Origin of the sequence: Bradyrhizobium sp. McL0615 (genome assembly GCF_049993905.1) — a bacterium.
Taxonomy (GTDB): domain Bacteria; phylum Pseudomonadota; class Alphaproteobacteria; order Rhizobiales; family Xanthobacteraceae; genus Bradyrhizobium.
On record NZ_CP188254.1, the window covers coordinates 6,184,247 to 6,410,117 of the forward strand.

Consider the following 225,871-nt stretch of genomic DNA (forward strand, 5'->3'; position numbering starts at 1 on the left):
GTTCTCGGCGACCAGCGCCTGGTTGCTTCGCAGGGCGGAATTGATGTGGATATCGGACAGCGCCGCGGGGTCGTCCTGCGCCGCCAGAATGGCTGTGGCCTCGCGGGCATGCGGCCACAGCGCCGCGCACACCGCAACGCTGAGCGCCATTCCTGCCAGAGCTGAACCGAGCCGCAACCGCCTCATCCAAAAAAGTCCAATGTTTTCGTCTTTCTCAAGATGGTATGCCGTTTTTAAGACACAACCGCCCCGACGAAAGAAGGGCTTTTCTCCCACGACAAGATTGTGTCGAATTTGCATGAGCAAATGTGCGGTCGGGACCTCCAAGATTCGGCTCTAGGAATCATCGGCACCCCCCACTATGGTGCGCGGCATTTCGAAGCTGCCGCGTCGTGTTGATTGCGTGCGCTCATCGTTGCTATCCAAGGTGAACCTGATGTCCGATCATGTCGTCCCGCATTTCCATAACGACGCCGGCGTCCCGGTGATCGAGATCGGCTCGCAGGAATTCATGTGCGTGGGCGCCAACCCGCCGTTCGACCATCCGCACGTGTTTCTCGACCTCGGCAACGACAACGAGATCATCTGCCCCTACTGCTCCACGCTGTATCGCTTTGCGGCCGACCTCGCCGCGGGCGAGGCCCGCCCGCCGGAATGCGTCCTGAAGGACAAGGTCGCCTGACCCCTCGGTGGCTGCCGCGCGCACCATCATCGTTGCTGGTGCCGGGATCGGGGGACTGACGGCAGCGCTTTCGCTCGCCGCCAAAGGCTTTCGCGTCGTCATTCTGGAGAAGGCGGAGCGGCTGGAGGAAGCCGGCGCCGGCCTGCAGCTTTCGCCCAACGCCAGCCGGATCCTGGTCGACCTTGGCCTGCGGCAGCGGCTTGCGCCGCGTGCCGTAACTCCCGAGGCCATCAACATCATGAGCGCGCGCGCGGGCGGCGAGATCGCCCGCCTGCCGCTCGGCGAGGCCGCCAGCCTTCGCGCCGGTGCGCCCTATTGGGTGATGCACCGCGCCGATCTGCAAGCCGCACTGGCGGCCCAGGTCAACGACCATCCGGACATCGATCTCAGGCTCGGTTGCCAGTTCGAGGACGTGACTTCGCACGCCAAGGGGCTGACCGTTGTCCAGCGCCGCGGCAATGCGCGACAACAGGAGCTGGCGGTGGCGCTGATCGGCGCCGACGGCATCTGGTCGGCGGTGCGGAACCATTTATTCCCGGAGGTGCAACCGCAGTTTTCCGGCCTGATCGCCTGGCGCGGAACGCTCGATGCGACGACGCTGCCGCGCGAATATACCTCGCCGCGGGTGCAGCTCTGGATGGGGCCGCAGGCGCATCTGGTCGCCTACCCGATCTCGGCGGCACGGCAGATCAACGTGGTGGCGATCGTACCGGGAACCTGGAACAGGCCGGGCTGGAGCGCGCCCGGCGATGCCAACGAACTCAAGAGCGCGTTCGCCTCGCAACGCTGGCCCGCGACCGCGCGGATGCTGCTCGGCGCCGTCGACGGATGGCGGCGATGGGCGCTGTTCACGCTGCCCGATCTCGGCGAATGGACGGAGGGTGCGGTCGCACTGCTCGGCGACGCCGCGCATGCGATGCTGCCGTTTGCCGCGCAGGGCGCGGGCATGGCGATCGAGGACGCCGCCGTGCTCGCAAAGTGCCTGAGCGAAAGCCCGGGCGACAATATCGCGGGCATCCCCGCAACCCTGAAGAGATATGGCCGGCAGCGCCGCGGCCGCGTGCTGCGGGTGCAGCGCGCCGCGCGGCAACAGGGCCGCATCTATCATCTCACCGGACCTCTGGCGCTGGCGCGCGACCTTGCCATCAAGGCGATGGGCCCCGAGCGCATGCTGGCACGGCAAGACTGGATCTACGATTGGCGGGTATGATTGAAATCCCGCAGCCGGGGTGGAGCGCAGCGTAAACCGGGATCAGCCCATCCGCAGGCGATACCCGGATTTCGCTTCGCTCCATCCGGGCTACGATCCTTTAATTTACCGCACCGCTGGCCTTCGAACGCTTGCCCTTGGCAGGAGCCGGCGCGACCGGCGCTGCCGCCTTGGCTTCCGGTTTCGAATCCTGACACCTGTTCTTCTGCCAGGCTTCTTCGGCCAGCTTCGATTGTCCGCGCAACGCAATGTAGTCGTTGCGATAGGCCATCTCCGCCACCACGGGTCCGGCGACGCCGGTTTCGGCCTTTGTCATCAACCCCTGCACTTCCGCGGTGCGGGTAGCGAGGTTCTTGCGCTCCGTCTCGAGCTGCTTGCAATCGTAGAGTTCGTATTTGGCGGGATCGGCGAAGGCCGGCGAAATCGTGTCGCTCATCCCGGCGCAGCCGGAGAGCCCGGCGCCGAGCGCAACCAGCGCCAGCGCCGCAAGGCTGCGCGAGAATAATTGGCGATGGGACAGCGAGTTGGGCATCAGACCTTCGTTAAGTGGATTATGTTGAGATTGCCTAAAGCTCGCCGCAGGTAAACACCCCAAGTGTCCGCATTGAGGCTTTGCTTTGGCCCGCGCCCTCACTTAAAGGTGGGAAGCGGTTTCGGTGGAGACTATCCCAATTCCACTTCTCCGCTAAACCTGCTAAGTTATTGATCTCCTGAGACTAAAGCGGACGTGGCGGAACTGGTAGACGCAAGGGACTTAAAATCCCTCGATGGCAACGTCGTGTGGGTTCGAGTCCCACCGCCCGCACCACGCTTCGCCCTGACGGGCTACGCGTGGCGCAGCCACGCGAGACCGTAAGGTCGAAGCGTGTCCGGCATAGCCTGAGCGAAGCGAAGGCGACGACGGACTGGCGCGGCTAGGACCGGTCAAGCGACAACGGAATAGTAAGACCGGGGACCCCCATTGCCACACACCGATCTTTTCGAAATGCGCCGGCTCGAGATGCTGAGCAACACCATCTTCGGCGTTGCCATGACGCTGCTCGCCTATGATTTGCCGAAAGCCAGCAGTTTCAAGCAGGCGCCCACCTGGATGGGTCTGGCCCACGTCTACGCCCAACCCGTCATCGCGCTGGCAATCAGCTTCGTCGTCGCCGGCCTGTTCTGGTTCAGCCATCACCGGCGGCTTGCGGTGGCGCCGGAGGCCGGGCGTGGCGTGGTGTTCCTTAATCTGTTTTTTCTGCTCACGATCATCATCCTGCCGGTGACCAATGGTCTCTACGGCGTGTATCGGCTCGATGGCGTGATTGCCGTGATCTACGGGCTGCACCTGACCCTGATCGCCGTCGTGAATGCGGTGTTGTGGATTCTCGCGCTGCGTGGCCGCCACGATCCGTATTTGATGGTCACCGCGCTGTTTCCGGTGTTCGTGTTGGCGCTCGCGACGGGAGTGGCCTCCGTCGCACCCCCGGCCGCGCAGTTCATCTGGTGCCTGGCGTTTCTCTCGCCCTTTGCGGGCTGGGTTGCCGCGCGGATCAGCGCGCCACCTTCGCCTCGGTCACCGTAAGCAGCCGGCTCGCTTCTTCCGTGATCATCCGCTCCATCTTTTCCTGAAACTCCTTGCGCGGCAGGCCCGGCGCAATCGGCGGAAGAAAAGAGAGGGTGATGGTGCCTGAATGCATCATCAGGGTCTTCTTGCCCCAGAACAGGCCGGAATTGCACGCCGCCGGCACCACCGGGACGTCGAGGTTGGTGTACAAAGCGGAGATGCCGGCCGACTGGAACGTCATGGGCTCGTCGATCGCCTGCCGCGTGCCTTGCGGAAACAGCAGCGCCTTGCGTCCCTCGCCGACCGCGAGCCGGGCCTCATCGACCATCTGGCGCAGCGCCTGGCGGCCGGCCGAGCGGTCAACCAGGATCATCGGATAGCGCTCCAGAAACCAGCCGACGAGCGGCAGCTTCCTCAACTCCTTCTTGGCGACGATGCTGGCATCGGGGAAGATCACGCAGAGCGCCGCGGTCTCCCACAGCGACTGATGATTGCAGGCAATGATGCAGGCTCCGTCAGGAACGTGCTCGCGCCCCTCGACGCGATAATCCAGCCCCACCACGTACTTCATCAGGAACATGATGCCGTTGGCCCAGACCTGGGACACCGCGCGCACCGTCGTGCTGCTCGCGTTGAACAGCGCCATGAACGGCACCGACAGCGAAACCACCAGCGTCAGGACCACCACGGCGGCATCGAATAGTATCGACCTCAGATAATACAACGTCCGTCCCTTCAGGGCCTCTGTGCGGCTTCCAATACAGCACTTTTCCCGGGTTGCACAATTCCGCCCGCCCCGTGGAAATATGGTCCATCATGGATCGGCCTGAATGCCTGTCCAGGATCACCCCATGCCCATCCAAGAAAAGATCATCATCGCGCCGCATCTGGTCTTCGACGCCATCACCGCGGGCGCGACCGGGGCGCCGCTGGTACTGCTGCTGCACGGCTTTGCGGAATCGATGCATTGCTGGCGCGCCCAGGTCACGGCTCTCGGCGACATGGGCTATCGCGCCATCGCGCCGAGCCAGCGCGGCTATTCGCCGGGCGCCCGGCCGGATCCGCACGAGTTTTCGCACTATCTGATCGACCGCCTGATGGACGACGCCATGGCGATCGCGGCGGCCGCAGGCTGTGAGGAGGCGCGCTTTCATCTGGCTGGCCACGACTGGGGCGGCAGCATCGCCTGGGGCATCGCCGACCGCCATCACGAACGGTTGGCCTCCCTCACCATTCTCTCGCGACCGCATCCGAACGCGTTCAACCGCGCGCTGGCAACCGACGACGAGCAGGCGCAACGCTCAAAGCACCACAAGGCGTTTCTGGAACCGGATGCCGCCGATGTCGTGCTGGCCGACAACGCCAGATGGCTGCGCGAGCGCCTGGCCGCCAATGGCGTCCCATCTGATGCGATCGAGAGGCATCTCGCCGTGCTCGGCAACAGGCAAGCGATGGAAGCAGCGCTGTCCTGGTATCGCGCCCGCGGCGCGATCCGCGGGCCGCTCGGCCCGATCCGCGTGCCGACGCTTTATATCTGGGGCGACGCTGACGACACCGTCGGCCGCGCCGCCGCCGAAGGCACGGTCGATTTCATCGCCGCGCCCTATCGCTTCGAAGTGCTACCTGGCGTCGGGCATTTTGCGGCGGATCAGGCGCCGGAACGTGTCTGCGAATTAATGCTGGAACATCTCGCCGCGCATCCAGCCTGAGGAACGCAACGCAACAAAAAATGTTGTCATGCACAAAAGGAGTATGACGACATGGCTAGCGAACAACCCAAACCCGCCGTAACCGGGCGGAAACTGCCGCGGGATCGGCGGTCCCAGCCGCAACAACCGCAAATCCCCTCGCCGCTGTCGAGCGATGGCCTGGAGCTGATGCGGGATACCCACTGCTGATGATCACGTCATTGCGAGCGAAGCGCAGCGATCCATTCTCCCCCCGCAAAGAAATATGGATTGCTTCGCTTCGCTCGCCATGACGATCGGGACAGATTGCGCGACGCCGCTACGCGGTGGCGGCGAATTCCTGATGCCGGCCGGGCGCGGCGTCGAACAATGCCCTGGTGTATTCGTGCTGGGGCGCGGCAAAGACGTCGGCCGTGACGCCCTGCTCGACAATCACCCCGCGCTGCATGACCGCGATCCGGTCACAGACCTGGGCTGCCACCCGCAAATCATGGGTGATGAACAGCACCGCCAGATCGAACTTGCGGCGCACTTCGTCCAATAGCTTCAGCACCTGATCCTGCACGGAGACGTCGAGCGCCGATACCGGCTCGTCGCCGATCAGCAATTCAGGCTCCATCGCCAGCGCCCGCGCAATGCAGATCCGCTGGCGCTGGCCGCCGGAGAATTGATGCGGGAAACGATCGATCGCGGCCGGCGGCAGATGCACCACCGCCATCAGGTCGCGCGCGCGCTGCAGCGCCTCCTTGCGGCCGAGGCCAAAATTCATCGGGCCCTCGATGATCGCCTCGCCGACGGTGCGGCGCGGATTGAGCGACCGATAGGGGTCCTGGAAAATGAACTGGACACGCCGGCGCATCGGGCGGAATTTCGCTTCCCGCATCGCCGCGATATCGATGCCGTCGATCTTGATGCCGCCGTCGGTAGCGTCGACCAGCCGCGCGACGCAGCGCGCCACCGTCGACTTGCCGGACCCGGACTCGCCGACAATGCCCAGCGTTTCGCCGCGCCGGATCGTCAGCGAGACGTCCTTGACCGCGGCCACCACGCGCGCCTTCGGCTGGAACAGCGAGCGCTTGCCATAGGTCTTGAAAAGCTTCTCGGTCTGAAGAACTACCGGTCCGGTCACCGGCAACCGCTTCGGCGGCGTCATGCTCGGCACCGCGGCCAGCAGCATCCTTGTATAATCCTCGCGCGGATTCCGCAGCACCTCCTCGCAGGGACCCTGCTCCACGATCCGGCCCATCTGCATCACCACGACGCGGTCGGCGATCTCGGAGACGACGCCGAAATCATGGGTGATGAACAGCACGCCGGTTTTCGTGCGGCCCTGCATTTCCCGCACGAGCTTGAGGATCTGCGCCTGGGTGGTGACGTCGAGCGCGGTGGTCGGCTCGTCGGCAATCAGCAGCGCGGGATCGAGCACCAGCGCCGCCGCGATCATGATCCGCTGGCGCTGGCCGCCGGAGAGCTGGTGCGGATAGGCATCGATCATCTGTTCGGGATCGGGCAGATGCACCGCGCGCATGATCTCGAGCACGCGCGCACGCTGTTGCTTCTGGTCGAGGCTGGTGTGGATCTCCAGCACTTCGCGGATCTGGTCGCCGACCCGCTCGACCGGATTGAGCGCGGTCATCGGCTCCTGGAACACCATGGCCATGCGGGTGCCGCGGATCGCGCGCAACTCGGCGTCGGACTTGGTGAGCAGTTGATCGCCCTGCAGCCGGATCGAGCCGCTCTCGACCTGCATCGCGCCCTTCGGCAAAAGCCCCATCACGGCCTGCGCCGTCACCGATTTGCCGGAGCCGGATTCGCCCACCACGCAGACAATCTCGTCGGCGCCGACGGTCAGGTTGATACCCTGCACCGCGTGCGTCCTGTCGCCTCCCTTGATGGCGACGGAAAGGTTCGAGACTTCGAGGACAGTGTTGCTCACATCACACCCGCTTCGCCATTTTGGGATCGAGCGTATCGCGCAAGCCGTCGCCGAGAACGTTGACGGCCAGGATCGTCAGCGCGAGGCAGACGCCGGGATAGATGATGTTGTGCGGGAACAGGCTGAACACCTCTCGTCCGGCGGCCATGATGTTACCCCAGGTCGGCACTTCCGGCGGTACGCCGATGCCAAGGAAGGACAGAATGGCTTCGATGAGGATGGCGGACGCGCAGATGAAGGTGCCCTGCACGATCATTGGCGCGATCGTGTTGGGCAATACATGCCGCCACAGCAGCTTCGGGGTTGAAGTGCCGAGCGTGACCGCGGCCTCGACATAGGGCTCCTCGCGCACCGAGAGCACGATCGAGCGCACCAGCCGGACGACGCCCGGTATCTGCGGAACCGTGATGGCAATGATCACGGTCAGCACGCTGGAGCGGAACAGCGACACCATGGCGATCGCCAGCAGGATCGCCGGGATGGCCATTAACCCGTCCATGATCCGCATGATCACGGCATCCAGGATACGGAAGAAGCCGGCCAATAGCCCAATGAAGAGGCCGGCGGCGACGCTGATCAGTGCGACCGAAACGCCGACCAGCAGCGAGACGCGCGCGCCATAGATCACCCGGCTGTAGACGTCGCGCCCGAGCCCGTCGGTGCCGAAAACGGCCATCATCTTGATGCGCTCGCCGGTGTCCGTGCGCATCGTGAACTCAGCACCGGGGACCTTGTTGCGCGCGATCGGGTTGATCGCCGTCGGGTCGATGGTGCCGAGCCAGGGCGCCAGCAGCCCCATCAACAAGGCAATCGTGATGATCGTGGCGCCGAACATCACGCTCGGGTTACGCAGCAATTTACGGAACGAAGCCGGCTTTCCGGGGCTCGCCGGCAGAACGGGTTCGATGATCGTCGCGTCCACCATCAGTAGCGAATCCTGGGATCGAGCACGGTATAGATCATGTCAACTGCCAGGTTGATCATGACGTAGACGAATGAAAACAGCAGGATCACGGCCTGGATCGTCGGATAGTCGCGCGCCAGCACCGCGTCGACCGTGAGCCTGCCGAGGCCGGGAATCGTGAACACGCTTTCAGTCACGACGACGCCGCCGATCAGCAGCGCCACGCCGAGGCCGATCACGGTGACGATCGGCACCGCCGCATTGCGCAGCGCATGGCGGAACAGCACCTTTCGCTCGGACTGTCCCTTGGCGCGCGCGGTGCGGATGTAATCCTCCGAGAGCACTTCGAGCACGCTGGTGCGGGTCATGCGCGCGATCAGCGCCACATAGATCACCGACAGCGTCACCGAGGGCAGCAGCAGCCGCAGCGCCCAGCCGCCGACGCCTTCGGAAAGACGCTGATAGCCCTGCACCGGCAACCAGTTCAGCCAGATCGAAAACACGTAGATCAGGAGATAGCCGACCACAAACACCGGCACCGAAAATCCGAGCACCGAAAAGCCCATGACAATGCGGTCGAGCCAGCTGCCTTGCCAATGTGCCGCCATCACGCCGAGCGGCACCGCCACACACACCGCGATCAGCATGGTGAAGAAGGCCAGCGACAGCGTAGGCTCAATGCGCTCGCCGATCAGCGCGGCGACCGTCTTCTTGAAGAAGAAGCTTTCGCCGAAATCGCCGGTCAGCACCCTGCCCGACCAGATGACGAACTGCTGCAGCATCGGCTGGTCAAGGCCGAGTTGCTGGCGGATTTGGGCGATCTGCTCGCTGTTGGCGCTGTCGCCGGCAAGGATCGCCGCCGGATCCGACGGCGTCAGTCGAAGCATCAGGAAGATAAAGACCGCCACGACCAGCATCACCGGAATGGTGCCGAGCAGTCGCCGGAAGAGGTAACCGTACATGGACATGGTTGGCCGACCTTCAAACGACGCAGGCGGAGAAATTTCCCCCGCCCGCGCCGCTCAACTCACTTGGTGACTTCGATGTTCCAGAATACCGGCGCCGGCGCAATGACGAACCCCTTGACGTTCTTGCGCATCGCGACCGGCTGCACATATTCGCCGACCGGAATCTCGGGCGTCGTCTCGATGGCACGCAGTTGCACCGCCTCGGCGATCGCCTTCTGCTTGGCCGGGTCGGTTTCGCGTGCGAAGTCATCGCGCAGTTTTTCGAGTTCGGCATCGCACGGCCAGCCGAACAACGCCTTGTCGCACGATGAGTTCAGATAGGCCGTCGACACCGGGTTCATCACGTCGGCGGCAACCCAGGCCGTCAGGAACGCGTTCCAGCCACCGGCATTGGGCGGGTCCTTCTTGGCCCGGCGCGCGACCACCGACTGCCAATCCATCGATTGCATGTCGACCTTGAAGCCCGCCTTCTCCATCAGCGATTTGGCGACCGGCGCAAGGTTGGTCAGCACCTTGAGGTCGGTCGAGTGCATCAGCACGACCGGGGTGCCGTCGTAACCGGCTTCCTTCAGCAGCTCCTGCGCCTTCTTGGCGTTGGAGGTGAGAAGTCCGTCCATTCCCTTGGTCGACGCGAACGGCGTACCGCAGATGAACAGCGCCTTGCACTCCTTGATGTAGTCGGCGTCGCCAATGGTCGCCATCAGGAAGTCTTCCTGGTTGAAGGCATACCACAGGGCCTGACGAATCTTGGGATTGTCGAACGGTTTGTGGATGTGGTTCGGACGGAAGACGTACTGCCCCTTCAGCGGCGGCGATATGATGACCGAGACGTTGGGGTCCTTCTTCAGCGTGCCCAGCAAATCGTGGCTCGGCTGCTCGACGAAATCGATTTCGCCCTTGGACAGCGCGTTGACGGCCTGCTGCGCGTCGGAAATCGCGCGCCACTCGACGCGGTCGACCTTGACGACCTTGCCGCCGGCCATGCCGGACACCGGCTCACTACGCGGCTTGTATTTGTCGAACTTCGCATAGACCGTCTTGTCGCCCGGCTTCCATTCGTCTTTCAGGAAAACAAAGGGCCCGGATCCGGTGAAATCCTCGATCTGCTTGTTCGGGTCGGTTTCCGCGACGCGCTTGGGCATCATGAACGGCACGTTCGACGAAGGTTTTGACAGGCCGAGAAGCACGAGACCTGTCGGTTCCTTGAGCTTGATGGTGAAAGTCTTGGCATCGACCACGGCAATCGAGTCGACGAAAGTCATCATCTTCTGGCCAAGCGAATCCTTGGCGGCCCAGCGTTTGATTGATGCGATGCAATCTTCCGACGTGACCGGCTGCCCGTCATGCCACAGCAGTCCGTCGCGCAAGGTGAAGGTGTAGCCCTTGCCGTCGGCCAAGGCTTCGTACTTCTCCACCATCTGCGGCTTGATCTCGCCCTTTTCATCCTGCGCGAGCAGCACATCGTAGATCATGTAGCCGTGGTTGCGGACGATGTAGGCCGTGGTCCAGATCGGATCCAGAATCTTCAGATCCGAGTGCATGACGGCGCGCAACGTGGTCTGGGCAAGCGCGGGCGCTTCCATGGCCACCAGGCTGCCGACACACGTCGCAGCAAGAATTGCTTTTCTGAACACGTTCATTCCTTCGTCTCCGTTGTCGTCTTAACGCCCGAACGCCTATTGTTCAGGCCCCTGCCCAATTTCTCACCGGACTATAGGGTCGATATTCAGCTTCACAACACCCTTTTGACCCCGACGACACTGGTGGCGCCGGCGCTCAGCAGAAATCAGGACAGCCCTCCGGACAGGTCCTTATCAAGGCCGGCTTGCGCCTGCCGCCAGATGGATTGCAGTCCCGGTTCAGCTCCGCCAACGCGCCTCCTCAAAAGTCTACAATCAAGAATGATGCCAGAATTACCGTTGCCCCTACCGCGCACCGGGAAGGTCCGAACGCGCCATGTTTTCCCTTTACAAATCTGCCGCCGGTCCTTCTCGTAAAGGGTCCACACCGAACCCAAACATTCCGGCCCAACCGGGAGGACCCCTCATGAATCCTGCCAACCTTCCCTTTGATTCCGATTCCATGCTGCAGGGTTTGCGGGCCTGGGTGGAATGCGAAAGCCCCACCTGGGATGCGCGTGCGGTCGATCGCATGCTCGATCTTGCGGCCCGCGAAATGGCCATCATGGGTGCGACCATCGAACGCATCGCCGGACGGCAGGGCTTTGCCGGCTGCGTCCGCGCGCGCTTCCCTCACCCGAAGCAGGGCGAACCTGGAATCCTGATCGCCGGCCATCTGGATACCGTCCATCCCATCGGCACGCTGGAAAAGCTGGCGTGGCGGCGTGAAGGCAACAAATGCTACGGCCCGGGCATCTTCGACATGAAAGGCGGCAACTACCTCACCCTCGAAGCGATCCGGCAACTGGCCCGCGCCGCGTTCACCACGCCGCTGCCGATCACCGTGCTGTTCACGCCGGATGAAGAGGTCGGCACGCCGTCGACCCGGGACATCATCGAGGCCGAAGCCGCCCGCAACAAGTACGTACTGGTGCCGGAGCCGGGCCGCCTCAACAACGGCGTGGTCACCGGGCGATATGCCATCGCCCGCTTCAATCTCGAAGCCATCGGCAAGCCGAGCCATGCCGGCGCCACGCTCTCATCGGGCCGTTCCGCGATCCGCGAGATGGCACGCCAGATTATCGCTATCGACGGCATGACGACCGAAGATTGCACCTTCTCGGTCGGCATCGTGCATGGCGGCCAATGGGTCAATTGCGTCGCCACCACCTGCACCGGCGAGGCGCTCAGCATGGCCAAACGACAGGCCGATCTCGATCGCGGCGTCGAAAGGATGCTCGCGCTTTCCGGGAGCAGCAACGATGTCACGTTCAAGGTCACGCGTGGCGTGACCCGGCCGGTGTGGGAACCGGACGCGGGCACGATGGCGCTTTATGAACACGCGCGCGGCGTGGCGAAGGGCATGGGCCTCGAGCTCCCGCATGCCAGCGCCGGTGGCGGCTCCGACGGCAATTTTACCGGCGCCATGGGCATCCCCACCCTTGATGGCCTGGGTGTTCGTGGCGCCGACGCTCATACGCTCAACGAGCATATCGAGGTCGACAGCCTCGCTGAGCGTGGCCGTTTGATGGCGGGTTTGTTGGCGACGCTGAGTTGAGCGGCGCACAGCAAGGCTGCGGCTGCGATTTCGCCGATTTCGTTCCCAGTTCCGATATTGGCGGAGAGCAACGCTCCCTCCCCGTCATTGCGAGCGAAGCGAAGCAATCCATGCGGCTGCATGCTGAGGCATGGATTGCTTCGTCGCTTCGCTCCCTTGCGCAAACTTGCGTTTGTCGCAGGCAATGACGCGGTTGGTCGCGCAGCAAGCCGACCTTAACGCCCACGCGGCATGCAAAACGGAATTGCTCCTCCGCTTGCGCTTTCCGCGATGTCACGCTTAACGTCCCCCAACGAAAAGCATTGACCGAGAGACTTAATGACCCGCATCGCCGTTGGCGCCTTTCTGCACGAGACCAACACTTTTGCGCCAACCAAGGCGACCTATGACGATTTCGTCCATGGCGGCGGCTGGCCGTCGATGGCGCATGGCGCCGACGTCCTCAAGGTGATGCGCAAGATCAATGTCGGCCTGGCCGGCTTCGTCGAGGCGGCCGAAGCCAATGGCTGGGAGCTGGTCCCGACGATCTCCGCGGCCGCGGTGCCATCGGCGCATGTCACTACGGATGCCTTCGAGCGCGTCATGAAGGAGATGGTCGACGGCATCGCCGCGGCGGGACCGATCGACGCCGTCTATCTCGACCTGCACGGCGCGATGGTGACCGAGCGTCATGACGACGGCGAAGGCGAAACGCTGGCCCGCGTGCGCAAGGTGATCGGTAACGACCTGCCGCTGGTCGTGAGCCTCGACCTCCATGCCAACGTCTCGCCCGAGATGATGGCGCATGCCGATGCGCTCATTGCCTACCGCACCTATCCCCACATCGACATGGCCGATACCGGCCGCGCCTGTGCAAGACACCTCGCGCTGATGCTGAAGACGAAAACACGTTTTGCAAAAGCGTTCCGGCAATTGCCGTTCCTGATCCCGATCAGTTGGCAATGCACCAACGACCAGCCGACCAAGGGCATCTATGAAAAGCTCGCGGCGCTCGAAAGCGACGCGGTGCCGACGCTGTCCTTTGCGCCGGGTTTCCCGGCGGCGGATTTTCGGGACTGCGGGCCGAGCGTGTTTGCCTACGGCCGGACGCAGGCTGATGCGGATGCCGCGGCCGACAAACTGGTGACGCTGGTCGAGAGCCACGAGGACGATTTCGACGGCCGCATCTATTCGCCCGATGACGGCGTGCGTCTCGCGATGGAGCTGGCGAAATCGGCAAGCAGGCCGATCGTCATCGCGGACACCCAGGACAATCCCGGCGCCGGCGGCGATTCCGACACCACGGGCATGCTGCGCGCGCTGGTGCGCAACAAGGCCTCCGGTGCCACCGGCGTGATCTACGATCCGGCGTCGGCCAGATCAGCGCATACGGCCGGTGTCGGCGCCACGGTCACGCTGGATCTCGGCGGCAAGTCCGGCATACCGGGCGATGCGCCATACCGGGAAACTTTCGTCGTCGAAAAACTGTCCGACGGCAAATTCGTGGCGGCCGGCCCCTATTATCGCGGACGCGACATGGATATGGGGCCCTCGGCCTGCCTGCGCATCGGTGATGTCAGAGTGGTCGTCGGCTCCTACAAGGCGCAGCTCGCCGATCAATCGATGTACCGCTATGTCGGCATCGAGCCGACCGAACAGAAAATCCTGGTCAACAAGAGCTCGGTGCATTTCCGCGCCGACTTCGAACCGATCGCCGAAAAGCTGCTGATCTGCGCCGCACCCGGCGCGATGCCGGCCGACACCGCAGCATTACCCTGGACACGGCTGCGTCCGGGCATCCGCATCAAACCGAACGGCCCTGCCTTCACCCCATCCGCTCAATCTCACTCAACCTCTCCAGTCACGGGATAACAGACATGCCCACCATCGACCGCATCGACGGCTACACCGAAGAACTCACCGCCATCAGACGCGATCTGCATGCCCATCCCGAGATCGGCTTCGAGGAAGTGCGCACCTCCGGCATCGTCGCGGAGAAGCTGAAGGGCTGGGGCATCGAGGTGCATCGCGGCCTCGGCGGCACCGGCGTGATCGGCGTGCTCAAGGGCAAGGGCAGTGGCGGCAAGCGCATCGGCCTGCGCGCCGACATGGACGCGCTGCCAATGGAAGAGAATACCAACCTGAAATGGCGCTCGACGATTCCCGGCCGCTTCCACGGCTGCGGCCATGACGGCCACACCACCATGCTGCTCGGCACCGCGCGCTATCTGGCCGAGACCAAAAATTTCGACGGCACCGTGCATTTCATCTTCCAGCCCGCCGAGGAAGGGCTCGGCGGCGCGCGCGCCATGATCAAGGACGGCCTGTTCGAGAAATTCCCCTGCGACGAGGTCTATGGCCTGCACAACGCGCCGGACCTGAACCACGGCGAGATCGCGATCCTGCCGGGACCGGCGATGGCCGGGGCTGATTTCTTCGACATCACCATCCAGGGCTACGGCGCGCATGGCGCGATGCCCGAACGCTCCAAGGATGCGGTCATCATCGCCACCACGCTGACGCAGGCTCTGCAGACCATCGTCAGCCGCAACGTCGATCCCCTGAAGTCCGCGGTGCTGTCGGTCACGCAGATCCATGCCGGCTCCGCGAACAACGTGATCCCCGGCGACGCCAGACTGGGCGGCACGGTGCGCGCGTTTGACGACGGCGTGCGCGCCCTGATCCGCGAGCGCATGCGGACGATCTGCGCCGGCATTGCCGCGACCTATCAGTGCGAGATCACCGCCGACATCCGCGATACGTTCAGCGTGCTCGTCAACGAGGAGGAGCAGTCGCGGGTGGTCGAGGCGGTGGCGAAGACCGTGGTCGATCCGGCCAATGTGCTGACGCGCGCGACGCCGAAGATGGGAAGTGAGGATTTCGCCGACATGATGCAGGTGGTGCCCGGCGCCTATTTCTGGATCGGCCATGACGGCTCGGTACCGGTGCACAATCCCGGTTATTTCCTCGACGACAAGATCCTGCCGATCGGCGCCAGCATGTTCGCCCGCATTATCGAAACCCGTTTGCCGGCAGGTTCGCATGCATAAAACCGTCAAAGAAGAACAAGAAGAAATCACCTCGCTGCATGACCTTTCCGCGACCGACCTGATCGCCGGCTATCGCGCCAAGCAGTTCTCGCCCTCGGAAGTGCTGGAGGAAGTGATCGAGCATGTCGCGGCGTGGGAGCCGCACATCAAGGCGCTCTATCTGTTCGATCCGGACAGCGCGCGCGCGGCCGCGAAGGCCTCGACCGACCGCTGGCAGAGGGGCGAGCCCGCCGGCACGCTCGACGGCATTCCGGTCACCATCAAGGACAACATCGCCACCAAGGGCCAGCCGGTCCCGCTGGGTGCCGCCAGTGTCAAGCAGGTGGCAGCGGAGAAAGATGCGCCGCCCGCCGCGCGGTTGCGCGAATCCGGCGCGATCATCTTCGCCAAGACCACGATGCCGGATTACGGCATGCTGTCGTCGGGCCTCTCCAGCTTCCATCCTCTCACCCGCAATCCCTGGGACCTCAGTAAAAATGCCGGCGGCTCCTCCTCCGGCGCGGGTGCGGCTGCTGCCGCCGGTTACGGCCCGCTGCATCTCGGCACCGACATCGGCGGCTCGGTGCGGCTGCCGGCCTCCTGGTGCGGCCTGGTCGCGCTGAAGCCGAGTTTTGGGCGCGTGCCCGTCGATCCGCCCTATGTCGGCCGCGTCGCCGGGCCGATGACCCGCACCGTCGACGATGCCGCGCTGATGATGTGCGTATTGTCGAAACCGGACCGCCGCGACGGCACCAGCCTGCCGGCGGACAGCAGCATTCACTGGAAGGCACTCGATAAATCGCCGCGCAAGCTGCGCCTCGGCCTGATGCTCGATCCCGGCGCCGGGCAGCCGCTGGAAGGCGACGTGCGAAGCGTTGCCGTCAAGGCGGCCAAGGCGTTCGAATCCGCCGGCGCCGTCGTCACCGAGGTCGATGGCATCCTGACGCGCGAAATGCTCGACGGGCTCGACAATTTCTGGCGCGCCCGGATGTGGGACGATCTCTCGAAACTGTCGCCCGAGGAACGCGGCAAGACGCTGCCTTACATCCACAAATGGGCGGAAGCCGCCGCGAAGCTTTCCGGCGTCGACGTCATCAGGGGCTTTAACGCCACGATGGCGATCCGCGCAGCGGCTGCGAAACTATTCTGCGACCTCGATTACGTGATTTCGCCGGTGTCGCCGGTGGTGAACTTCCCGGCCGAATTCGCCGCCCCGGTCAACGATCCGGACAGGCCGTTCGAGCACATTGCCTATACCGTGCCGTGGAATATGTCTGAAAACCCCGCGATCTCGATCAATGGCGGGTACGACGCCAAGGGTTTCCCGATCGGCGTGCAGATCGTCGGCCGCCGCTTCGACGATCTCGGCGTGCTCGGCATGGCCAAGACGTTCGAAGGCCTGCGCGGCCCGCAGCGGCCGTGGCCCTCGCCGCCGAAGAAGTAGCGACATTGCGCCTTCATGGCCGGGCTTGACCCGGCCAGCTATTGTAGGATGGGTAGAGCGAAGCGAAACCTATCGAACAGATGCGGGCTTTGCGTGATGGGTTTCGCTTCGCTCTACCCATCCTGCGAACTACGAAACGAAAAAATAGAAGGAAACGCACCCCCATGGCGTATGAGACCATCAAGTACCAGGTCGACGATCAGATTCTCACCATCACGCTGAACCGGCCCGACAAGCTCAACGCCTTCAACGGCACGATGCAGCAGGAACTGATCGACGCGTTCGACGCCGCCGACAAGGACGACAATGTCCGCGCCATCATCGTGACCGGCGCGGGCCGCGGCTTCTGCGCCGGCGCCGACCTCTCCTCCGGCGCCAACACGTTTGACCGCGACGCGCGACGCGGGCCGGTGAAGCGGCTGGCCAGCGGTGCGGTCGACTACAGCGATTCCCAGGTGCGCGACGGCGGCGGCCAGGTGACGCTGCGCATCTTCAAGTGCCTGAAGCCTGTCATCGCGGCGGTGAACGGCCCGGCGGTCGGCATCGGCGTCACCATGCAGCTCGCAATGGACATCCGCATCGCGTCGGAAGCCGCACGCTTCGGCTTCGTATTCTCCCAGCGCGGCATCGTGCCCGAGGCCGCCTCCAGCTGGTTCCTGCCGCGTATCGTCGGCATCTCGCAGGCGCTGGAGTGGTGCTATTCGGGCCGCGTCTTCCCGGCGCAGGAAGCGCTCGCCGGCCGCCTCGTCAGCAAGGTGGTGTCGCCGGACGATCTGCTGCCGACGGCGCGCGTATTGGCAAAAGAATTCGCGGCCAAGACAGCGCCGGTATCGGTGGCGCTGATCCGGCAGATGATGTGGCGGATGATGGGCGCCGACGATCCGATGGAAGCCCACAAGGTCGACAGCCGCGGCATCTACGCCCGCGGACGAAGCGACGACGTCAAGGAAGGCGTGGTCTCGTTTCTGGAAAAGCGCCCGGCGCAATTCAAGAACAAGGTCTCCAGCGACATGCCCGACTATTTCCCGTGGTGGCAAGAGCGCGAGTATAAGTGAGCGAACGGCCCGCATCGGCCAACGCGACCCGAGATGGCGTCGTTCTGCTGCATGGCATCAGCAGGACGGCGCTATCGTTTCGAAAGATGCAGTTGGCGCTGGAACGAGCCGGTTTCACCACCCTCAACCTGGATTATCTGAGCCGCAGCAAGGCGCTGGAGGCGCTGGCCGAGGACATTCATCCCGCCATCCAGCGTTTTGCCGATGGCATCGATGGCGCCGTCCATTTTGTCGGCCATTCCATGGGCGGGCTGTTGGCGCGGGTCTACATCGCCAGGCATCGGCCCAAACGCCTGGGCCGCGTGGTGATGTTGGGCACGCCGAACGGCGGCAGCGAAATCGCCGACCGCCTGAAGAATTTTGGCGCCTTCCGCGCCTTTTTCGGGCCGGCCGGACAACAGCTCGGCACACAGCGAAGCGCAGTAGACGACGCAATGCTTCCGCCGATCGACTATTCCGTCGGCGTCATCGCCGGTAACCGCTCGATCGATCCGGTGGCCGGGACGATGCTGCCGAAGCCGCATGACGGGCGGGTGTCGGTTGCGAACACCAGGCTCGACGGCATGGCGGATCACATCATTGTCGAGACCTCGCATCCGTGGCTGGTACGAAATGGGCTCGCGATCGAACAGACGATTACGTTCGTCCGGGATGGGAGCTTCCGCCGGACGTAGCCGGAGGGCGGTCCACCTTCCGGCGGAGAAAATCGCGGATGGCGTCGGCAATTTCATGGAGATGCGTCTCGAGCGCGAAGTGGCCGGTGTCGTAGAGATGCACTTCCGCGCCCGGAACATCGCGCTTGAAGGCCGCTGCGCCCGCCGGGACGAAGGTTTGATCGTTCTTGCCCCAAACAAGAAGAACAGGTGGGTGAGTGCGGCGGAGGTATTCCTGGACTTGAGGATAGAGCGCGACATTGCTGCCATAGTCCATCAACAGATCGAGTTGAATCTCATCATTGCCCGGTCGCGCAAGAAGCGCGCTGTCAAGCGCAAAGGCCTCCGGCGCCACCAAAACCCTGTGCGCCTCGGAAACTCCTGTCAGGTAGCGCCGTTGCCCAGCCTCCGGCGTCAAAGCCGCACGCCACGCCATGCGGGCCTGTTCTGTAGGTTCTCGCGAAGCCTTTAGGCGGCCTGCAAAGCCGGCACTCAACCCCTCCTCGTAGGCGTTGCCGTTCTGCGAGATAATGGCGCTGACGCGCTCCGGATGAACCAAAGCCAGCCGCAATCCGATCGGCGCGCCGTAGTCGAAGATATACATCGCATAGCGCTTCAGACCGACCGCTTGGGTGAAATCATCCATCACCTGGGTTAGATGCTCGAACGTATACTCGAACCGTGCCCGATCCGGCGCATCGGAGAAGCCAAACCCGGGATAATCGGGGGCGATGACGTGATACCGGCTCGCCAGGAGGGGGATCAGATTTCGAAACATGTGCGAAGAAGTCGGAAAACCATGCAGCAATAGCAGCGCCGGCTTATTGGAATCGCCTGCTTCTCGATAGAAGATTTTGACATCATCAACGGTGACCGTCCGATAATGGGTTACCGGCTCCGCGGCCAGCGACCTCGCAAAATTGCCCAGTAAAGCGATTGTCGCAAGGGCTGCAACGAAAAGCGCGCGAGACATTGGAAACTCCTGACACAGGCATTGGCGGCAATCGCCTAACTTCTCCGTGCGTCAGAACAAAAATTAACATTCGATACAATCATTCAAAAACAGGATACATTCTCTCAATAATCGGGAGAATGAGATTGAACCGGATTAGCGACCTTCAAGCCTTTATCGCCATCGTGGAGAAGACCAGTCTAACAATGGCGGCTCATCAACTCGGTCGTTCGCTTCAATCCGTCAGCCGATCTCTGGCTGCCATAGAAGAAGACGTCGGAGTCGAACTCATCCACCGGACAACACGCCGTTCCAGCCCGACGGAAGCCGGTCTTGCCTATTATCACCGTCTCAAGACGGCGCTCGAGGATATTGAGGAGGCGAAGCTTCAAGCCGCGCATCGCAGGCTCGAGCCGTCCGGCCTGTTGCGCATCAGCGGCCCAACCGGATTTGCAGCCCTCCATCTGGTTCCGGCAACGGCCGCGTTCCTCGAACTCCATCCAAAGATCGAAGTCGAAGTCAGTACCTACGACCGATATGTCGATCTTGTCGAAGACAACCTCGACCTTGCCGTGCATGTCGGGCCGTTGCCCGACTCTACAGCCAAAGCCAAACGCCTTGCCGATCTGCGGCGGGTCTTCTTCGCTTCGCCAGGCTATTTCGCGAAATACGGTCGGCCGAAACGTCCGGAAGATCTTTCAAAGCATCAATGCATCGTTCGCACGGCGCGGGTTGGTGCGGATATCTGGCCATTCACGGTCGACGGCAAGGTCAAGACGATCAAGGTAACCGGGCGTTTTCGCGCCAATGGCGCCAGTGTCATCAACGAAGCAGCAATTCATGGCCTTGGAATTGCCATTGCGCCGCTTTGGCATATTCGGCCGTTGATCGATCGAGGCCTGGTCGAACTGGCACTCGCTCGATTTTCTCCACCGCCCATTCCAGTTCATGCCGCCTGGTCAGGGACGCGCGTGCTACCGGCGAAAACGCGCATGTTCGTCGATTTCCTGAGCCAACGCCTCAAGGCGAAGCGCTTGTAGTCGAAGTCGAAATCTACTCGCCCTCACCCCATCGTCAGCGCTATGCGCCCGATGGCCTTGCGGTCGATCAACAGGCGCATCGCTTTCGCATAATCCTCCAGCGGCAACCGATGCGAGATGTTGGGACGAATCTTTCCGGCTTCCGCCCATTCCGTCAGCGCCTTGATCCTGACCTCGCCGAGCGCGGGATTTTTCCGCACCGCCTCGCCGGCGCGGACGCCGAGTACACTGGCGCCCTTGATCATCAGGAGGTTGGTCTTCGCGAGCCCGATGCCGCCGGTAAAGCCGATGATCAGCAGCCGCGCGCCCCAGTTGATGCAGCGCATCGAATTCTCGAACACCTCGCCGCCGACCGGATCGAACACCACGTCCGCACCCCGCCCGTCGGTGATGCGCCTGACGGCGTCGCGGAACGGCTCGCGGTCGTAGCGAATGAGATGATCGGCGCCCCTCGCCTTCGCGATCGCCAGCTTCTCGTCACTCGAAGCGGTCGCGATCACGGCAGCGCCCAGCATCTTGCCGATCTCGACGGCGGCAAGCCCGACGCCGCCGCCCGCGCCGTGCACCAGCAGTACCTCACCCGGTTGAAGCCGGCCGCGATCGATCAGCGCGTGATAGGCGGTGCCGTGGCCGGCCAGAAATGTCGCGCCCTCGGCGTAGTCGAAATTCGAGGGCAATTTTACGAGCTGCGAGGGCGTGGCGACGGCTTCATCGCAATAGGCGCCGTGCCGCATCTTGACGATCACGCGATCACCAACCGCGACGCCCTCGACCGCGTTGACCTCGACGACATCGCCGGCGGCTTCAACGCCCGGCGTGAATGGCAGCGGCGGCTTGAGCTGATATTCGCCCGCCGCCATCAGAATATCGGGAAAATTGATGCCGGCGGCGCGGATGGCAACGCGCACCTGCCCCGGCGCCAGCGGCGCCGCGACAAACGTTTCCAGGCGCAGATTCTCGGGCGGGCCGAGCTCGCGGCAGACGACAGCCTTCGGCATCAGGCGGCCCGCGCTTTCAGGCGCTCCAGCGCTTCGCGGATCAGCGGCATCCGGTCGTTGCCGAAATACATGTCGGTCTTGCCGACATAGATCGTCGGCGAACCGAAACCGCCGCGCGCCATCACCTCGTCCGTGTTGGCCTTGAGCTGGTCCTTGATCGCCTGCTGGCCGATGCCCTCGAAGAATTTGACGTGGTCGACGCCGGCCTTCTTGCAGACCTCCGTCAGGACCGAGTCCTGCGAGATGTCCTTGTCGCCACCCCAATAGGTCTCGAACACCGCGGTGGCAAACGGCACCATGTCCTGACCAAGCCAGATGCAGCCGCGCATCGCCTTGACGCTGTTCACGGGAAACACCGTTGGCGGCATCTTGATCGCAAGGCCAGCGGAGCGCGCCCAGTCGGCAAGATCCTTCTTCATGTAGCGCGCCTTCAACGGCACCGGCGTCTCACGCTGCGCGTAGACGCTCGGGTTGACGGTATTGAAGATGCCGCCGACCAGGATCGGCCGCCAGGAGATCTCGACGCCAAGCTCCCGGGCGAGCGGCTGGATATTGTGGAAGGCGAGATAGGTCCAGGGACTGGAACAGTCGAAGAAGAATTCGATCATGGGTGTTTCCTTTGTTATTGATGTTTGCGGTTTCTTACCGTCATTGCGAGCGAAGCGAAGCAATCCATCGCGCCACCCAAAGAAAGAATGGATTGCTTCGTCGCTGCGCTCCTCGCAATGACGATGCGGCTGAAGCTTACTTCCTCCCCGCCATCTCCTTGGCACGCTGCCCGAACATATTCTTCCGCGCCTCCTCGTCGAACGGCTCCTTGACGAACTTGCCGATCGCCAATCCCGCCTGCACCTGAGGCCGCGCGCGGACGTCAGCGTACCAGCGCTTGACGTTCGGGTAATCGTCGAGCGTAAAGCCCTGCGCCTTGTGGGTCATGGTCCAGGGAAAGCAGGCGATATCGGCGATCGAATAGTTGCCGGCGACATAGGCGCCGGTCTTGCCCAACTGGGTATCGAGCACGCGGTAGAGTCGCGCCGCCTCGTCGCGGTAGCGTTCGATCGCGTAAGGAAGCTTCTCCGCCGCATAGAGCGCGAAATGGCCGTGCTGGCCGAGCATGGGCCCCAGCCCACTCATCTGCCACATCAGCCATTCCGTGACGCGGGAGCGGGCTCGCGTTTCCTTCGGCAGAAAGCGCCCGGTCTTGTCGGCGAGATAGATCAGGATCGCCCCGGTCTCGAACACCGGGAACGGCCCCTGCCCGTCGGCGGGTTCATGGTCCACGATGGCCGGAATGCGGTTATTCGGGCTGATCGCCAAAAACTCCGGCTTGAACTGGTCGCCGGCACGGATGTCGACGGGGATGACCTGATAGGGAAGCCCGAGTTCCTCCAGCATGATCGAGATTTTCCAGCCATTGGGGGTCGGCGCGTAATGCAGGTCAATCATGGCTCCCCTTGCCTCGCCCCTTCCTTGCGCCCCAGGCGGGATTTTGCTTGAAGACGCGCTTCGCGCTTTTGGGCGACTTTTGTTGTTCTGTACCTCGATCATAAGACATGGCAGACAGGCGCTCAATCAATACCGACCGGGAGGCTCCCATGCTGTTTCCAACTACGATCGCAGGCTCTCTGCCCAAGCCGGAATGGCTGGCCGAGCCCAACACGCTCTGGGCCCCCTGGAAGTCGAAAGGCGACGAACTCGCCCGCGCCAAGCGCGACGCCACCATGCTGGCGGTAAAGCTGCAGGAGGATGCCGGCGTCGATATCGTCACCGAGGGCGAGCAGGCCCGCCAGCATTTCGTCCACGGCTTCCTGGAGAAGGTCGACGGCATCGATTTCGCCCACAAGGTCGAAATGGGCATTCGCAAGGACCGCTACAAGGCAATGGTGCCGCAGGTCATAGCGCCGTTGACGCTGAAGGGCCGGGTCCATGCCGATGAAGCCCGCGTCGCCCGCACCCACACCACCCGCAAGCTGAAATTCACCCTGCCCGGCCCGATGACCATCGCCGACACCGTCGCTGACAAATATTACGGCGACAAGGTCAAGATGGCGTTCGCCTTCGCCGAACTGCTCAACAACGAGGCCAAGGCGCTGCAAGCCGACGGCGTCGACGTGATCCAGTTCGACGAGCCCGCCTTCAACGTCTTCATGGACGAGGTCTCCGACTGGGGCATCAAGGCGCTCGAGCGCGCCGCGGAAGGCCTGACCTGCACGACCGCCGTCCACATCTGCTACGGCTACGGCATCAAGGCGAATACCGACTGGAAGCAGACGCTGGGAGCTGAGTGGCGGCAGTACGAGGATATTTTCCCGGCGATCGAAAAGAGCCCGATCCAGCAGGTCGCAATCGAGTGCCGGAACTCGAAGGTGCCGCTGGATCTGCTGGCGGCTCTCCCCGGCAAGGTCATCCAGGCCGGCGTGATCGACGTCGCCAGCGATACGGTCGAAACCGCTGAGGACGTCGTCAAGGTGATCGAGGCGGTGTCGAAATTCGTGCCGTTGAGCAACATCGTCGCGACCACGAATTGCGGCATGGCGCCGATGCGGCGGGATATCGCGGAAGCGAAGCTCGCGGCGCTCGGAGCGGGTGCCAAGCTGGCGCGGCAGAAGCTGGGCTGATAACACCGTCATTGCGAGCGAAGCGAGCAATCTATCGTCCCGCAGCGGAGCTTTGAATTGCTTCGCTGCGCTCGCAATGACGGGGTGAAAACCTTAGCTTAACGCGCTCGGATGCAGCACTGGGCGATAGCCTGCGCCCAATGCTCGTACCGCCGACGGCGGTGTCAGCAGCAGCACGTTTTCGATTGCGGCCTTTGCCTTCTGATAGCCAGCCATCGACCACTGCAGCGCCCTGCCCTGCACGATCAGGAAACTCTCGTCGCCGGCCTGCACCATCGCACCGTCGGGCAATTGCGCCACCGGCATCGGCAACGGGTGCAACCGCTTCTTCCCGCGCTCCAGCCGCTCGCGATGCAGCACGGTGTCCAGTTCCCGCGCCCGAATATCTGCAATGCCATTGCCTTTCTCCCACGCCGCGCGAAACCGGTTGGCATCGTCGCGGCGGCAGAAGAAGCATGGCCGGTGGCCGGCGGAAAACGCCGTCGCCTCGTCAAGAAAGAACAGTTCGGTCCAGCTCCGCCCGCCCATCACCTTGCGCCGCCAGCCCCTGAACTCGCAGACGCAGGTGATCCAGGCCGGGCTCGACCAGCGTTTTCTGAGCAAGGTCTTTGTCGCGGGATCGTGGATGATGCCGCGGTTGCCGGTGAACAGGCCGCGATGCGGGGTGGCGATGATGTCGCCTGTGGGCGTGACGCGGTTTTGAAGGGGCATGGGCCTAACCTGTTGCCACCACCGTCATTGCGAGCGAAGCGAAGCAATCCATGCATCACGCCCGCGGGAGCATGGATTGCTTCGTCGCTAGCGCTCCCTTGCGCAAACGCTTCGCGTTTGTCGCAGGCAATGACGGAAAACTCACGCCGCGCCGTCGCGGATCGGCGGCTGGAACGAGAGCGCAGTATCCCAGGGAAAGAAAATCCAGGTGTCCTGCGACACTTCGGTGATGAAGGTATCGACCAGCGGCTTGCCCTTCGGCTTGGCGTAGACGGTGGCGAAATGCGCGTCCGGCATCATGTCACGGACCAACCTTCCGGTCTTGCCGGTATCGACGAGATCATCGACGATCAACAGGCCCTTGCCGGTGCCGCCGCCGAGCTTTGCGGTTTCGGCGGAAATGCCCTTCAGCACCTTCAGATCGCCCTGCTTGTCGTGGTCGTAGCTTGCGATGCAGACGGTATCGATCACGCGCACGCCGAGTTCGCGCGCGACGATCGCGGCTGGCACCAGCCCGCCGCGGGTAATCGCGATGACAGCATGAAACGGCCCGACCTCGTTGAGCCGCCAGGTCAGCGCCCGGCAATCGCGGTGAAACTGGTCCCACGAAACTGGAAATGCCTTGCCCGCCCGCTCCTGCGCGCTCAGTTCCGGAGCATCCGCCGCCATTACACTCTCCTGCATCGCCGCAATCACCGCGGGATTACAAACCCATTTTTCGAACCACAGAAAACACCAAGCCAAGCGCCAAGAGAAAGCCTACATAGGACAGAAGAGCCTGACGCGAACGGCGTATACCACGCCGGACGGCCTGGATATGTTCTTGCAGATCGGCAGGCTGCGCAGAGATCTTGGCCTCAAGTATGTTGGGTCCCGGGAAATTGACGCCGGGGTAGTCAAACTGCCAGTGATACGTGACCAATCCGATCGAGTAGTCACCGATCCGTCTGTATATTTGCCGGCTTTGCCACTGCACATAGAGAACAACCGCGCCAAGGCACAGCGCGGGAGCTGCGAGAACAACAACTACGACCGAGGGCAGCGTTTGTGTCGCCATCGAGGCCGTCTCTTAGCCCTTCGCGTTCAATCCCGCCAGCATCCCCTTCACCGCCGCCATCGCGGCGTTGAGCTTTTCGGGATCGCGCGAGCGGACGACGAGGTTGGTGTTCGGCTTCTTGTCATCGTCCATGAACGGATAGCTGCCGATGATGGTGTCGGGGTGCGCATTGGCGATCTCGCGCAGCGGCCCGCCGATGTCGCCTTCCCGGGCGTTGGCGCGGACCGAGTCCGAGAGCATCCGTACGCCCGACTTCAGCTTGGGCGCGACGATGTCCATCATCGCCTGCATGATCGAGGGGATGCCGGCCATGACGATGACGTTGCCGAGCTTGAAGCCGGGCGCCAGGATGGTCGCGCTCTGGATCAGTTCGGCGCCGTCGGGGACGCGTGCCATGCGCAGCCGCGCCTCGTTCAGATCCTGCTCGGTCCAGCGCTCGCGGAAGCGTGCCACGACCTCGGGGTGATGGTCGATCCCGACGCCAAATGCCTTGGCGACACTGTCGGCCGTGATGTCGTCATGGGTCGGGCCGATGCCGCCGGTGGTAAACACGTAGGTATATCGATTCCGCAGTGCATTAAGGGCATCGACAATGTCCTGCTCCTCGTCGGCGACGACGCGGACCTCCTTGAGGTCAATCCCGATATTGGTCAGGTATTCGGCGATGAAGCCGATGTTCTTGTCCTTGGTCCGGCCGGACAGGATCTCGTCGCCAATGACCAGAATACCCGCCGTGACGATCTCGCTCATGACTTCTCCCCACCTGTCCCGGTACTTTGCGCAAGCAGCGCATTGAAGTCACGGGGGTTTGCTGCCGAAATAAGCACCCGGCGGCCGTTTTTTAGGGCAGCGCGGCCAGCTACCCATAAGAAATGCCGCAAGCCAATGCATATCGCGCTGGCCCGAGCCTTGCTACCATCCCGTGAAGTCATGCACTGTGCCGCATGGCTTCGAGAGACAGTCAGGATTTATGGCAGCTGCCTTCGACGAAATGAACGTGCCCGGCGGCGACCTCCGCCCGGCCTACCGGGAGCTCTCCCGCTGGCTGAAGGAGACGCCTCCGGACGCCCTGGAATATCGCCGGCAGGAGGCGGAACTGCTGTTCCGCCGGATCGGCATCACCTTCGCCGTCTATGGCGACGCCGAAGCCCAGGAACGGCTGATCCCCTTCGACGTGATCCCGCGAATCATGTCGGCCAAGGAATGGGCCACGCTGGAAAAGGGCCTCAAACAGCGGGTCCGCGCGCTCAACATGTTCCTGCGCGACATCTATCACGGCCGCGACATCCTCCGCGCCAACATCATTCCCGACGACCTGATCTTCCAGAACCCGGTGTTCCGGCCCGAGATGAACGGCCAGAGCGTCCCGCATGACGTCTACGTGCACATCGCCGGGATCGACATCGTCCGGACCGACGCCGACAATTTCATCGTGCTGGAGGACAATGCGCGGACGCCCTCGGGCGTCTCCTACATGCTGGAAAACCGCGAAATCATGATGCGGCTGTTTCCGGACCTGTTCGCCCGCCACCGCGTCGCACCGGTGGAACGCTATCCGGACGAACTGCTGTCGGCGCTGCGCTCGGTGGCGCCACTGTCGGCGTCGGCGGAGCCGACGGTCGCCCTGATGACGCCCGGCGTCTACAATTCCGCCTATTACGAGCACTCCTTCCTCGCCGACAAACTGGGCATCGAGCTGGTCGAGGGCCGCGACCTCATCGTCAAGAACGACGAGGTGTTCATGCGCACCACCGAGGGCTTAAAGCGCGTTGATGTGATCTACCGCCGCGTCGACGACGATTTCCTGGACCCCCTGACCTTCCGTCCGGACTCGGCGCTCGGCGTGCCCGGACTGATGTCGGCCTATGCGGCCGGCAACGTCACGCTGGCGAACGCTGTCGGCACCGGGATTGCCGACGACAAGGCGATCTATTCGTACATGCCCGAGGTCGTAAAATTCTATCTCGGCGAAGAACCGATCCTAAAGAACGTGCCGACGTGGCGCTGCCGCGAGCCGAAGGATCTGTCCTATGTGCTCGACAATCTTGGCGACCTGGTCGTGAAGGAAGTCCATGGCTCCGGCGGCTACGGCATGCTGATCGGACCCGCCGCCACCAAGGCGACGATCGAGGCATTCCGCGACAAGCTCAAGCGCGAGCCCGAAGGCTTTATCGCCCAGCCGACGCTGGCGCTGTCGACCTGCCCGACCTGCACGGCGTCGGGCCTCGCGCCGCGCCATGTCGATCTCAGGCCGTTCGTGCTGACGGGAAGCCAGCACGTCACCATCGTGCCGGGCGGGTTGACGCGGGTGGCGCTGAAGGAAGGTTCGCTGGTGGTCAATTCGAGCCAGGGCGGCGGCACCAAGGACACCTGGATACTGGACGAATAGAGAGCAAAATTTTCGTATGCTGTCGCGCACCGCTGAAAACCTGTACTGGCTGGCCCGCTATGTCGAGCGCGCCGAATATATCGCGCGCACCATCGACGCGACCTTGCGCGTCACAGCACTTCCCGCCGCCTATATCGGCAAGACCAATGAATGGGAATCGGCGCTTTTGACCGCCGGCGTCAGCGCGAGCTTCTACGAGGCCTATCAGGAGGCCAACGAGCAGAACGTCGTCGAGTATCTGGCGTTCTCGCCGTCCAATCCCTCCTCGATCAAGAACTGCATCGAGGCCGCCCGGCTCAATTCGCGTTCGGTGCGCACCGCGCTGACATCGGAGATGTGGGACACCATCAACTCGGCCTGGATCGAATTGCAGGAGGTCTGGGGCAAAGGCACGTCGAGCCGCGAGGAACTCGCGCGGTTCCTGCGCTTCGTGCAGGAGACGTCCTTGCGGTTCGACGGCTCGGCCTACCGGACCATGCTGCGCAACGATGCCTACTGGTTCTCCCGGCTTGGGCTGCATCTGGAGCGCGCCGACAACACCGCGCGCATTCTGGACGTGAAGTATCACGTGCTGCTGCCCGAGGAGGAACATGTCGGCGGCCCCCTGGATTACTACCAGTGGACCTCGATCCTGCGCTCGGTGTCGGCGCTGACGGCCTATCACTGGGTCTATCGCGAGACGCTGAAACCCTGGCTTATCGCCGACTTGCTCATCCTCAACGACACACTGCCGCGGTCGCTGGCGAGCTGCTACAGCAATCTGGTCCGCAACCTCGACCAGATCGGCGTCGCCTATGGCCGCCAGGGCGCCTCCCAGCGCCACGCCCGCGGCGTCCGCAACCGGCTTGAACACAGCCATATGGACGACATCTTCCAGCACGGCGTCCATGAATTCATCCAGGAATTCATTTCGGATAACGCGCGGCTGGGTGAGATCATCACCAAGCAGTATTTGATTTAAGGCCTTCTCGGTCATGGCCGGGCTTGTCCCGGCCATCTACGTCTTGCTATGCCAACCGAGTAAGAAAGACGTGGATGCCCGGCACGAGGCCGGGCATGACGATCCGACCCTGGTTCCACCATGCGCCTGCGAATTGCCCATACCACGAGCTATCGCTACGAGCCTCCCGCCTCGGGCGTGATCCAGATCCTGCGCATGACGCCCGGCAGCCATGACGGGCAATATGTCGCCGAATGGCAGATCGACGTCTCGACCGATTCCCGCCTCGACATGCATCAGGACGCGTTCGGCAACGTCACGCATGTCTTGACGCACGGGCCGATCGCCGACCTCACCATCCGTGTCGAAGGGCTGGTCGAAACCCACGACACCGGCGGCGTGCTGCGCGGCACCGACGAGCGCTTTCCGGCGGGCCTGTTCCTGCGGCAGACCACGCTCACCGAAGTCAATCCGGCGATGGCGACGTTTGCCCGCGAGCTGCGCTCGGAGTCCGATGGCGATGTGCTCGGCTTCCTGCATGCGCTGATGGTGCAGATCAACGAACACATGACCTTCGACGAAGACCCCACCAATTCCGGGACCTCGGCGGCGGAAGCTTTTGCGCTCAAGCGCGGTGTCTGCCAGGACTACGCCCACATCTTCATCGCCTGCGCCCGCTCCGGCGGCGTGCCGGCGCGCTTCGTCTCCGGGCACTTCCTGCGCTCCGACGGCACCACCCACCAGCAGGCCGGCCACGCCTGGGCGGAAGCCTATGTGCCTGACCTCGGCTGGGTCGGCTTCGATGCCGCCAATGGCCTCTGCACCACCGACGCCCACGCCCGTGTCGCCATCGGTCTCGACTACCTCGGCGCCGCGCCCGTGCGCGGCACCCGCTATGGCGGCGGCGCGGAGACGCTGACGGTCGCGGTCAAGGTGGAACAGGCGGGGCGGCCGGGCCAGTGGCAGAACCAGTCGCAGAGCTAAGGCACCTTGCCACGCACAACCCAGGCTGTCGCCGCATAAGAGCGCGGGCCATCATCCTCGCCATCGAGATAAGCAAGCCGCACCGCGTCGCGCAGCCGCGCCTTCGCTTCGCCTTCCAGCGCGGTCACGTATTCGGAGATCGGCCCCTCCCGGCCCTCGGCAGGCGACCAGAAGTCGTCGAAGCACTCAAAATTCATGCGGATCGTCACCATGTCTTGCTCGACCTCGATGAGGCCGGCGGCCACCCAGACGTCTCGCAACTCGCCCGGCCTGCTCATCGGCCGCGTCAGACTGCGCGCCCGCCAAGCGTTGCCGCGTTGGTCAAGCATCGCCGCCGCGTCGCAGATCATTCGATAGGCGACAAATCCACCGCGCGTGTCCCATGTCGCAGCCGCCACCGTGCCACCCGGCCGCGTGACGCGGCGCATTTCGCGGACCGCGATGTCTGGCTTCGGGATGAACTGCAGCACCAGCATGGATATCGTACAATCGAAGTTGGCATCCGGAAACGGCAATTCGCAGGCATCTCCAACCTGAAAACGTATCCGGGAATCAGAATTGTTGCGTCCTGCATGGTCGATGTACTCAGCGGAACGATCCAGACCACAAATCCCGCCGATCTCTGGATTCCGCGCCAAGGCAAAACTCAGATTACCCGTACCGCACCCTACATCCAGCACCCGTTCGGCGCGGTTGATGCCGGCAAAATCGATCAGGAGCGGCGCAAGCTGCCGGCTCCATCGTCCCATCTGCAGTTCGTAGCCTTCGCCATCGGCGGATACAAAGTTCGACGTTTCAGAGCCGTTCATGTGAGCTACTGCGCCTTGAGGCCGGCCGCCCGCGCCAGTTCCGCATCGGCCTTGATCTGCTTCTGAACAAAAGCGTCGAATTCACCAGGCTTCATCTCAAGCCTATCCACGCCAAGCGCCGAAAGCTTTTCGCGTACCCTCGGCTCACGCAACGCTCTCATCGTCTCGATGTAAAGTCTATCGACGATACGTCCCGGCGTCTTTGCAGGCAAGAACATACCGATCCAGAACGGATACTCGGCATTTGAGAAACCTGCCTCCGAGACGGTCGGCACGTCAGCAAGCGCCTTGCTGCGTTCCGTCGAATTGATGACGAGTGCCGCCAACTTGCCCTCCTGCACCAACTGCAAAGCATTGGCGATCGGCGCAAAGAAAAAGTCGATGCGCCCCGCGATGATTTCATTCATGGCTTCGCGCCCGCCCTTGAATGGCACATGGATCGCGTCGATCCCGGCACTTGACAGAAATCGGATCGCACTCAAATGCGTTGCGGTGCCTACACCGGCAGACGCAAAGTTCAGCGAACCCGGCTGCGCCTTCGCAGCCTTCACAAGATCGCCAATAGCCTTGAATCGACTGTTTGCCGAGACGACCAGCACGCTTGGCGTGTTGGCAAGGGCGGTAATCGCTATGAAATCGCGTGAGGGATCGTAGCTCAATTCCGGATAAAGCGCCGGCGCAATCGTTTGCGCTGACGAATTCACGAGCAAGGTGTAACCGTCAGGCGTGGCCTTGGCGACGGCAGCCGCCCCCGTCGTTGAGCCTGCGCCGGGGCGGTTCTCGATCACGATAGCCTGCCCAATTTGCGTCGAGACCTGCTCCAGCACGATCCGCGGGACGATGTCGGTAAACGTGCCTGCGGCAAAGGGCACAATGACGTGGAGCGCTTTGCCGGGCCAGGTTTGGGCCTGGGACTCGGTAGTGAGCACGAACAGGCAGAATGTCAGCGACAGCAAGCGATGCGTCATCATGGAAACCTCACTGGGCTCGTGGTCACGGCTTGAATCGCGCAATCGGCCTCACTCGTCCAATGCATAAATTTTCTAGATATCCATGCCGCCAAGGCATAGAGTTCGACCATGGACCTGCGGCACGCGAGAACATTTGTCGCCGTGGCCGAATTCGGAACCGTCTCCGAAGCGGCCTTGCGACTACGCATCGCACAGCCTGCCCTGTCACGTCAGATCGCGACGCTCGAAGGCGAGCTTGGGTTGAAACTGTTCGATCGAACGCGAGGTCGCTTGGTGCTGACCGCCGAAGGCGAAGAACTGCTCGGTGATTGCAAGACCCTGTTGAAGCAGGCTTCCTCGCTCGGGGAACGGGCTCAACTGCTGAAGCGCGGCGAGATCGGGACGTTAAGAGTTGCGGCCTCCCCGCAATTCATCGAAGGTGTCATCGCGAAGTTTTGGCACCAGTACGCCGCGCGCTATCCCAAGGTCGAACTGAAGATCGTCGAGGCGCTGGGCTGGCCGGACGTCCGCACGATGCTTGAGCGTGGCGAAATCCACCTTGGGCAAAATCTGCAGCGCGCCGTGCGAGCTGACGACCAGCATTTTCGACATCAGTTGCTGGAGCCTGTCTATCAGGTTGCTGTCTGCCATCCGACGTTGGGGCTCGGCAAACAAGACGCCATAGAAGTTGCCTCGCTGGCAGCGTGGCCCTTACTTCTGCTGGACACCGAGTTCGTCTTCCGTCGAACCTTCGACGCCGCATGCCGGCTCGCCGGCGTCGCAATGAACGTCCGGTTCGAAAGTCGGACGCCACATACGCTCCTGGCGATGGCGGAGGAGAAGCACGGCGTCGCAATCATTCCCTCGGTCCTGGCGACAGACCGTCTCAAGCTGCGAGCTTTCAATGTGTGTTTTCGGGGCAAGCCGCTCCGCGAGCCGCTGGCAATTTTCTGGGACAAGCGACGCACGCTGCCGCCCTATGCGATGGCCTTTTGCGAAATGCTGGCGGCGCACATGCGAAATACCCACCCCACGGAACCGAAGAAGATCCGGGGCAAACGACGAGTGGCTTTGGCCCGCTGATCGTCACTTATCCAGCCATACGTCCTCGAAGCGCAGATTGTTGTACTGGCTGTTGTCGTGCGGCTTGAAGTTCTTCACGTGCGGCTGCCAGCAATTGCCGGCCGAACCATGCAGGATCACGGGACGCGCGGCGTCCTCCACCAGGATCCGCTCGATGTCCCAGACCATTTTGCGCCGCTTTTCCTTGTCGAGTTCGCGTGACTGCGCCGCCAGCAGCTTGTCGATATCCGCATTGCAATACTGGGTATAGTTGCGTTCGGAGTTGCATGAATAATTCTCGACGATGTTGCCGTCGGGGTCGTCAACGCTCACGCCGGTGACGTTGAGGCCGATCGTGTAGTCCTTGCGCTGCAGCTTGGCGTACCAGCGCGGCGTATCCAGAATGTCGAGCTCGCTGACGATGTAGATCTTCTTGAGCTGGTCGGACAGGATCACGGCAGGATCGCGGTAGGTCGGCAGGTTGCGCGTCTGGATCTTGATCTGCAGCGGTTTTGTATCGCTATAGCCAAGCTTCTGCATGATGGCCTGGGCTTCCGCGAGGTTCTTCTCCGCTTCGGATCCGTAGCCGGTTAGAGAGGCCTGCATCTCCGCCGGCATGCCCCACTCGCCCTCCGGCTTCGGCAGCATCGCCCCGCCCAGCCGCGCGGTTCCTTCCATCAGGATGCTGTTGAACGGCTTGCGGTCCAGCGCCAGCGACATCGCCTTTCGTATGTCCGGATTGTCGAACGGCGGATTGACGCGGTTGACCATCAGATTGATCAGCGTGCCCGTCGTGATGACCTCGCAGATGGCATTCGGCGCCCGCGCCTTGACGTCCTTCATCAAGGGGATGCTGACGTCGGAAGGAAAAGTGATGTCGTAATCGCCGGTCGAGAACGCCAGCATGCGGGTGGCGCGGCTATCGATGGTGCGCACCGTGATCTCGTCGAGATAGGGCCGGTCCTTCTTGAAGTAGTCGGGATTGCGCACGAGGCGGATCGAATCGCCGCGCTTGAACTCGACGAATTTGAAGGGGCCGGTGCCCACCGGCTTGGTGCGCATCACCTGCTGCGGCACATGACAGGGATAGACCGCCGAGAAGGCGCTGGCGAGCAGCACCGGCAGGCTCGGTTGCGGTTCACTCAGCTCGAAGGTCGCCTCGAAATCGCCGTTGACGCTGACGTCCTGCAGCTTGGTGTACCAGACCTTGCGCGGATTGCGCTTGAAATCCTGCGTCTCGGCCTTGCCGATCAGCATCCGCCAGGTGCATTGCACGTCTTTCGACGTGAATGGCTGGCCGTCATGCCATTTGACGCCCTGTCGCAGCTTGAACGTCAGTCTGGTGTTGGTTTGGTCCCATGCCCAGCTTTCGGCGAGATCGGGAATGACGGTCTCAATGCTTTCGTGGACCTTGGCTGGATCGAACGTCACGAGATTGTTGAAGACGGCCGCAAAAGGCATGACCGAGGCGATGGTCGATTCTTCCAGCAGCGAAGTCGAGGGCGGATTGTCGTTGTGGTAGAGCCGGAGCGTGCCGCCCTTCTTCTGCGCGACAGCGGGGCCGGCGGCAGCCAGTGCGATGCAAAACAGCATCATGAGCGCGACGGATAACTTGCCCGACAAACTGCAGGTGCGCATTCAGCCTCCCAATGTCTTTTCTTTTTCTGTAGAATTGTAGAACTGCGATGAGATCAACGGTAGCGCAGAGGACAGGCTATGTCAGCAGGCGACAAGGTTTTTGCCGGCTCGATCCCGGAAAGCTACGACCGCTATATGGTTCCCCTGATCTTCGAGAGCTTCGCCCGGGATATAGCGCAAAGGGCTGCCGCACTTTCGCCCAAAGCCGTGCTGGAAACGGCGTCCGGCAGCGGCGTGGTGACGCGCGCACTGGCGCCACTGCTTTCACCGGATGCGCGCTATGTCGTGACCGACCTCAACCAGCCGATGCTCGATTATGCCGCCACGCGGCAAGAACAAGATAACCGCCTCACCTGGCGCCAGGCCGATGCGCAGGCGCTGCCGTTCGAGGATGCCGCGTTCGATCTGGTTTGCTGCCAGTTCGGCGCGATGTTCTTTCCCGATCGGCCGTCCGCCTATCGCGAGGCCCGGCGCGTGCTCAAGCCGGGCGGAACTTTCCTGTTCAATGCATGGGACCGCATCGATGAAAACGTGTTCGCGGACGACGTGACGAACGCGCTCGCGGAATTTTTCCCGGACGATCCGCCGCGCTTTATGGCCCGCACACCGCACGGCTATCACGACACCGGGCTGATCCGCAGCGATCTGGCCAAGGCAGGGTTCTCGAACGTCACGATCGAAACCAGAGCGGAAGAGAGCCGCGCGCCCTCGCCCCGTCAAGTCGCGATCGCCTATTGCCAAGGCACCCCGCTGCGCAACGAGATCGAGGCCCGCGGTGCCGAGAAGCTCGAGGCGGCAACCGACCATGCCACAGCCGCCATCGCGCGCAAGCATGGCAGCGGTGAGGTTGTCGCCAAGATCCAGGCGCATGTCATCATGGCGCGGACATAGGTCCGTCGGAAGCACTGGCTCATTGACGTGGGATCACTATTCGCAGCCAGATGCAGGTACAAGCCGTGCGGCACGCCATCACCTTGCGGTAATCACGACAGCCTTTGCTACAGGTGTAGTCGAGCATCGCCTCGCTGAAACCGTCCCGTAGTGCCGCGTGCGCAACCTCCCTTGCGACGATTTTTCCAAGAGAGGTCCCAAACAGATGCGCCTTCAAAGCCCGCTTCGTCACCCCCGTTCACTCACAGCGCGCAACACCAACGAGAATTTGCTTGCCGGTATCCGGGAACTAGCACCAGAGATCACCGCGCGTGCAGCCGAGATCGAAGCGGCACGCCGCGTTCCGTCCGACCTCGTGGATCGACTGCGATCGATCGGCATGTTTCGTATTTTCGTGCCACGGAGTCACGGCGGACTGGAGTTGCCTTTGCCGGAGGGGCTCGAGGTCATCACCGCTCTTGCCCGGCTTGACGGCTCGCTCGGCTGGACCTCCATGGTGGCGTGCGGTAGCAGTCTCTTCGCGGCCTTGGCACAACGCGAAACCTACGATCGCATCTATCAGGATGGACCCGACGTGGCCATCTGCGGCTCCTCTCAGCCGGCCGGAACGGCCGAGCCTGTGGCCAACGGCTTTCGGGTCAACGGCCGATGGCCGTTCGCCAGCGGCTGCAGGCATGCCGATTGGATAGGCGCAGTCTGCAAGATCATCAAAGACGGCAAACCGGTCACCGATGCGCACGGAATCCCGATGATGCGCGGCTTTTTCATGCCGGCGTCCGACTGGGAAATCGAGGACACCTGGCATGCGGCCGGGCTGAAGGGGACCGGCAGCGATCACATTACGCTGCGGGATGCACTGGTCCCGGAAGCCAACTTCTTCGATCTCGAGAACGGCGCAGCCTGTGTACCGGGCCCGCTGTTTCAGGCAGTCCGACACCTTCAGCCGCTGTTCCACGGCGCGTTCTCGGTGGGCATGGCCGCGGGCACCCTCGATGAACTGGTCGCCCTCGCCAATACCGGAAGACAGCAGTTGTACGCGTCCACGCCGATGCGGGAATCCGAGACGTTCCAGTCCGAACTCGGCCGGATTTCTGCCGACGTCAGGGCGGCGCAGGCCCTTCACAAAGCGGAAACCGCCGGTCATTGGGACCACGCGTTGGCCGGAATGCTGAAGGACGAAGCTCTCCTCATCGAGGGAACGCAAGCCACGGTCTGGATCGCGACCACCTGCGTTGGCGTAGCGGATGCGTGCTTTGCGCTTGGTGGAAGCAGCGCCCTCTATGAGGCTTCTCCGCTGCAACGACGCTTGCGCGACCTTCACGTCGCGGCCCAGCACGCGATTGCGCAGCAAAGGCAGTATGCCGGTGTGGGCAAGCTGGTGCTGCAACGTTCGGCTAATGGCGCCTGACGAAGCTGCTCGACGTCCGGAACAACCTCGCAAATCGGAGCAACCCGGCACCATCCCGTGCTATGACAGCGACGCATCGCAACAAATCCGCGAGACAGGCCATGGCGACGGTAAAGCTGCTTTCCGATCACGAACTTTCAAGCGAGGCGCGCGCCGTCTTCGACGACATTCGCAAGACGCGGCAGTCGGACTTCGTCAACAACTTCTGGCGTGCGCTGGCCCATGATCCCAAAACGCTCCGCCGGACATGGGAGAGCGTTAAGGAAGTGATGGCGCCGGGCGCGCTGGACCCCAAGGTCAAGGAAATGCTTTACGTGGCCGTTTCGATTGCCCATGGCTGCAACTACTGCATTCATTCGCACACCGCCGCCGCACGAGCCAAGGGCATGACCGAGGAGGAATATCGCGAGATGATTGCCATCGTCGGCATGGCTGCAGAGACCAACCGGCTCGTCACTGCGCTTGGTGTATCGGTCGACGACGCATTTCTCGTGGAGGCGCCGGCGGGACGAACACCGGAATCGTCACCATCAGGCCCCCGCTTTGGACCACAATGACGCCTTCCGTAAGCATGCGATCGCACCAGGTGCACCCGGCAGACCGGTGCCGCGGCCGATCCGCGAGTCAACTGTGGTGCCGGCCCTCGCCCGCCCGGCGGTCGGCCCTTTTTTGACCATCAGGAGCATGACGCGCCACGGGGAATGGGGCTTGGATGACACCCTGAAATTCGCTACTAGTTGCCCGCCGGAATGGGACGGCTCGGGGACTTGGAATGACCTATTGTTGCGGAATTCTGGTGCGGGACGGTCTCGTCATGATCGCGGACACCCGCACCAATGCCGGCCTCGACAATGTCTCGACCTTCCGCAAGCTCCATATCTTCAGTAAGCCCGGCGATCGCATCATGGCGATTGCCAGCGCCGGCAATCTGGCGATCAGCCAGTCGGTGCTGTCGACCCTGACCGAGGGCATCGAAGACCCCACCACCGGCGAGGTCGAGACGCTGATGAACGCGCCAACCATGTTCCAGGCGGCGCAGCGCATCGGGCGGGCGATCCGCCTGGTCCACGCCACCGAAGGCCCGGCGCTACGATCCGAAGACGTCTCCTTCGATGTCTCCTTCCTGTTCGGCGGACAGATCAAGGGCTCGCGGATGCGGCTGTTCATGGTCTACACCGCCGGTAATTTTATCGAATGCACCACCGATACGCCCTATCTGCAAATCGGCGAGCACAAATACGGCAAGCCGGTGCTCGACCGCGCGATGCATTACGACGTCGAACTGTATGAGGCGCTGAAGACCGGCCTGATCTCGATGGACTCGACCATGCGCTCCAACCTCGGCGTGGGCTTGCCCATCGACGTGCTGGTGGTGCGCACGGATGCCTGCGAGGCCGACCTCAACCACCGCATCGAGGCGGGCGAGCCCTATTTCCACGATTTGCGCTCGCGCTGGTCGGCGGCGCTGCGGGCGGCACACCAGAATATTCCAAGACCACCCTACAAATCCGAAACAGAAGCAAAAAAGTAAAGGCGAGGACACAATGGCCGACGCAACCAACAAGATCGCAATCGTGACCGGTGCCGGCACCGGCGTCGGACGCGCCGCATCGCTGGCGCTGATGAATGCCGGCTTCACCGTGGTGCTCGCCGGACGCCGCCTGGAGATGCTGGAAGAAACCAAGAAGCTCGGCGACAATGTCGGCAAGAGCCTGTGCGTGTCCGCCGACATGACCGACCCCGGCTCGATCGCCGCCCTGTTCGCCAAGACGATGGAGACCTACGGCCGGCTCGACGTTTTGTTCAACAATGCCGGCATGGGCGCGCCGCCGGTGAATTTCGAAGACCTCGGCCTCGAACAGTGGCAGGCGGTGGTGAACACCAACCTCACCGGCCCGTTCCTGTGCACCCAGCACGCCTTCCGCATCATGAAGGACCAGACCCCCCGCGGCGGCCGCATCATCAACAACGGCTCGATCTCGGCGCACGCGCCGCGCCCCTACTCCGCGGCTTACACCTCGACCAAGCACGCGATTACGGGCCTGACCAAGGCCTCCAACCTCGACGGCCGCAAGTACGACATCGCAGTCGGCCAGGTCGACATCGGCAATGCCGCGACGCCGATGACGGACCGCATGGTCGCCGGCCCCGGCGTGATGCAGCCCGATGGCACGATGAAGCACGAACCGCGCATGGACGCGAAGGCCGTCGGCGATGCGGTCGCCTATATGGCCGGCCTGCCGCTTGACGCCAACGTGCTGTTCATGACGGTCATGGCGACCAAGATGCCGTTTGTCGGACGGGGATGATCGGCCACCCTGCTCGCGTCGTCCCCGCGAACGCGGGGACCCATACGCCGCGGCGGTGATTGGGTTGCGAGCTGTCCGCTACTCGCATTCACACGAGAGATCACGCGGTATGGGTCCCTGCGTTCGCAGGGACGACGTGCCGAGACCCCATAGCCCAGCCCTACTCCAGCCGCTCCACCTTGCGCAGCGACGGGAACAGCTTCATCCACAATAGCGCAATGGCAATGGTGCCGACGCCGCCGAGCACGGCGGCCGGCACCGCGCCGAACAGCGCCGCGGTGACGCCGCTTTCGAACTGGCCGAGCTGGTTGGAAGCGTTGATGAACAGGAAATTCACCGCGCCGACCCGGCCGCGCATTTCGTCGGGCGTCGACAGCTGCACCAGCGAAAAACGGATCACCACGCTGATCGTGTCGGCCGCGCCCAGCACCGCCAGCGCCAGCACCGACAGCCACATCCACTGCGACAGCGCGAACACCACCGTGGCCGCGCCGAACACGATCACGGCCTGAAACATCCGTAGTCCGACATGGCGATTGATGCTGTGGCGGGCCAGCACGATGGTCATCAACAACGCGCCGACCGCGGGCGCCGCGCGCAGGATGCCGAGGCCAAGCGGACCGGCTTGAAGAATGTCACGCGCATAGATCGGCAGCAGCGCCACGACGCCGCCGAACAGCACGGCGAACAGGTCGAGCGAGATGGTGCCAAGGATCGCCGGGTTGTTGCGGATGAAGCGGACGCCGGCAAACACATCGTCCGCGAGCGAATCCGCCTTCGCAGGGTCCTGCCTCTCAGCGTGGATGAAGCCGGTGAGAATTGCGCCGACGAGCCAGAAGGCGACGATGACGAAGTAAGGCAGGCTCGGCGCGAACACATAGGCCAGCCCGCCGAGCGCAGGTCCGGTGATGGTCGCGACCTGTGCGGCGCCGGAGGAGATCGCGGTCGCGCGCTGCACCGAGCCTTTGGGCGCGATCAGCGGCAGCAGCGCGGCCGTGGCGGGGCTCTCGAAGGCGCCGGCGATGCCGATCACGAAGGTGGCGCTGAAGATCTGCGCCACGGTGAGCGAGCCGGCAAAGGTGCTGACGGCCAGAAACAGCGCGGTAGCCGCTTCCGCGAGCTGGCAAAGCTGCACCACGCGCTTGCGCTCGAACCGGTCGGCGGCATGGCCGGCCACGAAGACGAGCAGCGCCGTGGGCAGGAATTGCACCAGCCCGACCATGCCGAGCTGAAAGGCGCTGCCGGTGATGTCGTAGATCTGCCAGCCGATCGCAACCGCCGCGATCTGGCTGGCGAAGCGCGACAGGCTGCGCGACAGCAGGAAGAACAGGAACGGCCCGTGCCTGAGCAGATCGCGGGCGCCCACGGGCATCGTCGAGGACATGGCAGACGAGGTGGCCGAGCGCGGTGCAGATGTCAACGGGCAGGCCCGCAACACGGCATTGCGCGGCCGCGCGGCGCTGGCATACTCGCTCCCGGGGTTGGCGGGGGATTCATGCTGCAACTGCAATCGGCGTTTGGCGTGCTGGCGTTGCTGGCGATCGCATGGGCGCTTGGCGAGAACCGCCGCGCGGTGTCGCTGCGGCAAATGGCGGTAAGCCTGGCCGCCACCGTTGTCACCGCGCTGGTGCTGCTCAAGCTGCCGCCGGTCGCAAAGGCGTTCGGCGCCATCAACGACGCCGTCAACACGATCGCGGCGGCGACGCGCGCCGGCACCTCCTTCGTGTTCGGCTATCTCGGCGGCGGGGCGCTACCCTTCGATCTCAAGGCGCCGGGCGCGGATTTCATTTTGGCGTTTCAGGCGCTGCCGATCATCCTGGTGATGAGCGTCCTGACGACGCTGTTGTTCTACTGGCGCGTGCTGCCGCCGATCGTGCGCGGCATGGCATGGCTGTTGGAGCGCACGCTCGGCGTCGGCGGCGCGGTGGGGCTGTCGACCGCAGCAAATATCTTTCTCGGCATGGTCGAGGCGCCGCTGTTCATCCGCCCCTATCTGGCGCAGCTCACGCGCAGCGAATTGTTCCTGGTGATGACCGGCGGCATGGCCGGCATCGCCGGCACCGTGCTGGTGCTTTACGCCACCTTCCTCGCGCCGCTGATCCCAGACGCGGCGGCGCATTTTGTCATCGCCTCCGTGCTGGGCGCGCCGGCGGCCATCCTGGTCAGCCTGATCATGGTGCCGGAGACATCAGGCAAGCGCACCGGCGGATCATTGGATGATCCCGACATGCAGACGTCGAGCACCATGGATGCGATCGTCAAGGGCACCACGACCGGGCTTGAACTGCTGCTCAACATCGTCGCCATGCTCTTGGTACTGGTGGCGCTGGTTTATCTCGCCAATGCCATCCTCGGCCTGTTGCCCGAGATCGGCGGCGCCAAAATTTCGCTGCAGCGCCTGCTGGGCTACCTGATGGCGCCGGTATGCTGGCTGATGGGCCTGCCCTGGCCGCAAGCGGTCACGGCGGGAAGCCTGATGGGCATCAAGACCATCCTCAACGAGCTGATCGCCTATGTCGAACTGTCAAAGCTCGGCCTGGACGCACTCGATCCGCGCTCGCGGCTGATCATGCTCTATGCGATGTGCGGCTTCGCCAACTTCGCCAGCCTCGGTATCATGATCGGCGGCCTCGGCACCATGGCGCCCGAGCGGCGCGAGGAGATCAATGCGCTCGGGCTGAAGTCGATTGTATCAGGCACGCTGACGACATGCCTGATGGGATCGATCGTGGGGGTGTTGACGTAACGCTCTCTCCGTCGTTCCGGAGCGACGCGTCAGCGTCGAACTCTGGTGCGCAATTGCGCACCAAAGAACCTCGAGATTCCGGGTTCGTCCTTCGGACGCCCCGGAATGACGGCGGGGGTTAGAACGACGGCGAGATCAACTCGCCAATTCCACCGTCTTGAACTCCGCCGGCAAGATCACTTCCAGCAGTTCGACGTCGTCGGAATAATCCATGATCAGATGCTTGATGCGCGGCGGCTGGGTCCAGGCGCTGCCTTCCTTCATCAGCGTCTCGCCTTGCCCTTCCATGTAGGTCTTCACCCAGCCCTTGAGCACGTAGACCATCTGGAATTCGACGTCGTGGTAGTGCAGTTTTGAAACTTCCGCCGGATTGCACGGACCAATCAAGCGGATCACATGCGCCTGCGCCAACCCGTGGGAGGCTTCCGCGATGCCGAGGTCGCGGTATTGCGCGTAGGCACGCAAGCCATCGGCTTTGAAATCCTCCTCGCGGTGATGGCTGATCGCGATGCGCTGCTTCGGTCGAACCTTCTTGACTGGCTTGGGCTTGACCGCTGCAACGCCCCTCGCCTTCGACGTGACGGTCTTGCGGGCTGAGGATTTGGCTGCCGTCTTGTGGCCGGACCATTTCTTCTTCACGGCGGGCTGCGCCGCGGCGCGCGACGCGACTTTCTTCTTGGCCATGGGTGCCTCCCTTTCTTGTTTGTGGCTGGAGGCTAACACAGAATTTTTTTCGTAGGGTGGGCAAAGCGAAGCGTGCCCACCTTGTGTCAGACCTCATCCTGAGAAGCCGCGCAGCGGCGTCTCGAAGGATGAATGGCACCAGCGGGGCCTCATGGTTCGAGACGGCGCTTCGCGCCTCCTCACCATGAGGAGCCGCACTTTCAATGCAGCCTGAACACGCCATCCACCGCGCGCAGCTCGGCGGGCTTGATCAGCCTGGAATGCGCGACCGTGACGGAAAACAGCGGGCCATCAAGCTTTTCCTGCCAGAAAGCGAGGAAATCCTTCAGCGCCGGGAATTTCGGAAACAGATCGTAATTCTGCCAGACATAGGTCTGCAGCAACGAGGGATGATCCGGCATCCGATACAGGATTTGCGCCGTCGTCAGCCCATAACCCAGCACCTGCTTCCGGAAGTCGTCGGAAGCAACTCCAACCCGCGACACCATGCCAAACCTCCATTGCTGGAAGCGCATTTCACGTGGTGGCCACACACCGAGCCACCCCGGCGGAGATGCGCTCACATGAGAGAAATGTGACGCACGATACCAACCCATCACAAGCCTAAATGTTTAACGGTCTGTTGAAAAAGGGCGCGTTAGCAGCAGCTTACCGCACGTGCTAATACGGGGTCCGCGACCCCGTCCGCCGAATTAATCATGATTAACGAAATTGGCAGGCGTCATATTTGAGTGCCAATTTTTCTGCTAGAAGCCCTTGTCCCCCGAACAAGACTGGCCTAAATCAGCCGCAGCCGTGCTGGCACTCGCCCGCCCGGACTGCCAAAATTTCCAATTCTGATAACATCTTCAGAAACTTAGGAGGACTGCATGAAATTCCGTCCGCTTCACGACCGCGTCGTGGTCAAGCGCATCGACGCCGAAGAGAAGACCGCTGGCGGCATCATCATTCCGGACAGTGCCAAGGAAAAGCCCTCGCAGGGCGAAATCACCGCCGTCGGCCCGGGTGGCCGCGACGAAGCCGGCAAGCTGATCCCGATCGACCTCAAGGTCGGCGACCGCGTGCTGTTCGGCAAGTGGTCGGGCACCGAGGTCAAGATCGACGGTGAAGATCTCCTGATCATGAAGGAGAGCGACATCATGGGCGTGCTCGACGTCCCCGCCGGCAGCAAGAAGAAAGCTGCCTAAGCACTTCGCCTGCCACGCTCACCCTGAGGAGCGCCGCAAGGCGCCTCCCCGACAGGGTGAGAACCAAGCATCAACTCAGGGAAATCCAATATGTCAGCTAAAGAAGTCAAATTCGGCGTAGATGCCCGCGACCGCATGCTGCGCGGCGTGGACATTCTCGCCAACGCCGTCAAGGTCACGCTCGGTCCGAAGGGCCGCAACGTCGTGCTCGACAAGTCGTTCGGCGCTCCCCGCATCACCAAGGACGGCGTCACCGTCGCCAAGGAGATCGAGCTCGAGGACAAGTTCGAGAACATGGGCGCGCAGATGGTGCGCGAAGTCGCCTCCAAGTCCGCGGACGCTGCCGGCGACGGCACCACCACCGCGACCGTTCTGGCGGCTGCGATCGTCCGTGAAGGCGCCAAGTCGGTTGCCGCCGGCATGAACCCGATGGACCTGAAGCGCGGTATCGACCTGGCGGTGGAAGCCGTTGTCGCCGACCTCGTCAAGAACTCCAAGAAGGTCACCTCGAACGAGGAAATCGCCCAGGTCGGCACCATCTCCGCCAACGGCGACGCCGAAATCGGCAAGTTCCTGGCCGACGCCATGAAGAAGGTCGGCAACGAGGGCGTCATCACGGTTGAGGAAGCCAAGTCGCTCGAGACCGAACTCGACGTCGTCGAGGGCATGCAGTTCGACCGCGGCTACATCTCGCCCTACTTCGTCACCAACGCCGACAAGATGCGCGTTGAAATGGACGACGCCTACATCCTGATCAACGAGAAGAAGCTCTCCTCGCTGAACGAACTGCTGCCGCTGCTCGAAGCCGTGGTGCAGACCGGCAAGCCGCTGGTCATCGTCGCGGAAGACGTTGAAGGCGAAGCGCTCGCCACCCTCGTCGTCAACCGTCTGCGTGGCGGCCTCAAGGTTGCTGCCGTGAAGGCTCCGGGCTTCGGCGATCGCCGCAAGGCCATGCTGCAGGACATCGCGGTTCTGACCGGTGGTCAGGCGATCTCGGAAGATCTCGGCATCAAGCTCGAGAACGTCACCCTGCAGATGCTCGGCCGCGCCAAGAAGGTGATGATCGACAAGGAAAACACCACCATCGTCAACGGTGCCGGCAAAAAGGCCGACATCGAGGCGCGCGTTCAGCAGATCAAGGCGCAGATCGAGGAAACCACCTCGGACTACGACCGTGAGAAGCTGCAGGAGCGTCTGGCCAAGCTCGCGGGCGGCGTCGCCGTGATCCGCGTCGGCGGTGCGACCGAAGTCGAGGTGAAGGAGCGCAAGGATCGCGTGGATGACGCGATGCATGCGACCCGTGCGGCGGTTGAAGAAGGCATCGTGCCGGGCGGCGGCGTCGCCCTGCTGCGCGCCTCCGAGCAGCTCAAGCGCATCAAGACCCAGAACGACGACCAGAAGACCGGCGTCGAGATCGTGCGCAAGGCGCTGTCCGCGCCGGCCCGCCAGATCGCGATCAACGCAGGTGAAGACGGCTCCGTCATCGTCGGCAAGATCCTCGAGAAGGAGCAGTACAATTACGGCTTCGACTCGCAGACCGGCGAATACGGCAACCTGGTCTCCAAGGGCATCATCGACCCGACCAAGGTGGTTCGTGCGGCGATCCAGAATGCGGCCTCGGTCGCGGCTCTCCTGATCACCACCGAAGCCATGATCGCCGAACTGCCGAAGAAGGCCGGCGCAGGCGGTGGCGGTATGCCCCCGGGCGGCGGCATGGGCGGCATGGATTTCTGATCCAGCCACTCAGGCGATACCAAAGGAATGCAAAACCCCGGCAGCGATGCCGGGGTTTTTTGTGTCAGCGGACCATCAAGCCGAACCGCTCGGGACGATTTGCTGTAGCTCCGCTCGGACCCGATGCACGAGAGAAAAAGATCAACCCCACACGGCCGATGAGATTCTCGAACGGCACGTAACCGACCATCGAGAGCATGCGGCTGTCAGCTGAATATTCGCGATTGTCCCCCAGGACGAAAAAACATCCCTCCGGCACCTTGAAGACACTGGTATTGTACACGGGGCTTTTATAGGCACAGCCAAGCACCTCATAGCTCTTCCCGTTCGGCAGGGTTTCACGCCAACGCTCTGCCCGAGCGGTCGGCAGTCCGCAGAGATCGGGGCCGACCAAATCTTCCAACCGCTCGCGCACCACGGGAACGTCGTTGATATAGAGAACCCCCTGCTTCATCTGAATGCGGTCCCCCGGAAATCCCACCACGCGCTTGACGACATCGAATGCGGCATCTCTCTGCAGACGGAAGACAACAACATCGCCACGTTCGGGTTGAGAACCCAGAATGCGTCCCGAAAACAACGGCAGCGAAAACGGCAGCGAATAGCGGCTGTACCCATACGCGTATTTCGAGACGAAGAAATAATCACCGGTGAATAGCGTTGGAGCCATCGAACTGCGCGGCATGTTGAAGGGCTGGAACAGGATCGCCATGACAAGAAATGCGAGCAAACCCGCCAGTAGCGGCGCGCCCAACAAATAGTTCACCATTGTTCGCCGGAACCCGGATCGCCCGGCCCCTGGCAGCACCAGCAACGCGACGATGACCGACCACAGGACGTATATGCAGCCAACGATTGGAAGCATCGGGGTGAACTCCGGTGAGGTGACTCCGGCGCCGCTTGCAAGCAGGCCGGCAACGAAGGCCAGCAATACCGCCAGCAGCGGCGCTGCTCGGCCAATAGCTCACCATCGTCCGCAAGAATCCAAACCGCTGTACCCGTGACAGCATCAGCAAGGTGAGGATGACCGAGTACAGGATGAATATGCCGCTGACGATTGGAAGCCACAGGGTGAGCCATCGCGAGGGGACGTTCGCAGCGCCTACGAGCAGACCCGCAACAATTGCCAGGACAACCAATTGCCCGAAGACGATCGGCAGCATGCTCCATGCAAAAACCGCGCGCACGGCAGCCGTTGAAGCCTGGCCCCCCATCCGCCGCCCGAGCCAGGCCGCGACAACGGCGCTGATGTGGAGATTGGCGATGCCGACGACGCCGCCAACGAGGTTACACGCCAAACATACTCGCCAATCCTGCAAAACGCCGCCAACGCCTGACGCGACCAATGCGCCCGTGGAGGCAGCAACACCACCGAGTACGGCCAATAGCAGAACCAGATGGCAAGGCCGCTCGGCAACAAGACGCTCGATCGTTTTCCCGGGGCTCAGCCATACCGAAAGAAGTGGCGGCGTTCGCCGCACGATCGCTTTCGAAAACGCATCAGGCATCACGAGGGCCTCAAGATTCGGCCCAGCGGCCCATTTTCCTCACGCTTACCAGAGGTTGCATTAGCGCACCAGCCCCAAGATTCACATGGCGCCGGATGAACAAGCGCTACGCAAGGGTCGCCCCTGGGCGACCCTTGCGTAGATCGAGGAAACCACCTCGGACTACGACCGTGAGAAGCTGCAGGAGCGTCTGGCCAAGCTCGCGGGCGGCGTCGCCGTGATCCGCGTCGGCGGTGCGACCGAAGTCGAGGTGAAGGAGCGCAAGGATCGCGTGGACGACGCATTACGTGCGACCCGTGCGGCAGTTGAAGAAGGCATCGTGCCGGGCGGCGGCGTCGCCCTGCTCCGCGCCTCCGAGCAGCTCAAGCGCATCAAGACCCAGAACGACGACCAGAAGACCGGCGTCGAGATCGTGCGCAAGGCGCTGTCCGCGCCGGCCCGCCAGATCGCGATCAACGCAGGCGAAGACGGCTCTGTCATCGTCGGCAAGATCCTCGAGAACGAGCAGTACAATTACGGCTTCGACTCGCAGACCGGCGAATACGGCAATCTGGTCTCCAAGGGCATCATCGACCCGACCAAGGTGGTTCGTGCGGCGATCCAGAACGCGGCTTCCGTCGCGGCTCTGCTGATCACCACCGAAGCCATGATCGCCGAGCTGCCGAAGAAGGCCGGCGCCGGCGCAGGCGGCATGCCTCCGGGCGGCGGCATGGATTTCTGATCCAGCCACTCAGGCGATATCAAGGGAATGCAAAACCCCGGCAGCGATGCCGGGGTTTTTGTTTGGGCAGACGACGACCGTGGCGGCGCAGTGAGCGCCGATACCCGCCGCAACGTCACGCTGAAAAAATCGCAACGTCCCGCTGAAGACAAGACGTCCCGCTCGCTGGGATATCCTTGTTATGCACACCGCTCGGCAAATATACGATGGTGTGTGTTGACAATTTTAAAAAATATTTTTCGCGAGAGTCGCAAACCGAACCGACAGCCCGGCTTTCCGTAGTCCAGAGTAACGTCGAGGCTGGATCAAGGCTCACCCAAAAATCCGATTGAACACGGAACGCGAGTTCCTGTGGCGCTGGCGAGCGTCGCGGGGAATGCTCTCGGCTGAGAAGGAGAATCGTGCCGTGAATGGATGCGGAGTGAAAGTCGCGCGGAACGCGACGTCAACCGGCGAGCCGATCAGGAGACGCTTCACCAGGATTTTTCATCGAGCCGGCCTGGAAAGCCGCGCTCAACATCCAAGCTTCGGTTGAGGAGGGATCCGGCCGGTAGGAATGAGCCTAGCGAGCATGAGCCCCACCGCCCGATGCTCGATGAGACAAGGTGCGCGATGCCCCCCAAGTACACCGCACCGACAAGCGGCGCACTCCAACCGGCCGGTGCTTTTCTACACAAAGAATAATTTCCAGGGAGGCGTTATGGGTATGGTCATGGTCAAGTGTCCGCAGACCGGACACGCGATTCCCACCGGCATCGAGACTGATCGGGAGAGCTTTGGGCGCAGCGCGGTGTTTTTCGCGCGCACCCGCTGCCCGATTTGCCGCGCCGATCACGCCTGGTTCGCGCGGGAAGCCTGGGTCGACGAGCCGAACAACCGAAACCAGCGCCAAAGCGCGGACTCCCTGGCATAGGCGTCGACACAGATCAGACGATGACAGCGATTGGGGGGACACCATGGCGCAAACGCAAATCTCGACGGAAACGTCCACCTGGCTGATGCAGGCCAAGGACTTTCTTTACGAAGCACGACGGCTGAAGCCGGGTCCTGAGCGCAATGACCTGCGCCAGACGGCGAAGGTGTTGCGAGAACTTGCGAAGCTCGAGGCGGCGCCGGGCCGGGATTGGCGGCAGACAACCGGATCGGGCGGAGAATCCGTCGTTTAATGGGCTTTCCGGGGATGCCGCCGCGGCAGGTCGCGAATGCGGAAGGCCGGCGGGGTGCGCGGAAACGCGTTCACAGGGCGCCGCCCGATTTGATTCCTGGACTGCGCCGACCTTCCCGCGGAGCCTCCGCGCGCGATCGGGCCGGATGCATCGCAAACATCTCCTCGACTTCGAGATGCATGACGTTGTGGCATTCGCACGCAGCCGCCGCGAGCCGCGCCGGGTCGATCTCGATCAGGCCCCGTCGATCGGACCTGATCGCTCCGCGCTCGCGCAGCTTGCGCATCAGGAGCGTCACGGTCGTGCGTCGCACACCCAGTATTTGCGAGAGCGCCTGCTGGGTGAGCGGCAGCACATCATGGTCGACGCGGTCGCGAAGCTGGAGCAACCAGCGCGCCATGCGCGCTTCGACCGGATGAAGCGCGTTGCAGGCGGAACCGAGCTGGAATTGGATCAGCAGTGCCCTGATGTGACTTTGGACCAGCCGCCGGATCGCGGGACTCCGGTCAAACAAGGCGTGAAATCGCGATGCGGGGATTCGGGCGGCGGTGCCCGCCGCGCGGACGACAGCCGTAATGGCCGATGGTGAAGGCCCGAGCACCGCGAGCGTGCCGACCGCCCCCTCACGCCCGATCACGGCGGTGCCGACCGTATGTCCATCCGCCATGTCGATCATCAGCGAGATGGCGCCGCTATGAGGGAAGAACACGTACGCGATCGCGTCACCCGCCCGCGACAGGACCGCGTCCTGATCGAGCGCGATAATCTCAAACTCGGACCTCAGCAGGTCAAGGTCGGATGCCGGCAGCGCTGCAAGAAGGCGATTGCCCATTCCCGCAGGAGGCGTCACTGCGGAGACCTCGCGGTGAGGGATCCGCAACCATCGCCATCTGGAGCGTTCCGGAACGGCGGCCTGAACATGAGCTAAATCCGCTTTCTCTACGCACTCACTCGAACAAACCCTCAACTCCGGCGACGAATTCCAAACGCTCGGGCGCGGGGCGGACTGCTCGCGAGATCTTTAGGGAGTTAGATGCAAACGGGCCTCCGGACGCAACCATAAAATACGCATGGGTAACACCGTAAGCTTACGGGACCGTGCGGTTCCATTCCGGCGCGCGGCAAGCCAAATAACGCTTGAAGCGGCGGCTTTGCTGCTCGATGAGCGGCGCCACGACGATATCCGCATCGAATGTTGCCGCACCGGCGTTGTAACGCGGCCACTATCGCGTTTTCGAGCGAAGCATGCCCTCGGACTTGATCCCGGGGTGGATGCCGGTTCGCGTGAAGAAAACGCGTCAAATCAAGAAGCTGGAACATTATCGGTTCTGATTGATCAGAACCGATAATGATCGGGTGTCACGCTATTGCACCACCGTGCCGATCCGGCCGTACCGGAATGACGGTCGGCGCGCGACAACTCCACCGACAGCCGCGTCGTCGGCCGCCGGGTACATTCCGCTGGAGAATGTCTTTGGTCGCGTGAGCATGATTTTCTTTTCGCGCGATGCCGGCGGGGATGGCGGTTGTCGCCGAGCACGAACAGGTGACCGGGGGGCACGGTTGCTCGCTGGCGCTCACTCCAACAGCGCACGCCCGCCCTGCCGATACCGCGCCTTCGTAATCTCGAAGATGAAATACGGCCTCTCGCCGGACAACGCCCGGGTGAACAGGCCCTCGCGCTTGATGCCGCCGATCTTGGTCATCGCGCCCTGCGAACGCCAGTTCTGATCGCCGACCCAGAAGATCACGGTATCGACGAAGGTGAAGGCGTGATCCAGCATCAACCGCTTGACCTCGCGATTGGCGCGCCCGCCCCAGTGGCTGCGCGCCAGGAATGTCCAGCCGATCTCGATCTCGCTCAAATCGGGCTCGTAGCCGTAATAGCGGCTCGAGCCGACGATGCGTCCGCTCGCCCGGTCGACGAACGCAAAGCCCATCTTGGAATCGACTGCGCCATCAAAGAATTTCCGAAACCCCGCTTCAGTGTAGCGATCGGGGACCGGATGCACTTTCCAGATCTCCGGATCAGAGCCGGCCGCAAACGTGTCGGTCCAGTCGTCCCTGGAAATGGGTCTGACGGTGATGCTGGGGCCGATCAGCGTCGGCTGGAAATCGGGCTGGGACATGGATGCGAATGTAGCTTCGCCGCGCGATACCTGAAAACAAAAAATGAAGGGCCGCCCGTGGGCGACCCTTCGTGTCATGCATTCTCCGCCGGCTTCAGGCGGACCAGCTTGGTGAGCAGGGCGTCAAAACCCTGCCCGTCACCCGCATGCAGGTCGATGCGGCCGACCTTCTCCACCAGCCGCTCCAGCGACTCCAGCTCCTTGAGCCGCAGCAGCAGAGGGTTCTCCTCCATCAACCTGGCGGTGTTCAGGAGCGAGCGCGTTGCCGCCGTCTCTTCCTGCCGGCGGATCAGGTTCGCCTTCGCGACCCGCTCCGCCTCCACCACCTTGTTGACGAGCTCGCGGATCTCGCCGGGCAGGATCACGTCCTTCACGCCGAGTTCGGAGACCTCGACACCGCTATCGGCGATGCGCACGCGCACATAGTCGCGCAGCTCCGCATCCAGTGCAGCCTTCGCCGACAGCACCTCGTCGAGCGTACGGCCGGCAACCGCTTCGCGGATGGCGAACTGCACCAGGCGGTACAGCCACGCATCCACGTCGGGCACGGCCGCGACCACGCGCTCGGGGTCAACGATCCGGCGGAATGCCGTCAGGGTCACACGCAGCGCGATGCGATCCCTGGTCAGCATTTCCTGCGCGGTGATCTCGACCGCCTGGGGACGCAGATCGAGGCGCTTGACCTCGATCTTGCGGCCGGCGATCCAGAAGGCGTGCCGTCCGGGCGCGAGCCGCTCCACCAACCGTCCCTCAACATAGAGCAAACCGGCTTCGTGGTTCTCGACCACCGCTTCCGTCACGATGGTAGGACGGTTGCGCTCGATCATCGCCAGGTGACGCGCGGTCACGCGAGGATCGTCCGCCACTTCGATGCGCTCGACATCGACCGAGGTTGCGACCTTCCAGTAGACGCGCGCCTGCCAGGGCGTCATCAGGTGCACGGGACGCCCGTCCAGGCTGACGATGGCGATCTCGTTCGCCTTCGTCTCGATGGCCTCGAACAGCTCGGCGGCCAGATCGGGCCGCGCGGCCTTCAGCACCGCGTAACGCTCCGCGGGGAATTCGGTGCGAACGACGTTGAAGATCTCCACCGTCAACTGACGCCGCAGATCGAACAGCCGATGACGACCGGGTTCGAGCACGCGCTCGAGCCTGCCGTTGCGCGTCAGTAACGCGCGCTCGCCATCCTTTACCGTCAGCGTCTTCATCAGCAAATGCCAGGTCATGGCACGCCTCCATGGTTTGCCCTTCGGCCCTCACGGGGGTCGGAACGCGGGTTTCGTTTGCAAAGGACGTCAGGACGCAGACGACGCTTCCCGAAAGCTCGGCGGGCCGGGTTTGAGCTTGCGAAACGACGGGCGCACGCGCGCGATCACTCGACTTGCGTCGAGCGGTCGAACGTTGCCACCCGGCATCAACGCAAGCGGTATCCACCGCGGCGCAAAGCCGGTCTCACAGTGTCTAGGTTCGGACGAAAAGCCTTTCGGCAATACGGCCGGACTGCGACTGAAGCGCGCGTCCGGTCCCCTTCAATGGGAATCAGCTTTTTGGGCTGAACCGGAGCGTTGGAACGGGATTCGAACCCGCGTCACGATGATTCATAGTCATCTGCTCTACCACTGAGCTATCCTTCGTTGGTGCCATAGACCGGACTCGAACCGGCGACCTTCGGGTCACCCCGACGCTCTACCGCCGAGCTACTATCGCGTCTTCACTTGGCGGAACACGAAACCGCAAAACCGGCCCGCGCCAGTCGGGATCACAACGAGCCCGAACCCATGGCCAAAGCGAAGGAGCGGGTCAATAAACGAAGCATCTTGCAGTTGCAAGAGCGCTGAGAAGATTTTTTCGCGATCGAGGAGACGCTGTGTCGTCATCGTCACAGCGTTAACCAACTTCGCAGCTTCGCAGGGTGGGCGAGGCGCGTCAGCAACGTGCCCACCATCCATCGTCGAGCGCTTCCAAATGGCGGGCAAGCTCCGCTTTGCCTACCTACGATTGCGACGGCCTACTGAAATGCGACTTCGGCAAAGCTTCTGAGCTTGCGCGAATGCAGGCGCTCGGATTCCTGGTGCTTGAGCCGTTCGAGCGCCTTCAAGCCGATCTCGAGATGTTGACCGACGCGTCGCCGGTAGAATTCGCTGGCCATGCCGGCGAGCTTGATTTCGCCGTGCAGCGGCTTGTCGGAGACGCACAGCAAAGTCCCGTAGGGGACGCGGAAGCGATAGCCGTTGGCGGCAATCGCCGCGGACTCCATGTCGAGCGCGACCGCGCGGGATTGCGACAGCCGCCGGATGACCGACGGGCCGCTGATTTCCCAATTGCGATTGTCGACGCTTGCGACGGTTCCGGTGCGCATCACCCGTTTGAGCTCAAAGCCGGTCAGCCCGGTCACCTCGCCGACCGCCTCCTCGAGCGCGACCTGCATCTCGGCAAGCGCCGGGATCGGGACCCAGAGCGGCAGCTCATGGTCGAGCACGTGGTCCTCGCGGACGTAACCATGCGCCAGCACATAGTCGCCGAGCCGCTGCGTATTCCTGAGGCCCGCGCAATGCCCCACCATCAGCCAGGCGTGCGGCCGCAGCACCGCGACGTGGTCGGTGACGTTCCGCGCATTGGACGGACCGATGCCGATGTTGATCAGGGTAATGCCGCCATAGCCGGGCTCGACGAGATGAAAGGCAGGCATCTGTGGCGCGCGGTCGGGCGTAATCCCGGTCGTTCCACCGCCAAGCCGCGCATTGCGCGTGATCGTATTCCCGGGCGCAACGAAGGCATCGGGCCCTATCGCGCCCGATGCGAGGCGCTGCTGGCACAGTTGCACGAAGGCATCGACATAGAGCTGGTAGTTCGTGAAGATCACGAAATTCTGGAAATGCTCGGGATCGGTGCCGGTGTAGTGATAGAGCCGGCGCAGCGAGTAATCGACCCGCGCCGCGCGGAACAGGGACAGGGGTTCGGGAGCTCCGGGGGGCACCTCAAACGTGCCGTCGGCAATCGCATCGTCCATGGCGGCAAGATCGGGCGTATCGAACACGTCGCGCAGCGTTCGCGTAAAGGCCGAGCTGTCGGCAATCGTCAGCGCCGCCTCGATGTTGATGTCCCGCCGATAGGCGAAATGAATCGGAATGGGCTCGTTCGACTCGCCGATTTCAACCGGCACGCCGTGATTGTTGACCAACAGCTCGATCTGCTCGGTGAGATAGGTGCGGAAAATATCCGGGCGCGTCACGCTGGTCTCATGCACGCCCGGCCCCGCGACAAAGCCGTAAGCGAGACGCGAATCGAGCCGTGCATGCGTCGAGGTCGTCATCCGTACAAGCGGATAACAGGCTCGCACGCGCGTCGTGAACGACCCGCCATTGACATAGGCTTCAAAGCGATCGCGAAGGAACCGGGTGTTGCGCTCGTAGATTTCTTCGAGACGGGCAACGGCCGCTCCGGCATCGACGAATGCCTCGGTCGCGAAAGGCGGTGGAGTTTCGACGAGCATTGCGGAACACCTGTCGCTTCGCGCCAGATTGGTTGTCGAGCGGAGACTCACTCCGGATCAGCAAATATAACCACAATCGAGGCTGGTTCCAGACACGTCTGGGGTCCTGCTCAGTCGGTGTACCGGATACTCCAGCCGTAGGATGGGTAGAGCGAAGCGAAACCCATCGCCAGCAAATACCGGTGTTGACGGGTTTCGCTGAGCCCGTCATCGGGCGCGCGTTCGCGCGACCCGTTGGCCCCATCCTGCTGGATACACCTTCGCGGAGAACCGCCCTCCTCCTGCGCCAGCGCCTACTGCACCTTTGCCAGCACCGCGAGGCGGCGGATGCCCTTGTTCTTGTAGGCGTCGAGGAACGCATAGTAGTCCGCGAACGAGACGCAGCCGTTGGACTGGCCACTCGGCCCGAGCATGTAGCTATGCGCGAGCAATCCATCGCGGCCGTGGATTTTTTCCTCGCCGCCGAGCGGCGTCAGCCGCAGCGCCGGCACGCCGTGAAACAGCGTCTCGCGCGGCTTCAGTTCGTAAATGTGCGGCGGCGTCACGCCCTGCATCCGCACATGCGAATAGCGCACGTCATCCATCTTGGAGCCGAGCCCCGAATGCGCCTCCAGCCTGGTGCCGTCGGGCAGATACACCGTCTTGGCGGCAATATCATACACCGCGGTCTGGCGGTCATAGGGCGGCGCGCCGCCCATCATCGGGTTCTGGCTTCGTGTATCGATGATGCTGCCGGTGACGCTGGCGTCGGCGGAGGCATAAGCCAGAAGCCCGCCAGAGGCCGGCTGCTTGCCCCACAGTTTTTCGACCATGCCCTGCTTCTCGCTGGAAGCAATCGACATCACGGCCGCCTTGGCGCGCTGCGCCATGTCACGAATGGGAGATCCGGATCCCTTCGCGGTCTTGTCCTCCACAGCCTTGGCTTCGGCCTCCTTCGGGGCCGCAGCTGGAACGTTCAAGGCAAGCTTGGTGGCGGGTGTGGCAATTTTCGGCTTTGTGGTTTCGGCAGGCTTTGCGCCCTGAACGGCCTTCGGCGCTTCGGCCGATGGCGAAGCTTCCGCCAGCCTCGTCGTTTCGACGGGTTGGGACGCAACGGATCTGGGCAGCTCGCCTTGCGGCGCCGACGCGGCAAACCGTTCGTTGAACATCAGCGAGCTTGCGACGTTTTCCGGCGCGGGCATCACCAGCGGCCGTTGCTCCAGCGATGCGAATATTTCGTTGAAAGCCGGCTGCACCGGACGAGCAGCGACAGCGGTCGGGTTCTTGACGACGGGCGCCTCGAAGGCGGCGCTGTTCACGGTCGGATAGACGCTGGCGCCAAGCACGTTGGTGTAGACGGTCCACGCGCAGCCGAGCACGAGGCCCGTGACCGCGACACCGCCGAGGAAATGTTGAGGAACGCCCCTACGAGAAGGTTTCCTGCGGTTGTGCACCGCAGGGCCGAACGCACGCATACGCTTACTCATTCACACAACGCCCAGAACAACAATTCCAACAACTCCCCCGTTTGATGCTGCGTCCGGATAGGTCCCCAACAGCATCTCGCAGAGGCACAGAGCGCCATTAAGGCGGCTTTTAGTTAAATCCGACTTAAACTCGGGCGGATGTAAGGCGCGGCACAAGTATATGTAATTATTGAATAAATCGATTCCGTATTTGTGCGACGGGTTCCACCAAAATTGGTGACATCCGGTGTGTCTGCCCACCGGATGTCCCATATCGGGCCAAGTTGCGGCATTGGCGCGTTTTCCAGCGAAACATGCCCCCGGACTTGGTCCGAGGGTCGATACCGCTAGTCCTTGAACGGGTCGAACTCGTTCTCGCCGGCCATGGCGACCGCGAACGGACGCAGCGTGTGCTGCACCCTGATCGAACCGCCGTGCTCGGCCAGCACCTCCGGCAGCCGGCGATAGGCCATCGGGCTTTCATCGAGGTCGGCGCCCACCAGCGTCACGCCGCGCGATTGCAGCCAGGCGTCCATCTCGGCCCGCGTGAACCGCCGCTTGGCCTCCTTGCGACCGAACAAGCGGCCCGCGCCGTGCACCGTCGAGTACAGCGAAGCCTTCGCCTCCTCGCTGTCGACGCCTTCAACGATGACCGCGTCATCGCCCATCGAGCCGCCGATGAAGCCACGCTGGCCGGGGAATGCCGGCGTTGCGCCCTTGCGCACCACCCACAAATCCCTGCCGCCATGATTCTCCCGCCACGCGTAATTGTGGTGGTTGTGAACCATGTCGGTGACTTCGCCGCCGATGATGCGGCGCACGCGATCGATTACCCACTCGCGTCCGGCATAGGAGTAGCGCCCGGCGAGTTGCATCGCCGCGATGTAACGCCGTCCGACCTCGCTGTCCTCGTCGATCACGGCGGGCGGCACGTTCATGCCGTCCTTGCCGCCGGCGGCCTTGAGGTAGCGGGTCGCGCTGGTGTGACCGAGGCCGCGGCTGCCGAAGTGCACGCCGATCCAGACAAAGCCCGCCTCGTCGCGCAACAGGTCGACGTAGTGGTTGCCCGATCCGACGGTGCCGAGTTGCGCCACCGCCTTCTGCCGGTACGCGCCCATGTCGGACTCGTGCCACGCATCCGCGTCGTCGAACAGTTCATGCTCGACCCGCTCGTCGTTGGTGCGTCCGACGCCGAACGAGATCACGTTGTGCACGTCCTTGATGATCGTGCCAACGTTGCCTTCGATCTGGCTGAACGGCGTGTCGAGGCGCACGGCCATGTTACCGCAACCGATGTCGAAGCCGACACCGGAGATGCTGATCTGCTTCTCATAGGCAATCACGCCGCCGACCGGCTGGGCATAGCCGAGATGACCGTCAGCGCAAATCACGCCGGCGACCGCGTTGCCGACCGACATGCAATTGCGCATCTGCGCGATCGTCGCGTCATCGTGCTTGCCGAAGACCTTGAGCGGGCTGTTCTGGTATTGCGCGGCCTGCGGCTTGAGCGCGATATCGGCGGCAACGCCCTGCGCATCGCGCACAAGCTTCTCCTTGCGCGCCGCGTCGCGAAACAGGCACCACGTCGGCATCGGCCGCTGGCCGGGCCGGTCGATCTTCGCATCGGGGTCGCGCCCGGCCTCGACAGCCAAAGCCCGGGCGCGCTCCTGGTAGGGATCGGATCGCATCTCACTCTCCTTCACTGCACTACGTCGTTCCGAAGGCCGTTCAGGACTCCGGAGCGTCCCGTGTCAGTCGCGACACAGGTCGGTTTGGTTTGCAGGCAGGGAGGAATTGCGAGGTCGAGCTTGCCACAAATGGCATACCGCGGATCATTCCCTGCCTTGGCGGCAGAGGGAGACCCGCTGCCGCGTTACGCTGGTAGATTGCCTTGGCGGTACGATTCACTCATCGAAGACACGCCAGCGGCGCACGTCAAGGCACGACCATGCCGGACGACCGGCTGGCCTGCATCACGTGATGGATTGGTGTCTAAACGAAGCATCGTCTTTCCATGGATCGGCGGAAGCGCGCGATCACATACATCAATCTCAGGATTTGTAAACAGGCCGGCACCCGGCGCGAGCGCGGCGCTAATAACTCAACCGCGGATACCAATCCTTGCCGCGCCCTTCCGGCGTGGTGTCCAAAATGGTCCACAGCGGATCCATGTCGGGCGCGCCGCGCGGATCCTGCCCGGGATCGGCGGTCGAGGGCCCCATTTCGCCGGCCCAGAAATGGCGGATGCTGCCGTCGCGGCGCGTGAACACGTTGTAGCCAGGCGCGTCGGCATCGGCTGCGCTGACATAGTCGCGCGTAAAATCGCCCGACGCGTCCGAGTAGATCCGGTGCTGTGTCCAGCCCCGCGCCCTCTTCGCCTCGATCAGCCGCGCGATCGGCGAGCGCGCCACGAACACGAACGCGATGCGCTGCTCGACATCGGGCAGCTTTGCTTCCCAGGTGCTCATGAAGGACGTGCACATCGGGCATGGCTGCTCGCGTGCGGGACCGAACATGTAGCTGTAGATCACGAGCGTCTGCTTGTTGCCGAACAGGTCCGGCAAGGCCGCCTTGCCGCCCTCGCCTTCGAACGCATAGTTCTTTGTCACCGCCCCTCCCGGCGGCAGCGTGCGGCGCAACTCGGCGACGCGCTCGATGTGGCGGCGCAGTTCGATCTCCTCCGCCAGCAATTGCTCGCGGGCGCAGCGATATTCGGCGCTCTCATTGGGAAAGCGCACGCTGTTGCCGCGCGCGAGTTCGGCGGCGGGTTTCAGGGCGGAACCGGACATGACAAAACCTCGATTCTGGTTGATCTGCCTACAAGACGTTTTACGGCGCGTCGCTCCGACACTGCCGCGCCAAAGGACGCGTCGAAAATCGCCGTTCCGGTGCCCACGCGACAAGTTGCATACCGGCCTTGCGTTCCCGCAGGGCGCGCGGGGGTGGCCACATCCGGAAGGGGTCCATTCAACCTCTTCTAATTTCTGCCTTTTCAGCGCTGTAAACGGTCGTTTACGACGCCTTTTGGGTCGCACTGCGCGATCGGAGTTTTCGCCGAACCTTATGGCCCGCCGGCAGACACATTATCTGCGCACCTTTTCGCTTTGCACGTGGGGGCGCCAGTATGATACGGTACCGTATCAGTCCAATTTTCTCCCGTGCCCGGAAGGGGAAGTTGCCATGTCGAGGCTGGCGCGCGCCGGATGGATCGCTTGTTCAAGTCTGCTGCTGCTGACCGCGGACGCAGCAGCCCAGCCTGCGAAACTGGGCTGCAATGCCGAGCAGTCGGCGCTGGGAACGCAAACGCTGCGCTGTCCGACAGCGATCACGATCGTCGCCGAAAGCGGCGCGAAGTTCGAGCTCAGGGATCGCAACCGCGATGGCCATGTCGATTCCGTCGAACTCAGCAACAAGGCCCTGCTGCTCGAGGTGCCGAAGCAGCCGGGCCGCACCAAATTCGATGTAGTGACGCCGCAGGCGATTGCGGCGGTGCGCGGCACCAAGTGGGCGGTAGACGCCGAAGGTGCAAAGACATCGGTCTTCGTCGTCAACGGCCGCGTCCGCGTGGCACGGCCCGCCGGCCGCGGCAGTGTTGTACTCGGCGCCGGTGACGGCGTCGATGTCGAGCCGTCGGGCGCACTGATCGTCAAGCGCTGGCCGCCTGCGCGCGTGACAGCCCTGATGGCAAGATTGGCACAATAGAAGACACGCAAATGAACCGTCGACGTCTTCACATTCTGGTTGCGTTGCTCTGCACGGGACTCTGGGCCGGCGCGATCTGGCTCGGCCATAGCAGCGGCCATTTGCGGTTTCTCGACCGGCTCGAGTCGGCATTGTCAGATGTGCGAACGTTGGCGCGCGACGTAAAGGCACCGCCGGACCTCGTCACGATCGTTGCGATCGACGATACCATCGTCAAGCTGGCCGGCACCTATCCGCTGCCGCGCACCGAGATTGCCAAGATCATCGAGGCGATCGCGCGGCTGGAGCCGAAGGTCATCGCGATCGATCTTCTCCTGGTCGACAAGGGACCTGTCGATGGCGATGCGGCGTTCGCGAAAGCGCTCGCGGCGAGTCCGACCGTGCTGGCAGCGGCGGCGGTATTTTCGAACACCGTTCAGCCTTCCGTGGAAGACGACGGGCCACTGGCCCGCCTGCCGAAGGCCGACCGTTTCCTGCTGCCGCTCCCGGCCTTTGCAGACCGTGCGGAAGTCGGCATCGCTAATGTGGCGACGGGACAGAGCGGAACGCCGATGTCGGTCCCTATGCTGTTTCGGACAGGCGACAAGATCGAATTGTCGTTTCCGCTTCGTGTCGCATCCGTCGCGATCGGTCAGAAGCTGACCATCGAGCCCGACCGCCTGCTGTTCGGTGACCGGTCGATCGCGACCGCCTCCGATTATGCGCTGCCGATTTCCTATTACGGCCCGCGCCGCACCATTCGCACCGTCAGCGCCGCAAATCTGGTCGACGGCCAGGTCGACAAGGAAGCCATTCAGGGCCGGATCGTCGTCATCGGCGCGACCGCCACCGGCGCCGGCGACTTCTTCCCGACGCCGTTCGATTCACTGATGCCGGGGGTGGAAATCATTTCCACCGCGATCACGCATCTGGTCGCAGGTGACAGCGTCGTGCGCAACGGGCCGGTTCGCGTCATCGAGGCCATCACGACGATCCTGCTCCCGATGCTGCTGATCGGTTTGCTGGCGTGGCGGCGAAACGCTTTCGGTCTGCTCACGGTCAGCGCGGTGATGCTGGCATGGGCGGCTGCGAACACGGCTGCTTTCGCGCACGGCATATGGCTCGACGCCGCAACGACGATGGCCGCGGCGGTGCCGCCGGTCATCCTGTTCGGTGCGTTGCAACTATGGTCGGGCCGGCGCAACGCACAGTATCTCGCCGTCCAAAACAGGCTGCTTGAACAATTCCAGACGCCGGGCCTGCAGGAATGGCTGACGCGCGATCCTGATTTCCTGCTGGCGCCGGTCAGGCAGAACGCCGCCGTCGTGTTCGTCGACCTGTCCGGATTTACCTCGCTCAGCGAAACGCTCGATCCGGAGGCCACGCGGGCGCTCTTGAAGGAGTTTCACGCCCTGGTCGACAAGGAAGTGACGCGGTGCGGCGGCATGATCACGAGTTTTCTTGGCGATGGCGCCATGATCTTGTTCGGGCTGCCGGAGGCTGCGCCGGATGACGCCGCGCGCGCGGCGCAATGTTCGATCGCGCTCTGCGTCAAGACCGAACGCTGGATCGAGGCGTTGCCGCCGGAAATGGCGGCGCGAATTGGCTTTAAGATCGGCGCACATTTCGGACCGACCGTCGCCTCCCGGCTCGGCGGCCGCAATCACCAGCACATCACCGCAACCGGCGACACCGTGAACGTGGCGAGCCGCCTGATGGAAGTGGCGGCCCGCCACGATGTCCGGCTGGCGCTGAGCGATACGCTGCGCATCGCGGCGGAAGACATCGGCGCCCGGCTGAAAACCGGCAGCCTTGCCGGCCCCGTCGAGACGCAGATTCGCGGCCGGTCAGGCTCGCTCACGGTCTGGCTGTGGCGGGACGAACAAAGCCCGATGGATCAACGAATGCATCCCGACGCCGCGGAGTGACCGGCCGCGTCGCCCTACTGCAATTCCGGCGGCGGCGTGCGGTCGAATACCTCGCCCTTCGGCCCTTCCAGCAGATGCAGCGCATAGGTCTCGATCAGCAGCGGCCCGCGCTTGCGCTCGACCTCGCCGACCTTCTCGACGCGGGCGAACATGTCCTGCAACGGCGCATCGCCCGGAAAGACTTCGCGGACATAGAGTAATGGGCCGGCCAGCTGCGCCGCATCGGGCTCAGGCATGTTGACCCAGCGGATGCGCTGGTTCTGCTGCGCCACACAGGTGCCCTTCGGTAGATGGAAGGCGAGCCAGCCGGTGGTGCCGTAGTCCGAGGCCAGCACGCATGTGGCTCCCGTTCGCGCCCTCGCCGCTTCGATCGCGGCAGCCGTTTCGCGCCAGCCGATGCCGACGCTGCGCACGGTGGCATCGCGGCGATAGCCCGACAGCATGCCGGTGTCGGCCTGCACGACCAGCAGTATGAACATCAACACACCGCCCGGCGCGGCCCAGCGCCTGCAGAAATCGACCACGCGCTGCCAGCGCGGCTCCCATTCGACCAGATGCGCGGCGACGGCCGCGGCGATCACAAACGCCGGGTAGACCGGCGCAAACCAGTTGGCCTCGACGCGGGCATGCAGCGAGTGCCAGACGAAATAGGCGACGATGACCCAGAACATCGTATTGACGAGCACGCGCGCCGGTCGCGCGCCGGCACGTTGGCGGAACAGCGCGTACAGCCCCATCGCGCCGAGCATCCACACCAGCGGCGTGGCGAATATAATCTGCGTCGGAATCAACTCGGCGATGAAGACCGGGCGGAAATCCTCGATCCTTGCCCGCCCCATCTGCTTGATAAAGGACACCCAGTGGTGGTCGCCGTTCCAGAGAATGACCGGCGCAAACAGAGCCAGCGCGACGAGCCCGCCGAGATACAGCCATGGCGAGATCAGCCAGTGCCGCAGTTTGGGAACGGCGACCAGCCAGATCAGGATCGCCGGACCGAAGAACAGCGCGGTGTATTTCGACAGCAACGCGCAACCGGCGGCCGCGCCGACCGCCAGCCACCACACGCCGCGGCCGGTCTGCAGCACCTTGGCGAGCGCAAACAGCAGCAGGCTGGAAGCCACCAAAAGCGGCGCGTCCGGCGTGACGATCATGGTGCCGACCGCGGCCATCAACGTGATGTTCAGCAGGATCGCCGACGAGGCGGCCACGCGCCGGCTGCCAAACAGGATGGCGGCGGCCTGATAGATCGCCCAGCTCATCGGCAGCGCCAGCAGGATCGAGACCAGCCGGACGCCGAATTCGGTATCGCCTGCGATCAGCGTGCCGAGCCGGATCACCACCGCGACGCCAGGCGGATGATCGTAAAAGCCGCCGGCGAGATGCTTCGACCACATCCAGTAATAGGCTTCGTCGAAGGTGATCGGCGTAAACGCCGCGGCGATCAGGCGCAGCGCCACCAGCCCCAGGATCGCCAAACCCGTGTTGAGGGCAACCCGCGCCTCGCCGGACTTCATTTTGGAGCCCGCCCGCCACCGGTCATCCCCGCGAAAGCGCGGATCCTGGACGCCGGGAAGCCTGCGATCAACCCGATAGGTCGCGGCGTACGGGGTCGCCCGGTCAAGCCGGGCGATGACGGCAGAGTGTGAGCGGAGCACGTCATTCCGTCACTCTTCACGCGAACCGGCTATCCGCTTCGAAAATGCTGTCCGTCATCGCTTGCGCCAGACGAACAGTCCGGACATCGCGTAGTTCCAGACCACGCCCATCAGTGCTCCCGCTGCGCCCGCGAGCCACCAGATCGGTTCCTGGTCGAAGACCGCGAACGCGACACCGACATTGGCGAGCAGTCCGACGCCGCAAACGAGATAGAACAGCAACAGACCGCGCAGGATTGCAAATCCCTTCAGCCGCTGGTCGCGATAGGTGAGGAAGTTGTTCAGGATGAAATTGCTGGTCATGGCAATCAGCGCGCCGGCCGCCTGCGCTTCCGCGAACGGCTCCTTCAGAATCTCATGCGCAATGAAGAGCGCCGTAAGATGCACGACGAGGCCGGTGCCGCCGACCATGGCGAACAACAGGAAACGCAGCGACACCACGTCATTCGTCAACTTCGCCAGCACCAGGCCGAGGAAATCCAGTGCCACCATGGAATCGAGCTTGCTTTCGCCGTGCTGGCGCGAACCGAAGGTGTAGGGAATTTCGATCGTACGCAGCTTGCCCTGCGCAGTCGCAATGATGTCGAGCAGTATCTTGAAGCCCTGGGTCGAGAGCTGCGGCGCCAGTTGCTCGAAGCGATCGCGGCGGATCATGAAGAAGCCGCTCATGGGATCGGCGACCTCGACCTTCAGGGCGCGCCGGGCGACCTCGGTTGCAAGCTGGCTGGCCCCTGCCCGCTGCTTGTCGAAACTGTCGGCGCTGCCGCCCTCGATATAGCGGCTACCGACCACGAGTTCCGCCTCGCCGCTTTGCAGCAGCGCGACCATCTTCGGCAGTTGCGTTTCGTCGTGCTGCAGATCGGCGTCGATGACGGCCGCATACGGGCCGCTCGAGGCCAAAATGCCCTCGATGCAGGCACCCGACAGGCCGCGCCTCCCGATCCGGCGGATGCAGCGCACGCGCGAGTCCTTCCGCGCCAGCCCCCGCACCACTTCCCAGGTCCCGTCAGGGGAATTGTCATCGACAAAGACCACTTCCCAGGCAATGCCGGTAAGTGTGGCCGCCAACCGCCGGTACAGCACCGTGACGTTGTCGCGCTCATTGAAGGTCGGCACAACGACCGAAAGCTCAGGCAAACCGGCCTGCGACGGGGTTTCGGGGCCCGGTTTGATGGCGTCATTCATGATCGCCAGCGTATATCCGCAGCCGCCCGACATGCCAAGGCGAGCTTCGAGAACGAGGTGACCGGACAGTGAAAACGGGAGTGAAATCGGCCCGGTGCTCGCCCAATTGGGCGGATCGTTAGTCGCCGCCCGAGCGGGTCCAGGGCCAGCTTCGCTTGAAAATGCTCTGAAAATGCCAACGACCACGAACAGAGGGCGCGCGTACATCCGGCGCAGCCAAACTATTCATGGTCGTCCCAGCGCCGGAGCTTTGAAGCGTCAACGTCGCCGTTAAGTGCTAGATAGGAACGCCCTGAGCATTCCGCAAGGATCCGCCCCTAGTTCGGAACTTCCCGAATCACCGGCCCGCGCGGGGCTGGCACGGCGGGAACCGGCTGAAGCGTCGCGGGTTGCTGGAAACTCGCCGGCCTGGCGGGCTTTCCGAACTGGCCGATCGGCCCGTAGGCGATCGCAACCACCATCACGATCGATGCCACGATGGCTCCCAAAAGACCGGCGACTGACTGCGAATTCATACTCGACTACCCCCACGCCTGACGAGGAACTGATATCACGGAAAAAGCGCGTGGAGGAGTCTCGGCGTCAGCCACCGGCAAAACCGGCCGCCGACGCGACTTTCAAAATCTCACCACGCGAGCGCCGCGCGACGGACAAGCAAGAACCGCGATTCCATCGTAAACAAGACAGAGTCTCGACCTTCGGGTTGACAGGGAAGAGGGGAAAAAGATGTCGACGACAGATGGGACCAAATCGGCCGGGAAATCCGGACGGGGCAAGGGCAAGGGCGAGAAGCGCAAGAAAGCTGTTGCCCAAGAGGCAGTTTCGCAACCGGGTTTGCCTGAAAGCCCGGCGCCGGCTCAACCGCAGAGCCCGGATCAGGATCAGCAACTGCAGCAGCCGGAGCCGGTTCACGCGGAGAGCCCGAAGGCGGATCTGGAGCCGGCCGTCCAAGAGCCTGTCGTTGCCGTCGCCGCGTCGCCCGAGCCGCAGCCGGCTTTGGCGTCCTCGCCTCCCGAACCCTCGCCTTCCGAACCCTTGCCCGCCGAGTCTGCGTCAGCCGCGCCGCCGGCCGCCGAACCCGCGTTAGCCGAACCGGCACCGGCCGGGCTTGCATCAGCCGAGCTTGCGCCGGTGAGCCTGCAGACCATCGCGAATGCCTATCGCGACTACACACGGAAATCGCTTGAAGAGTTCGGATCGTTTGTCGAACAGCTCAGCGGCGTTCGCTCGCTCGACAAGGCGATGTCGGTTCAGACCGAATTCGTGAAGCGCGCCTATGAGAATTCGGTCGCCGAGTCGCAGAAGATCTGTGAACTTCACAACCGCCTTGCCAAGCAAACCCTCGACCCGTTCAAGGGACTGACGGGCAAGACGCCCGCGACGCACGGTAAGCCCTGAGGTTCACGCAAGAGCGGCTTGGCGCAAATTGATGCAAGCAAAAGGCTCCGGTTTTCCGGAGCCTTTTTGTCAACAGATTCCGCCTACGAGCCGGCGCCCTGACTTCGCTTCGATGCCGGTCCGGTCCCGCGCATATAATGCCGCTCAGGCCGGTAGCGCCCGGCCCAGGCTCGCATGATCCTGCCGGTGAAAGCCGATATCCAATGAAAGATGGCCATCGATTGATCCTCTGGTCCTGCAATCTTGCAATTCACGCGCCAAGCTGGCCGGTTAGCCGCTGGTGAAACGATGAACTGCGCTGGTCGAGCCCGGTGAAGGTGACGGTCGCACCATGCTCGCGGTACTTGGTTTCGATCGAATCCAGTGCTGCGACGCTCGACGCATCCCAGATCTGGGAATGGGTCAGATCGATCAGGACGCGCTTGGGGTCGGCGCCATAGGAGAAACGCTCGACGAGATCGTTGCTGGAGCCGAAGAACAATGGGCCATGGACATTGTAATGGACCGACATTCCGTCCTGGCTCACGGTGCGCTCGGCGCGAATGACATGCGCGACGCGACGCGCGAACAGGATCATCGCCAGCACCACGCCGACGGCGATACCGATAGCGAGGTTGCCGGTGACGACGGTCACCGCAACCGTCGTCACCATGACCATCGTTTCCGGGATCGGCATCCGCCGGAACGTCGCCGGCCGGACGCTGTGCCAGTCGATGGTCTTGAGCGCGGCGATCATCATGACGGCGGCCAACGCCACCATCGGTATCTGCGCCATCAACTCGCTTAAGCCCGTCACCAGCACCAGCAGCACAATGGCGGCGACCGCCGTCGAAATGCGGGTGCGGCCCTGCCCGATTTTCACGTTGACGACGGTCTGGGCGATCATCGCGCAACCGCCAATGCCGCCATAGAAACCGGCGGCGATGTTGGCGATGCCGAGCGCCCAGGATTCTTTGCCCTTGTGCGACCGCGTATCGGTCAGGTCGTCGACCAGCTTGGCGGTCAGCAGCGTCTCGAGCAGGCCGACAAAGGCAACGCTGATGGCGGTCGGCCAGATGATGCGCAGCGTGCTGAAGTCGAGCGGGACCGCGAACGCGGTGATGCCGGGCAGCCCCGACGCCATAGTGCCCTCGCCGCCGACATTGGGCACCGTGAGATGCCCCAAAATCACGATCGATGTCACCACGATGATGGCGACCAGCGGCGCCGGCACCGATGTCGTGATGCGCGGCGTGACAAGGACGATCGCAATCGTCAATGCGAACAGCGGATAGACCAGCCACGGTACGTTGAAAATATGAGGCACCTGCGCGGCGAAGATCAGAATGCCGAGCGCGTTGACGAAGCCAATCATCACCGAACGCGGGATGAAGCGTGTCAGCCGCGCCAGGCCCGCAAGCCCGAACGCGATCTGGATGATACCCGCCAGCAGGATGGTCGGCAGGACATAGCCAACCCCATGCAGCTTCACCATCGGCCCGATCACCAGCGCGATCGAACCGGCCGCCGCCGTGACCATGGCCGGCCTGCCGCCGAGAACGGACATCGCGAGGCACAGCACGATCGAGGAGACCAGCGCCACCTTGGGATCGACGCCCGAGACAAACGAGAACGAAATCACCTCGGGGATCAGCGCCAGCGCCGTAATGATGCCGGCCAGCGATTCCCGAACGAAAAGGTTCGGGGCACGAAGCACCGCTGCGATCGACGGCGCGTCTTCGAATTCTGATTGGGTGACGGCGGGGGTCGCGACTTGCATGGAAGTATCCGGAATATGTTGACGGCTTGTTCGAAACCGGTGGCGCGTCAGCCGCCAGGCGGTTTATGGACGACGCAGCGGAAGCCGATATGACAGGTGGAGGAATCGGCCGTTTCGCCCTGACGGGCCGACGGCCGATACCGAAGGCAGTAGTTGGGCGCGCAGAGATGCGAGCCACCTTTCACGACGCGGCGCGTCGACCGGTCATCGCCGGCGTTTGGATGGCAGCAGGATTGCGGCGGCTGATCGGGGGCGGCGTCATACGGGCTCGACGTCCATTCCCAGACATTGCCGACCATGTCGAACAGGCCGTAACCGTTCGCAGGAAACGCGTCGACCGGCGAAGTCCCCTCGTATCCGTCCTCGGTTAGATTCTCGTGGGGGAATTGACCCTGCCAGGTGTTGGCCAGAAACCGTCCTTCGGGATTGGCGGCATCGCCCCAGGGATAGGCTTTGCCTTCAAGACCGCCGCGGGCGGCGAACTCCCATTCCGCTTCGCTCGGCAATTGCTTGCCGCACCATGCCGCATAGGCGAGCGCGTCCTCATGAGCGACGTGCACGACGGGATGATCGTCGCGACCGGCGATCGAACTCTCCGGCCCCTCCGGATGCCGCCAGTCCGCGCCGGGGCGATATTCCCACCAGGCGAGATTGTTACGCAAGCTGACCGGGCGATCCGGTTTAACAAACACCAGCGAACCCGGCACTAGCAACGCCGGATCGGCATCGGGATACATCGCCGGATTCGGCGGACGCTCGGAATAGGTGACATATCCCGTCGCCTCGACGAATTTCCGGAATTCGGCGTTGGTGACCGGGTAGATGTCTATCCAGAAGCCATCGACGAAGGCTGGACGGACCGGGCGTTCCTCCCGATAGAAGCTGTTGGAGCCCATCAGGAAGTTGCCGCCCGGGATCCAGTTCATGGCTTCGGGCTTGACCGCGTCGGGCACCAAGCCCGATTTGGCCTTGCCGGGGAGAACGCAGCAGCCCTCTCCCCGGCGATGGCCGGCTGCACCATGCGCGATCGTTTCCGCTCTCGTCGGTGCAGTCATCGCATTCAGGCCTTGGCGTGTTGCTTGGGCACGAAATCAAGCGCGGCGCCGGGCGGAATCAGCTCCTCCTTCTTGGCGCTCTCCTCGAAATCCCTGATGATGCGCTGGGCGTGCTGCATCACCCACCAGCGTACGTAACGCTGGTTGACGGCATCACGCTCCTTCGGGTCTTCCTTCAGATGCGTGATGCGGGCAAATCCGAGCGCCAGTTCCGGATCGTGAAAGTGCTGCTGCCGCTTGAAGTTGATCTTGAAGTCCTTCCACTTCACGGCGTGCAATTCATCCTTGAGCCAGACGATGCAGGACTCGCGGTTGGAGGTTTCCTGCTTGCCGAGGAAGAACGGGCTCTGGTCGACACCGTCGATCAGCCGGTCGGCGGGTGCCTTGCAGCCGGTCATCGACAGCAGCGTGGTGAACATGTCGGTGACATGAACCATCTCGTTGCTTTCAATGCCTGCCGGAATCCGGTTCGGCCAGCGGATCAGAAGCGGAGTGCGGATGCCGCCTTCCGCGGAACTGAAGTAGGAACCGTCGAAGAAGCCGCCGGTGCCACGGCCGGCGAGGTGATCTTCGGCGCCGTTGTCGCCGCACATCACGACGATGGTGTTATCGGCAACGCCGAGTTCATCGAGCTTGTCGAGCAGCACGCCGAAGTCGTGGTCGAGCATCAGGAGGCAGTCGCCCCAATCGCCATTGGTGCTCTTGCCGACGAATTCATCGCGTGGGCTCATCGGGAAGTGCATCAGCGAGTGGTTGAAGTAGCAGTAGAACGGCTTGTCCGCCTTGACGGACTTTTCCATGAACTTGATGGCGCGCTTCTGGTACTCGAGGTCGCAGGTCTTCTTGGTCTCCATGGTGAGCTGCTCGTCCTTGAGCGGCCACGCACCCTTGCCCTTGGCGCCCTCGTGCATGTGCGAGAAGCCGTCGCGCTCCGGCACATAATGCGGGTCGGTCAGCCACATGCATTCGTCATAGGTGCGTAAGGGGCCATACCATTCGTCAAAACCGTGATCGGTCGGGAAGCGGCCGTCCTCGGCGCCGATGTGCCACTTGCCGTAGATCGAGGTGGCATAACCGGCTTCCGACAGGATCGAGCCGATGGTGCGCTCCCACTTGACGATGCCGCCGCCATTGCCGCCGAGCGCGATGGTATGGTTGCCCGAGCGGATCGGAAAGCGGCCGGTCATCAGCGCCGAGCGGGTCGGCGTGCACTGCGGCTCGACGACATAATGCGTCAGCTTGACGCCTTGCTTGGAGAAAGCGTCCATGCGCTTGGTATCAGCGCCGCGCAGAATGCCGCCGCCGTAGCAGCCGAGTTCGCCCATGCCGAGGTTGTCGACGTGGAAAAACAGTATGTTTGGTTTCGTTGCCATTGAATTCTCCGATCTGTGACGCAGGCGCAGGTCGTCGTTGACGCGCGCGCTCTTCGCGTCTCTCCTTGGTTGATGTCGTTGATTGGTGTTTCGCGCCTGTGCGGCCGCGACGTTCAGTATTGTCTCAGAAGATCTCGCCTACTCCTTTCGGTCCCACTTTCATTCCGAAGCCTGAAAGGCCTCGATCCTTGATCTCGGGAGCCATGGCGGCCAGCGACTCTTCGCGGATCAGCCCCTTGAGCTCCTGCACCAGGTTCATGAATTCCGGCGTGTCGGTCATCTCGGCCCTGCGCGGACGTGGCAGCGGCACCTTGATTTCCGCCTTGATGCGGCCCGGCCGCGCCGTCATGACGTAGATGCGGTCGGAGAGGAAAATCGACTCTTCGATATCGTGGGTGATGAACAGCACCGAGATCTTGAACTGCTGCCAGATATTGGTCAGGATTTCCTGCATCACGACGCGGGTTTGCGTGTCGAGCGCACCGAACGGTTCGTCCATCAGCAGTACCTGCGGACTTGTCGCCAGCGCGCGGACGATGCCGATGCGCTGCTTCATGCCGCCGGAAAGCTGGTCGGGATAATGGTTCTCGAACGACAGCAGTCCGGCGAGATCGAGCAGCGCGCGGGCCGTGGTGTTGCGCTTGCTTTGCTCGACGCCGGCCATCTTCAGGCCGAACTCAACGTTCTTGCGAACCGACAGCCAGGGAAAGAGCGAATATTGCTGGAACACGACACCGCGGTCCGAGCCGGGCCTGGTGATCGCTTTGCCGTCGAGCTTCGCCTCGCCAAGCGTCGGCTTGACGAAGCCGGCGACGATGCTGAGCAAGGTCGACTTGCCGCAGCCCGACGGCCCAATCAGCGAGACGAACTCGCCCGGCTGCACGTTGAGCGATACGTTCTCGACGGCGACGACCTTGTTGTCGTGGGCGCCGAACGTCACGCCCATGTCGCGAACGTCGATGAAGCCCTTCTGGGTTTCGGCTTCAGCCATTGCCATCGTCATCGCTTGCCTCCCGGTGCGAATGCCAGCCACGGCATCAGGAGGCTGCCAACCACCCGGATGATGCCGCTGCAGGCCAATCCAAGGAAACCGATCGTGATCATGCCGAGCACGATCGCGGGATAGTCCACCAGCGAGTAGGCTTCCCAGGTGAAGTAGCCGACGCCGAACTGACCGGAGATCATCTCGGCCGCAATCAGCGATACCCACGCCACGCCCATGCCGACGGCAAGGCCGGTGAAGATGTGCGGCAGCGAACCGGGCAGGATCACGTTCAGGAGCAGGCGGAACTCACTCGCACCCAGGCAGCGCGCCGCCCGTACCAGCACGCCATCGAGCGAATGCACGCCGTGGATGGTGTTGAGCAGGATCGGGAAGAAGGCGCCGATGAAGGTGATGAAGACGATGCTGGCTTCATTGTTCGGCCATAGCATGATCGACATCGGCACCCAGGCGATCGCCGGAATCGGCCGCATAATCTCGACGACGGGCATGAACAGGTCACGCACGCGCTGATATTTTCCGATCGCGAGCCCGAGCGGCACGCCGATCGCCATGGCGATGAAGAAGCCGAGCAGGATGCGCCGCACGCTAATGGCGATGTTGACGAGATACTTGTTGGACAGCCCGACCTGTGTCAGCTGCTGATACACTTCATAGGGCGTCGGGACGTTCTTGAAGCGAATGTAAAATTCGAGCCGGTACTTGGTTCCGACATACCAGAACAGGAACAGGGCCCCGATCGAGATGCAGGCGAGTGCTGCGGTAATGATCCGCTCGCGGGTGATCCTGGCGAACAGGCCCCGCAACACCTCGGTCAGCGAAACGGTCTGGATTGGCTCCGGTGCAGGAGCTTCCGACATGACCGGCGCCGGGGCATCGGCCGGAGCCGCCGCGCCCATGCTTTGCGTGGCGGTGGGCTTCACCGCCACCGGCTCGTGATCGCTCTGCTTGTCAATCATCGGGAGAACTACAATTTTCGCACTTGCCATGCTGCCCATGGGCTCACCTATTGTCCGACGTTGATGGCGCTGAGCACTTCGGTATAGGTCGCCAGCTTGCCGCCGTTCTTGGACGCATATTCTTCTGCATCCTTCTTGAGCAGGAACGGCACCACGTCCGGTTTCTTCGGATCCTGGCCGCCGACCGCATAGAATGCGGCGTCGGCGAACACCTTGATGCCGAGTTGATGATCGACCAGGTAGACGGCGTTGAACTTCTTGCCTTCGGCACCGTATTTCTTCACGCCGAGCAGCGTGCAGACCGGCGAGCTGAACGGCACGATGTCGCCGCCCTGGATCCAGATCTCGCCGGTCTTCTTGGGATCGTTGACCGGCGCGTTACAGATCGGATCGGTGCCCGTCACGTTGTAGGTATCGAACGATGCCAGCTGCTTGTCGTAGTCGAGCCCCTGCTCCTTGTAGGCTTGCCGGACATACTTGTCGTTGACCCAGGCGCCGATGTTGAGCTCCTTGATCATGTTCAGCTTCTGCAGGATGGCGTAGTTGTTTCCGACCGACTCGACCCATTGCGGCTTGATGGTCGCATCGAGCGTGTGCACACCGCCGGGCCCTAAGAAGATGTAGACCACTTCCTTGTTGATCTTGGTCCACTCCTCGATCTTCTCGACGGCGAGCTTGGGATTCTTGCGCATCCAGTCGTTCGCTTCCATCAACGCGTTGATGTAGGCCACCACGATCTCGGGATACTTCTCGCCAAAGTCCTTGCGCACGACGACGCCATGGAACGTCGGGGTTTTGGTCTCGGCGCCGTCATAGATCTTGCGGGCGAAACCCTTGAACGGGAGCAGTTCGGCGAACGGCACGAAGTCGCCATGCGCATCGATGCGCTTTTCCTGCAAATTGGTGCTGCCGACTTCCGGCGACTGCGACACCAGATTCCAGAAATCGGGCGGCAATCCGCGCTTCTGCAGCGAGGTCAGCACCATGCCGTGCGCGGCCGAGCCGAACGGCACCGAGACGTTCTTGCCCTTGAGGTCCGCGAGTTCGTAGAACGGCGAGTCCTTGTGAACGACGATGCCATTGCCGCCGCCGACCGCATTGTAGGCGATGATGGCGACGAGCTGGGTTTCGTTCTTGGTGGCCTGCCCGGTGGCGCCGTTCACCATCAGCGGATAGTCGCCCATCATGCCGATCTGGATATTGTTGGCCATCATGCCGTTGGTGATCGGCGGGCCTGATGTCGCGTTCTGCCAGCTCAGCTTGTATTGAATGTCCTTGTACTTGCCCGTCTTCGGCAGGTGCTTCTCCAGCAGGCCCAGCTCCTTCAGAACGACACCGCCGGTCACCGTGTTGGTGGTGGTGTTCTGCGTGCCGATGCCGATCTCGAGGGTTTCGGCGCTGGCGGTTGCCGACGCCAACCCCAAGGTTGCGGCAACGAACAAGGGAAGGAAGCCAGAGAGCTTGGACGCAGGGCCGACGGTCATTAGACAAATCCTCTTCGAACTGAACTGTGCTGGATTTTGTGCAATGCCCACGCGAAGCGTTCCGGCCGTGGAAGATTGGCTGGGTGCTCGACGGTGAGCAGGCTGACTGGCTTGACGGGGGCGATGCTGCAAGCGATATGCCACGGGACCCGTGCTGACGACCTGCAGCGGGCTTGGTTCGCGGTGGCCCGGATCGCGAACGGCGTGGCTAAAGAAGGAAGTTGACGTCATTTGCCGTGAACTCGCTCGCTACCATCGCGGACGTTTGAGACGTCCGGTAGGCGAACTCTGAACGGCGGACTTTGAAACCGAAACGACGAACGCCGCGAAGCAGCAACGTATTGCGAAGAAATATCCGGATGCTCAATTAGTGGACAGAAATTCTGTCTGATTTGTCTATCAGATGAGCGCCGTGACTAGAAATTAGCCACCCATTCAGATCAGATCCTGACCGGAAAGCGCGAAATCGCCTGATACCGGCAAGTGTCAGCGGCGGTTTGACACGGACGTGCGGCCTCCCCGCCAGTCCTCAGACCTCGTCCGTAGCGGCGGTCTTGGCGAGCTTGCCATCCCTGATTTCGCTCAGCATGTCGGCATTCTTGATCACGAGATTGGAGCCATGCGCGGCGAGGATGCCAAGCTCGGTGAACCTCTTAAGGCTGATGGTGACGGACTGGCGCGTCACGCCCGTCATATGCGCAAGGTCGGCGTGGGTGAATGATGCGGCGATCAACGCCCCATCGCGCTCTTCCACGCCGTAAAGGTTCATCAGATGCAGCAGCAGCTGCGCCAGCCGTTCGGTCGGCGAACGGGTGCCGAGCATCTGGGCCAGCGCCGAATAGCACTGCCCCTTGAAACTGAGCCCCTCGATGATGCCGATGGCGAGTGCGGGGATCGTCATCACCATTCGCCGCAACACGTCACCCGGCAAATGCAACACCGTGCTGTTGACCGCTGCAACGCCCGACCAGACGTGCAGCCCCTGCTTGAACACTTCCGGACCGCCGACAAAATTGCCGGAGTGCCAGTAGGCCAGCGTGATCTCGCGGCCCGATGGCGCGGTGTAGAACACCTTGATGCGTCCGCTTTCGATCAGGTAGATGCCGTCTTGCGGACTGGCTTGGCTGAACAACTGCGCGCCGCGGTAGAGCACGCGGCGTTTCCCCGAACCCAGCACTTGCGCGATTTCGGTTTCCGTCAGTCCGCTGAACAAGTACGGCGGCCCGTTGCGCTGCGTCCCGCTGTCGGTCATCAACAGCGCGCCGAACTGCGCGGGCGCGCCGGCCTTGCCCGGAGCCGAGGCCGGTTGCGATGGGGGATGCTTGCCGATCATGGGTCCGCTCGAAGCCAAACCTAAATCCTAACCTGCGTCGACATAGAGGGAGAGCACCAGACGGAGAACATCAGGCCGGCTGCCAAGATCCTTAAGCCCGCACCGGCCCGCGATGCTGCATGCTTTGCAATTGGCGCGCCAAGTGCCATGTTTATTCTCTGTCGAAGGCACTTCCGTGTCCATATCCCGGGCTGTCGCACTTCGCCACTATCCCGCGTTTCCGCGCTCGTCACGTACTGCGACAATCTGGCCAATCAGGGCCGATTTGGTTAACATCCGCCAGACCTCTCCCCTCATTTTCCGACGAGCCCTCCCGTGAGCAAGCCTTCGAAATCGACCGCGAAAAACAGCGGCAACATCTTTATCGGCATCGGCGGCTGGACCTTCGAGCCGTGGCGCGGGGTGTTTTATCCCGAGAAGCTGACGCAGGCGAAGGAACTGTCCTACGCGGCGTCGAAACTGACCTCGATCGAGATCAACGGCACCTATTACGGCTCGCAGAAGCCGGAGAGTTTTCGCAAATGGGCGCGCGAGGTGCCGGACGGATTCGTGTTCTCGTTGAAGGGACCGCGCTTCGCGACCAACCGTCGTGTGCTGGCGGAGGCCGGCGATTCCGTAAAACGCTTCTACGATTCCGGCGTGCTGGAGCTCGGCGACCGGCTCGGCCCGGTGCTGTGGCAGTTCGCGCCGACCAAGAAATTCGACGAGGCCGATTTCGGCAAGTTCCTCGAACTGCTGCCGCGCAAGCTCGAAGGACGCGCACTGCGTCACGTGGTCGAGGTGCGGCATGACAGTTTCTGCGTGCCGGAGTTCATCGCGTTGCTGCGCAAGTTCGAGACGCCCGTCGTGTACGCCGAGCACGGCAAATATCCAGCCATCGCCGACGTCGTCAGCGACTTCGTCTATGCGCGGCTGCAGAAGGGCAATGACGAGCTCAAGACCTGCTATCCGCCGAAGCAGCTCGACGCCTGGGCCAAGCGCTTCCAGGCCTGGGCCGGTGGCGGCGAGCCCGACGACCTGCCGCGTGTCGACAAGGCCAAGCCCGCGAAGACGCGGCGCGACGTGTTCGCCTATGTCATCCACGAGGGCAAGGTGCGCGCCCCGGCCGGCGCGATGGAGTTGATCGAACGCGTGAAGTAACTCCCTAGTCCAGCTTGATGCCGGCGTCGCGGATCAGTTTGGTCCAGTTGTCGTATTCGGAGGCGATGAAAGCGTCGAGTTTGTCGTCCGGCAGATCCCACACCTCTCCACCGCTCTTCTCGAAACGCTCCTTGAGTTCGGGCAACGAGGCCCGGATATCGCGGCGCAATTTTGCGATCACATCCGGCGGCGTCTTGGCGGGCGCGAATATCCCGAGCCACGAATCCACATCGAGACCGGGTACGCCCGTTTCCGACATCGTCGGCACGTCCGGCGCCAGCGGGCTGCGCTTGGACGACAGCACGGCGATGCCCTTGGCCTGTCCTGACTGCACGTAAGGCAGCCCCGCGGCAATCGAATCGAAGAACAGATCGATGCGGCCGGCGAGCAGATCGGTGAAGGCCGGCGGCGAACCTTTGTAAGGGATCTCCTGAAATTTTACGCCGGCCGCCTTCATGAATGCAGCCGCCACCAGATGCTGGCCGGTGCCGACGCCGGCGGTCGCGACCGAAATCGAGCCCGGGTTCGCCTGTGCGGCGGCAACGATGCCCTGAAGCTTGCCCTGCGGCAGATCCTTGCGGCCGACCATCACGTAACCGAACTTGTAGATCAGCGCGACCGGCACGAAATCCCTGCGCGGATCGTAAGCGAGTTTCGAATACAGCGCCGAATTGAACGCCATGTTGGAGAGCCCGCCAACCACCAGCGTGTAGCCGTCCGGCTCGCTCTGGCTTGCCGCCTGCGTGCCGACCACGGTGCCGGCGCCGGGCTTGTTCTCGACGACGAAGGCCTGCCCCATCCGCTTCGACAGCGCGTCCGCAAGCTGCCGCCCGACCAGATCGTAACTGCCGCCCGGACCGATCGGGACGATGATCTTCACCGGTCGATCGGGATAGCCGGTCTGAGCGTGCGCTGCGGCCACGCCGCACACGAGAAGCGCGAGCAGCCATGCGAGTGAGCGACCGATGCGGTACATGCTGTCTCCCCCAGACCGTGAGCTTCGACAGGCTCTTTGGCGGAACTATGCGACACGCCACTTCCGGCCGCAACGCGGATGTAGCAATCGATCGACCATTACCGTAGCCTTGCGCCAGCGACATAATGTCTGGATCGATATGGCCCGCAGAACAAAGCGTCTTTTCACCATCGGCTATGAGCAGACGCCGGCCAAGGCCGTGCTCGACGAATTGGAAGCCGCCGGCGTCAAGCTGCTGGTCGACGTGCGCGCGGTCGCATCCTCACGGCGGCCGGGTTTCTCCAAAAATCAACTCGCGGCCGGCCTCGATGAACGCGGCATTTCCTATCTGCACCTGAAGGGACTGGGGACGCCAAAGAGCGGCCGCGAGGCCGCGCGCAGCGGCAAGTTCGGGCTGCTGCACAAGATCTACTCGGCGCATCTGAAGACGACGCAGGCGAAGGAGCAACTCGACGAGCTGTCGGCGCTGGTGAACAAGTCTGGTCCGGTGTGCATTCTCTGTTATGAGCGCGACCATGCTCATTGCCACCGGCAATGGATCGCGGAGATCATCGAGAACCGCGACGGCGTGAAGGTGGAGAATCTGGTCGCGCCGCAGGTCTAGATCCGTAGCCCGGATGAGCGGAGCGACATCCGGGTCAACTCGAACACCGGCCCCGGATATCGCTGCGCTCATCCGGGCTACGAGACTATGACTCCTTGCCATCGAGCCGGAACGTTCCCTCCATCATCTTCACGCTGCTGCCGCCGACATGAATGGATGCGACCGCGCCATTCTGCTTGCGGACGCGCGTGAGCAAGAGGCTCGGCCGGCCCATGTCGACGCCCTGCCCGATCTTCAATCGCAGTTCGCCGTCCTTGAGGTCGTCAAGATCGGCCAGCAGCGCCGCGGCCGCCGCCGTCGCGCTGCCGGTCGCGGGATCTTCGGACAGTCCGCTGGCGCCGGGGTGAAACATTCGCGCCTGCAGCTCGCACGGCTTTTCGCTGGCCGGCACATCGCGCGTGTAGAAGTAGACGGCGTCGCTGCCGTCACACGGGAAAGTTTTTGCGAATGCCGCGGCATCGGGCCTGGCCCGCCGCAGCGCCTCGCGGGAGGCGACTTCGACAGCCAGAAACGACAATCCGACCGAGATGATCTGCGGTGCATGCCGGTCGGTCTTCACCTCGCCGGCTGACAGCGAGAGGCAAGCGGCGGCCTGCTCGACGGGAAGCTGCGACATCCGCTTCAGAGGCTGCGGCGCCGTGAATTCGGTGCTGACGACCTTGCCCTGCTCGGTCACGATCTCGACCGGCACGAGGCCTGCGCCCTCCTCGAACAGCAGCCGTGCCGGCGGCTTTGCCGCCAGCGTCGCCAGCACGAAGGCGGTGCCGACATTGGGGTGGCCCGCGAAGGGAATTTCCCGGTTCACGGTGAAGATGCGAACCTGCGCGTCGTTCGCGCTGTCGGTCGGCGGCAGCACGAAGGTCGTCTCCGAATAGTTGAATTCCCTGGCAACCGCCTGCATCTGTTCGGTCGACAGCCCCCCGGCATCGAGGACCACACCGAGCGGATTGCCGCCAAAAGCGCGATCAGTGAAAACGTCCACAGTGATGTAACGGCGCTGCATTTCGATACTCCCCTATCCCAACCGCCACACGGCCATCGGCCGCTCATAACCCCTGACCTCGACCTCACCGAGGGAGACAGCGTCGCCGCAAGCTTCGCCGAGCGCATCGCGCACCGCTTCCGAGATCAGGAACTGCGAATTGAAGTCCTTGTTGAGCGCCTCCAGCCGCGAGGCAAAATTCACGGTGTCGCCGATCACCGTGTATTCCTTGCGCCGCGGCGAGCCGATGTTGCCGGCGACCACCTCGCCGAGATGAATGCCGATGCCGATGCGCAAGGGCCAGCTCGTCGCTTCATTGACCCGCGCATTGGCTTCCAGCATTTCGCGAGCCGCAGCGACCGCTCGATGCGCCGGGTCAGGCGCTTCCAGCGGCGCGCCGAACAGCGCCAAAAATCCATCGCCGAGAAACTTGTTCACGATGCCGCCGTGGCGGTCGAGGATGTCGACCAGAATGGCAAACGCGCCATCGAGCCGGCTGACGACCTCTTGTGGCGTTCGCGTGCGTGCGCCGGCCGTAAAACTGCGAAAGTCGACGAACATGACGGCAACGCGGCGGATGTCGCTGTCGGTCCTGGTGCCTTCTGCCATCAGGCGGTCCACCACCTGCGGCGAAACGTGCTGGCCGAACAAATTGGTGATGCGGTCGCGGGCGGTGGCCGCCTTGATGCTCGTCTCAAACTGCCGCCGCAACTGGTGCCCGACCGCACCTGCGAGCACGCCGCAGACCAAGACGATCAGGCTGCGAGCGGCGTGATAGAAGATGCTGGGGTCGGCATCTGCCGCCGGATGATAGAATATCGCCATGCAGAACAGCTGCGTGGCGGCGACCGCGCCGGTGAAGGTGGAAAGCCAGAAGTCAAGCCGTAACGTCGAGAGGATGATGAAAATGAAATAGATCATCGGCGCGACGAACCCGAGTGCGGTCACCGATCCCATGCTGTCGATATGCAGCGCCAGCGCCACCGTCGGCATCGACGTTTCGATCAGCGCGCCGATATAACGGCGGTACAGCGGCAGGTCGCGTCCCCGCTTCATATGCCGCTTGATGGACCCGTGCACCCACCATTCGAACAGGATGAACGGTCCGATGATGGAGTACAGATAGCGCGGCGTCAGATTGCCGTGCCAGACCCGGGCGACCGCCTCGGTTGCAAAGAAGTAGACGATCGTCACGATGACGCAGAGCACCAGGGCAGTCGCGATCAGGGCCTTGATCCGCAACAGCTCGGTCGTCATCACTTCCTGCATCAGCGCGTGCTGGAAGTCTGCCGATACGCCGGTGTCGTGGTCTTTTGTCTTCTTGCCCCAGAACCCTGCCATTACTCACCTAACCAGCATTCCGTCTGTCGCACGCAAAGCGCGTCTGTCTCAGCCGTCATTGCGAGGAGCGAAGCGACGAAGCAATCCATATTTCTCAACAGAGCGATGGATTGCTTCGCTCCGCTCGCAATGACGTCCGCATCGCCTTGCTGCTTCCCGAATGCATCCACACTTATAACCTCAATCGAGCGTGCGACGGAAGCGGGTCACGGCGATCGTCATCGCGATTAGCATCAGTGCAATGAGTGCAATCGTGTCGTATTGCAGGTTGGACGGTGCTGCGCCCTTCAGCATGATGGCGCGGACGATGCGGATGTAATGGGTCAGCGGCAGGCCCTCGCCGAGATACTGCGCCCAGACCGGCATGCCCGCGAACGGAAACATGAATCCGGACAACAGAATGCTGGGCAGGAAGAACATCATCGACATCTGCATCGCCTGCAACTGGTTCTGGACGATGGTGGAAAAGGTGTAGCCGATCGACAGATTGGTGGTGATGAACAGCGTCGTCAGAATAGCCAGCAGCGTCACGCTGCCGAGGATCGGCACCCCGAACAACAAAACCCCGATGCTGACGATCAGTGTCGCCTGGACGAAGCCGACGATCACATAGGGAATGATCTTGCCGAACATCACCTCCACCGGCCTGATCGGCATCGATAGCAGGCTCTCCATGGTGCCGCGTTCGATTTCGCGCGTCACCGACAGCGCGGTGAAGATCAGCATGGTCATGGTCAGGATGGTGCCGACGAGGCCCGGCACGATATTGAGCCGCGACTCGGCCGCCGGGTTGTAGCGGGCATGCGCCCTGATTTCGAAAGGCATCGCGGGCGGATCGCCGATGTGGAGGTCATGGGCGAGCGCGGTCTGCACGATCACGCCGAGCGATCCGAGCGCCGTGCCGGATGCAACCGGATCGGTCGCATCCGCCGCAACCAGCAGCGCCGGCTTGTCGCCGCGCCGCACCGCGCGCTCGAAACCGCGCGGGACCTCGACCCCGAACAGCACCTTGCCGGACTGCAGCAGATCATCGAACTCGGCGACGCTGTGCACCTCGCGGGTGAAGCGAAAGTAGCTGGTATTCTCCATCGCCTTCAGCACCGAGCGCGCCAGATCGCTGTCCTCCTGGACCAACACTGCCGTCGGCAGATGGCGTGGCGTGGTGTTGATGGCATAGCCAAACAGCAATAGCTGCATCACCGGGATCATCACGATCATCGCGAACGAGACGCGGTCGCGGCGGAGCTGGATGAATTCCTTGACCAGCATCGCATAGCTGCGGCGCCAGAAGCCGAAGGCCGGCTCCCTGACCTCCTCTACAGGATGAACGGATTCGGTTGCACTCATTGGAAATTGTCCTTTGAGCGGTTCATGAGATCGATGAATACATCTTCCAGCGACGGTTCGCTATCCTGCCAGTGCCGTCCCTTCTTATTGCGATAGGGTGAGATCGTCGCCTCGAGCGCAGCCTTGTCGCGCCCCGAGACGTGCAGGCTGGTGCCGAACGGCGCCACCATGTCGACGCCCGGCTTGCCTGCGAGTTCAGTCGCAAGCCCGTTGAGATCGTCGCCGGAAACCGTCCAGGTCGACAGCGCCGATTTCGCGATCACCTCGTCCACCGTGCCGTGCGCCAGCAGATGGCCATAGGCGATATAGGCGATCTCGTGACAGCGCTCGGCCTCGTCCATGTAATGGGTCGAGACCAGCACCGTCAGACCGTCGGCGGCGAGCGCATGGATCTCGTTCCAGAAATCGCGCCGCGCCTTGGGATCGACACCGGCGGTCGGCTCGTCCAGCAGCAGCAATTGCGGATTGGGCAGAGTGCAGGCGCCGAGCGCGAGCCGCTGCTTCCAGCCGCCAGAAAGCTCGCCGGCGAGCTGCTCCTCGCGGCCGTTCAGGCCGATCCGCTTGATCATGTCCCGTGCCGCGCCCCGCGCGTCGCGCAGGCCGTAGAGCCGCGCGACGAATTCGAGGTTCTCGCGCACCGACAGGTCCTGGTACAGGCTGAAGCGCTGCGTCATGTAGCCGACCTGGCGCTTGATCTTGTCCGCGTCGCGGCGGATGTCGTAGCCGAGACAGGTGCCCTCGCCGGCATCCGGCGTCAGCAGCCCGCACAGCATGCGGATGGTGGTGGTCTTGCCGGAGCCGTTGGGACCGAGGAAGCCGTAGATCGAGCCGCGCTTCACCTGCATCGACAGGTCATGCACGACCTCGCGGCCGCCGAAGGATTTTGACAGGCCCTCGACGTTGATCGCGATGTCGGGTCCTGACGCGACAGACATACTCATCGCTTGTCCGCCATCGGCGTTCGGGGATTGAGGAACACGCTGATCGGCTGGCCGACCCGCAGCACATCCGGCCGGCTGGGCCGCGCCTGGATCAGGTAGACCAGCTTGTTGCGCTCATCGAGGCTGTAGATGACAGGCGGGGTGTATTCCGCCGTGGTCGCGATGAAATAGATCTTTGCCGTGAGATCAGGCGCGCAATTGTCGCAGGTCACCCTCACCTCGTCGCCGATCGATAGCTTCGGCAATTCCGTTTCGGCTACGAAGAAGCGCAGCTTCATGTTGCCGGGCGGCATGATCGACAGCACCGGCCGCTGCGCCGGCACCATTTCGCCTTCGCGGAAATAGATCTGCTGGATGGTGCCGCCGACCGGCGCAAAGCCGCTGCGCCGCGCCAGCCTGGTCTGCGAGGTGTTGACGCGGGCTTCGGCCACGCGCAGCGCCGAGGTCGCCGAATCCAGATTGGCCTGCGTGCCGGAGCCGGTCTTGCTCAACGACGATGCGCGGTCAAAACTCTGCTGCGCGTTGGCGAGCGTCGCCTTGTTCTGGTTGAGGTCGGCCTGCTGCAGATCGTCGTCGACCGAATAGAGCTGCATGCCGGGTGTCACCTCGTCGCCCTCGCGCACGTTGAGTTTTGTGACGCGGCCGCTTTCGTCGGGGCTGACGAAGATCATGTCGGCCTCGACCCAGCCCTGAAAGCCCGGATCCTTCCGTTCGTTGCAGCCGGTAAGCACGTCGGCGAGCGCCAGCGCGGCCAAAATTGTCGTCATTCGCGACGAGGTCATGTCGTCCTCCGTTCGCCAAAAATCAGATCGAGATGCACCCGAAACATTTCGAGGGCGTCCAGCGGCGCATGTCTGCTGAAAAGGCTCTGCCAGATCACGGCGATCAGCGCGGGCGCCACCATGATTTGCGGAAACCGCGCCAGGTTTTTCTGCTTGATCTCGCCGCGCGCGATGCCGAGTTCGATCAGCGCGCGCATGCCGCCGAGGCCTCGCGACACCACTTCGCGGTAATAGAAGTCGGCCACGGCCGGAAAGCGCGGCCCCTCGGCGACGATCAGGCGCACGAGGTCGCCGCGCCGCGTGGTCGCCACCTCCTCAATGAAGGTCTTGGCAAATCCCTCCACCAGGTCGCGGACCGACGCCCCGGGCTGCGGCGGCGTGCCCCAGAGACGGGTGATCATCGGCACGATGGCGGTGCGGATCAGCTCCTCGAACATCGATTCCTTGTCCTTGAAGTGCAGATAGATCGTGCCCTTGGCGACGCCGGCGCGTTTGGCGACATCATCAAGCCGCGTCGCCGCAAACCCGCGCGCGATGAACTCGTCCATTGCCGCCTCGATAATCGCCCCGCGCCGTTCCGCCGCGCGTTCGGCGCGGTTGGAGGCGGGCTTGGAGGCCGGCTTTGATGCAGGCAGGTCAGCCGATGCCCCCGCCCGCCGATTGGCAGGCTTTGGGGCGGTTTTCCGCGGGGTTTTGGGGGTTTCATTTGCCATGCTATTAATATGACTGACTAGTCAGTCATTGTCAATTTGAGCCCGAAAGCGGCTCTTTCACATGGGCGTGACCGACATGCGCGAAATCCCGGTCGCCGCCCCGCTGGAGGATTTTGTGCGGCCAGAACAGCGCGCGATATCCCACACATGCGGGGGTATCCGCGGCCTATGCCCGTCATTGCGAGCGCAGCGAAGCAATCCACGTCTCAACACCCGCGCCATGGATTGCTTCGCTTCGCTCGCAATGACGGTGGATACAGTCTCGCATTCTCGCGACGCGCTGCGCCCGAGGCTTGCTCGAAACTCCCCTCCTTCGAAATCGGAGGGAGCAGGGAATGCCGGGTGCACGCTGCACCCGCGGTCTCGTGTGCAATGTATGCATGGAAATGCGCACACGAGCATACAGGTACAGTCGGAACACTCCGGCATTCCCTGCGCAAGGGAGTATTGAGGAGCAAAAAGCCTCTGTAGATCAATGCGGTAAGGCTCATGTGTTCACGGTTGTGTCGCGATCTGCTGGAGCTACAATTTGTTGTGCAAAATTTTTGCGAAGCGCGGGTGAAGCGGGCGAGCCTCGTCCGGTTATCTGGTAGCGGCGAGATTGCATCACCGTGGTCGCCACCGAACAACAATGAGCACGACGACGATGATGACCGCACCAATGATGGCGTAGATGCCGTCGGCGCTGATGGTCAGGCCAAAAAGGTTGATCAGTAGCTTGTCCGACATCGCGCGGCTCTCCATTGAAAAAACATGAGAGCCTTCGGGGAACGAAGTTATCTGTGCGCGGTGACGCGACTGCTCGTCAAGATGGGCTGGAGCGCGGCGCTCACGGAGAAAGAGCGCGGTCCCCTTGAAAACATTTGGACCTGTCAGGCATTCGCCGGTCCAAATTTCTGAGCTATCCACAGGCTAAAGTCGAGACGCCGCCAAGACGGCGATGACGATCAGCAGCGCTGCCGCTATCGCAACCACGCCTCCGGCGGTGAGATGGAGTCCCCAAAAGCTGACCTGTAGTCGATTGCGCATGACACGGCTCTCCATTCAAAAAACATGAGAGCCTTCGGGGGACGAAGTTATCTGAGTGCCGATTTCCCTGCCCGTCAACAGCAAACTCCGCCGCCCAGTCCCTTGTTGAGGGACATTGGGACTGTCGCAAGGGCTTGATGCCCCGCAAGAATTGGCAGCGCCATCGAGCCGTTGTGTCAATGGTGTGCCAAATTGCGTTTCCTACGTTGCGGGTTCTCCACAGCTGATTTTAAGATGCGGCCATGACGACCTCTCCCCAGAAGATCACCTTCGGCGAAATGTGCGCGTCCGGCGTCCGCGCGATGTGTTGCCCCAACTGCTTGGTCGGAGCCGGAGGACCTCCGGCATTCGGCGCGGAAGTGGATGATCGTTGTGGCGGCAATGACACGCCGCGCAAAAGAGCTTATCGGTAGCTCCGGGCGAGATTAGGTGGGTTGGGGGAAGCCGTGATCTGGCATGTCATTATTGACGGCGAGCAGCGTGGTCCGCTGTCTCACGATCAAGTCCTCGAATATCTGCACAGTGGGCAACTGGTCGGACACGACCTGATATGGCGCCCCGGTTTCCGCGACTGGAAGCCGATAAGCGAGCTTGCTGACTTCTGGCAGCCGCCAAAGCGTGAATCGCTGCCGCCGCCTCTGCCCGCTCCAGCAGAACGAGCCGAACACGATGACACTCAAACCGTTGCCGTCGTCGCGGACAGAAAGTGGAGCCTCTGGGGAGCCACCAACATCGGACTGATGGTGTCTGTGTTCGTCCTGTCACTTCAGATCGCAAGCGGTCGGGGGTTCGAGCTTGCGAATTATGCTCAGACAGCGAGCGCCGAGACCGTAATGTATCTGGCCGGTCAGATAATCGCCGCGCCGCTGATTTTCGTGATCGTCGCCATGGTCGTAAACATCTTCAGATGGCGGCTGCCAGCTTCCGATGCGAGAGCTATCAAGGGTGCAACCGTGTTCGTTATCTCGTTTGTTGGTATTGGCATGTTGCTCGCGCTTTACGGACAATGGTTCTTCAGCAGCACCGAGCGGATCAGCGGAGCGACACGGGACTATGCCATGAAGTCGATGCAACCCGTTTGCGTTCGGCGGCAGATGTCGCTCAGACAGGGACAAAACCTTTCGGACGAACAAATTTCAAAATACTGCCAATGCGTCGGCATTCATATAGCTGACAACACGACCTACAAAGGTCTCACGAGAGATTCGAACGCACCTGACGTGGTTGAATATCTCAAACGACAGGCCGAGACGGCAGGACGGGAATGCCGAACTTGGATGGGCCTATAGAGTAATCGTGTGGGGAACGAAACGAGCAACATGAAATCTTCGCCGCTGCTGACGACATCGACACTCCTTGCATCTCTAGTCGCTGCATTTTGCTTAGCCCGAACAACCGTTCCGGCCTCCGCGCAAGAGAAGCGGATGACCATTCAGGGATTTGGTCCTGAACTGCCAACTGAAATCGGCGGAAACGCCTGGTTTATTTTTCTAGATGGCGCGATCGATTCCAAAGCAGCGACACGTCTCGAACAATACATCAAAGACAATCGAATTCCGGATCGATCATATGTTTATCTCAATTCGCCAGGCGGTAGCCTCATCGAAGGAATTGGGCTTGGACGTATAATCCGCAAATACGGGCTATCGACAAACGTAGGCAAGCGGTCCCTCGCGGCAACCAGACGGTTCGATATCGAACCGGGTGGCTGCTACAGTGCTTGCTCCTACGCCTATTTGGGTGGTCAATTTAGGTACCTTGCAAAAGGCTCACGCTATGGCGTTCATCAATTTGCGTCCACCAGCGGAAGCGAAGGGCGCGCTCAGATAGCATCAGCGGTCATTGTCGAATACATTCGATCAATGGACGTCGATACGGATTTGTTTAGTTTGAGCGTATCCGCTGGTCCTGACGGCATGAATGAAATCGATAAGCAGACTTTAGAGCGTCTCAATGTAGTCAATAACGGAATGACGCGTCCTGTGTGGACTATAGAGAGTGGAGCAGGACAACTCTATCTTAAGGGCGAGCGAACAACTGAAGTATCTGGAATCAATAAATTCATGCTGCTTTGTGGTGGGGACCGAAAATTAGGGCTCTACGCTATTTTCGATGCTCTTGGTCGCGATGACGAACTTATGAAAATGTCGGCGCCTACCCTTCAAGTCGATACACAAATGTACCGCCTTAATGCAGGATCGAAATCGATCCGTAACGGATGGTTCAACGGAATCTACAGCCTCTCCAATCGAGAAATCGAAGCGCTTCGAAACGCGCAGCGTGTTGGTGTAACCCTTCAATTTAATTACGACGCGCCCGTGTTTTTCGGTTTTCAGGACATGCCAATCGCTGATGGCAGACAAAAACTGTTAGGATTTATAAATCAATGCCGGTAGCTTCCCAAACTGGAAATAGCGGCCGTTCCGCCCAGCGCTAACCAAACGCCTCCATCACGCGGCTAAGCGCCGCGTGCTGCCGGTTCTTCAACTTGATCCAGCGATCGAACCGGCCGGCCTGATAGCGGCTGTCGCGCTGCTACGCTCGGCTGTGCCCATTTCCCAGATCGAACCGATTATGACGGCCGCTCTTTCTTCAGCTTAGCGTCGCGGCGGCGCGCGTGGCGGTTGGTCTTCTGTGCCATGCCTTCCTCGCGGAATGCGTCGGTCGGCATCGGCTGCCGCAGCTTCGATGCCTTGCTGGTCTTCGGGCCTTTGTTCTTCACTCGTTATCACCTTTCTTCCGGATTGGCGGTCGCCGCTGGCAGCGAATGGGGATCTGGAATTGTCCTAAAGATAAGCCCACCCGCGTTTTCCACAACCACCAACAGTAGTTTCAACGCGACAGAGGCACGACTAATGTGCGATTTGCGCCCGGCGCGGCGACCGGCTTTGATAGGCCATGAGCACTAAATCACGGGAAGCTATTTACGGCGCATCGGTCCGGGCAGCGGCAGATCGGGCTACAGAAGCCCGCAAGGGAGCCGACCGTTTGGCCTGCGAGGCATGGAACAAACGCATGCTCGGCTTTCAGGGACCGGCACAACCATCACTAGCGTTGGGCGAGCGCGGGAAGGTCAATCAAGCGACTTACTCGTCACCCTTAGTCGTTGTGCGAGAATCCTCATTACCTTGAGCGCGAAATACGGGGTTTGGGTTACAAGAAAAAGAAACTGGTTTTCCGAGATGGGAACCAGTTCAACATCGGTGATCGCCACGGCAGTTGCGCTCCGCGGCTCGCTGTCAATGAGAGCCATTTCACCAAAAATATTGTCAGTCGTAAGATCAGCCATCGTTCTATTGCCGACTTGAATGCGAACGTAACCGCTCTTGATAACGAAAAGCTCATCCGCCTTCTCACCTTCACGAAAAATGACACCCCCGGCTCTTATTCTCCGGGTCTCGATATCATTGCCAGTTAAGAGGCTGAAGCTCGTATCGACCGCCATTTGCCAACTCCACACGAGTGAATGAGCATACCGTAGCAGCATCGCGAACATCCCGGTACATGGCCCAAAATGTCCATACGGGTCACTAGCGGAGCAAAGCGCCGACGCCAAGGTCCGCTTGTCCTTGCAACGCACACCTCACCGGTCTTCATCCGGATGCACCCAATTGTACAGCGTGATCTCCCGCTGCTCGGTCAGCTTGATCATGCGGACCGGCGGCTTGTAGCGGCGGGTGCCGCAAGACCGGGATCGGAACGACGGCTCCAGCTTCCAGATCGGCGTATCACGCGCCCTGCGGATCGCGTCCAGCGGCATGCTTGCCCGTGTCCTGCAACGGCAGCATTCGATCTCGAGCCAGCCGTAACCGCCATTCAAGCATTGGCCTATCGTTGGAGATGGCTAGGCTGGGCCGCCACAGCCTTCCATACGGACTGACCATTCTCCGCCTCTGCTCGATCGGCCGCGCGGGCAGCCTTCCTAGCCTCTTGGCGGGCAGTCTCGGCGCACATCTTAGCGCGCATGACCCGGCCGCCCCATATAACCTCGCGCGTCTTAGTGCTCATGGATAGCAATTACACCGTCACCGAAGCACATGCGCAATCCACGAGACCTAGCTGCTTGTCGAGCCTGTGCTGCTTTAGCTTGGTCAAGCGCTTCGTTCCGCTCCTACAACAATGGCTCGGTGTTGCCATTTGGTAACCCATGCTCTGCTCACCAAGCGATAACGTCGGCGCTTTTGGGAGGCAGGCATATGGATGTGTATTTAAGCACTAGACGTGATCTGCTCGTTGTAAAGAAAGGATCTCCGATCCCTCGCGCTGCGGTGCCGGGAAGTTGGCGCAAAAGCAAGAGAAGGGTTGTCAAAGTCAGTGAGGAAATTAGATCAGCGATTCAGGCGCACGGCTACTACATGCGCAAGCTGAGAGACGTACACCATACTAGCGGCGGAACGAGTATCGCGGCGGTTTCGACAAATGTGCAATCTCTACAGCATCACAACTAACCAAGAAGCCGTCCGCGCGCTGTTTCGTGTGGTCAATCGGTACGTCGGCAACCTCGCGCCGATGACAGGCGTATTTCCGGACTACCCTGCGCCGGTGATCCGCAACACCGACACCGGCAGCGAGCTGACCCTGATGCGCTGGGGAATGCCTCCGCCGCCGCGCACTGGCGGCCCACCCGTCACGAACATCCGTAGCACGTCATCGCCGCACTGGCGCGGCTGGCTGAAGCCCGAAAGCCGATGCTTGGTCCCGGCCAACAGCTTTGCCGAGTACGCGCCGGAGCCGAATCCGGAGACCAAGAAGAAGGACGTGGTGTGGTTCGCCCTCAGTGACGACCGTCCGCTGTTCGCTTTCGGCGGCCTCTGGACGACGTTCAACGGTGATCGGGGCACCAAGTCCAAGCCGATTCCAGGACCGCATAACGTCTACGGCTTTCTGACGACGGCTCCAAACGCGGTCGTCGAGCCGATCCATCCCAAGGCGATGCCGGTTATCCTGATGACCGATGAGGAGCGTGACGTCTGGATGCGCGCCCCATGGGATGAGGCTAAGGCGCTGCAAAGGCCATTGCCGGACGATGCGATCAGGATCGTCGCCCGAGGTGCAGACAAGGAGGACAAGGCCGCCGCATGAACATTACGAATCGCTCAGTTCGCAGGCGCTTGTAGTTTGCCCTTGCCGTCGCACTTCGTGCAGCGAGGACCGTAAATCCTTTTTCCCGATGCGGGTTGCTTGATGACCGGCAGAAAACCGGTGCCATTGCAGGCCGGGCATATCTCCTCAACTATGTCTGACTTTGTCTTTATTGGCTTCATTAAGCGTGTGACTCCGGCGTTAAACGACCAGATCGACAATTACACTTCTCATAAATTGCGCAATCAATTGTGGGGAGTAACCTTGAACGAGAAGGTTAAGTTAACTCGCCTTGATCGTTTTCGTGCTCGGCTCGACCGTAGTTGTACGGACTACTCCAACCCTACGAACCAACTGTAGTGTTGACCTACCCAGCGCGGTGTTTTCATCCCGAACAATTTGGGGCTGGCGGAGGGCCGCGCATTCGCGCGGCCCTTTTGCTGTTGAGTTGCTCGCAGTGCTAGTGGCGGGTTGAAGGGCCTTCGAAGACTTGGCTTACGTCGGGCTCGTCAAGCCCGTCAGCACTGACGCACTCACACGGCATGCCCGCTCCACACTGACAGCCCAGTTCGTCGCTCCATGCCCGCTTCGGATGATTTTCGCAAACCCATCCCAATCCGAAGCAGACAGGGCGGCTAGAGTTCATCTTTCCGCGAAAGCCCTTTGAACGAACTGGCACGTAGCAAGCCCTCTGATGTGATGTCTCGGTACTCGACGTCGGCAAAGAATTTCTGTTCTACCCATGTCGCCTTCGGCTTCCTGATCGCTTTGGTTAGCTTTGACTTCGGGCTGACGACCGTGTCGAGCTGCCTCCTGATCTGGCTGGAAACAGTGCGAGACCAGCCAGTTCCAACCTTTCCCATGTAAACGAGTTCGTTGCCTTCCTGTTTGCCGAGATACAGCGCGGCCACGCCGGTCGGGTCTTTCACAAAACCGACGACTGCAAACTTGCCTTTGTGAACGGCCTTGATCTTCAGCCAGTTCTCATTTCGCTCGGATCGATACGGCGCATCTGCCCGTTTGGAAATGATGCCTTCCCAATTCAGCTTCGCCGCGTGTTCAAACATCTCTTGCCCATCGCCGACGAGATGTTCAGAAAACAGCACCGGGAGTTCTATGTTGTTTTCGCCGATCAGGTCCAACAGAAGCTGCTTCCGCTGGATCTGTGGCAGCCTGCGAAGGTCGCCATTCCGCCAGAGAATGTCGAATGCGTAGTAGATCAATCGATCCTGTCTACCAGCCGCAAGTTCAGCTTGAAGTTCGGAGAAATTGGTGCGGCCCTCGTGAACTACAACCACTTCTCCGTCGAGGATGGCTTGACCCGGTATGTCGAGGGCACCAGCAATACTGGAGAATCGCTTGGTCCAGTCCAGTCCGTTGCGGGTAAAGACTTTCTTCCTTCCCCGATTGAGATGTACCTGAACGCGGTAGCCGTCGTACTTGATCTCATGCAGCCACTGCTCGCCCTGGGGCGCTTTGCTCTTCAGGGTGGCGAGCTGGGGTTTAATGAACCCCGGCATCTCGATACGCTTTGGCACTCTGGAAACTCACAAACGCCCGCCGCACCTCGGGGGCAACGCCGAGCATTTTACTTACTTCCCGAGCATCTCGAACAATCAGGGGACGTGGTCGCTCCGGCTACTACCGATGCTATAAGGATCGGGTTTCGACAGAACATCGATCAATCGAATGTGTCTGGAAACAAAAAAGTCGCGCCGAGAGAATGGGCGCGACCTTAGAATTCGATCAGGATTATGCCGTCGATTACTTCTCTTTGATAACGGTCGTGCTGCTAGTGCCACTAGTGCTACCAACAGTGCCTTCATCGCAGATTTTGGTCTGCTTGATGCGGTCTTCAGCTTCCACGCGGCTCGTGAAGGCCATTGGACCGATCTGCGTCACCACTTCCTTGTCCGCCGGGCGCGTGGTGGTAATCGTGCAGTGGCGGCTGGGTCCTTGTACGACGAAGTATTCCTCAGCCAGTGCTGGGGCGGCGCATCCAATGATTAGTGCGCTAGCAAGAAGTAGGGGTGCTTTCATTGTCGCCTCTCTATTCAAGTACTGCCGAACAGAGGATCGGCGCGATGAACAGAAATCCGCGTGCTGCTGCGAACTCGACTAGATTGCCGCTCTCGCTCATCCTCTCGGCGGTTCTGTAACTCGCCCGACAAATTTGAGTTCCCGGATTTCTGCTGCGGTCAGTGCCAGATAAGCGGAGGTTGGTCGCAATGGTACAAGGTCCTGAGGCCTGCAAAACGAAACGCCGGGCGGGGTTTGAGGTACGCCGAACAGTTCACTTTTGGACATTCATGCGGAACTAACGCCCTCCTACGACGTTTAGGCATGGAACTTTTGTAGGGCAGGAACAAGTGGCAAATCCGGAACTACCTATCGTTCTCATTGTTGAGGACGACATTGCGATACAAGCCCTCGTAGACGAAGCGTTGAGTGAAGCCGGTTTCGAAGCCGCGATTGCCGCATCCGCCGAAGAAGCCGTGACTTTGCTAAAGGGCCAGGTTGCGAATTACAGAGCGCTCGTCACGGACATCACCCTCAAGGGCACGATGAATGGTTGGCAAGTCGCGAAAGCCGCTCGAGAGATCGATCCGGCCTTCCCGATAGTCTACATGACGGGTGCTGCCGCCGGTGACTGGCCGTCTCACGGTGTGCCCAACAGTATCTTGCTTGAAAAGCCATTTGCGGCCGCCCAACTCGTCACGGCGGTTTCCCAACTGCTCAATACGAGCACCCCGACCGGCGACTCATGAAAAACGCGGCATGCTTCTTGGTCGAAGACGAGGCGCTGCTTCGAATGATGACGGCTGAAATGCTGGAAGAACTCGGACACCGTGTCGTTGCCGAGGCAGGTACGATCACCGCTGCCGAGCCGTTGGCACGCAACGCGGAGTTCGACCTGGCGCTTCTCGATATCAACGTCGGCGGCACCGACATTGCTCCGATCGCGCAAATCGTTGCCGATCGAGGGCTGCCGTTCATATTTGTTAGCGGCTACGGTTCAGAGGGACGGCCGGAGCCATTCAGGGACAGGCCGGCCTTGCGAAAGCCATTCCTGATGGAAAGTCTCGCTGAGATAATTGAAAAGGTACTTCGCGGCGGGCTGCCTCTCACATGAATGCAACAACCAAGCCGAAAACGGACTCTAATCAGGGCGCTAGCTGACGTCCGTTAAGGGCCAGAAACGGATGTGCCCCATTAGAATAGCCGCGCGCGGGCCGCACCCAACTAGGGTGCGGACTCATAAATGCGCAGCCATAGCCTTATTGACGCAAGCTGGACGAAGGCTAGGTAGTTAACAGCAAGTTTGTCGTAACGCGTCGCCACCCGACGACACTGTTTGATCTGATTGAAGAATCGCTCGAATTTGTTCCGGGCGCGGTACAGATAAGAACTGAAGCAGATTGGAGTGTTGCGATTGCTTTTCGGCGGGATATTGGCCCATGCGCCTTTCTTCATCGCAAGCTCTCTGATCAAGGCATCGTAGCCACGGTCAGCAAGCAGCATTGACCCGGATTTCAGACGAGATAGTAGATTGTCATGAGCCTCACCGGGGCTCAGCGCCAGCCGTACCGGAAGACCATTGCTATCTACGAGCGCATGAGTCTTGCTGGTCAACCCGCCCCTTGACCGTCCCATCGACTGCCGCTGATTCCTGGTAATGCACGCTCCGTGCTGGTGCACGCGGACAATGGAAGTGTCGATCATCTGGACTGCTGCATCGTGAGCAGCGGCCAAGGCGTTCATGATACGGCTCCAGACCCCGGCCCTCCGCCAGCGAACGAAGCGGTTATAGCAAGTGGTGTACGGGCCGAGCGCCTCAGGCAGATCGCGCCAGGGTGCTCCCGATCTCAAGACCCAGAAGATGCCGTTTAGCACGCCGATCGTTTACCCGAGGAACGCCACGCGGCTTGTTGAGCAGCATCGGCTTGAGGGCGGCCCATTCAAAATCGGCAAGTTCATAGCGCATGATTCGAGGTCCCAGTTTGGGAGCTTGAATCACAGGCATCCGACCAAACACAACGCGCCTAGCTTGCCCCCCGCCACTGCTGCTTTTGGAGCGGAGCTGACATTAACCAAGGGACTATCCGGCTGACTCGGTCGAAAATGATCCTGAGCGGGCACCGGAAGATATGGCGCCGCCTATTTTTCGCCGATGATCATGGAGTTACCACCTGGAAGGTCGCGAACTATCGTCTCTGCGAACCCGACCGAACGCAACCAACCGGTGCAATCCGTTGCCGTATATCCAAACCCGCCCGCCGTCCAAAGGAGCATGTTGAGAGAGGAGAGCAAGCCCGTTGTGCTTGTGCGCCGGTCGTCGTCGATCAGCATATCATAGACGATGACAGCCCCACCTGTCCGGATCGCTCGATACGCCTTGTCCAGCAACATCTTCTTGGCTTCAAGATCCCAATTGTGGAGGACGCGACCCAACACGATGACATCGGCCTGAGGCAAAGGATCCTTGAAGAAATCGCCTCCCGCGAAACTCACCCTGTCAGCGACGTTGCGTTCGACCGCGTACTCCTCGAATGCCGAACGCAGCATCGGAAGATCGAATCCGATCGCGCGGACGTGAGAATGTGCCAAAGCAACCTGGACCGGTAAGCAACCTTGAGCGGTGCCGACATCGCAAAGTCTCTGGTAGTTCTCCCAGGGGAACTGGTGAGCGATACCTTGAGCGGCGAGCAAGCTGCCGGACGTCATCGCGGTGACGAAGGTCCGGAATCTCGCTGCGTCGTTGTACAAAGACCCGAAGTGATCCTGGCCATGCGTTTCGGCCGCCGGATTGCCGGTCTGTAGCGACTGCGTCAGCGATCCCCATAAGGCGTATTCGCGGCGGTTGTACTGTTCGAAGCTGGCGCCGAGATAAGTCGGCTTCGCTCGGTCTAGATAAAAATCGCTCTCCTCCGTATTGCGATATCGCCCTTCGTCGTCTCGCATCAGAAGACCAGTCGCGACGAGTGCATCGAAGAAATCGCGAGCCGGGCGACCGTGGACCTGAATGCGGCTGGCGAGATCCCTCGCATCGAGCTGGCCGGCTGCGAGCTCGGAAAAAACTCCGAGTTCGACCGCGCTCAATAGAACTTTTGCCTGTCGATAGGCGCTCCCGATCTCGAAAAGCCGATCGGTACGCGGATGCTCCCGGGTCATGGGGATATTTCTCCTGTCTCGGTGCTTTGCGCGTCCCTATCGCGGCGTCGCCTGGGTGTAACGGACGAGCGCCGTGCGCTCGTCCATGATGATCTTTTGCAGTTCTGCCGGAGAGGTGACGCGGACCCGCATGCCGATCGCATTGAAGCGTCCCGCCAAGTCCGCGTCCGCGCCGATCGCTTGCAGGTCAGCGCCGATGCGTTCACGTAGCTCCGCTGACATCCCGCGGGGCGCGAAAAAACCAAGGAACGCTTCGTACTCGAGCTCCGGAAAACCCGACTCGCGCGCCGTGGGAACGTCCGGCAGGAAGGGTGATCGTTGACTATTCGTGATCGCGATAATCTTGATCTTACCGGTTTGCGCCATTGGCAACTGGGTCGCGAGGGCAGCAGCATATAATTGGAGTCGATCCTGCGAGAGATCCTGCATCGCCATGCTTACCTCTCGGTATGGAACACGCGGGAGATCGATGCCGGCGCGCTTCAAAAACCCCGGCACCAGATAGTCCAGACTGCCGGGAGTTCCGCTCCAATTGAACTGCCCCCGCTTGAGGCGCGCCTGCGCGACAAATTCGGACAGCGAGCTTGTCGCCAGGGAAGCAGGCACCCCTATTGCTACGTAGACTTCAGCGGCGGCCGCAACCGGCAGCAGATCATCCGGATTGTACGGAAGGCTGCCCGCGTGCGTGAGCAGGTTGCTCGTGAGCGGTCCCCCGTTCGTATAGAGGAGAGTATGCCCATCGTTCGAGTTGAGCACCGCGGTCGCGGCGATGATGCCGTCGGCGCCTGGACGATTTTCGACGATGACGGGCTTCCCCCACCGCTCCGCGAGCTTTTCGGCGAACGGACGCGCCGTGACGTCGCCACCGCTGCCAGGCGGAAATGGCGTGATGATCTTCACGACTTGGGTCGGCCACGACTGGGCGTTGCCCGGAAGCGCGGGAAACCACAAAGCGATTGTTGTCAGCAGTCCCAGAGCCAAATGCGTGGTGCGCATGACGGAACCTCCTCGTCCCGACCGCCGGCGCGGCGGTTTGTCGGGCGATGGACACTACGAAGCGATACCCTTAAGGTCCTTGTTTCAGGGTCTGAAGAGTTCTGAACAGACATGGCGTTCAATCCGAAACCGGATCGAGACACGGTTCGATTTGGAAAGTTTGTGCTGGGTCTCGTCGACCGGCGGCTGACCTGTTCGGGACAGCCCGTCAAGCTCTCAAGCCGGGCGCTCGATATCCTCTGCGAATTGGCTTCGGTCCCAGGCGAGGTCGTGAGCAAGGATCGCCTGATGGAAAAAATCTGGCCGGGCCGCGTGGTGGAGGAGAACGCGATTCAGGTGCACGTGTCCACATTGCGCAAGGCACTCGAACTCGGAAGTGACGGCCACAGCTACGTCGTTACCGTTCCGGGACGAGGTTATCGCCTGGTGGGGTTCGAGAATGGTCCCGGCATGCTGACGTATTCGGGCTCCGGAGACACCCCGCCGCGCGGGACCACGGTCGCCGTGCTGCGGTTCGCCAATCTCAGCGGGGATTCCAGCCAGGATTACTTCGCCGACGGTATCGTAGAGGACATCATCACGGGCCTGTCCCGCATCACCGGTCTATCGGTGGTCGGCAGCACGTCGAGCTTGCTGTTCGAAGCCGGCTCCGGCGACCTGGCGAGTATCGGGCGGAAGCTGGGGTGCCGCTATCTCGTGCAGGGGAGCGTGCGTAAGGCCGACAATCGCATAAGGATCACGGCGAGGCTGGTCGAGTCCGACACGGGTGTCGCATTGTGGGCCGAACGGTACGATCGCCGGTTTGATGATATTTTCGAGGTTCAGGATGCCATTGCGATGAGCCTGATCGGGGCGCTCGAACCGAATCTACGCAAGGTCGAGATCAGCCGCGTTCGACGAGAGCGACCCAACAGTCTCGATGCCTATGACCTCGTGTTGCGGGCACTCTCCTCGATGCGCACAACGATGCCGACGGGCGCTGGTGAAGCCATTCCGCTATTGGAGAAGGCATTGGAGCTAGAGCCCGATTATTCGGCGGCCCAGGCACAGTTGGCGCGATGCTTTCAGATCAGATTCAGCCGCGGTGGATTGAACGAAGCAGATCGCGCCACCGCCGTCCATTATGCTCGCGCTGCGACGAGAAGTGATGACGCGACCGCGCTTGGTGCTGCCGGTTTGGTGATCTGGTTTGCTGACTCCGACTTCAGTGACGCGTTCGAGGTGTTTGACCGGGCACTGTCGATCAGTCGTTCGAATGTCGTTGCCTTGGGAAACAGTGCGTTCGCACATGCGTTCATGGGCGACGGCAAAATCGCACTGCAACTGGCGCAACTTGCCCTCAAGGTTAGCCCGTTCGATACACTGATTGCTCACATGGCGATCGCGGTGACCGAACTCCATGCGAACCGTTTTGACGAGGCGCTCAAGGCGGCGGCTCGCGCCGTCGAAGCCAATCCTTCATTCAGTGTGCCGCACGTCCTTCAAACAATCGCCCTGGTCCGGCTCGGTCGAATCGAAGAGGCGAGATCGGCCGCCGAACGTGTCTTGAACCTAGACCCGACGTTCACGATGCCAGTGTGGTCGGTCACCGTACGGAAAAACCCTGCCGTTTTCGATCCAATGGCACAGGCGTGGAGCGAACTCGCTACTTGCAGTTAATGTCTGCGCATGGCCCATCGCGACATATTGCGCCACGATCTCGACCGCTTTCGGAGCGAAGCAGACAGGTCGAAATTAGTGAGTACGCGCCCTAAGCGGTCTGATTGATTTCTGCCGGATGCCTGCCCGCCCGTTGGGGCAGCAAAAGCACACAGACGACAATGAAAACTGCTAATACGGCTGATGCAAGGGGACGGCTTAAGTTGAGACCGCCGTGGCTCACCGGCTTGTCGAGGAAGTCGCCCACTGTGGCTCCAAGAGGTCGGGTGAGGATGAAGGCTGCCCAAAATAGCATGACCCGCGAGATATTCGTCCAATAATACGCGGCGGCAACGATCGCCAATCCGACGCCAAACACCAATGCGCCACCCTCGTACCCGAGCCCACCAGTGTCGGCCGACCAGTCACCTAGCGCGGTGCCCAGTGTCTGTGAGAATGTGATCGCCGCCCAGTAGAACGCCTCCACCTTGGGAGTACTAACGGTATTCACCGAGATTGTGCCTTGGGACCAGTACCAAAGACCGAGAACACCCATCAGGCAGATGAACAGAAGTGCCGAACCACCGGTGTAGCCGATGCCCAACGAACGGTCCGCAAAGTCGGCCATCGTCGTGCCGAATGTGGTCGAGGCGACAATCGTGGCCCAGTAGAGGAAAGGATGAAATTTCTTGGCAACGATTTGCCAAGCTACGAAGGCAATCAAAAGGGAAAGGAAGATTGCGGTTCCGACTAGGTAACCCCAATTCAACGTCATCGTTACGGAGTCACCACCAGTTTCGCCTAGGGTAGTTGCAGCAATTTTGATGATCCAAAATGATAGGGTAACCTCAGGTACTTTGCTCGACGCCCCCCTGGTGTCCTCATTCATCTCGAAAAATCCTGCGGTTCTTACTGAGCGGGCCGCCTCAAAGCGTCACGTCGAGCCAACGCGTTTCATTTGGAAAGGCTCCAGGCGAATTGCGCCATTTGCGCGATTTGAACGTGGAAAGTTGGTAATCTCTGGACCATGGAGGATCAACATCCGGCGGCCCCGCCTACATTCAGCCTAGGTTTGAGCGAATGTTTCCGGGGGGGGGGGGAACTAAGAAGGAGGCTGTTGTGCTTAAGACAATAACCCTTTCGATCCTTATCTCGTGCGTCATTGCTCCTGCTCTTGCACAACGCGCGCCGGAGCCTGACGTTTTACCCACTGCGACAGTAATACAATCCTTTGAGAAAGCGAAAGTCAGTCTTGCCGAGGCGATAAAGATCGCTGCAAAAAAGCACAAAGATGCGAAAGTCGTCGATGTTAGCTTTGATAGCCAAGCGGGTCAGTTGGCCTACAAGGTAAAAACCTATCAGGACAACAACGTATGGGAAGGCGCTGTCGACGCCTGGACGGGAGAAATCGTCGGTGAAGGGACGACCACACCGGTATCGAAACTGGACGAGGAGGACCAGCTGGAACTGGCTGGATTGCTAAGAGCTTCAATCGATCTTTCCACAGCAACTGCGCGGGCGGAAGACAAAGGCTCTGGTAAAGCCATCAGCGCTGGCCTTGAAGAGACGAGCGGCCGAATAGTTTACGAAGTCATCATTGTGAACAAGGGCTCGACGACGAAATTTGTAATTGACCCCAAGAGCGGCCAATTCAAATAAGTCATCTGAGATCACGAATTCAGGCAACTGCTGATCACGATTTCTCTTGTGGGCCATTAGCACTACCCTAGGAGCTTCGCCGGTCCCGACACCGTTCGCGCGGGGGCGGAGCGCCGTCCCGTTGATCGTAATGGATGCACATCAGAGGGGTGCCGTCATCGAATTCGCGTCCTGATACTTTCAGGCAGACCCTCGTCAGCTAAGCCACTGGTTGATGTGGGATGCCGTCTCAGCCTGCCGGGCGCGCCGCAAAAGCAGCTCACGGGCTTTGCTACCATTTGGCTGCTTTTTCGCCGGGACACTAATTGATCTTGCGCCGGAGCTTGTCCAGGACGGTCCGCAGGTCGGAGATATATTCCTTAATGACCTCCCGCCTTTCCTTTAGGGTGCGGGCCGCCTGAGGCTCCTGCTCTACTTTTTGTCGATCGGGTCCACTCTGCCTCCCGACGATACTTGATTGTCGATTTCGAAGGAGAACCGCCGAGCGGCCATTCCTGGAGAGAAGTCCGGCTACCTAAACTAAGTCGGTGGCCGCAGCCCGGGTGACCGTATCCAATCCTCGATATGCGAAGCGGTATCGGCCTGACGGGCTCTTCGGATCACATCATCCCGCTGTTGCCCTGGCCGTCTTTTCTCCGCCTTAAGACGGAGGTCTTCCGCCTCTATCGCAAGCCGCTCTTCAAGGGTGAGCAGGTGTCTGACACTGCGACTTTTCTGCATGTGTGCGCTCCCCGTTTTACGTATAAACGCGATCGCAGAACAGAGCGTTCCTAACTATAACGGTTCCTTCGTCTGGTACCCGACCGACGAGGTAAACTGATGCGAGTAGATTTCATAAATGATCTCAATGACCGAACGCCTTCTGGACGCGGTACAAAGACCCTTATGCGGCAGGTGTCGAACGCGCATGCACCTCATCAGTGTGACGAGACGCGAAGATGGCTCTGAAAAACGACTCTTTGAATGTGAAAAGTGCCACTTCATCCGAACCGCATGCGCCCGATCTCACTTTGAACGAAATCGCAGCTCGTGTAGCATTTTCCACGGTTTTTACGATCGTCGTAATCCTCAGTTCGTTGTTGGCGCTGCGGATCATCCTCCGCTAATCGCATCAAGCCGCTTCCGCGCGTATCAATGTTCGGAAAAGCGAAATGGCCGCGCCACTCGACGACTATACACTTTGCCAAGATCCACCACCCGCGCGACTTTGATTGCCTGAATAAAGCTTGCGAGGCGGCGGAGCGCCGTCCGGTTTGTCGTAGTGGATGCACATCAGCCCGAAACCGTCCGCCGCGTGCGCGCTCCAATCATGCTTCGGACCTAGCCCGACGTTCCGATCATCGTTCGACTTCTTCTTTTCGTGATACCAGCCGAGCGCGTCGCGGCCATCTTCCGTGGTTTCCGCGTTGAAGAAGATCTGCGGGAAGAGCCGCCGCGCCGTCCCGATCCGCGCAGAGGCTGCGCGATCAGGGGTGGCTTCAATATCCGTTCCTTTGGAGGCCGCCTCGACCAAAGAAGCCGCGGGTTGAGGCTGCGAGCCTCCTACGCGGTTACTCCCGCGGGGGCCTTGAGGGCGATCTGCGATTGGTCGGGATTCTATTTGCGGGAAGTTAGGAACGCTTGGGACTAAACCTCGTTGTGGGCCTCAATTAGCAAGCTACTGAAAGGGAGCGATGATGTTTAGCGTCCCGAAAGAGCTAGAGACAATGGCGACAATCGATCCGTCCGAGCCGGCAATCCTGCACAATAGTCTGACTGATGAAATCGAGACCCGGACTGGCGAGGATGCCGCTGGGTTACCGCAAGAACGCGGGATCAAGACGCGATGGCACCAACGACCGATGTCGGACCGCCCTCCACAATACGTGAGCCAGGCTGAGCTGATTATTCGGGTAGCCCCGCCCTGCGCAGGGCGTCCTCCCATTGGGCGAGCACCTCGGGTTGCCGGTGCGGGAGACGATCCTTGACCTTGTGAAGGCGAAAATTTGGATCGAGTGCGCGTACGCGTTCCATTGCACTGCTTGCAATGTCGAGATTTCCAGCCATCGCATTTGCCCCGGCCGCGACAAGTGCAGCAATAAAGTTGCTTGATTGTTCCAGCATGGCTGCCGTTGCAAGGGATGAGGCAGTATCAAAACGTCCCGCCGCAAAGTGCGCGGTCGCTATCGCAGCCAGCATTCCAGGTCGCTGCGGGTCGACGGGGCTAAGACGAACGACCCGTTCCAGATGCTCGATTGCAAGGTCCTGCCGACCGATGAGGCATCTAATCCAACCACTTAGATGCCAGGCCATTGCCAAATTCGGGTTTAATGCTTGAGCGCGATCCATCAACGATGCTGCACGTTCAAAATCAGCAAACATATAGCCAATTGCGATACCACTGCTCGCTAGTGCAACGGCGTTGTCACCGCCGCATTCCACAGCCCGGTCCGCGATTCGCTCTGCTTCCGACGCTTCTGACGATCCTTCGTCTGCCCAGCCGTTCAACTTGCGTCGAGCATAAGACCATGAGGCCATCCCATAGGCAGAAGAGAACTTGTCGTCGAGTTCGATAGCCTTGTAAAACAAGCGAAGCGCCTCGCTGATGTCCTTCCTGCCGCCCTTGTGAAAATTCGACATGGCCCTCAGATAGTAGTCGTACCCGTCGAGACTTTCCGTGGGCTTGCGCATTGCCCGAACAATCTCCGCCTGTTCAAGCTTGGGTGCAATCGCACCCACGACCCGCAACGTAATGTCGTCCTGAAGATCAAAGATATCTTTCAATGCACCATCAAATCGGTCCGCCCACAAATGCGCTCCCGTCGAGGCGTCTATGAGCTGTCCGGTCACGCGCACCCGATCGAGGACCCTGCGCACGCTGCCCTCAAGCACGTAGCGGACGCCAAGTTCACGCCCAACTTGCTTCACGTCGACGGCATGGCCCTTGTAGGTGAAGCTCGAATTGCGAGCGATAACAAACAGAGCATGGTAATGCGACAGCGCCGTAATGATATCTTCCACCATGCCGTCAGCAAAATAATCTTGCTCAGGATCGCTGCTCATATTCTGGAAGGGCAACACTGCGATGGAGGGTTTGTCGGGAAGCGCGAGAGGTTGGGTTGTCTCGACTGAACGGTCGGGCGACAACAACGCAGGCGACTTCGCGTCGCTCAATCGCCAAGCCCGCATCGGCTCGGCAATATTCTTCAGGTTCTGCAACCCCATATCTTCGAAGGGAGTATCGAGCTTTCCGCGAATCTGACGCTGTGCATCATCTGAAATGCAGATGCCACCCGGTTGCGAAAGTCCTTCAAGCCTTGCCGCGATATTCACGCCGTCGCCAAAAATGTCGGCGTCGTCGAAAATGATGTCGCCAACGTGTATGCCGATGCGAAACTCAATCCGAGTTTGTGGGGGCAAAGCGACGTTTTCGCGGGCGACCGCTCTCTGCACCTCTACAGCACAGCGCGCTGCATCCACCGCGCTAGCGAACTCTACCAACATCCCATCACCGGTGGTTTTCACGATGCGACCGCGATACGCTGCGATGGTAGGATCGACTAACGTTTTACGAAAGGCCTTGAGTTGGCTAACCGTTCCTTCCTCGTTTCTTCCCATCAGAAGGCTATAACCGGCCACATCTGCCGCCAACACAGCTGCTAATCGTCTTTCCATTCGTTCCCTCTGCCAGAAAGACCCACTCAACGGCTTGGAAACTACCGAATTAATACCAGCAGTTAAAGGCAGCAGGTCATCTCATGCAAGGCCTTGTCGAACAGTAACGTTAGCCTCGAGAGGATCGGCAAAGGATGCCAACGTAGTGCCCGGAAGATGAGGGGCCCAAAGTTTTCAGGCTGGGTGCTTTAGCCCATTGGACGTCCCCGACATAACTTTGGAGCGAAGGTGTTGGTCGCAATGGCCACCGCCGCCGCTGCGACGCGAACGCGAGTTAAATCGGCTATCTTCAAGGTCAACCCGATCGCCCTGGATCTGGCGTTCCCGTTCAAATTGACTGTTAGTGAAGGGCGGCCAAAGGGCGCCCAATGTTGTCTTCCTTGAACGAACATTGGGAGCGCCGCTCACATTCAGCCAAACGGATAGATTTCTAAAATCCTCCAAACCTATAGTTGATACCGCCTCGAACAACATTGAAGTGATCAGTGCTCGCCCCTGTTCCCATCGCGGCCACGTAAAGATATTCAACCTTTGCGCTCCAGCTCGGCGCAAATCCCCACTCCGCCCCGCCACCAACCGCAAGCCCGGGTCGCCAATGCGATTCCGCACAGCCGGGCAGCACGCCAAATGTGCCGCACGGGATGCCGGCGATTGTGGTCGCACTGGCTGTTTGTTTAGCGAAGGCCGCGCCGCCGGTTGCGTAGATCAACCAATTATTCATTGCTACACCGGCGCGTGCCCGTGCCGTGCCGAGCGCTTCAATTTTCGAGTTCACGTCTAAAGTGAAAGGTTGAGGTACACCCAAAATCGTAGGTAAAGTGACACGGCTGCCTTTGATGTTTGCCCAGTCAAGATCGGTTTCGAGACCGAGCACGATATACCCTTGTTGGATTTGGGCGCCAAAGGTGCCGCCAATCATTCCCCCGTTAATATCGAAGCTGGCGCGATCGAAACGATCAGCGATCAAATTGAGTGGATCTTGGCGCCCCCAACCCCAGCCGCCGTTCACGCCAACATAGAGCCCCGTCCAGTTGTAGACCGCGGCGGGCATTGGCGCAGGAGGCGCCTTGACTGCAAGGTCGGCGGCGTTCGCCGATAGCGGAGTTGCAAGCAACAGTGCGGCCGCGAGGTATTTTACCCTGGTATTCATTGCATTTCCCCTACGTTTGATTTCGCCAGTATCGCCTGAGCGCCGACGCTTTTATGCCTCGCAAGCCAACGTTGCGATAAAATTGAGCAACGGCGTGACAACCATGATAGACTCCCTGAATTTTTCTAGTGGCTTCCTCGGACTCACCGCATCAGTTGCTCGACGGCGGGTTTCTTAGCTTTTCCATCGCCTGTTCTACCGAAAACGATCCCGGTCTCTGTCGCGGCGGAAACTGCTGAAAGCTCATGAGATGTTGTCCGACGACGGCCTGAACCGGTACGAGCAGAAAAGCATGCTCTATGAACCATCTGACGTAATCGCCAGATTCATGCTGCGCTCTCTCGAACGGGTCGGACCTGAGGTTGAACAGCGACGGCAGCCGCAGCTCGATCATCGGCTGAGCCCATACGTCGAGCCCATGAGCCTTTTGTTCTAGAAAAACGGCCTTCCATTGATCGTAACGAAGGCCGGCTAAGTTGCCATCATCGGTCCAGTAGAAAAATTCACGGCGCTTGGTAGGCCCTTTACCGCTAAGAAGTTCTCGCTGATCATAGCCATCAAGATGGACCTTGAAGGTCGTTCCTGCCGCATCGTAGCCAGATAATAGTTTGTTCTTGATGTCAGACTCGCCAGCTGCCGCGACCAGCGTTGTTGCCCAGTCTTCGGCCGAAAACACGTCGTTGATCTCAGTATGAGGCGGCACTAGCTCGGGCCAGCGCACCATCGCCGGGACCCGATAGCCGCCTTCCCAATTCGTGTTCTTCTCACCCTTGAATGGGGTAGTTCCGCCGTCCGGCCAGGAGAATGTCTCCGCACCGTTGTCAGTCGTGTAGATTACGATTGTGTTGTTCGCGATGCCGAGATCGTCAAGCTTCTTCAGAACCTGCCCGACTTGGCCATCGTGCTCCACCATGCCGTCGGGATAAATCCCAAGACCAGTCTTTCCTTCAGACTCCGGCTTGAGGCGAGTCCAGATATGCATGCGGCTAGGGTTGAACCACACGAAGAAAGGCTTTTTGTCCCGATTTGCGCGTTCGATGAAATCGTTAGTGGCGCCAAGGAATTCCTCGTCGATCGTCTCCATGCGCTTCTTGGTGAGCGGGCCGGTATCCTCGCACTTCTGCTTGCCCCAGGTACCGAAACGGGGATCGTCGCCCGGTGAGTCGGTTGGGACGGCAACGCACTTCATGACGCCCCGAGGCCCGAACTGCGCTCTGAATGTCGGATTTTTTGGATAGTCTGGATGCTCTGGCTCATCCTCGGCATTCAGGTGATAAAGATTACCGAAGAACTCATCGAACCCATGCACCGTGGGTAGGAATTCGTTGCGATCACCTAGATGATTTTTGCCGAACTGTCCGGTCGCGTAGCCTTGCGGCTTAAGCAGTTCGGCTATGGTCGGATCTTTAGCTGACAGGCCTTCCTTCGCCGCGGGCAAACCCACCTTAAGCAGCCCGGTTCGCAACGGGCTTTGTCCAGTGATAAAAGCGGCGCGCCCGGCAGTGCAGGATTGCTGGCCGTAATAGTCGGTGAAGATGGCGCCCTCGTTGGCGATGCGGTCGATGTTGGGCGTGCGATAGCCCATCATCCCCCGATTGTAGGCGCTGATGTTGAAGTATCCAATGTCGTCAGCCATGATGACGAGAATGTTGGGCTTTTGCTGTTGCTGCGCCGATAACGGTGTGACAAAGCCTGTTGCCGCTGCGACCGATGCGAGGAGACCAAAGCATGTGCGTCGGAAGATATTCATGGGTTTTTCCTCGCATCGCGTGTTCGCGTGCAGATAAATTCAAGGCACAAAGTGATCGGCGGGCGCTCAAGATGACGCCCGCCGATCGGTGTCGGCGTTCTTAGTCGCGACCCGCCTTCATGGCTTTGATTTGCTGCATCACCTGTTCCAGGTTGTAGCTGGCCGGGTCCTGCAGTGCGGGGAATTTGACGAAAGTCTCGAGGTGCATAAGCCAGAGCTGCTGTCCGATAGGCAGCATGTTCCAGTCGTAGACGTAGGCGGTCGAGGGAGATGCAATCGCCCCTCCCATACCGAACAGCGTCTTTATCTGCGTACCAACGGAGGTCTCAAACGGATCGCGCTTGATGTTGACGACTTGCGTCCAGTGATAGGGCTGAACTCCAGCGATGAAGCCGGAGGGTGCGTCAGACACCATTGCGAAATACATCTTCCAGTTTTTGTAACGGACCGCCGACGGGTCCTTGCCGGAATAATACAAGAAGTGGTCACGCGCCGACTTTTCGGATTTTCCGCTTAGATAGTCGATCTGATTGACGCCATCGAGCGTGGTCTTGACAAGCCCGGGATAGCCGGCCTCGACACGTTGCTTCAATTCGTCGCCTTTGGGACCGCCGGCGATCTCGACGAGAGTCGGGAGCCAGTCGAGCGACGCAAACATTTCGTTCTTGACTGTACCCGGCTTGATGACGCCCGGCCAGCGGATCACCATCGGGGCACGCATGCCGCCCTCCCAGGTGCTGAGCTTGCCGCCCTTAAACGGCGTGACGCCGCCGTCCGGGAAGGTAATGGTCTCGGCGCCATTGTCGGTGGTGAACACGACGATCGTGTTGTTGAGCTGCCCGATGTCTTCGAGCTTCTTCAGCACCACGCCGATGTTGTCATCCATCTGCTTCATGCCGGCTTCGTTGACGCCCCAGTCCTTGCCGCCGGGTTCGCCCACCATCGCCTGGTACTTGTCCGACAACATGGTCGTGATGTGCATGCGGGCGGGGTTGTACCAAGCGAAGAACGGCTTGTTAGTCTTCTTGGGGTCGTTGCGGTCGAGAAAGTCGACGACCTTGGCGGAGATTTCCTCGTCTATTGTCTTCGATCGGTCGAGCGTTAGCGGTCCTTCGTCCTTGCACGTTTGTTTGGCGCCAGAACCGTCGGCCGACGTACACGCCAGCATCGGGCGCGGCGGCGTCAGGCAGACCGTCGTCTTGGGATCCACGGCGCCGGGAACTTCGCTCAAACCGGGGACCGGCGTATTCTTGCAAGGCGGAGCGAGACTCTGCTGGCTCGCCGTCTTGTTGATATCAGGGAAGCTTACTCCTTGCATCGCATCAAGGTGGTACAGGTAGCCCCAGAATTCCTGGAAACCGTGCGCCGTCGGCAGCGAGTCGGCATGATCGCCCAAATGGTTCTTGCCGAACTCGCCTGTGTTGTAGCCGAGATCGAGCAGGAATTTGGCAAGCGTCGGCGTGCCGGGCCGTATATAGGATGGGCTGCCGGGAAGTTCAGGCAGGACCATGCCTACGCGGACTGGCTGCATGCCGGTGATGAAGGCCGTACGTCCGGCCGTGCAGCTCTGCTCGGCGTAATAGTGCATGAACTTTGCACCTTCATTGCCGATGCGGTCGATGTTGGGCGTCTCCCCGACCATTAAACCTTGATGGTAGATGCTCGGCTGCATCCAGCCGATGTCATCGCCCATGATGAAGAGGATGTTGGGCTTCTGCGCCTGCTGAGCATCCGCGGGGGTGCTTAGCGGCAGGGACGCCGATACCAGCATCGATGCGCTCAGCAAAGCGGCGCATGAGCGCTTGAGCCAACCAAGCTGCTTGCCTGATGACTCTGCAGGGGGGTTGTCAGCGGACGCGTAACTTAACATTGCTTGCTCTCCCGATTATGATGCATCCAACACTTTTCGGCTGACGCATCGAAAGCCCAAATGACTTGTTGACGTATCTACCGGCTCCGCGTGGCGGGCTGCCGGCCGGTAGCGCCGGCAGTAGTTCGGCGCGCACAAATGCGAGCCGCCTTTGATGACTTTTCGTGGAATTTTCACATTGGTGGTTCGGGGGTCGTGGCTGTCGGCCTCGCTGCCGCCGCGCGGGTTCTGCGGAATACAGCAAGCCTTCGGCGCATCCGCCTGATGCTTTGGCGAATACCAGTCGGCCGTCCATTCCCAGACGTTGCCGATCATGTCGCAAAGTCCGTAGCCGTTCGGCGGGAATGCGGTGACCGGCGAGGTGCGCTCAAAGCCATCAGCATTGACGTTCTGCCGTGGAAATTCACCCTGCCAGGTATTGGCCAGGTGATGGCCGCCCGGTGTGAACTCATCACCCCACGCGAACTCGGCGCCCTCGAGCCCGCCGCGCGCCGCAAACTCCCATTCCGCTTCAGTCGGCAAATCCTTGCCAGCCCATTGCGCATAGGCGAGCGCATCGTTGAATGCCACATGCACGACTGGATGATCGTCCAAACCACGAATGTTGCTTCCGGATCCGTAGGGATGCCGCCATTGCGCGCCCTTGGCAAAGGTCCACCACTGGCTGAAGTCCCGGAGACTGACAGGGTGCTCAGGCGGAGAGAACATCAGCGAGCCCGCATAGATCATATGCGGAAGCATTCCTGGATAATCCTTCGGGCTGGGTACGATTTCCGCGACGGTGATGTGCTTGGTGGCCCTTACGAATTCCCTGAATTGCCGGTTCGTCACCGGATAGCGGTCCATCCAAAAACCGTCCACCGTGACACGGTGCGCCGGAGCCTCTTCAGGATAATGCCTGTCCGACCCCATGCGGAACGTGCCGCCGGGTATCCAGATCGATCCCTCGCGTAGCGAGGAGATTGCATCAATGGAAACATCGGCCTTGGCTTTTTTTATTGAAAAAGGCGCCGTCATTTTCGGGCGCTGCCTCCCTATCGACATCCAATGGCAATCACAGAAGTCTACGGAAGAACCGCCTCAAAGGGATATAGGACCCTGGTGCTATATCGAGCCCCCGGTACGCTTTGCTATCATCACTAGAATGCGGCGGATTCAGATGGTCCAAAAGCAGGAGGACGCGGCTGAGCATGGCGGGGCTTTAGAAGCTGGGAATCCAATCCCGTTGGCCCAAGGTCAACACGACCGGAGTCGCGGCAGAGGGCAAAGAAATCATGGCGGAAACTTCCCCATGGATTGCCATCGTTGACGACGATCCCGCCGTGCTTCGAGCATTGAGCCGGTTACTGCGTTCGCGTGCTTTTCAGGTGAGGACCTATGGATCGGGACCGGAATTTCTCGCGACCCTATCAGACGAGCTTCCCGATTGTCTGATCGTCGATTTCCAAATGCCTGAGATGAACGGAATGGAGCTTCACCAGCATATTATGATGAGGGATTTCGCTATCCCGACGATCCTCATCACAGCACATGGGGATACGGCGATATACTCACAGCTCGCGAAAGATGCCCTTGTAGCCAGGCTTCGGAAGCCGTTGCAGGCTGAAGCATTGTTCACCGCGATCCATAGAGCGATTGGCCATCCCCCCGATGGTGGCTAGTGCTCACTCAACTCGCAGATAGAACGTTCACATTCGCGCCGCCGTTCGGTCAGGAAATTTGCAATTCATAGCGTTTGAGCAGAGCAGAAAGGAAGACCATGCCGATTTCGATTTCAATGGTTGTCGTAGGAACTCATCTCGTCGTCGCAGTTGCCGATAGGATACCTACATTTGACATTACCAAAAGCTGCAAACTTGACGTGGCTGCAACGGCCGGCCTTTCCGTCGATCAATCTGTTAAGAATTGCGTAAATGATGAAAACCGGGCCAAGCGACAATTGATGAGCCAATGGTCCAAATTCTCGTCTTCCAGCAGGGCGCAATGCGTTCCTCTGGAGAGCATTGGTGGGACACCAAGCTACGTAAGCCTTTTGACTTGCTTGCAAATGAATTTATGGTCGCGATAAACGGCAGGCTGTGGCGCCCGCTCCATCTGAACTGGCGACGCTACCGTATTCCAAGGTCAGACGCTGAATCGACCCGATGCCTAACTACATTTTTAACTGACCATGTGGCGGTTCTAGGGGGACGAGGGCTAAAAAGAGACGCCCTGATGCCGATCATTGAGCCGCGATTGAAGCTGGTTGGGTCGGCAGTAAAATTTCCGCGACAGCGCCACTACCAGAGTCAACGTTTCGAAGTTCTATCCGGCCCCCGTGCTTTTCAACAATAGTAGAACAAATAGATAGACCGAGACCAAGACCATGGTCCTTAGTTGTATAAAATGGCGCGAAGACACGCGTTGTGTCTACCATCTTGATCCCGGACCCATTGTCCTTCAAACGGATCTTTATAACTCCAGTTTCAGTCACTCGAGTGCTGATATCGATTCGGCGCGAGGCATCCGCGGTGGTGGTCATCGCATCCATCGCATTCATAAAAAGGTTGAGCAGAACCTGCTGTAACTGCACCGGGTCGCCGATAACCGCCGGCAGATTACTCGCTAGATCAGTTTCAATGGCAACCTGTCGCTCAATCAACTGATGGCGCAGCAGCGTTATTGTCGAATCGACGAGTTTGTTGAGATCTACATATACAAAATTGCTCTCGCCCTTCTTGAGTAATCCGCGGAGGCGCTGAATGACGTCGCCAGCCCGATTATCCTCGTGCACGATATCCTGCAGTGCCTCCTGAATTTCGGTGTAATTTGGTGATTCTGGAGCCAACAGATACAAAGCTGCCTGCGCGTTCGAGAGAATTGCAGTAAGTGGCTGATTGACCTCGTGCGCGATCGCGCCTGAGAGCTCTCCCAACGTGTTAACCCGCATCAAATGCGCCACCTCTTGATGCTTAAGTTCGAGATCCAATTCGGCATTTTTCTGGTCTGTTATATCGGCGAACATTCCGCTGATCCGGTTTGGCGCACTTTCTCGGTCGATATCAGCACGCGCATGAATGCGTATCCACCGTAACTTGTCGTGTGGGGCTGCAATGCGAACGTCAGCCGCAGCGGACCTGCCATCCCTCAACGTGCCTCTAAGTGCCGCGATCGCGATCGAGCGATCGTCAGGATGGACGGCCGCGAGGAATGTTCGGTATGTGAGGGCACTATCTGACGGCACGTCAAGTATCGCTCGGCAATGTTCAGTAGCCCATAGCTGATTAGTCTCCCGATCGAACTGCCACAACCCAATGCTGGCGGACGCCGCTGCGAAAGTCATGCGGTCTTCGCTTTCCTTGAGTAATTCCTCCGCTTTCTGGCGCCGACGCCTTTGGAACATCAAACCGGCAACGACTGACGACTGGATAGCAAGCACCGCGCCTGTCGCAGAGATAAGGTAGTGATGCCGCTCCCAAAGGCTTGGCTCGTGGAACAAGAGAGTGCTGTTCGGTGGAAGCGCTTTTTTATCGAGCCCCCATCGCTCCATCGCACGCGCATCAACACGAAAAGCGGGTTTCGAATTGTCTGGCGGGAGCAGCTTGGTAGCATCTGCGCCTGAAAGAATCGCCAGTACCAGATTGGCGGTATTCGTGCCGATAGATTGATAGGTCTCCAGATATCCTCCCACAACGCCGGTGCCGAGGTATGTTTCGAAAAAACCATAGACCGGAGCGGTAGACGCCTTCGCGATGGCTGAGGCAACATCTCTCGGTATAAGGCGCTTGTTCTCGTTATCCTCGAAGAACGTTAGAAACAGAACGACTGTATCGCGCTGCAACTTGGACACATCTTCTAGCAGCCTGCCGTATGTACGATCGAACCAGAACTCTGCTACTAGCTTCGAACTGTTGTAAGCCTTGATTGCTCTGCGCCCATTCTCCTGCCATCTACGGTCATTGCTGCTGATCCCGCCAATTACGACAAGCCTTCGTGCGTTCGGTTGAAGGCGTTCAGCAAGCTCGAGCGTCTTTTCGGGGCTGTAGTAGTTAATTACCGGTACGATATCGGCCGGTAAACTCATGGCATCGAAAGTGGCCCGCGTTACATCGGACCACACGACGGGTACGCCCGGTGCAATCATGTCGCGATATTTGAGGAGGAACGGCATTCCGGCAATGCCGATAACCACGACTGCGTCAAAACGTACGTTTGCATATTTCTTGTGTAGATAGTCAGCAGTCCTCAAGGCATGGTCTTCATCCGGTCGTCGCGCCAGATCAAGAAAGTCGGCTTCGACTTCGACTGCATGAGGGAATCGTCCGAGACCAGTGCGAAGGGAGTCGGAGATGGCCACGTTGGCGGGGAATGTATAATTGTAAGCATGAAGAATGAGAATGCGTCGCGGAACTTCGTCTGCGCGCAACTCATTGCCTGAAATCAAGACCACCAACCATACAATGATTGGCAAAAGCGACCGCTCAAGGCTTGGTCCATCAACCCGATCGTAAGCTCGCACGAGATCCGATCCAGTTCAGAAAATGCAATTCAAAGATAATTCATGGAGTTACGGCCTGTCTAGGGAGCAGCAAAAGGCCCCGTCAACTCCCGGAGTTTGTCTTAACCCTATTAACGACACCGTATTATTGTGCGCCGCAGAATATTCCGAGTGCCTTAGGCAGATCGAACGATGGAATTTCCTTGTTGGACTGATCACGAAACTTTTAGGACCGCTAGAGGGGGCTATTAGCTAGACTTTGGAGAAGCGTGTTGTGGCTTGCTGCAGCTGGATGACGCCGCGAGCGCGCAAGGGCTGCTTCCTGACGTTTGTTCCTTCAAACCGAAATGACTGAAAAGTTCACGGTTTATATTGTTGATGATGATCCCGGCGTGCTTAAGGCTCTATCGCGGTTACTTCGCACCAAGGGCTATCTTGTCAGCGCGTACGACTCTCCCCAGGTGTTCTTACAAGAACACGATGCGGGGGTGCCGGGCTGTGCGATTTTGGATGTATCGATGCCTGGCCTTGATGGTCTGGCGCTTCAGCGTGAACTGGCCATTACCGTCGGCTCTCGTCGCCCAATAGTGTTCGTCACCGGGAAAGGAGACATCCCTACGAGCGTGCGCGCCATGAAGTCCGGAGCCGTCGACTTTCTGACCAAGCCCGTGAAGGACAAGCACTTATTCGAAGCTGTTTCCCGTGCAGAGGAAAGAGATGCACGGTCGCGCAAGGACCACTCCGAGTTAAAGTCAATTCAAGAGAAAGTCGCGAGCTTGACCCCGCGGGAGCGAGAGGTACTGGCGCAAGTTGTTGCAGGACGCATGAACAAGCAGATCGCCGGTGACTTAGGCACAGCCGAAAGAACTATAAAAATTCATCGCGGCCGGATGATGGAGAAGTTGGGCATTCGCAATGTTGCCGACTTGGTTAGGATGGCTGAAAAACTCAATCATTTTTCATAGAGTCCGCAGCCGTTCTCGGCGCTCTGGCTGTGAGTTATACCCGCGAATGGATCTTTCCACAGCGCTGCCGGCCAAAATGGAGGCTCGCTTTTCATTGAATGATGCGAGCCAGCGCCGGCGTTCGATCATATCGAAGCAGCGTTGCCTCCTGCCCAGGACGCGTGACCGCCTCGGGCATCCATTCGACAAGCAAAAACGTTTTTGCTGGCGCAACGGACGTCGAGTGTAGATGCCCGATGCCTTTAACTACCGTGAATCTGTGGTTGTGGTCGGGAGGGCCTGCGATGGGCCGTCAGGCTTGATGATGGCTCAGAGGCTTGGAGCTGGATGGATACAGCAAGCGGGACACGACGGCTGCGGTCAGCGGCGTGCCATTGGCGGACACGTAACCGGCGGCAGCTAGCCCCTCTGCGACCTGACGCAATGTCGGTAGTCGGCCCATGACCAGAGTGCGTGAAAGTGTTCGGGCTAGCTCTACTATCTCCGGGTGCTCGTACTCGTGGCCCTTGCGGCCCTTGCCCGTTCTGCCCCTGGGTGCCTGATCCATGTCGGACATGCTAGCAGCCGATTGTGACGGGTTGCTAGGCGTCAAGCGCACAACTGCCATGCCACTGGCCGGACACGTGAGGTGATCGGGCGGTGCCCCTCAGTCCCGCCAAAAGTCCTTGAAGCGATCCGGGCCCAATTCCGTGTATCTGACCGTGGGCTGGATGTTCTTGTGGCCGAGGTGCCCGCCTATCGTGGCCCTTGTTGGCCAACTCTTGATATTCTCCAGCAACAAATGCTGACGCTCGGGTGTATGCTCTGATCACTCCCCTGATTTAGCTCGTTTCCGCTCTTCCTCGACGTAGAGGCGCTTTGTGGCCTCCTCAGTAACCTGCTTCTCGCCGCGGGTTTGTCTCCTGTTGCGGGTGATGCCGTAGGCTAGCACCAGACCAAGAACGCCAGCCCCTACGACCCATAAAGCGACCGGGAAATGGGAGCCCATTTCGGTCGGTAGTCCCTGCGCGGCCAGATGATCTGGAAGAAGGGACATGACGAGCAGCGCCAGCATGGTCGCAGTCGGCCTGGAAACACCGCCAACAGGTTGTTTGCAAGATAAATTGAAAATCATGTCAGCTGTCCCTTTCTCCTACGGGCAAGTTGCGAGATATCGTCAAGGTTCCAATCACGAGCAGCCAGGCGGCTTCTGATACCGCCGGGCGCGGGGCAATCAAGGGGCGATCTTCGGCCTCCCGCAGGAACGAATTGATTGCCACGAGCTTCTTGAATTCGCCGTTGTAGCCGAGCGCGTCAGCGTGGAGTAACGGATGCGTACGCCAGATGGACGCCTTCCATCGCATAGATGGCCGGCTGCGCATTATGCGGAGACGCGAGCCGCGATGATGTGAGTGCCGATCGGGATGAAGCGCAATGAGTGGGAACAAGTGGATCCTGGAAGTTTATCTCGCTAGGAAAGCCAGTGGAGATCAGCCGGGCATCACTTCGAAATTGAAAACCTTCCCCAGCTTCGAATTGCGCTCACGAATATCCCTAATCACAAAGATAGCGTCGAAATGCCGGCCAACGCTACTGCCGCGGATCGGATCGCGCTCCTCGATCTGAGGGCTCAAGGCTTTGACATCGCGATCCGCTCGTAACGATCAGCTTAATTGGAACGGGATCGGCTAGGCAGGTCAATTTTGCCCTCACCCTTACACAGTCTCAAAAGCAATGGCCTAAACGACCCGCCGGTCCGACCGGGTGCGCCTCATCTACGTTGTCAAACTCCAGGCCCAAGGTGTTTAAGTTCATCCAAACTATCCGGCAGTTGCGAACGACACGGTCATTTGCGGTCATCAGCTTGAATGTTCTCGGAATGGACATGGTGTCAGTGACGTCGACGGCCGCACCTTCTGGCGAGATATTGACATCGTGCACCGGGTGCTCAACCCCATGTGGGAGACATAGGCCGCTTGGCGGATGGTTTCGCGTTGCGATTTTCGTCGTTCTTCCACACCAGCACCGAAGGATTTCGCACACGACGGAACACAGGCGCTCGCACGAGCTCCCAATACCTCAAGCTAGGACCACGCGGTTAACGAAACCTCTTCCATGCCTTCTCGTCTTGGCCAGATGTTCGATAACTTCCGCTACCGGCACGCTGGAACAATCCGCCGGAAATCGACCGTTAAGCATGCCTCCACGGACTTGTGATCCGAACTAACGCCTTGAACGATTGCACAGAATATTCTGCGAGCGTGGCGCCGAAACGAAGGGGTCTGCTTTGCGAGAAGGTGATTACAGCGTTTGGTTTCGGACGCCGGGCGGTACCGGTACCGCCCTCGTTCGCGTGAAGGATGGCCGGATAATTGGCGGCGATGCCTTCATCAAATACGACGGCTCGTATCGTCTCGACGGCAGGAATTTTGAAGCGGTAATAAATACAAAACGTCACACGGATGGCCCGCCGACATGGTTTGGGATGGACGAAGTGACGATCCGTGTCTTAGGCAAGTCCACTGGAAGAATTTCCGCGGGCTCCGCCACCGTCGATCAATGTCCCGGACTGCCGCTCGATGTCACGCTGATGTGGATCGAGGAGGAAGAGATCCGGCACATCGACTATTCGAAGGTCGATCTTCGTCCCGAGCGCCTGCCAAGCCCCGGGCCGGTAAGATAGGTCGCGGCCGCTGCATATTGCTGTGTGCTAGGGCGCGGACTGATAATCGCGGCCAGCCATAGGCGGATGGATGCGAGTTGGACGAAGGCAAGGTAGTTTCCCGCAAGCCTGTCGTAGCGTCGCGACCCGACGGCATTGCTTGATCCTGTTGAAGAACCGTTCCACCTGGTTTCGACCGCGGTAGATCGGATCGCTGCGATTGCTTTCGGCGGGATGTTCGCCCACACGCCCTTCTTCATGGCAAGCTCCCTGATCCAATCAGCGTCGTAGCCGCGGTCAGCAAGCAGCATTGATCCAGATTTCAGATGAGACAGCTATCTGCCCAAAATTACGACGGCACGCTGAAGCTGAGGCTTTCGCCGTCCACCATCTTCTGCCTCCCGAACAGCCCCCTCCCACGTGAACGACGGGCAAGCCCTAACAGCGGTGGTGCAGTCCAGGATAAAAAACGTTTTGCTTTCAGCCATATGAATTTGGTCAGCGCCAGAAGTCCTTGAACCTGCCCGGCGACAGCTCGGTATACCGCACCGTGTGCTGGATGTTGCGGTGGCCGAGGTAAGCCTGCAAGGCCCGGGTATCGTGGCCCTTGTTGGCCAGGGCGAAGCCACAGGCGTGGCGCAGCATATGAGGATGAGCCGGAAAGCCGAGTTTGGCCTCGACAGCAGCGCGCTCCACCATGCGGGCAAAGCCGGCCGTCGTGAACGGCGACCCCCGCTCGCTGGTGAACACGAATGGCGACTTAGGATCCTCGCCATAACCACGACGAACCGTCACGACCTTCCACGGACGGTTCAGTTTTCGCTGCGCTTCAATTTGATCAACGGCCTGTGAAAGCCGGCTGATGAAGGACGCGGTGACCATTGTGGTTGTCCATATCTCGCGACAGCAGGGCCAGTCGCTGTTGGATGTTGAACAGCGTTTCCGCTTCCAAGCACGCCCGGGTTTTCTTTCAGTGGGTAAATAAACCCCGGGTCATCTCGTCGGACCGGATCCTTCCGTTCAACGCGGCCAGCGTTTGCAAATGCGCTGCGAGCTTGGTGAACAGGTTCGCTTTTGCCGAACGGTCGCCAGATCTCGGATCAGAGCACATTCCGCAGCCTATTGCGAAAACTTTTTAGGTGAGCCTTATCCCTCATCGATGCGTTCCCTCCCCGAAGGCGCGCCAGGACACTACAAAACTGGTTGATAAATGCACTTGTGAGATGCCCCAGTTTGCTTGTTGATAGGTGCCAGCACGGCGGCCGAAAAGCTCCCACATCTACGCAAGCGCCCTACCCCACCCGCGCTAGGAACGTTTGCTGCGCATCGGGGTTGACCACAGCGTCGCGGGCGCCAACACACGCGGCGCGCCGCGGGCCCCAGTCATCGTCACAGCTGGCCGGGCCCAGTCTAAAATGGTTACCCCGTGAGGAACGATGGCAAGCGATCCTCCTTGAATTCAATGGATCGCATCTACCTCGCCTCATCGCCTTAGCTCTGCTGCTGCTCGTGGGTGCGACCGGTATGTTCGTGACCAGCGCCGACCGTCGGCCGCACGTCCCCACAGTCGGCATGGCCGGATCAAGATCAGCCCGGTTCACAAATCGTTGTCCGATGCGAACCTTCCCTGATGACATCTATTGGAGAAATGGGGCGAAGCACGCGGTGCGGATACTACGCACGTTTCAATTCACAGAAAGGGCATCGAATGCTCCTGAGGCTGGCAATAGCGATTGGTTGCGGCATCACCCTGCCGAGTGCCGCGATTTCGCAAGAGTATCGCGGAACCTGGCAACAACAGCAGGCCTGCACACCCGACGTCTGGAGGCTATGCGGTGGGCAAATCCCCGATGTGAACAGGATCGTGGCTTGCTTACGGGCAAATACTCCGCAACTCAGCGATCGGTGCCGCGCGGTCGTTGCTCAGGGCGACACAGCACCTCCGCGTGGTGAGTATCGCGAGTACGAAAGGCGAGATCGAGATTACGGGCCCCGGCGTTTCGATCGAGATTATGGGCCAAGGCCCTCCGACAGGGACTACGGTCCGAGGCCTTACTACGGTCCAAAGCCTTACGATTATGATGAGGAGTAAAGGACTAGGAACGCGATCGTGCAGGCCATGATGGGCACGAAGGCGATGATGTAGACCGTCTGCTGACGCGGCGGGGTCGCGCGTTCTTTCCGACGAGCCCGCATCTGGCTCATCCGTTCAGCCGCAGGCACCAACCTCGCCCATTTGATTTGCTTGGTCGCCAGCGCAAGCTTCAGGCGCTTGATCTCGGCCTCGTAGAGCGCGCACTGCGGACAGGTCGGTGGAAGCTCGATGGTTACGCGCTTCGTAACTCCGGTTATGGTTGGCGTAACAGTTGAGGTCCCCGTAACAGGGCAGAAGCGGCTCCAGTGTTGCTCGCCGCAGTTTCGGCATTTCGGGACTTCCATGATGGGCGGTCCTCGGAAACGTCGGGGGCGTGTCGAAAACTTGGGGCAGTGACCCGTATCGGACCTGACGCGTTTCAGTCCCGCATCACCGCCCCCGGGCCCCCCATCCACCCACAGGTACGCGCTGGATCGCGTCAGGAGCCTGAGCGAAACTAACGCACAGGCGGCCCACGCTGAGTCAGCTAGATAGCTCCGAGCGGGAAGGGTCATCGCCGAAACCGACGGCGTCCTTCGGCCTTCTCTCGCCAACTTTCAAAAAGGGTTTGTGAAAAATTCAGATTGCCCCGCCGAAGCGCGCTCGCCTTTGTCGAGGCGCAATCGGAAAACTAAGCATGCTTTCGGCGAGTTTTTCCCTCCCCCGGGGGTGCAGGCCCAATCGTCGCGCGGCTCCGGTGTGTGTAGACGCCCCGGCATGCGAAAAGGATGCGGGTATGCGAATTCTAAGCCCCTACAAAAGATAATCGTCAGTTTCTCGCCGGGACATTGCAGTCCCTAATCGAAGCTGTTTACAGATGAACGCTCGATCACTCGTAAATCTTGGGAGGGAAATAATTCTATGCGACCCGCCGTTTCCTACATCCGGGTTTCCACCCAGAAGCAGGGCCGCTCTGGCCTCGGCCTCGAAGCACAGGCCGCCGCCATCGCCGCGTTCGCAGCATCCGAAGGGTTCACCGTGATCGATAGCTTCGTCGAGATCGAGACCGGCAAGGGCGCCGATGCGCTTGAGCAGCGCCCGCAGCTCGCCGCGGCGCTGGAGCTGGCACAGCTCGTCAACGGTACCGTCGTCGTTGCCAAGCTGGACCGACTCACCCGCGACGTTCACTTCGGCTCCGGTCTGATGGCTGGTAAGATCCCGTTCCGGGTCGCCGCCATGCCGCATGCTGACAACTTCCAGCTCCACATCATGCTCGCGGTCGCCGAGAAGGAGCGCCAAGATATCTCCGACCGCACGAAGGCCGCGCTGCAGGCTGCCAAGGCCCGCGGTCAACAGCTCGGCAACCCTGACATCGGCAAGCTTCGGAAAGCAGAGGCGGAAGAACGCGCTACGCATCTTCGATCCATCATCGAACCACTTCGTAACCTTTCGGCCAAACGAATTTCAGCTGTCCTTAATGAGCGGAAGGTGGCGGCGCCGCGTGGTGGACGGTGGCAGGCCACGCAGGTGATCCGGCTGCTAAATCGCATCGCCTTGACCTCGCTCCAGCATGACCAGCGACGCGATTAGCCACTTGCTGAGAGGTATTAGCGAGGTCGCACGGTTAATAGTCGGGAGACGGGCGTGACTGCCTCCGCAACCTGTCCGCCCATTGCGATACGCATTAAGTCGGCATCGCTCAACTGCTCCACGCGCGCCACCCGCTCATCCAGTTCGGCAGTTTGATACGCCCGCACAAAGCTGTCGATCATCTTGCCGAGTTCCGCCGCTTCGCTGGGAGTGATATGCCCGTTTGACACCGCTCGCATTACGGCGGCCATCAGGTCAGCGGCATCCCTTGGGGTGTGGATCGCCGGCAGCTCGAAGCTCACGGGGCGGTCCCGCCTCGGCGGGCATAGCCGGTCTAAGCACAATTTCAAAGCCGTTACGTCGCCCGCCATCGCCAACTCAATTGCCTTCCTCGTCAGCCGCGCGGCCTCGCCATCAAGCATCGCTTCAACGGCCAGCGTGGCCGCATTTCGCGATCCCTGCGGCCTGCCGCGCGGATTGCCCGACCGGCCTTTCTGGAACCGGCTACTTTGTTTTGCGACTGTATTTACAGGGGGCATGGTGCTCCCAACATTAGGCCCAGACGTTATCAGATACGGCCGCGCTTGCGAACTCGTTTATCGGACCAGGGATGCCACGGCATTGCGAAAGCAGGCGAGGAAGCGAGCAACTCGTTAATTCTCTCTTCAAAGAAAACATTGAGCCCACGCTCGTAGCCCGCGCGTTCGACAGTCGTATCTCGATAGTCCTGTCATCGCTCATAGTGTCTGCTCCTTGCTTTGCCCGTCAGGGTCGCCGGTGCCGACCAAAACCGGCAAACCACCCTGCCGCCGGGATCGAACGCGGGACCTGTATCACTTGCCAGTGAGACCTTGGGAACGTCGCTCACTGCGAACGAACGTACTAATGTATGGACAAACGTGCGTTCGTTCGCAGTGGAATGCGAATTTTGCGAATTTTCTCACAAAAATTCGCGTTCGCACCTCAGGCTCCGGTCCGCTTCAGCCAGTCAAGCTCAGCTTCCTCGACCAACCAAAGATAGTCCACACCTTCGATCTCGCGTGAGCATATCAACAGCCGCTCCCGTGCATCCTTCATGGCGCGGTTGAAGGCACTGCGCTTGACGGCATCTCTGGCCCGCTGATCCTCATTATCGGCCGGATAGCTGGCGACGAACTCAGTTCGCACTTGCTCGAGGGTTACAGCGTGGACTTTCGGTCCGTCGTTGCCGTATGGGAAGAGGTCCCGGCAGCGCTCAATGACCACAGTTTCCATGGCGCTGCGGAAGATCCGCAACGTCTTGGTCCAGCTCTCCTTTCCGCTGGTGTTCTTGCCGGTGTCGTCGCGCTCCGGCTTCCAATCAATGGCGCAGGTGGTTTCGCCGTCGCCAAGGTCGACCTCAACTAGGTTGAACGGAAATTCGACACCGGACTTGCCGTTGCGCAATTTCCTGACTTTCATTCTCGTGTTGCTGATGCTACCGCCGACGTCACGGTCAGCCAGCATCGCCAACACCAGGTCGCTGGCGTCTTCCTTGTTGCTAGAACCCTTGGTGCCAACTTCGATATTTTTGCCGAAGTGATCGACGACCAGCACGAACGCGCCAGTCTTCTGGCTGAGACTTCGCAGCCCGTTCATGACCTGCTGGGTTTCGGCGGCGCTGTTGGCATCCTGGAAATCGACTGAGGCCATCATGGTATCAATGATGATGCAAACCAACGGTACCCCGAATTTCTCAAGCATTTGATTGTGAACGGTCCGCGCGATGGTAAGCAGCTGTTCAAATCCCGCCTTGGTGTTGAACCGAACCGGCTCCTCGATCCATACCAGCGGCAGATGGTTGAGGTCGCCCTCAATCGGGTTGCCCGCAGCTGATGCAACAAACGCAGCGGCGCGAAGCTTGTGCTCGACGCCTTTGAGCCGGGTGCGGACTTCGTCGCCAGCTTCAGCAGCGACAAACAGCACGCCACCGGCACGGACAATCTCGCGGCCAGCGAACGGCATGCCCGATGCAATCGATGCGCTGAGATCGAATGCAACGAACGTTTTGCAAGCGCCCCATTGACCGGACATCAGACCGACTCCCTTTCCCGGGATCAGTTTCTCGACCAGCCAGGAATGGGGTGGCCGGGTGTCGGGTTCGCCATGCCAAAAGAGATCAACGGTCGGCGCCGGGTTGCCGGAAGGAGCAGATGCTGTCTCGTCAGCGAGATCTGGGTGGGGCTTCAGTTCTCCGCCGCCCAGGCCGGACACCAACGTGGCACGCGCGGCAGCTTCGCCGTCGTCGGCAACCAGCCGGCACGCGACGGCCGCTGCAAACAGCCGGTTTTCAACCTCGTCTCGGTTGATCCAACCGCGCGCGCACATGGTGCCAAGCCGGAACGCCAGGGCATTGAGCTTGTCATTGCGGCCGGAGTCCGGCGCCATGGCGGACAGCTCGGCGGTGCAACCTTGCAACGCAGCCAGTGCATATTTACGCTGGCGGTTGCCATAGATCGAGTCGAATTCGTCGACGTTACCACCACCAAGGTATGCACCCTCGCCATTCGCTTTGCGTGCAACGTCCTCGATCCAACCTTGCGCCCGCATGATCGCAGCGGCCTTGGCGACCAAGTCCCGCGCTACCGCTCCGGTGAGTTCCGGCAGATCGGCACGGGGCACATCGCCGGGTTCGGCGCCATGCCAGGAATAGGGCTTAGCAGTGCCGGGATGAGTACCCAGCACCACAATTTGCTGGCCGTTACATAGTACCTCGACGCGGTGCCGCTTTCCCGTCGGCGAGGTGAAGACCGGCGTCGAAATCTTCCCGAACGGGGTTTCGGTTCGAAACAGCGCGGCACGTTTCGGTGCCTGACCGAAGCGGACCATGCCGCGGGTGCCTATCTGGTCCCACAACATCATCTCAATCGCTTGCGCCACGTCGGGATCATAAACGTCAATGTCCACCGCTGGCGTGATGCGCGTCAGAACGCCGGTGTTAAAGGCCGTTGGATATTGATGAAACCAACTGTCGATATCCCCTTCGTCGGGGACAAGATTCTGCCATCCGGCAATCGACGGTTTCTTGCCTTCAGTTGGAATCGGCAAGTAGCCAGCCAGTAGCAGGCGCTTGCGCTGCGTCGTGGCGGCGTCCAGAATCTGCCAGCCTGCAAGCTGCATAGAATTCTCGTAAGAACTGCAGGGCCGTGTTGTCAGCACGGCCCTGCCGGGTTTTAGAAATTGATCGCGTCATTCAGATCAGAAGCGGGAGTCGGCTTCAGCGGACGCACCCGCACGCCTTCTTTGCCAAGCCCGGTCATTTCAGCGTAGAGCTCAACTTCCATTCCGATCCATTTGGAATAGTCTTTGCCGTACGCGGCCGCCAGTTTTTGCGCGTTGGTCTTGTTCAACACGAGCGCCTTTTCGACGCCTTCGAAGTAGAGGAGGTATCTGCGCTTAGTGCTCCCGTCCTTCTCCTTCAACTCTGCCGGAACGATCTTGCCGATCCGGAAGTGCGGCGTTTCGCCATGCAGGTCGGGGACAGAATAGTACTTGTTCCCATATAGATCGTCGAAGTCAGATTCATTTGACATGGTCAGTTCCTTTTCATGACGAGTTCAGGGTGCTGAGATTGCGACCGGGCGTGCACCCAAAGCGCGGTCGCATTCGCTTGCGCGAATTCCGGATTGCGGATCGTGATGGCTTCGGTTGGCCAACCGAACCGGCTGATCGTTTCCAAGAGAAAATCGGCGATCGTTTTTGGCAGCCATCCGCGATGGCGGTCGCAGGTTGCGCAATGCAGGCTTGCGACATGCGGCCCGGCGGCTTGCCCGACCACGACGACCATTTGGCCGCACACGCCACACGGAACGTCTTTCATCCGTTCGAGCTGAATGCGTAACCCTGCCAGTAGCGGCGCGTCATTGATCATGGCGCGGCACTCCAGTGCCGCTTGACGATGTGGAAATAGCCAACCATTCCCGGTGCGCCGCCGCGAATTTCACGGTCGGTCCCAGCCAGCGCGTCGTTGATCTGGTGAATGTGATTGCGAACGTTGACGGCGCTTGCCCGACCGTCGAAGCAGATTGCGTTGATATGCTCGATCGTGATGCCGTTCGAATCGGAGCGCTTGACCACGTCGAAGATGTGCGCCTTGAGCGGTGACAGCCGAACGCCCGCGCGCAGTTCCGGCATTGGCTGATGACAATGGGAACATAACTTCGTCATGCCGCGCCCCCATAGGCGTCGTGGAGGCATTCGACGGCCAAGGCTTTGATGGCGGCGTGAATGATCGGAGCGGTATAGGTAGAGAACATGACGCACGTTTCCGTTCGCGCCCCCTATGGAGCACGTGTTGTTGGGTTGATGTTCCTTTCTGATTGCCCCGCTGCTGCGGGTGTGGACGGGATTAGAGCCAGGCCCTATAACGAGGTTGTTCAGACGTCCCTCGTTTCCGTCCGGTCTTGCCGCTAACGCCCCCTTTCCGGTCCAGGGAAGAGGGCGCCGCGGTTTTCATTCCTCCTTTCAGTTGCACATTGACGACAGGCCGGCCCCTTGCGGGGTCGATTTCGGGTTAGGTGGTCTTCGCCTGGGGCGGCGGGAGATCGATGGCATCGCAAAGCTCGACGGCATCGCGGCGCGGCGTGATCTTGCGAATGAGGTGTCCGTAGTGACGCCGGAAAGTCGCCTCAGATAAATCGTTGAGGGCCGCCGCCTCTCGGACATTGATTTTGCGCCGACGCTCCGACGGAGACATCTCGGCGAGGGACTGCGTGGCGGTGGTGGAGTTCGGTTTCATGCCGCCGATGATGCCGGCGGAAAAATGTACGGATCAAATGTACAATTGTACAAAAATGTACACGCAGAAAACCGCAGCAACTCAAACCGTACGCGGTGACTTGCGCTTTTTTTGTACAGTTTGCTGGTCGGTTTTGAGCGCCTCGTAGTAGCGAACCCGGACCGTCGATTCGACCTTCCAGGGCTTCGTCACGTTGTCGGCCTTCTGCATCAAGCCGTGCAGGCGGCGGATGTAGGCGGTCGGTCGCTCATTCCGCTGCTTCGGATATTCCTTGCGCGCCCGGTCCAGCCACGCCTTCGGCTCCAGCAACTCTCGCTCTGTTGGCCGTGTCTGCTCCGGGGTTTTTACGTGCCCGGTTGTCGGTGGTGCAATTTCCTTCACGGCGCTGTCGAGGTTTTCGCGCTCAAAAAAGATTGGTGGCCGCATTGAACGAGCCTCGTGCATGTGATCGGTCGTTCTCGTGAAAAAATCACCCATCGAAGCGTGGCGATGCAATTTAACTATCTCTCCGGTGACCGGGTTGCGTGTCTGCGCAACAAGGATGCCTCGACCTATTCTTTCCAGTAGCCACTCATCCGCAAACCGCAGGGCATTATGGTAGGCGCGGTCTATTTCCCGGGCGGCGGTTTCCTTGGTGGCCCGATCTGGAAATGCATCATAGTACGGCGAGGTCGGGTTCAATCGTTCTTCAAGAATTTGCCAACTATTAGGGTTGAGCATTTGAGCCACGATGACCAGCGCGTCGTAGTAGTAGATCCCGTCCGGAGGAATGTCTTTCATTGCTCTTTCGCCAGAGCCTGTCGCATGAATGCGACGCGGCAGGCTGATGCGAAAGTCAGCTTTCGGGAGTTACCCTAGCCGCGTCGGTCAGTGATCTTAGGCGCTAACGGCTAGCCGCACCAGATGAAACGAGGGATAGCCTCATCGATGCGCCTGGCATTATGGCGGGCGCCCAAGAGGGCGGCGCACATCGCCAATAGGCTTAATGGGAGGTAACAGTTTTGGCGGGTGGCGGCGGCCGCGCCTTGTATTCGGCTACGCTGGCCGCTGTCGCTTGGCACGCCAATCGGCTGCAGCCTCAAACGTGATCAGCGTGCGCGTGCCGACCTTCATCTCCCGCGGATTGAGCTGCTGCTTCTTCAGCTTGTAATAGAAGCCCTCGCTGATGCTGTGTGCGGCGCAGAATTGCGGGATCGACATCGCAAGTGTAGGCACGGGCTGCGGCTCGTGGGGATTGGCGTCGCTCAACTTCTTGCCGGTAATTTCTCGTCGGGCCATCGAGTTTCTCCACGTTCCATCATGTGGAGCGCAGTTTACCCGGCTAAAGTAAAAATCGATGCAACTAGGTTTCTAGGAATACGTGCATAGGCGCTATGTCGTCGCAGCTGCCTATTTTCTCACCGCGCCATTTCGACGACGTTCTCGCCCAGCGCCGGTTCATGCTGCAGCAGTGCGTGGCGCGAGATATCGTCGCTGTTCTCGGTGATGTGCCTCGAATAATGTTTTTCGATCATCGCGACGCCGGTGTTGTGCAGCGACGCGACCAGCCTGACCGGTACATTCCGCAGCAACATGCGGACGATGCTGGAATGTCGCAGGCAGTACATCGTCACCTCGGCAGGATCGAGCCCGATGGCGGTGACAGCGTTGTCGACTTGGCGATGATAGTACTGGCCCGGATTCTTATCCCAAGCGCTGCCGTCGCTCTGCAGCAGCAGCGGCGCGCCTTCCGGACCGCCTCTGGAAGCCGCTTTCAGCCTAGCGGCCAGTTGCGTGGTGATAGGAACCGAATAGCGCTCGGCCTTTTTCACGGCGCGGTTTCTCCCGCCCCCCTTGGCCGACTTTGGCATCATCAGCTTCGGTCGCAGCGGATGGTTATGCAGATCCTCGACGCGGAGGCGGACGGCTTGGCTCGGGCGTGCGCCAGTGACGGCCAGCGTATCGGTCAGGAGTCCGAACTGATGATCGAGATTATAGGCGGCGGCAATCAGTTCGCGCACCTTGTCGTCAGAGAGAATGACGTTGCGAACTTCTTGCGCGTTGGGCAGACCAGCAAGTCCGGTTTCCCAAGCATCGCGGTTCTGAATGCGCTTGTCGTGCTGCGCCGCCTGTTCCAGCGCGGCGCGCAGGCAACCACAGAGCCGGTTGATGGTCGATGGTGCCATCGTGCCGAGTAGACCGTCGCGCCATTTCTTGAGCTCGGTGGCGGTGAGCAAGGCCACCGGCTTCGACTGCAGCGCGCTGGTGAGGTGCAGGCGCGGCCACTCGGCGTTATAGGGATTGGCCCCACGCGCTTCCAAATCGCGCCTGTAGGCCTTGAGCGCGCCATCGACGCTGATCGGCGCGCCGTCAAGGTCGTCATCACCGCGCGCCAGTTTCTTTGCTTGATCCTGCGCCTGATAGAACGTCAGCACAGTCTTGGCGTCGGCATCCTCGAAATCATCGGCCAGGGCGAAGGCCTTGGTCCAGTACGCCCCGTGGCCATTGCTGGCCTTCAGTACCCACGTGCCGTTGGTCTTGTTGCGGCGGTACATCAGCGCGATGCCGCGCGCGAGCGACGGACCGCTGTAGGGCCTGCGGCGAATTTTCAATCGAAGCCGTGCACTGCGGCTTTCGAGGGCGGCGAAACTGACCCGGCGTGCCATCTGAAATCGTGTCCCCGTTCCCGCGAAGTGTCGCGATTGTGTCTGTAGAGGCCTATGAAGGCGCGTGACACGTTATGGGGATATTGCGCCGCTGATCAATGGCTTGCGGGGTCCACAGGGCTCCATAGAACTTCATGCGACTCTTTATTTTCCCTGCGCAATGGTTTGACGGCTTATGCCGTGCTCTCCCTGGAGACGAATTCCTTTTGCCTCCATCGCTGCCGGCTCGATGGCTCAACCGATCCGGTCGGATCGCATGCGCCACCGGCAGCTTGACACCAGCCACGGGTGCCAGAACCACACGGTTTTGCCGTACGCTTCAGCGCCGTACGTCCTGCGCGACGTGAACGCTCACGAGTTGCCTCGCCCTGCATCCACCTTCCGCGCCGACGCTGCCGCGTCCACCACATCCCGCCTCGCGTTCGTGACGATCGCGATACGCCCCTCTTGTCGAGACGGGACGCGCGAAAATAGCCACTGATTTGGGGCGACCGTGAAGCGATTTATTTTTGTGGGGGCGACTGGACGACCCAAATCAGATTGAATCCGTTCAGCAAATTAGATTTTACGCGCGCGGCCTTTCCGCCGCGATGGACGACGAATTGAGTGCACTATTGCCGTAATCTCTGACCGGATATGACGCGGAAGTGCAAAATCCATACAAATGATACTGATCGGGATCTTACGATCCTCAGCCCCCTGCGCATCGTCGACCACTTGTATCTGCAAAGCGTCATCGTGCGTTAACGATGCGCGCAAGGGTCTTCTTAAGGGGGCGGGTCGGATAATGATGTCGGCCATTGTCGCACGAGTTCTCCATGGATCGCCCACGCCCCTCCGTCATGACTGCGCTCTTTTGGGCTTACTGGGATTTGTGCCATGTGCTGCAAAAAGCCTGGCGCCCAGCCCTGTTCGCCTTTCTGGCCCTGTCGTTTGGGAGCTTTGCGGCGGTGGTTGGGCCGCGGCTGCTAACGTATGATCCGGCAGGACAAGCGGTGATGCGGCTGGCCATCCTGATTGGCCTTTGTTTCCTGCTGACGCCGTTTTTCCTGGCGGTCCACCGGTTTCTGCTCCTTGGCGAGGCGGCAACGCGATACGATTTCAAACCGTCCAGCCCACGTTTTCAGTTGTTTTTCGGCTGCCTTGCCGTGGGTATTGTTCTGGTTAGTTTTCCATCCACTCTGGCTACTTTCGCGGAGGCGAAGGGCCCTGTCTATTACTTCGGTCGGCCTCCCCCCGATGTCGATTCCACGATCGTAACGGTTGCGCGTATGGTCATGTGGGTCATCGTCACGCAGTTTCTCGTGCTTTTTCCGGCAGTGGCTGTCGATGCACCCGGGGCCGGCTGGCAAAATGCGTACAACGATTCATGCAATCACATCTGGTTTGTGCTTGCGGTAACGATCCTGCCGTTCATTCCAATCCGATTGCTCGCCGTCGCGGTCACGCCCCTGCTTCGGTTCTCGCCGGGGAGCCTGATCGGACTGGTCGCAGGCATGCTGTGGGTCGGCGCAACGCTGCTTATTGCATTGACACTCGGGGCCGTGATCGCATCGCGCCTCTACCAGGTCGTCGGCGATCGGCTGAACACGCCATTGCGCCAAGGGTAGGATTGCGCGACGCACAATACCCAAACTGTGACGACGACAGAGCCTTCTTGCACCCATGACTTCAGACCGATGACTTCAGGCCCATGACTTCCGGGCTCGACCTAGCCGGAAGTAGAGTGGCCATTGTTCCTGCCCTTGCTACAGTTGTGGGAAGCGCGCCGTTCATTTCTTGATTGAAGAAGTGCGCGCATTGCACGTTACAATGGAGGACACAGATGGGCAGGTTCTCTCGGCAGTTTTCTCGGCGGTTCGCTTGGCGCTGGTGGCCGCGGAGCAAAAACAGTTCCCGTGATGAGGCGGAGCTTTCTTCCAAACCATTTGACGGCGGGGATCGACGCCAACTGCTGCAGGCGCTCTCAGCCCTGGTCGGCGGCGGCGCCCTCTCTGCGATGTCACAACCCGCCGAAGCCAAGGATGCGAGCGAGCTGCCACCGCCGAGGCGCGCGCTGACCGGCCGCGATGAAGCCGGCAAGTCGGTGTTCAAGTCCTTTGACGTCACCTCCAAGGTGGCGGAGATCGTTTCCAATCCGGGACTGACGTTCTATGAACTCTACATGACCGAAGGCGTACCCGCTCTCACCGGTCTGGAGCCGGACCCGATGCTCAAGGGAACGAAAGACTTTCCCGGTCCGGGCGGCACGCTGTTTCGTCTGATTTCGTATCCGCCCAAGCGTCCCGAAGGCTACAAGCCGCCGCCGGGCGTCACCTTCGAGAGCGCGCTGCAAGAATTGTCGGACAAGGTCCCCGGCATGGGCAACCATTTCGACCGCAGCGCGCCCGGCATGCACACGACGGATACCATCGACTACGGGGTCGTGGTTCGCGGCGAGATGACGCTGGAATTGGACGACGGAAAGATCGTGCATTTGCGCCAGGGCGATTGCATCGTGCAAAACGGCACCCGGCATCGCTGGCGCAACCCGTTGCCGGAGCCCTGCCTGATGGCCTACGTCTCGGTTGGCGGGAAGCGCGGCTAACGTTGCCTCCTCAAGGCGCCATCGCGATCCGACCAAAGCCTAATAGTGCCGAGGATATCAGCGGGTATTGTTGCAAGCTGCCGCCAGAGGCGCCCTCGCCTGGCGGGAAAAAAGAAAAGAAAGGGTGACCGCATGACGTCAGACGGCATCGCCTTGGCCGCCATTGTCATCCTGCTTTTTCCGATGGGTTACTTTTTTCTGGCGGCGCCCGCCTTTCTGCTGGTCAAGCTCGACATTGCAGAAGTCACCCAGCTGTTGCGCGGCATGTTCAATGTCCATTTTCTGATGACAGGCATTGCCGGCGGCATCGGGACGGTGACCTTTGCGCTGACGGGTCGACCGGTTTTCGCGATTGGCGTTGCCTTGATCGCGGCTTTCGCGCTCTGGGCGCGGGGCTGGTTTCTGCAGCAGTGGGACGCCCAGCTCAGCGCCAGGGATGCCGGCGACGCCGCCGCGGTGCGCCGGCTGCGGCGGCTGCATCTGGGCGGCATGCTGTGCAACGCGATATTGCTGTTCGCGATCGTCGCCAGCATTCCCTATGTCAGCGCGACGAGTTGATCGGGTTCACTGTCGGTAGTGAAGCAGACGTTTCAATTTGCCGAGATTGATCTCCCGAAGCGGATACCGGCAGTATCTCATGTCCAAGAAACCAGGTGCGCGTCGGGCCGATGCCACGAATCTCGACGATGCCCCGCTCGTCGAAACAGAACGCATCCTGGACGATGGCGCGAAACGCGTCGGAGACCTGAATTCGTCCTGGCATGCTGTGCGCTTCCATACGCGAGGCCATGTTTACGGCATCGCCCCAGACGTCGTAGGTGAATCGGGTGTCACCGATGATGCCTGCCGTGGCGCTGCCGGTGTGGAGGCCAATCCGTAACGCGAGACGCTTGCCGCCCAGCGCGGGGAGATCAGCTTGGGATCGCAGGATCGCGAGGGCGAGCTTCGCAGTCGCGACGGCCTGCCCGCGCGAGTCGCCGGTCAGGCCGCCGGCCGCCATGTAGCGATCGCCGATAGTCTTGATCTTCTCAACGTTATTTTCGGCGCAGAGTCGATCGAAGCAGCGCACCATGCCGTCGAGATAATCGATGATCTCCTCTGGCGGCAGATCGTGCGCCGCCTTCGTGAAACCGACGACATCGGCGAACAGGACCGTTAGCCCCTCGATCCGATCGGCGATGCGGTCCTCCTGGCCCGAAGTCAGCCGTGCGACGATCGGCGGAGGAAACACCGTGTTCATCAACGCAGACGAGCGGACATACTGGGCCTGTAGCCCAGTCTCCACCTTGCGCAGGGTCGCTACTGCAAAGAAGACCATGAACGCCATGACGGTTAGCGTATTGAGGAAAGCATGCGCCGCTATGAGTTCGCGCAGCGCATGGTTCTCGGGAAGGAACAGTCCTTCCCTCGGCGCAAGTTTCATCGATACCAGCATGCAGGCGACGGCGACGGCAAGCCAACCTGCATAAGTGCGCCAATGCTCCACTCCAAAAATGAAGATCAGGACGCCGCCAGCCAGCGTATAATAGACGTAGATCTGGCCGTTGCTTCCGTAGCCCCAGTTCATCAAGAAGAGACAGGAAAGATCAATCACCACCAGCATATGAGCGCCCAGATTGGGCCCATACCGGTGCAGACGGTGAATAAAAAGCAATGCAATGGCAGTCGTGGCAAGAATGATATGCAGGATAAGGAAAGCTGTGAACTCGTGAAGGGCACCGACTATCAACTGCGAAGCGGCGCAAAACGCGGAGGCATACGAGAAGATATTCGTGAGCCGCTGCAGCCGTATCACCTGCGGATCCTTCGACGTGATGCCGAGGTCCGCCAAGCGTTCGACCCATGGAGGCAAGTAGATTTTCGCGGATTCCTGGCCGCGAACGAGCTCCTTCAGGTGGTTCATCGTACGTCCCCCTGCTCTTCTGCTCTACCAGTATAAAGCAACGTGGAGACGCAGCTATGCCCGATTCCGCCTGTGGCCCATGGCGGACGTCGTTATCGTGTCGGTGAATGTTCGGGGTAAGAGCGGACGGAGGCAGCGCGCAGGCGGTTAGCCGCGGGCGCAATCCGCCGGTGCATCTCACATGAGATGGCGGATTACGCTTCGCTAATCAGCGTTGCGCCCTAAACCAACCGGAAACTCCGAGCTCCCGATCGCACTCACCCCTTGCGCATTTTGCCGAGCAGATAGTTGTCGTAATAATTTTCCGCGATCTGCGTGTAGAACAGCACTTCCTTCATATACGCGTCGTGGCTTTCCTTGGTCTTCTTGAACAGCGGGCTCTTCTCCGCGATCTCGTTCAGATGGTCCTGGGTTGCCTTGTAGCAGGCCTCCATGACCGGTTGCGGGAACGCGCGCAGCTCGGCGCCACCGGCGATAAGCCGCTTCAGCGCGGCCGGATTGACGCTGTCATATTTTTCGATCATCCACGCGCCCGCGGCCGAGGCAGCCTGGTTGACGATCGCCTGGTACTGCTTCGGCAGTGAATTCCACTTCTCGTCGTTGACGATCATGTGCAGCATGGCGCCGCCTTCCCACCAGCCGGGGAAGTAGTAGTATTTTGCGACCTTGTAGAAGCCGAGCTTCTCGTCGTCGTAAGGGCCGACGAACTCCGCGGCGTCGATTGTCCCCTTCTCGAGCGCCGGATATACATCTCCACCCGCGATCTGCTGCGGCACCACGCCGAGTTTGGCGAGCACGTGGCCACCCATGCCGGCGATGCGGAACTTGAGGCCATTGAGATCATCGACCGTCTTGATCTCCTTGCGAAACCAGCCGCCCATCTGCGTGCCGGAGTTGCCGCACAGGATCGCATGCGTCTTGAAGGGTTTCAGCGCCTCGTTGCAGAGTTCGGCGCCGCCGCCGAACGACCACCAGGAATGCTGGTGGCGATGGTTCATGCCGAACGGCGCGCCCGTGGCATAGGCCAGCGCCGGCTCCTTGCCGATGTAGAAATAGAGCGGCGTCTGCGCCATCTCGACGGTAGCCGAGCTCACGGCATCGAGCGCCTGCAGGCCGGGCACGATCTCGCCCGCCGCAAAGGTCTGGATCTGAAACTTGTTGTCGGTGGCATCAGCGACGTATTTCGCAAAGGTCTGCGCGGTGCCGAAGATGGTGTCGAGCGATTTCGGAAAACTCGAGGTCAGGCGCCACTTGATCTCGGGTGAGCTTTGCGCGATCGCAGGCGCCGCAACCAGCGTCGTCGCGCCGGCCAGGGCGCCGCCTTTGAGAAATGTACGGCGTTTCATGATGTGCTCACTCCCTTGAAATGCAAGTCCAGGAGCCTTCCGGGACCATTTGGCCCGCACCATAACGAACTTCAGGGCATGCGTGGAAGCGCGAAACTGAACCATTTGGTGGGGTGCCGCCTGACACCGAAGCCATGGCGCGGCCACGCTGGATGGACATCCTCTCAGGCGCGCGCCTATCAGACGGTCCAACCCCCTGCCCCGCCAATCATGACGGGTCGTCGGAACCCGGATGAGGGCATGGCGTTGGCTCACGTCGGATCAAGACCCGCCAGGGGAGATAACCCGGATTGCTCCCTGCACCTGACAACGGAGGTTCGCCGTGCCAGCTCCCGCCGAAATGCATGACCATGTTTACAAGATCCTCGAACTCGTCGGCTCTTCCGAGAAAAGCATCGAGGATGCCATTCAGAATGCGATCACCCGCGCGTCAAAAACCATTCGCTTCATGAAATGGTTCGAAGTGGTGCAAACGCGAGGTCACATCGAAGAGGGATCGGTGCGCCACTACCAGGTCACCTTGCGGGTTGGATTTACCCTGGAGGGGTAATTCCCGACGCGACTGCAGGATGAGCAGCGTGAGTCAAAGGAGCCGACGCATCTGATGCGTGCGGACGGGGCCTGCCGGCGGATCGAATGGGCGTCCGCTATTACGCGGTCAGCGAACTATCGGCGCCCGCCGGGCCCGCGCGCTCGCGCAACTGATCGAACTCGCCGGGCTGATAGGTGGCGCCGTCGGGCGTTACGATCTCGACGTTCCAGCAGCCGTCCGAGATCAACTCCCCGGCTTTCTTCAACGCAGCCGGAACCGATGCCCGATTGAGGGTCACGTTTCCCGCCGTATCCTGCGCAGTAATCAAGAACCTCATCGGACCGCCTCCCGGCGCAAGCCGGCAACCATTCTGGCCGGGAGCGCGTCTGCGTCAAGGGCATAAGCAGGACTTACAATTCCACATCCCGTGTGATTTTGGGGTCGTCGTTATCCGGGCACCTCTGGCGTTCCCTGTCGGGCCGCTTGTTTCATATCCGGGCATTCACTTCGCAAACGGGTTCACCCAGCCTCCCCGGCCGGCCGGCGCGCGCGGCGGATAGGCGGTCTCCAGATAGTTCAGCACCTTGTCGCGGTCCTTGTCGTCGAGCGGCGGCATGTTGTGGCGGCGAATCATCAGGTTGATCGAATCCTCCCACTGCGCGCGCGTCAGGCCCTGCTGCGCCACCAGGCGGAAACCGTGGCAGGCGGTGCAGGCGTAAAAGGTCTCGTCGCGGCCGGCGCCCGCGGCAAACTCCTCCGGGCTTTCCTCGCGCGGGGTGAAAGTCGTTTGCGCCATGGCCGGCGAAACCCAAAGCATGCCGGCCATAGCGAGCCACGCCAAGCGCACCGTCATCCGACCAGCACGGCGATGCGCTGCATGGCGTTGCCGCCATAGCCTTGCGGATTCCAGAAGCCGGCCTGATGCGGCTGCATCGCGCCCTTGGAATCGGTGGCGCGCGCCCAGATTTCGAAATAGCCGTCGGTCGGCAGTTTGAGGGTCGCGGTCCAGCGCTGCCAGTCATACTTGTTCTTCGGCTTTTCCAGCGTGGCCCGTTGCCAACTCGCGCCGAAATCGGTCGAGACATCCACCTGCTTCACGGTGAGATCGCCGGCCCAGGAGGCGCCGCGCAGTTTCAGCTCCTTGGTGCCGGCGGCGAACTTGGCGCCGTTCGCGGGATTGGTGATGATGGAGCGCACCGGCATCGATTCCAGGATACGGAAATTGGCCGGATCGGCCTTGCCCCCAGGCACCATCGGCTTGATCGCCGTCCGATAGGAAAACTCCGTCATGCCGGGGCCGTCATGCTCCTTGTCGCGGATAGTGATGCGCGTCAGCCACTTTTGCGAGGCCGAGCCCGCCCAGCCCGGCACGATCAGGCGCACCGGCCCGCCATGGATGTTCGGCAGCGGCTTGCCGTTCATGGCCCACACGATCATCGTGTTCGGATCCATCGCCTTTTCGATGCGCACGCCGCGCGAGATGGTCGGCTTGCCGGCATCGCCCGACAGATGCAGATCGGCGGCGTAATGCGCGGTGTATTTCGCGCTGGGCTTGAGGCCGGCCTTCTTGAGCAGATCGGCGAGCGCAACGCCGGTCCATTCGGCGCAGCCCGCGCCGCCATTGGTCCATTGGTTGCCGCGCGCGGGCGGCGAAAAGCCGGCGCGGCCGTTGCCGCCGCATTCCAGCACCATGCGGCGCGTCACCGCCTTATACTTCGATTTCAGTTCGCCGAGCGTGATCTCGATCTTGTTGTTGACCTCGCCGTCGATGGTGATCTTCCAGGCGTCGGGATCCTTTGCCTCCTCGGGAATCTGCCCGTTGTTGCGGATGTAGAATTTCTCGATCGGCGTGGTGTCGTCGTCGAGCAGGCTTTCCGGCGTCTCGGCCACCAGCGGCTTTTCGCCGAGCACGACGAGGCCTTCGTTCTTGCCGGGGAATTTCAGGTATTGTGGTCCCTTCGCTGCGGCTGGCGCAGCGGCCGGAGCCGCCTGCGCGTGGGCCTGCGGAATGCCTATGCCGTCGCGCGACAGCGGCAGGACGCCGCCGATCACGGCGCCGATCGCCGCCAGGCCTGAACTGCCCAAAAATCTCCGCCGGCTGGTATCGAAACTGTTGCCGCCAGCCGTATTGCCCCCGGTTTCCCGCGCCATGAAGTTCTCTCCCTTGTCGCCCGCTCCCGGGCTTTCTTGGCCGGACTCCCCTCCGGGAATCCAACTGGCAGGAGTATTTGCGGTTTGCGTCTGCCTCGCAAGGCCGCCGGCACGCTCGCAGTTAAACTTCAACCCGCCGACGATATTGTCGATCACTTGCACTCGGCGCGCATCGCAATCCCGACTTTGGTAGTGACACCTGCGGGGCTGGAGCGTAGTTTTCCAGCGCGCTGACCAGCGGGCAACGTCTTGATCGAAAGAGTCCCGAATGGTCCCCGCGACCGGCTGATCACTTAAGCCGCCTTGGCGCGAGATGAGATCGACTGCACGACGGGCGAGATTGACGCAGACGCCCGATCGCGACTCGCATGAGATTGTTGCAGGCATGGGCAATGGGGACCTCGAAGAGGAGGAACTTCCATGGGACTTCGTACAACGCTGTTTCTTGCCGCCGCACTTGCCGGCGCTGCCGTCCTGGTTGCCCCGGCGCGCAGCGTGGCGGCTGAGCCCGCTGGCCAGATCACCATCCTCTACGACGCTTTCGGCACAGATGCAGCGATGAAAAAGGATTGGGGCTTCTCCGCGCTCGTGGAAATCTCCGGCAAGCGAATCCTGTTCGACACCGGCAACGACGCGGACATCTTCGCAGCCAACGTCAAGGCAAAGAACATCGACCTCACCAGCATCGACTTCGTGGTGCTGTCACACCGCCACTCCGATCACATGGCTGGCCTGAACCATGTTCTGAGCGTGAATCCGACGGTGAAGATCTACGCACCCAGGGAAGGATTCGGCATTTACGGTTCGGCGCTGCCGTCGAGCTTCTACCGGAAGGACGAGACCTTGCCTTCAGAGATGCGCTACTACGGCGGCAAGCCGCCGGAAGTCATGAAGTTCGGCACGGTCTGGCCGCGAGCCAATATCGAGCTTATCGACAAGACAACGGAAATCGCCCCCGGCATTACGCTGCTGGCGCTTGTGTCCGATGCCCCTGGCACGAAAGAGCTCAAGGAGTTGTCGCTCGCCGTGAACACATCGGACGGCATCGTGCTCGTGGTCGGCTGCTCGCACCCCGGGATCGAAAAAATCGTCGAGGCGGCGACCGCCATCAATCCGAAAATTCGCTTGATTGCCGGCGGCTTCCACCTCGTCGTCGCTCCCGACGAGGTCATTGCCAAAGCCGTGGCAGCGCTCAAGGACACGTTCAAGGTGGAGAGCATCGCTCCGGGCCACTGCACCGGTGAGCCGACCTTCGCAGCATTGAAGCAGGCTTACGGGAATCGATACCTTTATGCGGGTGTTGGCACCTCGCTGGCGCTGGGACCAGCCACGGGTTCTGTTGGGCGACGTGGCGAAGGACCGGCGCTCCAGGAGAATGATCTGGCCGGCTACCGGAAGCTGGCCCAGCGGGAAGACCCGTTTGGCCTCCTTCGGGCGCAGCAATCACGGTCGAGACTTTCGCGCCAGTGAAGGCTGAACCACCTGCCCCGCGCCGTCGCAGGTCAGTCATTGCGATGCCGGAGATTCGTTCTCATCACGTAATTTTCGTAAGCCCGATCGGCGATCACGAAATCCGTGGAGCCGATCCGGGTAAAACCATGTCGTACATAGAAGTCGATGGCCTGGCGGTTTTCGGCTTCGACCTTCAGCCAGGCGCTTTCGGCGCCCATGTGCCTGCAGTGGTCCAGGGCATGACGCAACAGCGCGCCGCCCCTTCCACCCGACTGATGCCGCGGCTGAACATACAGGGTCATGATTTCCAGCGGCGAGCAACCGGGCAGCGGGGATGTGGCCGCCGAACAGAGCTTCACGAAACCATCAATTCCGCTCCGGTTCTCCGATACCCAGATCGCCAGATCGGGATCGCCGATCGCGGTGTGAAACTTCTGCGCCGTGAATTCCGCAAGAACATAGTCCGCGAATAACGGACTGACGCCATCGCGGAGATAGGTGTTCACCCAGACCTCGATGCTCACCGCAGCCAGACTGGACGCATCTCGTTCTTCAGCCTTCCTGATCATGCTGCTCACATCCTTGCATGAGCCTTCGAAGCAGACGCCGGCCGGCCGCTTTGAATTTATCGGCGCCACGCGCTAGCTGTGAAACTTCAGTCCGTCGACGATCTTGTCAATCACCTTGCGCTTGGCGCGCATCGCGAGCCCGACCAGATTGAGCTCGGCGCGAATCACGGCGCGTACCACCTCGCGGTTGGCGGCGTCGTGGGTGGTCTTGAACATGTCCTCGGTATAGACCGCGGGCGTGACGTTGCGTGCCAGCGCCCGTTCGAGCGCGCGGGAAAGCGCTGGCCGGTCGGCGCCATAGATCAGGATCGGCTGGCCGATCAGCGACAGATATTTCGTGCCTGAGCCGTCGCCATAGGGTTCGCCGATGGATTCGGGAAACGCGGCAGCAATGCCGCCGGCGAGGAACGAAGCGACGTTGAGCTTCTGCCACGGTTCGAGATCGGTCCGGATCACGACCGCGATCTTGGTGTCGAATTGCATGAGATTGTCTGCACCGTTAGGATTGCACGGAACTCAGCCCCTCATGGTGAGGAGGCGCGTAAGCGCCGATCCGGACGATGCTTCGCATCGCCAGGAGAACCATGTGGCCCGCGTCCATCCTTCGAGACGCGCGCAAGGGCGCGCTCCTCAGGATGAGATCAGTATATCACCCCTTGGCGTCGCAGGCCCAGGCGCGGATCACGCATTCCTTGCCGCCGAATTCGTAACATTTCTTGGTCGCCGCGTTGAGCGAACTGGAAATTTTCGGCTTTACGGCATAGCCGTGGGCGCCGCACGGATTGGCCATGTCGACCGCGAACGCGGCGCAGGCGCGCTTCATGGCTATGGCGGTGCAATTGCCCTTGCACTGCTTCAACGCCGCGGCGCGCGCGGCTTCCTCAGCGGGATAGTCGTAGGCCTTGCCGTAGGCGCCGCATTTGCCGACGGCGAATGCGCCCGCCGCCCATGCCCCGGTGATGTAGCCTGAGACGCCCAGTATCAACGTCAGCGCAAGGATAAAAAGCGCGCGGCGCCGTGCCGCGACGGTCGAAACGATCAAAATCCCCTCCCCCGAGGTAACGGGAAGAATCTAGCCGGGAGGGAGTTTCAACTTGGTGAACGGAACGCTTCGTAGGGTGGGCAAAGCGAAGCGTGCCCACCACCTATCGTCGAGCACTGCCTTGAATGGTGGGCACGCTACGCTTTGCCCACCCTACGTAGGCTACGACCCTCGCGCCGCCTCGAGCGCCTGCGGGGTGTCGATGTCGAGGAAGGCGCTCTGGCCATCGACCGGGACTTCTGCCACCGCCTCGGCGTGCTTGGCGATGAGGTGACGGGCGCCGACGTCGCCGTCGAGCGTCATCAGCTCCTTGAAGAAACGCCTCGACCATAGCACCGGATTGCCGCGGCGGCCGTCGCTGACGGGGACGGCGATCAGATGGCCGCGATCCGGCGCAAAGGTTTCGATCAGCTGGTCGATCAGTTTGGCCGAGATCAGCGGCATGTCGCCGAGGCAGACGACAGCGCCGTCGGCTTTTTCGGACACCGCCGCGATGCCGGCCTTGACGGAGGATGCCAGCCCACCGGCGAAATCCGGATTGCGGACGAATTTTACGTTAAGGCCCGCCAGCGCCTGCTCGACCAGGTCAGCCTGATGGCCGGTGACGACGATGACATCCGTTGCCCTGGAGGCCAGCGCCTGCTCGGTCACGATCCGCACCAGCTTTTTTCCGTCGAGTTCCGCGAGCAGCTTGTTGGGACCACCCATCCGGGTCGAGCGCCCGGCGGCCAGAACGATGGCAGCGACGTTGCGGTTGGCTTCGAGGTCGGCCACGGTGCGCGGCTGCGGCCGCGTGACGATTTCCATCAAGAGACCGCCGACGCCCATGCCGGTCAGCTCGGCGCGCGTGACCTTGAGCCCGGCGAGAAGCCGCATCAGCACCCAGTCAAAACCGTTTTCAACCGGCGAGCGCGCGCAACCCGGCGCGCCCAGCACCGGCACACCACCGGCGCTGCCGATCAGCAGCAGATTGCCGGGATCGACCGGCATCCCGAAATGCTCGATCTTGCCGCCGATCTCGGTGATCGCGGCCGGGATCACGTCGCGGCGGTCGGCGATCGCGGAGGCGCCGAACACGATCACGAGTTCGGCGCCGAGGCCGAGCAATTCCTTGATCGATGCCGCCAGATCAGCCTCGTCGTGCGGCACGCGGCGCTCGGCAATGATGCTGGCACCGGCAGGCGCGAGCCGCTCCGCCGTCACCCGCAGGGTCTTGTCGATCACCTTTGGCGCGAGCCCCGGCAGCAAGGTCGAGACCACGCCAACCTTCCTGATCATATAAGGCGCAATGCGCAGTGTGTCCTTGCCCGCGACATCGACGGCCGCATCGCGCAGCTTGGCTTCGACACCGAACGGAATGAGTTTGACGGTCGCGATCATCTCGCCTTCGACCACCGGCTTGAAGGCCGACAGCGTCGCAAACGTAATGGCTTCGTCGACGCCGTTGATGCGATCGACCGCGGCGCGATCGACCACCAGCACGCCGGCCTGCGCCGCGAACAGATTGGAGCGGCCGGTGAAGGCGCGCTCGACATTGACGCCCTCGCCCGCAACCGCCTGCGCGATGCTGGCGGCAGCCTCGTCCTCGGAGACGTCGCCTTTCTCCAGCCGGACCACGACGACTTCTTTCACGCCCGCCTTTTTGAGCGCCTCAACCTCGGCCGGGCCGACCGTGGTGCCCTTCTTGAGCACCAGTGACCCCTGCCGCAGCGTATGCACGGTGACGCCGCCAATCGCGTCGGCCGGACTGGCGGGACCGAACTTCATGCTGCCTGAACCTTCGCGGTTTCTTTCGGCAGCCGCAGCTCGGCGGTGATCTCGGCCATGATCGAGACCGCGATCTCCGACGGCGACACCGCGCCAATGGAAAGCCCGATCGGCGCATGGATGCGCGCGATGTCGGCGTCCGATGCCCCTTGCGCCTTCAGCCGCTCGGCGCGCTTGGCGTGGGTTTTTCGCGATCCCAGCGCGCCGATATAGAAGCAGTCGCGCGCAAAGGCGTGCAGCAGCGCCGGATCGTCGATCTTCGGATCGTGCGTCACCGCGACGAACGCCGTGTAGTGATCGATGTTGAGCGGCGGCAGCGCCACGTCCGGCCATTCGGCGATCAGCGGCACGTCGGGAAAGCGCTCGGGGCTTGCAAAGGCCGTGCGCGGGTCCACCACCGTCACGTCATAGTCGAGCGAGCGCGCCAGCGGCGCCAAGGCCTGACTGATATGGACCGCGCCGACGATCACGAGCCGCGCGGTCGGCGCGTAGACATTGAGGAACAGCTTTTTGCCGCCGCTCTCGACCATGCCGCTCTTGCCCATGCGGAGCTGTTTTGACAGTTCAGCGCCCAGGGGATCGGTCGCGATATCCTTGGCCTTCACCAGCCGCTGCTCGCCATTGGCGGTATCGGTGATCACGATGACCGGCCGGCGCCCGGCGCGCTCAACGTTTACCTGCGTCAGGGTTTCCAGTTTCACGACTGACCGACCTTCTCGACGAAAACGCGGATGGTTCCGCCGCAGGATAATCCGACATTCCAGGCGGTCTCGTCGGCGACGCCGAATTCCAGCATTTTGGGCTTGCCGCTGGCGATCACGTCCAGCGCTTCGGTGACGACGGCGCCCTCGACGCAGCCGCCCGAGACGGACCCTAAAAACGTGCCGTCATCGTTGATGACGAGGCTGGAGCCGGCCGGCCTCGGCGCGGAGCCCCAGGTCTCGACCACGGTCGCCAGCGCCACGCCGTGGCCGGCCTTCTGCCAGTTCTCGGCGGCCTGCAGGATATCTTCGTCGCGGTTGAGCATGTGAGGCCCTTTCAAGCTGCGGAGCGGATGCGACTGATGTGGTGCGGCGGGGGCGGTGCGGAAAGCGCCCCGATCAGCCCCTCCATCGAAGTCAAGTTATGCACCGGGCGGAATTCGTCAACGTGCGGCAGCATCATTTTGATACCCTGGGCCTTGGCCTCGAAGGCGCTGTAGCGCAGCAGCGGGTTCAGCCAGATCAGGCGGCGGCAGGAGCGGTGCAACCGGTCCATCTCGAAGGCGAGCTTGTCATCGGCCTCCCGTTCTAGCCCGTCGGATATAAGGAGAACGATCGCGCCCTGGCCGAGCACCCGCCGGCCCCACAATTTGTTGAACGTGTGCAGCGAGGTCGCGATCCGGGTACCGCCGGCCCAGTCCTCGACCGAGGACGAACAGCTCGCCAGCGCCTCGTCGGGGTCGCGTGCCCGCAACGAACGCGTCACATTGGTCAGCCGCGTGCCGAACAGGAACACGGACACCCGTTTGCGGGCGTCGGTAATGGCATGGAGGAAATGCAGGAACAGGCGAGTATATTCGCTCATCGAGCCGGAGATATCGAGCAGCGCCACGATCGGCGCCGGCTTGTCGATCCGGCCGAGCTTTCTGATGTCGATGATCTCGCCGCCGGTGCGCAGCGAACTGCGCAAGGTGCGGCGCATGTCCAGCCGCAGGCCCTTGGCGTCGGGCTGGTAGCGACGGGTCCGCAACTCGGCCTGCGGCAGCTTCATGTTGGCGATGGCGCGGGTGACCTCGGCGATCTCGGCCGCGCTCATCTGCGCAAAATCCTTTTTCTGCAGGACCTCCTTGTCGGAAACCGACAGCCGCAATTCCTGCTCCTGCACCTGCGGCGCCTCATCGCGCATCGACGGCTGCGCCAAAGCCTCCTGCACGCGGCGCGAGGCCGGCGGCGGCTTCTTCTTGGCGTGGTCCGGCAGCGGCACCGAATCCAGCATGTGCTTCCAGTCTTCGGCGGCGCGGAAGAACAGGCCGAACGCCTGCGCAAAGATCAGCATATGTTCGCGCCGCTTGACGAAGATCGCCTCCAGGGTGGTGTAGACGTCGGCACGGTGGCCGATCTCGATCGCCTGCAGCGCGTTGAGCGCATCGATGACGGCGCCGGGGCCGACCGGAATCCCGGCCGCGCGCAGCGCGCGGGCAAAGCCGACGACGTTGTCGGCCATATGGCCGGTGGGAGGATTGAGGTGGTCGATATTTGTCATGAGACCAATCTCTATCGTCATTCCGGGGCGCGCCCCTTGGCGCGAACTATGATGTGCAATTGCACATCCTAGTTCACGCTTCGCGTGCCCCGGAATGACGAACTCAGTCGCTCGTCGCTTCCTTCAAAACCTTCTGCAGCGTGTCGCCCTGCATCCGCGCGATGTCGTCCTGGTACTTCAGCAGCGCGCCGAGCGTGTCGCCGACCAGTTGCGGCGTCAGCGAGCGGGCGTCGAGTTCGGTCAGCGCGGTGGCCCAGTCGATGGTCTCGGCGACGCCCGGCGACTTGTAGAAATCCTGGTCGCGCAGCGCCTGCACGAAGCGGACGACCTGCTGCGAGAGTTTCGCAGAGATACCGGGCACGCGCGACTTGACGATCGCCAGTTCGCGCTCGGCGTCAGGATAATCGACCCAGTGATAGAGACAGCGCCGCTTCAGCGCGTCATGGATTTCGCGGGTGCGATTGGACGTGATGATAACGATCGGCGGCTGCGGCGCCTTGATAGTGCCGAATTCGGGGATGGTGACCTGGAAGTCGCTGAGGATTTCCAGAAGATACGCCTCGAACGCCTCGTCGGCGCGGTCGAGCTCGTCGATCAGAAGCACCGGCGCGCCGGCGACGTCAGGCTCCAGCGCCTGCAGCAGCGGACGCTTGATCAGAAAGCGCTCGGCAAAGATGTCCGACGACAATTGGTCGCGGTCGGTATCGCCGGCGGCTTCCGCCAGCCGGATCGCGATCATCTGCGCCGCGCTGCTCCACTCATAGACGGCGGAGGCCACGTCGAGGCCTTCGTAGCATTGCAGGCGGATCAGCTTGCGCCCGAGCGCCGCTGACAGAACCTTTGCAATCTCGGTCTTGCCGACGCCGGCCTCGCCTTCGAGAAACAGCGGCCGTCCCATGCGCAGCGACAGATAGGTCACCGTCGCCAGCGACCGCTCGGCCAGATAGCCGCGCGAGGTCAGGAGCTCCAGCATCGCATCGACGGATGTGGGTAGCGCCGATGCACTCATGGAAAAGCCAATCTTGATAAGCCAGGAGCCTTTTCGGTTCTGATTGAATCAGAACCGGGCACCAGATTCTCGTTTTGACGCGTCTTCTTCACGCGAACCGGTATCCACTTCGCTCGAAAACGCTCTTGGGACGGCAAACCTACTTCGCCGTCGCGGCTTCGACGGCGCGGCGCGTCAGCACGCCGATCAGATGCGCGCGGTATTCGGCGCTGCCGTGCAGGTCGCTGTTCAGCCCGTCGGCGGACACCGAGATGCCGTCGAGCACCTTGTGCGAAAAACGCTTCTTCAGCGCTTCCTCGAACGCAATGGCGCGGAACACACCGTCCGAGCCTGCGCCGGTGACGGCGACACGCACGTCCGACGGACGCTTGGCGACGAACACGCCGACCAGCGCGTAACGCGAAGCCTGGTTGCGGAACTTGATGTAGGCCGCCTTCTTCGGCAGCGGGAACATCACCTTGGTGATGATCTCGTCGCTTTCGAGTGCGGTCGTGAACAGCCCCTGGAAAAACTCTTCCGCCTTGAGGCGGCGCTTGTTGGTGACGATGGTGGCGCCGAGTGCAAGCACGGCCGCCGGATAATCCGCGGTCGGGTCGTTGTTGGCGAGCGAGCCGCCGATGGTGCCCTTGTGGCGCACCGCGGGATCGCCGATCTGGGCGGCGAGCTCGGCGAGCGCCGGAATGGCTTCGCCGACGATCGCGGATGTCGCGACGTCGGCATGCTTGGCGGTTGCGCCGATCACCAGCGAACGGCCCTTCATCTCGATGGCGTCGAGCCCTTCGATATGGGAGAGGTCGACCAGATGCGGCGGGCTCGCGAGCCGCTGCTTCATCACCGGCACCAGCGTATGGCCGCCGGCGATCACCTTGGCATCTTCGTTCTTCACCAAGAGATTGGCGGCCTGCCGCACGGTCGCCGGACGGTGATATTTGAATTCGTACATTGAGAACTTCCTGATCGCGGTCGCGATGAAATCAATTAAGCGAGATCGGATTTGGCCATCGCCTTGGCGCCCGCGGCGATCGAGGCAACGATGTTCTGGTAGCCGGTGCAGCGGCACAGATTGCCTTCCAGCTCTTCGCGAATGACGTGGTCGGAGAGGTCATGGCCCTTGCGATGGACCAGATCGACCGCGGTCATGATCATGCCGGGGGTGCAGAAGCCGCACTGCAGGCCGTGATGCTCGCGAAAGGCCTCCTGCATCGGGTGCAGCGGCGCGCCGTCGGCGGCCAGCCCCTCGATGGTCTTGACCTCGTGTCCGTCGGCCATGACCGCGAGCGTGGTGCAGGACTTCACCGCCTTGCCGTCGAGATGCACGACGCAGGCGCCGCATTGCGAGGTGTCGCAGCCGACATGGGTGCCCGTCAGCCGCAGATTTTCCCGCAGCAACTGGACCAGAAGGGTACGGGGGTCGACATTGGCGTTTACGGGGTTACCGTTCACGATCAGGGAAATCTTGGCCATCAGCACTCTCTTGGGCTGCACCGCCGCATATCGGCCGCGCAGGCGTTTAAAGTCATTCCAAAGCCCATGATATGGGCCATCCCGGTAATGAGCAACCTCAGGAGCCCCTCGCCTGGGGCATGGCCTGAGTGACTTGACGGGCCTGTTCGACCGGGGCCGGCCGCACAGAATCAGCGTTGATCAGCCTTACGCTTAGCCTTGCACGGCCTTGGCGAAATTGGCGAAGAACTCGTCGGCCAGCTTCTTGGCCGCGCCGTTGATCAGGCGCTGACCGAGTTGGGCGAGCTTGCCGCCGATCTGGGCTTCGACATTATAGCTCAGCAGGGTACCGCCATCCTTTTCGGCAAGTGCCACGGTGGCGCCGCCCTTGGCAAAGCCGGCGACGCCGCCCTCACCTTCGCCCGAGATCTTGTAGCCATTGGGAGGGTCGAGATCGGTCAAATTGACCTTGCCCTTGAAGCGGGCGGAGACCGGCCCGACCTTCATTTTGGCGGTGGCGCGGAAGCCGTTGTCCTCGGTCTTTTCCAGTTCCTCGCAGCCGGGAATGCAGGCCTTCAGCACCTCCGGATCGTTCAGCTTGGCCCACACGGCCTCGCGCGGCGCCGCGAGCTGGACTTCGCCGTTCATCGTCATGGCCATTGGGGGTGCCTCCTGGATCGCCTTAAATCGATCTCCCCCAAGTAAAGCACGGCCGGGCCAAAAGGAAGGCCGCCCGCGGCGATGAGCGATGCATATTCGCAACCGCAGCAGAGCGGGACCTACAAGGGCATTGGCAGCGACAGGCCGTAATGGTTAGGTCGCGCGCAGATGAGCACGTCCCTTTCCCCCCTGCTGGCTCCGATGCTGTCGAGCGCGGCGATGCGCACGGTCTGCGACGACGCCGCGACCCTGCAAAACATGCTGGATTTCGAGGCGGCGCTGGCGCGCGCCGAGGCCGCGCTCGGCGTGATTCCGGCAAGCGCGGCCGGGCCGATCACGAATGCGTGCCGGGCCGAATCATTCGACCTCGCAGCCCTGGCCGACGCCGCCACCCGCTCCGGCAACCTCGCCATCCCGCTGGTCAAGGCGCTGACCTCGAATGTTGCCAAGGCGGATGCCGAAGCGGCGCGCTATGTCCATTGGGGCGCGACCAGCCAGGACGTCATCGATACCGGCGCCATGCTCGGCCTTCGCGCCGGCATCGACGCGCTGCTCGCCGATATCCATCGCGCGATCGCAGGTTTTGCCGGACTGGCGCGTCAGCACCGCCATACCCCTGTCGTCGCCCGCACCTGGCTGCAGCATGCGCTGCCGATGCCGTTCGGGCTGAAACTCGCCGAATATGCCGCGGCGCTGCACCGCTCGAAGCTGCGGCTGCAGCGATTGCGCCGCGAGACGCTGGCGCTGCAGTTCGGCGGCGCGGCCGGCACGCTCGCCGCCCTCGGCGACAAGGGCTTGCAGGTCGCGGAAAAGCTTGCCGAGGTGCTTCAGCTGCCGCTGCCTGATGCACCCTGGCACACCCACCGCGACCGCATCGCGGAGGCGGCCTCGGTGTTCGCCATTATCGCCGGCACCTGCGGCAAGATCGCGCGCGACGTTTCGCTCATGATGCAGACCGATGTCGGCGAAGCCTTCGAACCATCCGGCGAAGGCCGCGGCGGCTCCTCGACCATGCCGCACAAGCGCAATCCGGTCGCGGCGGCCAGCGCGCTGGCGGCGGCCACCATGGCCCCCAATCTCGCGGCGACGATCTTTGCGGCGCAGGTGCAGGACCATGAGCGCAGCGCCGGCCCCTGGCACGCGGAATGGCCGACGCTGCCGACGCTGATGCTGGTCACCTCGGGTGCGCTGGCGGCGATCGTCGATATCGCCGAGGGGCTGGAGATCGACGCGGTGCGCATGCGCGCCAATCTCGACGCCACGCATGGGCTGATCATGGCGGAAGCCGTCACCTTTGCGCTCGCCGAGAAGATCGGCAAGAGCGACGCGCATCATCTGATCGAGGCGGCGAGCAAGAAGGCGGTCAAGGACAAGAAGCATCTGCGCGACGTCCTGACGGCGGATGCCAAGATCATCGCTCAGCTCAGCGCTGATAAAATCGCTGCGCTGTTCGAGCCGATGGCCTATCAGGGCGCTTCGCAGGCCCTGATCGACCGCCTGCTCGCTTCAACCGACGACAAGTAAGAGACCGGAGAACTTCAATGCCGATGATCGACGCCGACGGGTGCCTGCTCAACGTATCCGTCGAAGGCCGCGACGGCGGACCGACGCTGATGCTGTCGAATTCGCTGGGCTCGACCATGCAGATGTGGGAGCCGCAGATGAAGGCGCTGACGCAACTGTTCCGCGTCATCCGCTACGACCGGCGCGGCCATGGCAAGTCGAACGTGCCGGCGGGGCCGTATTCGCTGGAGCGTTTCGGCCGCGACGTGCTGGCGATCCTCGACGACCTCAACATCGCAAAAGCCCATTGGTGCGGGCTGTCGATGGGCGGCATGGTCGGGCAATGGCTGGGCGCCAACGCGCCCGAGCGGTTCGGCAAGATCGTGCTGGCCAACACCACCTGCTACTACCCGGACCCGACACGCTGGAACGACCGCATCAAGGCGGTGAAGCAAGGCGGCATCGCAGCGGTCGCCGACGCCGTGATGGCGGGCTGGCTGACCGCGGATTTTCGCGAGCGCGAGCCGCAGATCGCCGCCAACATGAAGGCGATGATGCTGACCACGCCGGTCGAAGGCTACATCGCCTGCTGCGAGGCGCTGTCGACACTCGATCAGCGCGAACTGCTGCCGAAGATCAAGAGCCCGACGCTGGTCATCGCCGGCCGCCATGACATGTCGACGACGGTCGCGGACGGCGAATTCATGCGCAGCCGGATTCCCGGGGCCAGCATGACCATCCTCGATGCCGCACATATTTCCAACGTCGAGCAGCCGCACGCCTTCACCGACGCGCTGGTGGGCTTTTTCACGCAACGGTAATTATCGTCGTCGTTCCGGGGCGATGCGAAGCATCGAACCCGGAACCTCGAGATTCCGGGTTCGCCTCTTCGAGGCGCCCCGGAATGACGACCTCTGGAGGGACATCAAATGGACGACAATCAACGCCGCGACGACGGGATGGCGCAGCGCCGAAAAGTGCTTGGCAATGAATGGGTCGACAAGTCGGTCAAGAACCGCAACGCGTTCAACACCGACTTCCAGGACCTGATCACCCGCTATGCCTGGGGCGACATCTGGACCCGGCCGCATTTCGATCACCGCACCCGCCGCGTGCTCGTGATCGGCACCATGGTGGCGCTCGGACAGTGGGATGAATTCCGCCTCCATGTGCGCGCGGCGCTGACCGAAGGCGGCTTCACGCCCGACGACATCAAGGAAATCCTGCTGCAGCAGGCGATCTATTGCGGCGTGCCGGCGGCCAACCACGCGGTGAAGGAAGCCAACGCGATCATCGCGGAATTAGGTTTGCTGCAGGGTTAGCTGGCCGCGCGCCGCGCGCGACATCATAGAGTAGCAGCAGACTCTGCGACGCCGGGGGCGAAACGTTACCCTACCCCGATCGCTCTACGAAAGCTCACCCCGATCCTGGATCGTCGGAAGGATCGCGTGCCCCGTGGCGTACCGCATGAATGATGATTTCAGCGTCAGTCGCTTCGTAGAAAACGAGATATGGATATGGCGTCGTCGTCACGCGCCGAATTGTGGGGTCGTCGGTCACGGCGCCAGCCCGCGGATACCGCAACAGCAGATCGGTCACAGCGCGATTCGAGCATGGATACGCGAGGCTCCCTGCGGAGAGCGATCAACAACGTATTCCAGAATCGATTCAAGGTCGGCAAGGGCAGGAAGCGTATAGCGCAGCCTCATAGGCCATGCTTGGCCCAGACGGCCCGCACCTGTTCGTCGGTCGCAAATTCACCACGGTCAGCGGCGGCCCTGGAGCGGGCAATTGCCTCGCGCTCTTCGGGTGAAAGGATAACCGGCGCAGGATGATCGGCGCCTGCAAGCTGCATAATGGCTCGCGCTATGTCATCTTGGTCGTCTGACGGCAGGCGACGCACCGCCTCCACTGCTTCATCGAGGAGCTTTGTCATCATCACAATATACGGTCGGGACGAGTCAAAGTCGAGAACCGGTCTTGCGAGACTTTGGCTCGCGGATGGTTCCCGAACCCAGGCTCGCATGGGCCTGCAATTCATGGCTGCACCGGCTGCGATGTGACGAGCGACCTGATCCGGTCGGCATCCGATCGCGTGGCCGGATTATAGACGATCATGCTGAGGTCGGGCCGGCCATCGACGGCAAACGCGGAATATTCCAACCCGATCTGGCCCAGGACCGGATGCCGGAGGCGCTTCACTCCTTCGCCGTGGACCTGAACATTATTGTCGCGCCACAACGCTTCGAATTCCGGGCTGCGCCTGCAAAGCTCGTCCACGAGTTGGCCGACTTCGGAAACGGCACCGGCGCGCGCCGCATCCGCCCTGAACGCGCCGACCACGAAACGGGCCACGCTTTTCCAATCATATTGCGCGGCCCGGACGCGGGGGTCGCAGAAGATGAGGCGAAGGATATTGCGCTGGCCCGGAGGGAGTGCGCCATAGTCGGTCAGCACCGCAGCGGCCGCGCGATTCCATGCAACGACCTCCCAGGTGGCGGTCTTGATCAAAGCGGGACTGACCTCGAACGCATCGAGCAGGCGTTGCAAACGGGGTGTGACGTTCTCGGCGGCCTTGTAACGGACCTCGGGTGGGCGCCCGAGCCCGAGCAGGAAGACATGTTCGCGCTCGATGTCGGTCAGCATCAGTGCAGCGGCGATCCGGTTCAACACATCAGCCGAAGGCGCGCCGCCGCGCCCCTGCTCCAGCCACGTGTACCAGGTCGGACTGATGTTGGCGCGCTGGGCGACCTCTTCCCTGCGCAGTCCCGGCGTCCGCCTTCGTCCCACCGCGAAACCGAGGGCGGCCGGATCAAGCCGGGTGCGGCGATCCTTCAGGTAGGCCCCGAGCAGATTATCGGTCTGGGCCTGTTGCTCTTGGGACATGCTGATCCAGTTGGCTATTATACCATGATAAAGTCACTACTTTAATAGAATGAAAGCTTAGCCGATATCCGTCTCCGATCAACCATGGAGACTTTCACATGCGCGTATTCCTTACCGGCGCCACCGGATTCGTCGGCTCCGCCATCGTCAGCGAACTGATCACATCAGGCCACCAGGTGCTGGGGCTTACCCGCTCCGATGCCGGAGCGGAGAAGCTCGCTTCCATGGGCGCGGAAATCCATCACGGCTCGCTGGAGGATCTGAAAAGCCTTCGCGACGGCGCAAGCAAGGCGGATGCCGTCATCCACACGGCCTTCAATCACGATTTTTCCCGGTTCGCGCAGAATTGTGCGGATGACCGGCATGCGATCGAGGCGATGGGCGCGGTCCTCGAAGGCTCCGACCGCCCCATGCTCGTGACCTCGGGCCTGGCGTTGATTGCGCCAAGCCGGATCGCGACCGAAGCCGACAAGGCCTCGCCCGATTTTCCACGCGTCTCGGAGACAGCGGCTGCTGCTGTCGCCTCACGCGGCGTGCGCGCCTCTTCGGTGCGTCTGGCGCCGTCGACCCACGGCACCGGCGATCATGGTTTCGTCCCGCATCTGATCAGTCTCGCGCGCGAGAAAGGCATCGCGGCCTATATCGGCGATGGCCTCAACCGCTGGCCCGGTGTGCATCGGCTCGATGCCGCCCGCCTCTTCCGGCTGGCGCTCGAACAGGGCGTCGAGAGTGGCCCCTATCACGCGGTCGACGATGAGGGTGTGCCGTTCAAGGCGATTGCCGACGTGATCGGCCGCCGGCTTGGCGTGCCGGTCGTCTCCAAGACCCATGAAGAGGCGGCCGAACATTTCGGCTGGTTCGCCAGATTCGCCGGCATGGACATTCCCGCCTCAAGCGCGCGGACCAGATCGGCGCTGGGATGGACGCCGGAGCAGCCGGGACTCATCGCCGATCTCGATCAGGCCCATTATTTCGACGCCTGAGCACATGTAAATGTCTTGAGCGCCGAACCACGAGCGTGTATCGGCGCGAGCAATGCCGGCTCGGCAGCGTGCCAGCGCCGAGCCGGTGAAGTCCTACCCAGGTGATATCTTGAACTCCCAACCTTCGACGACCCCCGCGGCGGCTTCCGGCTCGTTCGCGGCGATGAAGTCCGCGCCCTATCGGGCCCAGTTCGCGGCCTATGTGCTGGCCATGATGGCCGACAATATTGAGCACGTGATCAGCTACTGGGTGGTGTTCCAGAAATTCCATTCACCCGCGCTGGCCGGCTTCGCGGTGCTGTCGCACTGGCTGCCGTTCCTGCTGTTTTCGGTCGCCGTAGGCTCGCTGGCCGACCGGTTCGATCCACGCCGCATCATCCAGTGCGGGATGCTGCTCTTCATCGTGGCCTCGGCCGGATGGGGATTCTTCTTCATCACCGACACGCTCCAGATGTGGCACGCGATGCTGCTGCTGGTCATCCATGGCTGCGCCGGCGTGCTGTGGCAGACGCCGAACCAGTTGCTGCTCTACGACATCGTAGGCCCGGCCGCTCTGCCGAGCGCGGTGCGGCTGAACGCGACCGCGCGCTATCTCGGCATCCTGGTCGGTCCGGCCGTGGGCGGCGTCATCATGCTGACGCTCGGCCCATCCCACGGCATCATTTTCAACACGCTGTTCTATCTGCCGATGCTGCTCTGGCTGTTCTGGGCGCCCACGAAGGCCAAGGACGCCGCACCCCGGCGCATCCCGGTCCGCGGCTTGGCCGACATCATGCAGACCATCCGCGACATCGGCACCCAGCGGGTGCTGACCTCGATGACGCTGCTCGCGGGGCTGACCTCCTTCATGATCGGCAACGCCTACCACGCCCAGATGCCAGGTTTTGCCGGCGATCTTGGGCACGGCGATCCCGGCGTTTCCTACAGCGTATTGCTGGCCGCCGACGCCGCCGGCGCGCTGCTGGCGGGCATTGCGCTCGAAGCGTGGGGACGGCTGAAGCCCAATCCCCGGACGGCCATCGTGCTCGCAATTCTGTGGAGCTTGTCGTTGCTCGCCTTTGCTTCCGTTGGGATTTATACGCTGGCGATCGCGTTGCTGTTTGCCGCAGGCTTCTTTGAGCTGTCGTTCAACACGATGGCGCAGGCCCTGGTCCAAATAAACGCGCCCGCCGACATCCGCGGCCGCGTTGTCGGCCTGTTCAACATGGCAGGCCTCGGCATGCGCGCCTTCAGCGGCATCACCGTGGGCCTCGCCGGCGCTGCGATCGGCATTCACTGGTCGCTCGGCCTGTCGGCCGCCGTGCTGTTGGTGTTTCTGTCGGTCCTGTATCGCCGCGCTACCAGCAGCGGCAAGTCGCCGAGTCAGGTTTGAAGGATCAGCTGGGGCGCGCACAAAAGAAAAGCCCCGCCTTTCGGCGGGGCCTTCTTCACTCATTCACCAATCCGGCTAACGATCCTTACCGGGGATCTGTTGTCCCTGACGGTTGGGGTCCGGCTTCTCGCGGCCCGGATCCTGCTGCTGCTGGCCGGGCTTCTGGCCGCCGCCCTGCTGCTGACCCGGGTTCTGGTTCTGCTGGCCCGGATTGTTCTGATTGGTCATTGAGAGTTCTCCGTTGTTTAGACGTAGATCGAACCAACGGTGAGCGGCCGCGTTCGTTGCAAGGGAACGCCCGGTTCCGCTGCGATCATTCCGCGGCCCGGTCGTGTTCGGACTGTGGCGCCGGGAACCGCTGCGCAAAAACTAGCTCTGTACAAGCCAATTAAGCCGCACCCGGCGCTGTTGCCGCCCCCGGTTCCCACTGTTAGAAACCGGCACGACGCGTCGTCCTGGGCTGCCGGAGCTCTCGCCGCGTCACAGGCTCTAGGCACGGCAGCATATGGATTATTTCGCCCAGCAACTGATCAACGGCCTCGTGCTCGGCTCGATCTACGGCCTGATCGCCATCGGCTACACCATGGTCTATGGCATCGTCGGCATGATCAATTTCGCCCACGGCGATATTTTCATGATCGGCGGCTTCATTGCCCTGATCACCTTCCTGATCCTGGTTTCGTTCGGCCTGACCGCCATCCCGCTGATCCTGCTGATCGTGCTGTTGGTATCGATGGCGATCACGGCGCTCTATGGCTGGACCGTAGAACGCATCGCCTACCGGCCGCTGCGACACTCGTTCCGCCTGGCGCCGATGCTGTCGGCGATCGGCATGTCCTTCGTGCTGACCAATTTTTCGCAAGTGGCCCAGGGCGCGCGCGTCAAGCCGGTGCCGCCGATCATCACCGGCGGCCATACCCTGCATGAGGGCGCCGAGGGCTTCGTGGTGCAGCTTTCCAACGTCCAGATCATCGTCGTCATCACCACGATCGTGCTGCTGGCGTTGTTCACTTGGCTGGTGTCGAGCACGCGGTTGGGGCGCGACATGCGCGCCTGCGAGCAGGACCAGACCATGGCCTCGCTGCTCGGTGTCGACGTCGACCGCACCATCTCCATGACCTTCGTGATCGGGGCTGCGCTCGCCGCCGTCGCCGGCATGATGTACCTGCTCTATTACGGGCTGGTCGATTTCTTCATGGGTTTTGTCGCCGGCATCAAGGCGTTCACCGCCGCAGTGCTCGGTGGCATTGGTTCGCTGCCCGGCGCGATGCTGGGCGGGCTTCTGATCGGCCTGATTGAGACGCTGTGGTCGGCTTACTTCTCGGTCGAGTACAAGGATGTCGCCGCGTTCTCGATCCTGATCGTGGTCCTGATCTTCCTTCCGACCGGCCTGCTCGGCCGGCCTGAAGTCGAAAAAGTCTGACGGGAAGCAGCGTGAGCGTACCCCCCGCCGCCCAAACCTCGCGCGCTCCGGGCGTAGCCTTCATCTTCAAGAAAGCGCTGATCAGCGCGCTGGTGGCGCTGGTGCTGTTCTCGCTGATGATCGGCGTGCGCACCGAGGCGGGATCAGACGGCCAACTGACCTATTGGACGCGCTTCGGCGACCTCGCCGCCATTGTTGGGGCCGTGTTCGGCGGCAGCATCCTTATCGAGTTGCTGCGGCAATGGTGGGGACCGGTCGAAACCATCAGGGTGGTCCCCGCTTCGGTACAGAGCACACTCGCATTCGCCAGACGCCTGGTCGCGCCGGTGCTGCTGGTGTTCACGTTTCTGGTGCCGGTGCTGTTCTACGACGAGCGCTACATTCTCGACCTCGGCATCCTCGTGCTCACCTATGTGATGCTTGGATGGGGACTGAACGTGGTGGTCGGCCTCGCCGGCCTGCTCGACCTCGGCTATGTCGCGTTCTACGCCGTCGGCGCCTATTCCTACGCGCTGCTGGCAACCAATTTCGGACTATCGTTCTGGGTCTGCCTGCCGCTCGCCGGTATCCTCGCCGCCTTCTGGGGCGTGCTGCTCGGCTTTCCCGTGCTGCGGCTGCGCGGCGACTATCTCGCCATCGTCACGCTGGCCTTCGGCGAGATCATCCGCCTCGTCATCATCAACTGGCAGAGCCTGACCGGCGGGCCGAACGGCGTCACCGGCATTCCCCGCCCGACCCTGTTCGGCATTCCACTGACGCCGGGCGATGACGGGCTTGCGGCGATGCTCGGCATCGAATTCTCGCCAACCCACCGCATCGTGTTCCTGTTCTATTTGATCCTCGCGCTGGCGCTGCTCACCAACTGGGTCACGATCCGGCTGCGGCGGCTGCCGATCGGCCGCGCCTGGGAAGCGTTGCGCGAGGACGAGGTTGCCTGCCGCGCGCTCGGCATCAACACCACCACCACCAAGCTGACCGCGTTTGCGACCGGCGCCATGTTCGGCGGTTTTGCCGGCGCGTTCTTCGCGACCAGACAAGGTTTCATCAGCCCGGAATCCTTCACCTTCCATGAATCGGCGCTGGTGCTGGCGATCGTGGTGCTGGGCGGCATGGGCTCGCAACTTGGCGTCGCGCTTGCAGCGCTCGCCATGATCGGCGGTTTCGAGCTGTTCCGCGGGCTCGAGCAGTACCGCATGCTGGTGTTCGGCATGGCGATGGTGCTGTTGATGATCTGGCGGCCGCGCGGCCTGATCGGCCATCGCGCGCCGACCGTGTTCCTGAAGCACAATCAGGCGATCTCATCCGACCTCGTCAAGGAGGGACACGGATGAGCGGCGACCACATCCTGTCGGTCGATCGGCTATCGATGCGCTTCGGCGGCATCGTTGCCGTCAACGATCTCGCCTTCAACGCCGAGCGGCGCAAGATCACCGCGTTGATCGGGCCGAACGGCGCCGGCAAGACCACCGTGTTCAACTGCATCACCGGCTTCTACAAGCCCACGTCAGGCGCGATGCGGCTCACGCATGATGACGGCCGGGCGATCCAGCTCGAACGGCTGAACGATTTCCGTATTTCCAAACTGGCCCGGGTCGCGCGCACCTTCCAGAACATCCGGCTGTTTCCCGGCATGACGGCGCTGGAAAACCTGATGGTGGCGCAGCACAACGCACTGATGCGCGCCTCCGGGCTGACGTTTCTCGGCCTGATCGGCGCCCCCTCCTGGCGCAGCGCCGAGCAGGCCGCGATCGATCTGGCGCGAACCTGGCTCGACCGCATCGGGCTGCTGGATCGCGCCGACGATGCCGCCGGCAATTTGCCCTATGGCGACCAGCGACGTCTGGAGATCGCGCGCGCGATGTGCACCCAGCCCGCGCTGCTCTGCCTCGACGAGCCCGCGGCCGGCCTCAACGCGCGCGAAAGCGCCGCTTTAAGCGAATTGCTGCTCTCGATCCGCGGCGATCAGGGCACCTCGATCCTGCTGATCGAGCACGACATGAGCGTGGTGATGGAGATTTCCGACCACATCGTCGTGATGGACCATGGCGTCAAGATCGCCGAAGGCTCGCCGCAACAGATCCGCGACGATCCCAAGGTGATCGCGGCCTATCTCGGCACCGACGAGGAAGAAGCCATCGCCGTGATGGAGAGCGGCACGTGAGCGCGTCATCCGCAACGCCCCTGCTCGCGATCCGCTCGCTGCGCGCAGCCTACGGCAAGATCGAGGCGCTGAAGGGCGTCGATATCGACATCAACGCCGGCGAAATCGTCGCCCTGATCGGCGCCAACGGCGCCGGCAAATCGACACTGATGATGACGATCTTCGGGCGGCCCCGCGCCCGCTCGGGCCATATCGAATTTGACGGCCAGGATATCACCGGCGTGCCGACGCACGAGATCGCGCGGCTGCGTATCGCCCAGTCGCCGGAAGGCCGCCGCATCTTCCCACGCATGAGCGTGGCAGAAAATTTGCAGATGGGCGCCGATGCAACCGACAGCAGCGAGGCCGACCGGGCGAATGGCCTGGAACGCGTCTTCGCGCTGTTCCCGAGGCTGAAGGAACGCATGACCCAGCGCGGCGGCACGCTGTCCGGCGGCGAGCAGCAGATGCTGGCGATCGGTCGCGCCCTGATGAGCCGGCCGCGCCTGTTGATGCTGGATGAGCCGTCGCTCGGGCTCGCGCCGTTGATCGCGCGGCAGATTTTCGATGCGATCCGGACCCTGAACCGGCAGGACGGCCTGACCGTTCTGATCGTCGAACAGAACGCCAACCACGCGCTGAAACTGGCCCATCGCGGCTATGTCATGGTCAACGGCTTGATCACCCTGTCCGGAACCGGCAGCGAATTGCTGCAACGGCCGGAAATCCGCGCCGCCTATCTGGAAGGCGGCCGGCGGGAGTAGCGCTCCCGCCTGCCTGTTGTCACCTGCCTGTCACCTGCCTTGGCGCGTGCTGCGGCAAGATGCTGCGAACGGGCCGTGGATTTGCCCGAAAATTGCCGATGACTTCACCGTAAAATCAGCCGACAATGGGCATGATTTTCGTACCCGGGCCCCACCGGGTGTTTCCCGAAATCGACCTACCCACGAGGATACCTCATGAAATCACTGAAACTCATCGGCCTGGCATTGGGCGCATCGTTGGCGCTGTCGACCACAGCACTGGCGCAGGACATCTCCATCGCCGTGGCCGGCCCGATGACGGGCTCGGAATCCGCGTTCGGCCGCCAGATGAAGAATGGCGCCGAGCAGGCCGTGGCCGACATCAACGCCGCCGGTGGCGTGCTCGGCAAGAAGCTGGCGCTGCAGGTCGGCGACGATGCCTGCGATCCCAAGCAGGCGCGTTCGGTGGCTGAAAAACTCGCTAGCTCGAAGATCCCGTTCGTCGCCGGTCACTTCTGCTCCTCGTCGTCGATTCCGGCGTCGGAAGCCTATGCCGACGGCAACGTGCTGCAGATTACCCCGGCCTCGACCAACCCGCTGTTCACCGAGCGCAAGCTGTGGAACGTGGCGCGCGTCTGCGGCCGCGACGACCAGCAGGGCCTGGTTGCCGCCGAATACATCGTCAAGAACTACAAGGGCAAGAACGTCGCCATCCTCAACGACAAGTCCACCTACGGCAAAGGCCTCGCCGACGAAACCAAGAAGGCGCTCAACAAGGCCGGCGTCACCGAGAAGATGAACGAATCCTACAACAAGGGCGACAAGGATTTTAACGCGATCGTGTCGCGGCTGAAGCGCGACAATATCGATCTGGTCTTTGTCGGCGGCTACCATCAGGAAGCCGGCCTGATCCTGCGCCAGATGCGCGACCAGGGCCTCAAGACGGTGTTGATGGCGGGTGACGCCATGAACGACAAGGAATTCGCCTCCATCACCGGGCCGGCTGCCGAAGGCACGCTGTTCACCTTCGGTCCCGACCCGCGCAACAAGGCGACGGCGAAGGCGATCGTCGAGAAGTTCAAGGGCAAGAACATCGATCCCGAGGGCTACACGCTCTACACCTACGCCGCGATGCAGGTCTGGACGCAGGCGGTGACGAAGGCGAAGACCACCGATCCGAAGAAGGTCATGGAGACCATCAAGGCCGGCGAATGGGACACCGTGCTTGGCAAGCTGTCCTTCGATGCCAAGGGCGACATCAAGGTGATCGACTACGTCGTCTACAAGTGGGACGCCAAGGGCAACTACGCCGAGATCAATCCCAAGGGATCCTGACCCCCTCTTTCTGATCCAAATCGAAAGACGCCCCGGCCTCGCGCCGGGGCGTTTTTTGTTTGCGGTCGGTGAGAATGCCGCTTCATGGCAGGCTGACCGCCGTCCGATAGAATTCAATTTGGATTCAAATCTATTCGTTGTGACCAGCCAACGGTTTCCCAACGCCTTGTCGCTATCCTTCGGACGCTTCTGTTTCCCTGAGCGGAGCGCGTCGCGTGGCTGTTGCTGAAATTGTCGCAGGCCTGGTCGAAGTTGGGCTGGAGGCCGTCGTTTCCGCTTTCCGCTCCAAGCGCAAAGCCCCTCCGCAACCGCTCCCGACTGACCCGACGAAACTTCAATTGTTCGGCCTCATCGTCGGATCCATGCTCATACTGGCCAGCTTCGCTGGCTACGCCGTGCACCTCTACCAGTGGCAACAGGAAAACAACGTGCTGACGCACTCCCCTGCGCGCGCCACGATCGTGTCCGCCGCCCCGAAACAAGCTGGAGGCAATCGCGTTACGGACGCCCGGCTCGATTACGTCCGCCAGGCCGCGGCCGGTGCGGTCAAATGCAAGAACGCGCAAATTCGGTTCAGGGGTTGGTCAGGGGATTTCGATGTCGGCAAGGCCGTGGACGTCCACCCGCAGGGCATCAATTGCCATGGGCCGATCTATGCACCCGACATCGGAAATCCACGGACAACGCTGCTGGTCTCGCTGATCGCGTTTTCGATCGGAACAGCTCTCTTCACCGCCAGCTATTGGGCGTTTCGGCGGCGTCGAGAGGCGCAAGCGGGGATATCCCGCCAGATCGGCGCCACGACGCCTTCAACGGGATGATGTCGAACCAGACTCAATCAAGACCATCAACGCTCCGGCTTACCCGGGGCGTTTTCATTTGGGTTCCAGATAATTTGGGGGCCACGGGAACCATTGGGTTCCCTCCGAATTGAGCAATTGGGCTGAGTTCCATGTCATTGATTTCTCGACCTTAACCGTTAGTCCGGCTTGAGAAGCCGATAGGGCAGCGGTTCTATCGGTGAAATCGCATTTCAGCCGAGATTCGTGCGAACTGGCCAAGGAAACAACATGAGTGACCTGTCCCCTGGAGCATCACCCTCCGCTCGCCGGGTCACAAAACCAACACCACCCACCACCAACGGCGCTTCCGATCCGATGCAGGATCTGCTGCACGCATTGCAGGCAATGCGCGCGGGCGACTTCTCGGTGCGAATGACCGGCGATCACATCGGCATCGAGGGCAAGATCGCCGACACTTTTAACGAAATCGTCGCCGCCAACCAGCGTATGGCGCAGCAGCTGGAGCACGTCGGCCAGGTCGTCGGGCGCGAAGGCAAGACCAGGCAGCGCGTCAAGTTCGACCTATCGAGCGGGTCCTGGGCCGACATGGAAGGATCCGTCAACACGCTGATCGACGACCTGCTGTGGCCGACCCGCGAAGTCACGCGCGCGGTCGCCGCCGTGGCCCAGGGCAATCTGCTACAGACCGTGCAGCTCGATGTCGACGGCCGCCCACTGGGCGGCGAATTTTTGCAGTCGGCCAACATCGTCAACACGATGATCAAGCAGCTTTCCGTGTTCACCTCGGAAGTGACGCGCGTGGCGCGCGAGGTCGGCACCGAGGGCAAGCTCGGCGGCCAGGCCCAGGTGCCGGAAGTGACCGGCGTCTGGAAGGATTTGACCGAGAGCGTCAACTCGATGGCCAACAACCTCACCGGCCAGGTCCGCAACATCGCCGAGGTCACCATCGCGGTGGCCAATGGCGACTTGTCGAAGAAGATCACGGTGGACGTTCGCGGCGAGATTTTGCAGCTCAAGGAAGCCATCAACACGATGGTGGACCAGCTTCGATCCTTCGCGTCCGAAGTGACGCGCGTCGCGCGCGAAGTCGGCACCGACGGCAAGCTCGGCGGCCAGGCGATCGTCCCCGGCGTCGCCGGCACCTGGAAGGATCTCACCGACTCCGTCAACGCGATGTGCGGCAACCTCACCGCCCAGGTCCGCAACATCGCCAACGTCACCACGGCGGTGGCCCGCGGCGACCTTTCGCGCAAGATCACGGTCGACGTCCGCGGTGAAATCCTGGAGCTAAAGGACACCATCAACACGATGGTCGACCAGCTCAACGCCTTCGCCTCGGAAGTGACGCGCGTCGCCCGCGAGGTCGGCACCGAAGGTAAGCTCGGCGGCCAGGCCCAGGTGCCGGGTGTGGCCGGCACCTGGAAGGACCTCACCGACAACGTCAACTTCATGGCCTCCAATTTGACGGCGCAGGTCCGCAACATCGCCGACGTCGCCACTGCCATCGCCGGCGGCGACCTCTCCAAGAAAATCACGGTGAATGTGTCGGGCGAAATCCTTCAGCTGAAGGAAACGCTCAACACGATGGTCGACCAGCTCAACGCCTTCGCGGGCGAAGTGACGCGCGTGGCGCGCGAAGTCGGCACCGAGGGACGGCTCGGCGGTCAGGCCAACGTGCTCGGCGTCGCCGGCACCTGGAAGGATCTAACCGAGAGCGTCAACTCGATGGCGAGCAATCTGACGGCGCAGGTTCGAAATATCGCCGAGGTGACGACCGCGGTCGCCAATGGCGACCTGTCGAAGAAGATCACGGTCGATGTCCGCGGCGAAATTCTGGAGCTGAAGGACACCATCAACACGATGGTGGACCAGCTCAACGCCTTCGCCGGCGAAGTGACGCGCGTGGCGCGCGAGGTCGGTACCGAAGGCAAGCTCGGCGGCCAGGCCAACGTCCGCGGCGTCGCCGGCACCTGGAAGGACCTCACCGACAACGTCAATTCGATGGCCGGCAACCTGACCGGCCAGGTCCGCAACATCGCCGAAGTCGCTACAGCGGTGGCGAAGGGCGACCTGTCGAAGAAGATCACTGTCAACGTATCGGGCGAAATCCTTCAGCTGAAGGAAACGCTCAACACGATGGTCGACCAGCTCAACGCCTTCGCCGGCGAGGTCACGCGCGTGGCGCGCGAGGTCGGCACCGACGGCAAGCTCGGCGGCCAGGCCCAGGTGACCGGCGTCGCCGGCACCTGGAAGGATCTCACCGACAGTGTGAACTCGATGGCCGGCAATTTGACGGCGCAGGTCCGCAACATCGCCGAGGTGGCGACGGCCATCGCCGGCGGCGACCTGTCGCGCAAGATCACGGTCGACGTCCGCGGCGAGATCCTGCAGCTCAAGGAAACGCTCAACACGATGGTCGACCAGCTCAACCGCTTTGCGGGCGAAGTGACCCGCGTGGCGCGCGAGGTCGGCACCGAAGGCCGATTGGGCGGTCAGGCCAACGTGCCCGGCGTCGCCGGCACCTGGAAGGACCTCACCGACAACGTCAACTCGATGGCCGGCAATTTGACCGGCCAGGTCCGCAACATCGCCGAAGTCACCACGGCGGTGGCGAAGGGCGACCTGTCGAAGAAGATCACCGTCGACGTCAAGGGCGAAATTCTCGAGCTGAAGAACACGGTCAACACGATGGTGGACCAGCTCAACGCCTTCGCCTCCGAAGTCACCCGCGTGGCGCGCGAGGTCGGCACCGAAGGCAAGCTCGGCGGCCAGGCCCAGGTGCCTGAAGTGGCCGGCACCTGGAAGGACCTCACCGACAACGTCAACTTCATGGCCTCGAACCTGACCGCGCAGGTCCGCAACATCGCCGAAGTCGCCACCGCGATTGCCGGCGGCGACCTGTCGAAGAAGATCACGGTCGACGTCCGCGGCGAGATCTTGCTGCTGAAGGACACCCTCAATACGATGGTCGAGCAGCTTCGCTCGTTCGCCGCCGAAGTGACGCGCGTGGCGCGCGAGGTCGGCACCGAGGGACGATTGGGCGGCCAGGCCGTGGTGCCCGGCGTCGGCGGCACATGGAAGGACTTGACCGACAACGTCAACCTTTTGGCGGCCAACCTCACCACGCAGGTCCGCAACATCGCCGAAGTGACCACCGCCGTGGCGCGCGGCGACCTGTCGCGCAAGATCACGGTCGACGTGAAGGGCGAAATCCTCGAACTGAAGAACACCATCAATACGATGGTCGATCAGCTCAACGCCTTTGCCGGCGAAGTGACGCGCGTGGCGCGCGAAGTCGGCACCGAGGGCAAGCTCGGCGGCCAGGCGCAGGTCCCCGGCGTCGCCGGCACCTGGAAGGACCTCACCGACACCGTGAACTTTATGGCCGCCAATCTGACTGAACAGGTGCGCGGCATCGTCAAGGTGGTGACCGCGGTCGCCGACGGCGACCTGAAGCAGAACTTGACGGTGAAATCAAAGGGCGAAGTCGCAGCGCTTGCCGACACCATCAACAACATGACCGAGACGCTTGCGACCTTCGCCGATCAGGTCACCAGCGTGGCCCGCGAAGTCGGCGTCGAGGGACGGCTCGGCGGCCAGGCCAACGTGCCGGGCGCTGCCGGCACCTGGAAGGACCTCACCGGCAACGTCAACCTGCTCGCCGCCAATTTGACCTCGCAGGTGCGCGCGATCGCCGAGGTGGCGACCGCCGTGACCAAGGGCGACCTGACCCGCTCGATCCAGGTCGACGCCCGCGGCGAAGTGGCCGAACTCAAAGACAATATCAACACCATGATCGGCAACCTACGCCTGACGACGCAGGTCAATACCGAACAGGACTGGCTGAAGACCAACCTCGCCAAATTCACCAACATGCTGCAGGGCCAGCGCGACCTCACGACCGTCGGCCGGCTGCTGCTGACCGAACTGGCGCCGCTGATCAACGCCCATATGGGCGTGATCTATCAGACCGAGAATGCCGATAGCCCGCAGTTGCGCCTGCTCTCGGCCTATGCCGGCGACGGGGCCAATCCGCATTCGCCAGTCGTGCAATTCGGCGAGGGGCTGATCGGCCAGTGCGCGATGGACAAGCGGCAGCGGCTGGTGGCGGACATTCCGGCCGACACGGCGCCGATCAATTCGGCGCTGCTGCGCGTCTTTCCGAAGAACCTCGTCGTGCTTCCGGTATTGTTCGAAAACCAGGTCAAGGCGGTGATCGAACTGTCGTCGATCTCTTCGTTCACGACCTCGCAGATGACCTTCCTCGAGCAGCTCACCGACTCCATCGGCATCGTGCTCAACTCGATCGAGGCCACGATGCAGACCGAGGGCCTGCTGAAACAGTCCCAGCAGCTCGCCGGCGAACTGCAGACGCAGCAGAAGGAACTGCAGCAGACCAACGAACAGCTCGAACAGAAGGCCCAGCAGCTCGCCGAGCGCAACGTCGAGGTGGAAAGAAAGAACCAGGAAATCGAACAGGCCCGCCGCGCGCTCGAAGAAAAGGCGACCGAGCTTTCGCTGACCTCGAAGTACAAGTCCGAATTCCTCGCCAACATGTCGCATGAGCTGCGTACCCCGCTCAACAGCATCCTGATCCTCGGCCAGCAGCTCACCGAAAATCCGGACGGCAATCTGTCGGCAAAACAGGTCGAATTCGCCCGCACCATCCACGGCGCCGGCACCGACCTGCTCAACCTGATCAGCGACATCCTCGATCTGTCGAAGATCGAATCCGGCACGGTGACGGTCGATGCCGAGGAGATCCTGACATCGAGCCTGCTGGAGACGGTCGGGCGCCCGTTCCGCCACGAAGCCGAGAACCGCCAGCTTTCGTTCAGCGTCGAGGTCGACGAGAATCTCTCCCGCAGCATGGTCACCGACTCGAAACGTCTGCAGCAGGTTCTGAAAAACCTGCTGTCGAACGCGTTCAAGTTCACCGCGGAGGGCGGCGTCAAGATGACCGTATCTGCCGCCGTCGGCGGCTGGAGCACCCAGCATCCGATCCTCAACCACGCGCCCGCCGTCATCGCCTTTGAGGTGACGGATAGCGGCATCGGAATCCCGCTGGAGAAGCAGAAACTGATCTTCGAGGCGTTCCAGCAGGCGGACGCCGGCACCAGCCGCAAATACGGCGGCACCGGCCTCGGCCTTGCCATCAGCCGCGAACTCGCGAGCCTGCTCGGCGGCGAAATCCATCTGCGCAGTGCGCCGGGCAAGGGCTCCACCTTCGTGCTCTATCTGCCGCTGAAATATTCCGGCCCGACGGTTGCGCCACGGGTCCCTGGCCCGTCTCCTTTCGCGTCGACGCCGGCGCTGCAGGTCGCGGCGACCCAGGAGCGGATCATCGAGCAATTGCCGGACGACCGCCTCGACCTCGAACCGGGAGATACCATCCTCTTGATCGTCGAGGACGATCCGCATTATGCGCGGGTGCTGATCGATCTCGCTCGCGACAAGGGCTTCAAGGTGCTGGTCGCCAGCCGCGGCGCCGAGGCGCTCGAACTCGCCAAGCAGTTCCAGCCATCAGCGGTTTCGCTCGACGTGTTCCTGCCGGACATGCTGGGCTGGACCGTGCTGAGCCAGCTCAAGCACAATCCGCTGACGCGGCACATTCCGGTGCAGATCATCACGCTCGACGAAGACCGTCAGCATGCACTGGCGCGCGGCGCGTTTTCCTTCGTCAACAAGCCGACGACGACCGAGGGCGTCAGCGCGGCGCTGTCGCAGATCAAGGAATACGCCAAACCTCGCCGCAAGCGGCTGCTGATCGTGGAGGACAACGCCGCCGAGCAGATGAGCATCACCGAATTGCTGGGCCATGACGACATCGAGATCGTCACCGCCGACACCGGCGCCGACGCATTGTCGACACTGCGGAACCAGCCCTGCGACTGCGTCGTTCTGGACCTGCGGCTGCCCGACATGAGCGGCTTCGAGGTGCTCGACCGGCTGCGCAACGACGAAACGCTGTCGAACGTGCCCGTCGTGGTGTTCACGGGGCGGGAACTTTCGGCCGAGGAAGACGCGGAACTTCACACCATGGCGCGGAGCATCGTGGTGAAAGGCGTCGAGTCGCCGGAACGCCTGCTCGACGAAACGTCGCTGTTTTTGCACCGTGTGATCACGGAATTGCCCGTCGAGAAGCAGAGAATGCTCGAAAAGCTCAACAGCTCCGATGAGGATCTGGTTGGCAAAACCGCACTTCTGGTGGACGATGACGCCCGGAACATCTTTGCGCTGTCGAGCGTATTAGAACGGCGCGGAATGAAGGTGCTGACGGCGACCACAGGCCATGAGGCCGTCGCGCTGGTCGAGTCCACCCCGAATATCGCAATCGTGCTGATGGATATCATGATGCCGCAGATGGACGGATATCAGACCATTGGCGTTATCCGGCAAAACCCGTCCTTTGGTCGCCTGCCGATCATTGCCCTGACTGCCAAGGCGATGAAGGGCGACCGCGAGAAATGTCTCGAGGCCGGTGCTTCGGACTATCTCGCCAAACCCGTCAACACCGAGCAGTTGCTCCTCGCCATTCGAATGTGGCTCCACCGCTGATCGGCGTAAGCATGATGGATCACGACCAAGTAAATATTCTTCTGGTGGACGATCAGCCGGCGAAGCTGCTCGCCTATGAAGTCATCCTCAAGGAACTCGGCGAGAACCTGGTCAAGGCTTCCTCCGGGCGCCAAGCGCTCGAGTTCCTGCTCAAGAACGATGTCGCCATCATCCTGGTCGACGTCTGCATGCCGGAACTGGACGGATTCGAACTGGCCGCGATGATCCGCGAACATCCCCGCTTTCAGAAGACGGCGATGATTTTCATCTCCGCGATTCAGGTCAGCGACATCGACCGGCTGCGCGGCTATGAAATGGGTGCGGTCGACTATGTTCCGGTGCCCGTCGTGCCGGAGGTGTTGCGCGCCAAGATCAAGGTGTTTGCGGAACTCTATCGCAAGACGCGCCAGCTTGAGCGCCTCAACGTCGAGCTCGAGGACCGGGTTCGCGCCCGCACCGCGGAACTGGAGGACTCGCACACAAGACTGCTGGAAAGCGAACAGCGCCGCAGCCTCGCGATCGCCGCGGGCAAAATGGGCTCCTGGGACTGGGACTGGGTCAACGGCGACTGGATGTGGGACGAAGGCCAGTATCAGATCCTCGGCGTCGATCCCGGCAAGTTCGAACTGACTCCGGCCAATATCCAGGCGTTGTTTCATCCCGACGACGTTCAGAGGTTGCATGAGGCGTGGGCCGGCTTTGCAAGAGGTGCGAAATCTTACGAGGCCGAATTCCGTATCCGGCGGCCGAACGGGGAAGTGCGCTGGTGCGCAGGCACGGCGGCGGCGAGCATCGACAAGGGCGGCCGCGTCATCCGCATCAGCGGTGTCACCGTCGATATCACCGAGCGCAAGCAGGCCGAGGAGCGGCAGAACCTGCTGGCGCGCGAGGTCGACCACCGCGCCAAGAACGCGCTGGCGCTGGCGCAATCCATCGTCCGGCTGACGCGCGGCGACAACGTGAAGACCTACGTCCGTTCGGTCGAAGGACGGATCAACGCGCTGGCGCGGGTGCACACCGTGCTTTCGCTGTCGAGCTGGCAAGGCGCCGAAATAAGGAAACTGATCGACGAGGAGCTGGCGCCCTATTCCACCGGCGAACAGATCGAATTGTCCGGTCCGGAGGTCCAGCTCGAGCCGGCGACGGCCCAGACCGTCGCGCTGGCGCTGCATGAGCTCGTCACCAATTCGGCGAAGTACGGCGCGCTGTCGACGCTGTCGGGCCGGCTGTCGGTGGGCTGGGAAGACCATGCGGGTCTTCTCAAGATCATATGGGTGGAGACCGGCGGGCCACCGGTCGAGAAGCCGGTATCGCGGGGGTTCGGAACCAGAAGCGTGATCGCCAGCATCGAGTCACAGCTCGGTGGCCAGGCCGAATTCGACTGGCGCCCGGGGGGCCTCGTTTGCTGTCTGACAGTCCCCCTGCCGCAACGGCAGTTTGCAACCGATCCAGGTTCGCTGCTCGAGGCTGCCACCGACGGCAATGGCCTGCGACGCGCCGAGCGGTAACCCGGCGCTTGAAGGATCGGCAGCCATGAAAGCGGAATATCCCGGCCCCTCTATCGCGCCGCTGCTGCGACGGCATCGGCCGGTTGCGCGTCCGAGCCCCGTGCTGCTTCGATCGCGCGCATCAGATCCGACGGACGAAATGGTTTCTGCAGACAGACGACGTCGGAGAGCTCAGGCGTTTCGGACAGAAAGTCCAGCGCGGTCATCCCTGAAATGGCAACGACAGGCAGGCCCGGCGTGCGGGAGCGCAGCGCTGTGATCAGATCGGAGCCGTTGGTGCCTTGCAAAAAGATATCGACGATCGCAAGATCGAAGCTTGCTTCACCGAAGCTTGCTTCCTCGAACAGCTTCAATGCGGAAGCGGCGCTTTCTGCCTCGACGATTTCGAAATGCTGGATGCGCAGCACGATGGAAATGATCGTACGGACGCCAGCCTGATCGTCAACAACAAGCACGCGGGGCATCGAAGCCTCCCGGATCGGTCGCGCAGCAGCCTATGATGAAAATTCGCGGATCTAACCGGTTCCGCGGAGATTATTCGGCCAGTCGGTAAAGAGGCGGTTACCTGTCTTGTCGAGTTCCGCTTCAGTCGTCGTCAGGTAATATGTAACCTTGAGTTGATTCCCGCCGAGGCGACGCTGGCGTAGCCTCGGCGAAGCGATTCCAGTGGCGTCAATTCCAGTGGCGTCCAACTATCTGCTGAGTGTCGGCCCGGTTCAAAGGCGTTAATTTTGCGCGTTGAAGCTATTGCCATGGCGCGTTCGTTGCCAGTTTGCCGGAGACGACAATGGGTGACGAGCGCAATATCTTTCTTTCGACCAGGCCGGCGACCCGCCGCGACCACATGCCCGCGCTCGCCGTGGTCGGCGTCTCGGCGGTGCTGTTCGCCTTCGCGGTGCCGTTTGCCGGCGTGCCGCTTGCCCCGGTCCCGGCATTCGTGGCGAGCTATCAGTCCGCACTGGCCATCAACGACCTGATCACCGCCGTCCTGTTGTTTTCGCAGTTCGCGATTTCCCGTTCGCGGGCGCTGCTGCTGCTTACCAGCGGATATTTGTTCACGGCCATGGCAGCGATGGTCCACGCCCTCAGCTTTCCCGGCCTGTTCGCGCCCAGCGGGCTGCTCGGCGCGGGACCGCAGACCACCGTTTGGCTCTACATGGTCTGGCACGGCGTATTTCCGCTGCTGGTGCTCGGCTATGCGCTGTTGAAAGCAGGCGACAGCGAGCCGAAGATACGGGGGTCGACCGCCGCGGCCATCGTTGCGAGCATCGCCGCGGTCAGTGTCGCGATCGCCGCGTTCACCTGGCTCGTCACCGCCCAGCACGACCGGCTGCCGGTCCTTCTGAGCGACGGTCATTACACGCCCGTCATGCTGGGGGTGGTCTCGACGGTCTGGTGTCTCAGCCTCGCCGCGCTGGCGGTGCTGTGGCTGGGCAGGCCGCACTCCGTCCTCGACGTCTGGCTGATGGTCGTGATGAGCGCCTGGTTGTTCGACATCGCCTTGTCGGCGATCCTCAACGTCGCGCGCTTCGATGTCGGTTTCTATCTCGGCCGCATCTACGGCCTTTGTGCCGCGAGCTTCGTGCTCGCCATCCTGCTGATCGACAATGTCGGCCTGCAGGCCAAGCTGGCCCGTCTGCTCGGAACGTTCCGCCGGGAAGCCGCTTCCGAGAGAAGACTCCGCACCGAGCGCGAAAGCCTGTTCGGCGCCGTCATCGAATCATCCAGCGACGCCATCATCACCAAATTGCTGGACGGTACCATCACCGGCTGGAACGGAGCCGCCGAGCGCCTGTTCGGCTTCACGGCGGCGGCAGCGATCGGCAAGAGCATCAACATCATCGTCCCGCCGGACCGGCGCGACGAGTTACGCAATATCGTCGAACGGATCAGCCGGGGCGAGCCGATCGAACATTACGAAACGTCGCGCGTGCGCGAGGATGGCAGCACCGTCGATGTTTCGCTGAGTATCTCCCCGATCCGCTCGGCCTCCGGCAAGATCGTCGGCATCTCCAAAGCCGCGCGCGACATCACCGAAAACAAGCGGACGCAGCATGCGCTCAGCCAGGAAATCGAGGAGCGGCGGCGCATCTTCGATTCCTCGAACGATCTCATCCTCGTGACCGACACCGCCGGCAATTTCATCCAGGTCAGCCCGAGCGTCACGGCGATCCTCGGCTATCAGCCCTCCGACATGATCGGGCATAGCGCGGTCGAATTCATCCACCCCGACGATCTCCAACACACCCGCAGGGAGATGCGGGCGGCACGACGGGGACAAAGCAAGCGCAATTTCGAGACGCGCTATGTCAACAAGGAGGGCAAGGCGGTCGCGCTGAACTGGACCGGGACGTGGTCGGAGCCGGTTCGCCGTCACTTCTTCATCGGAAGGGACCTGACCGAAAAGCAGGCCGCGGAAGCCCAGTTGCGGCATGCGCAGAAGATGGATGCGGTCGGCCAGCTCACAGGCGGCGTCGCGCACGACTTCAACAACATCCTGACCGTGATCACGGGCACCATCGGCATTCTCGAAGAAGCCGTCGCCGATCAGCCCCAGCTTGCCGCCATCGCCAAGCTGATCGACGAAGCCGCCGAACGCGGCGCCAACCTGACCAAGCATCTGCTGGCCTTTGCCCGCAAGCAGCCGCTGCAGCCGGTTGAAGTCGACGTCAATGCGCTGGTGCTGGAGGCGGCGAAGCTGCTGAACCCGACGCTGGGCGAAAACATCGAAATCACACCGCTGCTGGCTGAAGATGCATGGACCGCGCTGGCCGATCCAAACCTGCTGATGACGGCCGTCCTCAATCTGGCAATCAATGCGCGCGATGCCATGCCCAACGGCGGCAAGCTCGCGCTCGAGACCAGCAACATCTTCCTCGACGAAAATTACGCGGGGATGCACAGCGAGGTCGCCGCCGGCAATTACGTGATGATCGCGGTCAGCGACACCGGCTCCGGAATCCCGCCCGCGCTGCTCGAACGGGTATTCGAACCCTTCTTCACGACCAAGGAGGTCGGCCGGGGCACCGGCCTTGGGCTGAGCATGGTGTTCGGTTTCGTCAAGCAGTCGGGCGGACACGTCAAGATCTACAGCGAGCAAGGCCACGGCACCTCCGTCAAGATCTACCTGCCGCGGGCGACGGGATTGCAGCAGACCGCGGCGGAAGCGCTGGTCTCGGCGACGATCGAGGGCGGCCACGAAACGGTCCTCGTCGTCGAGGACGATGCACTGGTGCGGCGCTATGTGATGACCCAGATCGAGAGCCTGGGCTACTCTACGCTGGAGGCGGCCAACGCGTCCGACGCGCTGCGCTTCATCGACGAGATCCCCGGCATCGACCTGCTTTTCACCGACGTGATCATGCCCGGCATCATGAACGGCCGCCAGCTCGTCGACGAAGCCTTGAAGCGGCGGCCGGCCCTCAAGACGCTCTACACGTCGGGCTATACCGAGAACGCCATCGTCCACCACGGCCGGCTGGATTCCGGCGTGCTGCTGCTGGCCAAACCCTATCGCAAATCCGAGCTTGCCCGGATGATCCGGCTGGCGCTTGCCAGTTGAGCAATCCTCGCGGCTGATATATCCGTGGAGAAAGGCCCAGCCAAATGCGGCCTGACGGACAGCCGCGTTGAAAAATCTCATCACCGACATTTCAGGCGTTCGCGTCGGCCACGCCGACGACGCCGCGCTCGCCTCCGGCGTGACCGCGGTCATTTTCGATTCCCCCGCCGTCGCCTCGATCGACGTGCGCGGCGGCGGGCCCGGTACCCGCGAGGACGGGCTCCTCAAACCCGAAAGCACCGTCCAGGAGATCGACGCCATCGCGCTCTCCGGCGGCTCGGCGCTCGGGCTGGACGCCGCGGGCGGCGTACAGGCCTGGCTTGCCGAACAGGGCCGCGGTTTAAGAATCCGCGAGGCGGTCATTCCGATCGTGCCCGGCGCGATCTGCTTCGATCTGCTCAATGGCGGCAACAAGGCATGGGGGCGCTTCCCGCCCTATCGCGATCTCGCCTACGCCGCAGCTTGTGCGGCGAGTGACGATTTCGCGCTCGGCAGCGTCGGCGCCGGCCTCGGCGCGACGACCGCCAATTTCAAGGGCGGCCTCGGTTCGGCGTCCGCGCAGACCGATGGCGGCGTCACCGTCGGGGCGCTCGCCGTCGTCAATGCCGTCGGCAGCGTGACCATAGGCGACGGGCCATGGTTCTGGGCGGCGCCATTCGAACTGAACAACGAATTTGGCGGACGCGGACTGCCGGCTTCGTTCATGCCGGACATGCTCCGCGCGCGGCTCAAGGGCGGTCCGGAAGCGACGCCTTCGGAAAACACCACGCTGGTGGTCGTGGTCACGGATGCCGTGCTGACGAAATCGCAGGCCAAACGGCTGGCGATGATCGCGCAAACCGGAATGGCCCGCGCCATCTACCCCGTCCATGCCCCGACGGATGGCGATGTGGTGTATGCCGCCGCGACCGGCAAGAAGCTGATCGATCCGCGGTCCGGCCTCACCGAACTCGGGATGGTCGCCGCCAACACGGTCGCCCGCGCGATCGCGCGCGGCGTTCACAGTGCGGTCGCGCTGCCCTTTCTGGGCGCGCTACCGGCGTGGGGCGATCGCTTCGGCTAGGTCGCACTCCGAAACGATCTCGCCGGGTCTCGTGCTCAGGCGCTCACCGATACCGATGCGGTGGCGCCCGATGAAATCGCCTGAGCCTGACGCTGGATCATCTGCTCGACGAAATTGTAGGACGATGTCGCTGATGCGGATGAGCTTTTGCCCGCCGCCGACGTCATCGTCACCTTGGAACCGTCCGCATAGGTGAGCGACGTCGTCACCGAACCGTCGCTGTTGGTGACGGATGTGCTGGAAGCGCCCTGCAGGGCCTGCGAGAACGGATCGGAATTCGATCCGTCGTCGCTGGAGCTGCTTTCGGCATGCTCATGGTGCTTCTTGCCGCCCTTCAGCGCCGACGCCAGCTCCTTGAGGCTGACCGAGCCGTCGCCGTCCTTGTCGAGCTTGCCGAACACGCTGTCGGCCTGCGCCAGATTGGTGCCGCCGGCGCCGAGCGCCTCTTCGAATTCCGATTTGGTGATCTTGCCGTCGCCGTCGCTATCGATCTGCCCGAACAGGTCCTTCAGCGCGTCGGAACGGCTCTTGGATGCCGTGGTCGTCGCCCCTGCCGAGGACTGGCTCTGAGCGTCCAGCAGCGCGCTCATGGTCGCCGGCGATATCTGTGAGCCGCCGGCGCCGGAGCTGGAGCCGGAACCCTGGCCGACAGAAGCCGATGAGTTCGAGGACAGCACATCGAACGCACTTGCGGGGTTTTGCGTAACGCCGGTGGTTGGCGTGGACGACGATTTCGACGACGTCAGCGCCTTGAGGGCATCGATGGCCGATGACGCAGCGCCCAGAGCAAAGAGCATGGCAGAACTCCAACAAGGCCGCACGCATGGCGGCTGACAGCCCGTACGGGTTCCTTCGTCAGCAAGCGCCGTGCCATTCCGAAAAACCCAATAAAACCAGGCTTTCCCGCATCCGATTCCGTCCGGCGAACCCGGCAATAGCTGCCCGCTCCGGCAGATTTTTCCGCCCACAGGAGACGCCGGCGGCCGCATTGCCCCCGGCCCTCCCTCATGTTACGCGGGGCCATTCCGCCCCTCGAAGAGATTTGGGAAAGCGCACATGTCCCAGCAGTTTGCGTCGCGTCCCCTCGTCATCGCGCCGTCGATCCTGGCGGCGGACTTTGCCAGGCTGGGCGAGGAAGTCCGCGCCGTCGACGCGGCAGGCGCCGACTGGATCCATCTCGACGTGATGGACGGGCATTTCGTGCCGAACATTTCCTACGGGCCCGATGTGATCAAGGCGATGCGCCCGCACACCAAGAAGATCTTTGACGCACATCTGATGATTTCGCCCTGCGACCCTTATCTGGAGGCGTTCGCAAAGGCCGGCTGCGATCACATCACCGTCCATGCCGAGGCTGGCCCGCATCTACATCGCTCGCTGCAGGCGATCCGCGCGCTCGGCAAGAAAGCCGGCGTCTCGCTCAATCCCGGCACGCCGGCGAGCGCGATCGAATACGTCATCGACCTGATCGATCTGGTGCTTGTGATGTCGGTCAACCCCGGCTTCGGCGGTCAGGCTTTCATCAAGTCCGCGCTCGGCAAGGTCAGCGACATCAGGGCGATGACGGCGGGCCGTCCGATCGACATCGAGGTCGATGGCGGCGTGGCGCCTGAGGTCGCCGGACAGTTGGCGGCCGCCGGCGCCAATGCGCTGGTCGCAGGCTCCGCGGTATTCAAGGGCGGCACGATGGAAGCCTACAAGACCAACATTTCCGCGATCCGTCACGCGGCGGCGCTGGCGCGCGGCGAAGCGGTCTGACGCTGATTACCGGTCTCTGCCGGCGCAAAGCGGAGGAGTTCCGTGCTTGCAATCAGACCGTTCAGATCTGCCGACCTTGACGCGCTTTATGCAATCTCCCTTGCAACTGGCCACGAAGGTGGGGACGCTTCTCACCTGTACAAAGATCACAAGCTGATCGGTCACATCTATTCCGCGCCTTATGCCCTTCTCGAACCGCGGCTCGCCCTTGTCGTCGAAGACGACGAGGGCGTTGCCGGGTTCGCCGTCGGTACGCCGGACACCGGGGCATGGCAGGAGAGGCTTGAGGCTGAATGGTGGCCAAAACTTCGCCGACAATACACCGATCCGGCTGCGAGGCCGGCAGCCGAATGGTCCGCGGACCAGCGCCGCGCTTACGCCATCCATCACCCGCAACGTGCCCCTCAGCAAATTGTCGAGCTCTATCCAGCGCATCTCCATCTGAACCTGTTGGAGAGAATTCAGGAACGTGGCGCTGGAACGATGCTGTTCTCGGAGTGGATGGCCCGCGCCTCGCGAGAAGGAGTCGGGGCCACGCATGTCGGCGTCAACAGCGCGAATGCACGGGGCGTCCGGTTCTGGTCCAGGCGAGGCTTTGATCGCTTGAAACTCGAGGATGGTGGCTCGGACAGAACGATCTGGATGGGGCGCTCCTGAGCCCGGGCATGGACGAACTCCGATCTTCGATATTTTTCCGCAGGCCTACGGCGGATATTGGCCGCCACGGGGTCCGCGACATTCTGGGGCATGCGCGCCGTCAAAATAAGTCGCCAGCGGGTAGCAAGGCCACACTAAGGGCCAGCGTGCCATGAAACCCGGAAAGTCCACGCTCCGGCCACAAAGCCTCACGCATCTCGCCATAAAGGCAGACCAGCATCCCGCCTTCCACGGATGGGACGGAAATATGATCAAGGCCGCCTACACGATCGCCGCATTGCTCCTGGTACTTCTGCCCTCTTCGGTGTTCGCGCAGCGCGCGGGCGACGCCGCGCTGGGCGCGGTGGCCGGCGCCGTCGTGCTCGGCCCAGTCGGGGCCGTTGCGGGCGCCTTCGTGGGCTACACGGCCGGACCTTCGATCTCGCGGTCGTGGGGACTGGAAGGCTCGCGGTCGCGGCACCGCAGACAGGCGTCGCGAGACAGCGTGCGCGGCGCGAGGGCGGAAGCCGTCGGGGCTACCCCCGCAGCCAATTCTGCCGGCCCGGCCCAACGAGGCCGCGTCACGAGCTATCCCGCGCCGAACCCGCCGCGCTCAAAGGCGCCGCCTGTCCAGTCCCTCGAGTGAGCGCATTCGACGCCTGATCCGGCGCTAGCCCTTGCTCCCGTCGTAAACGGACGCCACCGCTGACGGCGGCGGCCGCACCACCGTAACCGTGCATGCGGCCTCGGCCGCGACCTTGGCCGACACGCTGCCGAGCAGCGCGCGCAGCATCGAGTTCTGCCGCGCGCCGATCACGATGTGATCGACATGATTGACCCGGGTGAACTCCAGGATCGCGGCGGCGGGATCGACCGCCTCCAGCACATGCACGGTGAGACGGCTTTCATCCAGCTCCAGCGGCTGCGCCCAGTGCCGCAGCGCGACCATGCGGTCGATATGCTTGTTGTTGCCTTGTTCGTCGAGCGTCCGGTCGATGGTGATGCGCCCGAGTCTGAGCACGTTCAGGCAGGCGAGCCGCGCCGACGGCAATGTGGAGAGCAACTGTGCGGCGGTGCGGCGCAGGCATTCGTTGAGCGGCCCCGATCCCTCCTCGGTATCGAGCGCAACAACCACGATCGGTCCCGACGCCAACTGGGCCGCGACATCGGATTTCGGCTTCGGCAGCGTCAGGCCGCGATTGAAGCGGCGGCGCCACACCGTGGAGAGCGGATCGCGCTGCAGCCGTTCTGAGCGGGCGGTCAGCTTGACCTGTTCGGGATGGGCCAGTTCGAACGCCAGTTGCGAGGCCGTCGGATGCCGCCACACCGGCTCGATCTCCAGGCAGCGCAGCACGATTTCCTGCAGCCATGGCGGATAGTCGGGCCTGAGCTTGCGCGGCGGATAGGGATCGCGCCACAGCCTGCGCCGCATGCCGCGCAGCGTTTCGCTCTCGCCGAACGGCCGCTCGCCGGTCGTGAAGAAATAGAGCAGCACGCCCAGCGAAAACAGGTCGCTGCGCGGATCGTCGCGAACGCCGAGCAGGCGCTCCGGCGCCATATAGGGCGCGGTGCCGTAGGGCAGACGAAACTCTTCCTGCAACAAATCCGGCAACTGGTTGTGATGCGACAAGCCGAAATCGATCAGCACGCATTCGCCTGACGGGCGGAACATGATGCTGCTCGGCTTGATGTCGTGGTGAATGACGTTCTGCCGGTGCAGATCGGCCAGCGCGGTCGCGATTTGCCCGCCGATCACCCTCACCTCCTCGTAGGGAATCGGCAATTGGTCGATCCGGCTGTACAGCGTCTTGCCGGGGATGCGTTCCATCACGACGTATGGCTGCCGGTTGAAATCGCCGGTACCAAAACAGCCGGGCACGTGCGGGCCGGCCAGCCGCGGCACGATCATCTGCTCCATCTCGAAACTGACGATGGCCGCCGGATCCTCGCCCTCGGCCACCCGCGGGACTTTCATCAACAACGGCACATTGATGCCGGGATGGGTCACCGTCCACAACGTCGCCATGCCGCCCTGGTGGACGCACTCCCCGACGGTGAAGCCGTCAAGTTGCGCGCCCGGTTCGATCAAAGGCTTCACCATTGCTCACTTCCCCACGAGCAGGCGATCGGCCAGCCAGTGCGGCAGGCCGTTGGCGCGGATCCGCTCGGCTGCCGTCTCGACATCGTAAGGCACGCGGCAATAGGTGAGCTCATGCGAGGTCGTGTCGAGCATCGCGAACGAAGCCGCCGGGTCGCCGTCGCGCGGCTGCCCGACCGAGCCGAGCACGGCAAGCCAGCGCCGGCCGCCGAGCAGTTGCACCGGCACGTCTGATGTCGGGATGAAGCTCGTCATCTTCGCGGCGGATGACATCGAATAGAGCGCCGGCCGGTGGATGTGGCCGCAGAAGGTGACATGGGCATCGGTGGCCGCGATGCTGCGCGCGGCGTCCGGCGTATCGCGCACATAGTGCCAACGCGCCGGATGCGAGGCTTCCGAATGCACATAGAGGCGGTCGTCTTCCTGCAGCGTCAGCGGCAGGCCCGCCAGAAAACGCCGCTGCGGCGCGCTTAACCTGCCGCGCGTCCATTCGATCGCAGCTTGCGCCGCGGAATTCATACTTTCCGACGGGGTGCCGATCGCGTGATCGTGGTTGCCGATCACGGCAATGGCGCCGTCATCGACCAGGCCCATCACCTTATCGACCGCCCATTCCGGATCGGCGCCATAGCCGACGATATCGCCGAGGCAGATGATCCGCTCCGCCCCGCGGGCGCGTGCGAAATCGAGGCACGCGCTGAACGCCTGCCGGTTGGCATGGATATCGGCAAAGATGGCCAGCCGCACATTTCCTCCCCGTCCATCATCGCGTCAGTGCCTGCCGCGCGTCTTGATGGATATCAAACAACCGGCCGCTTGTGGCGTGCAATCAGGCCGGGTGCATCTGCAGGCCGTTAGGCTGATCAGATCGCAGGTTCGTTTGGAACGGATACTCTGCCTATTCAACTCCCGCGAGCCTATTCCACGACCGCTCGCACAATGATATTTTGCTTATCATGGCGGAATGTGACGTTCGACTTGAACGACAAGACAAAGTGCTTGTTCTTGACTCCGGACGTCCTCGAACCAACACATCTTTTCTCGTTGGGTTCGCTGCCCTGCTCGTCATGTTTTTCCTGATGGCTACGAGCCTGCAAGAAGGGCATACGTACCTTTATGTAGCGTCGGGCATCTTCTTGATATTATCGATGTGCGGCTTTGCTTTTGCGATGGTGTCACGCCAGTGGGTTGCCGAGTTCGATACGGCCGTTCGGCGGCTGAAGATATCGCGGCTATTGTTCGGTCGGACCAGCGTGATTGTCGATTGTCCGTTTGATGAATGCCACTCGCTGGGGACGACCCGGCACGGTAGCGAGGGACAACTCGATTTCGGTCTATATGTTCAATTGAAGAATGGGAGCCGGCATAAGATTGTGGCGACTACCGCCTTCAGTCATGCGGCGAAACTGGCTTCGCAATTATCGGCCGCAACCGGAATACCGAGGTCCGACGCGCCTCCTCCATTTTAGGAGCGAACAGAAGGATCGTCAGTGCTTGCGCCGCGCTTCCAGTCCTTTGAGCACCAGCGCCAGCAACGCATCGATCCGCGCCGGGGCACCCGGCTCTTTCCATTCGTCGGCGTGCGCGGGATGGTGGAAGCGGCTGGTGGCGTCGAAAATCGCGCGGGCCGAAACCTTGACGTCGGCGACCTCGAACGTGCCCTGCTTCACACCGTCGGACAGGATCTTTGCAATCTGGTCGACCAGGCAGTCCTTGTGGCAGCTCACGGCCTTGCAGGCCTCGCGGGCCAGCGTCAGGTAGGTCGCAAACATTTCAGGATCGTCGCCGAGACGCTTGTGCTTGATCGCAAACATCGTGCGCAGCCACTTCTCCAACCGGGCGGGCGCGGGGCCGGAAGCCTCCGCGATCTCCAACAGCGGCGCGCTGAGACGGTCGAGCCAGCGCTTGGCCACCGCCTCGCGCAACGAGGCCTTGCTGGGGAAATGGCGATAGACGCTGCCGTGGCTGACATCGAGCGCACGGGCAACGTCCACGACAGTGGCCTTGGCCAGCCCGTAGCGGCGCAGAACGTCCTCGGTAACCTCCAGAATCCGTTCGGGGGTCAGAACCACGACTTCGTTCATGCGCGCACCTTTGATGCGATGGGACGGGTGGTCATCTAATCCCCCTTAGGCAATCACCTTGGCGGGTTAATGTTTCGTCGCCGGTTCCAGCCGCTCGGCCTGGGCGGCCAGATGACGGGCAACGCTCTGGTTGAGCCAGCGCTGGATTTGGGCGGTCAGATGGATGAGTTGGGTCGTCATAACGTAGTCCTTTGCGAGTACCCGGGCTCAAAACCATCGAGCCGGGTGACACCTGATCTTGGCGTCGGCAATGGATATAGCATGTCTCGCTGACAGATTTCAATATCTGTCAGTCAATAATCCGTGAGATTACCGCTTTTTCTGGGTGCGATTCCGGCGGGGTCATGGCCGGGCGACAGGCCGCCTCGTCGAACCCGGCTGGCTTGTGAGGGCCGCCCTGCCCCCAAATTCTGGCCTATTGCACGTCCTTGGGCGTCATTCCGCAGCGAGAGCACCGGCGCAAACGACACCTCAGCGGCGGCGCCGCCGCCCTGGGGACGTCCGGCCGCGATTTCGCCCATGGCCTCGTCTTTTCAGCGAGCGAGTCCCGATAAAGGAAGCCGGACAGCTCTCTGATCGGGTCGGTTTAAGATGGCGGGCCTATGCAGTCTTCCGCCGCAACTGGCTCACGCTCAGCCACACCGCCGAAACCAGGAAGTAGAAGGCGCCTACTGCGGCATAGCCGGCCACGTTGGTGATGGATGGCGGCATCGGCATCCGAGCCTGCACAATGAAAAACGTGCCTGCCAGCGCTGATTGCCCTCCGCTCAGGATCATCGCCCACTGCGCACCATAGCTCTTCCAACGGCGGACTGCGCTGCCGAGTTGAAGTAGGCCAGACAGGATCGCCCATACGCCGAACACCCCGAGCACCCAATTCATGCTCATCGCCAGCGCGAGAACCACCGCGAGCGTTGTCACCACGCTGACCACGACATTGATAGTCTGCGTGCGATTCTGTCCCAATCCTCCGCTGCGCGATGCGTCGACAAAATTGGCGAGGGCATCCCATGCAGGATAAGCCACGAGTAAAACCGCCGCGATCACCCAGGAATGCTGTCCCACCGTAAAGGCAGCCGCCACCCAGACAGCCGAGAACGCTGTCCGGGCGAAGTAATAGAGCTTGAGCCATTGTTCCTGGTTGGCACGAGAAAGATCGCCACTGTGAACCGTCATTGGATCGTCCTTTCGACTAGTAGGTAGACGCTCTCGACGAACGTCGAAGAGCGATGACAGCTATGGGTTATTTGAGATCTAGGACCGTATCTGGAGAGAATCCTGCGGAGCGAGTCGCTCCAACAGCGGGCCTGTCACGACGCCGAATATCTTCGGATCGCCATAGGCCCGCGCCGAAAGCATCGCGCCGTGAACCGTTGCCATGAACGCTTCAGCCTCGGCACGAGGGGTACTCATCAGTTGAAGTTGGCCGTGCCGCGCGCCGCGCTCCAGCACGGATGTCAGCCACGCTGACAGGGAGCGGAAATGCGCCCGGACCTCCAAGCCAACTTCCTCAGGCAGGACGGGGAGTTGGCCTGCCAACAGCGCGCAAACGCAAAACGGAGCGCTGGCGTCCGCGATGCAGGCTTCCCAATACCCAGCGTAGAGCCGAAGCTGTTCGAGCGGATCGGATACCTGAAGTTCGAGATTCGCCATCCCCGCTTCAGCTTCTTTCCGATACCGCGCAACCAGCGTTCGGACCAGATCGACCTTGCTTGGGAAATGGTGATGGATGCTCGCCTTACGAATCCCGACCACATCAGCGATGTCGGCATAACTGAAACCGTTGTAGCCGCCAGCGACGATCAGAGAACGCGCGCAAGCCAAGATGTCGTCAGAGGTGGGAGATAAGTTGCCCATGTCTCTACCTACCTTCTAGTAGGATGCCCGTCAAGCCCCTCGCAACGCGCCGGTCCGCCCGCCGAACCCGGCAGGCTCGCGGGGGCGGACTGCCCCAAATTGCTATTGTTCGATGTCCTTGGGCGGCATTCGCGGCGGTAGCAGCGGCGTAAACGACACCTCGTCGCCGGCACTCGGGGCCGCCATCACGCCGCCGCCGGTCGAGGGATCGCCGCCCGAGGTCTCCATGATGGTGTTCGGGGTGATGTACTCCCGGACGGCCTCCATCAGGCCGCCCTGGCCGCTGCCGAGGTCGGCGGCGCGGCCGCCCTGGGCGCGCCCGGCCGCGATTTCGCTGATCGCCTTGTCGGTCTTTTCGGCGAGCGCATCCCGGTAAGGAAGCCGGTAGGCCCTGGGGACGCCGCTTGGCCGATTGCCTTCGTCGAGGGTCTCGACCCACAGATAGATGGCGCCCGGATCGCCTTCCAGCGAGTGCGGCTCGACGATCCGGGCCTGCAGCAATTTGAACGCGACCGGGAGCCGGTCGACGGTGGCCCAACCCAATAGTCCGTGCGCCCCGACAAAGCTCGCAATGTAGAACGCGCTGGTCACGACCACGGCGATCGCCTTGGCCGACCAGTGCAGGCGCGCATAGACCAGGACGATCAGCAGCAGCGCGCCGATCAGCGCATAACTGAGCGCGAGCGTGAGAACGACCGATTGCAGGTTACTCACGGCGCTGCATCCTGACGCCGGTTTTCGGGTCCAGATCCGCGCCGTTCGCGCGGACGTTACGGAACGTCTCCATCAGCGACTTCTGGCGTTCCTGCACGTCGATCACCTTGCCCGCGGCGTCGATCCAGAAGCGCACCGCCGTCTTCTCATGACCAGTGTGATCCAGCGTCAGCTTGTTGTCGAAGATCACCTGCGCCGCAGGATTGAGTTTTTGGACTTTCACGCTGACCTGAACCGGCTGTCCGGTGGTGGCCTGAAAGTGCGAGACGTTGACGGTGTATTCGCCGGGGACGATGCCGCGCACCGTGACGATTTCCTCGCGGATCGGCGACAGGATCTTCTTGCCGTTGACGACGATGAAATCGTTGGCGCCGCCGCGATCGTCGCGGTCGAGCGTGAGGAAACCGGCCTCGCGCCGGCGGTACCAGGCGATGTTGCCGGCAGGATCCTGCACGAACAGGTCGAAATCATCAGGATGATTGTCCGGCCAGTCCATCGTGATGAGGAATTCGGCCTTGGAATCGATCTTGCCATCCTTGGCGTCCGGCGAGACCGCCAGCAGCGCCAGGAAGAACAGGAAGGCGATCACCTGCAGCGCCTTGAACAGCATCACGCCGAGCGGATCGAACGGCTCCTCGCGCGGATAGAGACCGAAGTCATCCATCATGATGGCGTTCCAATACCGGGGTGACGTGCGTCTCCGTCAGCATGACGGCATCGGAAAACACCCGCTGGGTCGCGGCATCGAGCATGTAATATTGAATGCGGACCAGGATGGAGCCGATCAGGCCCGCCAGCGTCGTGTACATGGCCACCGCCATGCCGTCGCTCATCAGGCCCATCGAGGATTTCATCGCGGCCTTGTCGGCCGCGTCCAGCGTCGCGATCGGCGCCAGCATGATGATGAAGCCGACGATCGTGCCGAGCAGGCCGAGCTTCATCAGCGTGTCGGACACGAATGCGCCAAAGCCGTTGGAACCGCGCAGCCGATCAGCCAGCGTCCGCAACAGCAGCGTCTGGTCGATGCGGCCGGCCGCCTGCGCCCTCGCCTTCGTCACCAGGCTGCGGATGTGATCGCTGACCAGCCCGCCCGGCAGGCCGCGCGCATCGGCGGCGAGCGCCTTGGCGCCATCAGGCGCCGACAGCACGGCGCGGCAGTCTCTTGCGACCTCGCCTTCCCGCGCGATCGCGCGCGTCCGCCAGAAGCAATGGCCGCAGGTGATGAGGTAGAGAATGGCGATCAGGCTAGAAATATAGGTGCGGTCGGAGGCGACCATGAGATGGATCAGCCCGTAGCGCCACAGCAGGAAGGCGGCAAAGATCGAGAGCCCGGTAAAGATCATCCAGAGCAGCAGGACGCTTCGTTCCGGCGTGTCCCGGCCGGAGAATGCGGTCTCGGCACCAATGGCACTCATGCTGCGTTAGCTCCCTTGAGGGCGGCTGCGCCGAAGCCCGCCCACCAAAAGGCCCCTCGCCTTTGTTAGATCAGAGGCCGCAGGCGCGGTCCAAAGACATATGCCCAAGGTTCGTTGGGAAAATTTCCCAATCTGCGCGTCACCGCCGGCTTGCAATTGGCGCGAAATAGCGGTGCTGTTAGAGCGTAGCGTCATCGGCAAGCCGTGGAGTGATCGCATGCGCCTCGTGCTTCAACTCGTCGCCCGCCTGCTCGTCGTCGTCGCCCTGTGTCTGGGAGCCGCGACCGTGTGGGCCACCATCGACGCCTATCGCAGCGTCGATCGGGCCACGGCCGCCTCCGCAGAACGGGTCTCCCAGGCGCTGGAAGCGCTCTACTGGCGCGAGTTGCTGTTGCGCGGCAACCGAACGCGCGAACATCTCGTGCCGGTGTCCGATTGGCGCACCATCGAGACGATGAAGCTGATTTCGCCGGGAATTTGCGTGCGGTTCGAGCCGGTTGGCGCGTTCGAGAAGCCGCTCTGCGGCCAGAGCAAGGGAATCGGCGAGTCGCCGCCACTCTGGTTCGCCGCAGCCGTGCAGACGCTGTTTGGCACCCACGCAGCGGTCGCCCGCGCGATCAGCATGCGCAGCGACACCGCGGGCTCCGTCTCGGCCGTGGCCGATCCGGACGCCGCGATATCGCTGGCCTGGCTGCACATCGTGGAGAACATCCACGTCGCGCTGCTGATGGCGCTGGCCATCGCCTTCTTCGCTTCGCTCGCGATCGCGCATACGCTTGCGCCGGCGCAGCAGATCGTCGTTGCACTGCAGCGGATGGCGCATGGCCGATACCGGACACCGCTGCCGCGCTTCCAATCGATGGAACTTGCCATGATCGGGCAAGCCGTCGGCGATCTCGGAGAGCGCCTCGCGCAGGCGACGGAAGAACGCGCCGTCCTGACCCGGCGCCTGCTCGAAATCCGCAACGATGAGCGGCGGGTGCTTGCTCGCGAATTGCACGACGAGTTCGGACAGAACCTTTCGGCCATTCTCGCCTTCGCCAGCATTATCGAAGCGACCGGCGCGCAGGAACAGGCGAGAGGCGATGTCGCGCAGGATGCGCGGATGATCTCGCAGGCGACCCACCGCATCTTGGCCTGTTTGCGGGATACCCTGAATCGTTTGCGCCATCCGCCGGCCGAGGAACTCGGGCTGGAAGCCTGCCTCGTCAGCCTGGTCGACAGCTGGCGATCACAGAACGCGACCCAACCGATGATCCAGCTCGATATGCAGGGCGATTTCGCCGATGTGCGCGGTGCCGTTGCCGCGACGGCCTATCGCGTCGCCCAGGAATGCCTGACCAACTCGTTGCGCCACAGCGCCGCGCGCGAGATCGTGCTCCGGATCGAACGGCGGACGGGAACGGAAAATGCGCTGCTGATCCGTGTCGAGGATGACGGCGGCGGCGATGCGGCCAAGGTGGAACAGTCCACAGGCTTCGGCCTGACCGGAATCCGTGAGCGCGTGGCAGCACTTGGCGGCTCGCTTTCGATCGCGCGCGCGAAGCGCGGCGTCAGCGTGGCCGCCACGATTCCGCTCGCCGCTTGATATCAGAATGAGCGCTTCCCAGACCAAGGGCATTTCGATCCTGCTGGTCGACGACCATCCGGTGGTGCGGCAGGGCTATCGGCGCGTCCTGGAAAACCAAAGCGACTTCCGCGTGGTCGCGGAGGCCGAGAACGCTGCCACCGCCTACCGCGCATTCAAGACCCATGCCCCCGACATCGTGGTGATGGACATATCGATGCCGGGCGCCAGCGGCCTCGAGGCCATCAGGAACATCCGGATGCGGCACTCCACCTCACGCGTCCTGGTGTTCAGCATGCACAGCGAGGCCGCGCTGGTGAAGGCCGCCTTCAGCGCCGGGGCCAGCGGCTATGTGACCAAGAGCAGCGAACCGGCCGCCCTCATCAAGGCGATCCGCGCCGTGGCGCGCGGCGAACAGGCAATGAGCGACGACATCGCGCACGTTCTGGCGATGGAAAGCCTGACCCCACAGGGATCGGTGCTCGACCAGTTGGGGGAAAGGGAGATCGAGATCCTCAGGCAACTGGCGGCCGGCGCGACGGCCGAGCAAATCGCCTCCAACCTCAATCTCAGCCTCAAGACCGTGCAGAACTACCACTATCTGATCAAGACCAAGACCGGCATGCGCACGGACGCGCAGCTGGTCCGCCTGGCCGTGGAGTGCGGGCTGGCCAGCCTGTAACGCCTTCGGCCGCCCCCCCCCCGGAGCCCGGCAGTTTTTCCCCGACCGGCCCACACGCGTGGTTTCCCGGCACCCGATCTGCTAAAGTACGGCGTAAAAAAATCGGCGGGGATTGCCTCGCGTCCCGCCCAACTGGTCCGGAATTTTCGATGATTCCCCGCTATACCCGCCCGGAAATGGCCTCCATCTGGGAGCCCCAGACCCGCTTCAAGATCTGGTTCGAGATCGAGGCGCATGCGGCGGACGCGCAGGCAGAACTCGGCGTCATCCCCAAGGAAGCCGCGAAGACGATCTGGGCCAAGGCCAAAAATGCGACCTTCGACGTGGCGCGGATCGACGAGATCGAGCGTGAGACCAAGCACGACGTCATCGCCTTCCTGACCCATCTGGCCGAAATCGTCGGCCCCGAGGCCCGCTTCGTCCACCAGGGCATGACCTCCTCCGACGTGCTCGACACCTGCCTCAACGTGCAACTCATCCGCGCTGCGGACATCCTGATATCCGATGTCGACAAGGTTCTGGCCGCGCTGAAAAAGCGCGCCTTCGAACACAAGATGACGCCGACCATCGGCCGCTCCCACGGCATCCATGCCGAGCCGGTAACGTTCGGGCTCAAGTTCGCCTATGCCTATGCGGAATTTTCCCGCGCCCGCGAGCGCCTCCTCGCCGCCCGCAAGGAGGTCGCCACCTGCGCGATTTCGGGCGCGGTTGGCACCTTTGCGCAGATCGACCCGCGGGTCGAAGAGCATGTCGCCAAGGCGATGGGGCTGGTGCCGGAGCCGGTCTCGACCCAGGTGATCCCGCGCGACCGCCACGCGATGTATTTTGCGACGCTGGGCGTGATCGCCTCCTCGGTCGAGCGGCTGTCGATCGAAATCCGCCACCTGCAGCGCACCGAAGTGCTGGAGGCGGAGGAATTCTTTTCCGAAGGCCAGAAGGGCTCGTCGGCGATGCCGCACAAGCGTAACCCGGTACTGTCGGAAAACCTCACCGGCCTGTCGCGGATGGTGCGCGCCTATGCGATGCCGGCGATGGAAAACGTAGCGCTCTGGCATGAGCGCGACATCTCGCACTCTTCGGCCGAACGCATGATCGGGCCCGACGCCACCGTGACGCTCGATTTCGCGCTGGTGCGCCTCGCCGGCCTGATCGAGAAACTGCTGATCTATCCCGCCAATATGCAGAAGAACCTCGACCGGCTCGGCGGGCTGGTGCATTCGCAGCGGCTCTTGATCGCGCTGACGCAAAAGGGCGCCAGCCGTGAGGACGCCTACAAATACGTCCAGCGCAACGCCATGCCGGTCTGGCGCGGCGAAGGCGATTTCCAGACGCTGCTCAAGAAAGATCCTGATGTGAAGAAGCATCTGAGCGATGCCGAGATCGAAGAGCAGTTCGACCTCGGCTATCACTTCAAGCACGTCGACACGATCTTCAAGCGGGTGTTCGGCGCGAGCTGATTATTCTGCCGGCGCAGGCGTAACCGTCTTCGCCGGGGCGCCATAGAGCCGCATCAGCGCGAAGGTCACCGCGAGAACCGCGATATAGACGACGAGTTGCATCACGGTCGGCTGGTCGGTGTAGCCGATCAGCGTGTGCAGCGCCTTGCCGAGGATGCTGGAATCGGAAAGCAGCCAGCCGGAGTCCCAGACCACATTATCGAGCGCGGTCAGCCAATTGGCTTTTTCCAGGAACGCCGCCGCCTGCGCCGCCATGCCGGCGGCCAACAGCGCGATCAGGATCGTGGTGGTCGTGAACAGCGCCCGCGTTGGAATCTTCACTAGGCCGAAATAGGTCAGCATGCAGACGAGCGCGCCAAGGATGAGCCCGGCAAGGCCGCCGAGCGCCACGCTCAAGCCGCTCTCGCTGCCGCCGGCCAGAACGCCGTAGAGAAACAGCACAACCTCGCTTCCCTCGCGCAGCACCGCGACGCCGACCACGATTGCGAGCGCCAGCAGCGATTTGGATCCCTCCACTACCGCCTTCCCGGCCGCCCACAATTCACCGGCAAGCTCCTTGCCGTGGCGCGCCATCCAGACATTGTGCCAGGTCAGCATTACTACGGCGACGATCAGGATCGCGGCGTTGAACACTTCCTGCCCCATGCCGGCGAACAGGTTCGACAAGGCGCCGGCAAAGGCCGCGACCACGCAGGCCGCGAGAACGCCCGCGAGCACGCCGCCGGCAATCCACTGGTTGCGGTGCGGCACCGTGCGCGTGACCGCCAGCACGATGCCGACGATCAGGCCGGCCTCGAAGACTTCCCGGAAGACGATGATCAGTGCAGCGATCACGATTTCTTCTTATTTTACGACGAGCGCGCCGCGGGCGACCTTCTCGTTATATTCGTCGAAGAACTCGTAGCGGCCCGGCTTCTGGGCACGGACATTGATGGTGGCGTCGCTGGAGCCGGCGACCACCTTCTCCACCTTCAGGGTCTTGCTTTCGAATTCCATCGCCTTGGCATCAAGGTTCTTCAGCTTGATCACGATCGGCGTGTTGGCGGGCGCGCTGATCTCGGCCGGGTCGAACTTCTTGTCCTTGTAGCTCAGCTGAATCTCGGTCGCGCTCTGCGCGATGGCTGGCACGGCGGCAGTAATGGCGACGAGTGCGGCGGCGGCCAATGTGGCCTTCGAAAGCGTGCGAGACAGGGACATGTCGGTTCTTTCAATGATGGCTGGCGATATCGAGCGATGGCATACGCCGCCGGTAGCCATGCCGTGAAGTGGCAAACGTCCGCGCCAATTTGGAGGAGTTCTAAACGTTAGGTTCCGGGCCGCTGCCGATCATTCGAGCGGTTACGCGGTCACGCCGGACAAAGTGGTGCCATAGCGCAGCCCCGAGGTGCAGCGCGATCAGCGCCAGCAGCACATAGGCGAACAGGATGTGGCGATCCTCCCAGGCTCGGGCTGCGTCCCTGTCGGGTGAGGTGATCTGCGGAACGTGAAACAGCCCGAACCAATCCGAATAGTTCGGCGTCCGGGCGCCGGAATGCGCCCAGCCAAGCACCGCCACCAAAATAGTCACAGTGTAAAGCGACCAATGGCTGAGGCTTGCTGCTATCCGTCGCCAGCGCGGCGTGTCTACAGGCAAGGCCGGAGTCGGGTTGAGCCCGCGCCAGATCAGGCGGAACACCATCAGCAGCAGCACGAGATAGCCGATATCGGCATGGATCGAGCGATAGAAAAAACGGTCGGGACGCGCCGGGATGTGGTTCATCCACCAGCCAAAGGCGATCAAGCCGATGATCGCAGCGCCGAGAAGCCAGTGCAGGCAGCGCGCCAGGCTGCCCCAGTTGTAAGCCGTATTCCGTATCATGATCGGTGCGGGCCTTTCGCCGTTCGGATCCACCGGGCCGACACGGGGCTTGCGCGTCGGCTACGGGCCGGAAGTCGTAGCTTTCCGGTCTTGCCAAGGCGATTTGAATCATTCCAAACTGCGGCATCCGCTCGCGACTGCCCGAAAACCGGGGCGCCGGCGCCATCAAAGCAACTCAAACGTAACCGCAGATCGGCTAAGGTCGCAGCGTGTCAGCCCCGCCCACCATTCTCGTCTTCGACTCCGGCCTTGGCGGCCTCACGGTCCTGCGCGAGATCGTCGGCGCCCGACCCGACGCGCACTACGTCTATGTGGCCGACGATGCGTTCTTTCCCTATGGCCACCACAGCGAGGAGCAGATCATCGCCCGCGTGGTGCCGCTCGTCGGCGAGTTGATCGCGCGCCATGCCCCCGTTTTGGTGGTGATTGCCTGCAACACCGCTTCCACGCTCGTGATGTCGCATCTGCGCAGCGCCTACAGCGTGCCGTTCGTCGGCACCGTGCCCGCGATCAAGCCGGCCTGCGCCAGTTCGAAAACCAAACGCGTGTCGGTGCTGGGCACCAAGGGCACCGTCAAGCGCGAATACACCAGGCGTCTGATCGATGATTTCGCGCAAGGCTGCGAAGTGACGTTGGTCGGATCGGCGGAACTCGCCTCGCTCGCCGAGTCGGCCCTCAGCGGCAACGACGTCCGCGACGAGGATATCGCCGCCGAGCTCGTCCCCTGCTTTGTCGGAGACGGCACGGATCGCACGGACACCGTCGTGCTGGCCTGTACTCACTATCCGCTGTTGCTCGACCGGCTGAAAAGGCTGGCGCCGTGGCCGGTCGACTGGATCGATCCCGCGCCCGCCATCGCCCGGCGTGTGTCCGACCTGCTGGGGTCTCCAGGCCGGGACAGCGATCAGGCCGGGGCCGAGATGATATTCACCTCGCAGCGGCCCCACACGCTGAGCCAGTCGCTGATGCCGTTTTTCGGCGGGCGCGTCCCGGCGTAGGGTCGCGGTGCATGGCGACGTTCGTCCATATAGCCGATGAACGCTTGACCAGCCGAATCCTCCGCGGGGGCATTCGCGCAACAGAGTTTGAAGCTCGAGCGCGAGATACGGCGGCGCCGCGCCGTGGTGTGTTTTGCGTGCCTGTTGTTGCCAATTTCCAGATGACCTTTCAGTGGCTCAGGGAGCTGAAACGCCGCGGCCACAGATTGGCCCGCGGAATTCAATTCCGGATCGATGACACAGAAGCGGTTTTTATTGGACACTATAATCAGGTGCCGCAAGAAATGACGGCGGCGCAATCCATCGCATTCTTCCTTCAAGCCGAGGACCCGCGCGGGCTTCAGGTCGTCGTGCCGCGCGCAATTGCAGCACGCGAAATCACGGGGATTAGGTCGATTCCGCAAGTGGCCGGATGGCGCTTCTACCCCGCTGCGAAAGGCAGGCCGCCCTTGTGGCCAATTGCCGGAGAAACCAATGCCTCAAGGCTTCGTCGCAGGATAGAACAGGTGAACAAGGACCCCTGATAGCTGTGAGTAGACGGCTTGCAATTCGCGCAGTTGTCCGGCCGGCATGAGCCGGCCAGACATACGCTTGCCTCCTACCGCTCGGCGTTGACGAGTTGATAGGCGCCGCGCTCGAACGCGTCGTAGACGGCCAGCGCCTTGGCGTCCGCGAACGGCAAATACTGCATCATGATCACGCCGGCGATGCCGCGCGACGGATCGATCCAGAAGAACGTGTTGTTGATGCCGCCCCAGCTCAGGCTGCCGGGCGAGCGCTTGCCTTGCACCTGATCGGTCGTGATGAGGAAGCCGAGCCCCCATTTGTCGCGGCCATCAGCGATGAAGGTGAAATCGGCGCTGCGCGGCAGCGCGCTCTTGAGTGCGGGGACCGAGACCGCGCCGATGTGATTTTGGCCCATCAGCGCCACCGTCTCGGCCTTGAGCACACGCGCCCCGTCCAGCGCGCCGCCATTGAGCAGCATGCGCACGAAGCGCCCATAGTCATCCGCGGTCGAAGCGAGGCCGCCGCCGCCGATCGGCGCCGCGATGGTGAGCCCGAGCTGCGGCTTTTGCAGTTCGACGGCGCCGTCCATGCGCTCGCCGCCGCGCTGCTGCTGGGCGACGAGGCGCGGCCCCTTTGCTTCCGGCACGTTGTAGGAGGTGTCATCCATCTTCAGCGGGGCAAAGATGTGCTGGCGGAAATACTCTTCGAGCTTCTGGCCGGATACCACCTCGACCAGCTTGCCGACGACATCGGTGCTGGTGCTGTAGTGCCAGCGCTCGCCCGGATCGAACAGCAGCGGTCCGCCGAACGGATAGGTTTCGCCGGCGCGCGGCTTGAGATCGCGCCAGATCTCGCTGGTGAACGGATAGGCCAGTCCGGACGTGTGCGTCAGGAAGTGCTTGACGGTCGGCGGCCGCGATGCCGGACGAACCTGGTAGGCACCGGTCGCCTTATCAAAGGATTCAATGACCTTCAGCCCCACCAGCTCCGGCAGGTATTTTTCGGCCGGGTCGTCGAGGCCGAGACGGCCCTGCTCGATCAGTTGCATCAACGCCACGGAAGTGATCGCCTTGGTCATCGAGGCAATACGAAACAGCGCGTCTGCCGTCAGCGGGCGCCCGGTCGAGACATCGGCGACGCCGAATGCGCCCTGATAAAGCACGCGATCCCGATCGGTGATCAGCGCGACCACGCCCGGGACATCCTTGCGCTCGACCGCGCCGCGCAGGCTGGTGTCGAGGGCTGCACTCGCTGGTGAATTTTGTGCACTCGCGCTGCCGGCCAACGCAGCAATTCCAACGCCTATCATGAAAACAATTCCCGCAGCCTTTCGATTCATGGAAGCCTCCCTGTTGCGTTGAGCCCGGGTATCTCCCGCGCTCTTCTGCCGAGGCTATTCTTTATTATGACGGCGATGGGCACGCCGCTGCCTCGACCTGTCGCGCCGTGACATTAGCACTCGCCAGGCGCCGAGTCCCGCGTGCGCTCGATGACGCGTTGCGAGAACAACAGCGGACTGCCCGCCCTGCCCGTGGGCACTAGCCCAATTGCCGTCCCACCATCCGTCCGACTTCTGCAAAGATGGCTTCGAACTGCGGCGGCGTGGGCGAGCCCCCTTGCGCATAGGCGCAAATCAGCACGGGCCCGCCAGCCGTTGGCCAGGCGATCGCGACATCCCCGGAGGCGTCCTTGCCGTTGTTGCCGGTCTTGTCACCGATCTTCCAATCCTTCGGCAGGCCTCCGCGCAAGCGGTTGTTGCCGGTTTTGCAGCCCACCAACCATTCCGTGAGATGTTGGCGTGAGCCCGGCGACAGCACCTCCCCCAGCACAAAGCGGCGCAGATTTCCGGCCATCGCGGCGGGCGTCGTGGTGTCGTGGGGATCGCCGGGCGGTGAACGATTCAGTTCTGGCTCGTTATGGTCCAGACGCGAGACCGCATCGCCCGTCGCGCGCCAGAACGCGGTCAGCGCTTCCGGGCCGCCGGAGCGCGCCAGCAAGAGATTGGCGCAGGTGTTGTCGCTGAGTTCAACGGTGGCCTTGCACATGTCGGATACCGACATCGCGCCTGCGGCAAGGTTCTGCTTGGCGACCGGCGCATAGTCGAGAAGATCCGCCGCGCCGTAGCCGACCATGTCCTCCAGACGATCCTCGCCGCGGTCGACCCGCGCCAGCACGAAGGCGGCGAGCGAGGCCTTGAACGTGCTGCACATGACGAAGCGTTCTTCGGCGCGCCAGACGATCTTCGTGCCGCTTGCAAGATTTTCGGCGTAAAGGCCGATCCGGCCGCCGGTTTCACGTTCATACGCCGCCAGCACCGGCGGCGCCTCCTCCGCGAACGCGGGCGAGAGTACGAACCCCGATGACGCGGCCAGGAATGTACGTCGATTGATCGTCATGAAAGCATCCTTCCCGCTTAGATCCTTGACGTTGCGTTGCTTGCCGCTTGCGCCGGAATCATGGCGAGCCACGCGCGAAGCGTTAAAAAACCGGATGCGATTGCGTTAAAAACAATGTGGCTCGATAGGCCAGGGATTTATCCGTATGATCCGGTCAACAATTTTTGAATCGGCCGTTTGATGAGGGAGTTTCCGCCTTGACCTCCGCAATGCCCGCGCCGCTCAACCGTCTGCGCCAGCTATGGCGGGAGGGACGCCCGACCTTCGGCGCGATCGCGACCATTCCCTCGATCCAGACCGTGCAGATCATGGCCCGCTCCGGGATCGACTGGATCATCGTCGATCTCGAACACGGCCCGATCGATCTCGGCTCGGCGCATGCGATGATCACGGCCACCATGGGCACGCCCTGCGTGCCGATGGTGCGGATTGCCGCCAACGAGCCGTGGCTGGCGAAGGCGCCGATGGACCTCGGCGCGCTCGGCATCAATTTTCCGATGATCTGCAGCCGCGAAGACGCCGAAAAGGCCGTGCGCAGCGTGCGCTACCCGCCGAAGGGCGACCGGCTGTGGGGCCCGTTCCACGCGCCGTTCCGCTGGGGCGTATCGATGGCGGATTACATGGCAACCGCTGATGACGACATGATCTGCATGATCACCATTGAGCATGTCGAGGCGGTCGAGCGCATTGACGAGATCATGGCTACTCCCGGCGTCGACCTCGCGGTGATCGGCCCCGGCGACCTCGCCACATCGATCAACAAGCGCGGCCTGCCCGACGATCCCGAGGTGCAGGCGCTGATGGCGCGCGCCGAGGCCGGCATCCTCAGGAGCGGCGTGCCGATCGGCGGCGTGGCGCGCACGGCCGAGCAGGCCAACCGGATGATCGAGCGTGGCTACGTGGCGCTGGCGCTGGGCTTCGACTGGTCGCTGTTCCAGCGCGGCATCGCGGCGAGCTTTGAAGGGATCAAGCGGTAGGTGCCGAGACGGTGCGGCCGCTTCCAGCACCGCCCAAGCGCTGATAGACTCTTTCGACAGGGAGAAAACGCATGATCAAAAAACTTCTGCTCGGACTGACCGTCGTGGCTATCGCAGGCGCCGGTGCCGCCATCGCGCAGCAAACCGGCATCAAGCGCACGCCGCTGCAAAAGCTCGACTTCCCGGCCGGCTACAACACCATCACCGCGATTGCGGAAGTTCCCGCCGGCGGGGCCGCGGGCCGCCATACCCATCCGGGTGCCGAAACCGGCTACGTGCTGGAGGGCGAGCTCGAGCTTCTGATCGACGGCAAGCCGCCGATGAAAATCAAGGCAGGCGAATCCTACCAGATCCCGGAAGGCGCAATTCATGACGCAAAAGCCGGCGACAAGCCCTTCAAAGTGCTTGGGGTTTACGTCGTAAAAGCCGGTGAGCCGCTGGCCAAGCCGGCGCCGTAGAGCGATCTCGCTGGCGTCAAATTGCCGGGTTCGTGCTAGATGAGGTTCTGGCGGGCCGCCGAGGTGGTCTGCCAGAACTTTCTTATTTGCTTGTTGTGGAAACCCTGAGCGGAACGATGCGCGGAACGGTTCGAAAAATCACACTACCGCGCCGCCTGGTCGCCGACCTGATGCACGCGTCGATTGGCGTGCCCTTTGTCTCGCTCGCGCGTCCGCTTCATGTCCGCACCCTGCAGGAGGCCCGCGCGCAGGCCGCGCAGCGGCCGGGCTGGGCTGCGATCTTCGTCAAGGCCTTCGCGCTGGTGGCGAAGGAAGAGCCGATCCTGCGCACCCTCTATGTCAAATGGCCGATGCCCGCCTTTTACGAACTGCCGCGCAGCGTCGCGATGGTGGCGATCGCCCGGTTCGAGGACGGCCAGGATTGCGTGCTGCCACAAAAGGTCACCGCACCCGATGAAATGCCGCTTGCCAAGGTCGACGCCCTGATCCGGCACGCCAAGGATGCGCCGATTAACGAGGTGCCGGCGTTCCGCAAGATTTTGCGAACCACCCGCCTGCCCTTGCCGCTGCGGCGCCTGTTCTGGGCGATCGGGCTCAATTTCGGCCGCCAGCGGGCCAATTATTTCGGCAGTTTTGGCGTCACCTCGGTGGCTGCCTATGGCGCCGGCCAGCTCCATGCCATCAGCCCCGGACCGTTTGTCCTGAGCTATGGGGTGGAAAAGCCGGACCAGACCATCGATGTGGTGCTGCGCTGGGACCACCGGATTACCGACGCCGCCCCGATGGCCAAGGCCCTGAACCGACTGGAACAGGTGCTGAACGGTGAAATTGCCGCCGAATTGCGGGCAAACCGGACGCAAAGCGAGCCCAAACCGGTCCGGGCGGTCGCGACCTGACCGGACCGATTTGGCCGGGAAATTAGCCCGTTTTCGTTGACAGAACGGTGGTTTCTCCCTAAGACCCGCTTGCTCGCGGGCCGGTTTCGGCCCGCGATGCGTTTCGCGACCCGTGGTCTTCCCCGAGCTTTCGAGGCGGACCTGTCGGCCCCGGCCCTGCCGGTGCACAGGAGGGCGCGTCTCCTCAAACTCAAACTCTATTCAGAGGACGCGATGACAAAGCGCAGTGAAGCGAAGTACAAAATCGACCGCCGTATGGGCCAGAACATCTGGGGTCGCCCCAAGAGCCCCGTGAACCGCCGGGAATACGGCCCCGGCCAGCACGGCCAGCGCCGCAAGGGCAAGCTGTCCGACTTCGGCGTGCAGCTCCGCGCCAAGCAGAAGCTCAAAGGCTATTACGCCAACATTTCCGAGCGCCAGTTCCACGGCATCTATGTCGAGGCCGGCCGGATGAAGGGCGACACCGGTGAAAACCTGATCGGCCTGCTCGAGCGCCGTCTCGATACGGTGGTCTATCGCTCCAAGTTCGTGGCGACGATGTTCGCCGCCCGCCAGTTCATCAACCACGGCCACATCAAGGTGAACGGCCGCCGCGTCAATATTTCGAGCTACAAGCTCAAGCCCGGCGACCTCGTCGAGATCAAGGAATCCTCCAAGCAGCTCACCCCGGTGCTGGAAGCAAGCCAGCTCGGCGAGCGCGACGTGCCCGACTTCATCGAAGCCGATCACGGCAAGATGACCGCAAAATTCACCCGCATCCCCGCTTTGTCGGACGTGCCGTTCGCGGTGCAGATGGAGCCGCATCTGATCGTCGAATTCTATTCGCGCTGATCGGATTCTGGTTCAGAGATATCAAAGGCCCCGGTTTTACCGGGGCCTTTTTGTTTGTCTCCTGTCCGTGCTAGACTGACCGCATGTCGCAGACGACCGACAAACCGACCCGCGTCATGCCTTCGGCCACACCGACCGAAGCCGAGCTTGTTACGTGGGCTGATCTTCCTCGGGACGAGCAGGTGCGCCGCTATCAGGAGATGTTCAAGCATCCCGATTGCAACACCTTCACCACCGACACGCCCGACGACATTTTGGCTGCCGCCCGGAAGCGAGTAGCTGCCCGCCGCCATGGCTGAGTATCGGCTGACGCAGCGGGCGCGGGCTGACCTGATCAACATTTACGATTTCACTGAAGGCAAATTTGGCCCCTATCAAGCCGAAGCCTACCACTCGGGTCTGGCACGGCGCCCAGGACATCAGGCCGCAACTCTTCGAGTAGACTAGCCTATCGACTCCAGGATCAACACCGAAGCCGCTTGACGGGCGCGCTATCCGGCGACGAGAACAACGACGCCATCCCTGTTCTCCGCATCCGTCATGATTTCTTCGAGAGAACTCGGCTCCGGCGGGCCTACTCCGTCGGCAGCCAAGCCTTCAAGATGAAAGGCCAGGACCTCGGCACCGATGTCGCGCGCTTCATCCGGCGTACTGCCGGCGCTGATCACCCCGGGAATATCCGGAAATGAAATGCCGTAGTCGCTGTCGGGCTCCTTATGGATCACGGCAATGTACTGTCGCATCCTGCTCATCCTCTGCAGCGTGCCGTCAGCACCGCGCAAGTCGGTTGAATCATATCGCATATACGCATCCAATCGACTGGATTCGAGTGTATAAGCACCCACAAAGCACGCCTTGATACGTGCTTGTGCCATGTGAACAACAATGTGACCGAAAGTAACCCTATGCACTACACCCCTGCCCCGCGCGATCCCAAGGCCGACCCCGTCCGCATCAACCTGCTGTCGGACACGCAGACGCGCCCCACGCCGGCGATGCGCGAGGCGATGGCGCGGGCTGAGGTTGGCGACGAACAGATCGGTGACGATCCGACGGTCAACCTGCTGTGCGAACGCGTGGCCGACCTGCTCGGCAAGGAAGCCGCCGTGTTCATGCCCTCGGGCACCATGTGCAACGTCGCGGCGACGCTGGCCCATTGCCGGCCGGGCGATGAAATTCTGGCCCATGTCAGCGCGCATATCATTGCCCGCGAAGGCGGCGCGCATGCAGCGCTCGGCGGATTCCAGATCACGCCGCTGCCGGGCGACGACGGGCAATTCGCGCCGGAAACATTTCGCGCCGCGCTGCATCCGCGCTCGCGCTACCAGCCGCCGCAGACCGTCGTCAGCGTCGAGCAGACCGCCAATATCGGCGGCGGCACGATCTGGAAGAAGAAGGCGCTGGATGAAGTGGTCGGGATCGCCAAGGCGAACGGGCTCATCACCCATATGGACGGCGCGCGGCTGTTGAACGCCTGCGTCGCGACAAACATATCGGCGCGCGATATGGCCGCCGGCTGGGATTCGGCCTGGATCGATTTCTCAAAAGGCCTCGGCGCGCCGATCGGCGGCGTCATCGCCGGTTCGCGCGCTTTCATCGACGATGTCTGGCGCTGGAAGCAGCGCCTCGGCGGATCGATGCGGCAGGCCGGCATTGCTGCGGCCGCCTGCGTCTACGCGCTCGACCATCACGTCGACCGCCTCGCCGACGATCACGCCAATGCGCGGGCGCTGGCGCGCGGGCTGTCGCAGATCAACGGCATCGAGGTGCAACAGCCCGAGACCAATCTGGTGTTCTTCAAGCCTGATGGAGCCGGCGTCGCCGGTGATAAAATGGTCGAGGCCTTGCGCAAGCGCGGCGTCCTGCTCGCAATGATGGACGGCCGCATTCGCGCCTGCACGCATCTCGACGTCAGCGCTGCGATGATCGAGGAGACGGTCGGCATCGTGCGCGAGATCGTGCGCGGGGCGTGAGACGGGCTGTCAAGCTGTGGCCGGCGCACGCGCCCGCCACAGTGCACTGCCGAGCAGGACATACACCGCGCCGGTCCACAGCGCCTGCCAGTTCTCGAAGCCTTCGTTGAAAACGATATAGACCGCTGATATCGCGAACAGTCCGGCGAACACGGCTTCCGCAAGCGGGCGCTTGCCGGATTTCGAGCCGTTGAGGAATGCCAAGGTCCAGAACGGCACCACCGCCATGGTCAGGGCGGCGAACGGGAAATCGCGCCAGCGCGCGTCGAAAATCAGGCTGAGCGCGGTTTGCGTGGCAATGAGCGTCGTCACGATCAGCGTGACGCCCAGCATGTTGGCCATGAAAAATGGAGTGAGGCCCTTGGTCGGCCCCAACACTTCGAGAAACGACGGAAGCCCGCGCTCCGACATCAAGGCATAGGTGGACAGCAGCGGCGCGATCACTGCCGCCATCAGGAGAAAGCCCTGAACCAGCCAACCGCCGAGCCCGTAGCTTTCGTGGAGCATCTTGTCGGCGCTCACGCCCAGCAGGATCCCGCCGGCGGTCGCGGACACGGCGACCGCAACCCACGATGCCAATCGCGGCGACGACGGCCGGCGCTTCAGCGTAAACAACGCCGTTACGAATATGCCGGCGCAAAGAAACATCCCGCATGCCATCTGCAACTTCCAGAACGGATAGTTGCTGATGGCGACCCCTGCCGGATATTTCAGCCTGCGCTCGATCCCGTCGAACAGCCCCCAATAGCCGCCCACCGTTCCTTCCCAGCGGCGCTTCCACGGTTCGTCATAGGCCTCGAAAAAATTGACGCGAAAATTGTCCTGTCGCGCCCGCTCGAGAATCTGGGAAATGAAACGAGCCTGATTGATGCGGGAAGCCAGCGCGCCGTCGCGCATCCGCCCGTGGCTAGGCCAGCCGGTTTCGCCGATCAGGATCTCCTTGCCGGGAAACGCTGCCGCCACCTGCTTGCGAATGCCGTCGACATGCGCGGCCGCATCTTCGGCGCGCGGCGGAACGTCCTCCCAATAGGGCAGGAAATGGGCGGTGACGAAATCGACATCCTCGGCCACTTCGCGGTAGCGCAGCCAGAATTCCCAGACGTCGGCATAGGTCACCGGCACGCTCACGCGCGGCTTGACCGAGCGGATGATCTGCCGCAGGTCGGCGACGGTCATCTCTCCGCGCAGCAGCACCTCGCTGCCGACGATGAGCGCCGCGACCGTGCCCGGATGATCCTTCACCAGCGCGACCGCAATGTCGGCGAGGTGGGCGTTCTTCGCCCGATCGCGCCCGATCCAGACGCCGAGCAGCACCTTCAATCCGACCTTCGACGCCAGCTCGGGCACCTTGTCGAGCCCGTTGTCGATGGAATAGGTGCGGATGCATTTGGAGACCTTGGCAAGCTCAGCCAGATCCTCCGCGATCTGCTCCGGACGGACGATGAGCGTCGGATCATGCGGCGTCTGATCGCCCCTGAAGGGCGCGTAGGAAACGCACTCCAGCTTCGCCGCATCATCGATCGGCGCGCGCGTCAGCGCCACCGGTGTGGCCAGCCACCACCACACCGCGGCAACGATGCCCAGCGATACCAAGAAAAGCGCCAGCGGCGTGCGAAAGCCGATCGTCCTGCTCCCAAATCGGTGAATATATTTGCCTATTTAACGGCGGGCGAAAGCCCTGTCGACCCACCGTTCAACCTAGCCACGCGCACAATTGCACCGGGACACGGGAGCGGCGATATTAGACCCGCTTCAAGCACGAAGCATCAAGAGTGAGCCTTGTTTTGCTCAAGATTGATTGATCCCCGGCGCGGTGAGAAAAACGATGCCCTTCAAGAGATTTTCGCGGCGGCAATTTGGCAGGATTGCGGGCTGGTCGGCGCTTGGCATGCCGATGCTGACGGCGGGATCCGGACTAGCCCAGTCGGACGCGGAGAGCGGAGCACGAAATCGAACAGCCTCGTCCGGCTTTCCGAACGGTTTTCTGTGGGGCACGGCGACCTCGGCCTATCAGATCGAGGGGGCCGTGAGCGAAGACGGCCGCGGCCCATCGATCTGGGACCGTTTCGCGCATACCCCCGGGACCATCTCCGACAACAGCAATGGCGATACCGCGACCGACCATTATCGCCTGTACAAGGAGGACATCCAGTTGATGAAGGCGCTCGGCGCAAAGGCCTACCGATTCTCGATCGCATGGCCTCGCGTCTTCCCGGAAGGCGCCGGCGCGCCAAATCCCAAAGGGCTCGATTTCTACAACCGCCTGGTCGACGAGTCGCTCGCGAACGGCATCACCCCGTTTGCGACGCTGTATCATTGGGACCTGCCGCAGGCGCTGCAGGATCGTTTCGGCGGCTGGACTTCGCGCGATACGTCAAAGGCATTTGCGGACTACGCCGCCTATGTCGCGGCGCGCCTGAGCGACCGTGTGAAGCACTTCTTCACCATCAACGAATGCTCCCGGCTCGTCCATCACGGCCATGAATGGGGCTCTGACGCGCCGGGGCTCAAACTATCTCCATCTGACGTGAAGCAGGTCCGACACAACGTCGCGCTGGGGCACGGTCTCGCGGTTCAGGCGATCCGGGCCAATGCACAGGCCGGGATCAAGGTCGGTCCGGCGGAGAATGCCGTGAGCTGCATCCCGGCCATTGAGACGCCTGCGAACATCCGCGCAGCCGAGATCGCGACGCGCGAGCTCAATGCCGGCTACCTGACCGTGATGCTCGAGGGAAAATACACCGATGCCTATCTCGCCCAGTCCGGCAAAGAGGGTCCGAAATATACCGCCGAGGATCTGCGCATCATCTCCTCCCCGATCGATTTTATCGGGCTGAATGTCTACATGCCTGATCATTACGTCGTTGCGGCCGACAACGAACGCGGCTTCACGCTCGCGCCATTTCCCAAATCTTTCCCGCACATGAAGGCGACCTGGCTCAGGCCCGGCCCCGAAACGATGTATTGGGTGCCGCGCCACGTTGCAAAACTGTGGAACGTGAAGTCGATCTACATCACCGAGAACGGAACGTCGGGAAGCGACCAGCCGGCTGCGGATGGCACCATCTACGACGTCGATCGCATCATGTACTTACGCAACTATCTGACGCAGCTGCAGCGCGCGACATCCGAGGGCGTCCCTGTGCACGGATATTTTCTGTGGAGCCTGATGGACAATTTCGAATGGACGGATGGATATGAACAGCGCTTCGGCCTCTACCATGTCGACTTCGATACCAAGCGCCGGACGCCCAAGTTGAGCGCGGCCTTCTACCGCGAGACGATCGCGCGCAACGCCGTGGCGTAATCCGGCGATTGTCAATCCGTGGTGCGCAGGCCCTTGCCCAGCGCCTCGAACATCATCGTCTTCAGCGCCAGCTGGATCCGCCCGCCTTGTGTCGGGGCCTGCACCATGCAGACAACGAGCAGGTCGTCCTGCGGATCGACAAAATAGAAACTGCCGCCCGCACCGTCCCAGCGGTATTCGCCAAGCGGCCATGTCGTATTCGGCGGCGGTGACGTGCGCACGGCAAAGCCAAGACCAAAGCCGCTGCTTGGGCCCGGAAAATAGAAGGGATCGTGAAGGATGCCGGTCTCCGGCCCGATCTGATCCGACGTCATCAGCGCGACCGTTTCCCGCTTAAGGTACCGCTTGCCGTCCAGCTTGCCTCCGTTCAGCAGCATTTGCAGGAAGCGGGCGTAGTCCCCGATCGTCGAGACCAGGCCCGCTCCGCCGGATTCCCAGCGCCGCGGCAATGCCGGGTCCCTCATTCCGGCCACCCGAAAACGATCGACGGGAAATGCCTGGGCAATGCGCGACCACTTCGATTCATCTGCGACATAGTATGCGGTCTCGGACATGCCGAGAGGATCGAACAATCGTTGCTTCTCGAACTGAAACAGCGTCTGCCCGGAGGCCACCTCGACGACACGGCCGAGCACGTCGGTTGAATGGCTGTAATTCCAACGCACTGCGGGCTGATCGGCGAGCGGCAGTGTCGCGATCCGGTCGGCGAATTCGGCGTTATCGAAATCGCCGGCGTACAGTTTCGAATTGGCGTAGAGTTTCTGCACCGCGGTTTCGCCGAAGAAGCCGTAAGTGATCCCCGACGTATGCCGCAGCAGATCCCTGATCGTGATCGGGCGCTTCAACGGCTCGAGCTTGAGCGGATACTGTCCTGCTTCATCGGAAAGATCGACGCCGACTTTTGCATCGGCAAAGGCAGGAATGTATTTCGACACGGGATCGTCGAGGGCCAGCCTGCCGTCGTCGACCAACATCATCGCGGCGACCGAGGTAACGGCTTTCGACATCGAATAGATCTGGAAAATCGTGTCCGGCGTCATCGGCTGGCCGGTTGCCGGATCCCGCACGCCGAAACTCTCGGAATAGACCGGCTTGCCGTGCTGCTGGATCAGCAGGATGGCGCCGGGAATCTTGCCGGTGGTGACTTCGTTACGGAGCTCATCCCCAATCCGGTCAAGGGCCGCGCGCGAGAAAGTTGGCGCGTCCGGCGCTTTCGGCTCGGCCCGCACGTCGTGCGGCCATCCGGCGGCCAGGAGAATGGCCAGCGCCGCCACAACAAGGTAACGCCCTGCGGCGCCGTCAGTTCTCCAAGGCTTCATAGACCATCTGCTTCAGCGTCCGCTGGATGCGCTGGCGTTCCGTCGGCGTCTGCTCCAGCACCACAAAGAACAAGTCCTGCTTGCGGTCGATCACCATGTAGCAGCCCGCGGCGCCGTCCCATTTCAGTTCGCCGAGCGATCCCGGCGGCGGCGGCTTGGCGTTACCCGGATCGGTGCGCACGGCAAGCCCGAGCCCCATGCCAAATCCATCACCGGGGAAATAATAATGATCCCGCGCAACGCCAGAGTCCTTGCCGGCATGGTCCGATGCCATCAGTTCGAACGTCTTCGGGCTGAGATAGGTCTTGCCCTCGAACGTCCCGCCATTGGCCAGCATCTGCGCAAATTTCGAAAAATCCGACATGGTTGAAACCATGCCGCCGCTGGCGGATTCCCATTTCTGGCGAACCTCGGTCCTGTACAGGCGACCGACCCGGAAATCACTGTCGTTCGGCACCGGTTGGGCCAACCGCTGCAGCCGTTCCGGTTCGGTGACGAAGAAGTTGGTGTCGGTCATGCCCATGGGATCGAGCAGCTTTTCCTTTTCGATCTCGAGCAATGATTTTCCGGACACGATCTCCATGATCCGCGCCAGGATGTCGGTGGAATGGCCGTATTGCCAGAGCGCGCCCGGTTGGTTGTGCAGCGGCAGCTTGGCGATTCGCTCGGCGAATTCGGCGAGGTCAAAGTCGCCCGCGTAGAGGTTGGCGTCCTTGTAGGCCTTGCGCACCAGACTGTCGCCATAGAAGCCGTAGGTGATGCCGGAGGTATGACGCATCAGGTCGAGAATGGTGATGGGTTTGGTCAGCGGCACCAGCTCCAGCGTCTTGCTGCCGTCCTCGGCCTTTTTCTCCTCACCGACCTTCATATTGGCAAAGGAGGGAATGTACTTCGAGACGGGATCGTCGAGCTTGATCTTGCCGTCCTGGATCAACTGCATCGCCACGACGGAGGTGATCGCCTTGGTCAGCGACGACAGGCGGAAGATGGTCTTGTCCGTGATCGGCTTTTTTGACTCGACATCCTGCACGCCGAAGGTTTCGTGATAGGCCGGCTTGCCGTGCTGCTGGATCAGCACATTGGCGCCGGCGATTTTGCCGGTCGCCACCTCGTTCTTGAAGAACTCGGTGATCTTTCCCAGCTTGTCCTGGTTGAAATGCGCGCCGGCAGGAATATCGAAAGTACCTTCAGCGCGGGCGGACGACAGCGTGGCAAGCATCAGCGCGCCGAAACCCAGCGCACGCAAACATGTTGATGAACTCATGGAACCCCTCCCCGACCTCGCCGGGAGTGTAGCGGTCGGCCGTCAGTCGGCACAAGGGCTGCCAAATGCTTCCAGAGCCTCCTCATGGAGTTCCCCGCTGCCCCTGGAAAAGCAGCAAAACAGGACGCGGGTCAGGGAGGGCGCCGACGGCAGCGCTTTTACCGTCGCGGCAACCGCAAGTTTCGCGGCGCGTTCTGCTGGAAACCGGAAGACGCCGGTCGAAATCGCGGGAAACGCAACAGATTCGAGATTGTTGTCACGGCAGAGCTCGATCGCACGGCGATAGCACGAGGCGAGTTGCTCGTCCTCCCCACGATTACCACCGTACCAAATAGGTCCGACCGCATGGATCACATGCCGCGCCTTCAGGAGATATCCTTTGGTGATCTTGGCATCGCCGGTTTCGCAGCCGTTGAGCGTCCCGCATTCGGTCAGCAGCTCAGGCCCGGCCGCGTCATGGATCGCACCATCGACGCCGCCCCCGCCGAGCAGCGACGAATTCGCCGCGTTTACGATGGCGTCAACGCGCAGCGTGGTGATATCGGCAACAATGACTTCCAGCCGCGCCTTGCCGATCCGGCGCGCGCGATCGCTCAGGCTGACGCCGCCGCGCTGACGGTGACGCCCTTGTCGGCGAACAGCTGCTGCAATTCACCGGCCTGGAACATCTCGCGGATGATGTCGCAGCCGCCGACGAACTCGCCCTTCACGTAGAGCTGCGGGATGGTCGGCCAGTTAGAATATTCCTTGATGCCGTTGCGAAGCTCGGCGGATTCCAGGACGTTCAGGCCCTTGTAGCCGACACCGACGTGGTCGAGGATCTGCACGACCTGGCCGGAGAAACCGCACTGCGGAAACTGCGGCGTGCCCTTCATGAACAGCACGACGTCGTTCGCCTTCACTTCGTTGTCGATGAATTGTTCGATGCTCATATTCGCTTCCTTTTGGGGCACAGCCCCCTGCGGCTTCGCCTGGCGGGCCTGATCCATCTAACCCGGTCACTTGCCATATATGTAGCCCAAACCGTTGTGCATCCAAAGTAAAATGGCGAGGATCTGGCATGCACGGGCCGGTTCAGGCCCCGCAGGGACGCGGCCCCATAGTCTGACGGCATCAATATCATACCGGGCGAAGGCTTTTTTCCCGGACAGGACCCCCTATCTAGGACGGACCGTCCGGCAGGAACCAGTTTGCCAGACTAACGTTCTCTCCCCCGACCGGAGATACCTGTGACGAAACCAGTAGCCGCCGCCGAGTTTGCGACATCAGCCCCGTCACTTTTCTCCGATTCCGGCACCCTCGCCCAGAATTTGGTGGAAGCCTATCTGGCGGTCCGCGGCGAGACCGAGCGCCGGGCCGCTCCCTTGAGCCCCGAGGACCAGCTTATCCAGTCGATGCCGGACGCCAGCCCGGCCAAATGGCATCGCGCCCACACCACCTGGTTCTTCGAGCAATTCCTGCTCGGCGAGCACTGTGAAGGTTACCAGCCCTTCCATCCTGATTACGCGTTTCTATTCAATTCCTATTACGTCACCGCAGGTCCCCGGCACGCACGCCACCAGCGCGGCCACCTGACCCGCCCGAGCGCGGACGAGGTCACCGCCTATCGCCGGCATGTCGACGCCGCCGTGGTCAGGTTCTTCCAGACCGCCGGCGAGGAGCGCCTCGCCAAGCTCGCGCCGCTGGTCGAGGTCGGCCTCAACCACGAGCAGCAGCATCAGGAATTGATGCTGACCGACATCCTGCATGCCTTCGCCCAGAACCCGATCCCCCCGGCCTACGATCCGTCATGGCGCTTCCCGGCGTCGCAGCGCGAGGGGGAGGATTGGGTCACCCTCAACGAGGGCATCCACACCGTGGGCCACAGCGACGACAGCTTCCATTTCGACAATGAAAAGCCCGCGCACCGCGCCCTGATCGGCCCGGTCAGGCTGGCCCGTAACCTCGTCACCAATACCGAATGGCTGGCCTTCATGAAGGACGGCGGCTACGGCACGGCGACGCTGTGGCTGATGGATGGTTTTGCCGCCGCCACCAACGAGGGCTGGCAGGCGCCGGGCCATTGGCGCCAGGTCGACGGCGAATGGCGGATCATGACGCTCGGCGGGTTGCAGCCGATCGACCCCTCCGCTCCCGTCAGCCATGTCAGCTATTACGAGGCGGACGCGTTCGCGCGCTGGGCTGGCCGCCATCTGCCGACCGAAATGGAATGGGAAGTCGCTGCCCGCGCCGGCCAGCTCAACGACGCCTTCGGCATCGTCTGGCAATGGACCCGCAGCGCCTATTCGCCCTACCCCGGCTACCGCGCCATCGAGGGCGCGCTGGGCGAATATAACGGCAAATTCATGGTCAACCAGCTGGTGCTGCGCGGCTCCTCGCTTGCAACCCCTCAAGGCCACAGCCGTATCACCTACCGTAACTTCTTCTATCCCTTCCACCGCTGGCAATTCACGGGGTTACGCCTCGCCGACTACGCCTGACATTTCCGATCATCATCGCGCGCCGGAAAGCGCGTTCAGGAGAGTATCATGAATGTGCATGCCGCCGCTTTGGCCCAGACGCACGACTTCGATGAGCAGACGTCCGCCTTTGCCGGCGACGTGATCGGCGACCTGTCGCAGTTTCCCAAGCGGCTGTCGCCGAAATATTTCTACGACGCCGCAGGCTCGGAGCTGTTCGAGCAGATCACGGTCCTGCCGGAATATTATCCGACCCGCACCGAGCTCGGCATTCTGCGCAGCCGCGGCGACGAGATCGCTTCCATCATCCCCAAGGGCGCAGCGCTGGTGGAATTCGGCGCCGGCGCCACCACCAAGGTCCGCCTGCTGCTGGAGCGCTGCGATTTCGGCGCCTATGTTCCGGTCGATATTTCCGGCGACTTCCTGAGCGCCCAGGCGAACGCCCTGCGCCAGGATTTTCCCGCGCTCGGCGTCTATCCGGTTGCTGCCGATTTCACCGCGCCGTTTGCCCTGCCGGCCGAGATCGAAGGGATGCCCAAGGTCGGGTTCTTTCCGGGATCGACGCTCGGCAATTTCGAGCCGGACGAAGCGCGCGCCTTCCTGCGCAGCGCCCGCGACATTCTGGGCAAAGGCGCGCAGATGATCATCGGCGTCGACCTCGAGAAGAACGAGCGGGTGCTTTACGACGCCTATAACGACGCCGCCGGCGTCACCGCGCGGTTCAATCTCAACGTCCTGGTCCGCATCAACCGCGAGCTCGGCGGCAATTTCGACGTTTCCGCCTTCATGCACCGCTCGGTCTATAACCGCGAGCGCCATCGCATCGAAATGCACCTGATCGCCAAGAAGGCGCAGACCGTCCGCATCCTCGGGCGGAATTTTTCATTCCGCCCGGGTGAGAGCATCCACACCGAGTCGAGCTACAAATACAGCCTCGACCGCTTCACCGCACTGGCGCGCGAGTCCGGCTGGTCGGTGCGGGAATCCTGGACCGACCGCGACCGGATGTTTTCGGTTCACGCGCTGGCGGCGTCAGACTGACGGATGGGCGCTTTGTAGCTCGCGTCGTTGCAGGTCGGGTCGTTGCGGTTCAGGTCTTGACCAGTCTCCGGCGATCCGGTCGCATTCGGCGGGCCGGAGTAATCCTGGGCGCTATGGATATCCAGTCATCGGACAATCGGTCTGCCCCCAGCAACCACGCGTGAATAATCCGCCACTTGTCCTGTCCGCGAGACTGGAAGTCCAATAACGGCGATCCGCTGTCCTGCAGCTCGTGGAAGAACTTTAACGAGTCCTTTCCGGTGGGCTCGTCCTGCTCGATCGCCTGCGTCAAGATCCAGCGGTCCCACTCCTGAATGATCCGTACTCTTGCTTCACTTTGTTTCATCGGCGCGCATTCCCAGCCACGGTAATCCCGTGGACTCCAAGTGATCGCGCTGGTCTAGGTCTGATGGAAAGGTGCTACGCCGCCGCGCGTCCCCGCACCTTTGCCGCGCTCACTATAGACAAACTTCTTAACAAATCTTCATCTTTATCGCCCCGCCCGCAAAACGTTCTATCTGCGCTCTTGTTTGCCCTTCGAAAGGTCCAACTTTTGACGCGGACTCAGTCGAGCTTCTGCGGCAGGCTCGGCTAGGGGTGAGTTCGTGCCAGGGGATGTTAGCCATGGGCAACGCTTATCCAGCGTCCGGCAATCGGAAGCAGTTTTCCAGTGTATCGTCCGTTCGCGGGGACACGGCTTGGGATCAAGAGGTGGACACCGAACGGGTGTCCCTCATCGAGGAAAACGCCAGGCTACGGGCGCTTGTCGTGCAATTGTCAAACCTCGTTCTTCGAAACGTCGTCGATCAGCACGGCAGCTCGTCGATGCAGCCGCTGAGGCGGTCGCTGCCTGACTAGCCGTACTATTCTGCTGAACTGGATTGCAACGAGATCGACTCCCACACCGCGACCACGATCATGATCGAGGTGGTCAGGATGGAGAGCGCGAGCGGCGACAGCTCGCTTGCGAACCACGCGAGCACGCAGAGCGCGACGATACCGACGCCGTGCGAGAGCTGCAGGAAGCCGCGAAAGCTGTGCTTGAACAGGATGGTCCCGAACAGAAACAGCAAGGGACCGCCGATCGCGCTGATCACCGTCTTGAGATCGGAATGGCCGCCCGGGTGCTTCAGCACCAGTTCGTCCGCAACCGCCGTGACGATGATACCGGCAATGATCGGCATGTGCAGATAGGTATAAGCCAGACGCGCCAGCCTTCCCGGTTCGCTCGATTTCGAGATCTGCTCGGAGCCGGCTTCGGCGCCCTTGTGGAAATAGATCCACCACATCGCGAGGCAGCCCGCGAAGGCCGAAACGAACGCCAGGACGTTTTCGGTCGTCCACGTCAGTTCGGCAAAGGTCGCACCCGTGACGACGATGGATTCGCCGAGCGCGATGATGATGAAACCGGCGCAGCGCTCGGCCATGTGGCCGCCTTCGACCACCCAATCGGCAACCGAAGACGCACCGTAACGGGGAATCCAGAACCGCACCGCCGGCGAAATATATTCGATCGCAAGCGCGATCGCCCAAAGCACCAGCCGCGACGGACCTTCCGCCAACCCGCCGGCGATCCAGAAAACCGCCGACATCGCCAGCCAGCTGGTGATGCGGATCGCATTCGCGCGCGCCAGCGACTGCGAAGGCAGGGTCGAGGCCCACAGGAATACCGTCTTGCCGACCTGCATCGCGGCGTAGGCAATGGCAAACCATAGAGCGCGGCCGTCAAAGGCCGTCGGGATCGAGGTCGACAGCACCAGCCCGCCCAGCGTCATTGCAAACAGCAACAGCCGGACCGGGGTCTTTTCGGGATTGAGCCAGTTGGTGATCCAGGAGGTGTAGACCCACACCCACCACACCGCGAGGAACAGCAGCGTGACCTGCAATGCGCCCAGCGGCGTGAAATGCGCGAGCAGCGTGTGCGAGATCTGCGTGACGGCAAAGACGAAGACGAGATCGAAGAACAGCTCCGCGTAAGTGACGCGGCTATGCTGGTTCGGCACGATCGGGCGAAACAGCCCGCCGCGTGCAGTGTCCGTCATCGATGCGCCCCCGCCGCCCGCAGGCGCCTAGCCCCCCGGCACCCCGGTCTGCAGCGCCAGCGCATGCAGCAAGCCGCCCATCTGCCCCTTGAGTGACTGGTAGACGATCTGATGCTGCTGCACGCGCGACTTGCCGCGGAAGGATTCCGAGATCACGGTCGCGGCGTAGTGGTCGCCGTCGCCTGCGAGATCGCGGATCGTCACCTCGGCATCGGGGATAGCTGCCTTGATCATCGATTCGATATCGTGGGCGTCCATCGGCATCCAGTTATGTCTCCGTCAGGTGTTTCGAATCACGGCCGGCTCGCGCGTCCGTGACAGCCGAACCTAGCGCGTAGGGTCTTCTAGGTCACGCCCGACGGCACTATATTCCTCGTCCGGCCGTTTGACACTGTGAGATGCGGTCGCGCCCGATCATTTCGCGCTGACCTAAAAAGAGGCTCAAAATCATGAAATTGCCCGGTCCCGACCACCCGATCACGATTACGGCAAATCCCAAACGCGTCCGCGTCTCGGTGGGCGGCGTGGTCATCGCCGACAGCACCCACGCGCTGACCTTGAAGGAAGCCAGCTATCCGGCGGTGCAATATGTGCCGCGCGAGGATGCCAATATGGCGCTCCTGGCCCGCACCGAGCGGACCACGCACTGCCCTTACAAGGGGGATGCGAGCTATTTCAGCATCAATACCAACGGCAAGAGCATCGAAAATTCGATCTGGACCTACGAGGCGCCCTTCCCGGCCATGACCGAGATCGCGGGTCATCTGGCGTTCTACCCGGACAAGGTGACGATCGAGGAAGTGGCGTAGGCCATCTCCGATCTGTCATGACCCGGGCATAAGAGCCTGCTCCGAGCAGAATGCGTAAACTTGTCTGCGCTGCCAATTGCGTCTTTCACAGAAAGGCAGCAAACATTGGGTCTTGCTGAATCGGGTTCCCGGCTGCAACATTTGACCTAAACAGCCTGACCGGGAGGCGCGCATGACATCGATTTCCGCCGTGGGGCATGCCGACGCGGGCGCCTTGCCCAAGGCCAAAACGCGAAACCTTTCGCTTGATCGGGCCCGCACCTTCCTGACGCTGGTGGTGCTGCTACATCACGCCGTGATCCCCTATACCTATTTCGGTCACACCGATCCGAAGTACTTCTTCGGCTTCGACATGGTCGTGCTCGCCACCGACAGTTTCTTCATGGCGATGTTCTTCTTCCTGTCGGGATTGTTCGCCTGGTCCGGCATCGCCCGGAAGGGAGCGGCGAACTATTTGCAGGATCGCCTGCTCCGGCTTGGCCTGCCGTTCGTGATCTGCGCCCTCACGGTCATTCCGCTCGCCTATTACGCCATCTCACTGCGGCACCACCCCGAAATCGGCTTTTCGGAATACTGGTGGAATATGGTCACGAAGGGCCCGTGGCCGAGCGGACCTATCTGGTTCCTCTGGGTCTTGTTTGCGTTCGACCTGGTTGCCTGCCTGCTGCACCGGCTGTCGCCCCACCTGCTTGACCCCATCAATCGCCTCTCGCTATACGGCCGCCGCCGGCCCGCGGTGTTTTTCGCGGTCATGCTGGCCGTCACCGCGGCGTTCTACGTTCCCGGGCTCATGATTTATGGACCAGCCAGCTGGTTTGAGTTCGGGCCGTTCTCGGTCCAGCACGGGCGCATTATGCTCTATGCGAGCTACTTCTTCTTCGGTGCGGGCATCGGCGTCGCGCAAATGGATCGCGGGCTGCTTGCGGCAGACGGCCGGATGGCGAAAGTTAGCTGGGACTGGATGGTGCTGGCGATCGTTCCGTATTGCCTGCTGTGGGGCCTGATCTTCATCAAGCGCGAAATACTGGGCAACCCGTCGCCGCTGCCGAACTGGTATGAGGGGCTCTACGCCGTCTGCTTCGCTATCTTCAGCGTGGCCATCATGTTTCTGATCCTGGCCTTTTTCCAAAGGTTCAGGCAGTCAGGCTCGGCCAAGCTGCTCGACCCGATGCAGGCCGACGCCTACGGCATGTTCCTGGTGCACTACCCGATCGCATTGTGGCTGCAGTACTGGCTGTACGACTACGACCTGCCGGCGATCGTCAAGGTCGCGATCGGATTCGTTCTAACCGTCGCATTCAGTTGGGCCTTGACGCGGGCGTTGCGACAGATTCCGGGCGCGACGAAGGTGCTGTGATCTTGTAGCCCGGATGAGCGAAGCGACATCCGGGAACGGCGTCGCCCATGAATCCCGGATGTCGCTTCGCTCATCCGGGCTACGAAATCAGCTAGCCTTGCCGCTCATATAGGCCGGCAACCAGCGTTCGAACGCCGACTTCAGCGCATCCACCGAAACGGCCGTTTCACCAGCGACGGCAATCGCATCACCGCCCGTGGTGCCGATCCGCGCACAGGGCACGCCCGCGCCCTTCATTTTCGCAAGCACCAGGCCGGCATCCGCCGCAGGCACGGTCACGATGTAACGCGCCTGATCCTCGCCGAACCAGTAGGCGTGCGGCACGATCGAGCTCGGTGCGGCCAACAACTGTGCGCCGATGCCGCTGGCGATCGCCATCTCCGCGAGCGCGATCAGCAGACCGCCGTCGGAGATATCATGCACGGCCGTGGCGGTGCCGGCGTGGATCATGCCGCGCACCACATCGCCGTTGCGCTTTTCGGCCGCGAGATCGACCGGCGGCGGCGCGCCCTCTTCGCGGCCGCAGATATCGCGCAGGTAGACGGATTGTCCGAGCCAGCCTTGCGTGTCGCCGATCAGCAGAATGGCATCACCGGCGGCCTTGAATGCCAGCGTCGCCGATTTGGTGAAATCGTCAAGCAGGCCGACGCCGCCGATCGAGGGCGTCGGCAGAATGCCGCGGCCGTTGGTCTCGTTGTAGAGCGAGACGTTGCCGGACACGACCGGGAAGTCCAGCGCAGTGCAGGCTTCCGAAATGCCTTTCAGACAGCCGACGAACTGGCCCATGATCTCGGGCCGCTCCGGATTGCCGAAATTGAGGTTATCCGTGATCGCGAGCGGCCGGCCACCGACCGCCGTGATGTTGCGCCAGGCTTCGGCGACGGCCTGCTTGCCGCCTTCGAACGGATCCGCCTCGCAATAGCGAGGCGTCACGTCGACGGTGAGCGCGAGCCCCTTCGGCCCATCCTCGACGCGCACCACGGCCGCATCGCCACCGGGGCGCTGCACGGTATTGCCCAGAATGACGTGGTCGTACTGCTCCCACACCCAGCGCTTCGAGCACAGCTCCGGCGTTGCGATCAATTTTTCCAGCGACGCGGAAATGCCGAGCGGCGGATTCACTTCGCGGGCCTGCACCACCGGCAACGCCGACGACGCCACATGCGGGCGGTCATAGAGCGGCGCCTCGTCGCCCAGCTCCTTGATCGGCAGGTCGGCCATGACGTCGCCGCCATGCTTGACCACGAAGCGCTTGCTCGGCGTGGTGTAGCCGACCACGGCGAAGTCGAGCCCCCACTTCTTGAAGATCGCCTCGGCCTGTTTTTCCTTCTCGGGCTTGAGCACCATGAGCATGCGCTCCTGGCTTTCCGAGAGCATCATCTCATAGGCGCTCATGCCGGTTTCGCGCGTCGGCACCGCATCGAGATTGAGATCGACGCCGAGGTCGCCCTTGGCGCCCATTTCGACCGCCGAGCAGGTCAGGCCCGCCGCGCCCATGTCCTGGATCGCGATCACGCAATCGGCTTCCATGATTTCGAGGCAGGCTTCGAGCAAGAGCTTTTCCGCGAAGGGATCGCCGACCTGCACCGTCGGCCGCTTCTCGGCGGAATCATCGTCGAATTCGGCCGACGCCATCGAGGCGCCGTGAATGCCGTCACGCCCGGTCTTGGAGCCGAGATAGACGATCGGCATGTTCACGCCCGACGCCGCGGCATAGAAGATCTTGTCGGTGTCGGCCAGCCCCACCGCCATCGCGTTGACCAGGATGTTGCCGTCATAGCGGGTGTGGAAACGCACCTGCCCGCCGACCGTCGGGACACCGAACGAATTGCCGTAGCCGCCGACGCCGGCGACCACGCCCGACACCAGATGCCGCGTCTTGGGGTGTTCCGGCGCGCCAAAGGAGAGCGCATTGAGGCAGGCGATCGGCCGCGCGCCCATCGTGAACACGTCACGCAAGATGCCGCCGACGCCGGTGGTCGCGCCCTGGTAGGGCTCGATATAGCTCGGGTGGTTGTGGCTCTCCATCTTGAAGACGACCGCCTGGCCGTCACCGATGTCGATCACGCCGGCGTTCTCGCCCGGGCCCTGGATCACCCACGGCGCCTTGGTCGGCAGGCCCCGCAGATGGATGCGCGAGGACTTGTACGAGCAGTGCTCGTTCCACATCGCCGAGAAAATCCCCAGCTCGGTGAAACTCGGCACCCGCCCGATCAGCTTGAGGATGCGCTCATACTCGTCGGGCTTCAGGCCATGGCTGGCGACGAGTTCGGGGGTGATCTGGGGCTCGTTCATGGGTGCCTTAATAGGAAGATCGAGGGGGTGCGAAAAGGCCTTTTATGGCGCATTTCCGCCCTGTCCATAGCTTTGCGAAGGGGGCCTTGCGGGATCGGCGTTTGCACATCGTTCCCGGATCGGATTTAAGGGCGGGAATAGCGAATTGAAGGGCCATTTTTAGTGAACGAACTCCCCCAAAATGCATTTCAGCGCCGCCCCGACCTGCATGTCGAGACCGAGGGCGAATTCAAGGGCTGGCGGACCTGGACCCGCGACAATTTTGAGACTCATAACGGCCCGTTCTGGCACCGGATGGATGAAAACGGCCGCGTGCAATGCGCGTTCCGGGTCGAGAAGAAGCACCTGAACGGGCAGCACAACGTCCACGGCGGCTGCTTCATGTCGTTCGCGGACTATTCCCTGTTCGCGATTGCTTCCCCAGTGCTGCAGAGCCCTGGGGTGACGGTATCGTTTTCCTGTGAATTCCTCGACGCTGCGCGCGAGGGTGAACTGATCGAATGCGACGGCGAAATCACCCGCGCCGGCGGTTCGCTGATCTTCCTGCGCGGCGTGCTGAAATCCGGCGAGCGGTCGCTGTTCACCTTCTCGGGCACCATCAAGCGGGTGAAGTGGAAGAAGCCGGTAGGCATAGGCGCCGTTGCCATCTGACGCGCCACAGACCCGTCGCGGCTGGCGCGACTATGCCTTGCTGCTCGCGCTGGCGTGCTGCTGGAGCTCGACCTATCCGCTGACCAAGATCGGCCTCGGATCATTCCCGCCTATCACCTTCATCTCGCTGCGCTCGCTGATCGCCGCCGGCTTCCTGCTGGTGATCTTGCGCGTCCGCGGGATTCGGCTGCCTGTGGAAGCCAGGGCCTGGAAGCTGTTCGCCCAGCAGCAGACCATCAATTCGACCTTTCCGTTCCTGCTGATCACCTGGGCGCAGCAATATGTGCCGGCGTCCAATACCGTGGTGCTGGCCTCGACGACGCCGATCTTCGCCTTTCTGATCACCTGGGGCATTACGCGGCACGAGCCGGCCACGCTGCTCAAGCTTGCCGGCGCCATTCTGGGGCTTGTCGGAACGGCCTTGATCATCGGCCTCGACGCGCTCGCAACCCTCGATGCCAATATCCTCGCCGAAATCGTCATCCTGATCGCCACCATCTCGTTTGCCTGCGCCACGATCTTCGGCCTGCGGCTGACCGACTACGATCCGATGGTGGTGGCCGCAGGCTCGCTTTTGTTCGGCGGCATGGTGCTGTTGCCGTTCGCGCTGATTATCGATCATCCCTGGACCTTGCGGCCGACGGCCGAAGCGCTGGTCGCAACAGCCGCGATGAGCATATTTTCGAGCGCATTCGGCCTAATGCTGTTCTACATGTGCCTGACGCGGCTCGGCACGCTCACCACCAACGCGCAAGGTTATCTGCGCATCCCGATCGGCGTCGGCATTTCGGTGGTCCTGCTCGGCGAATCCGTGCCCGCCAATCTCGCGCTCGGCCTCGTCCTTGTCACGGCCGGTGTCGCCGCCATGACGATCCCGAAAGACGCCTGGCGGCGGTGGAGACGTCGCGGCGGCTGAGCATCATGCGCCTATTGCACGCTCACCAGCGTCAGATCGACGAACCACGACTGCGGCGAAACAAAACCCCTGACCTTCGGGCTCATCGCGCGGGGATTGAGATCGTGGACGATGTAGAGCCAGGGCGGATTGTCGACGAGCCGCTCATGCGCCTTGCGATAGGCGATCGAGATCGCCTTCGGATCGGTCGATTCCGAGATCGTCTTCAGCGCGTCTTCGAAATCGTCGTCCTTCCACTGCTCGAAATTGAAGCCGTTCGGCGAGAAATTGGCCGCCAGGAAATAGCGCGCCATCACGCCGGCATCCGACGATGGCGAGCTGATATTGAGCACCATGGCGCTGCGCAGATTCGGGCTGTCGGGCGTGGCGCGCGCCGCCGTCAGCAGCACCTGCCATTCGATCACGTCGAATTCCACGTTGACGCCGCAGGCCTCTTTCAGATTCTGCTGCAGGAACTCGTTCATCGGCAGCGGCAGCATCTGCCCGGAGCCGGAATTCGAGATCAGCGCCTTGAACGAGAGCGGTTTTGCCGGCGTGTAGCCCGCTTCTGCAAGCAGCGCCTTGCCTTTGGCGGGATCGGACTTGTAGCGATTGACCGGCGCGCCGAAATCGGGATCGCTGGCCTTGAGCCAGCCGACCGAAGGCTCCGCGGTGCCGTTGAGCAGTCCGACCAGCCCTTCCCGATCGATGCAATAGTTCAGCGCCTGGCGCACCCTGACATCCTTGAAAGGGCTGTTGGCCGCGCCGATGTTGTAGAACCACGGCCAGACGTGCGGATAGGAGCCGGTGGTGATGGTGAAGCCCGCGGATTTCAGGGAGTCGATGCCGTCGGGCGGCGGCACTTCGATCCAGTCGACCTGGCCGGAGCGCAACGCGGCCAATCGTGAATTCGCCTCGGGGATCGGCATCAGCACGACATTGTCGACTTTCGCTTTTCTGTCCGGGTCCCAATATTTGTCCCAGCGCGTGAGATCAGCTTCCTGCCGCGGCACCACCTTGGTGATCCTGAACGGGCCGGTACCCGCCGCCGGCAAGGTCGCAACCTTGGCCCACTCCTTCCCTGCCTTCTCGAACGATGTTGGGGAGGTGAACAGCAGATAGACCGCCATATAGGGAAAATAGGAGGCGGGTTTGGTGGTAGTGATGGCGACGGTCAAGTCGTCGACCTTGCGGTAGCTGCCCATCACGGGCACGCGTGCCCGCGACATCGCCGAACTCGCCGGCTCAAATTGCGGGCTCTCGCTGTTGAAATAGCGGTCAAGATTCCAGATCACGGCGTCGGCATTGAAATCGGTGCCATCGTGGAATTTGACGCCCTGGCGCAGGTGGAAAATCCAGGTCTTGTTGTCAGCGGGGTCCTGCTCCCATTTCTCCGCGAGCCCCGGCCGCAAGGTCGCCAGCCGGTCTGTCCTGGTCAGGTCCCACAGCACCAATCCTTCAAAGATCGGATAGCCAAGGAAGCGCATGCCCTCGAAACCGTTGTTCGGCAGCCCGGTCGCTGTGGGGATATCGGACGCCGTCATTGCGATGCGCAGCGTGGTTTCAGCCACAGCCGAATGGGACGACAAGAGCGCGGTCAGCAGCGCAACCGTGCAGGAAGCCTTGCGAATGGGCATGATCTATCTCCGTCCCGACGATTGGAAAAACCGCGTTGGGGATCAGGAGACACGAGCAAGTTTCAGGCCAGCCGATTTCCGCAATTGAACAAAAAAATGGCAGTTGAATGAAGGTCTCTTCGGCCGCTGCGCTTCAGTTCAACAACTGCTTTTCAGCGATCGAAAGCCATTCGGCCTGCGCCTCGCGTAGATATTGGGGCGCGCGCCGCATCTGAAGCAGCAATTCGTTGAACACCACTCTCGCCTCGGCGTCGCGGCCGACGATGCGCAGCAGCATTCCGTATCGAACGCGAGCCTCCGCGTTGGGGGCGTACCGCACCAGCGCGTAATATTTCTCGAGTGCCTCGTCGATCCGCCCGACCTCCGCCAACGAACGCGCGTAGAGCAAATGCGCCTCGGCCGATTCAAAGTCCGGCCAGCGTTTTTGCAGATCGTCCAGCGTGGCGAGTGCCTCGGCCGGACGGCTGCGGCCGAATTCGGCCTGCGCCTTGCCCAGCGCATAGGCCGGCTCGCCACCGAGCGGCAGCATCAGGATGTGATCGTAGTGGCGCACCGCTTCGTCGAATCTCGCGAGCCTCAGGCACTCCGCTGCCAGCGCGGCGCGATTGGCGACGGTATCCGTGTTGGCAAGCCGATCGGACAGCTCCCGATAGAGCTTTTCCGGATCGAGTTTACCGGCAATGCGCTTGCGCGCCTGTTGGGCGCCGGGGCTGCCAAACCACTCCGGCACCAGCTCGACGACGATGTAGGCGAGCGCTCCGACCAGCGGGATCATCAGGATGATGAAGGCCCAGGGCTGCAGCCGTCCGGTCCTCGATGCGTGATAGATCAGGGTAATATCGAGCAGCAACACGACGAGAGCAACAGGCATGGCGCATTCCAGGCAAACGTGATGGACGGTCCTTAGTGGCCTTGATAGCGCGGCAAGTTCAATTGAACAATCTTCAGTTGTGTCGCGGCGTGAAATATCGGTCGGCGAGGCTTATCAACTCCTTCCAGACCATCACCGCGATTGTGGCCGTCAGCAGCCTTGAACGGAAAAGCAACGAACCGTGATCCGCGAGCAGGAACGCAGTGTTGGCGACTCCGTTGGCCATTATGCAGCAACAAGAAGGAGCAATCATGAAACTCGCAACATTGGGACTGGCAACGGCGCTTGCCTTCAGCAGCAGTTATGCGCTTGCACAGTCCGGCGCCGGCTCGGCGGGCGGAAGTTCTGCCACGGGTAGCGCGGCAACGAGCGGCGCGACGACCGGATCTTCCGCAACTGGCACGACAACAGGCAACGCCATGGGAAACCCCGGCGCCGGCATGTCCAACAGCGCCGGCAGCGCTGCGGCTGGCGCAAACAGCGGACGGAATCCGTCAGGGAATACGCTGATCAATCCCTCACCCAGCGGTTCGACTCTGACGCCGGCGCCTGGCGGCCGATAATAGCTGGTCGACAGCAAAAAGCCCCGCTCAGGCGGGGCTTTTTCATTCGCTTCATTGCAGGCCGCTACTTCTTATCTTCCAGCAGCTTTTTGTATTTTGCGACGTCGCGCGTCACCAATTGCCCAAGCACTTCGGGCGCCAGTTCGTTGGCGTCGGGCGCGACGGTGGAGAGATCCTGAAAGCGCTTTTTCACCGCCTCGCTTTCGACGGCGGTCTTGGCTGCGGCGTTCAGTTTCGCGATGACAGCAAGCGGTGTGCCCTTCGGCGCAAACAGGCCGTTCCAGCCCTGCGCCTCGAATTCGGGGAGGCCCGCTTCCGACGACATCGGCAGATCGGGCAAGGTTGAAAGCCGCACCGTCGAACCGACGACGAGGCCCTTCACCAGCTTGTCGTCGATCGCCTGCGATACCGAGGCGGCCGAGTCGCAGACGCCGTCGATCTGGCCGCCGATCGCGTCCGTCAGCGCCGGCGCCGCGCCGCGATAGCCGACCAGCGTGACCTCGATGCCGGCCGCGTTTTCAAAGCTCTTGCAGATCAGGAAATTCGACGAGCCGACGCCGGCATGGCCGAGATTGACCTTGCCGGGATTCTTCTTCGCATAGGCGATGAAATCCTGCAGGTTTTTGGCAGGAAAATCCTTGCGCAGCGCCACGATGCCGAAGGTCTTCGCAACGACCGCGATCGGCACAAAGGATTCCGGCGTGAACGGCAGTTTCGGATAGATCGTATAGGCCGCGGCGCTGGTGCCGGCATTGCCGATGGCAATCGTATAGCCGTCGGCTTCCGCACGCGCCGCACGCGTCAGCGCGGTCGAGCCGCCGGCGCCCGCGACATTCTCGATCACGATCGGCTGCCCGAGCGACTTGGCCATCTCCTCGGCGACCACGCGCGCGATCACGTCGGAGGTGCCGCCGGCCGCAAACGGCACGATCATGCTGATGGGGCGCTTGGGATAGTCCTGCGCGTGGGCGGCAGCAGCAGCGAGCGAGAAGGCGGCAACGGCCAAACGCATCGCCGAGCGCGTCATCAAGGACTTCACGCCGCTTTTTCCAGATGCGCGGCAAGGCCCGCGAACAGGCCGCGGCCGTCGGTGCAGCCCATGATGTCTTCGACGTGGTTTTCCGGATGCGGCATCATGCCGAGCACATTGCCGCGCTCGTTGACGACGCCGGCGATCGACTCCGCCGCACCGTTGATGTTGGACTCCTCGTCGACTGTGCCGTCAGCAGAGCAATAGCGATAGAGCACCCGCCCCTCGCCTTCCAGCCGCTTCACGGTCTCTTCGTCGGCTTCGTAGTTGCCCTCGCCATGGGCGACCGGCACGCGAATGACCTGGCCGGCATTGTAGCCGCGCGTGAACGGCGTATCTGACCGCTCGACCCGCAGATGCACATCCTTGCAGATGAATTTCAGCCGCGCATTGCGCATCAGGACGCCGGGCAGCAGGCCCGCTTCGCACAGGATCTGGAAACCGTTGCAGACGCCGAGCACGAGGCCGCCATCGGATGCGAACTTGCGCACCGCGTCCATCACCGGGGCACGCGCGGCGATGGCGCCGCAGCGCAGGTAGTCGCCGTAGGAAAAGCCGCCGGGCACGACCACGAGGTCGGTGCCCTTGGGCAGCTCGGTGTCGGCGTGCCAGACCATCGCCGCCTCCTGGCCGGAGACGAGCTTCAACGCGCGCGCCATGTCGCGCTCGCGATTGATTCCGGGAAAGACGAGAACGGCTGATTTCATGGAAGGCGCGCCTAGAGCAGTTCGACCCGATAGTTTTCGATCACGGTATTGGCCAACAGTTTGTCGGCGGCATCCTTCAATGCCGCTTCGGCCTTGGCCTTGTCGGCGCCCGACAATTCGATGTCGAACACCTTGCCCTGACGGACGCTCGCAACGCCATCGACGCCGAGCGATTTCAGCGCGCCTTCGATGGCCTTGCCCTGCGGGTCGAGAATGCCCGATTTCAACGTAACGGTAACACGTGCCTTCACGAGACTTGCCCCAAGCTTTTAATTTGCTTCAGCTCTTCACCAGCACCGGACCGGTACCGGCCGGACGCTCGTTCTCCATCAGGATGCCGAGCCGTTTCGCCACTTCGGTATAGGCTTCCAAAAGCCCGCCGAGGTCGCGGCGGAAACGGTCCTTGTCGAGCTTTTCGTTCGACTTGATATCCCACAGCCGGCATGAGTCGGGCGAGATTTCATCGGCAACGATGATCCGCATCATCTCGTTCTCGAACAGGCGGCCGCATTCCATCTTGAAATCGACCAGACGGATGCCAATGCCGAGGAAGAGACCGGTGAGGAAGTCGTTGACGCGGATGGCGAGCGCCATGATGTCGTCGATTTCCTGCGGTGTTGCCCAGCCGAACGCGGTGATGTGCTCTTCGGAGACCATCGGGTCGTTGAGCTGGTCGTTCTTGTAATAGAACTCGATGATCGAGCGCGGCAGCTGGGTGCCCTCCTCGATACCGAGGCGCTGCGACAGCGATCCGGCGGCGACGTTCCGCACCACCACCTCCAGCGGCACGATCTCGACCTCGCGAATCAGTTGCTCGCGCATGTTGAGGCGACGGATGAAATGGGTCGGCACCCCGATGTCGTTGAGGTGCTGAAACAGGTACTCCGAAATCCGGTTGTTGAGGACGCCCTTGCCTTCGATCACCTGGTGTTTCTTGGCATTGAACGCGGTCGCGTCATCCTTGAAGTGCTGGATCAGGGTTCCCGGCTCCGGACCTTCATACAGGACCTTGGCCTTGCCTTCATAAATGCGGCGTCGACGGCTCATTGGGATGTACCGTGTTTTGTTGAAATCCATGAAATTGGTGTGCTCCGGATGACAAGGGTTTGCGACCACGACGGAGCTGCCGTGAAGGCCAGGTCCAAGACAGAAACGACCGGAAACAGAACAAGAACCTCGCCTGATGGCAACCTATCCGATTGGCCCACCCAGCACAATCGACCCGGCCCAATTGGGCCCAATTTATAACGATTGCCTGCGGCTTAAGGGCTCGTTGTTTTGCCGATTCGCGCCCTTTATCTAGGTAGTGACAGGGCGGCTGCAACGCGGCCCCGTTTACCATTGGCCGGGATTGGAACCGCAAAATGACCACTTTCGACAAGCGCGAAGAGGGTTTCGAGAAGAAATTCGCCCTCGACGAGGACCTGAAATTCAAGGCCGTGGCACGCCGCAACAAGCTGCTCGGGCAGTTGATCGCGGAAAAGCTCGGCAAGTCAGGCGATGAGGCTGCCGCCTATGCCAAAGAGGTGGTCGCGGCGGTGTTTGAGGGCGACGGCGACGTGCTTCGCAAGGTGCTGGGCGATGTCAAAGCCAAGGGTGTTGACATGACCGAGGAGCAACTTCGCGCCAGGATGGACGAACTGATGGCGCAGGCTGTCGCCGAGGTGAAGGCGGGGACGTAAAGGCATTCTGCCGCCTCCGTCGTTGCGAGGAGCGAAGCGACGAAGCAATCCACGTCGCGGCATAACGGACAGATGGATTGCTTGGCTTCGCTCACAATGACGGCAGAGATGTCGTGACGTATCTTTAAGACCGCGTCCCGCGATATTCCTTCCGAACGATCTCCAGCAATCGCCGCGCCGCTGCGCTCAAGAAGCCGCCGCGGCGCGTTACCGTGACGACGTCGTGGCTGACCTTGAGGTCGCGCACGCCGATAGTCGAGAGCGCCGAGGATTCAAGTTCCTCGGCGGCATTGATTTGCGAAAGCAGCGCGATGCCGAAGCCGGCCTCGACCAGACGTTTCTGGGCAGTCAGGCTGTCGACGGGAGTCCACGCGACTTGGCCCAATCCGCGGGTTTGGAACAGCGCGAGGATATGCGACGCTGCGATCTCGCGCCGTCCTGGCACTTCAGGAAATCCGATCCATCGCTCGCCACGCAGGTCGGCAAGCCTCGCGACCCGACCGCCAGCTAGCGGGTGGTCCGGCCCGCAAACGACCTGAAGCCGCTCGGCAAACAGCAATTCGCAGTCGAGATCGCGCGAGTCATCGCGGTCAAAGCGCAGCCCGATTGTCGCCTCGCCACGGCGGATCAAGCCGCTGACCTCGGCGCTGGTCGCGGTCCGCAGGGACAAATCGACGCCGGGATGTTCCGCTGCGAAGCGCTTCAAGATCGCCGACAGCCGGCCGCCCGCCAACGTGCCGACCACGGCGAGCGCGATCGGTCCTGAATTCGGCCGCGCCAGCGCGCGGACCGCATTCTCCGCATCCTGGGCGGCGGCGACCGCGCGCTCGGCATACGGCACCATCACCCGCCCCGCATCGCTCAGCATCGTGCGCCCGGCAATCCGCTCGAACAGCGGCACGCCGAGCTCCTGCTCCAGCAGCGCAATGCGCCGTGAGATCGCCGGCTGCGAGCGGTGCAGCGCCTTCGCTGCGCTCGAAATCCCGCCGCGGCGATGAACGGTCAGGAAGGTGAGAAGCGCATCGCTGTCCATGTTTCGTCCATGCAAAAAGCTGATGATGCATAGAAAAATAACAAATTTGGCTGATGGGAGCCAGCCCGCTACTTTCGCCGCCAGCCAGAACCGGCGAACCAACGAAGCGGAGATTGCCGATGCGAACCCAGATGGAAAAAGCCGAAGCGTTCCGCGCGCTGCATGCGCGCCCCGGCGCCTTCATCATTCCCAATCCCTGGGACGCCGGCACGGCGAAACTGCTCGCCGCGATGGGGTTCGAGGCGCTCGCGACCACGAGCCTCGGTCTGGCCAATACGCTCGGCAGCGCCACCGTCAGCCTCGATGCGATCATCGAAAATTGCCGGGCGATTGCTGACGCCACCGACCTGCCCGTCAACGCCGATCTGGAGAATGGCGGCGCGGATGATCCGGCAACCGCGGCAAAGGCGATCGCGCGCGCGGCCGAGGCCGGCTGCGTCGGCGGCTCGATCGAGGACTCGACCGGCAATCCGCAGAGGCCGATTTACGATTTCTCGCTCGCGGTGGAACGCGTACAGGCCGCGGTCGAGGCGGCGCGCGCGCTGCCCTTCCCGTTCACGCTGACCGCGCGGGCGGAGAATTTCCTGCATGGCCGCAAGGATCTCGACGACACCGTCAAGCGGCTGCAGGCGTTCGAGGCCGTTGGCGCCGACGTGCTGTATTCGCCCGGCCTCTACGACCTCGACACCATCCGTACCGTGGTGTCGTCCGTCGGCAAGCCCTTCAACCTGGTGATGGGTTTTGCCGATCCGACGCTGACGCTGCCGCAACTATCGGCCGCCGGCGTCAAGCGCATCAGCGTCGGCGGCGCCATGGAGCGCTACGCCCTCGCCGGGTTCCTGAAATGCGCCCGCGAGATGAAGGATCAAGGTGCATTCACCTTCGTGCGCGAGATGGCGCCAATCGGGGAAATCAGGGCCGCATTCCGGTAACCACCCCATTCGCCATAGCGATAGGCGCTTCTGACTTGCAGGCGGCCCCGGGCAATGCCAATTAGAGGACCATGCCCCAGGATCACATCTCCAACGTTCTCGCCGATCGCTATGCTTCGCCTGCCATGCGCGCCATCTGGAGTGGCGAAGGCAAGGTCCGCCTCGAACGCGAATACTGGATCGCCGTGCTGAAGGGCCAGCGCGATCTCGGTATTCCGGTGCCGGACGGCGTGATCGAAAGCTACGAGCGCGTGAAGGACCAGATCGACCTGGAATCCATCATGCGTCGAGAGCGCATCACCCGCCACGACGTGAAGGCGCGCATCGAGGAATTCTGCGAGTTGGCCGGTCACGAGCACCTGCACAAGGGCATGACCAGCCGCGACCTCACCGAGAACGTCGAGCAATTGCAGGTCTACCGCGCCCTGCGGCTCACCGAGACCAAGAGCATCGCCGCCCTCGTTCGTTTCGCAAAGCGCGCCCGGCAATTGCGCGACGTCCCGTTCACTGCACGCACCCACAACGTGGCCGCGCAGATCACGACGCTCGGCAAGCGCATCGCCATGTTCGGCGAAGAAATGCTGCTGGCGCACCAGAGCCTGGTCAACGTCCTGGACACGTATCCGGCTCGCGGCCTGAAGGGCGCAGTCGGCACCCGCCTCGATCAGATAACCCTGTTCAATGGCGATGCCGGCAAGGCGCGCGCGCTCGAACAAACCATTCTCACTCATTTGGGCTTGCCGAAGGCGCTCGACGCCGTCGGCCAGGTCTATCCGCGCAGCCTCGACTTCCGTGCCGTCAGCGTGCTCACCGAACTCGCCAGCGGCCCCGGCAATTTCGCCAAGGTCATACGTCTCATGGCGGGCCACGAACTCGCCAGCGAGGGTTTTGCCAAGGGCCAGGTCGGCTCGTCGGCGATGCCGCACAAGATGAATAGCCGCTCCTGCGAGCGCATCAACGGCCTGCATATCGTCTTGAAAGGCTATCTCGCCATGGCCGCAGGGCTGGCCGGCGATCAGTGGAACGAAGGCGACGTCTCCTGCTCGGTCGTTCGCCGCGTCATGCTGCCGGATGCCTTCCTCGCCATGGATGGTCTGCTTGAGACCTTGCTCACGGTGCTCGATCAGATGGAAGTGTTCGAAGCCGTCGTCGAGACCGAGCTGAACCGTTACCTGCCCTTCCTGCTGACCACCACGGTCATGATGGAATCAGTGAAGAAGGGCGCCGGCCGCGAAGGCGCCCACGAGGCGATCAAGGAACACGCCGTCGCGGCCATCCGCGACCTGCGCACCGGCAAGATCGTGCAGAACGATTTGCTCCAGCGTCTCGCCGCCGACCCCCGTCTTGGATGGAGCCCGACCGAACTGCAGCAAGTGCTCGATCAAGGCCGCGCCAACTCGGGCGACGCCGCCGCCCAGGTCGATCACTTCACCGAGCAGGTCGAAGCGCTGGCGCGGGCCAAGCCTGAGGCCGCCGGCTACACGCCGGGCGCGATTCTGTGATGGCAAGTGGCGAATAACGCACGGAAAGCATTCCATGCGCCATTCGCGACGTTCCCTCACTCTTCCTTGAACCCGTACTCCGGCACATTGCCGCTGGCGCCGTAGTATTTATACGGCAGGAATTTGCCGGACATCGTGATCTTGACTCGGTCACCCTTCGGATTGGCGACGCGCTCCATTGCCATGTCGAAATCGATCGCCGACATGATGCCGTCGCCGAATTCCTCCTCGATCAGCGCCTTCCAGGCCGGACCGTTGACCATCACCATTTCATAGAAGCGATAGATCAAGGGATCGGTCGGCGGCATCGGCGTGCCGGTGCCGCGCATCGGGATCTCGTTGAGCATCGCGGTTTCGGATTTCGACAGCCCGAACAGTTCGCCGGCATTGGCGGCCTGCGGTTTTGTCAGCTTCATCTGGCCCATGATGGCGCCGACGATCAGCACGTCGGAATAGCCGCCGATCTCCGCGCAGATGTGCTTCCAGCTCCAGCCCTTCTCGCGCTTGATGTCGAGCAGCTTTTCGGTGAGGTCTTCGCGTTTCATGGATAGTCTCCTCTATTCGTCATGCCCGGTCCCGGGCCTCCACGTTTTGCTCATTCTCAGGAAGACGTGGATGGCCGGGACATTCCCGGCCATGACGTCTGTTCTGAATCGGCAGCCCCCGAGGCAATCACCAGTTCCGGCTTCCCGATCCGCACCGTCGGCACGTTGCGCGGATCGTGGTCGGTCACATCAGATGCAAACGTCTTGCTGCGGCTGACCAGGAAATCGACGATGTGGTTGCGCAGCGCGTAGTAAAGCGGATGGCGGTGCAGATCGATGCGGCCACGGTTCTTCGGCAGCGGATTTTCGACGATCTCGGCGAGTACGGCGCCGGGACCGTTGGTCATCAGAAAGATCTTGTCGGCGAGATAGATCGCCTCGTCGACATCATGGGTGATCATGAAGGCGGTCTGACCCGTCTCGAGGCAAATGCGCCGCACCTCGTCCTGCAGCGTGCCGCGCGTCAGCGCATCCAGCGCGGAGAACGGCTCGTCCATCAGCATGATTTTTGGCGTGATCGAGAGCGCCCGCGCGATGCCGACGCGCTGCTTCATGCCGCCGGACAGTTCCGAGGGACGTTTGTGCTCGGATCCGGTCAGGCCGACGAGGTCGATAAATTTCTGCGCATGCGCCTTCACGCGTGCGCGGTCCCAGTTGCGCCATTTCGAGGTCACGGCATAGGCGACGTTGCCGAGCACCGTGCGCCACGGCAGCAGCGCATGGCTCTGGAAGATCACGGCGCGGTCGAGGCTGGTGCCCTCGATCGCCTGGCCGTCGACGATCACAGCCCCTTCGCTCGGCTCGTCGAGGCCGGCCAGGATGTTCAGCACCGTGGTCTTGCCGCAGCCGGAGTGGCCGATCACGCAGCCGAATTCGCCCCGTCCCATGGAGAGCCAGAGATCCTCGAACACGGTAATCGGGGCGCCATCCGCGCCGGGATAACGCCGTGCGATACCCTCGATGGAAATGAACTTGTCCATCATTACTCCGGAAACGTGACCATGCGCGTGAACCGCGCGAGGATCTGGTCGAGCAGCATGCCGACGATGCCGATCAGGAGAATGGCGATGATGACGTTGGTGATCGAGAGGTTGTTCCACTCGTTCCAGACGAAATAGCCGATGCCGGTGCCGCCAACCAGCATTTCGGCGGCGACGATCACGAGCCAGGCGATGCCGATCGAAATCCGCATGCCGGTGAGGATCGTCGGCGCCGCCGCCGGCAGGATCACGGTGAAGGCGCGCCGGATGGTGCCGACCTCCAGCGTCCGCGCGACGTTGATCCATTCCTTGCGCACGGCGGCGACGCCGAACGCCGTGTTCAGCAGCATCGGCCATACCGAACAGATGAAAATGACAAAAATCGCGGAGATACTGGAATCCTTGATGGTGTAGAGCGCCAGCGGCATCCAGGCCAGCGGCGAGATCGGCTTCAGCACCTGGATGAACGGATCGAGCGCCTTACTGATCAACGGCGACATGCCGATCAGGAAACCGAGCGGGATCGCGACGATGACGGCCAGCAGATAGCCAAGGCCGACGCGGCCGATCGAATAGC

220 protein-coding genes, 3 tRNA genes and 4 pseudogenes (2 of these 227 cut by a window edge) are annotated in these 225,871 nt (G+C 62.0%); 92 read left to right on the forward strand and 135 right to left on the reverse strand.

What is annotated here, in order from left to right; genetic code table 11:
- Positions 1-186: the start of a hypothetical protein gene (locus ACPPVP_RS29830; RefSeq protein WP_426527049.1), read on the reverse strand. The gene continues 960 nt to the left of window position 1, outside the view; only the first 186 of its 1,146 coding nucleotides appear in the window; it begins with the start codon at positions 184-186; its stop codon lies off the left edge, out of view.
- Between the two features lie 250 nt (positions 187-436).
- On the opposite strand from ACPPVP_RS29830, the gene ACPPVP_RS29835 reads away from it, so the two are divergent.
- Both ACPPVP_RS29835 and ACPPVP_RS29840 read left to right on the forward strand, forming a co-directional pair.
- Positions 437-682, forward strand: coding sequence for a zinc-finger domain-containing protein (locus ACPPVP_RS29835; RefSeq protein ID WP_426527051.1), 246 nt, complete (start codon positions 437-439; stop codon positions 680-682).
- Positions 683-689: 7 nt separating this feature from the next.
- On the forward strand, positions 690-1,892 hold the full coding sequence (locus ACPPVP_RS29840) for an FAD-dependent monooxygenase (protein ID WP_426527053.1): 1,203 nt from the start codon (positions 690-692) through the stop codon (positions 1,890-1,892).
- Between the two features lie 100 nt (positions 1,893-1,992).
- Here the strand turns inward: ACPPVP_RS29840 and ACPPVP_RS29845 are convergent, their stop codons facing one another.
- Positions 1,993-2,424 carry a twin-arginine translocation pathway signal gene (locus tag ACPPVP_RS29845; protein WP_426527055.1) on the reverse strand — a complete coding sequence of 144 codons (432 nt, stop codon included), beginning with the start codon at positions 2,422-2,424 and terminating at the stop codon, positions 1,993-1,995.
- A gap of 189 nt (positions 2,425-2,613) precedes the next feature.
- On the opposite strand from ACPPVP_RS29845, the gene ACPPVP_RS29850 reads away from it, so the two are divergent.
- Positions 2,614-2,700, forward strand: a tRNA-Leu gene (locus ACPPVP_RS29850).
- A gap of 177 nt (positions 2,701-2,877) precedes the next feature.
- Positions 2,878-3,456, forward strand: coding sequence for a TMEM175 family protein (locus ACPPVP_RS29855; RefSeq protein ID WP_426538132.1), 579 nt, complete (start codon positions 2,878-2,880; stop codon positions 3,454-3,456).
- Here the strand turns inward: ACPPVP_RS29855 and ACPPVP_RS29860 are convergent.
- Complete coding sequence (locus tag ACPPVP_RS29860) at positions 3,425-4,162, reverse strand: lysophospholipid acyltransferase family protein (RefSeq protein WP_426527057.1); 738 nt, start codon at positions 4,160-4,162, stop codon at positions 3,425-3,427. The genes ACPPVP_RS29855 and ACPPVP_RS29860 overlap by 32 nt on opposite strands.
- A gap of 127 nt (positions 4,163-4,289) precedes the next feature.
- Here ACPPVP_RS29860 and ACPPVP_RS29865 point away from each other — a divergent pair, with 127 nt between their 5' ends.
- Positions 4,290-5,147 carry an alpha/beta fold hydrolase gene (locus ACPPVP_RS29865; protein ID WP_426527058.1) on the forward strand — a complete coding sequence of 286 codons (858 nt, stop codon included), beginning with the start codon at positions 4,290-4,292 and terminating at the stop codon, positions 5,145-5,147.
- A gap of 298 nt (positions 5,148-5,445) precedes the next feature.
- On the opposite strand, the gene ACPPVP_RS29870 is transcribed toward ACPPVP_RS29865, so the two are convergent.
- From ACPPVP_RS29870 to ACPPVP_RS29885, 4 genes are all read right to left on the reverse strand, one after another.
- Positions 5,446-7,062: an ABC transporter ATP-binding protein gene (locus tag ACPPVP_RS29870; protein WP_426527060.1), complete on the reverse strand. Its 1,617-nt coding sequence runs from the start codon at positions 7,060-7,062 to the stop codon at positions 5,446-5,448.
- 1 nt (position 7,063) lies between these two features.
- Positions 7,064-7,987 carry an ABC transporter permease gene (locus ACPPVP_RS29875; protein WP_426527062.1) on the reverse strand — a complete coding sequence of 308 codons (924 nt, stop codon included), beginning with the start codon at positions 7,985-7,987 and terminating at the stop codon, positions 7,064-7,066.
- Complete coding sequence (locus tag ACPPVP_RS29880) at positions 7,987-8,928, reverse strand: ABC transporter permease (protein WP_426538134.1); 942 nt, start codon at positions 8,926-8,928, stop codon at positions 7,987-7,989. Before ACPPVP_RS29880 ends, ACPPVP_RS29875 begins: the two co-directional genes overlap by 1 nt.
- 65 nt (positions 8,929-8,993) lie before the next feature.
- Complete coding sequence (locus ACPPVP_RS29885; RefSeq protein ID WP_426527064.1) at positions 8,994-10,574, reverse strand: ABC transporter substrate-binding protein; 1,581 nt, start codon at positions 10,572-10,574, stop codon at positions 8,994-8,996.
- 406 nt (positions 10,575-10,980) lie between these two features.
- Here ACPPVP_RS29885 and ACPPVP_RS29890 point away from each other — a divergent pair, with 406 nt between their 5' ends.
- The 6 genes from ACPPVP_RS29890 to ACPPVP_RS29915 all read left to right on the forward strand — a co-directional run bounded on the left by ACPPVP_RS29890 (position 10,981) and on the right by ACPPVP_RS29915 (position 18,292).
- Complete coding sequence (locus ACPPVP_RS29890; protein ID WP_426527066.1) at positions 10,981-12,111, forward strand: M20/M25/M40 family metallo-hydrolase; 1,131 nt, start codon at positions 10,981-10,983, stop codon at positions 12,109-12,111.
- Positions 12,112-12,429: 318 nt separating this feature from the next.
- Positions 12,430-13,962 (forward strand): M81 family metallopeptidase, encoded by a 1,533-nt coding sequence (locus ACPPVP_RS29895; protein ID WP_426527068.1) that lies wholly within the window; start codon positions 12,430-12,432, stop codon positions 13,960-13,962.
- Positions 13,963-13,967: 5 nt separating this feature from the next.
- Complete coding sequence (locus ACPPVP_RS29900) at positions 13,968-15,140, forward strand: M20 aminoacylase family protein (RefSeq protein ID WP_426527070.1); 1,173 nt, start codon at positions 13,968-13,970, stop codon at positions 15,138-15,140.
- The gene (locus tag ACPPVP_RS29905; protein ID WP_426527072.1) at positions 15,133-16,563 is read left to right on the forward strand and encodes an amidase; all 1,431 of its coding nucleotides are present in this window, start codon (positions 15,133-15,135) and stop codon (positions 16,561-16,563) included. The genes ACPPVP_RS29900 and ACPPVP_RS29905 overlap by 8 nt, the downstream gene beginning before the upstream one ends.
- A gap of 164 nt (positions 16,564-16,727) precedes the next feature.
- Positions 16,728-17,618, forward strand: a complete 891-nt coding sequence (locus ACPPVP_RS29910) for a crotonase/enoyl-CoA hydratase family protein (RefSeq protein ID WP_426527074.1) — start codon at positions 16,728-16,730, stop codon at positions 17,616-17,618.
- The gene (locus ACPPVP_RS29915; RefSeq protein WP_426527076.1) at positions 17,615-18,292 is read left to right on the forward strand and encodes an esterase/lipase family protein; all 678 of its coding nucleotides are present in this window, start codon (positions 17,615-17,617) and stop codon (positions 18,290-18,292) included. The genes ACPPVP_RS29910 and ACPPVP_RS29915 overlap by 4 nt, the downstream gene beginning before the upstream one ends.
- Here ACPPVP_RS29915 and ACPPVP_RS29920 read toward each other — a convergent pair.
- Positions 18,255-19,244 carry an alpha/beta fold hydrolase gene (locus ACPPVP_RS29920; protein WP_426527078.1) on the reverse strand — a complete coding sequence of 330 codons (990 nt, stop codon included), beginning with the start codon at positions 19,242-19,244 and terminating at the stop codon, positions 18,255-18,257. The two genes, ACPPVP_RS29915 and ACPPVP_RS29920, sit on opposite strands and share 38 nt — an antisense overlap.
- Positions 19,245-19,369: 125 nt before the next feature.
- On the opposite strand from ACPPVP_RS29920, the gene ACPPVP_RS29925 reads away from it, so the two are divergent.
- Entirely contained in the window at positions 19,370-20,263 is an 894-nt protein-coding gene (locus tag ACPPVP_RS29925; RefSeq protein ID WP_426527080.1) for a LysR family transcriptional regulator, read from the forward strand.
- A gap of 23 nt (positions 20,264-20,286) precedes the next feature.
- On the opposite strand, the gene ACPPVP_RS29930 is transcribed toward ACPPVP_RS29925, so the two are convergent.
- The 3 genes from ACPPVP_RS29930 to ACPPVP_RS29940 form a co-directional block, all read right to left on the reverse strand.
- On the reverse strand, positions 20,287-21,261 hold the full coding sequence (locus ACPPVP_RS29930; protein WP_426527082.1) for an NADPH:quinone oxidoreductase family protein: 975 nt from the start codon (positions 21,259-21,261) through the stop codon (positions 20,287-20,289).
- Entirely contained in the window at positions 21,261-21,869 is a 609-nt protein-coding gene (locus ACPPVP_RS29935; RefSeq protein ID WP_426527084.1) for a 2-hydroxychromene-2-carboxylate isomerase, read from the reverse strand. The genes ACPPVP_RS29930 and ACPPVP_RS29935 overlap by 1 nt, the downstream gene beginning before the upstream one ends.
- A 136-nt stretch (positions 21,870-22,005) precedes the next feature.
- Positions 22,006-22,707 carry a glutathione S-transferase N-terminal domain-containing protein gene (locus ACPPVP_RS29940; protein WP_426527085.1) on the reverse strand — a complete coding sequence of 234 codons (702 nt, stop codon included), beginning with the start codon at positions 22,705-22,707 and terminating at the stop codon, positions 22,006-22,008.
- Positions 22,708-22,856: 149 nt separating this feature from the next.
- Between ACPPVP_RS29940 and ACPPVP_RS29945 the strand changes: the two genes are divergently transcribed.
- Positions 22,857-23,879 (forward strand): methionine synthase, encoded by a 1,023-nt coding sequence (locus tag ACPPVP_RS29945; protein ID WP_426527087.1) that lies wholly within the window; start codon positions 22,857-22,859, stop codon positions 23,877-23,879.
- A 93-nt stretch (positions 23,880-23,972) separates the two neighbouring features.
- On the opposite strand, the gene ACPPVP_RS29950 is transcribed toward ACPPVP_RS29945, so the two are convergent.
- From ACPPVP_RS29950 to ACPPVP_RS29965, 4 genes are all read right to left on the reverse strand, one after another.
- Complete coding sequence (locus ACPPVP_RS29950; RefSeq protein WP_426527089.1) at positions 23,973-24,590, reverse strand: hypothetical protein; 618 nt, start codon at positions 24,588-24,590, stop codon at positions 23,973-23,975.
- Positions 24,591-24,731: 141 nt separating this feature from the next.
- The gene (gene gpt, locus ACPPVP_RS29955; RefSeq protein WP_025589454.1) at positions 24,732-25,259 is read right to left on the reverse strand and encodes a xanthine phosphoribosyltransferase; all 528 of its coding nucleotides are present in this window, start codon (positions 25,257-25,259) and stop codon (positions 24,732-24,734) included.
- A 34-nt stretch (positions 25,260-25,293) separates the two neighbouring features.
- Positions 25,294-25,647: a hypothetical protein gene (locus ACPPVP_RS29960; protein ID WP_426527091.1), complete on the reverse strand. Its 354-nt coding sequence runs from the start codon at positions 25,645-25,647 to the stop codon at positions 25,294-25,296.
- A gap of 12 nt (positions 25,648-25,659) precedes the next feature.
- The gene (locus ACPPVP_RS29965; RefSeq protein ID WP_426527093.1) at positions 25,660-26,397 is read right to left on the reverse strand and encodes a competence/damage-inducible protein A; all 738 of its coding nucleotides are present in this window, start codon (positions 26,395-26,397) and stop codon (positions 25,660-25,662) included.
- A 220-nt stretch (positions 26,398-26,617) separates the two neighbouring features.
- Between ACPPVP_RS29965 and ACPPVP_RS29970 the strand changes: the two genes are divergently transcribed.
- From ACPPVP_RS29970 to ACPPVP_RS29980, 3 genes are all read left to right on the forward strand, one after another.
- Complete coding sequence (locus ACPPVP_RS29970) at positions 26,618-28,036, forward strand: circularly permuted type 2 ATP-grasp protein (RefSeq protein ID WP_426527095.1); 1,419 nt, start codon at positions 26,618-26,620, stop codon at positions 28,034-28,036.
- 16 nt (positions 28,037-28,052) lie between these two features.
- Complete coding sequence (locus ACPPVP_RS29975; protein ID WP_426527097.1) at positions 28,053-28,997, forward strand: alpha-E domain-containing protein; 945 nt, start codon at positions 28,053-28,055, stop codon at positions 28,995-28,997.
- A 120-nt stretch (positions 28,998-29,117) separates the two neighbouring features.
- Positions 29,118-29,960 (forward strand): transglutaminase family protein, encoded by an 843-nt coding sequence (locus ACPPVP_RS29980; protein WP_426527099.1) that lies wholly within the window; start codon positions 29,118-29,120, stop codon positions 29,958-29,960.
- Here ACPPVP_RS29980 and ACPPVP_RS29985 read toward each other — a convergent pair.
- On the reverse strand, positions 29,957-30,769 hold the full coding sequence (locus ACPPVP_RS29985; RefSeq protein ID WP_426527101.1) for a class I SAM-dependent methyltransferase: 813 nt from the start codon (positions 30,767-30,769) through the stop codon (positions 29,957-29,959). The genes ACPPVP_RS29980 and ACPPVP_RS29985 overlap by 4 nt on opposite strands.
- A 5-nt stretch (positions 30,770-30,774) precedes the next feature.
- Positions 30,775-31,782, reverse strand: coding sequence for a Bug family tripartite tricarboxylate transporter substrate binding protein (locus ACPPVP_RS29990; RefSeq protein ID WP_426527103.1), 1,008 nt, complete (start codon positions 31,780-31,782; stop codon positions 30,775-30,777).
- A gap of 66 nt (positions 31,783-31,848) precedes the next feature.
- On the opposite strand from ACPPVP_RS29990, the gene ACPPVP_RS29995 reads away from it, so the two are divergent.
- Positions 31,849-32,802 carry a LysR family transcriptional regulator gene (locus ACPPVP_RS29995; protein WP_426527105.1) on the forward strand — a complete coding sequence of 318 codons (954 nt, stop codon included), beginning with the start codon at positions 31,849-31,851 and terminating at the stop codon, positions 32,800-32,802.
- A gap of 3 nt (positions 32,803-32,805) precedes the next feature.
- Here ACPPVP_RS29995 and ACPPVP_RS30000 read toward each other — a convergent pair whose 3' ends face one another.
- The gene (locus ACPPVP_RS30000) at positions 32,806-34,419 is read right to left on the reverse strand and encodes an ABC transporter substrate-binding protein (protein ID WP_426527107.1); all 1,614 of its coding nucleotides are present in this window, start codon (positions 34,417-34,419) and stop codon (positions 32,806-32,808) included.
- 78 nt (positions 34,420-34,497) lie between these two features.
- On the opposite strand from ACPPVP_RS30000, the gene ACPPVP_RS30005 reads away from it, so the two are divergent.
- From ACPPVP_RS30005 to ACPPVP_RS30025, 5 genes are all read left to right on the forward strand, one after another.
- On the forward strand, positions 34,498-35,310 hold the full coding sequence (locus ACPPVP_RS30005) for a class I SAM-dependent methyltransferase (RefSeq protein WP_426527109.1): 813 nt from the start codon (positions 34,498-34,500) through the stop codon (positions 35,308-35,310).
- 205 nt (positions 35,311-35,515) lie between these two features.
- Positions 35,516-36,718, forward strand: a complete 1,203-nt coding sequence (locus ACPPVP_RS30010; protein ID WP_426527111.1) for an acyl-CoA dehydrogenase family protein — start codon at positions 35,516-35,518, stop codon at positions 36,716-36,718.
- Between the two features lie 101 nt (positions 36,719-36,819).
- Positions 36,820-37,275 (forward strand): carboxymuconolactone decarboxylase family protein, encoded by a 456-nt coding sequence (locus ACPPVP_RS30015; protein ID WP_426527113.1) that lies wholly within the window; start codon positions 36,820-36,822, stop codon positions 37,273-37,275.
- Between the two features lie 215 nt (positions 37,276-37,490).
- Positions 37,491-38,249 carry a peptidase gene (locus tag ACPPVP_RS30020; protein WP_426527115.1) on the forward strand — a complete coding sequence of 253 codons (759 nt, stop codon included), beginning with the start codon at positions 37,491-37,493 and terminating at the stop codon, positions 38,247-38,249.
- Positions 38,250-38,262: 13 nt separating this feature from the next.
- A complete protein-coding gene (locus ACPPVP_RS30025; protein WP_426527117.1) occupies positions 38,263-39,027 on the forward strand; it encodes an SDR family oxidoreductase in 765 nt (254 codons plus the stop codon).
- Positions 39,028-39,187: 160 nt separating this feature from the next.
- Here the strand turns inward: ACPPVP_RS30025 and ACPPVP_RS30030 are convergent, their stop codons facing one another.
- Complete coding sequence (locus ACPPVP_RS30030) at positions 39,188-40,411, reverse strand: MFS transporter (RefSeq protein ID WP_426527119.1); 1,224 nt, start codon at positions 40,409-40,411, stop codon at positions 39,188-39,190.
- A gap of 111 nt (positions 40,412-40,522) precedes the next feature.
- Between ACPPVP_RS30030 and ACPPVP_RS30035 the strand changes: the two genes are divergently transcribed.
- A complete protein-coding gene (locus tag ACPPVP_RS30035; RefSeq protein ID WP_426527121.1) occupies positions 40,523-41,773 on the forward strand; it encodes a NupC/NupG family nucleoside CNT transporter in 1,251 nt (416 codons plus the stop codon).
- Between the two features lie 135 nt (positions 41,774-41,908).
- On the opposite strand, the gene ACPPVP_RS30040 is transcribed toward ACPPVP_RS30035, so the two are convergent.
- Positions 41,909-42,457, reverse strand: coding sequence for a cupin domain-containing protein (locus ACPPVP_RS30040; protein WP_426527123.1), 549 nt, complete (start codon positions 42,455-42,457; stop codon positions 41,909-41,911).
- Between the two features lie 200 nt (positions 42,458-42,657).
- The gene (locus ACPPVP_RS30045; protein ID WP_057833772.1) at positions 42,658-42,945 is read right to left on the reverse strand and encodes an usg protein; all 288 of its coding nucleotides are present in this window, start codon (positions 42,943-42,945) and stop codon (positions 42,658-42,660) included.
- A 381-nt stretch (positions 42,946-43,326) separates the two neighbouring features.
- Here ACPPVP_RS30045 and ACPPVP_RS30050 point away from each other — a divergent pair, with 381 nt between their 5' ends.
- The gene (locus tag ACPPVP_RS30050; protein WP_025589431.1) at positions 43,327-43,644 is read left to right on the forward strand and encodes a co-chaperone GroES; all 318 of its coding nucleotides are present in this window, start codon (positions 43,327-43,329) and stop codon (positions 43,642-43,644) included.
- Between the two features lie 90 nt (positions 43,645-43,734).
- Positions 43,735-45,378 (forward strand): chaperonin GroEL, encoded by a 1,644-nt coding sequence (gene groL / locus ACPPVP_RS30055; protein ID WP_426527126.1) that lies wholly within the window; start codon positions 43,735-43,737, stop codon positions 45,376-45,378.
- A gap of 64 nt (positions 45,379-45,442) precedes the next feature.
- On the opposite strand, the gene lepB is transcribed toward groL, so the two are convergent.
- Positions 45,443-46,135 (reverse strand): signal peptidase I, encoded by a 693-nt coding sequence (lepB, locus tag ACPPVP_RS30060; protein ID WP_426538136.1) that lies wholly within the window; start codon positions 46,133-46,135, stop codon positions 45,443-45,445.
- Positions 46,023-46,886 (reverse strand): YIP1 family protein, encoded by an 864-nt coding sequence (locus ACPPVP_RS30065; RefSeq protein ID WP_426527128.1) that lies wholly within the window; start codon positions 46,884-46,886, stop codon positions 46,023-46,025. Before ACPPVP_RS30065 ends, lepB begins: the two co-directional genes overlap by 113 nt.
- Before the next feature lie 142 nt (positions 46,887-47,028).
- Here ACPPVP_RS30065 and ACPPVP_RS30070 point away from each other — a divergent pair.
- From ACPPVP_RS30070 to ACPPVP_RS30085, 4 genes and pseudogenes are all read left to right on the forward strand, one after another.
- Positions 47,029-47,607: pseudogene (locus ACPPVP_RS30070) on the forward strand (TCP-1/cpn60 chaperonin family protein); the annotation flags it as partial.
- Positions 47,608-47,634: 27 nt separating this feature from the next.
- On the forward strand, positions 47,635-47,889 hold the full coding sequence (locus ACPPVP_RS30075) for a hypothetical protein (RefSeq protein ID WP_426527130.1): 255 nt from the start codon (positions 47,635-47,637) through the stop codon (positions 47,887-47,889).
- A gap of 418 nt (positions 47,890-48,307) precedes the next feature.
- The gene (locus ACPPVP_RS30080; protein ID WP_426527132.1) at positions 48,308-48,520 is read left to right on the forward strand and encodes a hypothetical protein; all 213 of its coding nucleotides are present in this window, start codon (positions 48,308-48,310) and stop codon (positions 48,518-48,520) included.
- Positions 48,521-48,563: 43 nt separating this feature from the next.
- The gene (locus ACPPVP_RS30085) at positions 48,564-48,773 is read left to right on the forward strand and encodes a hypothetical protein (protein ID WP_426527134.1); all 210 of its coding nucleotides are present in this window, start codon (positions 48,564-48,566) and stop codon (positions 48,771-48,773) included.
- 70 nt (positions 48,774-48,843) lie between these two features.
- On the opposite strand, the gene ACPPVP_RS30090 is transcribed toward ACPPVP_RS30085, so the two are convergent.
- Complete coding sequence (locus ACPPVP_RS30090) at positions 48,844-49,623, reverse strand: Crp/Fnr family transcriptional regulator (protein WP_426527136.1); 780 nt, start codon at positions 49,621-49,623, stop codon at positions 48,844-48,846.
- 220 nt (positions 49,624-49,843) lie between these two features.
- Here ACPPVP_RS30090 and ACPPVP_RS30095 point away from each other — a divergent pair, with 220 nt between their 5' ends.
- On the forward strand, positions 49,844-50,122 hold the full coding sequence (locus ACPPVP_RS30095) for a hypothetical protein (protein ID WP_426527138.1): 279 nt from the start codon (positions 49,844-49,846) through the stop codon (positions 50,120-50,122).
- 228 nt (positions 50,123-50,350) lie between these two features.
- On the opposite strand, the gene ACPPVP_RS30100 is transcribed toward ACPPVP_RS30095, so the two are convergent.
- The 8 genes from ACPPVP_RS30100 to ACPPVP_RS30135 form a co-directional block, all read right to left on the reverse strand.
- On the reverse strand, positions 50,351-50,902 hold the full coding sequence (locus ACPPVP_RS30100; RefSeq protein WP_426527140.1) for a GNAT family N-acetyltransferase: 552 nt from the start codon (positions 50,900-50,902) through the stop codon (positions 50,351-50,353).
- A gap of 74 nt (positions 50,903-50,976) precedes the next feature.
- Entirely contained in the window at positions 50,977-52,128 is a 1,152-nt protein-coding gene (locus tag ACPPVP_RS30105; protein ID WP_426527142.1) for an SPFH domain-containing protein, read from the reverse strand.
- Between the two features lie 340 nt (positions 52,129-52,468).
- Positions 52,469-52,532, reverse strand: a tRNA-His gene (locus ACPPVP_RS30110).
- A gap of 5 nt (positions 52,533-52,537) precedes the next feature.
- Positions 52,538-52,609, reverse strand: a tRNA-OTHER gene (locus tag ACPPVP_RS30115).
- A gap of 301 nt (positions 52,610-52,910) precedes the next feature.
- Positions 52,911-54,395, reverse strand: coding sequence for an AMP nucleosidase (locus ACPPVP_RS30120; protein WP_426527145.1), 1,485 nt, complete (start codon positions 54,393-54,395; stop codon positions 52,911-52,913).
- Between the two features lie 293 nt (positions 54,396-54,688).
- Entirely contained in the window at positions 54,689-55,861 is a 1,173-nt protein-coding gene (locus ACPPVP_RS30125) for a DUF2778 domain-containing protein (RefSeq protein ID WP_426527147.1), read from the reverse strand.
- Between the two features lie 326 nt (positions 55,862-56,187).
- Entirely contained in the window at positions 56,188-57,528 is a 1,341-nt protein-coding gene (locus ACPPVP_RS30130; protein WP_426527149.1) for an RtcB family protein, read from the reverse strand.
- Between the two features lie 405 nt (positions 57,529-57,933).
- The gene (locus ACPPVP_RS30135; RefSeq protein ID WP_426527151.1) at positions 57,934-58,629 is read right to left on the reverse strand and encodes a DUF899 family protein; all 696 of its coding nucleotides are present in this window, start codon (positions 58,627-58,629) and stop codon (positions 57,934-57,936) included.
- Positions 58,630-59,020: 391 nt separating this feature from the next.
- On the opposite strand from ACPPVP_RS30135, the gene ACPPVP_RS30140 reads away from it, so the two are divergent.
- Positions 59,021-59,542, forward strand: a complete 522-nt coding sequence (locus ACPPVP_RS30140; RefSeq protein ID WP_426527153.1) for a FecR domain-containing protein — start codon at positions 59,021-59,023, stop codon at positions 59,540-59,542.
- Between the two features lie 11 nt (positions 59,543-59,553).
- Positions 59,554-61,449: a CHASE2 domain-containing protein gene (locus ACPPVP_RS30145; protein ID WP_426527155.1), complete on the forward strand. Its 1,896-nt coding sequence runs from the start codon at positions 59,554-59,556 to the stop codon at positions 61,447-61,449.
- A gap of 14 nt (positions 61,450-61,463) precedes the next feature.
- Here ACPPVP_RS30145 and ACPPVP_RS30150 read toward each other — a convergent pair whose 3' ends face one another.
- The 3 genes from ACPPVP_RS30150 to ACPPVP_RS30160 all read right to left on the reverse strand — a co-directional run bounded on the left by ACPPVP_RS30150 (position 61,464) and on the right by ACPPVP_RS30160 (position 64,804).
- Positions 61,464-62,963: a glycosyltransferase family 39 protein gene (locus ACPPVP_RS30150; protein WP_426527157.1), complete on the reverse strand. Its 1,500-nt coding sequence runs from the start codon at positions 62,961-62,963 to the stop codon at positions 61,464-61,466.
- 195 nt (positions 62,964-63,158) lie between these two features.
- Positions 63,159-64,289, reverse strand: coding sequence for a glycosyltransferase (locus ACPPVP_RS30155; protein WP_426538138.1), 1,131 nt, complete (start codon positions 64,287-64,289; stop codon positions 63,159-63,161).
- 317 nt (positions 64,290-64,606) lie between these two features.
- Positions 64,607-64,804, reverse strand: coding sequence for a hypothetical protein (locus ACPPVP_RS30160; protein ID WP_426527159.1), 198 nt, complete (start codon positions 64,802-64,804; stop codon positions 64,607-64,609).
- A 520-nt stretch (positions 64,805-65,324) separates the two neighbouring features.
- Here ACPPVP_RS30160 and ACPPVP_RS30165 point away from each other — a divergent pair.
- On the forward strand, positions 65,325-65,687 hold the full coding sequence (locus ACPPVP_RS30165) for a phasin family protein (protein ID WP_426538140.1): 363 nt from the start codon (positions 65,325-65,327) through the stop codon (positions 65,685-65,687).
- A 250-nt stretch (positions 65,688-65,937) separates the two neighbouring features.
- Here the strand turns inward: ACPPVP_RS30165 and ACPPVP_RS30170 are convergent, their stop codons facing one another.
- The 7 genes from ACPPVP_RS30170 to ACPPVP_RS30200 all read right to left on the reverse strand — a co-directional run bounded on the left by ACPPVP_RS30170 (position 65,938) and on the right by ACPPVP_RS30200 (position 74,653).
- Entirely contained in the window at positions 65,938-67,446 is a 1,509-nt protein-coding gene (locus tag ACPPVP_RS30170) for a SulP family inorganic anion transporter (protein WP_426527161.1), read from the reverse strand.
- A gap of 47 nt (positions 67,447-67,493) precedes the next feature.
- A complete protein-coding gene (locus ACPPVP_RS30175) occupies positions 67,494-68,501 on the reverse strand; it encodes a formylglycine-generating enzyme family protein (protein ID WP_426527163.1) in 1,008 nt (335 codons plus the stop codon).
- 5 nt (positions 68,502-68,506) lie between these two features.
- A complete protein-coding gene (locus ACPPVP_RS30180) occupies positions 68,507-69,874 on the reverse strand; it encodes an arylsulfatase (protein WP_426527165.1) in 1,368 nt (455 codons plus the stop codon).
- 124 nt (positions 69,875-69,998) lie between these two features.
- Positions 69,999-70,871 carry an ABC transporter ATP-binding protein gene (locus ACPPVP_RS30185; protein WP_426538142.1) on the reverse strand — a complete coding sequence of 291 codons (873 nt, stop codon included), beginning with the start codon at positions 70,869-70,871 and terminating at the stop codon, positions 69,999-70,001.
- Positions 70,872-70,873: 2 nt separating this feature from the next.
- Positions 70,874-71,836, reverse strand: a complete 963-nt coding sequence (locus tag ACPPVP_RS30190; protein WP_426527167.1) for an ABC transporter permease — start codon at positions 71,834-71,836, stop codon at positions 70,874-70,876.
- A 47-nt stretch (positions 71,837-71,883) separates the two neighbouring features.
- Complete coding sequence (locus tag ACPPVP_RS30195; protein ID WP_426527169.1) at positions 71,884-73,320, reverse strand: ABC transporter substrate-binding protein; 1,437 nt, start codon at positions 73,318-73,320, stop codon at positions 71,884-71,886.
- A gap of 529 nt (positions 73,321-73,849) precedes the next feature.
- Positions 73,850-74,653 carry a Crp/Fnr family transcriptional regulator gene (locus ACPPVP_RS30200; RefSeq protein ID WP_426527171.1) on the reverse strand — a complete coding sequence of 268 codons (804 nt, stop codon included), beginning with the start codon at positions 74,651-74,653 and terminating at the stop codon, positions 73,850-73,852.
- 315 nt (positions 74,654-74,968) lie between these two features.
- Between ACPPVP_RS30200 and ACPPVP_RS30205 the strand changes: the two genes are divergently transcribed.
- A complete protein-coding gene (locus ACPPVP_RS30205) occupies positions 74,969-75,793 on the forward strand; it encodes a DUF72 domain-containing protein (protein WP_426527173.1) in 825 nt (274 codons plus the stop codon).
- A gap of 4 nt (positions 75,794-75,797) precedes the next feature.
- Here ACPPVP_RS30205 and ACPPVP_RS30210 read toward each other — a convergent pair whose 3' ends face one another.
- Complete coding sequence (locus tag ACPPVP_RS30210; RefSeq protein WP_426527175.1) at positions 75,798-76,769, reverse strand: Bug family tripartite tricarboxylate transporter substrate binding protein; 972 nt, start codon at positions 76,767-76,769, stop codon at positions 75,798-75,800.
- Between the two features lie 139 nt (positions 76,770-76,908).
- On the opposite strand from ACPPVP_RS30210, the gene ACPPVP_RS30215 reads away from it, so the two are divergent.
- Positions 76,909-77,373: a DUF488 family protein gene (locus tag ACPPVP_RS30215; protein WP_426527177.1), complete on the forward strand. Its 465-nt coding sequence runs from the start codon at positions 76,909-76,911 to the stop codon at positions 77,371-77,373.
- 85 nt (positions 77,374-77,458) lie between these two features.
- On the opposite strand, the gene ACPPVP_RS30220 is transcribed toward ACPPVP_RS30215, so the two are convergent.
- From ACPPVP_RS30220 to ACPPVP_RS30250, 7 genes are all read right to left on the reverse strand, one after another.
- A complete protein-coding gene (locus ACPPVP_RS30220) occupies positions 77,459-78,376 on the reverse strand; it encodes a PhzF family phenazine biosynthesis protein (RefSeq protein ID WP_426527179.1) in 918 nt (305 codons plus the stop codon).
- 12 nt (positions 78,377-78,388) lie between these two features.
- Positions 78,389-79,696, reverse strand: a complete 1,308-nt coding sequence (locus ACPPVP_RS30225; RefSeq protein ID WP_426527181.1) for an adenylate/guanylate cyclase domain-containing protein — start codon at positions 79,694-79,696, stop codon at positions 78,389-78,391.
- 180 nt (positions 79,697-79,876) lie between these two features.
- The gene (locus ACPPVP_RS30230; protein WP_426527183.1) at positions 79,877-81,043 is read right to left on the reverse strand and encodes an ABC transporter permease; all 1,167 of its coding nucleotides are present in this window, start codon (positions 81,041-81,043) and stop codon (positions 79,877-79,879) included.
- On the reverse strand, positions 81,040-81,978 hold the full coding sequence (locus ACPPVP_RS30235; protein WP_426538145.1) for an ABC transporter ATP-binding protein: 939 nt from the start codon (positions 81,976-81,978) through the stop codon (positions 81,040-81,042). Before ACPPVP_RS30235 ends, ACPPVP_RS30230 begins: the two co-directional genes overlap by 4 nt.
- Positions 81,979-81,980: 2 nt before the next feature.
- Positions 81,981-82,766, reverse strand: a complete 786-nt coding sequence (locus ACPPVP_RS30240) for an HlyD family secretion protein (RefSeq protein ID WP_426527185.1) — start codon at positions 82,764-82,766, stop codon at positions 81,981-81,983.
- Positions 82,763-83,479, reverse strand: a complete 717-nt coding sequence (locus ACPPVP_RS30245) for a TetR/AcrR family transcriptional regulator (protein WP_426527187.1) — start codon at positions 83,477-83,479, stop codon at positions 82,763-82,765. The genes ACPPVP_RS30240 and ACPPVP_RS30245 overlap by 4 nt, the downstream gene beginning before the upstream one ends.
- A gap of 606 nt (positions 83,480-84,085) precedes the next feature.
- The gene (locus ACPPVP_RS30250; protein WP_426527189.1) at positions 84,086-84,208 is read right to left on the reverse strand and encodes a hypothetical protein; all 123 of its coding nucleotides are present in this window, start codon (positions 84,206-84,208) and stop codon (positions 84,086-84,088) included.
- A gap of 746 nt (positions 84,209-84,954) precedes the next feature.
- On the opposite strand from ACPPVP_RS30250, the gene ACPPVP_RS30255 reads away from it, so the two are divergent.
- Entirely contained in the window at positions 84,955-85,797 is an 843-nt protein-coding gene (locus tag ACPPVP_RS30255; RefSeq protein ID WP_426527191.1) for a DUF4339 domain-containing protein, read from the forward strand.
- Between the two features lie 30 nt (positions 85,798-85,827).
- Positions 85,828-86,904, forward strand: coding sequence for a hypothetical protein (locus ACPPVP_RS30260; protein WP_426527192.1), 1,077 nt, complete (start codon positions 85,828-85,830; stop codon positions 86,902-86,904).
- A 176-nt stretch (positions 86,905-87,080) separates the two neighbouring features.
- On the opposite strand, the gene ACPPVP_RS30265 is transcribed toward ACPPVP_RS30260, so the two are convergent.
- The 3 genes and pseudogenes from ACPPVP_RS30265 to ACPPVP_RS30275 all read right to left on the reverse strand — a co-directional run bounded on the left by ACPPVP_RS30265 (position 87,081) and on the right by ACPPVP_RS30275 (position 88,516).
- Positions 87,081-87,230, reverse strand: coding sequence for a hypothetical protein (locus ACPPVP_RS30265; RefSeq protein WP_426527194.1), 150 nt, complete (start codon positions 87,228-87,230; stop codon positions 87,081-87,083).
- Between the two features lie 351 nt (positions 87,231-87,581).
- On the reverse strand, positions 87,582-87,953 hold the full coding sequence (locus tag ACPPVP_RS30270; RefSeq protein ID WP_426527196.1) for a Crp/Fnr family transcriptional regulator: 372 nt from the start codon (positions 87,951-87,953) through the stop codon (positions 87,582-87,584).
- Between the two features lie 138 nt (positions 87,954-88,091).
- Positions 88,092-88,516 (reverse strand): annotated as a pseudogene (locus ACPPVP_RS30275) (hypothetical protein).
- Between the two features lie 411 nt (positions 88,517-88,927).
- Here ACPPVP_RS30275 and ACPPVP_RS30280 point away from each other — a divergent pair.
- Entirely contained in the window at positions 88,928-89,590 is a 663-nt protein-coding gene (locus ACPPVP_RS30280; protein WP_426527198.1) for an SOS response-associated peptidase, read from the forward strand.
- Between the two features lie 635 nt (positions 89,591-90,225).
- Here ACPPVP_RS30280 and ligD read toward each other — a convergent pair.
- Positions 90,226-91,128 carry a non-homologous end-joining DNA ligase gene (gene ligD / locus ACPPVP_RS30285; protein ID WP_426527200.1) on the reverse strand — a complete coding sequence of 301 codons (903 nt, stop codon included), beginning with the start codon at positions 91,126-91,128 and terminating at the stop codon, positions 90,226-90,228.
- A gap of 226 nt (positions 91,129-91,354) precedes the next feature.
- Positions 91,355-91,630, reverse strand: a complete 276-nt coding sequence (locus ACPPVP_RS30290; protein ID WP_426527202.1) for a hypothetical protein — start codon at positions 91,628-91,630, stop codon at positions 91,355-91,357.
- Positions 91,631-91,959: 329 nt separating this feature from the next.
- Between ACPPVP_RS30290 and ACPPVP_RS30295 the strand changes: the two genes are divergently transcribed.
- Together ACPPVP_RS30295 and ACPPVP_RS30300 are read left to right on the forward strand one after the other, a co-directional pair.
- On the forward strand, positions 91,960-92,358 hold the full coding sequence (locus ACPPVP_RS30295) for a response regulator (protein WP_426527204.1): 399 nt from the start codon (positions 91,960-91,962) through the stop codon (positions 92,356-92,358).
- Positions 92,355-92,723, forward strand: a complete 369-nt coding sequence (locus ACPPVP_RS30300; RefSeq protein ID WP_426527206.1) for a response regulator — start codon at positions 92,355-92,357, stop codon at positions 92,721-92,723. The genes ACPPVP_RS30295 and ACPPVP_RS30300 overlap by 4 nt, the downstream gene beginning before the upstream one ends.
- 110 nt (positions 92,724-92,833) lie before the next feature.
- On the opposite strand, the gene ACPPVP_RS30305 is transcribed toward ACPPVP_RS30300, so the two are convergent.
- The 3 genes from ACPPVP_RS30305 to ACPPVP_RS30315 all read right to left on the reverse strand — a co-directional run bounded on the left by ACPPVP_RS30305 (position 92,834) and on the right by ACPPVP_RS30315 (position 95,758).
- Positions 92,834-93,575, reverse strand: a protein-coding gene (locus ACPPVP_RS30305) for an IS5 family transposase (protein WP_426527208.1) whose coding sequence is annotated in 2 segments (ribosomal slippage) — positions 92,834-93,482 and positions 93,481-93,575 — 744 coding nt in all. Because the reading frame shifts where the segments join, the coding sequence is not laid out codon by codon here.
- Positions 93,576-93,748: 173 nt separating this feature from the next.
- Positions 93,749-94,762 (reverse strand): methyltransferase, encoded by a 1,014-nt coding sequence (locus tag ACPPVP_RS30310; protein ID WP_426527210.1) that lies wholly within the window; start codon positions 94,760-94,762, stop codon positions 93,749-93,751.
- A gap of 36 nt (positions 94,763-94,798) precedes the next feature.
- On the reverse strand, positions 94,799-95,758 hold the full coding sequence (locus ACPPVP_RS30315) for a Bug family tripartite tricarboxylate transporter substrate binding protein (protein WP_426527212.1): 960 nt from the start codon (positions 95,756-95,758) through the stop codon (positions 94,799-94,801).
- 111 nt (positions 95,759-95,869) lie between these two features.
- Between ACPPVP_RS30315 and ACPPVP_RS30320 the strand changes: the two genes are divergently transcribed.
- The gene (locus ACPPVP_RS30320; protein ID WP_426527214.1) at positions 95,870-97,417 is read left to right on the forward strand and encodes a winged helix-turn-helix domain-containing protein; all 1,548 of its coding nucleotides are present in this window, start codon (positions 95,870-95,872) and stop codon (positions 97,415-97,417) included.
- Between the two features lie 91 nt (positions 97,418-97,508).
- Here ACPPVP_RS30320 and ACPPVP_RS30325 read toward each other — a convergent pair whose 3' ends face one another.
- Complete coding sequence (locus ACPPVP_RS30325) at positions 97,509-98,285, reverse strand: hypothetical protein (RefSeq protein WP_426527216.1); 777 nt, start codon at positions 98,283-98,285, stop codon at positions 97,509-97,511.
- A gap of 230 nt (positions 98,286-98,515) precedes the next feature.
- On the opposite strand from ACPPVP_RS30325, the gene ACPPVP_RS30330 reads away from it, so the two are divergent.
- Positions 98,516-99,055 carry a PepSY domain-containing protein gene (locus ACPPVP_RS30330; protein WP_426527218.1) on the forward strand — a complete coding sequence of 180 codons (540 nt, stop codon included), beginning with the start codon at positions 98,516-98,518 and terminating at the stop codon, positions 99,053-99,055.
- A gap of 1,171 nt (positions 99,056-100,226) precedes the next feature.
- Here the strand turns inward: ACPPVP_RS30330 and ACPPVP_RS30335 are convergent.
- From ACPPVP_RS30335 to ACPPVP_RS30360, 6 genes are all read right to left on the reverse strand, one after another.
- Positions 100,227-100,568 (reverse strand): hypothetical protein, encoded by a 342-nt coding sequence (locus tag ACPPVP_RS30335; RefSeq protein WP_426527220.1) that lies wholly within the window; start codon positions 100,566-100,568, stop codon positions 100,227-100,229.
- A 371-nt stretch (positions 100,569-100,939) separates the two neighbouring features.
- Positions 100,940-102,709, reverse strand: coding sequence for an adenylate/guanylate cyclase domain-containing protein (locus ACPPVP_RS30340; RefSeq protein WP_426527222.1), 1,770 nt, complete (start codon positions 102,707-102,709; stop codon positions 100,940-100,942).
- A gap of 430 nt (positions 102,710-103,139) precedes the next feature.
- On the reverse strand, positions 103,140-103,859 hold the full coding sequence (locus ACPPVP_RS30345) for an outer membrane protein (RefSeq protein ID WP_426527224.1): 720 nt from the start codon (positions 103,857-103,859) through the stop codon (positions 103,140-103,142).
- A gap of 151 nt (positions 103,860-104,010) precedes the next feature.
- A complete protein-coding gene (locus tag ACPPVP_RS30350; RefSeq protein ID WP_426527226.1) occupies positions 104,011-105,609 on the reverse strand; it encodes an arylsulfatase in 1,599 nt (532 codons plus the stop codon).
- A 100-nt stretch (positions 105,610-105,709) separates the two neighbouring features.
- Positions 105,710-107,380 (reverse strand): arylsulfatase, encoded by a 1,671-nt coding sequence (locus ACPPVP_RS30355; protein WP_426527228.1) that lies wholly within the window; start codon positions 107,378-107,380, stop codon positions 105,710-105,712.
- Between the two features lie 114 nt (positions 107,381-107,494).
- Positions 107,495-108,391: a formylglycine-generating enzyme family protein gene (locus tag ACPPVP_RS30360; RefSeq protein WP_426538147.1), complete on the reverse strand. Its 897-nt coding sequence runs from the start codon at positions 108,389-108,391 to the stop codon at positions 107,495-107,497.
- Between the two features lie 362 nt (positions 108,392-108,753).
- Here ACPPVP_RS30360 and ACPPVP_RS30365 point away from each other — a divergent pair, with 362 nt between their 5' ends.
- On the forward strand, positions 108,754-109,140 hold the full coding sequence (locus tag ACPPVP_RS30365; RefSeq protein WP_426527230.1) for a response regulator transcription factor: 387 nt from the start codon (positions 108,754-108,756) through the stop codon (positions 109,138-109,140).
- A gap of 560 nt (positions 109,141-109,700) precedes the next feature.
- On the opposite strand, the gene ACPPVP_RS30370 is transcribed toward ACPPVP_RS30365, so the two are convergent.
- Entirely contained in the window at positions 109,701-111,977 is a 2,277-nt protein-coding gene (locus tag ACPPVP_RS30370) for a sensor histidine kinase (RefSeq protein ID WP_426527232.1), read from the reverse strand.
- A gap of 326 nt (positions 111,978-112,303) precedes the next feature.
- On the opposite strand from ACPPVP_RS30370, the gene ACPPVP_RS30375 reads away from it, so the two are divergent.
- Positions 112,304-112,921 (forward strand): response regulator transcription factor, encoded by a 618-nt coding sequence (locus ACPPVP_RS30375; RefSeq protein WP_426527234.1) that lies wholly within the window; start codon positions 112,304-112,306, stop codon positions 112,919-112,921.
- Between the two features lie 808 nt (positions 112,922-113,729).
- Here the strand turns inward: ACPPVP_RS30375 and ACPPVP_RS30380 are convergent.
- A complete protein-coding gene (locus ACPPVP_RS30380; RefSeq protein WP_426527236.1) occupies positions 113,730-114,035 on the reverse strand; it encodes a hypothetical protein in 306 nt (101 codons plus the stop codon).
- Between the two features lie 1,104 nt (positions 114,036-115,139).
- Here ACPPVP_RS30380 and ACPPVP_RS30385 point away from each other — a divergent pair.
- A complete protein-coding gene (locus ACPPVP_RS30385; protein ID WP_426527238.1) occupies positions 115,140-115,583 on the forward strand; it encodes a hypothetical protein in 444 nt (147 codons plus the stop codon).
- A 27-nt stretch (positions 115,584-115,610) separates the two neighbouring features.
- Here ACPPVP_RS30385 and ACPPVP_RS30390 read toward each other — a convergent pair.
- The 3 genes and pseudogenes from ACPPVP_RS30390 to ACPPVP_RS30400 form a co-directional block, all read right to left on the reverse strand.
- Positions 115,611-115,897 (reverse strand): annotated as a pseudogene (locus tag ACPPVP_RS30390) (transposase); the annotation flags it as partial.
- Between the two features lie 163 nt (positions 115,898-116,060).
- Positions 116,061-116,444: a tyrosine-type recombinase/integrase gene (locus ACPPVP_RS30395; RefSeq protein ID WP_426527240.1), complete on the reverse strand. Its 384-nt coding sequence runs from the start codon at positions 116,442-116,444 to the stop codon at positions 116,061-116,063.
- Between the two features lie 1,194 nt (positions 116,445-117,638).
- The gene (locus ACPPVP_RS30400) at positions 117,639-118,001 is read right to left on the reverse strand and encodes a hypothetical protein (RefSeq protein ID WP_426527242.1); all 363 of its coding nucleotides are present in this window, start codon (positions 117,999-118,001) and stop codon (positions 117,639-117,641) included.
- A gap of 556 nt (positions 118,002-118,557) precedes the next feature.
- On the opposite strand from ACPPVP_RS30400, the gene ACPPVP_RS30405 reads away from it, so the two are divergent.
- On the forward strand, positions 118,558-119,226 hold the full coding sequence (locus tag ACPPVP_RS30405) for a recombinase family protein (RefSeq protein WP_426527244.1): 669 nt from the start codon (positions 118,558-118,560) through the stop codon (positions 119,224-119,226).
- Positions 119,227-119,243: 17 nt separating this feature from the next.
- Here the strand turns inward: ACPPVP_RS30405 and ACPPVP_RS30410 are convergent, their stop codons facing one another.
- From ACPPVP_RS30410 to ACPPVP_RS30455, 10 genes and pseudogenes are all read right to left on the reverse strand, one after another.
- Positions 119,244-119,528: a hypothetical protein gene (locus ACPPVP_RS30410; RefSeq protein WP_426538435.1), complete on the reverse strand. Its 285-nt coding sequence runs from the start codon at positions 119,526-119,528 to the stop codon at positions 119,244-119,246.
- Between the two features lie 75 nt (positions 119,529-119,603).
- Positions 119,604-119,765, reverse strand: a pseudogene (locus ACPPVP_RS30415) (DUF5681 domain-containing protein); the annotation flags it as partial.
- 424 nt (positions 119,766-120,189) lie between these two features.
- The gene (locus ACPPVP_RS30420) at positions 120,190-122,364 is read right to left on the reverse strand and encodes an AAA family ATPase (RefSeq protein ID WP_426527246.1); all 2,175 of its coding nucleotides are present in this window, start codon (positions 122,362-122,364) and stop codon (positions 120,190-120,192) included.
- A 53-nt stretch (positions 122,365-122,417) separates the two neighbouring features.
- The gene (locus ACPPVP_RS30425; protein ID WP_426527248.1) at positions 122,418-122,777 is read right to left on the reverse strand and encodes a hypothetical protein; all 360 of its coding nucleotides are present in this window, start codon (positions 122,775-122,777) and stop codon (positions 122,418-122,420) included.
- Between the two features lie 2 nt (positions 122,778-122,779).
- Positions 122,780-123,115, reverse strand: a complete 336-nt coding sequence (locus tag ACPPVP_RS30430) for a hypothetical protein (protein ID WP_426527250.1) — start codon at positions 123,113-123,115, stop codon at positions 122,780-122,782.
- Entirely contained in the window at positions 123,112-123,411 is a 300-nt protein-coding gene (locus ACPPVP_RS30435; protein ID WP_426527252.1) for a hypothetical protein, read from the reverse strand. The genes ACPPVP_RS30430 and ACPPVP_RS30435 overlap by 4 nt, the downstream gene beginning before the upstream one ends.
- 346 nt (positions 123,412-123,757) lie before the next feature.
- On the reverse strand, positions 123,758-123,982 hold the full coding sequence (locus tag ACPPVP_RS30440) for a hypothetical protein (protein WP_426527254.1): 225 nt from the start codon (positions 123,980-123,982) through the stop codon (positions 123,758-123,760).
- An 81-nt stretch (positions 123,983-124,063) separates the two neighbouring features.
- Complete coding sequence (locus tag ACPPVP_RS30445; RefSeq protein WP_426527256.1) at positions 124,064-124,762, reverse strand: hypothetical protein; 699 nt, start codon at positions 124,760-124,762, stop codon at positions 124,064-124,066.
- 255 nt (positions 124,763-125,017) lie between these two features.
- On the reverse strand, positions 125,018-125,260 hold the full coding sequence (locus ACPPVP_RS30450) for a hypothetical protein (RefSeq protein ID WP_426527258.1): 243 nt from the start codon (positions 125,258-125,260) through the stop codon (positions 125,018-125,020).
- A 119-nt stretch (positions 125,261-125,379) separates the two neighbouring features.
- Positions 125,380-126,627 (reverse strand): tyrosine-type recombinase/integrase, encoded by a 1,248-nt coding sequence (locus ACPPVP_RS30455; RefSeq protein WP_426527260.1) that lies wholly within the window; start codon positions 126,625-126,627, stop codon positions 125,380-125,382.
- 818 nt (positions 126,628-127,445) lie between these two features.
- Between ACPPVP_RS30455 and ACPPVP_RS30460 the strand changes: the two genes are divergently transcribed.
- From ACPPVP_RS30460 to ACPPVP_RS30470, 3 genes are all read left to right on the forward strand, one after another.
- Positions 127,446-128,237 carry a hypothetical protein gene (locus ACPPVP_RS30460; protein ID WP_426527262.1) on the forward strand — a complete coding sequence of 264 codons (792 nt, stop codon included), beginning with the start codon at positions 127,446-127,448 and terminating at the stop codon, positions 128,235-128,237.
- Positions 128,238-128,626: 389 nt separating this feature from the next.
- On the forward strand, positions 128,627-129,214 hold the full coding sequence (locus tag ACPPVP_RS30465; protein WP_426527264.1) for a cupin domain-containing protein: 588 nt from the start codon (positions 128,627-128,629) through the stop codon (positions 129,212-129,214).
- Positions 129,215-129,346: 132 nt separating this feature from the next.
- The gene (locus ACPPVP_RS30470) at positions 129,347-129,772 is read left to right on the forward strand and encodes a hypothetical protein (RefSeq protein ID WP_426527266.1); all 426 of its coding nucleotides are present in this window, start codon (positions 129,347-129,349) and stop codon (positions 129,770-129,772) included.
- Here ACPPVP_RS30470 and ACPPVP_RS30475 read toward each other — a convergent pair.
- Together ACPPVP_RS30475 and ACPPVP_RS30480 are read right to left on the reverse strand one after the other, a co-directional pair.
- Complete coding sequence (locus ACPPVP_RS30475; protein ID WP_426527268.1) at positions 129,756-131,117, reverse strand: adenylate/guanylate cyclase domain-containing protein; 1,362 nt, start codon at positions 131,115-131,117, stop codon at positions 129,756-129,758. The genes ACPPVP_RS30470 and ACPPVP_RS30475 overlap by 17 nt on opposite strands.
- Before the next feature lie 257 nt (positions 131,118-131,374).
- Positions 131,375-132,463, reverse strand: coding sequence for a TRAP transporter substrate-binding protein (locus tag ACPPVP_RS30480; protein WP_426527270.1), 1,089 nt, complete (start codon positions 132,461-132,463; stop codon positions 131,375-131,377).
- A 340-nt stretch (positions 132,464-132,803) separates the two neighbouring features.
- On the opposite strand from ACPPVP_RS30480, the gene ACPPVP_RS30485 reads away from it, so the two are divergent.
- Positions 132,804-133,013 carry a dodecin gene (locus ACPPVP_RS30485; RefSeq protein WP_426538149.1) on the forward strand — a complete coding sequence of 70 codons (210 nt, stop codon included), beginning with the start codon at positions 132,804-132,806 and terminating at the stop codon, positions 133,011-133,013.
- A gap of 100 nt (positions 133,014-133,113) precedes the next feature.
- On the opposite strand, the gene ACPPVP_RS30490 is transcribed toward ACPPVP_RS30485, so the two are convergent.
- The 3 genes from ACPPVP_RS30490 to ACPPVP_RS30500 all read right to left on the reverse strand — a co-directional run bounded on the left by ACPPVP_RS30490 (position 133,114) and on the right by ACPPVP_RS30500 (position 135,146).
- Positions 133,114-133,332 (reverse strand): hypothetical protein, encoded by a 219-nt coding sequence (locus tag ACPPVP_RS30490; protein WP_426527272.1) that lies wholly within the window; start codon positions 133,330-133,332, stop codon positions 133,114-133,116.
- A gap of 165 nt (positions 133,333-133,497) precedes the next feature.
- Positions 133,498-133,791 (reverse strand): hypothetical protein, encoded by a 294-nt coding sequence (locus tag ACPPVP_RS30495; protein WP_426527274.1) that lies wholly within the window; start codon positions 133,789-133,791, stop codon positions 133,498-133,500.
- A gap of 53 nt (positions 133,792-133,844) precedes the next feature.
- Entirely contained in the window at positions 133,845-135,146 is a 1,302-nt protein-coding gene (locus ACPPVP_RS30500; RefSeq protein ID WP_426527276.1) for a sulfite oxidase, read from the reverse strand.
- Positions 135,147-135,566: 420 nt separating this feature from the next.
- Here ACPPVP_RS30500 and ACPPVP_RS30505 point away from each other — a divergent pair, with 420 nt between their 5' ends.
- Entirely contained in the window at positions 135,567-136,616 is a 1,050-nt protein-coding gene (locus ACPPVP_RS30505) for an MBL fold metallo-hydrolase (RefSeq protein ID WP_426527278.1), read from the forward strand.
- Positions 136,617-136,648: 32 nt separating this feature from the next.
- Here the strand turns inward: ACPPVP_RS30505 and ACPPVP_RS30510 are convergent, their stop codons facing one another.
- From ACPPVP_RS30510 to ACPPVP_RS30560, 11 genes are all read right to left on the reverse strand, one after another.
- The gene (locus tag ACPPVP_RS30510; RefSeq protein ID WP_426527280.1) at positions 136,649-137,167 is read right to left on the reverse strand and encodes a GNAT family N-acetyltransferase; all 519 of its coding nucleotides are present in this window, start codon (positions 137,165-137,167) and stop codon (positions 136,649-136,651) included.
- A 72-nt stretch (positions 137,168-137,239) separates the two neighbouring features.
- On the reverse strand, positions 137,240-137,650 hold the full coding sequence (locus ACPPVP_RS30515; protein ID WP_426527282.1) for a DUF2000 family protein: 411 nt from the start codon (positions 137,648-137,650) through the stop codon (positions 137,240-137,242).
- Between the two features lie 166 nt (positions 137,651-137,816).
- Positions 137,817-138,206: a DUF4189 domain-containing protein gene (locus tag ACPPVP_RS30520; protein WP_426538151.1), complete on the reverse strand. Its 390-nt coding sequence runs from the start codon at positions 138,204-138,206 to the stop codon at positions 137,817-137,819.
- Positions 138,207-138,371: 165 nt separating this feature from the next.
- Positions 138,372-139,976, reverse strand: coding sequence for an NTP transferase domain-containing protein (locus tag ACPPVP_RS30525; protein WP_426527284.1), 1,605 nt, complete (start codon positions 139,974-139,976; stop codon positions 138,372-138,374).
- The gene (locus tag ACPPVP_RS30530) at positions 139,973-140,677 is read right to left on the reverse strand and encodes an XdhC family protein (RefSeq protein ID WP_426527286.1); all 705 of its coding nucleotides are present in this window, start codon (positions 140,675-140,677) and stop codon (positions 139,973-139,975) included. Before ACPPVP_RS30530 ends, ACPPVP_RS30525 begins: the two co-directional genes overlap by 4 nt.
- Positions 140,674-141,003 carry an XdhC family protein gene (locus tag ACPPVP_RS30535; protein WP_025589337.1) on the reverse strand — a complete coding sequence of 110 codons (330 nt, stop codon included), beginning with the start codon at positions 141,001-141,003 and terminating at the stop codon, positions 140,674-140,676. The genes ACPPVP_RS30530 and ACPPVP_RS30535 overlap by 4 nt, the downstream gene beginning before the upstream one ends.
- An 11-nt stretch (positions 141,004-141,014) precedes the next feature.
- Entirely contained in the window at positions 141,015-142,220 is a 1,206-nt protein-coding gene (locus ACPPVP_RS30540; RefSeq protein WP_426527288.1) for a vWA domain-containing protein, read from the reverse strand.
- A 103-nt stretch (positions 142,221-142,323) separates the two neighbouring features.
- Positions 142,324-143,229 (reverse strand): AAA family ATPase, encoded by a 906-nt coding sequence (locus tag ACPPVP_RS30545; RefSeq protein ID WP_426527290.1) that lies wholly within the window; start codon positions 143,227-143,229, stop codon positions 142,324-142,326.
- 139 nt (positions 143,230-143,368) lie between these two features.
- Positions 143,369-144,172 carry an FAD binding domain-containing protein gene (locus tag ACPPVP_RS30550; protein ID WP_426527292.1) on the reverse strand — a complete coding sequence of 268 codons (804 nt, stop codon included), beginning with the start codon at positions 144,170-144,172 and terminating at the stop codon, positions 143,369-143,371.
- Positions 144,173-144,207: 35 nt separating this feature from the next.
- Positions 144,208-144,693 (reverse strand): (2Fe-2S)-binding protein, encoded by a 486-nt coding sequence (locus tag ACPPVP_RS30555; protein WP_426527294.1) that lies wholly within the window; start codon positions 144,691-144,693, stop codon positions 144,208-144,210.
- Between the two features lie 192 nt (positions 144,694-144,885).
- Positions 144,886-145,332: an SRPBCC family protein gene (locus ACPPVP_RS30560; protein WP_426527296.1), complete on the reverse strand. Its 447-nt coding sequence runs from the start codon at positions 145,330-145,332 to the stop codon at positions 144,886-144,888.
- Positions 145,333-145,500: 168 nt separating this feature from the next.
- Between ACPPVP_RS30560 and ACPPVP_RS30565 the strand changes: the two genes are divergently transcribed.
- From ACPPVP_RS30565 to ACPPVP_RS30575, 3 genes are all read left to right on the forward strand, one after another.
- Complete coding sequence (locus tag ACPPVP_RS30565) at positions 145,501-146,856, forward strand: 3-carboxy-cis,cis-muconate cycloisomerase (RefSeq protein ID WP_426527298.1); 1,356 nt, start codon at positions 145,501-145,503, stop codon at positions 146,854-146,856.
- Between the two features lie 17 nt (positions 146,857-146,873).
- Entirely contained in the window at positions 146,874-147,656 is a 783-nt protein-coding gene (pcaD, locus tag ACPPVP_RS30570; protein WP_426527300.1) for a 3-oxoadipate enol-lactonase, read from the forward strand.
- Between the two features lie 108 nt (positions 147,657-147,764).
- Positions 147,765-148,157, forward strand: a complete 393-nt coding sequence (locus ACPPVP_RS30575) for a carboxymuconolactone decarboxylase family protein (protein ID WP_426527302.1) — start codon at positions 147,765-147,767, stop codon at positions 148,155-148,157.
- Between the two features lie 94 nt (positions 148,158-148,251).
- On the opposite strand, the gene ACPPVP_RS30580 is transcribed toward ACPPVP_RS30575, so the two are convergent.
- From ACPPVP_RS30580 to ACPPVP_RS30590, 3 genes are all read right to left on the reverse strand, one after another.
- Complete coding sequence (locus ACPPVP_RS30580) at positions 148,252-148,434, reverse strand: type II toxin-antitoxin system RelE/ParE family toxin (protein ID WP_426527304.1); 183 nt, start codon at positions 148,432-148,434, stop codon at positions 148,252-148,254.
- A gap of 106 nt (positions 148,435-148,540) precedes the next feature.
- Positions 148,541-148,771: a hypothetical protein gene (locus ACPPVP_RS30585; RefSeq protein WP_426538153.1), complete on the reverse strand. Its 231-nt coding sequence runs from the start codon at positions 148,769-148,771 to the stop codon at positions 148,541-148,543.
- Between the two features lie 101 nt (positions 148,772-148,872).
- Positions 148,873-149,721 carry a helix-turn-helix transcriptional regulator gene (locus ACPPVP_RS30590; RefSeq protein ID WP_426527306.1) on the reverse strand — a complete coding sequence of 283 codons (849 nt, stop codon included), beginning with the start codon at positions 149,719-149,721 and terminating at the stop codon, positions 148,873-148,875.
- A 98-nt stretch (positions 149,722-149,819) separates the two neighbouring features.
- On the opposite strand from ACPPVP_RS30590, the gene ACPPVP_RS30595 reads away from it, so the two are divergent.
- Complete coding sequence (locus ACPPVP_RS30595; RefSeq protein ID WP_426527308.1) at positions 149,820-150,704, forward strand: SDR family oxidoreductase; 885 nt, start codon at positions 149,820-149,822, stop codon at positions 150,702-150,704.
- Between the two features lie 163 nt (positions 150,705-150,867).
- On the forward strand, positions 150,868-152,076 hold the full coding sequence (locus ACPPVP_RS30600; RefSeq protein WP_426538155.1) for an MFS transporter: 1,209 nt from the start codon (positions 150,868-150,870) through the stop codon (positions 152,074-152,076).
- A 75-nt stretch (positions 152,077-152,151) separates the two neighbouring features.
- On the opposite strand, the gene ACPPVP_RS30605 is transcribed toward ACPPVP_RS30600, so the two are convergent.
- Entirely contained in the window at positions 152,152-152,304 is a 153-nt protein-coding gene (locus ACPPVP_RS30605; RefSeq protein WP_426527310.1) for a hypothetical protein, read from the reverse strand.
- Positions 152,305-152,581: 277 nt separating this feature from the next.
- On the opposite strand from ACPPVP_RS30605, the gene ACPPVP_RS30610 reads away from it, so the two are divergent.
- From ACPPVP_RS30610 to ACPPVP_RS30645, 8 genes are all read left to right on the forward strand, one after another.
- The gene (locus tag ACPPVP_RS30610; RefSeq protein WP_426527312.1) at positions 152,582-153,499 is read left to right on the forward strand and encodes an ABC transporter permease subunit; all 918 of its coding nucleotides are present in this window, start codon (positions 152,582-152,584) and stop codon (positions 153,497-153,499) included.
- Positions 153,500-153,510: 11 nt separating this feature from the next.
- A complete protein-coding gene (livM, locus tag ACPPVP_RS30615) occupies positions 153,511-154,830 on the forward strand; it encodes a high-affinity branched-chain amino acid ABC transporter permease LivM (RefSeq protein WP_426527314.1) in 1,320 nt (439 codons plus the stop codon).
- Complete coding sequence (locus ACPPVP_RS30620) at positions 154,827-155,660, forward strand: ABC transporter ATP-binding protein (RefSeq protein ID WP_426527316.1); 834 nt, start codon at positions 154,827-154,829, stop codon at positions 155,658-155,660. Before livM ends, ACPPVP_RS30620 begins: the two co-directional genes overlap by 4 nt.
- The gene (locus ACPPVP_RS30625; RefSeq protein WP_426527318.1) at positions 155,657-156,403 is read left to right on the forward strand and encodes an ABC transporter ATP-binding protein; all 747 of its coding nucleotides are present in this window, start codon (positions 155,657-155,659) and stop codon (positions 156,401-156,403) included. Before ACPPVP_RS30620 ends, ACPPVP_RS30625 begins: the two co-directional genes overlap by 4 nt.
- Positions 156,404-156,598: 195 nt before the next feature.
- Complete coding sequence (locus ACPPVP_RS30630; protein ID WP_426527320.1) at positions 156,599-157,717, forward strand: branched-chain amino acid ABC transporter substrate-binding protein; 1,119 nt, start codon at positions 156,599-156,601, stop codon at positions 157,715-157,717.
- A 215-nt stretch (positions 157,718-157,932) separates the two neighbouring features.
- Positions 157,933-158,538: a hypothetical protein gene (locus tag ACPPVP_RS30635; RefSeq protein ID WP_426527322.1), complete on the forward strand. Its 606-nt coding sequence runs from the start codon at positions 157,933-157,935 to the stop codon at positions 158,536-158,538.
- 249 nt (positions 158,539-158,787) lie between these two features.
- A complete protein-coding gene (locus ACPPVP_RS30640) occupies positions 158,788-165,078 on the forward strand; it encodes a HAMP domain-containing protein (RefSeq protein ID WP_426527324.1) in 6,291 nt (2,096 codons plus the stop codon).
- 14 nt (positions 165,079-165,092) lie between these two features.
- Positions 165,093-166,586 (forward strand): HWE histidine kinase domain-containing protein, encoded by a 1,494-nt coding sequence (locus ACPPVP_RS30645; protein WP_426538157.1) that lies wholly within the window; start codon positions 165,093-165,095, stop codon positions 166,584-166,586.
- A 50-nt stretch (positions 166,587-166,636) separates the two neighbouring features.
- Here ACPPVP_RS30645 and ACPPVP_RS30650 read toward each other — a convergent pair whose 3' ends face one another.
- Positions 166,637-167,050, reverse strand: a complete 414-nt coding sequence (locus tag ACPPVP_RS30650) for a response regulator (protein WP_426527326.1) — start codon at positions 167,048-167,050, stop codon at positions 166,637-166,639.
- A 323-nt stretch (positions 167,051-167,373) separates the two neighbouring features.
- On the opposite strand from ACPPVP_RS30650, the gene ACPPVP_RS30655 reads away from it, so the two are divergent.
- Both ACPPVP_RS30655 and ACPPVP_RS30660 read left to right on the forward strand, forming a co-directional pair.
- Positions 167,374-170,148 carry a PAS domain S-box protein gene (locus tag ACPPVP_RS30655; protein WP_426527328.1) on the forward strand — a complete coding sequence of 925 codons (2,775 nt, stop codon included), beginning with the start codon at positions 167,374-167,376 and terminating at the stop codon, positions 170,146-170,148.
- Between the two features lie 67 nt (positions 170,149-170,215).
- Entirely contained in the window at positions 170,216-171,211 is a 996-nt protein-coding gene (locus ACPPVP_RS30660) for a P1 family peptidase (protein WP_426527330.1), read from the forward strand.
- A 35-nt stretch (positions 171,212-171,246) separates the two neighbouring features.
- On the opposite strand, the gene ACPPVP_RS30665 is transcribed toward ACPPVP_RS30660, so the two are convergent.
- A complete protein-coding gene (locus ACPPVP_RS30665; RefSeq protein ID WP_426527331.1) occupies positions 171,247-172,008 on the reverse strand; it encodes an EF-hand domain-containing protein in 762 nt (253 codons plus the stop codon).
- A 259-nt stretch (positions 172,009-172,267) separates the two neighbouring features.
- Here ACPPVP_RS30665 and rpe point away from each other — a divergent pair, with 259 nt between their 5' ends.
- From rpe to ACPPVP_RS30680, 3 genes are all read left to right on the forward strand, one after another.
- Positions 172,268-172,969, forward strand: a complete 702-nt coding sequence (rpe, locus tag ACPPVP_RS30670; protein ID WP_426527332.1) for a ribulose-phosphate 3-epimerase — start codon at positions 172,268-172,270, stop codon at positions 172,967-172,969.
- Positions 172,970-173,011: 42 nt separating this feature from the next.
- On the forward strand, positions 173,012-173,626 hold the full coding sequence (locus ACPPVP_RS30675; protein ID WP_426527333.1) for a GNAT family N-acetyltransferase: 615 nt from the start codon (positions 173,012-173,014) through the stop codon (positions 173,624-173,626).
- Between the two features lie 151 nt (positions 173,627-173,777).
- Positions 173,778-174,251, forward strand: coding sequence for a hypothetical protein (locus ACPPVP_RS30680; RefSeq protein WP_426527334.1), 474 nt, complete (start codon positions 173,778-173,780; stop codon positions 174,249-174,251).
- Between the two features lie 24 nt (positions 174,252-174,275).
- Here the strand turns inward: ACPPVP_RS30680 and ACPPVP_RS30685 are convergent, their stop codons facing one another.
- The 8 genes from ACPPVP_RS30685 to ACPPVP_RS30720 form a co-directional block, all read right to left on the reverse strand.
- Positions 174,276-175,706, reverse strand: a complete 1,431-nt coding sequence (locus ACPPVP_RS30685) for a serine/threonine protein kinase (RefSeq protein ID WP_426527335.1) — start codon at positions 175,704-175,706, stop codon at positions 174,276-174,278.
- A gap of 3 nt (positions 175,707-175,709) precedes the next feature.
- Positions 175,710-176,450, reverse strand: coding sequence for a metallophosphoesterase family protein (locus ACPPVP_RS30690; RefSeq protein WP_426527336.1), 741 nt, complete (start codon positions 176,448-176,450; stop codon positions 175,710-175,712).
- A gap of 740 nt (positions 176,451-177,190) precedes the next feature.
- Positions 177,191-177,787: a TetR family transcriptional regulator gene (locus ACPPVP_RS30695; RefSeq protein WP_426527337.1), complete on the reverse strand. Its 597-nt coding sequence runs from the start codon at positions 177,785-177,787 to the stop codon at positions 177,191-177,193.
- A 600-nt stretch (positions 177,788-178,387) separates the two neighbouring features.
- The gene (locus ACPPVP_RS30700) at positions 178,388-178,963 is read right to left on the reverse strand and encodes a DUF308 domain-containing protein (protein WP_426527338.1); all 576 of its coding nucleotides are present in this window, start codon (positions 178,961-178,963) and stop codon (positions 178,388-178,390) included.
- Positions 178,964-179,041: 78 nt separating this feature from the next.
- Entirely contained in the window at positions 179,042-179,644 is a 603-nt protein-coding gene (locus ACPPVP_RS30705) for a TetR/AcrR family transcriptional regulator (protein ID WP_426527339.1), read from the reverse strand.
- 102 nt (positions 179,645-179,746) lie between these two features.
- On the reverse strand, positions 179,747-180,358 hold the full coding sequence (locus ACPPVP_RS30710; RefSeq protein ID WP_426527340.1) for a hypothetical protein: 612 nt from the start codon (positions 180,356-180,358) through the stop codon (positions 179,747-179,749).
- Positions 180,351-181,025 (reverse strand): hypothetical protein, encoded by a 675-nt coding sequence (locus ACPPVP_RS30715; protein WP_426527341.1) that lies wholly within the window; start codon positions 181,023-181,025, stop codon positions 180,351-180,353. The genes ACPPVP_RS30710 and ACPPVP_RS30715 overlap by 8 nt, the downstream gene beginning before the upstream one ends.
- Positions 181,015-181,773 carry a MotA/TolQ/ExbB proton channel family protein gene (locus ACPPVP_RS30720; protein ID WP_426527342.1) on the reverse strand — a complete coding sequence of 253 codons (759 nt, stop codon included), beginning with the start codon at positions 181,771-181,773 and terminating at the stop codon, positions 181,015-181,017. Before ACPPVP_RS30720 ends, ACPPVP_RS30715 begins: the two co-directional genes overlap by 11 nt.
- 217 nt (positions 181,774-181,990) lie before the next feature.
- On the opposite strand from ACPPVP_RS30720, the gene ACPPVP_RS30725 reads away from it, so the two are divergent.
- The 3 genes from ACPPVP_RS30725 (at position 181,991) to purB (ACPPVP_RS30735) (ending at position 185,479) form a co-directional block, all read left to right on the forward strand.
- The gene (locus ACPPVP_RS30725; protein ID WP_426527343.1) at positions 181,991-183,361 is read left to right on the forward strand and encodes a histidine kinase; all 1,371 of its coding nucleotides are present in this window, start codon (positions 181,991-181,993) and stop codon (positions 183,359-183,361) included.
- 7 nt (positions 183,362-183,368) lie between these two features.
- Positions 183,369-184,022 (forward strand): response regulator, encoded by a 654-nt coding sequence (locus tag ACPPVP_RS30730; RefSeq protein ID WP_426527344.1) that lies wholly within the window; start codon positions 183,369-183,371, stop codon positions 184,020-184,022.
- A gap of 149 nt (positions 184,023-184,171) precedes the next feature.
- A complete protein-coding gene (gene purB, locus ACPPVP_RS30735) occupies positions 184,172-185,479 on the forward strand; it encodes an adenylosuccinate lyase (protein WP_426527345.1) in 1,308 nt (435 codons plus the stop codon).
- Here purB (ACPPVP_RS30735) and ACPPVP_RS30740 read toward each other — a convergent pair whose 3' ends face one another.
- The 3 genes from ACPPVP_RS30740 to ACPPVP_RS30750 all read right to left on the reverse strand — a co-directional run bounded on the left by ACPPVP_RS30740 (position 185,480) and on the right by ACPPVP_RS30750 (position 187,337).
- Complete coding sequence (locus ACPPVP_RS30740) at positions 185,480-186,313, reverse strand: FTR1 family iron permease (protein ID WP_426527346.1); 834 nt, start codon at positions 186,311-186,313, stop codon at positions 185,480-185,482.
- A 9-nt stretch (positions 186,314-186,322) separates the two neighbouring features.
- Positions 186,323-186,676, reverse strand: a complete 354-nt coding sequence (locus tag ACPPVP_RS30745) for a cupredoxin domain-containing protein (RefSeq protein WP_426527347.1) — start codon at positions 186,674-186,676, stop codon at positions 186,323-186,325.
- A 100-nt stretch (positions 186,677-186,776) separates the two neighbouring features.
- Positions 186,777-187,337 carry a cytochrome b gene (locus ACPPVP_RS30750; RefSeq protein ID WP_426527348.1) on the reverse strand — a complete coding sequence of 187 codons (561 nt, stop codon included), beginning with the start codon at positions 187,335-187,337 and terminating at the stop codon, positions 186,777-186,779.
- A 209-nt stretch (positions 187,338-187,546) separates the two neighbouring features.
- Between ACPPVP_RS30750 and murI the strand changes: the two genes are divergently transcribed.
- Both murI and ACPPVP_RS30760 read left to right on the forward strand, forming a co-directional pair.
- A complete protein-coding gene (gene murI, locus ACPPVP_RS30755; RefSeq protein ID WP_426527349.1) occupies positions 187,547-188,335 on the forward strand; it encodes a glutamate racemase in 789 nt (262 codons plus the stop codon).
- 11 nt (positions 188,336-188,346) lie between these two features.
- The gene (locus ACPPVP_RS30760) at positions 188,347-188,859 is read left to right on the forward strand and encodes a hypothetical protein (RefSeq protein WP_426527350.1); all 513 of its coding nucleotides are present in this window, start codon (positions 188,347-188,349) and stop codon (positions 188,857-188,859) included.
- A gap of 74 nt (positions 188,860-188,933) precedes the next feature.
- Here the strand turns inward: ACPPVP_RS30760 and ACPPVP_RS30765 are convergent, their stop codons facing one another.
- Together ACPPVP_RS30765 and bla are read right to left on the reverse strand one after the other, a co-directional pair.
- Positions 188,934-190,181, reverse strand: coding sequence for a serine hydrolase domain-containing protein (locus tag ACPPVP_RS30765; RefSeq protein ID WP_426527351.1), 1,248 nt, complete (start codon positions 190,179-190,181; stop codon positions 188,934-188,936).
- Positions 190,182-190,380: 199 nt separating this feature from the next.
- Positions 190,381-191,238: a class A beta-lactamase gene (bla, locus tag ACPPVP_RS30770; RefSeq protein ID WP_426527352.1), complete on the reverse strand. Its 858-nt coding sequence runs from the start codon at positions 191,236-191,238 to the stop codon at positions 190,381-190,383.
- A gap of 209 nt (positions 191,239-191,447) precedes the next feature.
- On the opposite strand from bla, the gene ACPPVP_RS30775 reads away from it, so the two are divergent.
- From ACPPVP_RS30775 to ACPPVP_RS30800, 6 genes are all read left to right on the forward strand, one after another.
- Entirely contained in the window at positions 191,448-192,215 is a 768-nt protein-coding gene (locus ACPPVP_RS30775) for an HpcH/HpaI aldolase family protein (RefSeq protein WP_426538159.1), read from the forward strand.
- A gap of 71 nt (positions 192,216-192,286) precedes the next feature.
- Complete coding sequence (locus ACPPVP_RS30780; RefSeq protein WP_426527353.1) at positions 192,287-192,673, forward strand: cupin domain-containing protein; 387 nt, start codon at positions 192,287-192,289, stop codon at positions 192,671-192,673.
- A gap of 116 nt (positions 192,674-192,789) precedes the next feature.
- On the forward strand, positions 192,790-193,569 hold the full coding sequence (locus ACPPVP_RS30785; protein WP_426527354.1) for an acyltransferase: 780 nt from the start codon (positions 192,790-192,792) through the stop codon (positions 193,567-193,569).
- Positions 193,570-193,782: 213 nt separating this feature from the next.
- Positions 193,783-194,400 carry a 30S ribosomal protein S4 gene (gene rpsD / locus ACPPVP_RS30790; protein WP_426527355.1) on the forward strand — a complete coding sequence of 206 codons (618 nt, stop codon included), beginning with the start codon at positions 193,783-193,785 and terminating at the stop codon, positions 194,398-194,400.
- 83 nt (positions 194,401-194,483) lie between these two features.
- A complete protein-coding gene (locus ACPPVP_RS30795; protein WP_426527356.1) occupies positions 194,484-194,699 on the forward strand; it encodes a hypothetical protein in 216 nt (71 codons plus the stop codon).
- Positions 194,692-194,847, forward strand: coding sequence for a type II toxin-antitoxin system RelE/ParE family toxin (locus ACPPVP_RS30800; RefSeq protein ID WP_426527357.1), 156 nt, complete (start codon positions 194,692-194,694; stop codon positions 194,845-194,847). The genes ACPPVP_RS30795 and ACPPVP_RS30800 overlap by 8 nt, the downstream gene beginning before the upstream one ends.
- Positions 194,848-194,891: 44 nt before the next feature.
- Here the strand turns inward: ACPPVP_RS30800 and ACPPVP_RS30805 are convergent, their stop codons facing one another.
- On the reverse strand, positions 194,892-195,143 hold the full coding sequence (locus tag ACPPVP_RS30805) for a type II toxin-antitoxin system HicB family antitoxin (RefSeq protein WP_426527358.1): 252 nt from the start codon (positions 195,141-195,143) through the stop codon (positions 194,892-194,894).
- Between the two features lie 162 nt (positions 195,144-195,305).
- Here ACPPVP_RS30805 and ACPPVP_RS30810 point away from each other — a divergent pair, with 162 nt between their 5' ends.
- Positions 195,306-196,373, forward strand: coding sequence for a threonine aldolase family protein (locus ACPPVP_RS30810; protein ID WP_426527359.1), 1,068 nt, complete (start codon positions 195,306-195,308; stop codon positions 196,371-196,373).
- Between the two features lie 9 nt (positions 196,374-196,382).
- Here the strand turns inward: ACPPVP_RS30810 and ACPPVP_RS30815 are convergent, their stop codons facing one another.
- A complete protein-coding gene (locus ACPPVP_RS30815; protein WP_426527360.1) occupies positions 196,383-197,966 on the reverse strand; it encodes a beta-(1-6) glucans synthase in 1,584 nt (527 codons plus the stop codon).
- A 232-nt stretch (positions 197,967-198,198) separates the two neighbouring features.
- On the opposite strand from ACPPVP_RS30815, the gene ACPPVP_RS30820 reads away from it, so the two are divergent.
- Positions 198,199-199,680: a GH1 family beta-glucosidase gene (locus ACPPVP_RS30820; RefSeq protein WP_426527361.1), complete on the forward strand. Its 1,482-nt coding sequence runs from the start codon at positions 198,199-198,201 to the stop codon at positions 199,678-199,680.
- Positions 199,681-199,691: 11 nt separating this feature from the next.
- Here the strand turns inward: ACPPVP_RS30820 and ACPPVP_RS30825 are convergent, their stop codons facing one another.
- Genes ACPPVP_RS30825 through grxD form a run of 4 tightly spaced genes read right to left on the reverse strand, consistent with a single transcriptional unit; the run spans position 199,692 to position 203,195 of the window.
- Positions 199,692-200,999 (reverse strand): serine hydrolase domain-containing protein, encoded by a 1,308-nt coding sequence (locus ACPPVP_RS30825; RefSeq protein WP_426527362.1) that lies wholly within the window; start codon positions 200,997-200,999, stop codon positions 199,692-199,694.
- Complete coding sequence (locus tag ACPPVP_RS30830; protein WP_426527363.1) at positions 200,980-202,263, reverse strand: serine hydrolase domain-containing protein; 1,284 nt, start codon at positions 202,261-202,263, stop codon at positions 200,980-200,982. Before ACPPVP_RS30830 ends, ACPPVP_RS30825 begins: the two co-directional genes overlap by 20 nt.
- Before the next feature lie 42 nt (positions 202,264-202,305).
- On the reverse strand, positions 202,306-202,860 hold the full coding sequence (locus ACPPVP_RS30835; protein ID WP_426538161.1) for an O-acetyl-ADP-ribose deacetylase: 555 nt from the start codon (positions 202,858-202,860) through the stop codon (positions 202,306-202,308).
- A complete protein-coding gene (gene grxD, locus ACPPVP_RS30840; RefSeq protein WP_426527364.1) occupies positions 202,857-203,195 on the reverse strand; it encodes a Grx4 family monothiol glutaredoxin in 339 nt (112 codons plus the stop codon). Before grxD ends, ACPPVP_RS30835 begins: the two co-directional genes overlap by 4 nt.
- Before the next feature lie 297 nt (positions 203,196-203,492).
- Between grxD and egtB the strand changes: the two genes are divergently transcribed.
- Positions 203,493-204,743 carry an ergothioneine biosynthesis protein EgtB gene (egtB, locus tag ACPPVP_RS30845; protein WP_426527365.1) on the forward strand — a complete coding sequence of 417 codons (1,251 nt, stop codon included), beginning with the start codon at positions 203,493-203,495 and terminating at the stop codon, positions 204,741-204,743.
- A 48-nt stretch (positions 204,744-204,791) separates the two neighbouring features.
- Complete coding sequence (gene egtD / locus ACPPVP_RS30850) at positions 204,792-205,763, forward strand: L-histidine N(alpha)-methyltransferase (protein WP_426527366.1); 972 nt, start codon at positions 204,792-204,794, stop codon at positions 205,761-205,763.
- Between the two features lie 49 nt (positions 205,764-205,812).
- On the opposite strand, the gene ACPPVP_RS30855 is transcribed toward egtD, so the two are convergent.
- Positions 205,813-206,109: a hypothetical protein gene (locus ACPPVP_RS30855; protein ID WP_426527367.1), complete on the reverse strand. Its 297-nt coding sequence runs from the start codon at positions 206,107-206,109 to the stop codon at positions 205,813-205,815.
- Positions 206,110-206,387: 278 nt separating this feature from the next.
- On the opposite strand from ACPPVP_RS30855, the gene ACPPVP_RS30860 reads away from it, so the two are divergent.
- Complete coding sequence (locus ACPPVP_RS30860) at positions 206,388-206,621, forward strand: hypothetical protein (RefSeq protein WP_426527368.1); 234 nt, start codon at positions 206,388-206,390, stop codon at positions 206,619-206,621.
- A 5-nt stretch (positions 206,622-206,626) separates the two neighbouring features.
- Here ACPPVP_RS30860 and ACPPVP_RS30865 read toward each other — a convergent pair whose 3' ends face one another.
- Together ACPPVP_RS30865 and ACPPVP_RS30870 are read right to left on the reverse strand one after the other, a co-directional pair.
- On the reverse strand, positions 206,627-207,805 hold the full coding sequence (locus tag ACPPVP_RS30865) for a low temperature requirement protein A (protein ID WP_426527369.1): 1,179 nt from the start codon (positions 207,803-207,805) through the stop codon (positions 206,627-206,629).
- A gap of 27 nt (positions 207,806-207,832) precedes the next feature.
- On the reverse strand, positions 207,833-208,069 hold the full coding sequence (locus ACPPVP_RS30870) for a BolA family protein (RefSeq protein WP_426527370.1): 237 nt from the start codon (positions 208,067-208,069) through the stop codon (positions 207,833-207,835).
- A 185-nt stretch (positions 208,070-208,254) separates the two neighbouring features.
- Here ACPPVP_RS30870 and ACPPVP_RS30875 point away from each other — a divergent pair, with 185 nt between their 5' ends.
- Positions 208,255-208,614 carry a DUF427 domain-containing protein gene (locus tag ACPPVP_RS30875; RefSeq protein WP_426527371.1) on the forward strand — a complete coding sequence of 120 codons (360 nt, stop codon included), beginning with the start codon at positions 208,255-208,257 and terminating at the stop codon, positions 208,612-208,614.
- Positions 208,615-208,786: 172 nt separating this feature from the next.
- Complete coding sequence (locus tag ACPPVP_RS30880; RefSeq protein WP_426527372.1) at positions 208,787-209,971, forward strand: acyltransferase family protein; 1,185 nt, start codon at positions 208,787-208,789, stop codon at positions 209,969-209,971.
- Positions 209,972-210,058: 87 nt separating this feature from the next.
- Here the strand turns inward: ACPPVP_RS30880 and purL are convergent, their stop codons facing one another.
- Positions 210,059-212,266, reverse strand: coding sequence for a phosphoribosylformylglycinamidine synthase subunit PurL (gene purL, locus ACPPVP_RS30885; protein WP_426527373.1), 2,208 nt, complete (start codon positions 212,264-212,266; stop codon positions 210,059-210,061).
- A 162-nt stretch (positions 212,267-212,428) separates the two neighbouring features.
- Between purL and ACPPVP_RS30890 the strand changes: the two genes are divergently transcribed.
- Positions 212,429-212,917: a PaaI family thioesterase gene (locus tag ACPPVP_RS30890; protein ID WP_426527374.1), complete on the forward strand. Its 489-nt coding sequence runs from the start codon at positions 212,429-212,431 to the stop codon at positions 212,915-212,917.
- Complete coding sequence (locus tag ACPPVP_RS30895) at positions 212,907-213,833, forward strand: DMT family transporter (RefSeq protein WP_426527375.1); 927 nt, start codon at positions 212,907-212,909, stop codon at positions 213,831-213,833. The genes ACPPVP_RS30890 and ACPPVP_RS30895 overlap by 11 nt, the downstream gene beginning before the upstream one ends.
- An 11-nt stretch (positions 213,834-213,844) precedes the next feature.
- Here ACPPVP_RS30895 and ACPPVP_RS30900 read toward each other — a convergent pair whose 3' ends face one another.
- From ACPPVP_RS30900 to purC, 6 genes are all read right to left on the reverse strand, one after another.
- Positions 213,845-215,449 (reverse strand): ABC transporter substrate-binding protein, encoded by a 1,605-nt coding sequence (locus ACPPVP_RS30900; RefSeq protein WP_426527376.1) that lies wholly within the window; start codon positions 215,447-215,449, stop codon positions 213,845-213,847.
- A gap of 133 nt (positions 215,450-215,582) precedes the next feature.
- Complete coding sequence (locus ACPPVP_RS30905) at positions 215,583-216,320, reverse strand: tetratricopeptide repeat protein (RefSeq protein WP_426527377.1); 738 nt, start codon at positions 216,318-216,320, stop codon at positions 215,583-215,585.
- A 627-nt stretch (positions 216,321-216,947) separates the two neighbouring features.
- Complete coding sequence (locus tag ACPPVP_RS30910) at positions 216,948-217,910, reverse strand: tripartite tricarboxylate transporter substrate-binding protein (protein ID WP_426538163.1); 963 nt, start codon at positions 217,908-217,910, stop codon at positions 216,948-216,950.
- Between the two features lie 8 nt (positions 217,911-217,918).
- The gene (gene purQ, locus ACPPVP_RS30915; protein ID WP_426527378.1) at positions 217,919-218,620 is read right to left on the reverse strand and encodes a phosphoribosylformylglycinamidine synthase subunit PurQ; all 702 of its coding nucleotides are present in this window, start codon (positions 218,618-218,620) and stop codon (positions 217,919-217,921) included.
- 11 nt (positions 218,621-218,631) lie between these two features.
- Entirely contained in the window at positions 218,632-218,871 is a 240-nt protein-coding gene (gene purS, locus ACPPVP_RS30920; RefSeq protein ID WP_057838858.1) for a phosphoribosylformylglycinamidine synthase subunit PurS, read from the reverse strand.
- A 28-nt stretch (positions 218,872-218,899) separates the two neighbouring features.
- Complete coding sequence (gene purC, locus ACPPVP_RS30925; RefSeq protein ID WP_171708996.1) at positions 218,900-219,667, reverse strand: phosphoribosylaminoimidazolesuccinocarboxamide synthase; 768 nt, start codon at positions 219,665-219,667, stop codon at positions 218,900-218,902.
- A 317-nt stretch (positions 219,668-219,984) separates the two neighbouring features.
- Between purC and ACPPVP_RS30930 the strand changes: the two genes are divergently transcribed.
- On the forward strand, positions 219,985-220,302 hold the full coding sequence (locus tag ACPPVP_RS30930; protein WP_426527379.1) for a DUF1476 domain-containing protein: 318 nt from the start codon (positions 219,985-219,987) through the stop codon (positions 220,300-220,302).
- 124 nt (positions 220,303-220,426) lie between these two features.
- Here ACPPVP_RS30930 and ACPPVP_RS30935 read toward each other — a convergent pair whose 3' ends face one another.
- Positions 220,427-221,335: a LysR family transcriptional regulator gene (locus tag ACPPVP_RS30935; RefSeq protein ID WP_426527380.1), complete on the reverse strand. Its 909-nt coding sequence runs from the start codon at positions 221,333-221,335 to the stop codon at positions 220,427-220,429.
- 119 nt (positions 221,336-221,454) lie between these two features.
- Here ACPPVP_RS30935 and ACPPVP_RS30940 point away from each other — a divergent pair, with 119 nt between their 5' ends.
- On the forward strand, positions 221,455-222,267 hold the full coding sequence (locus ACPPVP_RS30940; RefSeq protein WP_426527381.1) for an isocitrate lyase/PEP mutase family protein: 813 nt from the start codon (positions 221,455-221,457) through the stop codon (positions 222,265-222,267).
- A 71-nt stretch (positions 222,268-222,338) separates the two neighbouring features.
- The gene (gene purB / locus ACPPVP_RS30945) at positions 222,339-223,769 is read left to right on the forward strand and encodes an adenylosuccinate lyase (protein WP_426527382.1); all 1,431 of its coding nucleotides are present in this window, start codon (positions 222,339-222,341) and stop codon (positions 223,767-223,769) included.
- A 56-nt stretch (positions 223,770-223,825) separates the two neighbouring features.
- Here purB (ACPPVP_RS30945) and cynS read toward each other — a convergent pair whose 3' ends face one another.
- The 3 genes in view from cynS to ntrB are tightly spaced (at most 56 nt apart) and all read right to left on the reverse strand, a layout consistent with a single transcriptional unit that may run on beyond the window.
- The gene (gene cynS, locus ACPPVP_RS30950) at positions 223,826-224,314 is read right to left on the reverse strand and encodes a cyanase (protein WP_426527383.1); all 489 of its coding nucleotides are present in this window, start codon (positions 224,312-224,314) and stop codon (positions 223,826-223,828) included.
- A 56-nt stretch (positions 224,315-224,370) separates the two neighbouring features.
- Complete coding sequence (locus ACPPVP_RS30955) at positions 224,371-225,297, reverse strand: ABC transporter ATP-binding protein (protein WP_426527384.1); 927 nt, start codon at positions 225,295-225,297, stop codon at positions 224,371-224,373.
- On the reverse strand, positions 225,297-225,871 hold the 3' portion of the coding sequence (gene ntrB, locus ACPPVP_RS30960) for a nitrate ABC transporter permease (RefSeq protein ID WP_426527385.1). Its footprint extends 265 nt past the window's final position; 575 of the gene's 840 nt are visible here — the last part of the coding sequence; the start codon falls outside the window, past its right edge; it ends in the stop codon at positions 225,297-225,299. Before ntrB ends, ACPPVP_RS30955 begins: the two co-directional genes overlap by 1 nt.

Bases quoted from the DNA above. Each gene is read 5' to 3' on its own strand.
- ACPPVP_RS30050 (WP_025589431.1), top strand. From the start codon at position 43,327: ATGAAATTCCGTCCGCTTCACGACCGCGTCGTGGTCAAGCGCATCGAC.
- ACPPVP_RS30585 (WP_426538153.1), bottom strand. From the start codon at position 148,771: ATGACAAAGCTCCTCGATGAAGCAGTGGAGGCGGTGCGTCGCCTGCCG.
- ACPPVP_RS30495 (WP_426527274.1), bottom strand. From the start codon at position 133,791: ATGGCGCAAACGACTTTCACCCCGCGCGAGGAAAGCCCGGAGGAGTTT.
- ACPPVP_RS30135 (WP_426527151.1), bottom strand. From the start codon at position 58,629: ATGTCCGGTTCCGCCCTGAAACCCGCCGCCGAACTCGCGCGCGGCAAC.
- ACPPVP_RS30935 (WP_426527380.1), bottom strand. From the start codon at position 221,335: ATGGACAGCGATGCGCTTCTCACCTTCCTGACCGTTCATCGCCGCGGC.
- ACPPVP_RS30095 (WP_426527138.1), top strand. From the start codon at position 49,844: ATGGGTAACACCGTAAGCTTACGGGACCGTGCGGTTCCATTCCGGCGC.
- purC (WP_171708996.1), bottom strand. From the start codon at position 219,667: ATGAGCCGTCGACGCCGCATTTATGAAGGCAAGGCCAAGGTCCTGTAT.
- ACPPVP_RS30360 (WP_426538147.1), bottom strand. From the start codon at position 108,391: ATGGGGTCGGACAGGCATTATCCTGAAGAGGCTCCGGCGCACCGTGTC.
- ACPPVP_RS30630 (WP_426527320.1), top strand. From the start codon at position 156,599: ATGAAATCACTGAAACTCATCGGCCTGGCATTGGGCGCATCGTTGGCG.
- ACPPVP_RS30540 (WP_426527288.1), bottom strand. From the start codon at position 142,220: ATGACAAATATCGACCACCTCAATCCTCCCACCGGCCATATGGCCGAC.
- ACPPVP_RS30315 (WP_426527212.1), bottom strand. From the start codon at position 95,758: ATGCGCACCACGCATTTGGCTCTGGGACTGCTGACAACAATCGCTTTG.
- ACPPVP_RS30830 (WP_426527363.1), bottom strand. From the start codon at position 202,263: ATGAGTTCATCAACATGTTTGCGTGCGCTGGGTTTCGGCGCGCTGATG.
- ACPPVP_RS29945 (WP_426527087.1), top strand. From the start codon at position 22,857: ATGCTGTTTCCAACTACGATCGCAGGCTCTCTGCCCAAGCCGGAATGG.
- ACPPVP_RS29880 (WP_426538134.1), bottom strand. From the start codon at position 8,928: ATGTACGGTTACCTCTTCCGGCGACTGCTCGGCACCATTCCGGTGATG.
- ACPPVP_RS30480 (WP_426527270.1), bottom strand. From the start codon at position 132,463: ATGAAACGCCGTACATTTCTCAAAGGCGGCGCCCTGGCCGGCGCGACG.
- ACPPVP_RS30405 (WP_426527244.1), top strand. From the start codon at position 118,558: ATGCGACCCGCCGTTTCCTACATCCGGGTTTCCACCCAGAAGCAGGGC.
- ACPPVP_RS30655 (WP_426527328.1), top strand. From the start codon at position 167,374: ATGGGTGACGAGCGCAATATCTTTCTTTCGACCAGGCCGGCGACCCGC.
- ACPPVP_RS30565 (WP_426527298.1), top strand. From the start codon at position 145,501: ATGAGCACGTCCCTTTCCCCCCTGCTGGCTCCGATGCTGTCGAGCGCG.
- ACPPVP_RS30280 (WP_426527198.1), top strand. From the start codon at position 88,928: ATGTGCAATCTCTACAGCATCACAACTAACCAAGAAGCCGTCCGCGCG.
- ACPPVP_RS30760 (WP_426527350.1), top strand. From the start codon at position 188,347: ATGGCGACGTTCGTCCATATAGCCGATGAACGCTTGACCAGCCGAATC.
- ACPPVP_RS30485 (WP_426538149.1), top strand. From the start codon at position 132,804: ATGCATGACCATGTTTACAAGATCCTCGAACTCGTCGGCTCTTCCGAG.
- ACPPVP_RS29900 (WP_426527070.1), top strand. From the start codon at position 13,968: ATGCCCACCATCGACCGCATCGACGGCTACACCGAAGAACTCACCGCC.
- ACPPVP_RS30750 (WP_426527348.1), bottom strand. From the start codon at position 187,337: ATGATACGGAATACGGCTTACAACTGGGGCAGCCTGGCGCGCTGCCTG.
- ACPPVP_RS30820 (WP_426527361.1), top strand. From the start codon at position 198,199: ATGCCCTTCAAGAGATTTTCGCGGCGGCAATTTGGCAGGATTGCGGGC.
- ACPPVP_RS30745 (WP_426527347.1), bottom strand. From the start codon at position 186,676: ATGTCCCTGTCTCGCACGCTTTCGAAGGCCACATTGGCCGCCGCCGCA.
- ACPPVP_RS30805 (WP_426527358.1), bottom strand. From the start codon at position 195,143: ATGCGACAGTACATTGCCGTGATCCATAAGGAGCCCGACAGCGACTAC.
- ACPPVP_RS30250 (WP_426527189.1), bottom strand. From the start codon at position 84,208: ATGTCGGACAAGCTACTGATCAACCTTTTTGGCCTGACCATCAGCGCC.
- rpe (WP_426527332.1), top strand. From the start codon at position 172,268: ATGTCCCAGCAGTTTGCGTCGCGTCCCCTCGTCATCGCGCCGTCGATC.
- ACPPVP_RS30875 (WP_426527371.1), top strand. From the start codon at position 208,255: ATGAAATTGCCCGGTCCCGACCACCCGATCACGATTACGGCAAATCCC.
- ACPPVP_RS30560 (WP_426527296.1), bottom strand. From the start codon at position 145,332: ATGGCCATGACGATGAACGGCGAAGTCCAGCTCGCGGCGCCGCGCGAG.
- ACPPVP_RS30225 (WP_426527181.1), bottom strand. From the start codon at position 79,696: ATGGCAGGGTTCTGGGGCAAGAAGACAAAAGACCACGACACCGGCGTA.
- ACPPVP_RS30545 (WP_426527290.1), bottom strand. From the start codon at position 143,229: ATGAGTGCATCGGCGCTACCCACATCCGTCGATGCGATGCTGGAGCTC.
- ACPPVP_RS30955 (WP_426527384.1), bottom strand. From the start codon at position 225,297: ATGATGGACAAGTTCATTTCCATCGAGGGTATCGCACGGCGTTATCCC.
- ACPPVP_RS30150 (WP_426527157.1), bottom strand. From the start codon at position 62,963: ATGAAGTCCGGCGAGGCGCGGGTTGCCCTCAACACGGGTTTGGCGATC.
- ACPPVP_RS30595 (WP_426527308.1), top strand. From the start codon at position 149,820: ATGCGCGTATTCCTTACCGGCGCCACCGGATTCGTCGGCTCCGCCATC.
- ACPPVP_RS30555 (WP_426527294.1), bottom strand. From the start codon at position 144,693: ATGGCCAAGATTTCCCTGATCGTGAACGGTAACCCCGTAAACGCCAAT.
- ACPPVP_RS30460 (WP_426527262.1), top strand. From the start codon at position 127,446: ATGGATCGCCCACGCCCCTCCGTCATGACTGCGCTCTTTTGGGCTTAC.
- ACPPVP_RS29975 (WP_426527097.1), top strand. From the start codon at position 28,053: ATGCTGTCGCGCACCGCTGAAAACCTGTACTGGCTGGCCCGCTATGTC.
- ACPPVP_RS30155 (WP_426538138.1), bottom strand. From the start codon at position 64,289: ATGAATGACGCCATCAAACCGGGCCCCGAAACCCCGTCGCAGGCCGGT.
- ACPPVP_RS30730 (WP_426527344.1), top strand. From the start codon at position 183,369: ATGAGCGCTTCCCAGACCAAGGGCATTTCGATCCTGCTGGTCGACGAC.
- ACPPVP_RS30355 (WP_426527228.1), bottom strand. From the start codon at position 107,380: ATGCTGGTATCGGCGTCCCTGCCGCTAAGCACCCCCGCGGATGCTCAG.
- ACPPVP_RS30300 (WP_426527206.1), top strand. From the start codon at position 92,355: ATGAAAAACGCGGCATGCTTCTTGGTCGAAGACGAGGCGCTGCTTCGA.
- ACPPVP_RS29970 (WP_426527095.1), top strand. From the start codon at position 26,618: ATGGCAGCTGCCTTCGACGAAATGAACGTGCCCGGCGGCGACCTCCGC.
- ACPPVP_RS30005 (WP_426527109.1), top strand. From the start codon at position 34,498: ATGTCAGCAGGCGACAAGGTTTTTGCCGGCTCGATCCCGGAAAGCTAC.
- ACPPVP_RS30010 (WP_426527111.1), top strand. From the start codon at position 35,516: ATGCGCCTTCAAAGCCCGCTTCGTCACCCCCGTTCACTCACAGCGCGC.
- ACPPVP_RS30400 (WP_426527242.1), bottom strand. From the start codon at position 118,001: ATGGAAGTCCCGAAATGCCGAAACTGCGGCGAGCAACACTGGAGCCGC.
- ACPPVP_RS30235 (WP_426538145.1), bottom strand. From the start codon at position 81,978: ATGTCTGTCGCGTCAGGACCCGACATCGCGATCAACGTCGAGGGCCTG.
- ACPPVP_RS30590 (WP_426527306.1), bottom strand. From the start codon at position 149,721: ATGTCCCAAGAGCAACAGGCCCAGACCGATAATCTGCTCGGGGCCTAC.
- purB (WP_426527382.1), top strand. From the start codon at position 222,339: ATGCCCCAGGATCACATCTCCAACGTTCTCGCCGATCGCTATGCTTCG.
- ACPPVP_RS30765 (WP_426527351.1), bottom strand. From the start codon at position 190,181: ATGAATCGAAAGGCTGCGGGAATTGTTTTCATGATAGGCGTTGGAATT.
- ACPPVP_RS29980 (WP_426527099.1), top strand. From the start codon at position 29,118: ATGCGCCTGCGAATTGCCCATACCACGAGCTATCGCTACGAGCCTCCC.
- ACPPVP_RS30160 (WP_426527159.1), bottom strand. From the start codon at position 64,804: ATGAATTCGCAGTCAGTCGCCGGTCTTTTGGGAGCCATCGTGGCATCG.
- ACPPVP_RS30320 (WP_426527214.1), top strand. From the start codon at position 95,870: ATGGCGTTCAATCCGAAACCGGATCGAGACACGGTTCGATTTGGAAAG.
- ACPPVP_RS30525 (WP_426527284.1), bottom strand. From the start codon at position 139,976: ATGAAGTTCGGTCCCGCCAGTCCGGCCGACGCGATTGGCGGCGTCACC.
- groL (WP_426527126.1), top strand. From the start codon at position 43,735: ATGTCAGCTAAAGAAGTCAAATTCGGCGTAGATGCCCGCGACCGCATG.
- ACPPVP_RS30290 (WP_426527202.1), bottom strand. From the start codon at position 91,630: ATGAAAGCACCCCTACTTCTTGCTAGCGCACTAATCATTGGATGCGCC.
- ACPPVP_RS29930 (WP_426527082.1), bottom strand. From the start codon at position 21,261: ATGCCGAAGGCTGTCGTCTGCCGCGAGCTCGGCCCGCCCGAGAATCTG.
- ACPPVP_RS30065 (WP_426527128.1), bottom strand. From the start codon at position 46,886: ATGCCTGATGCGTTTTCGAAAGCGATCGTGCGGCGAACGCCGCCACTT.
- ACPPVP_RS30550 (WP_426527292.1), bottom strand. From the start codon at position 144,172: ATGTACGAATTCAAATATCACCGTCCGGCGACCGTGCGGCAGGCCGCC.
- ACPPVP_RS30795 (WP_426527356.1), top strand. From the start codon at position 194,484: ATGTCGCAGACGACCGACAAACCGACCCGCGTCATGCCTTCGGCCACA.
- ACPPVP_RS30180 (WP_426527165.1), bottom strand. From the start codon at position 69,874: ATGGCAACGAAACCAAACATACTGTTTTTCCACGTCGACAACCTCGGC.
- ACPPVP_RS30310 (WP_426527210.1), bottom strand. From the start codon at position 94,762: ATGACCCGGGAGCATCCGCGTACCGATCGGCTTTTCGAGATCGGGAGC.
- ACPPVP_RS30170 (WP_426527161.1), bottom strand. From the start codon at position 67,446: ATGCAAGTCGCGACCCCCGCCGTCACCCAATCAGAATTCGAAGACGCG.
- ACPPVP_RS30620 (WP_426527316.1), top strand. From the start codon at position 154,827: ATGAGCGGCGACCACATCCTGTCGGTCGATCGGCTATCGATGCGCTTC.
- ACPPVP_RS30435 (WP_426527252.1), bottom strand. From the start codon at position 123,411: ATGACGAAGTTATGTTCCCATTGTCATCAGCCAATGCCGGAACTGCGC.
- ACPPVP_RS30325 (WP_426527216.1), bottom strand. From the start codon at position 98,285: ATGAATGAGGACACCAGGGGGGCGTCGAGCAAAGTACCTGAGGTTACC.
- purB (WP_426527345.1), top strand. From the start codon at position 184,172: ATGATTCCCCGCTATACCCGCCCGGAAATGGCCTCCATCTGGGAGCCC.
- ACPPVP_RS29890 (WP_426527066.1), top strand. From the start codon at position 10,981: ATGAATCCTGCCAACCTTCCCTTTGATTCCGATTCCATGCTGCAGGGT.
- ACPPVP_RS29995 (WP_426527105.1), top strand. From the start codon at position 31,849: ATGGACCTGCGGCACGCGAGAACATTTGTCGCCGTGGCCGAATTCGGA.
- ACPPVP_RS30345 (WP_426527224.1), bottom strand. From the start codon at position 103,859: ATGAATACCAGGGTAAAATACCTCGCGGCCGCACTGTTGCTTGCAACT.
- ACPPVP_RS30140 (WP_426527153.1), top strand. From the start codon at position 59,021: ATGTCGAGGCTGGCGCGCGCCGGATGGATCGCTTGTTCAAGTCTGCTG.
- ACPPVP_RS30500 (WP_426527276.1), bottom strand. From the start codon at position 135,146: ATGGCGCGGGAAACCGGGGGCAATACGGCTGGCGGCAACAGTTTCGAT.
- ACPPVP_RS29985 (WP_426527101.1), bottom strand. From the start codon at position 30,769: ATGAACGGCTCTGAAACGTCGAACTTTGTATCCGCCGATGGCGAAGGC.
- ACPPVP_RS30780 (WP_426527353.1), top strand. From the start codon at position 192,287: ATGATCAAAAAACTTCTGCTCGGACTGACCGTCGTGGCTATCGCAGGC.
- ACPPVP_RS30215 (WP_426527177.1), top strand. From the start codon at position 76,909: ATGGCCCGCAGAACAAAGCGTCTTTTCACCATCGGCTATGAGCAGACG.
- ACPPVP_RS30450 (WP_426527258.1), bottom strand. From the start codon at position 125,260: ATGGCCCGACGAGAAATTACCGGCAAGAAGTTGAGCGACGCCAATCCC.
- ACPPVP_RS30035 (WP_426527121.1), top strand. From the start codon at position 40,523: ATGCTGCAACTGCAATCGGCGTTTGGCGTGCTGGCGTTGCTGGCGATC.
- ACPPVP_RS30220 (WP_426527179.1), bottom strand. From the start codon at position 78,376: ATGCAGCGCCGTTACATCACTGTGGACGTTTTCACTGATCGCGCTTTT.
- ACPPVP_RS30340 (WP_426527222.1), bottom strand. From the start codon at position 102,709: ATGGAAAGACGATTAGCAGCTGTGTTGGCGGCAGATGTGGCCGGTTAT.
- ACPPVP_RS30375 (WP_426527234.1), top strand. From the start codon at position 112,304: ATGACTGAAAAGTTCACGGTTTATATTGTTGATGATGATCCCGGCGTG.
- ACPPVP_RS30785 (WP_426527354.1), top strand. From the start codon at position 192,790: ATGCGCGGAACGGTTCGAAAAATCACACTACCGCGCCGCCTGGTCGCC.
- ACPPVP_RS30680 (WP_426527334.1), top strand. From the start codon at position 173,778: ATGAAACCCGGAAAGTCCACGCTCCGGCCACAAAGCCTCACGCATCTC.
- ACPPVP_RS30900 (WP_426527376.1), bottom strand. From the start codon at position 215,449: ATGCCCATTCGCAAGGCTTCCTGCACGGTTGCGCTGCTGACCGCGCTC.
- ACPPVP_RS29875 (WP_426527062.1), bottom strand. From the start codon at position 7,987: ATGGTGGACGCGACGATCATCGAACCCGTTCTGCCGGCGAGCCCCGGA.
- ACPPVP_RS29885 (WP_426527064.1), bottom strand. From the start codon at position 10,574: ATGAACGTGTTCAGAAAAGCAATTCTTGCTGCGACGTGTGTCGGCAGC.
- ACPPVP_RS29940 (WP_426527085.1), bottom strand. From the start codon at position 22,707: ATGATTGACCTGCATTACGCGCCGACCCCCAATGGCTGGAAAATCTCG.
- ACPPVP_RS30025 (WP_426527117.1), top strand. From the start codon at position 38,263: ATGGCCGACGCAACCAACAAGATCGCAATCGTGACCGGTGCCGGCACC.
- ACPPVP_RS30930 (WP_426527379.1), top strand. From the start codon at position 219,985: ATGACCACTTTCGACAAGCGCGAAGAGGGTTTCGAGAAGAAATTCGCC.
- ACPPVP_RS30465 (WP_426527264.1), top strand. From the start codon at position 128,627: ATGTCACAACCCGCCGAAGCCAAGGATGCGAGCGAGCTGCCACCGCCG.
- ACPPVP_RS30045 (WP_057833772.1), bottom strand. From the start codon at position 42,945: ATGGTGTCGCGGGTTGGAGTTGCTTCCGACGACTTCCGGAAGCAGGTG.
- ACPPVP_RS30420 (WP_426527246.1), bottom strand. From the start codon at position 122,364: ATGCAGCTTGCAGGCTGGCAGATTCTGGACGCCGCCACGACGCAGCGC.
- ACPPVP_RS30175 (WP_426527163.1), bottom strand. From the start codon at position 68,501: ATGACTGCACCGACGAGAGCGGAAACGATCGCGCATGGTGCAGCCGGC.
- ACPPVP_RS30470 (WP_426527266.1), top strand. From the start codon at position 129,347: ATGACGTCAGACGGCATCGCCTTGGCCGCCATTGTCATCCTGCTTTTT.
- ACPPVP_RS30665 (WP_426527331.1), bottom strand. From the start codon at position 172,008: ATGCTCTTTGCTCTGGGCGCTGCGTCATCGGCCATCGATGCCCTCAAG.
- ACPPVP_RS30020 (WP_426527115.1), top strand. From the start codon at position 37,491: ATGACCTATTGTTGCGGAATTCTGGTGCGGGACGGTCTCGTCATGATC.
- ACPPVP_RS30260 (WP_426527192.1), top strand. From the start codon at position 85,828: ATGAAATCTTCGCCGCTGCTGACGACATCGACACTCCTTGCATCTCTA.
- ACPPVP_RS30610 (WP_426527312.1), top strand. From the start codon at position 152,582: ATGGATTATTTCGCCCAGCAACTGATCAACGGCCTCGTGCTCGGCTCG.
- ACPPVP_RS29895 (WP_426527068.1), top strand. From the start codon at position 12,430: ATGACCCGCATCGCCGTTGGCGCCTTTCTGCACGAGACCAACACTTTT.
- ACPPVP_RS30130 (WP_426527149.1), bottom strand. From the start codon at position 57,528: ATGCGATCCGATCCCTACCAGGAGCGCGCCCGGGCTTTGGCTGTCGAG.
- ACPPVP_RS30085 (WP_426527134.1), top strand. From the start codon at position 48,564: ATGGCGCAAACGCAAATCTCGACGGAAACGTCCACCTGGCTGATGCAG.
- ACPPVP_RS30430 (WP_426527250.1), bottom strand. From the start codon at position 123,115: ATGATCAATGACGCGCCGCTACTGGCAGGGTTACGCATTCAGCTCGAA.
- cynS (WP_426527383.1), bottom strand. From the start codon at position 224,314: ATGAAACGCGAAGACCTCACCGAAAAGCTGCTCGACATCAAGCGCGAG.
- ACPPVP_RS30240 (WP_426527185.1), bottom strand. From the start codon at position 82,766: ATGACCTCGTCGCGAATGACGACAATTTTGGCCGCGCTGGCGCTCGCC.
- ACPPVP_RS30030 (WP_426527119.1), bottom strand. From the start codon at position 40,411: ATGTCCTCGACGATGCCCGTGGGCGCCCGCGATCTGCTCAGGCACGGG.
- ACPPVP_RS30100 (WP_426527140.1), bottom strand. From the start codon at position 50,902: ATGTCCCAGCCCGATTTCCAGCCGACGCTGATCGGCCCCAGCATCACC.
- ACPPVP_RS30695 (WP_426527337.1), bottom strand. From the start codon at position 177,787: ATGAACGAAGTCGTGGTTCTGACCCCCGAACGGATTCTGGAGGTTACC.
- ACPPVP_RS29965 (WP_426527093.1), bottom strand. From the start codon at position 26,397: ATGAGCGAGATCGTCACGGCGGGTATTCTGGTCATTGGCGACGAGATC.
- pcaD (WP_426527300.1), top strand. From the start codon at position 146,874: ATGCCGATGATCGACGCCGACGGGTGCCTGCTCAACGTATCCGTCGAA.
- ACPPVP_RS30475 (WP_426527268.1), bottom strand. From the start codon at position 131,117: ATGAACCACCTGAAGGAGCTCGTTCGCGGCCAGGAATCCGCGAAAATC.
- purL (WP_426527373.1), bottom strand. From the start codon at position 212,266: ATGAACGAGCCCCAGATCACCCCCGAACTCGTCGCCAGCCATGGCCTG.
- ACPPVP_RS30870 (WP_426527370.1), bottom strand. From the start codon at position 208,069: ATGCCGATGGACGCCCACGATATCGAATCGATGATCAAGGCAGCTATC.
- ACPPVP_RS30040 (WP_426527123.1), bottom strand. From the start codon at position 42,457: ATGGCCAAGAAGAAAGTCGCGTCGCGCGCCGCGGCGCAGCCCGCCGTG.
- ACPPVP_RS30645 (WP_426538157.1), top strand. From the start codon at position 165,093: ATGGATCACGACCAAGTAAATATTCTTCTGGTGGACGATCAGCCGGCG.
- ACPPVP_RS30245 (WP_426527187.1), bottom strand. From the start codon at position 83,479: ATGGCAAATGAAACCCCCAAAACCCCGCGGAAAACCGCCCCAAAGCCT.
- ACPPVP_RS30880 (WP_426527372.1), top strand. From the start codon at position 208,787: ATGACATCGATTTCCGCCGTGGGGCATGCCGACGCGGGCGCCTTGCCC.
- ACPPVP_RS30775 (WP_426538159.1), top strand. From the start codon at position 191,448: ATGCCCGCGCCGCTCAACCGTCTGCGCCAGCTATGGCGGGAGGGACGC.
- ACPPVP_RS30350 (WP_426527226.1), bottom strand. From the start codon at position 105,609: ATGAATATCTTCCGACGCACATGCTTTGGTCTCCTCGCATCGGTCGCA.
- ACPPVP_RS29950 (WP_426527089.1), bottom strand. From the start codon at position 24,590: ATGCCCCTTCAAAACCGCGTCACGCCCACAGGCGACATCATCGCCACC.
- ACPPVP_RS30910 (WP_426538163.1), bottom strand. From the start codon at position 217,910: ATGACGCGCTCGGCGATGCGTTTGGCCGTTGCCGCCTTCTCGCTCGCT.
- ACPPVP_RS30210 (WP_426527175.1), bottom strand. From the start codon at position 76,769: ATGTACCGCATCGGTCGCTCACTCGCATGGCTGCTCGCGCTTCTCGTG.
- ACPPVP_RS30015 (WP_426527113.1), top strand. From the start codon at position 36,820: ATGGCGACGGTAAAGCTGCTTTCCGATCACGAACTTTCAAGCGAGGCG.
- ACPPVP_RS30605 (WP_426527310.1), bottom strand. From the start codon at position 152,304: ATGACCAATCAGAACAATCCGGGCCAGCAGAACCAGAACCCGGGTCAG.
- ACPPVP_RS30600 (WP_426538155.1), top strand. From the start codon at position 150,868: ATGAAGTCCGCGCCCTATCGGGCCCAGTTCGCGGCCTATGTGCTGGCC.
- ACPPVP_RS30395 (WP_426527240.1), bottom strand. From the start codon at position 116,444: ATGGTCACCGCGTCCTTCATCAGCCGGCTTTCACAGGCCGTTGATCAA.
- ACPPVP_RS30715 (WP_426527341.1), bottom strand. From the start codon at position 181,025: ATGATGGATGACTTCGGTCTCTATCCGCGCGAGGAGCCGTTCGATCCG.
- ACPPVP_RS30230 (WP_426527183.1), bottom strand. From the start codon at position 81,043: ATGAGTGCAACCGAATCCGTTCATCCTGTAGAGGAGGTCAGGGAGCCG.
- ACPPVP_RS30075 (WP_426527130.1), top strand. From the start codon at position 47,635: ATGCAAAACCCCGGCAGCGATGCCGGGGTTTTTGTTTGGGCAGACGAC.
- ACPPVP_RS29960 (WP_426527091.1), bottom strand. From the start codon at position 25,647: ATGGCGACACAAACGCTGCCCTCGGTCGTAGTTGTTGTTCTCGCAGCT.
- ACPPVP_RS30535 (WP_025589337.1), bottom strand. From the start codon at position 141,003: ATGCTCAACCGCGACGAAGATATCCTGCAGGCCGCCGAGAACTGGCAG.
- purQ (WP_426527378.1), bottom strand. From the start codon at position 218,620: ATGAAATCAGCCGTTCTCGTCTTTCCCGGAATCAATCGCGAGCGCGAC.
- ACPPVP_RS30685 (WP_426527335.1), bottom strand. From the start codon at position 175,706: ATGGTGAAGCCTTTGATCGAACCGGGCGCGCAACTTGACGGCTTCACC.
- ACPPVP_RS30200 (WP_426527171.1), bottom strand. From the start codon at position 74,653: ATGATCGGCAAGCATCCCCCATCGCAACCGGCCTCGGCTCCGGGCAAG.
- ACPPVP_RS30190 (WP_426527167.1), bottom strand. From the start codon at position 71,836: ATGATTGACAAGCAGAGCGATCACGAGCCGGTGGCGGTGAAGCCCACC.
- ACPPVP_RS30445 (WP_426527256.1), bottom strand. From the start codon at position 124,762: ATGAAAGACATTCCTCCGGACGGGATCTACTACTACGACGCGCTGGTC.
- ACPPVP_RS30865 (WP_426527369.1), bottom strand. From the start codon at position 207,805: ATGACGGACACTGCACGCGGCGGGCTGTTTCGCCCGATCGTGCCGAAC.
- ACPPVP_RS29905 (WP_426527072.1), top strand. From the start codon at position 15,133: ATGCATAAAACCGTCAAAGAAGAACAAGAAGAAATCACCTCGCTGCAT.
- ACPPVP_RS30000 (WP_426527107.1), bottom strand. From the start codon at position 34,419: ATGCGCACCTGCAGTTTGTCGGGCAAGTTATCCGTCGCGCTCATGATG.
- ACPPVP_RS30720 (WP_426527342.1), bottom strand. From the start codon at position 181,773: ATGAGTGCCATTGGTGCCGAGACCGCATTCTCCGGCCGGGACACGCCG.
- ACPPVP_RS29845 (WP_426527055.1), bottom strand. From the start codon at position 2,424: ATGCCCAACTCGCTGTCCCATCGCCAATTATTCTCGCGCAGCCTTGCG.
- ACPPVP_RS30510 (WP_426527280.1), bottom strand. From the start codon at position 137,167: ATGATCAGGAAGGCTGAAGAACGAGATGCGTCCAGTCTGGCTGCGGTG.
- rpsD (WP_426527355.1), top strand. From the start codon at position 193,783: ATGACAAAGCGCAGTGAAGCGAAGTACAAAATCGACCGCCGTATGGGC.
- grxD (WP_426527364.1), bottom strand. From the start codon at position 203,195: ATGAGCATCGAACAATTCATCGACAACGAAGTGAAGGCGAACGACGTC.
- egtD (WP_426527366.1), top strand. From the start codon at position 204,792: ATGAATGTGCATGCCGCCGCTTTGGCCCAGACGCACGACTTCGATGAG.
- ACPPVP_RS30145 (WP_426527155.1), top strand. From the start codon at position 59,554: ATGAACCGTCGACGTCTTCACATTCTGGTTGCGTTGCTCTGCACGGGA.
- ACPPVP_RS30105 (WP_426527142.1), bottom strand. From the start codon at position 52,128: ATGACCTGGCATTTGCTGATGAAGACGCTGACGGTAAAGGATGGCGAG.
- ACPPVP_RS29920 (WP_426527078.1), bottom strand. From the start codon at position 19,244: ATGTCTCGCGCGCTTTTCGTTGCAGCCCTTGCGACAATCGCTTTACTG.
- ACPPVP_RS30575 (WP_426527302.1), top strand. From the start codon at position 147,765: ATGGACGACAATCAACGCCGCGACGACGGGATGGCGCAGCGCCGAAAA.
- ACPPVP_RS29910 (WP_426527074.1), top strand. From the start codon at position 16,728: ATGGCGTATGAGACCATCAAGTACCAGGTCGACGATCAGATTCTCACC.
- ACPPVP_RS30125 (WP_426527147.1), bottom strand. From the start codon at position 55,861: ATGAGTAAGCGTATGCGTGCGTTCGGCCCTGCGGTGCACAACCGCAGG.
- ACPPVP_RS30700 (WP_426527338.1), bottom strand. From the start codon at position 178,963: ATGACGGTTCACAGTGGCGATCTTTCTCGTGCCAACCAGGAACAATGG.
- gpt (WP_025589454.1), bottom strand. From the start codon at position 25,259: ATGGCGGCGGATGCTCCGGAACTGAGCGCGCAGGAGCGGGCGGGCAAG.
- ACPPVP_RS30905 (WP_426527377.1), bottom strand. From the start codon at position 216,320: ATGCCTGTTGCTCTCGTCGTGTTGCTGCTCGATATTACCCTGATCTAT.
- ACPPVP_RS30650 (WP_426527326.1), bottom strand. From the start codon at position 167,050: ATGCCCCGCGTGCTTGTTGTTGACGATCAGGCTGGCGTCCGTACGATC.
- ACPPVP_RS30270 (WP_426527196.1), bottom strand. From the start codon at position 87,953: ATGGCGGTCGATACGAGCTTCAGCCTCTTAACTGGCAATGATATCGAG.
- ACPPVP_RS30490 (WP_426527272.1), bottom strand. From the start codon at position 133,332: ATGAGGTTCTTGATTACTGCGCAGGATACGGCGGGAAACGTGACCCTC.
- ACPPVP_RS30810 (WP_426527359.1), top strand. From the start codon at position 195,306: ATGCACTACACCCCTGCCCCGCGCGATCCCAAGGCCGACCCCGTCCGC.
- ACPPVP_RS30940 (WP_426527381.1), top strand. From the start codon at position 221,455: ATGCGAACCCAGATGGAAAAAGCCGAAGCGTTCCGCGCGCTGCATGCG.
- ACPPVP_RS29835 (WP_426527051.1), top strand. From the start codon at position 437: ATGTCCGATCATGTCGTCCCGCATTTCCATAACGACGCCGGCGTCCCG.
- ACPPVP_RS30505 (WP_426527278.1), top strand. From the start codon at position 135,567: ATGGGACTTCGTACAACGCTGTTTCTTGCCGCCGCACTTGCCGGCGCT.
- ACPPVP_RS30380 (WP_426527236.1), bottom strand. From the start codon at position 114,035: ATGATTTTCAATTTATCTTGCAAACAACCTGTTGGCGGTGTTTCCAGG.
- ACPPVP_RS29935 (WP_426527084.1), bottom strand. From the start codon at position 21,869: ATGATCGAATTCTTCTTCGACTGTTCCAGTCCCTGGACCTATCTCGCC.
- ACPPVP_RS30195 (WP_426527169.1), bottom strand. From the start codon at position 73,320: ATGACCGTCGGCCCTGCGTCCAAGCTCTCTGGCTTCCTTCCCTTGTTC.
- ACPPVP_RS30455 (WP_426527260.1), bottom strand. From the start codon at position 126,627: ATGGCACGCCGGGTCAGTTTCGCCGCCCTCGAAAGCCGCAGTGCACGG.
- ACPPVP_RS30860 (WP_426527368.1), top strand. From the start codon at position 206,388: ATGGGCAACGCTTATCCAGCGTCCGGCAATCGGAAGCAGTTTTCCAGT.
- ACPPVP_RS30825 (WP_426527362.1), bottom strand. From the start codon at position 200,999: ATGAAGCCTTGGAGAACTGACGGCGCCGCAGGGCGTTACCTTGTTGTG.
- ACPPVP_RS30515 (WP_426527282.1), bottom strand. From the start codon at position 137,650: ATGCAATTCGACACCAAGATCGCGGTCGTGATCCGGACCGATCTCGAA.
- ACPPVP_RS30185 (WP_426538142.1), bottom strand. From the start codon at position 70,871: ATGGCAATGGCTGAAGCCGAAACCCAGAAGGGCTTCATCGACGTTCGC.
- ACPPVP_RS30440 (WP_426527254.1), bottom strand. From the start codon at position 123,982: ATGAAACCGAACTCCACCACCGCCACGCAGTCCCTCGCCGAGATGTCT.
- ACPPVP_RS30080 (WP_426527132.1), top strand. From the start codon at position 48,308: ATGGGTATGGTCATGGTCAAGTGTCCGCAGACCGGACACGCGATTCCC.
- ACPPVP_RS30425 (WP_426527248.1), bottom strand. From the start codon at position 122,777: ATGTCAAATGAATCTGACTTCGACGATCTATATGGGAACAAGTACTAT.
- ACPPVP_RS30800 (WP_426527357.1), top strand. From the start codon at position 194,692: ATGGCTGAGTATCGGCTGACGCAGCGGGCGCGGGCTGACCTGATCAAC.
- ACPPVP_RS30705 (WP_426527339.1), bottom strand. From the start codon at position 179,644: ATGGGCAACTTATCTCCCACCTCTGACGACATCTTGGCTTGCGCGCGT.
- ACPPVP_RS29865 (WP_426527058.1), top strand. From the start codon at position 4,290: ATGCCCATCCAAGAAAAGATCATCATCGCGCCGCATCTGGTCTTCGAC.
- ACPPVP_RS30120 (WP_426527145.1), bottom strand. From the start codon at position 54,395: ATGCTCGTCGAAACTCCACCGCCTTTCGCGACCGAGGCATTCGTCGAT.
- bla (WP_426527352.1), bottom strand. From the start codon at position 191,238: ATGACGATCAATCGACGTACATTCCTGGCCGCGTCATCGGGGTTCGTA.
- ACPPVP_RS30725 (WP_426527343.1), top strand. From the start codon at position 181,991: ATGCGCCTCGTGCTTCAACTCGTCGCCCGCCTGCTCGTCGTCGTCGCC.
- ACPPVP_RS29855 (WP_426538132.1), top strand. From the start codon at position 2,878: ATGCGCCGGCTCGAGATGCTGAGCAACACCATCTTCGGCGTTGCCATG.
- ACPPVP_RS30855 (WP_426527367.1), bottom strand. From the start codon at position 206,109: ATGAAACAAAGTGAAGCAAGAGTACGGATCATTCAGGAGTGGGACCGC.
- ACPPVP_RS30365 (WP_426527230.1), top strand. From the start codon at position 108,754: ATGGCGGAAACTTCCCCATGGATTGCCATCGTTGACGACGATCCCGCC.
- ACPPVP_RS30640 (WP_426527324.1), top strand. From the start codon at position 158,788: ATGAGTGACCTGTCCCCTGGAGCATCACCCTCCGCTCGCCGGGTCACA.